Below are 227,685 nucleotides of genomic sequence, written 5' to 3'. Positions count from 1 at the left end.
GCCCCACACCACCGTGTCCGCGCTGCTGCGGCAGGCCGGGGTGATCCGGGTCGACACGATCACGGAACTGGTCGACGCGGGGCTGCTGCTGGCCCGGCAGCCACTGCCGGCCGGGCCGCGGGTGGCGATCCTGGGGAACTCCGAGTCTTTGGGGATGCTCACGTACGACGCGTGTCTCTCCGAGGGGTTGCGGCCGCTGCCCCCGCTGGACCTGACGACCGGGGCCTCGGCGCGGGACTTCCACGCGGCGCTGTCGCGGGCGCTGGCCGACGACTCGTGCGACGCGGTGGTGGTCACGGCGATACCGGCGCTGGGGGAGGTGTCGCCGGGGGACGCGGCCCTGGCGGAGGCGCTGCGGTCGGCTGCCGCCGCGAATCCGTGCAAGCCGGTGCTTGTCGTGCACGTCGAGCTGGGTGGGCTGGCGGAGGCGCTGTCGGCGGCGGCGAGCACGGCACCGCAGGTCGGTGACAGGAGGGCGCCCGGCGTCGCGGGCGGTGTCCACCCTCCGCCACTCCCGGCTCCGCCGGAGCGGGGGGACCCCCATCGCCCAGCGGAACGACAGCCCACCGAGGGGGCGGCGAGAACAGAGGCGCCCACACAGGCGCCCACAGAGGTGCCGGTCGCCGACGGTGCGCCTCCCGAAGCGCAGGCGCCCTCCGACCCGGCCGGCTCCCGGCTCATCCCCGCCTACCCCGCCGCCGAGCGTGCCGTTCGCGCGCTCTCCGAAGCCGTGAACTACGCCCAGTGGCGACGGGAGGCTACCGAGCCGGGGCGGGTGCCCGCGTACGAGGACATCGACGAGAAGGGGACGGCCGAGCGGATCGACGCGCTGCTGGCCGGAGGTGAGGGGCTCACACTCGGCGCGGGGGACGCGGGCGCGCTGCTCGCGCGGTACGGCATCCGCCTGCGGCAGGCGCGGCCCGCCCCCACGCCCGAGGAGGCGGCGCGGGCGGCGGAGGCCATCGGATACCCCGTCGCGCTCAAGACGACCGCCCCACACCTGCGGCACCGGGCCGACCTGGGCGGCGTACGGCTCGACCTGGCGGACGAGGAGCAACTGCGGCGGGCGTACGCGGAGTTGACGGAGCTGTTCGGGAGGCCCGAGGAGCTGCGCCCGGTCGTACAGGGCATGGCCCCGCGCGGGGTCGACACGATCGTACGGACGGTGGTGGACCCCGCGGCCGGAGCCGTGCTCTCGTTCGGGCTCGCCGGGCCCGCCTCGCAGCTGCTCGGCGACATGGCGCACCGCCTCATTCCGGCCACCGAGCGCGACGCGGCCTCGCTGGTCCGGTCGATCCGGACGGCACCCCTCCTCTTCGGCTGGCGGGGTTCCGCCCCCGTCGACACGGACGCGCTGGAGGAGCTGCTGCTACGGGTCTCCCGGCTGGTCGACGACCACCCCGAGGTCGTCGCGGTCTCGCTGGAGCCGGTCGTCGTCGCCCCGCACGGCCTGAGCGTCCTCGGTGCCACGGTCCGGCTCGCCCGCCCGCCCCTCCGTGACGACCTCGGCCCGAGGACGCTTCCGGTGTACTGAGGGCTGTGTTTCCGGCGTGCCGGCGACGGCGCGCGGGCCTCTCGCGGACGGCGCACGGCACCGCGCATTGATCCGTCCACGACAGAACAGGGACGGCAGAGCGGTCCCTCGCAGTCAGTGCGCCACCGTAGGATGGACGTCATGGCCAAGACCAGTACGACGACCCAGGGGCTGCGTGCGGCGATCGAGCGCAGCGGCTACTACCCGGCCCTCGTGGCCGAGGCGGTGGAGGCCGCTGTCGGCGGCGAGGCCATCAAGTCGTACCTGGTCCACCAGGAGACGACGTTCGACGCGAACGAGGTCCGGCGGCACGTCACGGTCCTCGTCCTCACGGGCAACCGCTTCATCGTGAGCCATACCGACGAGCAGGCCGCGGACAGCACCTCGCCGACGCCGTACGCCACGACGTCGACCGAGTCGGTGAAGATCGGCCGGATCTCGTCGGTCGTGCTCAGCCGTGTCGTCGCCAACCCGGAGTCGTACACACCGGGCACCCTGCCCCGCGAGGTCGTCCTGACCATCGGCTGGGGCGCCGTCTCCCGCATCGACCTGGAGCCCGCCGCCTGCGGCGACCCCAACTGCGAGGCGGACCACGGGTACACGGGCAGCTCGACGGCGGACGACCTCAGCCTGCGGGTCAGCGAGGCCGGGGACGGCCCGGAGACCGTGCGCCAGGCCCTCGCCTTCGCGCAGTCCCTCTCCGAGGCGACCGCGGACCCCGCCCGCTGATGGCACTGCCCACCTGGGACGACCCGGAACCCCTCGCCGTCGGCACCGCCCCCGTCCCCGAGTACGGCGTCGGCTCGCTCGCCGACCTCCTGCCCACCCTCGCGGCGGGCATGGGTATCCCCGGGACGACCGCTTCCATACCGGAACTGACCGCGGCCGACCGGGCCTGCGTGTTCCTGGTCGACGGCCTGGGCTGGGAGCAGCTGAGGGCGCACCCGGACGAGGCGCCCTACATGACCGCGCTGCTGGCGTCCTCGCGCGGCGGCACCGGCCGCCCCCTCACCGCGGGCTACCCGGCGACCACCGCGACCTCCCTCGCCTCCGTGGGCACCGGCCTGCCCCCGGGCGCTCACGGACTGCCCGGCTACACGGTCCGCAACCCGGAGACCGGCGAGCTGATGAACCAGCTCCGCTGGCAGCCGTGGACATCACCGCGCGGGTGGCAGCCGTACCCCACGATCTTCCAGCTCGCCGACAAGGCGGGTGTGCACACCGCCCAGGTCACCTCCCCGGCCTTCCAGAACACCCCGCTCACCCAGATCGCGCTGAGCGGCGGCACCTTCCACGGGCGCCTCTCCGGCGAGGACCGTATGGATGTGGCCGCCGCGCAACTGGCCGCCGGGGACCGCGCGTTGATCTACACCTACTACTCCGAGCTGGACGGCGCGGGCCACCGCTTCGGTGTCGACTCGGACGCCTGGCGCGGTCAGCTCATGCACGTCGACCGGCTGGTCCAGCGCCTGGCGGAGCAACTGCCGCCGCGCACGGCCCTGTACGTGACAGCCGACCACGGCATGATCGACATCCCGTTCGACGAGCAGCACCGCATCGACTTCGACGAGGACTGGGAGCTGCGTGCCGGGGTCGCCCTGCTGGGCGGTGAGGGCCGCGCCCGCCATGTGTACGCCGTGCCGGGCGCCCAGTCGGACGTGCTGACCTGCTGGCGCGAGGTGCTGGGCGAACAGTTCTGGATCGCCTCGCGCGACGAGGCGATCGCGGCGGGCTGGTTCGGCCCGCACATCGACGAGCGCGTGTACGCCCGTATCGGTGACGTGGTCGCGGCCGCGCACGACGACGTCCTGATCATCGCCTCCGAGCGGGAGCCCAAGGAGTCGGCGATGGTCGGCAACCACGGCTCGATGACCCCCGTGGAACAACTGGTCCCCCTGCTCGAAGTACGCTCCTGAAGCCCTGCCCGTCCGTCCGTCCGTCTGCCCAGCCTCGCCGCCCGTCCTGCCGTCCTTATTCGCCCCCTCGCCCTCCCACGCCGAAAGGTGCTCAACTCACCATGCCCGAGCTGGTGTTCTTCTCCGGAACCATGGACTGCGGGAAGTCGACGCTTGCTCTACAGCGAATCTACAATCGGTCGGCAAGGGGTCTACAGGGTGTGATCTTTACGCGCGATGACCGGGCGGGGGAGGGGAAGCTGTCTTCGCGGCTTGGTCTGGTGACGGATGCTGTCGAGGCGGCGCCGGGGATGGATCTGTACGCCTATGTCGTGGGGCGTATGTCGCAGGGCGACAGGGTGGACTATCTGATTGTGGATGAGGCGCAGTTCCTGGCCTCTGAGCAGGTCGATCAGTTGGCGCGGGTCGTGGACGACCTGGGCCTCGACGTTTTCGCCTTCGGCATCACGACCGACTTTCGGGCCAGGCTCTTCCCGGGCTCGCAGCGGCTGATCGAGCTGGCGGACCGGATAGAGGCGCTCCAGGTGGAGGCGATGTGCTGGTGCGGGGCTCGCGCCACGCACAATGCCCGCACGGTTGGTGGCGAGATGGTGGTGGAAGGTGAGCAGGTCGTCGTCGGTGATGTGAACCGCCCTGCCGCTGAGGTCGGCTACGAGGTGCTGTGCCGACGTCACCACAGCCGCGGCATGACGAGCGCTTCCGCCCACGCCGGCGCACTCTCGCCGGACGTCCTGCCCATCGCCACTGCCTGAGTGTTGCCGGCCGAACAGGCCGTGGCTTCCGTCAACCTCCGCCGACTGGTCCGACGGGACGGTGCTGCCGGTCGACGTGGGCGCCGCGGAAGGGCGGCGAGCGCTGCCGACCGCGCTGATCCGCACCCCCTGAGCGGGCGCTGAAGGCGCAGCAGCCGCTGGACGAGACGGCTGCCCCGTCCGCCCACTTCGCCATCGGCAGCCGGCCGGCGGCTTCGTGCGTTCCCGAAGCGCGCTCGTCGAGATCGGCCATGGTGTTACACCTCGCCCTGTGGCTCAGTGGTCGTGACCGGGTGGGGCCCGGTGAGTGTCAAGAGGATGGCGGGCGGCCCCTGGACGGCGGTGCTCTGCATATGGTGCAGCACGCTGCGGATGCCGCCGAGCTCCTCACCGCCGCCCGCCCGGCCGGGGCCGCCGTGCACGGTGTGCGGGAGCGGCGAGCCGTGGCCGGTGGACACTCCCCGGCGTCGGTGCGGTCGAGGAGCAGCAGGCGACCGTGCCAGAGGCGGCCCCGAGCACGGCCTCGCGGGCGAAGCCGGGGTCGTGGGTGACGACCGAGCCGACGAGGCTGCCCTCTCCGCGCGCGGCCGGCGCGACCGCGTGGGCGGCGGTCCCGTCGTACGGCAGAAGGGTGCTGACAGGGCCGAACGCCTCGACCTTGTGCGGCTCGGCCCGGTCGGGGTCGTCGCAGCGCAGCCACGGAGTCGCGGCGGGTCGCTCCGGTGCGGGTGGACAGTGCGTGGACTCGTCCGTGTGCGCGGCCAGGTACTTGCCAGCACGGCTGCGGCGTCGACGGCTCGCTCCGAGGGCCGGGCCACCTCGGCGCCGGTAGTCGCGTCCAGCAGTGGACGCCCCTTGTCGGGTGCTTCATACCAGTCACCGGCGAGGTAGCTGTGCAGATTCGCGGCCACGGCGGGCCCACCTTTCGTGCTCTCAGCGGTCGACGGCTCTCAGCGGTCGATGCGTCGGAGATCACGCAGATAGCGCGCGCCGGCGTCCCGGTAGGTGCGTACGGCGTACTCCACCCAGGAGGGATCGACCGGTGTCCCGCGCAGTCGTACCGGGACGCCGAGCGCCATGGTCTTGGGCGGGACCTCGAAGTCCTCGGGGACCAGTGCGGCGGCACCGACCACCGCACCCTCGCGCACGGTGGCCCGGTTCAGGACGATGGAACCGGACCCGATCACGCAGCGGCGCTCCACGGTGCAGCCCTCCAGGTGGGCGTTGTGGCCGACCACGCACTCGGGTCCGATCACGGTCGGCCACTGCTCGGTCGTGTGCAGCACGGTTCCGTCCTGGATACTGGTACGGGCGCCGACCTCGATACGACCGCCGAGGTCTCCGCGCAGGACCGCTCCGGGCCAGACACTGGCCTCCGCGCCGATCGACACGCACCCGATCACGACGGCATCCGGGTGGACGAAGGCGCTGGGATCGATGTCCGGCTCGTCGGGCCCGAGGGCGTAGACCGGCATGGCTGCCACCTCGCTCGTCCTGGTCGGCCGACTCGCCGACGCGGCAACACTCTACTGATATTTTCCGTAACGACAAGATATTGTGTAACAAGGGGTGGGCGCCCCCTGAGGAGAGGCGTGGCTCCGGGACGTAATGCCGGAGCGCCCTGGATACGCTGATGACGTCGTGTCACGCGACGGCGCGATACATCGGATCGGCCGGCAGCAAGGGAAGTGAAGAACCATGGTGAATCGTGCGTCGCGCGGACCGGGCCGTGCCGACCGGGCCGCAGCGGGGAGCGCACGGCCGGTGGTCAGCCGGCGCCGGGAGGTCGGTGACGTCAGCGCGCGGTCGCTGCTGACGACCATGCTCGGCGAGTACGTACTGCCCAAGGGCACCTCGGTGTGGACCTCCGCCCTGGTGGACGCGCTGGCGATGTTCGGTGTCGAGGAGAAGTCGGCCCGCCAGTCGCTCGCCCGGACCGCGGCAGAGGGCTGGCTGGCCTCCGAGCGGATGGGACGCCGCGTGCGCTGGGCGCTCACCCCACCGGGGCGGCGGCTGCTGACCGAGGGCGCGCAGCGCATCTACGACTTCGGCAGCGGGGAGCGCCCCTGGGACGGCACCTGGCTGGTGGTCCTGGTCTCGGTGCCGGAGGCCAAGCGGGACCTGCGGCACCGGGTGCGCACGCGGCTCACCTGGGCCGGCTTCGGCTCCCCGGAGCCCGGTGTGTGGATCACGCCCCACGCCGACCGCGAGGCGGAGGCCCTTGGCGTGCTGAAGGAACTCGGTCTCGCCGACGACGCGATGTCCTTCACCGCCACGTACGGCGCGGTGGGCAGCGAGGCGGCCATGGTGGCCCGCGCCTGGGACCTCAGCGGGGTGGAGGACCGCTACGAGGCGTTCATCGACGAGTTCACCGGGCTGCGCCCCACCGACGGTGACGCCGTCCTGCACGCACAGACCATGCTGGTACACGAGTGGCGCCGCTTCCCCTTCCTCGATCCACGGCTTCCGTCGAAGCTGCTGCCCGCCAACTGGAGCGGCGCCAAGGCCGCCGACCTCTTCCACAGCAGGCACGCCGAGTGGACTCCGGTGGCGCTGCGGCGCTGGGAGGAGCTGGCCGAGGGGCACGGCGAGAGGTGAAATCGCGTGGGCGCACCGCAGCGCACCGAACCGCCCGGCTTACCGGGGTGGTGTGGTACGGGTCATGGCGCCCGGCCCCGCAAGGCCGGGCTCCGCGGGCGGCACCGATGACACCTGTCTGCTGACTCATCGTCATGTCCTTACACTCCGAGACCCGGGAAGACCTTGGCCGCGTTGCCGGACAGCACGGCACGCACGGTGTCCGCCGACAGGCCCAGCGCACGCAGCGCGGCGATGTTGCGGGAGGCGCCGGGCACCCCCGGCCAGTCAGTGCCGAAGATCCACCGGGTGGCCAGCCTCGCCAGGCCGAACCGGGCGTAGTACTCGGGAAGTTTCCGCGGAGGCAGTCCGGCGAGGTCCAGCCAGACGTTGGGCCTGGCCAGGGCGAGGAACGCCGCCGTGTCGTACCACCAGCCCCGCCCGCCGTGGGCGAAGACGAACTGCACGTCAGGAAAGTCCTCCACGGCGTCGAGCAGGAGCTGCGGATCACCGTACCGGGCACGGCCGCCCGGGAAGCTGGACGTGCCCGAGTGGACGACGACCGGGATGCCACGCTCGGCGCAGAGCGCGTACAGCGGGTAGAACTCCTTGTCGGCCGGGTCGAATCCGCCGTGCACGGGGTGCAGTTTGAGCGCGACCGCGCCCAGGTCCAGCTGGCGTTCGGCCTCCGCGACCAGCGGGTGGTGCAGGTGCGGGTTGACGTTTGCCACCAGGCGGAAGCGGACCGGGTTGTACGCCACGATCGGCAGTAGGTCCTCGATCGGCTGGATCCCGGTGGCGCGTGGGCTGTACTCGCAGAACAGCAGCGCTCGGTCCACGCCCTCGGACTCCAGCAGGGCGTCCAGCCGCTCGGGAACGGGGTCGCCCCGCTCGTCGTAGGCGTCGCGCCACGGGTGGTCGCCGGAGAACGTGTCCGCCCACTCGAACCAGGCCGGCTTGAGTGTGGACAGCCTCGGGGCGTGGACGTGCGCGTCGACCACCATCTCGCCGTCGATCACTGCGCCTCCTCGGGATGCGCCGATGGTCAGCCTCGCGGGTCGTACCCGGCGACGAGTTCGGTGTCCGCGCCGACCGGGCCGTGGCCGGCGGCGCCGCCCGGCAGGCCGATCGGCTCGTCGCGGCCCGGCAGGGACTCGGTGAAGAACCGCTTGTTGTCCGCGACGAAGTCCTTCAGCTCCGGCGCCACCCTGCGGTCCTGGGAGATCGCCTCGACCGGGCAGACCGGCTCACAGTTGCCACAGTCGATGCATTCCATCGGGTTGATGTAGAGCTTGCGGTCGCCTTCGTAGATGCAGTCGACGGGGCACTCCTCCATACAGGAGCGGTCCATGACGTCGATGCACGCCTCGGCTATCACGTAGGGCATGGGCTCTCTCGGTCCTCTTCGGTGCTACGCGACGGCGGGGGCCGCCGTGGATACGTCGGTGGAGTGGCCGGGGAACACCGGCTGCTCGGGGTCGATGTGGTGCGCGGCGTTGTTGACGGCGGTCGCCGCCTCCCCGAAGCCGACCGCGATCAGCCGCACCTTGCCGGGGTAGTCGTTGATGTCCCCGGCCGCGTAGACCCCCGGGAGAGAGGTCCGCATGGCCGAATCGACCGGGATGTGCCGCCGGTGGGCGATGTCGATGTCCCAGCCGAGCAGCGGGCCGAGGTTGGCGGTGAAGCCGAGGGCGGCGATGATCCTCCGGCAGGGCAGGCGGTGCGTCTGCCCGTCGCGCCGGGTGATCTCCACGGCCTCGATGTCCCCGCCGTCGCCGATGACCTTCGACAGCTCGGCTTCGGTGAGGATCTCCACGCCCGCGGCCCGTACGGCGGCCACGGTGGCCGGGTGCGCGCGGAAGGTGTCGCGGCGGTGGACCAGGGACACCGAGGCGGCCAGTGGGTGCAGGGTGAGTGCCCAGTCGAAGGCGCTGTCACCACCCCCGACGATCACCACGTCCCGGCCCGCGTAGTCGTCCGGCCTGCGCACGAAGTACGCCAGACCGGCTCCCTCGTACGCGGCGGCGGCCGGCAGAGGGCGGGGCGTGAAGGTGCCGATGCCGCCGGTGATGAGCACGGCCCGGGCCCGCACCCGCGCCCCTTGATGTGTGGTCACGGTGAAGGTGTCCGGCCCGCCACCGGCCCCGGGGATCCGCTCCATCGTCTCGGCCCGGTGGCCGAGCAGATGGCACGGGTCGTACGGTGCGGCCTGCTCCAGGAGCCGGTCCACGAGCTCACGTCCCCGCACCGCCGGGAATCCGGCGATGTCGAAGATCTGCTTCTCGGGGTACATGGCGTTGATCTGGCCACCGGGCTCGGGCAGCGAGTCCAACACGGTCACGGACAGACCGCGGAAACCGGCGTAGTAGGCGGCGAACAGGCCCGTGGGGCCGGCTCCCACGATGAGCAGATCCGTGCTGTGATCCGCTGGGCACGGGGACATGCACGTCCTCCTTGATGCAGGGGGAAGCAAGTGACTTGCCGAGTGGCAGGGAGAACGTCAGCTTGATGTCGGCGGCGACGAGGGCGCCTCCGCCCAGGAACCGTCGCGGACCATGGCGCGCAGCACGTTGCGGCGGATTTTGCCGGTGGGCGTACGGGGAAGCTCGGGCAGAGCGATCACCCCACGCGGGCGTTTGAAGGCGGCCAGGCCCTCCCGGCACCAGGCGACGAGGGCGTCCGGATCGACCTCATGCCCGGGCCTGGGCACCACGCAGGCGACCGGTTTGTCCAGGCCGTCCGCGTCCGGTACGCCGACCACGGCGACCTCGGCCACGTCCGGATGGGCGAGGAGGCGCTCCTCGACCTCGGCGGGCGCGACCCAGATGCCGCCCGCCTTGAGCAGGTCGTTGGTGCGGCCCATGCACGTGTAGGTGCCGTCGGCGTTGCGGATGTAGGTGTCTCCGGTGCGCACCCAGTCGCCGAGGAAGACCTGACGCGTGGTCTCGGCCCGGCACCAGTAGCCGGTGGCCGCGGACTCCCCGCGGACGTGGAGCTCGCCCGGTGTGCCGTCGCCCGCCACCACGCTGCCGTCGACGTCGCGCAGCTCCACCTTGTACCCGGGAACGGGTTCGCCGGAGGAGCCCGGGTGGACCCGGCCCGGCCGGTTGGAGATGAAGATGTGCAGCATCTCGGTGGACCCGATGCCGTCGAGCACCTCCACACCGAACCGTTCCAGCATCCCCTCGTACATCCGCGCGGGCAGCGCTTCTCCGGCCGAGACGCCCATCCGCACCGTCGCGAAGGCGCCTTCCGGGATGTCGGCGCTCGCGAGCAGCGGCCCGAAGAAGCTGGGAGTGCCGAACAGGACCGTGGCCCGGTCGCCGGCCGCCCGCTTCGCGAACAGCGCGGGAGACGGCCTGGAAGGTTCCAGCAGCGCCGTGGCGCCAGCCGCCAGCGGGAAGAACAGCGAGTTGCCGATGCCGTAGGCGAAGAAGAGTTTCGCGACCGACAGGCAGCGGTCCTCCGGTCCGATGCCCAGCACCCCGTGCCCGTAGTTCTCCGATACGAACTTGATGTCGACGTGGCGGTGCATGGCTGCCTTGGGCATGCCGGTGGTGCCCGACGTGTACAGCCACAGGGCGGGCGAGTCCGGCCAGGTCGGATACGGCCCGTCGTCCGTACCGGTGCCGTTGTCCAGCAGTTGCTGCCAGGTGTGGCCCTGGACGTGGCCGGGCAGTGCTGTGCTGTCTTCTCCGGTCAGGACGGTGTGCTCGACCTCCGGCGCCTGCTGGAGCGCCGCGCGTACGACCGGCGCGAACTCGGCGGAGCCCAGCACCACCCGGCAGCGCGCGTCGGCCACCAGCTTGCCCAGCTCCGGACCGGTGAGCATGGTCGACGCGGGGACGGCCACGGCGCCGATGTGGAAGGCGGCGAGGATGCCGGTGAAGAGCTCGATGTCGTCCACCATGCACAACAGGACGCGTTCCTCGGGGCGTACGCCGAGGGCCCGCAGCCCGGCGGCCACCCGGCGGACCTCCGCCGACAGTTGCTCGTAGGTCAGCGTCCGCGTGGGCGTGACGAGCGCCGTGCGGGCGCCGTTGCCCTCCCGCACGTGCCGGTCGACCAGGTAGTCCGCCGTGTTGAACGCCTCAGGCATCCGGCTCACCTCACACCAGTCGCACGTACTCGTAGTCGAACGGTTGGCCGTTGATGCCGTTGACCGGCGGCGCGACCCAGCTCGCGATCTTGCCGCGCTCGTACACAGGCTGCATCAGCGACCGTACGAACGCCAGGTCCTCGGTGGTGGGCAGCCAGTGGTGGCGGCCGGCCTCCCAGGTCCGCTCGTCGACGATCGTGCCGTCGGGGGTGACGTGGTGGCCGGCGGCGAGGCCGACGTTCCGGTTGAAGCCGGCGTGCGGCAGCTTCAGCCGGAAGTCGATCCCGTGCTCCTCCAGGATCCGGTTCCAGCGCTTGAGGCCGTTCTCGCAGTCGGAGATGTACTCGTCGCGCAGGTCCAGGTTGAGGGCGAGCAGCGCGGGGACCTCGTCCTGTGACCAGGTGCCGTCTGCCTCCGGCTTGTCCAGGAAGGCGCTGTGGTCGGTGAGCCGGTGGTCGTCCTTGCGGCGCTCCTCCTGCCAGCGGCCCTTGAGCCCGGCGGTGTAGTAGTTCGCCGCGTTGGTGGAGGTCTCGCTGCCGAAGAGGTCCAGGGAGACCGTGTAGTGGAAGTTGATGTACTTCTGGATGATGTCCAGGGGGATGCCGCCGCAGGCGGCGATGTCCAGGGTGTCGTGCTCGCGGACCAGCTGGGCGCTGCGGGTCACCACGCGGTCGACGCCGGTGGTGCCGACCATCATGTGGTGCGCCTCTTCCTTCAGCATGAAGGAGCAGGTCCGCGACAGCGGGTCGAAGGCGCTCTCCTTCAGCGAGCCGAGCTGGTACTTGCCGTCCCGGTCGGTGAAGTACGTGAACATGAAGAAGGCCAGCCAGTCGGCGGTCTCCTCGTTGAAGGCGCCCAGGATGCGCGGCGAGTCGGGGCTGCCGGAGTTGCGCTGAAGCAGCGCCTCGGCCTCCTCGCGGCCCTCCCGGCCGAAGTAGGCGTGCAGCAGGTAGACCATCGCCCACAGGTGCCGGCCCTCCTCCACATTGACCTGGAAGAGGTTGCGCAGGTCGTACAGGCTGGGGGCGGTCAGGCCGAGGAGGCGCTGCTGCTCGACGGAGGCCGGCTCGGTGTCGCCCTGGATGACGATCAGCCGTTGCAGGTCGGCGCGGTACTCGCCGGGCACCTGCTGCCAGACCGGCTGCCCCTTGTGCTCGCCGAAGGCGACGCGGCGGTCGGGGTCGCGCTCGGCGAGGAAGATGCCCCAGCGGTAGTCGGGCACGTTGACGTGGTCGAAGTGGGCCCAGCCGTCGCGGCCGACCGACACGGCGGTGCGCAGGTAGACGCCTCGGTTCGCCAGCTCCGGGCCCATCTCGCCCCACCAGTTGAGGAACTTGGGCTGCCAGCCCTCCAGCGCCCGCTGCAGACGGCGGTCGTCGGCGAGAGCGACGTTGTTGGGGATCTTGGAGTCGTAGTCGATCTTCGTGGGCATCGGGTCACACTCGCTTCCGGTCGTAGACCGCTTTCTGGCCGGTGCCGTAGCGGCGCAGCGCACCCTCGGGGCCGGCGGCGTTGGGGCGTATGAAGATCCAGTTCTGCCAGGCGGTGAGCCGTCCGAAGATCTTGGTCTCGATGGTCTCCGGGCCGACGAACCGGTGGTTGGCCTCCATGCCGGTCAGCGCGTCCGGGCTCAGCGCCGCCCGGCTCTCCAGGACGATGCGGATCTCGTCCTCCCAGTCGATGTCGTCGGGCGTGTCGGTGACGAGGCCGAGCTCGCGGACCTGGGCGGGGCTCAGGGGCTGCCCGGCCTCCCGGCGCAGCCACTCGATGTGGCCGTCCTCCTGGTAGAAGCGGGACTGGAGGCGGGTCAGGCCGTTGCCCATGGGGAAGGTGCCGAAGTTCGCCTCGGAGAGGGTGAGTCGGGCGCGCTCGTCGCTGTCCGGGTCCTCGATGGGCGGGCCGTCCAGCATGTACTGCAGATCGCAGGCCAGGGCCAGCTCCAGCAGCAGCCCGGCGAAGCAGCTGCCCGGTTCGATGAGCGCGATGAGGCTGCGGCTGGTGACGTCGAGGCGCTTCAGGGTGCGCTTGTAGTAGTGAACGATCTCGTTGCTGAGCCAGTCGCCCTCGGCGGCGGCGCCCAACACCGCCCGCTCATGGGCCAGTACGAGCGCGGAATCGCCCTCCGTGCGCAGTACCCAGGTACCCAGCTCGGTCTCGTTCGCCCGCAGCCGCAGGATCAGGTCGTCGAGCTCGCGGGTGACGGCCAGCAGCCACCCGTCGGCGCCCTCGTCGTGGATCGCGGCGGCGTCGGCGGGTGCGCCCTCGACGGGGCCCCGTACGGTGATGCGGACCAGGCCGAGCGGACGGTCGTACGCGGCGCGCACGTACTGGTACATGATGCCGTCCTCGGTGACGTCCCGCTCCAGCGGTGTCAGTTCGATGCCCTCGGCGTCCGTCGGCCGAGTGCTGTGCTCGGCCGCTTCAACGGCGCGCTGTTCAACGACCGTACGGAAGTCCCGGCGCGGGACGACCTCGTCGACCAGCCGCCAGTCCACCGCCGTCTTGCCCCGTACGCCGTCGCTGCGGGTGGCGAAGAGATCGGCCAGATCCTTGCGTACGCGGCGCTTGTCGGTGACCCGGGTCAAGCCGCCGGTCCCGGGCAGCACGCCCAGGAGCGGGACCTCGGGCAGGGCCACCGACGAGGAGTTGTCGTCGACCAGCAGGATCCGGTCGCAGGCCAGCGCCAGCTCGTAACCGCCGCCCGCACAGGAGCCGTTGACCGCGGCGATGAAGGTCAGCCCGGAGTGCTCCGAGGCGTCCTCCATGCTGTTGCGGGTCTCGTTGGTGAACTTGCAGAAGTTCACCTTCCAGTGGTGCGGGGAGGCCGCCAGCATCCGGATGTTCGCCCCGGCGCAGAAGACTCGCTCCTTGGCGCTGGTCACCACCACCGACCGCACCTCGGGGTGCTCGAACCGCAGCCGCTGGAGGGCGTCGTACAACTCGATGTCCACGCCCAGGTCGTAGGAGTTGAGCTTCAGCTCGTAGCCCGGGACCAGGCCGCCCTGCTCGTCGACGTCCATCTCCAGCCAGGCGACCGGCCCGTCGGTCCGCAGCTTCCAGTGCCGGTAGGCGTCCGGGCTGCGGTCGAAGGTCACCACCACCGTGCCGGTGGACTCCGGCGCTCCGTTCGCGGCATCGGCCACGCCCGGCTTGTTTGCCACCACCATGACGAGCGCCTCCTCGCGCTAACACAGGTACCGATAAGGGAATCTTCTACAGAACTTCTTCAATGCGTCAAGGTTCTGTAGAACATTGCCTTGATGGGTTCCGGAGGAACCAACGCCGCTGCGGACCGTACGTCTTGGCGCGGCGACCACCGGAAGCAGTCGGCCGTGATCGGGAACGGCGCGGGTTCTCCGGCGGCGGTGCTGCCGCGAGTCCGGTGAACGGCGTGCCCGGCGTCAGCCCGTACCAGAGGAAGGAGCCGTCCTCCCGGCGCGGTCCCTGCCGCCGTGGGCCTCGTGGCGGAGAACGGGCAGTCGCCGGATCTACGTGATCGGAAACCCACACAAGCCGGCGCGGCTGGATGAACCGGCCGAACCCGCCAGGCAGGTCCGCCGCTGCTCCGGCGTCGTGAGTGTTCCGGGCGGTTGGAACCGCCCGGAACACTCACGACCGCACAGTGGTCAGACGTCGAAGTACAGTTCGACAGCTGCTCCCAGGATGGCTAGAAGGGGAAGGCGTGCGCCTGCTCGCGGAAGGTGACCCACTGCCACTGGGTGAATTCGTCCCAGCTGCTCTGGGAGCCGAACCGGCTGCCGTTGCCGGAGGCGCCCGTACCGCCGAAGGGTGCGTACGCGTCGTTGTTCAGGGTCTGGTCGTTGATGTGGACGATGCCGGTCCGTAGCCGTCGCGCCAGATCGCGGCCACGGTCCTGGGATCCCGTCTGCACCGCGGCGACCAGCCCGTACTCGGTGTCGTTGGCGACCGCGACCGCCTCGTCCTCGTCGCGCACGACGACGACCGGCGCCACGGGTCCGAAGATCTCCTCACGGAACGCCGGCATCGACGTGGTCACGCCGGCCAGCACGGTGGGCTGGTAGAACAGCCCGTCGTACGTGCCGCCGGCCCTGACCTCGGCCCCCGCCCCGACGGTCTCCTCCACGATCCGGTGCACATTGTCCCGCTGCCGCTCGTTGATCAGCGGCCCGAGGGCCACCTGCCCGGTGAACGGATCGCCCACCGGAAGTCCCTGCGCCCGCTTGGCCAGCCGGTCGAGGTATTCGTCGGCAACGGATTCGAGCACGATGTGCCGGCCTGCGGTCATACAGACCTGGCCCTGGTGCAGGAACGCGCCCCAGGCTCCCGCCGAACTGGCGATCTCCAGGTCGGCGTCGTCCAGCACGATCAGGGCGTTGTTGCCGCCGAGTTCGAGCGAGACCCGCTTCAGCGTGCGCCCGGCGGTGGCGCCGACCTCACGGCCGACCACCGTCGAGCCGGTGAAGGCGATCATGGCGACGTTCGGGTCCTCGGCCAGCGCCGCGCCGGGCCCGGCGTCCCCGGGCAGCACATGCAGCAACCCGTCGGGCAGGCCGGCGGCCTCGAAGAGTCGTGCGACCAGCGTGCCTCCTGACACCGCCGTCTGTACGTCCGGTTTCAGGACGACCGCGTTGCCCAGCGCCAGCGCCGGCGCGACGGCCCGGACGGAGAGGATCAGTGGGAAGTTCCACGGACTGATCACACCGACCACGCCGAGCGGCACCCGGCGGGCGACGCTCTCCCGGCCGGGCTCGCTGCTCGGCAGCAGGTGCCCCCAGGGCTGGGTGGGCAGCGCCGCCGCCTCCCACAACTCCCCCAGCACCAGGTCGACTTCGAACGCCGCCTTGCCCGGCACCGCGCCGCCCTCGCGGACGAGCCAGCGCTCGAACTCCGCACGGTTGTCCGCGAGGACGGCGGCGGCCTTGCGGATCACGGCGGCGCGGGACGGGCCGGTCGCCGCGGCCCAGTCGGGTTGTGCCTGCGCGGCTCGGGCGGTCGCGGCCGCCACGTCGTCGGCATCGGCCAGGCCGACCTGGGCCAGGACGGCACCCGTCGCCGGTTCGGTGCTGTCCAGCACACCGCCGTGGGCGGTGGTCCAGCCACTGCTGTAGATCTTGCCCTGCCAGGAAACGTCATCGAGAAGTTCGGTCATCGCGGGGTTCTCCTCAGCTTCGCGTGAGCTCGGGTGGTCAGGCGCCGGGTCGGCGGATGAGGTCCGCGGCCTTCTCGCCGATCATGATCGTGGCGGCGTTGGTGTTGACGCAGACGAGCTTCGGCATGACGGAGGCGTCCGCCACACGCAAGCCGTCCAGGCCGTGCACCCGCAGATCGGGCCCCACGACGGCCTCCGGCCCGACGCCCATCGCGCAGCTGCCGACCGGGTGGTAGTAGGTCCCGGTGCCCCGCGCGATGAACTCGCGCAGACCCGCCTCGTCCGTGACGCCGGCTCCGGGAAGCACCTCCCGGGCACGCCAGTCAGCGAACGGTTCGGAGGCGGCGATCTCCCGGGCGACCTCGATGCCGTGCAGCAGCCGGCGCACGTCGGACTCCGCGCCCAGATAGTTCGGATCGATCATTGGCGGCGTCTGCGGATCGGGCCCTGCGATCCGGATCGAGCCACGTGCCTCGGGCACCGTGGCGACACCGAAGGTGAAGCTGTTCGCCGGGGCCTGAAGCGTCGGCGGGTGGAACGGCAGGTGGATGAACATCAACTGCATGTCCGGGCCCGCGAGGGCCTGGTCGCTGCGCCACAGCATCGACACCTCGGCATGGTTGGCGAGCCCTGGCGGGATAGGCCGACTCGCCTCGTACACGATCCCGCACAGTGGATGGTCGTGCAGGTTGCGGCCGACACCGGGCAGGTCGTGCACGACCGCGACACCCGCCTGCTCCAACTCGTCGGCCGCGCCCACACCGGACAGGAGCAGAAGCCGAGGCGAGTCGACCGCGCCCGCGCTGACCACCACCTCCGCATCCGCGAACGCGGTGACGAGCTCGCCGCGGCGTTCGTACTCGACACCGGTGCAGCGTGTGCCGTCGAACAGCAGCCTGTGGGCACGGGACTCCGTCGCGACCGTGAGATTCGGACGGCTGCCACGGACCGGGTGCAGATAGGCCGCCGCGGTGCTCTGGCGGTGCCCGTCCGTGATCGACAGATCGTGCCAGCCGGCACCCTCCTGCACAGCTCCGTTGAAGTCGTCCGTCAGGGGATGACCGGCCGCCGCCGCCGCGTCGAGGAAGACCTGGGACAGCGGATTCGGCTGCGCCGACGGAGCCGGACGCATCGGGCCGTCCTCACCCCGGTACTGCGGATCCCGGCCGCTGACGGTCTCCATGCGCCGGAAGTAGGGCAATAGGGAGGCGTAATCCCAGCCGTCGCAGCCCGCCTTGGCCCATGCGTCGAAGTCGGCGCCGTGCCCACGCAGGTACACCATCGCGTTGATGCTGCTCGACCCGCCGAGCGTGCGCCCCCGAGGCCAGTTGTGGACCACCCCGCCAGTGCCGGGCTGGGGAACGGTGTCGTAGGAGTAGTCGATCTCCGTGCCCCACAGCGCAGGCCACGCGGGGGGCACGTCAATCTCGGGCGCGTCGTCGGCGGGACCGGATTCGAGCAGGAGAACGCGGGTGTCGTGATCTTCCGACAGCCGCGCGGCCAGAACGCAGCCGGCCGACCCGGCACCGATCACCACGTAGTCGTAACGAGAAGCCATGGCCAAGCCCACCTCTGATTCGGCGGTCCGGCGGGCCCCGTCGCCCGCTCGGTGAAAAACCTGCTACAGATTCTTGTCAGTCACGTTGCAGAGTTGTTGACTGATCCCGCCTCGGCCTTTGTCGTGCAAGGACAAGTCTGGTGGGAGGGCGCACACAGTGATGTGGTCGACCGCATGGACAGAACAGTCAAGCTCTCACCCGGCCGAACTCTGGCGAGAGCAGTTGGGCAGTGCTTTCGGCCGGCTCGTCCCGGAGGCCATCGGAGCGCGGGCCGCCCATGGGCAGATGGCCGGTACTCAGCTCGGGGCGATCGCTGCCTACCGGGTGAGCGGTACGCCGCAGGTCGTGCGGCGCACCCCCAGGGCCGTACGGCAGACACCGATCGACCTGCTCAAGGTCTGCGTACAGCTGAGCGGGTACGCCACCGTGTGCCAGGACGATCGCGAGATCTCGATCGCGCCCGGGCAGATGGCGATCTACGACACCGGCAGGCCATACCATCTGCGTCTGGAGCGGCAATGGTCGTGCGCGGTCATGGCTTTTCCCCGGGGCGCGTTGAGCCTGCCCGAACGCATGGTCGTCACGTCGATGAACCGTGCCCATCCACTCGTGGACGGACCTGGCGCGGTGCTGGCCGGCTTCGTATCAACCGCGGTGTCGCAGCGAGAACTGATCCTCCGGACATCCGCCAACCGGCTCGGCGAAGCGGGACTGCATCTGGTGGCAGCGGCACTGAGCGACGTCACCACCTGTGGCAACGATGGCGCAGCGGACGCATTGCGGCTGCAGATCCTGAACTACATCAGAGCGCACCTCGCCGAACCGGAGCTGACACATGCGCGGGTCGCCGCCGTGCACCACATGAGCGCGCGCACACTGCACCGACTGTTCGAGCACGAGTCATGCACAGTCACCGACTACATCCGATCTCGCCGCCTCGAAGCGGCGATGCGTGACCTGGCCGACCCTCTGCTCGCCCATCGCAACATCGCGGCGATCGCCGCCCATTGGTGCTTCGTCGGCCAGGCGCACTTCACCCGCGCCTTCCACGCCAAGTACGGCGTGAACCCCTCGGCTGCCCGTCGCGACGCCGTGTAGTCGCCGGACCTCACGAGAGCCGCGCTGCCCTGCGGATCCGGCCATGAAGCAGGCCCGTCGGCCGTGCCTCCCCTTGAGGGAAGAGCACGGCCCACAGGCGGCCCGTTCGGCACGCGGCCTCCAGGGCATGATCTTCACGCGTGACGACCGCGCGGGCGAGGGCAAGCTGTCGTCGCGGCTCGGCCTGGTCACCGACGCCGTGGAGGTCGAGGACGGCCAGGACCTGTAGGGGTACCTCGTCGACCACCTCTCCCAGCGCCTGGTCGAGCTGGCCGACCGTGTCGAGGTCCTGCAGGTGGAGGCCCTCTGCTGGTGCGGCGCCCGCGCCACCCACAACGCCCGCACCATAGGCGGTCAGATGGTCGTCGAGGGTGCCCAGGTCGTCATCGGCGACGTCAACCAGCCCGACGACATCGGCTACGAGGTCCTCTGCCGCCGTCACCACCGCCGCCGCATGACAGCGGCCACGGCCCACGCGAGCGCCCTCTCCCCGGATGTCCTGCCGGTCGAGGCGGTCTGACGGGAACGGCCGTTTCCGGGGCCGCCCGCCCGCACCGGGTCATACCGGGATCACCCGGCCGTGCGAAGGGCCGAGCCGGCGGTTCGGTGTTCCGTGTGCACCACCGCGAACTTCGCGCCCTCCGGGTCGGCGAGGGTGGCCACGGGGCCGTGCGGGGTGTCGTGGGTGGGCCTGAGGACATGGCCCCCGAGTTCGATGACGCGGTCGGCGGCCTCGTCGGGGTCGGTCACCTCGAAGTAGCTCAGCCAGTGAGGGCCCCGGTCGCGGGGGAGCGCACCGCCGACGCCGTGGATGCCGGCGACGGGACGGCCTCCGATGCGGAGGGTGACGTAGTCGAGGTCGGCGGAGACCACCGGCTCCTCCTCGTAGCCGAAGGCCGTCTCGTAGAACTTGGCGACCAGCGAGCTGTCGACGGTGAGGAGTTCGTCCCACGCCGGGGTGCCGGGGACGCCGGTGATGTCCGCGCCGAGGTGCTCCGCCGCCTGCCAGATGCCGAAGACGGCGCCCGCGGGGTCGGAGGCGATCGCCAGACGGCCCGCCTCGCCGGCGTCCAGCGGTCCGACGCCGACAGTGCCGCCGCAGTGCCGTACGGTCTCCGCCGTCCGGTCCGCGTCGTCCGAGGCGAAGTACGGCGTCCAGGCGATGGGGAGATGGCGGTCGGGCGGCAACTGCCCGATGCCCGCCACCTGGTGCCCGTCGAGCAGTGCCCGCACGTACGGGCCGAGCTGCTGGGGGCCGGGCTGGAACTCCCAGCCGAACAGAGCCCCGTAGAAGTCCTGGGTCGTGGTCATCCCGTGCACCATCAGGCTCACCCAGCAGGGTGTGCCCGGCGGATACGCCGCACCGTTCAGACCGGTCGACCCCCGTGCCTCGGTCATCGTCACTCTCCTCGGCCCCTCGTGGTGGCGGTGTCCGTCCACCCTCCGTACGCGTGTACCGCGTCCGCGCGATCACGCCCCGTGCCGATGCTCGCACCACCCGTAGTGCCGCGGGCCCGCGCCGCACCGCCCGCAGGACGCGTACGTACGCGAGGACGCACGGCTTTGCGGCACCGGCCGCTCTCCGTGTCGCTGCCGCGCGGTGTCCATCGGTTGTACGGCATGCACCCGATCCGGTACGCCTCGTGATCGGCACCGCCCGGCGGGCAGAGTAGCCGGACCCGGGCGACGCGGCCACCCCGTACGCGAGGATGGGGCCATGAACGCCATCATCTCCGCCTCCGACCTCGCGAACGAGCTGACGGGAGCCCACCCGCCGGTTCTCCTGGACGTCCGCTGGCAGCTGGGCGGCCCGAACCTGCGCCCCGAGTACGAGAAGGCACACATCCCGGGAGCCGTCTTCGTCGACCTGGACGCCGAACTCGCCGGCCCTGCGGGCTCCGGCGGCCGCCACCCGCTGCCCGACACCGGCGCCTTCGGTACGGCGATGCGGGCGGCCGGGGTCTGCGCGGACCGTGCCGTCGTCGTGTACGACGGCGGGCTCAACTGGGCCGCCGCGCGCGCGTGGTGGCTGCTCGGCTGGGCGGGTCACCCCTCGGTACGGGTCCTGGACGGCGGCCTGGCCGCCTGGGAGGGCCCGTTGACGGCCGAGATCCCGAAGCCGGCGCCCGGCACCTTCGAGCCCGTCCCCGGCGCGCTGCCGCTGCTCGAAGCGGACGGCGCGGCCGCGCTGGCCCGCACCGGGCTGCTCCTGGACGCACGGGCCGCCGAGCGCTATCGCGGTGACGTCGAGCCCATCGACCCGGTCGGGGGGCACATCCCGGGCGCGGTGTCGGCCCCGACCACGCAGAACGTGGCCGAATCCGGCCGCTTCCGGTCCGCCGCCGAACTCGCCGACCGCTTCAAGGGACTCGGCGCTACCGCCGACTCCGAGGTCGGCGTCTACTGCGGCTCCGGTGTCTCCGGCGCCCACCAGGTGCTGGCGCTGGCCGTCGCGGGCATCCCGGCGGCCCTGTACGTGGGTTCGTGGTCGGAGTGGTCCCGGGACGACGGCCGCCCGGTCGCCACCGGGCCCGACCCCCAGTGATCCACCGCTGACGGCGCGCCGTGGGGCCCGCGTCTGAACGACACGGGCCCCACACACGTATGAATGACCGATCCTGCACCGACAAAGACCAACAGAGAAGCAGACGAAGACACAGCCGACACCACAACCGACAACAGTCGACAACACAGACGAAGAACGGATCTGCGTGAACGACCGGTCCGACTCCCCACCGCTGTAGGCGCGCTACTCCTGCTTCTTGCGTCGCGTACCGAACACGATCTCGTCCCAGCTCGGCACCGCCGCACGACGGCCCGGCCGGACGCCGTCGGCCTCGGCCTGGCGGTCGGTGGCGCCGATGAGCCGGTCGCGGTGGCCGTTGACCGACCGAGGCATGAGGACGTCCGCGTAGGCGGAACCGGCCGAGGCCGCGGGGGGCGCGGACTCCTCCTCCGCCATTTCCTCGGCGGACTCCTCCTGCGGTTCGGTGGAGGGCAGTTCGGGCACGACCAGGTCGCCCCGGTAGCTGGGGACGGCCTCCAGAATGCTGGTGAGCGAGTCGCGCTCGCTCACCAGATCCTCGTCGGACTCGGACTGCAGGGGCTGGGCGGGACGTTCCGCCTGGCGGTCCAGGGGGCGGTCACGGGGCAGCCGCGCGATCCTCGGCACGAACGGGAAGCTCGGCTCGGGCGTCCCGAGGTCGTCGGACTCGCCGATCAGCGAACGCGCCTCGTCGTCGACGGCCTGGACGAGCCGCCGGGGCGGGTCGTATGTCCAGCTCGCCGAGTGCGGTTCGCCCGCGACGCAGTACACCAACAGGACTTCCCAGGTGCCGTCGTCGCGGCGCCACGAGTCCCACTGGACGGTGTCCTTCTCGGCGCCGCGCAGCAGCAGTCGCTCCTGGACGGTCTCGCCGAGCTGGGGCCCGGCGTTCTCACCGGGGCGGCGGACCGGGGTCTTGCGGGCCCGCTCGGCCATGAAGGCGCGCTCGGCCAGTACGGGGCCCTCGAACCGGCGTACCCGGTCGACGGGGATGCCGGCGAGCTGCGCGACCTCCTCGGCCGTGGCACCCGCGCGTATCCGCGCCTGGATGTCACGGGGGCGGAGATGGCTCTCCACCTCGATCTCGATCTGGCCGAGGCGTGGACGGTCGCCGCGCACGGCGGCACGCAGCCGTTCGTCGATCGGTAGCGTGTACTCCGTGGAATCGGCAGCCTTCAGCACCAGCCGTGTGCCGTCATTGGAGACGGCCACGACACGCAGTTCGGGCATGGGGACCTCCCGGGTGGTGCCTGCCGACGTCACGTGCGTCGCTGCTTCCGCTAGTCGAGTGTGGCCTGCCCGGGTGCAGCCTGCCACAACCTTGCCGAGTTGCCCGGCGTGTCGGGCGTGAGCCCGAGGCTGCCGTTATGGCACGGTTATCAATTCGCAACGCTAAGTGACGAACCTCATCACCCTGTGCAACGGGCCCCCTCCCGGCGGTCCTCGAAGGCCCCGGACACCCTGGCGGGAGTCCGGACCCAGGGCTCGCAACAGTACTCCATTCGGGCCACTTGCGTGGATCGGCACGCCGCCCAACTTCTCCCGGGAGACGTCAATCCGCCGCTGGAACAGACCTTTTCGTGACCTCGGGAGGGACGCGCCGCACGCGATCACCACAACCGCCCGCCCGGCTATGCCCCGAGCACCCTGCGCAAGTAGTCGTTCTGGAACCGCCGTTCGGGGTCGAGCCGGTCACGCAGCGCGGTGAACTCGCCGAAGCGGGGGTAGACCTTGGCGAAGTAGTCCGTGTCCCGGGTGTGCACCTTGCCCCAGTGCGGTCGCCCCTCGTGCGCGGTGAAGATCCGCTCGGCGGCGGTGAAGTACGCCCTGTAGGGCGTGCCCTTGAACATGTGCACGGCGACGTACGCGCTCTCGCGGCCGGAGGCGGTGGAGAGCGTGATGTCGTCGGCCGGGGCGGTGCGGACCTCGACGGGGAAACTGACGCGCAGTTTCGAACGGTCGACCATCGCCTTGAGTTCACGCAGCGTGTCCACCAGGGCCTCGCGCGGAACGGCGAACTCCATCTCCACGAAGCGCACTCGGCGCGGAGACGTGAAGACCTTGTAGGGGATGTCGGTGTAGGTCCGCGCGGACAGGGCGCGGCTGGAGATCTGCGCGATCGTCGGGATGGTGGCGGGGACCGCCTGGCCGACCCAGTTGGCCACCTGGAAGACGCCGTTGGAGAGGAACTCGTCCTCGAACCAGCTGTTCAGCTGTGGTACGGGCTTCTCGGGACCGGCGCTGCGGTTGTTTCGCTTGGTGTTGGTGCTGCCGGTGTGCGGGAACCAGTAGAACTCGAAGTGCTCGTTCTCGGCGTGCAGTTCGTCGAACTCGGCCAGTACCTTCTCGAACGGCATCGGTTCCTCGCGTGCCGTGAGCAGGAAGATCGGCTCCACGGCGAAGGTGATCGCGGTGACGATGCCGAGGGCGCCGATGCCGACGCGGGCGGCCGCGAACACATCGGGGTTCTCCGTCGCGGAGCAGGTGAGGATCGAGCCGTCGGCGGTGACCAGTTCGAGTCCCCGGATCTGGGCGGCGATCGAGGCCGAGTCGCGGCCGGTGCCGTGCGTGCCGGTGCTCGTCGCGCCGGAGACCGTCTGCTCCATTATGTCGCCCATGTTCGTGAGCGACAGCCCCTCGCGCGCGAGGGCCATGTTGAGTCTCTTGAGCGGGGTGCCGGCGGCGACCGTGACCGTCATGGCATCACGGTCTATCTTGCGTATGCCCGTCAACAGTTGAGGACGGATCAGCACGCCGTCGGTCGCGGCGGCCGCTGTGAAGGAGTGGCCCGTGCCGACCGCCTTCACCCGGAGGTCGTCCTCGGCGGCCTGCCGTACGGCAGCGGCGAGTTCCTCCACGGTGGCAGGCGTGACCTCCCGTACGGGCCGGGCGGTGACGTTCCCCGCCCAGTTACGCCACGTGCCGCTCTTCCCGATCACTGTGGTGCTCATGGGGCCCTCCCCGCCTTGGAGCCGGCCTGCGCAGCCGGCGGTACCCGAGAAAACCGACCGCGACCGCGACGGTTCCGGACGCCGCCGGAACCACGTACCCCGCCTCCGCCCCGGCAGCGTCGATCACCCAGCCGGAGACCGAGGAGCCGAGCGCCACCCCGACCGCGAGCCCGGTGCCCACCCAGGTCATGCCCTCGGTCAGTTGCGTGCGTGGTACGTGCTCTTCGATCAGGGACATCGTCGTGATCATCGTGGGTGCGATGGACAGTCCCGCTACGAAGAGCGCCACGGCCAGAAACGGCAAGTTTCCGACCAGTAGGAGGGGGATCATACTCACGGCCATGCCGCACACGCCCAGCAGCCATCGACGTTCCGCCGCCCCGGTGAAGCGCAACAGCCCGAAGACGATGCCCGCGGCACAGGAACCGGCCGCGTAGAGGGCCAGGACGACGCTCGCGGCGGCCTTGTGGCCCCGCTCCTCGGCGAAGGCCACGGTGACCACGTCGACGGCCCCGAAGATCGCCCCGGTCGCCACGAAGGTGGCCACCAGGACCTGCAGTCCGGCCGAACGCAGCGCCGAACGGCCCCTGTCGTGCCTCGCGCGCGGGTGCGGCGCCGGTTCGGTGGCGCGCTGGGAGGTCAGCCAGAAGACGCCGACCGTGAGGAAGCAGGCGGCGAGCAGTGGCCCGGCCTCCGGGAACCAGGCCGTGGACAGCCCGATGGAGATGATCGGCCCGAAGATGAAGCAGACCTCGTCGATGACGGACTCGAAGGAGTACGCGGTGTGCAGCTGCGGGGTGTCCCGGTAGAGGGCCGCCCAGCGTGCCCGGGTCATCGCCCCGAGGCTCGGCACACAGCCGATGCCGGCCGAGCAGACGTACAGCACCCAGTCCGGCCGGCCGTGGTGCGCGGCGAACAGCAGCCCGGCCGACGCGGTCAGCGCGACCAGGGTCGCCGGGCGCAGCACCCGCCGCTGTCCGTGCTGGTCCACCAGGCGCGAGATCTGCGGGCCGAGCACGGCGGCGGAGAGCGCGATGGTCGCCGAGAGCGCTCCGGCCAGGCCGTACCGCCCGGTGAGCTGGGAGATCATCGTGACCACGCCGATGCCCATCATGGACAGCGGCATCCGGCCGAGAAGGCCCGCGGCGGTGAAGCCCTTGGTGCCGGGGGCGGCGAACAGGGCGGTGTAGGGGCTGGGCACGGGGTCTCCGGTCGATCCGGTAAGCGGAGGAGATGGGTCCTCGTAAGGTGTGACCGAGGTTGATACAGCTTACGGGTGAGGTGACCCTAAGTCATTCCCGGGCGTGGGCCGGGATCCCGCCTGCCGGTGTCGGGTGGCAGGATCGGAGACATGCCACACGCGCACGACGCCACCCCCTACGACGCCCTGCTCCTGCTCTCGTTCGGCGGCCCGGAGGGGCCGGACGACGTGGTCCCGTTCCTGGAGAACGTGACGAGGGGTCGCGGCATCCCCACGGAGCGCCTCAAGGAAGTCGGGCAGCACTACTTCCTGTTCGGCGGGGTCAGCCCCATCAACGACCAGAACCGCGCCCTGCTCGACGCTCTCCGCAAGGACTTCGCCGAGCACGGCCTGGACCTGCCGGTGTACTGGGGCAACCGCAACTGGGCGCCCTACCTGACCGACACGCTGCGTGAGATGGTCACCGACGGCCGCCGCCGCATCCTGGTCCTCGCCACCAGCGCGTACGCCTCGTACTCGGGCTGTCGCCAGTACCGCGAGAACCTCGCCGACTCGCTCGCCACCCTGGAGGCCGAGGGCCTGGAGCCGCCGAGGATCGACAAGATCCGGCACTACTTCAATCACCCGGGCTTCCTGGAGCCCATGATCGACGGTGTCCTGGAGTCACTCGCCGACCTCCCCGAGGACGTCCGTGACGGCGCGCACCTGGCCTTCTGCACGCACTCGATCCCGACCGTCTCGGCGGACACCTCCGGCCCGGTCGAGGACCACGGGGACGGCGGCGCGTACGTCGCGGAGCACCTGGACGTCTCTCGGCTCATCGTCGACGCCGTGCGCGAGCGCACCGGAGTCGAGCACCCCTGGCGGCTCGTGTACCAGTCCCGCTCCGGCGCCCCGCACATCCCGTGGCTGGAGCCCGACATCTGCGACCACCTGGAGGAGCGGCACGACTCCGGCGCCCCGGCCGTCGTGATGGCGCCCATCGGGTTCGTCTCGGACCACATGGAGGTCCTGTACGACCTCGACACCGAGGCCGTGGCCAAGGGGGCGGAACTGGGCCTGCCGGTCCGCCGCTCGGCCACCGTGGGTGCCGACCCACGGTTCGCCGCCGCGATCCGCGACCTCGTGCTGGAGCGCGCGGAGACCGAGCGGGGCCGCGACGTGACACCCTGCGCCCTCGGCACGCTCGGCGCGAGCCACGACCTGTGCCCGGTCGGCTGCTGCCCGGCCCGTGCCCCGCAGCCCGCCGCCGCGGGCGCCGACAGCCCGTACGTGTGAGGAGCACCGTGACCCACCAGTCAGAGCGTCCGGACGGCCTGAGGGCCGAACTGCTGGAGATCGCCCTGGACGCGGCCCACCGCGCGGGAGTCTTCCTGCGCGACGGCCGGCCCGCCGATCTCGGCGTGGCCGCCACCAAGTCCAGCGCGGTCGACGTCGTCACCGAGATGGACATCGCCTCCGAGAAGCTGATCACCGGCCTGCTGGCCGAGCGCAGGCCGCACGACGGCGTGCTCGGCGAGGAGGGCGCCAGCGTCGAGGGCACGAGCGGCGTCCAGTGGGTGATCGATCCCCTCGACGGCACCGTCAACTACCTGTACGGACTGCCGAGTTGGGCCGTGTCCATCGCGGTCCGGGTGGACGGTGAGACGGTCGTGGGCGTGGTCGACGCCCCGGAGCGCGGTGAGACCTACCGGGCCGTCCTCGGCGAGGGCGCGTACGTCAACGACCGCCCCGCGCGCGTGCGCCCCGCCCCCGAGCTGGGGCTGGCCCTCGTCGGCACCGGCTTCGGTTACCGCGCCGAGCGGCGGGCCAGGCAGGCCGACGTGCTGCGCGAGCTGATCCCCCATGTGCGGGACATCCGGCGCGGCGGCTCGGCCGCGATCGACCTGTGCGACGTGGCGGTGGGCCGCCTGGACGCGTACTACGAACGCGGTCTCAACGCCTGGGACTACGCGGCGGGCGACCTCATCGCCCGGGAGGCGGGCGCCCTGACCGGTGGCCGCCCCTCAGAGCCCCTCTCACCCGATCTGACCATCGCGGCCCCACCTGCCCTCTTCGAGGTCCTCCAGACCCACCTGGAGGACCTGGGCGCCTGGCACGACTGACAAACCCGTCGCAGACGGTGACGAAGAGAGCTGACGAACAGAGCTGACGAACAGAGCGGGACCCCTGGCCTGGATCTGCCAAGGGTCCCGCTGTCTTGCGTCGGGCAGTCGATCAGACGCTGTACGCGCCGACCTCCACGCCGTGATCGGCCGCGAGGCGGCGCAGGTCGTCGAGTTCGCCCTGCTCCACTTCGGCGAGGAAGTCGTCGCCCTCGCTGCGAGCCCTGGTCAGGTCGGACTCGGCCGTCCTTATGCGCTGCAGAAGTCCTGCGGTGAATGCGTCCATGCTGCGCCCCCTCGTCCTGGGTCGTGGGTCGGTGGCACGGGGGTGTGCCGTTCGGAAGGGGCGATCACGTCTCCTGTGGATGCCCAGCGCTGCCCGGCCGGGCGGCGACGGTGCCGGACACCCACGCCCGCTCTGCGGAGAAGCGGATCGCCGCGTACCGCATGGTGGTGCGGCACAAGCAGAGTGTGATCGCGGGGTGTAAAGCCGTCCTCCCCCCGGTCTCTCGAACGGAAACCTCAACCGGACGAAAAAGTCCCGCATTCCCGGCCGCAGGCCTACGTCCTTCCTGCCCCGAGGGTCGCCTTACAGCCGACTTACGGCCGAAAAAGGCAGGATGGAGGTCACACACCCACGAACACCCTGCCCGTGCCGCGCCTGTGGCGCGCTACGCGGGTGGACACAGGAAGGACAAGCGACGTGCGCGTACTCGTCGTCGAGGACGAGCAGCTGCTCGCCGATGCGGTGGCCACCGGACTGCGCCGGGAGGCCATGGCCGTCGACGTCGTGTACGACGGTGCGGCGGCCCTGGAGCGCATCGGCGTCAACGACTACGACGTGGTCGTCCTCGACCGCGACCTCCCCCTCGTCCACGGCGACGACGTCTGCCGCAGGATCGTCGAGCTCGGCCTGCCCACGCGCGTGCTGATGCTCACCGCGTCCGGCGACGTCAGCGACCGCGTCGAGGGCCTGGAGATCGGCGCCGACGACTACCTGCCCAAGCCGTTCGCCTTCAGCGAGCTCATCGCACGCGTACGGGCCCTCGGCCGGCGTACGAGCATGCCGCTGCCGCCGGTCCTGGAGCGCGCGGGCATCAAGCTCGACCCCAACCGCCGCGAGGTCTTCCGCGACGGCAAGGAGGTGCAACTCGCACCCAAGGAGTTCGCGGTCCTGGAGGTGCTGATGCGCAGCGAGGGCGCCGTCGTCTCGGCGGAGCAGCTCCTGGAGAAGGCCTGGGACGAGAACACCGACCCGTTCACCAACGTCGTGCGCGTGACGGTCATGACGCTGCGCCGCAAGCTCGGCGAGCCACCGGTCATCGTCACCGTGCCCGGCTCCGGCTACCGGATCTGATCCGCCGTGGCCCCCACCCCCGCGCCGCCCCAGGCACCCCCGAAGCCCACCTGGGACCCCCGGCGGGCGCAGAACCCGCTCCCGTGGCTGCGCCCGACCATCCGGATACGGCTCACGCTGCTGTACGGCGGCATGTTCCTGATCGCCGGGATCCTGCTGCTGTCGATCATCTACCTGCTGGCCGCCCAGGCCGTGACCACCGGCAACACACCGGTGTTCAAGATCGAGGACGGCAAGGACATCAGCGTGTCCAGCAACATCTGCCCCGCGGTCGACGCCGACACGGCCCCGACCAACCTTCGGCTCGACGACTTCAACGCGGCGATCTCGGCCTGCATCGACCACGAGCGCCAGGTCGCCCTGGACACTCTGCTCAGCCGCTCCCTGCTGGCCCTCCTCGGGCTCGCCGTGATCGCGTTCGCCTTCGGGTACGCGATGGCGGGCCGGGTGCTCGCGCCGCTCGGCCGGATCACCCGCACCGCGCGCGCGGTCGCCGGCTCGGACCTGTCCCGCCGCATCGAGCTGGACGGTCCGGACGACGAGCTGAAGGAGCTGGCGGACACCTTCGACGACATGCTGGAGCGGCTCCAGCGGGCCTTCACGGCCCAGCAGCGGTTCGTCGGGAACGCCTCGCACGAGCTGCGAACACCGCTCGCGATCAACCGCACACTCCTTGAGGTGCATCTCTCCGATCCGGGCGCGCCGGCCGAGCTGCAGCAGCTGGGCAAGACGCTGCTGGCCACCAACGAGCGCAGCGAGCAGCTCGTCGAGGGGCTGCTGCTGCTCGCCCGCAGCGACAACCAGATCGTCGAGCGCAAGCCCGTTGACCTCGCCGAGGTCGCCTCCCAGGCCATCGACCAGGTGCGCTCCGAGGCGGACAGCAAGAAGGTGGAGATCCGCGGCGAGTGGGCCCCCGCGGTCGTCCAGGGCAACGGCGTCCTGCTGGAGCGGATCGCCCTGAACCTCGTCCAGAACGCCGTCCGGTACAACGTGCCGGGGCCGGGAGGCTGGGTGGAGGTCACGACGGAGCTGCAGCACGGGCAGGCGGTCCTGGTGGTCACGAACACCGGGCCCGTGGTCCCGGCGTACGAGATCGACAATCTTTTCGAGCCGTTCCGGCGGCTGCGTACGGAGCGCACGGGCAGCGACAAGGGCGTGGGCCTCGGCCTGTCGATCGTCCGGTCCGTGGCCCGCGCGCACGGCGGCCACATCGCCGCCCGGCCACGTGAGGGAGGCGGACTCGTGATGCGCGTGACCCTGCCCGTCTGAGACCATGACCCCCGGCTCCGGGATGTGTTCGCTTTGCGCGGAATTTCCGGGGTACCTGATCGAAACGGTCGTGCACGACCGATGTGTGATCGATCACATGGGCGATTTTCCAGCCATCTACCGAGCGTGATCATGTGGCCGTCGTAAAGCCGGGAAGATCCGGGTTTTCGGGGGTTGAGATCACGGGAAGTACATGCTGGGACGCCTTTGATATGCAGCCTCAGGACCGTGTACGGTCCCGTTCGCCATCCAAGCCGATCACTCTTGAGGAGTCCGGTTGGGTGTCGATTGAGTAACAGACCTTGATGTGAGGCAAAATCTCCGCCTCAGGTCGGGCACAAGTCCGGCCTCTCACGCGTTACGTGCGCTGGAGACACCGCAGACACCCAGAGGGGGAGAGCGCGACATGGCAACGGATTACGACACCCCACGCAAGACCGACGACGACGTCGACTCGGACAGCCTTGAAGAACTGAAGGCTCGCCGGAACGACAAGTCGACTTCGGCCGTGGATGTAGATGAGTTCGAGGCAGCCGAAGGCCTGGAACTGCCCGGGGCCGACCTCTCGAACGAGGAGCTGGCCGTCCGGGTGCTGCCCAAGCAGCAGGACGAGTTCACTTGCATGAGCTGCTTCCTGGTGCACCACCGCAGCCAGCTGGCCCGCGAGAAGAACGGTCAGCCGATCTGCCGCGACTGCGACTGAGGCAGGGTCGGCCGTGACTGGCTCGACCTTTCCTTGGAAGCGCCGCTCCCGCAAGGGGGCGGACCCGGGGCCCTACGACGGCCCTGACGGCGTGCGTGACGACGAGCGGGGCTCCTCCGACCAGGGAGCGGCCTCGCTCGAACGTGCGCCCGTCACGGCGTCGGGGGGCGCCACGGATGAGCAGGGATCTCTGCCCGTACCGGTGGACACTCCGGCGCCGGTCGCCGGACGGCGCGCGGCCGCCGTCCGCGACGGACTGAAACAGGGCCTCAAGGTCGGGGCCCGCAAGAGCGGTGACCGGGCCAGAGCGGGGCTCGCGTACATCACCGACCGGATCATCGAGATCGCCCCGCGGATTCCCGTACGCGACCTCGCGGCTCTGCGTGCCCAGTTCCCGGGGCTGGGGCCCGAGCAGATCGCCGACAAGCTCGTCGCGGGGGCCGCCAACGCGTCCTCCACGGTGGGCGCGGGCGTCGGGGCCGCCGCGATGCTGCCGGCCCCGCCCGCGATGCCCGCGGAACTGGCCGCCGAGATCACCGGGGTCGCCGCGGTCGAGCTGAAGCTCATCGCGGAGCTGCACGAGGTGTACGGGGCGCGGCCGCCGGGGAACCTGCGGCAGCGCAGTAGCGCCTATCTGGACTCCTGGTCCGGGGAGCGCGGCATCGACGTGACCCGGCCGTCGACGATCAACTCGGCGCTCGGCGGGCAGCTGAAGCGGCAGCTGCGGCAGCAGATCATGAAGCGGATGGTGCGCAACCTGCCGAACCTGATGCCGTTCCTGGTCGGCGCCGCGGTCGGGGCGGTCATGAACCGCCGGGACACCAAGCACCTCGCGGAGCGGATCCGTAAGGACCTGCGGCGGACGCAGGTGCCGTGGGAGGCGTTGCCGGAACTGCCGCCGCTGGAGACGCCGGCCGATCCCCTGACGGTGGGGGAGTTGCCCAAGGAACTCGGCGGGGGCTGAGCGGGAGGTGCCGGGCGCGCTCCTGATCCGTGGAGTGTTTCCGCGAGCAGGCGCGCCCGAGTCGGACGCCGCCGAGAACGAGCCGAATGCACCGTCGTGACTGATCGCCGTTGCGGCGGCGGGAACTTTCCCGGCGGCGAGGCGTTTCTCGGCGGTAAGAGTTCGGCGAGAAAACCGCGCCGACGCGGAGTGACGAGCCGTTCCGCAGCCGAGTGGCGAACCGGGCTACGCCGCTGTCCTCGCCGCCTCCAGGGCGGCCACCAGACGCTCCGGTTCCCTCGTCGACAGGTACGCGTACGGGGTCGGGTCGGCCGGATCGGTGATCGGGATGCGGAGCGCGGTGGGGATGTAGGCGCGCAGGAGCATGAAGGCGTGGGGATTGGCCTTGTACGTGCGCCAGGCCTGGGCCTCCTCGCGGTCGAGGATCTCCGGCTCGCCCAGGGCGCTCACCGGGATCTTCGCCTCGCCCGCGATCAGCGAGTCGCCGACGACGCGGATCCGGACCGAGCCGTAGGAACTGGCGACGACCGCCGCGACCGCGGTGCCGCCGACGAGCCCGCCCAGCAGGGGGAGCGTGCCGAAGGGCAGCAGGATGAGGGCCATCGAGACGCCGACCAGGAAGCAGACGAGCCACCAGGTGCGGGGAGCGGTGAGGCGTTCTTCGTACGGCGGGGCGGAGAGCTGCATGGCGTCAAGCTTGGCACGGGGGCCCTCCGGCCCCGGAATAGGGGCGTCCGAGGGTAAACCCTGCCCGTAGGGGCGGTGGCCGGACGCTGACGGACGGGTAAGGTCTGCGCCTGTGAGAGGTACTTCCGCGGCCCTGCGACCCCCGGCGGACGCCACGGCGCCCGTACGGCATCCCGAGGCGCCCGCTCCCGGTGAGTTGCTCGGCGCGCACTACGGGCAGTGTTTCGGCTGCGGTGGTGAACAGCCCCACGGGCTGCATCTGGAGGCGAGGGCCGGCGAGGGTGTCACGCTCACCGCCGAATTCACCGTGCGGCCCGCGCACCAGGGGGCCCCGGGCCTCGCGCACGGCGGAGTTCTGGCCAGCGCTCTCGACGAGACCCTCGGCTCCCTCACCTGGCTGCTGCGCACCATCGCCGTGACCGGGCGGCTGGAGACCGATTTCCTGCGGCCCGTCCCCGTCGACACCGTGCTGCATCTCCGGGCCGAGGCGACGGCGGTGGCCGGGAGGAAGATCTTCGCGACCGCCGAGGGACGCATCGGCGGCCCCGACGGCCCGCTGGCCGTTCGCGCCGACGCCCTCTTCGTCGAGGTCAAGGTCGACCACTTCATCGACCACGGCCGGGACGAGGAGATCCAGGCGGCCATGAAGGACCCGGACCAGATCCGGCGGGCCCGCGCCTTCGAGGTGAACCCGTGAGCGGCGACCGTACCCCTCTCGACGTCCTGGTCCGGCGCGTCGACCCCGACGTGCCGCTGCCGGAGTACGCGCGGCCCGGTGACGCGGGAGCCGATCTGCGGACCACGGAGAGCCGGGAGTTGAAGCCCGGTGAACGGGCCGTACTTCCCACGGGAGTGTCCATCGCGCTCCCGGAGGGGTACGCGGCCTTCGTACACCCACGGTCCGGCCTCGCCGCCCGCTGCGGCGTGGCCCTGGTGAATGCCCCGGGGACGGTTGATGCCGGGTACCGTGGGGAGATCAAGGTGATCGTGGTGAATCTCGACCCGCATGAAGCCGTGCGGTTCGAACGCTTCGACCGGATTGCCCAACTGGTCGTCCAGCAGGTCGAGAAGGTGCGCTTCCAGGAGGTGGCGGAGCTTCCCGACTCGGCGCGGGCCGAGGGGGGCTTCGGGTCCACCGGCGGTCATGCCGCCGTGGGCGGACCATGGGTGGCAACGGGTGGGAATCGATACGCATCGGTCGTATCCGACCGGGAAGGACAGTGACGTGTTCGGACGTCGCAAGAAGAAGGGTTCCGCCGAGGACGCGGCGGACGCGGCGAGCGAGGCCGAGCAGGTCGACGGCGTCGCTGGGGACGCCGACACTGAGGCGGACGAGGTCGCGCGCGAGCGCGTACGGCTCGAGCCCGAGCCCCGGCCCGACGGGCCGTGGGACAGCACCGAGGTGCGCGAGCCCGGCGAGGGCCGGGTGGACCTCGGCGGCGTCTTCGTGCCCGGAGTCGACGGCATGGAGCTGCGGGTCGAGGTCGCGGGCGACGCGATCGTCGCGGCGACCGTCGTGCTCCGCGACAGCGCGGTACAGCTGCAGGCCTTCGCGGCGCCCAAGCGCGAGGGCATCTGGGGCGAGGTCCGCGAGGAGATCGCCTCCGGCATCACCCAGCAGGGCGGTGTCATCGACGAGGTCGAGGGCCCCCTCGGCTGGGAGCTGCGCGCGCAGGTACCGGTGCAGCTGCCGGACGGCACGGGTGGCTTCCAGGTGGTCCGGTTCGTCGGTGTGGACGGGCCCCGCTGGTTCCTGCGCGGGGTGATCTCCGGCCGTGGCGCGGTGGAGCCGCAGACCGCCGGGCTGCTGGAGCAGATCTTCCGGGACACGGTCGTCGTCCGCGGGGAGGGTCCCATGGCTCCGCGCGACCCGATCGTCCTCAAGCTGCCGAACGACGCGCAGATGGTGCCCGAGGGTGTCCAGCAGGACGAGCAGGCCGGTTCCCGCTTCTCCGGCGGCATGGGGCAGCTGCAGCGTGGGCCGGAGATCACCGAGGTTCGCTGAACGCTCCGGGAGCTGGTCGCGCGGCTCCCCGCGCCCCTGACCGGGCGCATGTACATGGGCCGTACCCCTGCGGGGTGCGGCCCTTTGTCATGTTCGCTGTCATGTCGGCTCTTCGCCCGGGGCGCGTCAGGGTTGTGTCAAAGAGCGGCTCCGGTCCGCCCAGTGTCCCGTTTGCCGTGATTATTGGCCGTAGGGTCGACGCTGCGTAGGCGGCGGTCACGGGAAGACAATGGGGCCATGGGACGCGGGAAGCTTCGGATCTATCTCGGTGCGGCACCGGGCGTCGGCAAGACGTACGCGATGCTGTCCGAAGCGCACCGCCGGATCGAACGCGGCACCGACTGCGTGGTGGCCTTCGTGGAGCACCACGGCCGCTCCCGCACCGAGGTGATGCTGCACGGTCTCGACCGGATCCCACGTCGGGAGCTGGCGTACCGGGACGCGGTCTTCACGGAGATGGACGTGGACGCCGTCCTCGCCAGGCGGCCCCGGGTCGCCCTCGTGGACGAGCTGGCCCACACCAATGTGCCCGGCTCCCGCAACGACAAGCGCTGGCAGGACGTCCAGGAACTGCTCGCGGCCGGTATCGACGTGATATCGACGGTCAACATCCAGCACCTTGAGTCGCTCGGTGATGTCGTCGAGTCGATAACGGGTGTACGGCAGCGCGAGACGGTTCCCGACGAGGTGGTCCGGCGGGCCGACCAGATAGAGCTGGTCGACATGTCGCCCCAGGCGCTGCGGCGGCGGATGGCGCACGGCAACGTCTACCAGCCCGACAAGGTCGACGCCGCCCTGTCGAACTACTTCCGGCCCGGGAACCTGACCGCGCTTCGGGAGTTGGCACTGCTGTGGGTGGCGGACCGGGTCGACGAGTACCTGAACGCGTACCGCAGTGAGCACCAGGTGTCGAGGATCTGGGGCTCGCGCGAGCGGATCGTGGTCGGGCTGACCGGCGGCCCCGAGGGGCGGACGCTGATCCGGCGGGCCGCCCGGCTCGCCGAGAAGGGCGCCGGCGGCGAGGTCATGGCCGTGTACATCGCCCGCAGCGACGGGCTGACCGCCGCCTCGCCCAAGGAACTCGCCGTTCAGCGCACCCTGGTGGAGGACCTCGGCGGTACCTTCCACCACGTGGTCGGCGACGACATCCCGGCCGCGCTGCTGGCCTTCGCGCGCGGGGTCAACGCCACCCAGATCGTGCTCGGCGTCTCGCGGCGCAAGAGCTGGCAGTACGTGTTCGGGCCGGGCGTCGGCGCGACCGTCGCCCGGGACTCCGGGCCCGACCTCGACGTCCACCTGATCACCCACGGCGAGGCGGGCAAGGGGCGCGGGCTGCCCGTCGCCCGGGGCGCGCGGCTCGGCCGCGCCCGGATGATCTGGGGCTGGCTGGCCGGGACGGCCGGACCGCCGCTGCTCGCGCTGCTGCTGGCCAACTTCGAGACCGACCTGGGTCTCGCCAACGACATGCTGCTGTTCCTGTCGGTGACGGTGGCCGCGGCCCTGCTGGGCGGTCTGCTGCCCGCCCTGGCCGCCGCCGTGCTGGGCTCGCTGCTGCTCAACTGGTTCTTCACACCGCCGGTGCACACCCTGACGGTCGACGACCCGACGAACATCGTCGCCATCGTGGTCTTCATAGGGGTCGCGGTGTCCGTGGCGTCCGTGGTGGATCTCGCGGCCCGGCGCACCCACCAGGCGGCCAGGCTGCGCGCCGAGTCGGAGATCCTGTCCTTCCTCGCGGGCAGCGTGCTGCGCGGGGAGACCAGCCTGGAGGCGCTGCTCGAACGGGTCCGCGAGACCTTCGGGATGGAGTCGGTGGCCCTGCTGGAGCGCGGGAGCGAGGTGGACCCGTGGACCTGCGCCGGCAGCGTCGGACCCCGCCAGGTGGACCGCCCGGAGGACGCGGACGTGGACATGCCGGTCGGCGACCACATGGCGCTCGCCCTCTCCGGGCGCGTCCTGCCCGCAGAGGACCGCCGGGTGCTCGCCGCGTTCGCCGCCCAGGCCGCCGTCGTACTGGACCGCCGACGCCTCCAGCAGGAGGCCGACCAGGCCAAGGAGCTGGCCGAGGGCAACCGCATCCGCACCGCGCTACTCGCCGCCGTCAGCCACGATCTGCGCACCCCGCTGGCCGGCATCAAGGCCGCCGTGTCGTCCCTGCGCTCCGACGACGTGGCCTGGTCGCGGGAGGACGAGGCCGAACTGCTCGAAGGGATCGAGGGGGGCGCCGACCGGCTCGACCACCTCGTGGGCAACCTCCTCGACATGTCCCGTCTGCAGACCGGCACGGTCACCACACTGATCCGCGAGATCGACCTCGACGAGGTGGTCCCGATGGCCCTGGTCGGCGTCCCCGAGGGCAGCGTCGGACTGGAGATCCCCGAGAGCCTGCCCATGGTCGCCGTCGACCCCGGGCTGCTGGAGCGCGCGGTCGCCAACATCGTCGAGAACGCCGTCAAGTACAGCCCGCCCGGTACACCCGCCCAGGTCTCCGCCAGCGCCCTCGGCGGCCGTGTCGAGGTCCGCGTCACCGACCGGGGCCCCGGCGTCCCCGACGAGGCCAAGGACCGCATCTTCGCCCCCTTCCAGCGCCACGGCGACGCCCCGCGCGGGACCGGCGTGGGGCTGGGGCTCGCGGTGGCCCGCGGCTTCGCCGAGGCCATGGGCGGCACGCTCGACGCCGAGGACACCCCGGGCGGAGGACTCACCATGGTGCTCACGGTCCGGGCCGCGGAGAGCGGCTCAGGCACCGCCACGGGCCCCTCGCCGGGCGCGGCACCCCCGGCGGACACGGCCCCGTCGACAGGGCCGTCCTCTCCGGCAGGTACGGCCGCGTCGCCGGTTTCGGCCGCGTCGGCGGTCTCGGCCCCCGCGACAGGCACAGGCCGGCCGTCGGCAGGCACGGCCGCGTCGGCGGACGTCACCGGGTCGACAGGCAGGGGCGCCCCGGTGGACACGGCCACATCGGCAGAGAGGCGAACCACATGACCCGGGTGCTCGTGGTCGACGACGAGCCGCAGATCGTCCGCGCGCTCGTGATCAACCTGAAGGCCCGCAAGTACGAGGTCGACGCGGCCCACGACGGCGCGACCGCCCTGGAACTCGCCGCCGCCCGCCACCCCGACGTCGTCGTGCTCGACCTGGGGCTGCCCGACATGGACGGCGTCGAGGTGATCAGGGGGCTGCGCGGCTGGACCCGGGTCCCGATCCTGGTCCTGTCGGCCCGCCACTCCTCCGACGAGAAGGTCGAAGCCCTCGACGCCGGCGCCGACGACTACGTCACCAAGCCCTTCGGCATGGACGAACTGCTCGCCCGGCTGCGCGCCGCCGTCCGCCGTGCCGAGCCCGTCGCGGGCGAGGAGGGCGACGTGATCGTGGAGACCGACGACTTCACCGTGGACCTGGCCGCGAAGAAGGTGAACCGGGACGGCAGGGACGTCCGGCTGACCCCCACCGAGTGGCACCTCCTGGAGGTGCTGGTCCGCAACACCGGCCGCCTGGTCAGCCAGAGACAACTGCTCCAGGAGGTCTGGGGGCCGTCGTACGGGACGGAGACCAACTACCTCCGGGTCTACATGGCCCAGCTGCGGCGCAAGCTGGAGAGCGACCCCTCGCGGCCGAGGCACTTCATCACCGAGGCGGGGATGGGGTACCGCTTCGAGAAGTAGCCGGGGTGCGGCGCTGTCGGCGGGCCCCGGTACGCTTTTGTCATGAGTGCTGTTCCTCGTTCCGAGAAGCCGGCGGGCCGGTTCCGGCGCATGCTCGACCGGCTGTCCTCGTCCCAGACGGACCTGGAGTCGGAGGAGCTGCGCGAGGACGCGGACACCGCGGGCTGCACGCGCATATGTGACTGCCACGACCGACAGATAGTGACGGTTACTGGTACCTTGCGCACGGTCACGCTGCGCCCCCGGGCCGGTGTCCCGGCCCTGGAGGCCGAGCTGTTCGACGGTTCGGCCGCGCTGGACGTGGTGTGGCTGGGCAGGCACTCCATCATCGGCATAGAGCCGGGGCGCAAGCTGATCGCATCCGGCCGGATCTCGATGAGCCGGGGCCGTAGGGTGCTGTTCAATCCGAAGTACGAACTCAGACCCCTCGGACGGGAGTAGCCGGTGACGTCGCTCGACAAGCCGACGGAAGACGCCCAGCGCGGCGTCCAGGACGCACAGGGCGGACAGGACGGCTCGCAGGACTCCAAGGCGGTGACGGAGGCCGCGCTGTTCGAGGCGTTCGGTGGCGTGCGCGGCATGGTCGAGACCGTGCTCCCGGGCCTGCTCTTCGTCTCCATCTTCACGATCAACAAGGACCTGCACGCGTCGGCCCTCGCGGCCCTCGGTGTCTCCGTCCTGCTGGTCGTGGTGCGGCTCGTCATGAAGGACACCGTCAAGCACGCCTTCAGCGGTGTCTTCGGGGTCGCCTTCGGCGTGGTCTTCGCGATGATGACCGGCAACGCCAAGGACTTCTACCTGCCGGGCATGCTGTACACGCTGGTCCTCGGGCTCGCGTACATCATCACGACGCTGGCAGGCGTGCCGCTGATCGGCCTGATGCTCGGCCCGGTCTTCAAGGAGAACCTGTCCTGGCGCAAGCGGAACCCCGGCCGCAAGAAGGCGTACGCGAAGGCGAGTTACGCCTGGGGTGCGATCCTGCTCGCCAAGTGCGCGATCCTCTTCCCGCTCTACTGGTGGGCCGACACCACCCAGCTGGGCTGGGTGCTCATCGCTCTGAAGATCCCGCCGTTCCTGCTCGCGGTCTGGCTGACCTGGGTGTTCCTGGCGAAGGCGCCGGCGCCGATCGACGTGTTCGCCGAGATGGAGGCGGAAGAGCGCGCGGCGGAGGAGCGGAAGGCTGCCGCGCGGGCGGCCGACTAGCACCCGGTGTGGGCGCGGGCCTCCTTGGAGGCTGCGCCCCAGGCCCCCGCTTTCGGTTGGGACGGCCTCGTCCTCGATCGCCGGACGGGCCGGGTACGGAGACGGGCCAGGTACGGAAAGGGCGCCCCGAGTTCTCGGGGCGCCCTTTCGTCGTCGTAACCCGCGCGTCAGCTCGTCGCGTCCTCGCGGCGGACCGACAGGAGATCCTCCAGCTGTTCCTCGCGGGCCTGGGCGGCCACGAAGAGCAGCTCGTCGCCCGCCTCCAGGGAGTCCTCCGCCGTGGGGGTGAGAACCCGGGTACCGCGGATGATCGTGACCAGGGAGGTGTCCTCCGGCCACTCGACCTCGCCCACCTGCGTGCCGGCCAGGGCCGACTCGGGCGGCAGGGTCAGCTCGACCAGGTTCGCGTCGCCGTGGCTGAAACGCAGGAGCCGGACCAGGTCACCGACGCTGACGGCCTCCTCGACCAGGGCCGACATCAGCCGGGGGGTCGACACGGCCACGTCCACACCCCAGGACTCGTTGAAAAGCCACTCGTTCTTGGGGTTGTTGACACGGGCGACGACGCGCGGAACGCCGTACTCCGTCTTCGCCAGCAGGGAGACGACCAGGTTGACCTTGTCGTCGCCGGTCGCGGCGATGACGACGTTGCAGCGCTGGAGCGCCGCCTCGTCCAGGGACGTGATCTCGCAGGCGTCGGCCAGCAGCCACTCCGCCTGGGGGACGCGCTCGACCGAGATGGCGGTCGGCGCCTTGTCGATGAGCAGGATCTCGTGACCGTTCTCCAGCAGTTCGCCCGCGATCGAGCGACCGACCGCGCCGGCTCCGGCAATGGCGACCCTCATCAGTGACCGCCCTCATCGTCGGGGCCCTCGGCGAAGGACGCCTCGACCTTTTCCACGTCGTCCGTCCGCATCATCACGTGCACGAGGTCGCCCTCCTGCAGCACCGTCTGGGAGGTCGGCAGAACCGCCTCACCCAGGCGGGTGAGGAAGGCGACGCGGACGCCGGTCTCCTCCTGCATCCTGCTGATCTTGTGACCCACCCAGGCCGACGAGGCGTGCACCTCGGCGAGCTGGACACCGCCGGTGGGGTCGCGCCACAGCGGTTCCGCCCCGGAGGGCAGCAGCCGACGGAGCATCTGGTCGGCGGTCCAGCGGACCGTGGCGACCGTCGGGATGCCCAGGCGCTGGTAGACCTCGGCGCGGCGGGGGTCGTAGATCCGCGCCGCCACGTTCTCGATGCCGAACATCTCGCGGGCGACCCTGGCGGCGATGATGTTCGAGTTGTCACCGCTGGAGACGGCGGCGAACGCGCCAGCCTCCTCGATGCCCGCCTCACGCAGGGTGTCGCGGTCGAAGCCGACCCCGGTGACGCGTCGGCCGCCGAACCCCGAGCCCAGACGACGGAAGGCCGTGGGGTCCAGGTCGATCACGGCGACCGTGTGCCCCTGTTGCTCCAGGGTCTGGGCGAGGGTGGAACCCACTCGCCCGCAGCCCATGATGACGATGTGCACGACCGTCCTTCCGGTGTCAATAGCTACTGTTCAGCCGAAACGTCGAAAACAGGGTCTCAGACCGTCGCCCAAGCTACACACGTGCGGTCCACCGGGGGCACCCCCGTGCAGTCGCGGGTCACATTGTGGGACGACGTCGGCTGATCCGGCGGACGCTGATCCCCGTCAGGACGCCGAGTCCGACGAGGGAGACGAGAGCGCCGATCAGCTCCGCGGTCGCGGCCTGCATGGGGTCTCCAGAGGGTGAGGTGGACGAGAACGATACGAAAGTCGACGAGAACGTCACGGGAGTCGACGAGAACGTCACGGGATTCGTCATATACGAGATTCGTCATATAGACGTGAGGACGCCGCCCATCAGACCGGAGGATGCGTGACGTGACGCACTTCGCAGTCGACGTCGGACGGATTTCACCCCGGGGCCCGCCGGGATTTCACCCGGATGTGCCCAGAACCAGTCGGGGCGCTTACGATCCTCAGCGTGTCCAAACTGACCGACGTGCCCAAACGGATCCTGATCGGGCGCGCCCTGCGCAGCGACCGGCTGGGCGAAACGCTCCTGCCGAAGCGCATCGCACTCCCCGTCTTCGCCTCCGACCCGCTCTCGTCCGTGGCGTACGCACCCGGAGAGGTGCTGCTGGTCCTCTCCATCGCGGGCGTGTCGGCCTACCACTTCAGCCCCTGGATCGCCGTCGCGGTCGTCGTGCTGATGTTCACCGTCGTGGCGTCCTACCGGCAGAACGTGCACGCGTATCCGAGCGGCGGCGGCGACTACGAGGTGGCGAACACCAACCTCGGCCCCAAGGCCGGCCTCACCGTCGCCAGCGCGCTCCTCGTCGACTACGTCCTCACCGTCGCCGTGTCGATCTCCTCCGGTGTGGAGAACCTCGGCTCGGCCGTCCCCTTCGTCGTCGAGCACAAGGTGCTGTGCGCGATCGGCATCATCGTGCTGCTCACGCTGATGAACCTGCGCGGGGTGAAGGAGTCCGGGAAGCTCTTCGCGATCCCGACGTACGTCTTCGTCGTCGGCGTCTTCGTGATGATCGCCTGGGGCGCGTTCCGGGGCCTGATCCTCGACGAGACCATGAAGGCACCCACCGCGGGCCTGGAGATCAAGGCCGAGCACCAGGGTCTCGCCGGCTTCGCCCTGGTCTTCCTGCTGTTGCGCGCCTTCTCCTCCGGCTGTGCCGCGCTCACCGGCGTCGAGGCCATCTCCAACGGCGTCCCCGCCTTCCGCAAGCCCAAGTCGAAGAACGCGGCGACCACGCTCGCCGCGATGGGCCTGCTCGCGGTCACCATGTTCTGCGGCATCATCGTCCTCGCCATGGCCACCAAGGTGCGGATGGCCGAGAACCCGGCCGTCGACCTGCTGCGCGACGGCTCCCCGGTCGGTGACTCCTACGTCCAGAACCCGGTGATCTCCCAGGTCGCCGCCGCCGTCTTCGGTGACGGCACGTTCTTCTTCGTCGTGCTGGCCGCCGCGACCGCGCTGGTCCTCTTCCTGGCCGCGAACACCGCGTACAACGGCTTCCCGCTGCTCGGTTCGATCCTCGCGCAGGACCGCTACCTCCCGCGCCAGCTGCACACCCGCGGCGACCGGCTCGCCTTCTCCAACGGCATCGTGCTCCTCGCGGGCGCCGCCGTGCTCCTGGTGTGGATCTACGGCGCCGACTCCACGCGCCTGATCCAGCTGTACATCGTCGGGGTGTTCGTCTCCTTCACACTCAGCCAGACGGGCATGGTCCGGCACTGGAACCGCCATCTGCGCACCGAGAAGAACCCGGCCAAGCGCCGCCGCATGATCCGCTCCCGCGCGATCAACACCTTCGGTGCCTTCTTCACCGGGCTGGTCCTGATCGTCGTCCTGGGCACCAAGTTCACGCACGGCGCCTGGGTCGCGCTGCTCGGCATGGTGATCTTCTACGCGACGATGACGGCCATCCGTAAGCACTACGACCGGGTCGCCGCGGAGATTGCCGCGCCGGACGGCCCGAGCGACGACGTCGTCCGGCCGTCGAGGGTCCACTCTGTGGTGCTGATCTCCAGGATCCACCGCCCCACCCTGCGCGCCCTCGCCTACGCCAAGCTGATGCGCTCCCACACCCTGGAGGCGCTCAGCGTCAACGTCGACCCGGCCGAGACCAAGGCGCTCCAGGAGGAATGGACCCGGCGCGGCATCGACGTACCGCTGAAGGTCCTCGACTCGCCGTACCGCGAGGTCACCCGGCCGGTCATCGAGTACGTCAAGGGGCTGCGCAAGGAGTCCCCGCGCGACGCGGTGTCGGTGATCATCCCCGAGTACGTGGTCGGCCACTGGTACGAGCAGTTGCTGCACAACCAGAGCGCACTCCGGCTCAAGGGGCGGCTGCTCTTCACGCCGGGTGTCATGGTGACCTCCGTGCCCTACCAGCTGGAGTCCTCCGAGGTCGCCAAGCGACGGGCGCGCAAGCGGCAGGAGTGGAGCGCGCCGGGATCGGTTCGGCGTGGACCGGCGCAAGAGCGGCCGAAGGAGTCGTCCAAGACGTCCTCGGAGTCGTCGAAGGAGTCCTCGGGCAGCAAGGGCTGAGGTTCGGGCCCCCTGGGCCGAGCGCGGGCAGGCGCGGGTCGCCGCTCGTGGTCAACGGTCGGACGGCACCCACGTAGACTGGTGGGCTGTTGTCCGGCCGTTCCGCTTTTCTCTCTTCTGGAGTCACCCCACCATGCAGGAAGAACCCAAGACATCGCTGGTGGGAGAGGAGTACGAGGTCGAGGTCGGCCCCGTCGCCCACGGCGGCCACTGCGTCGCGCGTACGTCCGAGGGCCAGGTCCTCTTCGTCCGGCACGCGCTGCCCGGCGAGCGGGTCGTGGCCCGTGTGACCGACGGTGAGGAGGGCGCGCGCTTCCTGCGGGCGGACGCCGTCTCGGTCCTGTCGGCCTCCAAGGACCGCGTCGAGGCCCCCTGCCCCTACGCCGGCCCCGGCCGCTGCGGCGGCTGCGACTGGCAGCACGCCAAGCCGGGCGCACAGCGCCGCCTCAAGGGCGAGGTCGTCGCCGAACAGCTGAAGCGGCTTGCCGGCCTGACCCCGGAGGAGGCCGGCTGGGACGGCACGGTGATGCCGGCCGAGGGCGACAAGCTGCCGCCGGGCGAGGTGCCTCAGTGGCGTACGAGGGTGCAGTACGCGGTGGACGCGGACGGCAACGCCGGGCTGCGGCGCCACCGTTCGCACGAGGTCGAGCCGATCGAGCACTGCATGATCGCGGCGGCCGGCATCAGCGAGCTGGGCATCGAACAGCGCGACTGGGCCGGGATGGAGTCCGTCGACGCGATCGCCGCGACCGGATCCCAGGACCGCATGGTCATCCTGGAGCCGAAGCCGGGCGCCCGTCTGCCCCTGGTCGAGCTCGACAAGCCTGTCTCCGTCATGCGCGTCGAGGAGCACGACGGTGGCATCCACCGCGTCCACGGCCGCGCGTTCGTCCGCGAGCGCGCCGACGGCCGTACGTACCGGGTCGGCAGCGGCGGCTTCTGGCAGGTCCACCCGATGGCGGCGGAAACGCTGATGAAGGCGGTCATGCAGGGCCTGCTCCCGCGCAAGGGTGACATGGCCCTCGACCTCTACTGCGGCGTCGGCCTGTTCGCGGGCGCCCTCGCCGACCGCGTCGGCGACAAGGGTGCAGTCCTCGGCATCGAGTCCGGCAAGCGTGCCGTCGAGGACGCCCGGCACAACCTCGCCGCCTTCGACCGGGTCCGGATCGAACAGGGCAAGGTCGAGGCGGTGCTGCCGAAGACAGGTATTTCCGAGGTCGACCTGATCGTCCTGGATCCGCCGCGGGCCGGGGCGGGCAAGAAGACCGTCCAGCACATGTCGTCGCTGGGGGCGCGCCGGATCGCGTACGTGGCCTGCGACCCGGCCGCGCTGGCGCGGGATCTGGGGTACTTCAAGGAGGGTGGATATCGGGTGCGGACGCTGCGGGCGTTCGATCTGTTTCCGATGACGCACCATGTGGAGTGCGTTGCCATCCTTGAGCCGGTGGCAAAGGGCTCCTGACCTGGGGTTTTGTGCGTGCGCATTATGTGCGGTGTGGGCGTTACGGGCGATATCTTGACGCTGAAGTGACGCTCGTGACGCTCATTTGACGCTCGTTCTGATGGACTGTCAGGCGTGTTGCTGGGCTGGTCAAGCCACGTGAATCGGCGTGGTCGCAGAGGCCCGGCCGGGGAAAAAGTTCCGTTGGGCGGTCGGGAGATAGCCGCAGCGGCATCATGGCGGGGTGGATTACAACCTCAGCGGGCTGAGCACCCGGGAGTTCGAGCACGTGTCGCAGGCCCTGGCCCAGGAGATCCTCGGGCCGGGCGTCTCCGCCTTCGGGGACGGCAAGGACGGCGGGCGTGAGGCAACGTTCGAGGGGCGGGTGCCCTATCCGAGCGAGCTTGAGGCATGGGACGGCTACGGGGTCGTGCAGGCCAAGTTCCGGCAGCGCACGGATCAACAGCCCCAGGATGCTGTCTCGTGGCTGAAGGGGCAGGTCAAAGAGGAATTCGAAGCGTGGCTGAGCCCGACTTCGAAGCGGGAGCGGCTGCCCGAGTATCTGATCTTCACCACCAATGTGATCCTGACTCCCGTGCCGGGCAGCGGAGGCATTGCTCGGATTGAGCAATTCGTGTCCACGTATGCGGCACGCCTTGGGCTCAAGGGCTGGGCGGTGTGGCACCACGACCAGCTGTGCCGCTACCTGGATCGGTACGACTCCATCCGCCGTACCTACGCCGGTGCCGTCACCTCCGGTGACGTCCTCGCACATTTGCTCGACGCCGTGTCCGCCGGACACAAGCCCAGGTCAGATGCCCTCACTGATGCAGCCCGTGCCTCGCAGCACCGCCGTGAGGCACGACTGAGCCTTGTGCCCGAGGAGCGTGCCGATGCCGTTCTGGACTGGGCTGACAAGTCCTCACTGCCGGTGGTGACTGTCCCCGTCGGCACTCTGGCGGTTCTGGTCGCGCCCATGGGAGCCGGCAAGAGTGAGGAAGCCGAGAGTTGGTTGCGGGAAGGGCTCCGCGAGGCAGCGGGTGACCCCGATGTCGTGATCCCTGTATGGGTGGATGCGGGCAAGGCCGTTCCAGATCTGCTGGATGCCATCACACGCGCGGGCGGCGAGCCGGCGAGTGGACTCGGACGTATCGTGATCGACGATCTCGATCGGATCTCACCCGAGCAGGTTGCACAGCTCCTGTACGAGGCCAGGCTCTTGCTGGCCGCCCACCCGACCGCCCGGATTCTCGCCACGTGCAGACCTGGAATCGAGCTGGGCAGGGCTGTGGTGCACGAGGTCGCCCCGTGGTCAGTGCGGAGAGGCGCGGAACTTCTGGACCTTGTGATCGGCGACGACGCGCGCATGCTTTTCGAAGAGCGAGAAGTACAGGACCTGCTGACCAGCCCCCTTCAAGCCCTGTCCGTCGCCTCCCGCCTCCTGGCCGGTGAAGACGCACGGGTGTCCAGCCTGGAGCTGCTGTCCGGTCTGGCCGCGTCCGTCATCAAAGGACGGCGCAAGGGTTCCCCAACCTCACAGACCTGGGACCGCCTTGCTCGTCTCGCCGTACACGTCCTGAATGCCGGCGGTTCAGTCCCCGCTCAGCACTTCGGGCATGAAGCCGAGGTGTGGGAGCTGACCGACACCGGTCTGGTCGTCCAGGAAGCTGCGGGCCTCCGCTTCGCCCTGCCTGTCTTCGAGCAGCACTTCGGCGCCCAGGCCCTGCGCAAGGGCTCCGTACTGCCGGAGGAGATCGTCACTGCCGACGCTTTCCCCCGGTGGCGCTACGCGATCGCGTTCGCCGTGAGCGCGAGTGCCCCGGACGAAGCGGAGAACCTTATGCTCCGCCTTGCTCGGGCCAACCCTGCGGCCGCTTCCTGGACGTTCGACGAGATCGCCCGGGGCAAGAAGCAACACCATGGCATGCGCGAGGCTGAAGACAGGGCCAGGACCGCCATCGCCCGACTGGGCCGGGCGGACGACGAACTCCGAACCGCTGAAATCGCAGGCACTTGGCTGCGGGAGGCGCTCGAGGCCCTTGTTGAGGGTTTCGGTCCGCTGAGCGGCTCGCTTGTTGATATGCGGGATGGACGGCTGCCTCGGTGGGGAGTGTGGGCGAAGGAGGGCTGGCTGGCCATCTCTCCGTCGAGATACTCCTCCGAGCCGCCCGCGGTGACTCCACTGGCCTCACACCCGTCGAACCGTGAAGACCCCGAATGGCGATGGTGGAGTCAGCACCTCTTTCCCGGAGATCCGCTGGGCAGGTGGGAGTGGGCCCGCGGTCGGATCCGCGAGCCCCTTGAGCGTGTAGTCCGACGTGGTGCTCTTCTGGTGCCGCCGGATTCTCCGTTGGCCCATGAGCGGCTGTGGCACCTTGCGCAGCGACTCCGCCAGGGAAACGTGCCCCGCGATGGCGTCTCTGTGCCTGAAGTGCGCCGGCGAGTCGAGGCGATGATGGAGCACGTGCGGACATCCGTGCGGTACACCCATCAAGTTGCTGGCTACACCTACGACTCGGCGGACATCCGGTGGATGCACTCCCAGCTGGCCGGTGTTACCGACGAGGTGCTGCGCAGACCGTACGGCGAACCGGATCAGGAAATCCCGCGGCGTGGACGGATGTGGCAGGGGTACTCCCCGTTGCTGACGCTGAGGATCACCAGACAGATTCTGCGAGACGCCCTCATCGGCTACCGACAGCTGGTCGAACTGAACTTCCCGTCCCTCGCCCCTGCGCTGGGCCTGTACAGCGCCCTGCCCGTGAGCGCCGAAGGCATGGTGGTCATGCCGGAGGACGACACGGACGGGTCGCACAGCGGCTTGATCCATACCCTCCGTCCCAAGGCCGCAGGGCGCCGCAATGACCCACCTGAGGTGGACCTGGACCTGTGGACCGAGCCGGGGTTCGGCCCTACCTCGCCGTTCCCCGGTGGGCCGGTCGGTTCCAAGACGAACTTCCATCGGCCCTACTACGTAGATCGCGAACTGTCCACTGGCTCATCCCGCCCGGCGACTGAGCTTGCCTATGAGTGGCTCGTCCGTGACTTGAAGGCGGTTGGCTGGCTGGGTGTGCACGTCCAGCTCTCTTTATGAAGGCGTCGTCAAGGTGTCAGGGAGGGCGAACGGCCAGGCACGCCGTCCAGCTTCCGTAGTGGGTGATTTCTGAGCCGGATGCCGTCGTTGCGGAGTGAGTGGGCACTGGCAATGCACCAGATCGCGAAGCAACTACAGTGTTGGCTCCGCTCCGGCGAGTTGAGACCCCACCGTCCACATGTAGTCGCGGCTGTGTGTGTGAGGATCGGCCGTTGTCGCAGTTTCGAACGCTCTGGGGGCGTACGGAAGTGCCACGGGCGCAGAGCGACGGCTTCCTCTTGCATCGGGAGCGGTCGATAGGCGGCCTTTTCCGTTGCATTTCGGCCAAGTTGAGGAGAGCGTCTGCGGACGTTGCCGGACGTCCACGGACTGGCGCGAACACAGTGAGAACTACTGAGACAGAGTGGGACTGGCCTGGTTTGATCCACGGAGAGTTACCTACTTCGCTCGGCGGGTCACACTGCATTCATGGCGAGCTTCCAGCAGCGGAAAGCGATAGGCGATGCGCACGAGCGGCACGTCGCCGAGCAACTCATCGGGCGAGGATGGGAAGTGGATTTCTGGGGGCAGGGTCTACTGAGCCGGGCGCTCCAATGCGCGCTCCGGAGAACGGACAGCTCCATTCGCTGGTTTCCGGATCTCATTGCGGCGAAGGCACGGGACCTGGTGCTGATCGACTGTAAGGGTGGGATGACCAGCCAGCGAACAGGGCGTCATGCCGTTGAACGCTCAGCAGTTCTGGCGCACTTGCAGCTCATTGCCTGGACCAGTCTCCCGGTCTACTACGTGTTCGATGGGCTCGACGTGTGGGCGCCACATGATGTCCTCATCGCGGGGCAGCAAGGGCCGCACAGCGTTGTCGGCTCCGGGGCCCCGTACTTTCTGATTTCTACGCAAGGAGCCCGCCGCTTCGACGACCTGTTCGGCGGACGGGATCTTCCAGAGTTGGGCATTGCCTCGTAGGGGTCCTCCCGCGTGTCTACGAGGCTGCTGGACGGCTCTCTTGCACGAAACTTCGAGTCCCTGTCGGCGTCGGCTGAGCGTTCGGCCGTCGTCGAGACCAGTGATTGCTGGCTGCCACCGCTGACAACAGGGCAGGCGCTTAGAAGAAGCCTGCTCTGTTCTCTGGCGTCGACCGCCAGGCGAGCGCGCCGGTAGCGGCGCTCCTGCGTGATGCTGGGGCGTTCTGATTCGCCGACGGCAGACACATTGAGGGTGCAACGGACTGGAATGACGCGGCGAAGCAAGCAAACCTAGAGCGGTCCGGAGAAGCGCGGCTACGCCCTGCTGTTCCGCATGCGCCTGGATGCCGTGAGCGCTGTGTCGGGCGAAACATAGCCGACGATCGCCGGTTAGCCAAACCGGCGATTCCGCAGACCATTGAACCTGTCGCGCTGATCCCGGCGTGACGCATTCTGTTGTTTCCCCGAGGAGTTCAGAGCTATGTATGTCGAGGTCATGGACGAGGAATGGTTGTATTCCGAGGAGCAGGTTCGATCGCTGCTCGAGTGGATGCGCGGGCATGCGGGTGCCCATCGCTCGGTGCACCCCTTCATGCGCATCGTGGCCGAGCAGGCTCTGCGACCGGGTGAGGCTCGCGCCCTGCGAGTGAGCGACGTGGTGCTCCCGGAGGGCGACCTGGGTAAGTTGACAGCCCGTCACAAAGGTGTGGCAAGGGAAATTCCGCTCCAGCCGCAGGCCGTGGAGTTCCTGCGTGGGTGGATCAGCGACGCTGGTCTACAGGAGGACGACCTGCTCTTTCCCGGTATGGGAGGTGGGGCGCTCTCGCCTTCCGTCTACAAGCGGGTCTGGGAGCAGGCCCAGCAGGCCGTCCTTTCGCGGGACGAGCTGTACTCGTGGCGTCTGGGGGAGCCGATCTCGATTCTCCGTGAGTCCTGCCTGGTGAAGTGGCTGAGGATGGGCATCTCGTCCTTCGCAGTTGCCGAGTGGGCCGGTGTCACCCCGAACTGGCTGGGGTTGCGCTACCAGCACTGCTTCCGCACCGAGAAGGTCAAAATCGACTGGGACCGTCTGGCCGAAGCCACGGCTCTTCCGGATTTGCCCAGGTCGTGATTCTTGCACCGCGCTCTGGCGCACAGCCAGAGCGCGGACGCCACCTGGTCATTCTCTCCTGCGCTGGCGGGCCTCGCCTGACGGAGTCGCACGTGATCAGCTCCTTTGCGCGGAGATTCTCCGTGACGTGATCCCACTGCCTGACAGGGCCGGTTGACCGCCTTGCAACGGCCGATACCCCGGTGCTGACTCCCCGGCCCCAGCCCATCCCCACCTCGAGGTTCTCCTCCATGCCTGCACGCCTGCTGTCCATTCCCGCCGTCGCCGCCGCCTTGGACGTCGACCGCCGCACCGTCTACCGCTTCATCGCTGCCGGCGACCTGCCTGTCGTCGACCTCCGTACCGGACCAGGCCGGTCCCGTGTACGGGTCCCCGCGGACGGCCTCGATGAGTTCATCAGCCGCCGCGCCGTCGTCTCGCCGGCCGCCCGCCGCTGACCCGGGCCATCCCGGCCTCGTCACCGTTGAACAAGGAGTAGCGCCTCGTACATCCGCAAGTTGAAGTCCGGCAAGTGGCAGGCGACCGTACGCAACCGGGCAGGAGACCGGTTCAGCGAGTCGTTTCCCCTCAAGGCCCAGGCGCGCGCCTGGGGAATCGAGACGGAGACCCAGTTCGCCCGCGGGGGGCTGCGCGATCCGCGGGTCGGTGAAATGGCGTTTCGCGACTGGCATGACCGGTGGTGGAACGCTCGCATCGTCGAGCCCCACACGTTGCGCGGCGACGCCTACAGCATCAAGAACCATGTCCTGCCCCACTGGGCCGACTGGGAGATGCGGGCGATCACCCGCATGGACGTCCAGAGCTGGATCCGCTCCCTGGTCGAGAAGGGCGCGGGAGCCGCCGCGATCAAGCGGGCCTACAACCTGACGTCCTCCATCATGCGCGCGGCGGTCGACGACGACGTGATCGCGGTGAGCCCCTGCCGCAGCATCGACCTGCCCCAGATCGCGGTCAAGCCGCCGCAGTGGTTCACCCTCGACCAGGCACAGAGCATCCTGGACGAACTCCCCGCCGCGTGGCGGACGATGTGCCTGCTTGGCTTCTACACCGGACTGCGCTGGGGTGAACTCTCCGGCCTGCACCGCCACCGCATCGACCAGCGCCGCTCGCGCCTGTTCGTGGTGGAGGTCAACACCAAGAGCGGCATCAAGGAGTACCCCAAGAGCTCCAAGAGCCGCCGGGAAGTCCCACTCCCGCCCCACGTCCTTGAGGTCGTCGAACGCCACATCCACCGGCTCGACCGGGACGCCGTGGTCTTCACCACCCTCACGAAGGGTCGGGCCGGACGCCTCCTCGACGACGGCAACTGGCGCCGGCAGACCTGGTGGCCAACCGTCGAAGCCGCCCGCTACTTCGACACCGACGGCGAGCAACAGCTCGTTCCGCGCTACCCGCCTCACTCCATGCGCCACACCTGCGCCTCGTGGCTGGTCCAGAAGGGAGTCTCGCTCTACGAGGTCCAGCACCTCCTCGGCCACGAGAGCTTCCAGACCACCCAGCGCTACGCCCACCTGCAGCCGGACGCGCACAAGGCCGTCCTTGGTGCCTGGGAACGCTTGGACGCGCCGTTGACCATCGCCACATAAACGTTTCTCCGCCCTGTCCTCGATGGACAGGGCGGAGTCGTTTTGTGGGTCACAGTGGCTGGTCTGGTGGGTCCTCTTCGGCGAGTGTCCAGCGGCCCTGGGCGTCGAACGGCCACGGGCGTGTGTGCAGGTCGCCCTTCAGCAGGTCGCGCAGAGCCTCACGACTGGCCGGCGGATCCGGTGGTGTGCGCAGCGGCGAGGCAAGCGGGTCGATCCGTGCCGCGTAGGCTTCCGCCCACTGCAGCCAATCCAGCTCGCTGGCCGGAGCCGATGCCTCGCCGTACCGGGCGAGAGCGGCATGGCAGAAGGCTCGGATCTGGACGGCCTGCTGCCACGCTCCTACCTGCTCGGTCAGGACCTTCACCCGATAGCGCTCGACCTGGTGCTCGCGGGCCTGAGCAACGGCCGCGTACCACCGGCGCCTCTGCTCGGTCTTGCGGAGTTCCTCCTCCCGCTGCTGGCGTTCGGCTTCTGCCGCGAGGTGCTCGAGCTTTTGCAGCAGGTGCCCCAAACGGGACTCCAGGGTCCATCGAGCGCTGTCGCTGTACGAGTACGCATGCTGGTACTGGTTTCCGGCCGGTGCGCCGATTGCGAGGCGCCCGTCGAACTCCTCGTCGTACTTGGGCAGACGAGGCCAGAGAATGTGCTGCGCTTGCCGGATTTCCTGGGGAGTCTTTTCGTGCGGGACCTTGGTCGTCCGCTCCGTGAGGGTGAGCGGGAAGGCGCGGCCGCGGATGACGATGGCCAGCGTGTGCACGGCTTCACTGCGGTCGAGATCAGTCTGGGTCTCCACGTCATAGCCGCGGTTCTCGGCTTCGGTCAGGAGCGCGTTCATGATCCGCAGAGCTCGGTCGACAAGCGGACGTGACAAATACAGGGGGATGACCTCGGGCTTGCCCCGGGTGTCGACCACGCTCTGGGACCTGCCGAGGGACTCGCGTGTCGTGCGGACCACAGGGTGAGGGCGGCCCACGCTCTCGGGTACGTCGACGACCGGCAGTGTGGGAGGCTGGGCCGCCGTCTCGGCCTCCTCCTCGACCAGCGTGAAGACGCAGTCGCCTCGCTGCCGACCGGCCCAACGCAGCTTGTGCCCCTCCGGCACGTGACCGTGGTGCAGCGCGTCGTAGTACGCGGCCCGCCACCGCCCCCGTGTCCGAGGGGCGGGATCAGGGACGGTGATCCTCCCCGAGGCGGATCGCAGCCGGGAGACCAGATCGGTTCCGTCGGCAGGGGCACGCGCAGCTTGATCGGCGTCTTTCTCCAGCCGGTCCTTCTCCGCCTGCACCTCCCGAGGGTGCTTGCCGTGTTTGAGGTAGTAGCGGCCCTCCGTAGTGACGACCGAGACGCGTCGGCTGCCGCGCCAGGCCCTCTTGATCAGTCCGCGCTTCTCAAGCGCCGAAGCCGTGTGGATGGCTCTTGGCGGGAGAATCAGAGCGTCGGAAGCAGCCGCGATCTCTCGCAGCACGGCGGTCTGCTTCTCCGTCAACGCATACTTCACGGCTCAAGGCTCCGCTCGCGGCAGGGCGTTTCATCATGATAAGTCGCGAAAGGTGAGTGCTGCCGGGTTTCGTAGCCTGTCTGGGTGCCCTGGAGCCGTGTGAGCGAGAGTTGGCGTACTCGACGTGGTAGGAGCGCGCGACCGGCCGCTTTCCTGTCTGCGGGGTTTCCTGACCAGTGCTCTGGGCAGCTTCGTCGGCGGCTTGCAGATGCGACCTCATCCAGACGCGATCAGTCGATGTCCGGATCGTCGGACTCTTCGAGAAGACGGGCGGCGAGATCGTCGGCCCACTCAAGAGCCCACGCTCGGAGAGCGGTGATCATAGTGTCGTCAAGACCGTAGGCGGCGAAGGCTTCGTCGTCAGTCCACTCGGCTCCTGCGAGATTTGCCTGTAGGTCTTCGCGCTCGAATCGGCCGCGTGCGTGCCTGCGGCCAAATTCTTCGAGGTCGGCCGTGCTCCAGCGGCGGGACGCTGCGAACACGTCGATCAGATCGCGGGGCGCTCCGCGGTCGGCGAGGGCGCGGACCTTGGTTCCGATCACGTCCTCCTCCGCGAGGACGGGCCCATACGGGCTCTGGGCGACCGGCCGCCAGAAGATCTCCTTGAGGATGTCCACTTCGCAGTCTTGCCCGGTGGCAGGGTCGGACACGGTGAAGCGGGCGGACAGCGGGGCGGTCTCCAGCGCCTGCACCTGCCAGCCCCGTGCTTCCAGGCCGCTACGGAGCGCTGCCGCGATGTCGGCCATCGGTGCCGGGTTCTCGGTGGCGACGTCGAGGTCCTGGCTGGGGCGGTTCACGAGGCGGTGTGCCCGCACGGCATATCCGCCGGTGAGGACCAGTGGATATGGGGAGCCGATGGCGATCACATCCGCCAGGAGCCGTGCGTGCAGCTCCGGCATGTCCGTCACGCGGCTGCCCGGGTGCGGGAGGCGAGCTGGGGGAAGGCGTCTTCCCATACGGTGCGCACGGTGCGACCGACAAGGGTCCGCAGCACCGGCCACATCTGGAGCAGCAGGTCCTGGTTGAGGAAGCTGGGCAGGTCGTCGTGCAGGCCCTCGTGCAGGACAGTGCGGTACAGGCCCATGCGCTGGCGAGGATTGCCCATGTCGTACGAGGTCATCCCGGACCAGGCCACGTGCAGGGGAAGCTCCACGACCCCATGGGTCGGGCCGTGCAACTCGTCGAGCGACTCCGGCAGACGCCGCCGGAACTTCTCCCGGTACAGCGCGAGATCCTCGGCTTCCGCGCCCGAGAGATTCCTCGGCGCGGGTGCGGGGTGCTGTGAGCTGGAGGACATGTCGTCATTATGGCGGCCGGCGAAGTTGTGCGGGTCATGATGCGCGAGCTGGCGTCCGGAGTGAGCGGCGCGGACCCGTGCGGGGTGAGCTGGTTACGGCAGCGTGTTCTGCCCGGAGCAGGAGGGAGGACTCGTCGGTCATGACGCTCGTTTGACGCTCTGGGCGCCTTCACACAGGGCCGTGAGCCGAGAAACAGGTCCTGACCTGGTCTTTTCCGAGACCCGCTCAGGCCGACATCTTTCCGATGACGCATCATGTGGAGTGCGTGGCGATTCTGGAGCCTGCTGGGAAGGGTGCATGACCCGTGGGTTCGTCGCTGGCTGTGCGGTTCGATCTGATTCCGCTCAGCCATCAGGCCGAGTAAGCCGACTGCTTGCCCTGGGCGTTTGAGCTGCGGTTTTGCGCCGCATCTCAAGGGGCGTTGTCTCTGAGTGAGCGGGTCGTCAGGCGGTGGCGGCCGGTGGGATCCACCGGTGGGTGCGGGGTACCGCGCTGGAGAGGCCGAAGTCCTTCTTGAGGGTTTCCGGGATCGCGTAGTGCATGACGCGTCCACGGGTGAGGGAAGACAGTTCGAGGACCGTGGTGAGGTGGCCGAGGCGGTCCAGGGCCCAGGCGCCGAGGGGGGAGCGGTCCTCGATGGTCTCCAGGACGCCGAGCAGATGGGGCACGGCCTTGACGACGGTGTCCCACGAAGTGCGCGGTACGTGGAGCCAGTCGGCGCAGGTGTCGCCGATGAGGTGGCGGATGAGGGCGGAGACGATCGGGTCGAAGAAGGTGCCGGGCACGACTTCCTCGTAGAGGTCGATCAGCTGCCGGGTCAGCTGCGTGCCCTCCTCGGAGGGCCCCATGTGCCGGACCATGTACAGGTCGAGGAACTGGCGGGCCTCGTCGAGACTTTGGGGGACGGCGTTCTGGTCGACGCCGAGCATGGCGCCGACGACGCGCCACGCGTAGTAGTAGGCCTCCGCGCCCTCGGTCGACATGTGGATGCCGAGGCGGTGCAGGCTGTCCAGGACGAGCAGGGAGAAGAACATCTGCCCGCCGATCATGTCCTCCTGGCAGATCGGCGTGCCCAGGGTCTCGGTGTCCCAGTGGTTCTCGCGGGTGAGGTGGTGGCGGATGGAGGCGTGCAGGAGTCGGACTTTCTGGGCGGCGGGGATGAATCGGCTGCCGGCTTCGAAGGCGTCGGGCTGCATCAGATGGACGGTGAACTGGCCGGTCTCCGCCATCCGTTTGGACGGGTACTTCAGACCGTGGCTGGCCGACAGCAGCTTCGCCACGTGCGGGACGACGTAGCAGGCGGGCATGGAGGCGAAGGACAGCGCGGTGGAGATGTGCACGTTGTTGTCGATGAAGAACAGCCGGGCCTTCTCCATCTCCGCCCAGTCCACCCAGGCGGGAGGGGTGCTGGTGGCCTCCAGGTACTCGCGTGCGACGTCGGGCAGTCCGTCGGGCAGGGGAGCGCTCGCGGTGGAGACGTAGCGCATCAGGGTGTTGAACTTGCCTACCTCTCCGCGTTCGAAGAGCGCGGCGACGGTGGCGTCGGCGAGTTCGTCGCCGGACTTCCGCAGGTCGTCCATCGATGCGTTGGTGTAGGTCATGGCAGGGTTCCTCATCTTCCTCGGGGGTGTCCACGACAGGCGGGAGGCCGGCTGCCCGGGACGGCACGGGCTCGCGCCACCGCGATGCGAGGTCAGGACAGGCGTACCGCCGCGGAATGCGCCAGCGCGGTCAGTCCGGTGGCGGCCTGCGCCGGTAGATCCAGCTCGTGGAGGGCGCCGAGAGCCTCCTCGACCCGTGCCCCGATCATGTCCTCGATGCGGTCGGGCGCCCTCAGCCGGCGCATCACCTCGCGCACCGCGTCCAGTCCCTCCCCGTCCAGGTCGCCTCTGCCCAGCAGGGAGTTCAGCAGTTCGCGCTCCGCGTCGTCGGCGAGGCGCCAGGTCTCTGCCAGCAGTGCCGTGGGCCGTCGGCCGCGCACATCGTCGCCGTTGGCCTTGCCGGTGTGCTCGGGGTCTCCGAACAGCCCGAGCAGATCGTCCCGGAGCTGGAACGCCTCGCCCAGCGGCAGTCCGTACGCGGAGTAGCCCTCGCGCAGCCGCGCGCCCGCTCCGGCCAGCGCACCGCCGATCAACAGGGGGTGTTCGACGGTGTACTTGGCGGTCTTGTACCGGATCACCTTCAGTGACGCCTCGGTGTCCGGGCCGGCTCCGGTCCGCAGGATCTCCAGACACTCGCCCGCGATCAGCTCACGGGCCATCACCGCCCACAACGGGCGGGCCCGCACGAGATACGCGGCGGGCAGACCGCTGGTGGCGAACAACTGCCCGGCCAGCGCCATCAGCAGGTCCCCCACCAGCATCGCCAACGACCGCGCGGCGGAATCGGCGTCCGGACGAGCCCCTACCGCCCCGAGAAGGGCGACATGGGTGGTGGGCCGCCCGTGCCGCAGCGGACTGTCGTCGATGAGGTCGTCGTGCACGATCGCGGCGGCATGCACCAGTTCCATCGAGGCCGCCGCCCGCACCAGCGCGTCGCTGTCCGGCTGCCCCACCGCACGCCATCCCCAGTAACAGAACGCCGCCCGCAGCCGCTTGCCGTCCGCGACCGCCGCCTCCAGCCCCTCGGCCACCGCGCCGAGCATCGGATCGATCGCCGCGAACTCGTCGGCCTCCCGGGCGACGAACCGGCGCAGTGCCTCGTCGACGCGGGCCTTGAACGCGGCCGGCTCCCACCGGTCAGACGCCACCGGCCGCCTTCCGAGCCAGGACGCGCTGCGCGAGGATCTCCAGGTGGGCCGGCGGCACGGCCGCGTACCGGTCCAGTACCAGGCGCCCACGCGCCACGAGCTCGTACTCGGCCTCCGCCGCCAACTCCGCGGCGTCCGACCGGCGCAGCAGCCCCCGCACGGTCCCCAGGGCCGAACCCACCGTACTCACCGCCAGATCGACCAGCCCGGCAGCCAGCAACAGCGCCTCGCCGTCTAAGCCTCCGCGCCGCCCCGCGTCTTGCGTCACGCCATCTCCCTCACCTGTCGTACATCCAGGCAGCCCTGGGCGCACACCGTCCTTCCGAGCATCGCGTCCTACCGGGAGCGACAGCGGAAGAACTCACGATCGAGTGATCCGACCGCTCGACCGTACGGATTGTGGATGCCGGGAGTCTGGTCCGCTGCGACGCAGGTCAGGCGATCTGTCGTCGTCGGCACGCTGGGCGGGGTGCCCGCCAGATCTCCCGCGAACTGGCCTCTCGCGGGCTGGAGTCGGCGCCGTCGCGGGCCACTGTCCACCGGGTGCTGTCCCGCAACGGCTTGGTCCGCGCCCAGGAACAGCGGCACCCCCGGAAGTACCGCCAGTGGCAGCGCGTGGCACCCGTGTACCTGTGGCAGGTGGATCTCGTCGGCGGGGTGCCGCTGGCGGCCGGGCGGGAGCGCAAGATGGTCACCGGCATCGACGACCGTTCCCGGTTCGTCGTGATCGCCTCGGTCGTGGCGGTGCCCAGTGCCCACACGGTGTGCTCGGCCTTCACCGCCGCGACGCGCCGCTACGGGGTGCCCTTCGAGGTCCTGACGGACAACGGCAGCCACTACACCACCTGCCGGCCACCGGCCTTCGGCGGGCCGGAGCGATCCTGACCCACCTCCGCCGCAACGTCGGCCACGTCTCTGAGGGGATGACCGAGCACAACTTCCACCTGATCCGGTCCGACCTGGAGGACGTCCTCCAGCGCGTCTGGGTCGCCGGACCCGGCACCGCCGACCCCAGTGAAATCCTCACCGAGAACAACCACCCCGCTCACCCCGAGGATCTGGGATCGTGCGTGCGGTCCGTGGCGTTCCCCGGTTCGCCGAAGACCCGTACGGAGTCTCCACTCCGACGGCAGGTGCGTCAGCAGCAGGCTGCCGTGTGGGTGCCGGCGGCCGCCATGTTGGTCGGTGCGGTGGTGGTGCTCTCCTGGTCCTGGGCGATGCGGCCGCGCAGCATGTTCTCCATGACTTCCATGAGGCGCTGTGTCCCCCGGGTGCCCACGATGAACGGGTTCTTGGGGCTGTTGGGGGTGTTGCGCAGTTCTTCCAGTCGTTCCATGGGGGACGGGCAGTTCTGTCTCGTGCGACCGGGAATCTCGCGGGAGTCGACGCGACGTCCACCGCGCGGCCGCGGGTGGGGCATCCCCACCAGCCGCGCCGAGGGGCGGGTGGGGATGCCGAAGACGTCGTGATGCGACCCGGAGGCCGAAGGGGCCGTCCGGTACCGGGCCTCCGGTATGGGGCCTGGTGAGGGTCAGGCTCCCGGGTGCAGACCGGGCCAGCCGGGTGTCGGGTCGCCCTTGACCTCACCGAAGTAGAGGGCGAAGGTCTGCTTCAGCCGCTCGACCTGGGCCCGGTCCTCCATGAAGCGGGGGAAACCGTCCAGGTTGGCGTTCGGGTACTCCCAGATCGGCTTCAGGCCGGTGGGTGGCGCGATGTCCGTGCGTACCGACCAGCCGTTGGAGGTCTGACGCTCGGTGGACAGCTGCCAGTTGAGGTAGAGCTTGGCCGCCGTGGGGTTGGCGGCCTGCTTCAGGATCGCGATCCGCTGTCCCCACGCCATGAACGGGTGTCCGTCGGTCATCACCCAGCGGTTCGGGGTGGTGGCGAGCGGGTTGCCACCCGTGCCGACGCCGATGATCTTCTCCTTGTTGGTGACCGCGGTGCCGGGGGAGAAGGAGCCACGGGCGAACTGCGGCTGCTGGGCGGCGAGGCGGGCCATCCAGTCCCAGCCGTAGGTCTCGGCGTAGAGGGCGAAGAGGTAGAGCACCGCGTCGTCGTCGTGCGGGTAGGAGGAGGCGATGGCGCCCTTCCAGCGCGGGTCGACCAGGTCCAGCGGCGTCTGCGGCGCGTCGGCCCCGGCCGCCGCCACGTCGTACAGGTAGCTGAAGGCGATGACCATGCCGGCCACCCAGGCACCGTCCGGGTCCCTGAACTTCTTGTGGAGCTTGCTGAAGCCGGCGGGCTTGTAGGGCAGCAGCCGCCCCTGGCGCTTCCAGCGGGTGAAGTCGTGCAGCGTCTGCAACTGCACCAGGTCGGGCACCAGGGTGTCGGTCGCGAACTGGTTGTCCACGCGGACGTCGTGGTACTTGCTGTAGTCCACGATGAGGTTGAGGTCGATCTGCGGGAAGCGCTGGCGGAAGGCGGTCCGCGCGCCGGCGCCGCTGCCCGAGTTGGCGAGGTCGCCGCCCGCGTAGATCACGAGCTTGCCGCCTTCGGCGATGGCGGCCTGGTACAGCTCGTCGAGGGTCCTGGTCTCCTCGGCGCCTGCGCCTGCGCCTGCGCTTCGCGCGGCTGCGGCCGGGGCGGCCGCGGCGGGGGACGCGGTGGCGCCGAGCGCGCCGATGCCGAGCGCGGCGCCCGCTCCGGTGGCGAGGAGGCGCCGTCGACTGGGAAGGCTGGTCACTGGGGTAACCCTTTCTGCGTGGGGGCAGGGGTGTTCCCGGCGCACGGGCGGCGGACCGCCTCGGCCGGGACGGTGAAAGTGGAAACAGCGAAGCCGGTCTTCTCGTACGGCGTGCTCATCGAGCCGGTGATGAGCTTCTTGCCGGAGTCGAGGATCTCGGCGGCGAGCCGGTGGCTGTCGGCGCGGGTGAAGCCGGCGTCGACCAGCAGCGCCTCCTGCTCGCCGGTGATGAGGATGACGGTCCTGTTCGTGCTGCTGACCGGCAAGTTCAGATCGATAACGGTGCATTCGAGTCTGCTCATCAGGGCTCTTCGCTGTTGGTCGAGAATGGGGCCCGCTGGACGCGAGCCGGTCATCTGGCAAGACATTATCTGACGAGTCAGATAATGTTGTGGCGGGTGCAAACGATGTGATGTGAGTCGCATGAGGCCTGCTGTCGCGGCCATCGCCGGTCGGTCTCGTCGGTTCTTGCGGTTGTTCGTCGGCTCGATGGGGCCGTAGAGCGTGTCCCTCGGCCAGGTCGTGGGCGGCGAACAGGTGCCAAACGCTGTGCGGGCGCGTGCAGCGGGTCCGCCGATTGGGTTGGGCTCATGGTCGGGGGGTCGGGGCGTCGGGACGTCGGGACGTCTGCCGTCCGGTGTCGGGCGTAGTGCCGGTCTGACGTCGTGGTGCGAGCCGGCGAACGAAGAAGAAACGGCCCGGCGCCGAGGTCAGGCTTCCTTCCGTCCTTCGCGTGTCCGGTGCTCGCTCGGGCTGATGCCGTGTTCCCTCTTGAACGCGGCGCTGAGAGCGAAGGCGTTGGCGAATCCGACGCGGTCCGCCACTGCGGCGTCGCGTCGGGCTCGCGGAGCAGGTCGGCGGCCAGGGTGAGGCGTTGTTCCCGCAGGAAAGTCATCGGCGGCTGTCCGACGAGGGCGGTGAAACGGCGGGCCAGGTTCGCCCGGGACACGCCTGTCCTGGCGGCCGGGGTGGGCAGTGTCCAGGGGTGCGCGGGGTCGGCTCGCAGCAGGCGCAGGGCGGGGCCGACCACGGGGTCGCTGTGGGCCCGGTACCAGGCGGGGACCGGCGCGCCGGGGCGAGTGAACCAGGCGCGCAGGGCTGTGACGAGCATCAGGTCCAGCGTCCGGTCCAGCAGGATCTGTTGGCGGGACGCCTCGTGGGCTGCCTGCTGCGGGCCCTGGAGTGACCGCGCGGGCGGGGACCGGCTGCGGAGGCCGGTCCCCGCCCGCGTGCCGGCGTGTGGCCGCCGGACCGTCAGCGCCGCAACCGGACACCCCGACCAAGGGGAACCGACCGAAGGCGGAACCCGCATCCTGGGCACGACGTACCGTCTCGGTGTTCTCGAAGGCGACGGCATCGGAGTCGGGATCGTTCCCTCCGCCGTGCAGGTCGGCACGGCCGCCGCGCGGGCCGCCGAACTGATCCGGCTGGACGACCAGAGGCTGACGGCGCGGTGCGATGCGGCGCGGTGAGGTGCGGTGCGTTACGCGGCGGTGGCTCAGCCCATGCTGGGCGAACCGCGCGAGGCCGAGGGTTCGGCGGCCTGGGTCGGGGTCGTTGACGGCGCGGTGGTCTCGGCGCCGGACGTGGCGGCTGGGGGGGAGGGGACGGGGCTCGGGGCCTGTTCGGTGGGCGGGAGGGTGTCGGGGGTGCTGGAGGCCGGCGGGGTGGGGGAGGGGCTGGTCGCGGGCGGCGGGGCGAGGGGGACCGACGGGGTGGTGGGGGCGTCGTTCCTGGCGAAGTGCAGGGGGAGGGCGATGAGGGCGACGGCCGCGCAGGTCGCGGCGGCGCCGGCTGCGGCCCGGACGAGGCGGCGGCGGACCGCGGTGCGGCGGATCGTCTCGTAGCGGCCGGGGGGTGGGCCGAGGCGGTCGGCGGGGGGCCGCAGGATGACGGTGAGTGGATCGTCGGGCTCGAAGTCCGGGCCCTCGTCAGGGCGTGTGATCAAGGCTTCTCCTCAGATGGGCGCGGAGCAGTTCGCGGGCCGCGTGGAGATCGGCCTTGACGGTTCCTTCCTTGCGTCCGGTCAGCACGGACACCTCCCGGATCGGCATGTCAGCGTAGTAGTGCAGCAGGATCGGCACGCGCAGCCGTTCGGGCAGCGACTGCACGAGCAGCCGTACCGAGGGGTCGGACTGTTCGGCATGGTCGGGCAGTGGGCGCACCGAGGCCTCGGCGGTGACCCGGTGCATCGCCCTGCGTTCGCGTTCGAGCTTGCGCCAGTGGTCCCGGACGAGGTTGGCCGCCGTGACGTAGAGGAAACCGTGCGGCTCCGCCACGGACGTCCAGCGGGCCCAGAGCCGGGTGAAGGCCTCCGACGCGATCTCATGGGCCGTCTCGTCGTCGTCGACCAGCCGACGGCACCAGCCGGCGAGGCGCGGATAGAGGGCGGCGAACAGCTCGGACGCGGCCTTCTCACGGGACCGTTTCAACGCTCTCCATGGTCGTGGTGGTGCGACAAGTGGCAGTGGCGGGCGGGCGGTCGGCGGGACGGGTGGCGGTTCGGGTCTGGGGACGGGCCGGGGGACGGGGGTGGGCTGTGGGTCACCGGGCCGTGGGTCGTCGGGCCCCGCATCACCGGTCCGTGGAGCTCAGCGTGGCGAAGACGATCACGTTGTCGCGGTACTCGTCGCCCGTGCGAGGGCCGCCGCAGGTGACGAGGCGCAGCGCGGGGCGGTCCACGTTTCCGTAGACCTCGTCCGCGGGGAAGTCGGCCTTGGCGATCGTCCGTACGCTGTCGACGGTGAACTCCGGTGTCGTGCCGTTCTCCAGGCGCGCCCTGATCCGCTCGCCCCGCCGCAGCCGCGCGAGACGGCGGAAGACCCCGTCGCCGTAGCGGCCGACCGTGACATGGCCCAGGATCACCGACGGGCCGGTCTGCCCCGGCGTCGGCGAGTGCTGGTACCAGCCCGCCCGGTCGTGCTCCGTGATCGGCGGCACCTCCACGGTGCCGTCCGGGGCCAACCCCAGCCGGATGACCGGGGTGTCGACCTCGATGGCCGGGATCAGCAGCCTCACCGGGACCGAACGGCCGAGCGGATCCGCTGCGCCGGTGTCGGACGGCGAGGACGGCGAGGACGGGGGCGGGGACGCGTCGCCCGCGGAGGGTGCGGTCGTGCCCCGGTCGGTTCGTCGGCTGTCGCAGCTCACGAGCAGCGAGGCCGTCGCCGCGGTGGCGAAGGCGCGCCTGGAGAACAAGGTCACGCCCCGTTCGCCCGCCGGCGGCGTACGAGAACGACGGCCGCGCCGCCGCCGAGGAGCACCGCGGCGGCGCCCGTGCCGGCCAGTACGCCCGTGTTGCCGGACGACTCCGACTCCTGCGTCGCACCGGTGTCCGGCGCGCCGCTGGGCACGACGGAGACCTGGCTCGGCACCGGGCTCGCGTCGCTGCCGTCCGGGGCCCTGGTGGGTTCGGCCGAGGACGGGGGCTCGGTGCCCTGGGACGGGGCCGCGCTCGGCGCCGCCGAGGCCTCCTGCGGCGCGACGCTCGGGCTCGTGTCGTCGGCGAACGCGGGCAGCGCGGTCGCCAGCACGGCGGTGAAGGCGAGTGCCGTGGCACGAAGGACGGTTCGGCGCATGAGTCGCTCTCTCTGGTCGGGATCGACGGGCCGTCGGCCCCGTCCGGTTCGACGGGGCCGGCGACTTCGTGGGCCGCCCGGCCGGTTGCCCGGCCTGCGGCGGCATCACGTATCGAGCGGAGAGACGAGACAGCGGCGGGTCGCGTTGTAAAGAGATGGCAAAGTCGTCTTCGGGAGGGCTTCCGGAGCGCTTCGGGAGGTCTTTCGGAAGTCTTTCGGAGGGCACCTGGAGGGGATTTGGAGGGGATTTGAGCGAATCCCGGAGGGCTCACGCCCCGATCCGCTCGCCCGGCGCCGCGGATGGGCCAGGCGGTGGCGAACAGGACATGGCCGGTGCCGGCGAGTTCGCGTACGGGCGCCGGGCCGGGACGGTACGCCGGTGATCACATCGCCCCGCCCCGCCCCGCCCCGCCCGGTACGCGTGGCGACGGGGCCGGATCCGAATCGAGGCCGGTGGAGACCGCTCAGGGACTGGCTCGGGGAGCCGGTCAGTACACGTCCCGCACGTACCGCTTCTCCGTCGCCAGCTGCTTCATGTACGCGGCGGCCTCGCCCTCGGTCATTCCGCCGTGGGCGACCGCGACGTCCCGCAGGGCCCGGTCGACGTCCTTCGCCATGCGGGAGGCGTCGCCGCAGACGTAGAAGCGGGCGCCGTCCTGGAGCCAGTGCCACAACTCGGGCCCGTGCTCGCGCATACGGTCCTGGACGTAGACCTTGGCGCGCTGGTCACGGGAGAAGGCGGTGTCCAGCCGGCTGAGCACGCCCGACTCCTGAAGGGACGTCAGCTCCTCCTCGTAGTAGAAGTCAGTAGCCCGGTGCTGCTCCCCGAAGAACAGCCAGTTGGGCGCCCGGTGGCCGAGGGCCCGCCGCTCCTGGAGGAAGCCGACGAAGGGGGCGACGCCGGTGCCGGGACCGACCATGATCATGGGGGTCACGGGGTCGGTCGGCGGCCGGAAGTGCGGCGAGCGCTGCACGAAGACCGGCACCTCCAGGTCCGCCTCGCCGTCCGCGAGGAAGGGCGAACAGACCCCACCGCGCGGACGCCCGTACAGGTTCTCGTACCGCACGACCGACACCGTCAGCGAGACGTGGTGCGGGTCGACGAGCGGGCTCGACGAGATGGAGTACAGCCGGGGCTGGAGCCGTTTGAAGACGCCGGTCCACTCCTGCGCGGATGCCCGCACGGCGAACTCGGCCACCACGTCGACGGCCTGGCGTCCCCACGACCACTGGGCCAGCCCGTCCTTGTTGTCGGGGCGCGTCAGTTTCTTCAACTCCCGGTTGTCCCGCGTCCGTTCGGAGGCGAAGCGGAGCAGGTCCGAGGTGATCCGGGTGACGTCGAGATGCCGGTGCAGGGCCTCGGCGAAGGGCACTTCGCCAACCCCGTTGACCTCCACGGGAGTCGAGCCGTCCAGGCCGGTCACCGCCAGCCACTCCGCCACCAGACCGAGGGAGTTGACCGGCCGTACGCCGAGCGCGTCCCCCGCCTCGTACGACAGTCCCGTCCCGCTGGTGTCGAAGGTGAACCGGCGCACCTCCTTGCCCGCCCCGGGCAGGCTGAGCAGCCGGTTGCCGACCAGTCGGGCGGCGGTGGGCGCGGGCCTCGCGGTGCGGGTGGGGGCGGGTGCGGACGTGGGCGGGGTGATCTGCGGGACGGGGGCGGCGGTGGTGGTGGAGGCCTGCGGCTTCGTTCCCTCCGTCACGGGCGCGCTCTCGGCCCCGCTCCCGCCCCTGTCCGTCTCCGTCTCCGTCTCCGTCAGCGTCTCCGTGTCGAGCGCCGTGATGACCTGTCCCAGCCAGGCGTCCGCCGACGGTTCGTAGTCCGGCTCGCAGTCCGTACGCGGCGCCAGACGCACCGCGCCCAACTCGTCGAGCCGGGCGTCCAGTCGGCGGCCGTGCCCGCAGAAGTCGTCGTAGGAGGAGTCGCCGAAGGCCAGCACGGCGTAGCGCACACCGTCCAGGCGGGGGGCCTGCTGGTGGGACAGCGCGTCCCAGAACCCGGAGCCGTTGTCGGGCGCGTCACCGTCCCCGAAGGTGCTGGTGATCAGCAACAGGTCGGCCCCGAGCGGCAGTCGGTCCGGTTCGGCCTCGTCCATCCCGACGAGCGTCGCGCGGTGTCCGGCGGCCCCGAGATGCTCGGCGGCCGCCATCGCGAACTCCTCGGCCGTCCCGGTCTGCGAGGCCCACAGCACCACGACCTCACGCCCGGCGGGCCCGGCGGTGGCGGGTGCCGGGCCAGGGGCCGCCGACCGCGAGTACATCCCGGCGAGCACGCCGTTCACCCACATCGCGTGCTCGGGACTGAACGGCGCGTCCACCGGCAACACGGGCACCCCCTGCACCCCGGAGCCGAGCCCGGCGAGGAAGCCGGTGAGGTACTGGCGCTCCTGGGCGGACAGGACGGGCGGGGGAGCCGGTTCCAGCCCGAGGGCGGCCATCGCGGCCCCCGGGGCAGCCGTTTCGGCCCCGGTTCGCACCAATTCAGCCCGTCCGGTGTTCGGGGGCAAGAGCGCAGGCCGATGGCGGGGGTCCGGGGGCGCAGACTCCAGGGACGGGACGGGTGGGGGCGGCGGGGGCGAGGAAACCTTGGCGAGCCCCACCGCGCACACCTTCAACTCCGGCTGGAACGACAGCGGATCCACCGCGTCGCTCGTCACCGCGTTGATGCTCAGATACTCCCCGAACAGGTCGTTCCAGTGGAACGGCGCGAACACGCACCCGGGCATCACCCGGTCCGACACGACCGCGGGCAGCACGGCCCGCCCCCGCCGCGAGGCAACCTCCACGGAGTCCCCGTCCTGAACGCCCAGTTCACGGGCGTCCTGCGGATGCACCTCCACGAACGGCCCGGGGTTCAGCCTGTTGAGCTTGGCGACCTTGCCCGTCTTCGTCAGTGTGTGCCACTGGTGCTGCAACCGCCCGGTGTTGAGCACGAACGGATAGTCGTCGTCCGGCATCTCGGCGGCCGGCAGGTGCGGCCGGGCATGGAACACGGCCCGCCCACTGGCGGTGGGGAAGACAAGACCCCCGTCCGCCCCGGCCTCGGCGTACCGGATCGGATTCCGCGCGGGCCCGTCCTCCGCGGCCGCAGGCCACTGCACGGACTCCGACCGCAGCCGCTCGTAGCTCACGCCCCGCAGATCCCAGCCGGTCTTCGGGTTCCACGCCCGCTTGATCTCCTCGAAGACCTGCTCGGCGGTGTCGTACGAGAACCCCTTCTCGAACCCCATCTCCCGGGCGACGGCCGCGATGATCCGCCAGTCGGCCATGGCCTCGCCCGGCGGGTCGGCGGCGGGGGCGGCGAGCGTGAGGTTGCGCTCGCTGTTGACGAGGACGCCCTCGGACTCGGTCCACAGGGCACCGGGCAGGACGACATCGGCGTACGCGTTGGTCTCGGTCTCGGCGAAGACGTCCTGCGTGACGACGAACTCGGCGGCCTCCAGGCCCTCGATCACGGTCTTCCGGTTGGCGACCGAGGCGACCGGGTTGGTGCAGATGATCCAGCAGGCCTTGATCTCCCCGTCGGCCATCTTCTGGAACATCTCGACGGTGCCCTTGCCGACGCCGTCCTTGCGCAGACTGTCCGGGGCCAGTTCCCACAACTCCTCGACGAACGCCCGCTCCTCGTCCACGAGCACGGACCGCTGCCCCGGCAGCCCAGGTCCCATGTAGCCCATCTCGCGACCGCCCATGGCGTTGGGCTGTCCGGTGAGCGAGAACGGGCCGCTGCCCGGACGGCAGATCGCGCCGGTCGCCAGGTGCAGATTGACCAGCGCGTTGGTGTTCCAGGTGCCGTGAGTGGACTGGTTGAGCCCCATGGTCCAGCAACTCGTCCACTCGGCGGCCTCGCCGATGAGCCGTGCGGCCTCGCGGATGTCGTCCGCCGGGATACCGGTGATCCCGGCGACGGCGTCCGGCGCGTACTCGGCGAGGAAGTCGGGCATCGCCTCCCAGCCCTCGGTGTGGGCGGCGATGAAGGCGGGGTCGGTGTGCCCGTCCGCGTGCAGCAGGTGGAGAAGCCCGTTGAGCAGGGCCAGATCCGTGCCCGGACGTATCTGCAGGAACAGATCGGCCTTCTCGGCCGTCGCCGTGCGACGCGGGTCGACGACGATCAGCTTCGCGCCCGCCTTGACCCGGTCCATCATCCGCAGGAACAGGATCGGGTGGCAGTCCGCCATGTTCGAGCCGATGACGAGGAAGACATCCGCCTTGTCGAGATCCTCGTACGAGCCGGGGGGCCCGTCGGCGCCCAGCGACAGCTTGTAGCCCGTGCCGGCACTCGCCATGCACAGCCGCGAGTTCGACTCGATCTGGTTGGTGCGGATGAAACCCTTGGCCAGCTTGTTCGCCAGATACTGGGCTTCGAGGCTCATCTGGCCGGAGACGTAGAAGGCGAACGCGTCGGGCCCGTGCTCGTCGATGATCGCGCGCAGCCGCCGGGCGGTCTCGGCGATCGCGTCGGAGACCGGCGCGGGGACCGGCTCGTCGCCCCGGTCGTCCCGTACGAGGGCGGTGGTCAGGCGGCCGGGCGCGGCCAGCATGTCGGCCGTGGTCGCGCCCTTGGTGCAGAGGCGGCCGAAGTTCGCCGGGTGGGACTTGTCGCCCGTCGCCCGCAGGACCGTTCGCCGGCCGTCGGGACCCATCCCGACGTCCAGGAGCATGCCGCAGCCGACACCGCAGTACGAGCACACGGTCCGCACCTGGGTCGTGGTGCTCTGCGGGCCCTGTGCGGCCACGAGCGGCCCCTCTCTGTCGGCGTCCGGGGTCTCCGGTCGGTCGTCTCCGGTCGGTCCACCGGTCGCTGTCCGGCACGGCGGCCGGTTGCCTGTCCGGCGCGGCGTCCGGGCGCTGTCTGGTACGGCGGCCGGTCGGCTTCCGCTCAGCTTCCGGGACACGGCCCGGCAGGTCCGATCGTACGAATTGCCCGTTACGCCTGTGTCACATGACCTGATCATGAGGCGTTACGCCCGCCACACACGGCCGCGCAAGGGGCTGTGAGGGCGGGTTCCGGCCGTTGTCCCGAAAGGTGGGGTCGCGGTCCGTGTCGCTGTTGGGCCGAACGGGTGACCATGCGTAAGAATTGGCTGATGCAGTCATTCAGTGCGAGCCAGGGGGAAGGCCGGTGAACAGGGTGAACAGCCACGATGTCACCGACGAACAGTGGGAGGGGCTCGCCCAGGTCGTGCCGTTGCGGGGTCGGGACGCCTGGCCTTCCGCGGTCGGCCACCGGACCATACCGGAAGCCGCGACCGAGGCCCGGCGCCGCTTCGTGGTGCTGCGCGTCAACGTCTTCGCGGACGCCCGTGACGTGGCGGAGACGCTGATGGCGGGCGTTCCGGTGCTGCTGGATCTGTCGGGCGCGGAGGCCGACACGGCCAAGCGTGTACTGGATTTCAGCACGGGGGTTGTTTTCGGCCTCGCCAGCGGAATGCACCGGGTCGACCGGAACGTGTTCCTTCTCACGCCGCGCGGAACCGAGGTACGGGGACTGATGGAAGGCGCCGAGGTCCCGGGGGCGTGACGCGCGGTGCGTGCGGCGTGACGCCGGGCGCTGGGTTCCGGGCGCAGGGCGCCGGGCGGGGTGCGGAGCGTAGGGCGGGGGTGCGGAGCGCAGGGCGCCGAGCGTGACGCGGGGCGCCGGCTCGGGCGGCGGTCGCGGAGTCTGACGCAAGCGGCCCGGGGGCATGGGGGTGACGCCCGCTGTGGAGTGCTCCCGTCTCGTATCGCGGGGCGCCCGCAGGGCGCTCGTCGGGCCGTCCTCGGCGCTCGCGATCGGCTCTTGGCACTCCCTTCCCGTCTTTGGCGCTCCCGATCGGTGCGGGCGCCCTCGCTCCGTTCGGGGCGCTCCCTCGATCGTAGGAAGATCCACTGGGCGGAACGGTTTGCCTGACAGGTCGGCCCCTACTGTCCGCATATGACCGTGTCATCCCTGTCGCCGATGCTGCCCGCCGCGGACGCCGGAGCGCGTCCGGAACGGCCGAGCGTCACCGAGCTGCGGCTCTCCGCCTTCGCCGGGCACCGGGGCGCCTTCCTCCCCTTGGGTCCGTTGACCCTCCTCGCGGGACGCAGCGGCAGCGGCAAGACCACCGCGCTCCGGGCGTACGAGGCCTTGGCGAGACTCGGCGGGGGCGCCCACCTCGACGAGGCCTTCCCCGACCCGCGGAGCTGCGTCCCCGAACGGGCCCGCCCCGACGCCCAACGGCGGCGCGGCTTCCGCATCGGCTGCACGGCCGACGGCCCCGAAGGGCCCGTACATCTCGACGTCGCCGTCCAGGCCGAGCCCGAACTCCGCATTGTGGGCGAGCGGTTGACGTCCGGCGGACTCACCCTGCTGCAGACGGCGCTCGTCGACCCGAGCCGCCCCGTCGTCCAGGCCTCCTGGCACACGGCCGGCACCTCCCCGGTCACCCGTGGCCCACTGCCCGACGACCGCCTCGGCACCGCGCTGCTTCCGCTGCGCGTCGCGGGCAAGACGGACGGCCAGCGCCAGGTCCTCGCCGCCGCCGAGCAGATGGTGGTCGCCCTCCGCTCGGTCTACGCCTGCGATCCGCGCCCCGGCCGGATGCGCGCCGCCGTGCCGCTCGGCTCCGGACGGCTGCTCCGTGGCTGCGACAACCTCGCCGACGTGCTGTGGCGTACGCGGACGGAGTGCGGCCGACGGCACGCGCTGCTCGTCGGGGCCGTTCGCGACGGCTGCGTGGGACCGGTCCTCGATCTGCTGGCCGAGCCGCTGCGCGACGGCACGGTACGGGCGGTGCTGGACCGGGGCGACGGGGTGCGGACGGCCCTGGGTCTGCTCGGGGACGGGGAGTTGAGGTACCTGGCGCTGGCCCTCGTGCTGTTCACCGGCCCCGGGGTGCTGGAGGTCGACCCGGTCGCGGAGGTGCCCGCGGCACTGCAGACGCTGACGGTTCTCGCCGACGGCTTCGACCGGGCCCTCGACCCCGGGCAGGCCCTGGAGTTGGTGCGGCTGGCGGCCCGGATGTGCGGGCGCGGGCACATCCGGCTGGTCGGCGCGGTGAGCGACGCGTCCTGGGCCGCCGGGGTGGCGGGGCTGACGGTGGTAGACCTGAACCGTGAAAGACCCTGAACCCGCGCGAGAGAGCGCTCATGAGTCCGTGCAGGAGTCTGTGCGAGAGAGCGCTGATGAGTCCGTGCAGAAGTCCGTGCAGGAGTCTGTGCGAGGGCCCGTGCGCGAGCTCGACGTGGCGACGCTGCAGCGGCGGCTCACCGAGTTCGCCGCCACCCGCGACTGGCGGCGGTACCACACACCGAAGAACCTGGTCTCCGCGCTGAGCGTGGAGGCGTCCGAACTCGTCGAGATCTTCCAGTGGTTGACGCCGGACGAGTCCACGCGTGTGATGGCGGACCCCCGGACCGCCCACCGCGTCACGGACGAAGTCGCCGATGTGCTCGCCTACTTGCTCCAGCTCTGCGAGGTGCTGGGCATCGACCCGTTGTCAGCCCTGGATGCGAAGATCGACCGCAACGAACGGAGATTCCCGGCCCCGGAGAAGCCCTGACGGTGCTTGACGGTGATCGTGTCCCTCCGCTCGTCACTCTCCGGAGTCGGAAAGTTGTCCACAGCCGACTTGTTATCCACAGATTTCAGGCTTCCTCTGGCTTTCCGTCTCAGCGGCCCTCACTGTGGGTAATGAACAGGCAGGAGTTCGGGCGGACGTGTGAGAGCGCGTCGGGACAGTCGGGGGCAGCGCATGGATGCGGTGCGGCTCATCTTGGCGAGCAGGCGGGCACTGGCGGGCACCGTCGAGGGGCCTCAGCTCATGGTGGAGGCATGGCAGTCCTATGCCCTCGCCCAGGCGATCGGCAGCCGTCTCGCGGTCTCGGGACCTCCCGAACTGCGCGGTGAGGCCCTCGGGTTGACCGAGCTGGCCGGCAGCGGCTGCGGCATACTCGGCGCCCCGCTGCTCGGCGTGGGCGATTTACGCGCCGCCCAGCTCACCGAGTTGGGCGACGCCCACGAGTCGCTGCTGCGGCTCGGGGGCCTGCTGGGAGAGGTCGGTATAGCGCTCGTGGGGCTGGCGAGCGGGGCGGATGACGAGGCGACCTACTGGCAGTGCATGGAGGCGATCGACGCGGCGGACGAGGCCCGCGACCGCGTCCTGGAGATGCTGCGACGCCTGGCGGTCAGAGATCAGGTGCTGTCGGAGAGGGACGCGGCGGCGGGGTGAGCGGTTCGGCTGCGGGGTCGGGTGCGGTCGCTGCTCAGTTTCCCCGCGCCCCTGAAAACCAGGGCGCACCCCCTGCTTCCAGGGGCGCGGGGAACGGCGCGACAAGCCCCCAGTCACCCGCACCCACCCCACAACCGCACAAACCCCCTCCCCCCCAGGGGGTCGAAGGGGCGCAGCCCCTGGGGACGGGACGGATGGGGGCGGCGGGGGCGAGAAGAGATCCCGGCGGCACCCGGGGAGCATGACGAACGCCCGGCCGCGAGAGAGGACCGGGCGCCGGGCTTCACGGCTCGGGCAGGGTCAGACCGTGTCGCTCTCCTCCGCGGCAGCGACGCGCGGCGCCGAGAGATCCGCGTCGAGCTGGGACAGGTCCGCGTTCAGGGCAGCCATCAGTTCCTCCATCTGCTGGAGCAGACCCTTCGGCTGCGCAGGCACGGCGGCCTGATCCGGCACGGCTTCCTGGGACATGTGACGGCCTCCTCGGCCCTCGCCCCCAAAGGGGGCACGTGTGCGGGCGTCCCGGCAGCGGCCGCCGGCGACGGGTGCCGGGCGGTCCGGCTCCTCCCGAGCAACGATCACCGTTCCCGCCGGTCACTGGCCCGAGCCCGCCCCATGCGCCGGATTGACGGATTTTCACCCGCCCGTGGCCCCGCGACGCCGGTGGGACCGATGGCGTTGACCGATGGGCGAGCGTGCAGGATGGAGGCATGGATCTTCGCATCTTCACCGAGCCCCAGCAGGGGGCGTCCTACGACACCCTCCTCACCGTCGCCAAGGCCACCGAGGACCTGGGCTTCGACGCATTCTTCCGCTCCGACCACTACCTCAGCATGGGCTCGTCGGACGGTCTGCCCGGCCCCACCGACGCCTGGATCACGCTGGCCGGACTCGCCCGCGAGACCAAGCGCATCCGCCTCGGCACGCTGATGACCGCCGGCACCTTCCGGCTGCCCGGTGTGCTCGCCATCCAGGTCGCCCAGATCGACCAGATGTCCGGCGGCCGCGTGGAACTCGGCCTGGGCACGGGCTGGTTCGAGGACGAGCACAAGGCGTACGGCATTCCCTTCCCCAAGGAGAAGTTCGGCCGTCTGGAGGAGCAGCTGGCCATCGTGACCGGTCTGTGGGCCACCGAGGTCGGCAAGAAGTTCTCGTACGAGGGCACCCACTACCAGCTGACCGACTCGCCCGCGCTGCCCAAGCCGGCGCAGGCCAAGCTGCCGGTCCTCATCGGCGGTCACGGCGCGAGCCGCACCCCGCGGCTCGCCGCGCAGTACGCCGACGAGTTCAACATGCCGTTCGGCTCGATCGAGGACAGTGAGCGCCAGTTCGGCCGGGTCCGTGCGGCCGCCGAGGAGGCCGGCCGCAAGGGCGACGACCTCGTGTACTCGAACGCCCTGGTCGTCTGCGTGGGCAAGGACGACGCGGAGGTCGCCCGCCGCGCCGCCGCGATCGGCCGCGAGGTCGACGAGCTCAAGGCCAACGGCCTCGCGGGTTCCCCGGCCGAGGTCGTCGACAAGATCGCCCGCTACCAGGCCATCGGCTCCCGGCGCCTCTACCTCCAGATCCTCGACCTCGACGACCTGGACCACCTGGAACTGATCTCCACCCAGGTGCAGTCCCAACTGACGTAACGGCGGGGCCCGCGACCCCGCGCTCCGCAAGGGGCGCGGGGCTGTGCCGAACAGTGTCCTGGCCCCGACGGCGAGCCGCCCGCACCAGCACAGCGGTGACGGTGCTGTGAGGGTGGCCCGACGCAGTTGTGCGGGTGGCCCCACGGTGGTGTGAGGGGGAGTCGGGACGGGTTTCGGGGCAGTCGGACGCACGCGCTGGTGTGCGGGAAAAGGCCGAGTGCGGTCTGAGCGTTCCCTGTACGTTTGGGGCGCGCGCCGAAACGGGACGATGCGCAGGTATCCGCAGTTCAGACGCCTTTTCCTCGAACTCACTCACCCACCCCAGCCACCCACCACGAGGCAACCCCACCGTGTTTCTGACGATCAGTACCACCGGCACCCCAGAGCGCCCCGCGACCGATCTCGGCTTCCTGCTGCACAAGCATCCCGACAAATCGCAGGCGTTCTCCACCTCCTACGGCAAGGCGCACGTCCTCTACCCCGAGGCGGATGTCGAGCGGTGCACGGCCGCGCTGTTGCTGGAGGTGGACGCGGTGGCGCTGGTCCGGCGCGGCAAGGGCAAGGGGCGCGGCGGGGCACCGGACGCGGCGCTCGCCCAGTACGTCAACGACCGCCCGTACGCGGCCTCCTCCCTGCTCGCCGTCGCGCTGAACGACGTCTTCTCCAGCGCCGTGCGCGGCCAGTGCAAGGCCCGGCCCGAACTCCCCGAGCAGGCCCGCCCGCTGCGCGTCGAGATACCGGCGCTGCCCGCGCGCGGCGGCCCGGACCTCGTCGTCAAGCTGTTCGAGCCGCTCGGCTGGACGGTCACGGTCGAGGCCGTGGCGCTGGACACCGAGTTCCCGGAATGGGGCGCCTCCCGTTACGTACGGCTCGTCCTGGAGTCGGAGTCGCTGACCCTGGCCGAGGCGCTGCGCCACCTGTACGTCCTGCTGCCGGTCCTCGACGACACCAAGCACTACTGGGTGTCCTCCGACGAGGTCGACAAGCTGCTGCGCGCGGGCGAGGGGTGGCTCCCGGCCCACCCGGAGCACAAGCTGATCACCAGCCGTTATCTCTCCCGCCGCTGGTCGCTGACCCGGCAGGCCATGGAGCGCCTGGAACTCGTACGGCTGGCCGAGGCCGACGACAGTGAGGTCGAGGCGATCGACAACGCCGTCGAGGAGGCCGCGGACGGCGAGGCCGAGGGCGAGGAGAAGTCGACGCCGCTCGCTGTGCGGCGCCGGGACGCGATCATCGCCGCGCTCAGGGAGTCGGGTGCCGCGCGGGTCCTCGACCTCGGGTGTGGCCAGGGCCAGTTGGTGCAGGCCCTGCTCAAGGACGTCCGCTTCACCGAGATCGTCGGTACGGACGTGTCGATGCGCGCGCTCACCATCGCCTCCCGCCGCCTCAAGCTCGACCGCATGGGCGAGCGCCAGGCCTCCCGTGTCCAGCTCTTCCAGAGCTCCCTCGCCTACACCGACAAGCGGCTCAAGGGGTACGACGCCGCCGTGCTCTGCGAGGTCATCGAGCACCTCGACCTGCCCCGGCTGCCCGCCCTGGAGTACGCGGTGTTCGGCTCGGCCCGCCCGAGGACCGTCCTCGTGACCACCCCGAACGTGGAGTACAACGTCCGCTGGGAGAGCCTCCCCGCCGGCCATGTCCGCCACGGCGACCACCGTTTCGAGTGGACGCGGGAGGAGTTCCGTACCTGGGCGACCACCGTGGCCGAACGGCACGGCTACGAGGTCGGGTTCGTGCCCGTCGGGCCGGACGACCCGGAGGTGGGACCGCCCACCCAGATGGCCGTGTTCAAGCAGCGCGACACCCAGGACACCAACGAGAAGGAGGCGAAGGCAGCATGAGCGAGACCACCCGGCAGACCCCTCGGGGGCGCGTCCTGCCCGTCACCGACCTTTCTCTCGTGGTGCTGATCGGCGCGTCCGGCTCGGGCAAGTCGACGTTCGCCCGACGGCACTTCAAGCCCACCGAGATCATCTCGTCCGACTTCTGCCGGGGCCTCGTCTCCGACGACGAGAACGACCAGGGCGCGACGAAGGACGCCTTCGACGTCCTGCACTACATCGCGGGCAAGCGCCTCGCGGCCGGCCGCCGTACGGTCGTCGACGCGACCAGCGTGCAGCAGGAGTCCCGCAAGCAGCTGATCGAGCTGGCCCGGCAGCACGACGTGCTGCCGATCGCCATCGTGCTCGACGTGCCGGAGGAGGTGTGCGCCGAACGCAACGCGTCCCGCACCGACCGCGCCGACATGCCGCGCCGCGTGATCCAGCGTCACACCCGCGAACTCCGGCGCTCCCTGCGGCACCTGGAGCGCGAGGGCTTCCGCAAGGTGCACGTCCTGCGAGGCGTGGAGGACGCCGAGAACGCCACGATCGTCACCGAGAAGCGCTTCAACGACCTCACCCACCTCACCGGCCCCTTCGACATCGTCGGCGACATCCACGGCTGCGCGAGCGAACTGGAGGCACTGCTGGGCAAGTTGGGCTATGTCGACGGCGTGCACCCGGAGGGCCGTACGGCCGTCTTCGTCGGCGACCTGGTCGACCGGGGCCCGGACAGTCCGGGCGTGCTGCGCCGCGTGATGTCGATGGTCGGTTCGGGCGACGCGCTCTGTGTGCCGGGCAACCACGAGAACAAGTACGGCCGTTACCTCAAGGGCCGCAATGTGCAGCACACCCACGGACTCCCCGAGACCATCGAGCAGATGGAGGGCGAGAGCGAGGAGTTCAAGAAGCAGGTACGGGAGTTCATCGACGGGCTCGTCAGCCACTACGTCCTCGACGGCGGCCGACTGGTCGTCTGTCACGCCGGCCTGCCGGAGAAGTACCACGGCCGGACCTCCGGCCGGGTGCGCAGCCACGCGCTGTACGGCGACACCACCGGCGAGACCGACGAGTTCGGGCTGCCGGTGCGCTACCCGTGGGCGGAGGACTACCGGGGCCGGGCGGCCGTGGTCTACGGCCACACCCCGGTGCCCACGGCCACCTGGCTGAACAACACCATCTGCCTCGACACGGGCGCCGTCTTCGGCGGCAAGCTCACCGCGCTGCGCTGGCCGGAGCGCGAACTGGTCGAGGTACCCGCGGAGCGGGTCTGGTACGAGCCGGCGAGGCCGCTGGCCACGGAGGCCCCCGGCGGGCACGAAGGACGGCCGCTGGACCTGGCGGACGTGCACGGCCGCCGGGTCGTCGAGACCCGCCACGCGGGCCGGGTGTCGGTCCGCGAGGAGAACGCGGCCGCGGCCCTGGAGGTCATGAGCCGCTTCGCGGTCGACCCGCGTCTGCTGCCGTACCTGCCGCCGACCATGGCCCCGACGGCCACCTCGCACATCGAGGGCTATCTGGAGCACCCGGCCGAGGCGTTCGCGCAGTACAAGGAGGACGGGGTCGCGCGGGTCGTGTGCGAGGAGAAGCACATGGGTTCGCGCGCGGTCGCCCTGGTCTGCCGTGACGCGGACGCCGCCCGCGAGCGCTTCGGCACGGGGGGAACCTCCCGTTCGAGCGCGGCCGAGAGCGGGGGAGGCCCCACCGGCTCTCTCTACACGCGTACCGGCCGCCCCTTCTTCAATGACGAGGCACGCACCGAGCTGGTCCTCGGCCGGGTCCGCGAGGCCATGACGGCGGCCGGCCTGTGGGACGAACTGGAGACCGACTGGGTACTGCTGGACGCCGAACTGATGCCGTGGTCGCTGAAGGCGTCCGGGCTGCTGCGCACCCAGTACGCGGCCGTCGGGGCCGCGTCCGGCGCGGTGTTCCCGGGTGCGCTGGCCGCCCTGGAGGGCGCGGTGGCACGGGGCGTGGACGTGAGCGAGCTGCTGGGCAAGCAGCGTGAGCGGGCCGCCGACGCGGCGGCGTTCACCGACGCCTACCGGCGCTACTGCTGGCCGACCGAGGGTCTGGACGGCGTCCGGCTCGCCCCCTTCCAGATCCTCGCCGTCCAGGACCGCAGCCTCGCCGCCCTGCCGCACGACGAGCAGTTGGCCCTCATCGACCGGCTCGTCGAGTTCGACGTCAGCGGCCTGCTGCAGACCACCCGACGCCTCTTCGTCGACACCGGTGACGAGGCCTCGGTGCGGGCCGGGATCGACTGGTGGCTGGAGATGACCGGCCGCGGCGGCGAGGGCATGGTCGTCAAACCGGTCGAGGCCGTGGTAAGGAGCGACAAGGGAAGGCTGGTTCAGCCGGGCATCAAGTGCCGGGGCCGTGAGTACCTGCGGATCATCTACGGGCCGGAGTACACCCGACCCGAGAACCTCGACCGGCTGCGCGGCAGGTTCCTCAACCACAAGCGGTCCCTCGCCCTCCGCGAGTACGCCCTGGGTCTGGAGGCCCTGGACCGGCTCGCCGAGGGGGAGCCGCTGTGGCGGGTGCACGAGGCGGTGTTCGGGGTACTGGCCCTGGAGTCGGAGCCGGTAGACCCCCGTCTGTGACCACCCCCGTCGGTGATGCACGGCCCCCGTCCGAGACGTGACACCCCCCGCGTCCTCGGCGGGCGGACCCGCTCCCGGGAGGCGACAATGCGGCTGATAATGTCGCAGCCGGGCGTGGCCGTGCGCTGTGTTCGAATGGTTCCAGCGGTTCCGGCAGTGCTCGGGTGACAGTGATCGCAGCCAGTCGCAGGCGATCGCTGTCACCCGAGTCGGTCCCATCGGTCCCATTCGAAGGTATGTGGGGTTTCCCATGCGTCGCACCACCACGCGGTCCGTAACACGGTCCGGGCGAGAGCGATCGGCACTCGACGCCGCGTACGACGAGTGCCGCCGCCTGGTCCGCACGACGCGGCCCACCGAGTACGCCCTGATGCAGCTCATGCCCCCGGCGGTACGCCCCGCGTGCTGGGCGCTGTACGCCGCCCTCGCCTCCGCCGACGACCTGGTCGACTCCACCGAGGGCACCCCGCAGGAGCGCGCCCGGCGGCTCCAGGAGTGGCGGGCCGCGCTGGAGGCCGACCTGTCGAGCGGCACCAGCGACGACCCGGTCCGGCGGGCGCTGACCGACGCGGTGTGGCACTGGGGGCTCGACCTCGGCGATCTGCTGGGCGCCCTGGACGCGGTGCAGGGCGACGAGGGCCGTGAGGGTGTCGCGACCTGGCAGGAGTGGCGTGAGCGCGCCCACGCCCAGAACGTCAGCTGGCCCGAGCAGCTGATGCGGATGCTGGTCCGGTCCGGACTGCCCGTACCCGTGCGGCTCCGCGACCTCCCGGGCTTCACCCGTTTCGTGGACGGCCTGTTCCTCACCGACATGCTCCGCGATCTTCCCGAGGACCTCGACGGCGGGCACGTGTGGTTCCCCGCCGAGGTCCTCGACCGCTTCCACGTCACCCCGGCCGAGCTGATCTCCCGCGAGTGGACCCCCGCGGTCCGGCAGCTGGTCGAGCACCTGGCCGGCCAGGCCCGGGAATGGCTGGAGGCCTCCCGCCGGGCGCTGCGGCACACACTGCCGCTGGGCCCGTCGATCGTCCTCGACAGCGCCGTCGAACTGTTCGGCGCGGAGCTGGACGCGATCGTCCGGGCCGGCTCGGCCGTCCTGCACCGACCGGTACGCGTCCCCCGGCACACCGAGTGGCGGATCCTCGGCCCGGCCCGGGCACGGGCCGCCGTGGTGTGGCGGCTGACGCTGCCGCCCGGCCGGGAGGACGCTCCGGCGAGGACGTCGTCCGCCGCCGGCACCACGGACGGGGAGGCGGCGTCGGCCCTCCTCACCGGCCCCGAGCAGCACACCACACGGATCGCCGAACCGCCGCTGCCGCCGCGCCCGCACCGCGACGGAGCCCGCCCGCCGGCCATAACCGAGGCCCATCTCCCGCAGCACGTGGCGATCGTCATGGACGGCAACGGCCGCTGGGCCACCGGGCTCGGGCTGCCCCGCGACGAGGGCCATCGGGCCGGAGCCGTCGCCCTCCGGGACGTCGTCCAGGGTGCCCTGGAGATCGGCCTCGCCCATCTGACCGTGTACGCCTTCTCCACGGAGAACTGGAAGCGGTCGCCCGACGAGGTCTCCAAACTCTTCGCGATCATGCGTTCCGAGCTCCTCGACGGCGAACTCCTCGACCACGACGTACGCCTGCGCTGGGTGGGGTCCCCCGACGGCCTCCCTGACGACGTGGTGGAGGTCCTGCGCGCCCAGGAGCACGCCACCCGCAACCGCACCGGCCTCACCTTCAACGTCTGCGTCAACTACGGCGGCCGCGCCGAACTCACCCGCGCGGGCGCGGCGCTGGCCCGCGCCGCGCTGGCCGGCGAGGTCGACCCGGCCCGGATCTCCGAGCAGCTCTTCGCCGCCCATCTGCCGCACCACGCCATGCCCGACGTCGACCTCCTGTGGCGCACCAGCGGCGAGATCCGTACCTCCAACTTCCTCCCCTGGCACGCCCACTACGCCGAACTCCACTTCACCGACCAGCCCTGGCCGGACGTGGACCGCCGGGACCTGTGGGAGGCGGTGGTCGCCTACACCCACCGCAAGCGCCGCAAGGGCGCCGCGGCGGCGCCCACGTTTGCCGACGGGGCCGAGTAGCGGCTTGGGGCAGCGGGGGTTTGTGGGCGGGTGCGGGTTGTGTGTGGTTGCTCGCGCAGTTCCCCGCGCCCCTCAAAGACATGGGCCGCGTCCGGAGCTTTCAAGGGGCGCGGGGAACTGCGCGACAAGCCCCCACTCACCCGCAGCCGAGAGTGGGGGAGGGACGGGTAGGGGCGGCGGGGGCGACCCACGCGTCAGCCCACCAACCGCAAGCGAACCCCCGCCACCCCCACCCGCACCGTCTGCCCCCACGTCAGCTCCAGCGCGTCCCCGTCCATCCCGTCCCCGAAGACGATGAGCCGGTCCGACTCGACAGTGAGCGAAAGCCGCCCGCCCTCCGCGAGCGCCCCCGCCACCAGCGACGTCCCCGTGGCCGGCGACGGCCACGCCTCCCGCACGAACCACAGCAGCCGGGCCTCGTCCGGGCCGGGCAACGCCAGCCCACTCGCCCGTTCCTGCCACACCGAGCGGATCCATCCGCTCGCCCCGGTCCCGGTCCCCACGAGCACCCCGGACGAGGCCTGGGGCTCGACGGCACCCCTGTCGCCGTCGAGCCCCAGGCGGTACCGGGCGGTCTGGTGCCCCGCAGCCCCGAGGTAGATCTCGTTGAGCGCCACCAGCCGCTGCGTGTCGTCGGCGACGGCCTCGACCATGGTCAACTCATCGACCGGGGCGCCCTGTTGCAGTGAGGCGGTCAGCAACTTGCCCGCCTGGTCGGGGCGGTGGCGCACCAGTACCCCCGGATTGCGACGGGGATCGGGGTTGATCCCGACCACCGGCTGCCCCGCGAGGTACTTCGCGGCGTTGGCCACCAGCCCGTCCTGCCCGACGACGACCACGACGTCCTCGGGGGCGAACAGGAACCGGTCCAGGTCGCCCCGCTCGACCCGTGCCTGACGCCAGGTCAGCGGCACCGAGGACGTGACCTCGGCCAGTGCCCCGCGCTCCCGCCGGTGCCGCTCGGCCACGTCCTCGATGTCCCGCCCCCTGGACCGCAGGAAGAAGGCGGCCTGACCGTGCGTACCGTGCCGGGCCACCAACTCCTCGTACTCGGTGGTGCGATGGACCAGCACCACCCGCGGCGCGAGACTCACGCCGAGTCCCCTCCGGTGCCCGCCCCGCCCAGCCTGGAGAGCAGCCCGGTCAGCACGTCCGGCGACACCGTCACGCTCTCGATGCGCGGCAGGTTCTCCGCGAGCCGCGTCCCGGTCAGCGCGTGCAGCGTCGCCGCGTCCACATCGGCGTGCACCCGCAGCCACGCCGCCTGCGCCTCGGCCCGCGCCGCACCCACGACCCGCGCCGACCGGGCCTCCGCCTCGGAGAGCGTGACCTGTCGCGCAGCCTCCGCGTCGGCCAGCTTCACGCTCCGCGCCGCCTCGGCCTCGGCGAGCTTCACGCTCCGCGCCGCCTCCGCGTCCGCGAGCCTGACGGTCCGTTCGGCCTCCGCCTCGGTCAGCCGTACCGTCCGGGCCGCCTCCGCGCCCGCCCGGACCGCGTCCGCCGAGGCCTTCTCCTCCGCCTCCCGCCGCGCGTTCGCCCCCCGCTGCTCGACCAACTGCTCCTCGCGACGGGCGAGTTCGATCTGGCTGGCCAGCTCGTTCTCGGCGATGACCCGCTCCCGCTCGACGGCCACCGCGCGACGCTCGTACGTCGCCTTGTCCGCCTCCTGCTGGATCTGCTCCCGGGCCGGCGTGCGCAGCGCCCGCTCCACCTCGGGCTCGGGCCGCAGCGCCACCACGCGCACGGCCACGATCTCGATGCCGGTGGCCGGCAGCCGGGGCTCGGCGGCCAGCCCGCTCGCCACCCGCTCCCGGACCGCCGCGACCCCGTCGACCAGGGCCGAGGCCAGCGTCGTACGGGCCAGGACGTCCAGCGCGTGCTGCTGGGCCGTCTCCGTCAGCAGCGTGGACAACTGCTCCAGCGGAGCGCCGCGCCAGACCCCCGTGTCGGGGTCGACGGAGAAGTCGAGGCGGGCGGCGGCGGTCGCCGGGTCGCTCACCCGATACGTCACCGTCGCCTGCACCGCCACGTCCTGGAAGTCGGACGTACGGGCATGGAAGGTCATGGCCAGCTCCCGGTCGTCCACCGGGATCTCGGAGAGCGAGGCGCTCAGCGACCGGTACCAGAAGCTCAGCCCCGGGCCGTCGTGCACGAGCCGCCCGGAGCGCTGGTGACGGATGTGCGCGGTGGGAGCTCCACGCAGATGCCGCCAGCCGAGCCTCCTGGTGATGTCGGCCATGGATGATCCCCCTCGCTGCGACTGATCGACACTGCTTAGTGTCACTTGGACGATAATGGAGCGGCCCAGTTATCGTCAAGGGGACGAGATGGAAGGGTTCCGATTCGGCCGACCGGCGGGTGAACACGCGCCCGAATGGTCAGGATGAGGGCATGGGATTCCACGTCGACTCCGAGGCCGGGCGGCTGCGCCGCGTCATCCTGCACCGGCCGGATCTTGAGCTCAAAAGGCTCACCCCCAGCAACAAGGACGCGCTGCTCTTCGACGACGTGCTGTGGGTGCGCCGGGCGCGCGCCGAGCACGACGGATTCGCCGACGTGCTGCGTGACCGAGGTGTCGCCGTCCACCTCTTCGGCGACCTCCTCACCGACGTCATGCGGATCCCGCGGGCCCGGGAGCTGGTCCTCGACCGGGTCTTCGACGAGAAGGAGTACGGTCCGCTCGCCACGGACCACCTCAGGGCCGCCTTCGAGTCGCTGCCCCTGGTGGAACTGGTCGAGGCGCTGATCGGCGGCATGACCAAGCGCGAGTTCCTCGACGCGCACATGGAGCCGGCCTCCGTCCGCTTCCATGTCATGGAACTGGACGAATTCCTCCTGGACCCTCTCCCCAACCACCTCTTCACCCGGGACACCTCCGCCTGGATCTACGACGGGGTCTCCATCAACGCCATGCGCTGGCCCGCCCGTCAGCGCGAGACCGTCCACTTCGAGGCGATCTACCGGCACCATCCCCTCTTCCGCGACGAGACGTTCCATGTCTGGTCGGAGGGGCAGTCCGACTACCCGTCCACCATCGAGGGCGGCGACGTCCTGGTCATCGGCAACGGCGCCGTCCTCATCGGCATGAGCGAGCGCACCACCCCCCAGGCCGTCGAGATGCTCGCCCACAAGCTGTTCGCCGCCGGTTCCGCGCAGAGCATCGTGGCCCTCGACATGCCGAAGCGCCGCGCCTTCATGCACCTCGACACCGTCATGACCATGGTCAACGGCGACACCTTCACCCAGTACGCCGGACTCGGCATGCTCCGCTCGTACACCATCGAACCCGGCGTCGGCGAGAAGGAACTCAAGGTCACCGACCATCCGCCGGAGCACATGCACCGCGCGATCGCCGCCGCGCTGGGCCTCGACGCCATCCGGGTGCTGACCGCCACGCAGGACGTCCACGCCGCCGAGCGCGAGCAGTGGGACGACGGCTGCAACGTCCTCGCCGTCGAGCCCGGTGTCGTCGTCGCCTACGAACGCAACGCCACCACCAACACGCATCTGCGCAAGCAGGGCATCGAGGTGATCGAGATCCCGGGCAGCGAGCTGGGCCGGGGGAGGGGCGGACCGCGCTGCATGAGCTGCCCGGTGGAGAGATCCGCCGTGTAGCGGTGCGTCGCCCGGATCCGCGTCGCCCGGTTCTATGTCGCATGGATCTGTCCGTATAGAAATGTGGAACATCGTATAGACTTCCAGTCTTCTTCACGCTGTCCCTGCCCCGTCGACCCAGGAGCGCCCCCATGGCGACCGTTCCCCACGCCCTCGCCGGGCGCCACTTCCTCAAGGAGCTGGACTTCACCGCGGAGGAGTTCCGCGGGCTGATCGGGCTGGCCGTGGAGCTGAAGGCGGCCAAGAAGGCGGGGGTGGAGACCCAGTACCTGCGGGGCAGGAACATCGCGCTCATCTTCGAGAAGACCTCGACGCGCACCCGCTGCGCGTTCGAGGTCGCCGCGGCCGACCAGGGGGCCCGGACGACGTACCTCGACCCCTCCGGCTCGCAGATGGGCCACAAGGAGTCCGTACGGGACACCGCGCGCGTCCTCGGCCGGATGTTCGACGCGATCGAGTACCGCGGCGACAGCCAGGCGAACGTCGAGGAACTCGCCGCGTACGCCGGAGTGCCGGTCTACAACGGCCTCACCGACGACTGGCACCCCACCCAGATGCTGGCCGACGTGATGACGATGACCGAGCACAGCGACAAGCCGCTCGACGAGACGGCCTTCGCCTACCTCGGCGACGCCCGCTTCAACATGGGCAACTCGTACCTGGTCACCGGCGCCCTGCTCGGCATGGACGTCCGTATCGTCGCCCCGCGGGCCTACTGGCCGGCCGAGGAGATCGTCGACCACGCGCGCAAGCTCGCGGAGATCAGCGGGGCGCGGATCACGCTCACCGAGCACGTCCACGACGGGGTCGAGGGCGTCGACTTCATCGCCACCGACGTCTGGGTCTCCATGGGCGAGCCCAAGGAGGTCTGGGGCGAGCGCATAGGAGCGCTCTCACCGTACGCCGTGACCATGGACGTCCTGCGTGCCACCGGCAACCCCGACGTCAAGTTCCTCCACTGCCTCCCGGCCTTCCACGACCTCGGCACGAAGGTCGGCCGCGAGATCCACGAGCTGCACGGCCTGGACTCGCTGGAGGTCACGGACGAGGTGTTCGAGTCGTCGCACTCGGTCGTCTTCGACGAGGCGGAGAACCGGTTGCACACGATCAAGGCGGTCCTGGTGGCGACGCTGGGCTGACCCGGCGGCGCCTATGCGTGGCGGCGCTGTGCCGGCACCGTCGGCAGCCGGAACCACACCGCCTTGCCGGAGTCCGTGGGGCGGTGGCCGCAGGCGGAGCTGAGGGCGCGGATGAGGAGGAGGCCGCGGCCGTGCTCCTGCCAGGGGTCGGGGTCGATGTGGCCCGGGGTGGTGAGATCGCCCGGGGGCGCCGGGTCCGGGTCGTGGACCTCCACCTTGCAGCCGGTCGGCACCAGCTCCACGACCAGCTTTATGGGCCCGTCCCCGGCCGCGTGCTCGATCGCGTTCGCGACCAGTTCCGCCGTGAGCAGCTCCGCCGTGTCGCAGTCCGCCCCGTGCTCCAGCTCGGTCAGCGCCGTCCGCACCAGCGCGCGGGCCATGGGCACGGCCGCGGCGGTGTGCGGCAGTGCGATGCGCCAGGACGCGGGGGCTGAGGGTTCTTGCAAGGCGGCGGATCCGTTCATGGAGCAGGTCATGGGTCGTCCTGCTTTCAACGTGGTGAATGGTACGGCGCGGACCGGCAAAGCCGCTCGGTGGGCGCCGCGGGGGACCTTCGGCCCCGTTGCCAGCCGGTCTACCCAGGGCAACGCTCCGCCGCGCCCGGCGGTGCCCGTCGTTACGGGCTTGTCGAACGTCCGTGACCGAGTCACGGACGCCCCGGACGGCCGTCGATGGGCGCCCCGGACGGCAGCCGACGGGGGTAGCGGCAACGCGCCGGTCGGCCTATCGCGCACTCATGACGACAGTCATATATCGGTGATAACTTCATGGGGTAGGGAAGTAGCCGCAGCGCCGCGGTAGCCCCCAGGAGGCCGCCCGTCATGAGTCCCTTCACCGGCTCCGCCGCCCGCACCTCCGACTGGCGACATCTGCGGTGCGAGATCACCGAAGGTGTCGCGAACGTCACCCTCGCCCGCCCCGAGAAGCTCAACGCCCTCACCTTCGGCGCCTACGCCGACCTGCGTGACCTGCTCGCCGAACTCTCCCGGGAGAAGTCCGTACGGGCCCTGGTGCTGGCCGGTGACGGCCGCGGCTTCTGCTCCGGCGGTGACGTCGACGAGATCATCGGCGCCACCCTCGCCATGGACACCGCCCAGCTGCTCGACTTCAACCGGATGACCGGGCAGGTCGTACGTGCCGTACGCGAGTGCCCCTTCCCGGTGATCGCCGCCGTGCACGGTGTGGCCGCGGGCGCGGGCGCGGTCCTCGCCCTGGCAGCCGACTTCCGCGTGGCGGACCCCACCGCCCGCTTCTCCTTCCTCTTCACCCGCGTGGGCCTCTCCGGCGGCGACATGGGCGCCGCCTACCTGCTGCCCCGCGTCGTCGGCCTCGGCCACGCCACCCGTCTCCTCATGCTCGGCGAACCCGTCCGCGCCCCCGAGGCCGAACGCATCGGACTCATCAGCCGGCTCACGGACGAGGGCGGCGCCGACGAGGCCGCGCAGACCCTGGCCCGCCACCTGGCCGAAGGCCCGGCCCTGGCATACGCCCAGACGAAGGCCCTGCTGACTGCAGAGCTGGACATGCCCCTGTCGGCAGCCGTGGAACTGGACGCCGCCACCCAGGCCTTGCTGATGAACGGCGAGGACTACGCCGAATTCCACGCGGCGTTCACGAGCAAGCGACCTCCCCGGTGGAGGGGACGGTGACCGCGCCCGCCCGAGGGGCGCGGGGAACCGCGCGACCAGCCCCCGGCGACCCGCAGCCGCCCACGAACCACAGCCGCCCCCACCGCATCGCGGTCATCGGCGGCGGCCCGGGCGGCCTCTACGCCGCCGCCCTCCTCAAACGCCTCGACCCCACCCGCGAGATAACCGTCTGGGAACGCAACGCCCCCGACGACACCTTCGGCTTCGGAGTGGTCCTCTCCGACGAGACGCTGGGCGGCATGGAGCACGCCGACCCGGTGGTCCACGAGGCCCTGCAGGCACACTTCACCCGCTGGGACGACATCGACATCGTCCACCGCGACACCCGCCACACCGCCGGGGGCCACGGCTTCGCCGCACTGGGCCGACGCCGCCTCCTCCAGATCCTGCACGACCGCTGCCGCGCACTCGGCGTCGAACTCCGCTTCGGCACGGAGGCCCCGTACCCCGCCTGGCTCTGCGAGACGTACGACCTGGTCATCGCAGCGGACGGTGTGCACAGCGCGACGCGCGAGGCGTACGCGCAGGTGTTCCGGCCGGCCGTCACGACGCACCGCTGCCGCTACATCTGGCTCGCCGCCGACTTCGCCTTCGAGGCGTTCCGCTTCGAGATCGCCGAGACCGAGCACGGCGTGATGCAGCTGCACGGCTACCCGTACGCCCGCCCGTCACCCGGCCACCACCCCTCGGCGAGGCCCTCCGGGCCGCAGGATCAATTCGGTGCGTCCACCGTCATCGTGGAGATGCGCGAGGAGGTGTGGCGGGCCGCCGGCCTCGACCGGGCGGACGAGCGGGAGTCGGTCGAGCGGTGCGCGAAGCTCTTCGAGGACGCGCTCGGCGGCCGGCCCCTGCGCTCCAACAACTCCACCTGGACGACCTTCCGCACCGTCGTCAACGAGCGCTGGTCGCACGGCAATCTGGTGCTGCTCGGCGACGCCGCGCACACCGCCCACTTCTCCATCGGCTCCGGTACCAAGCTGGCCGTCGAGGACGCACTGGCGCTGGCCGCCTGTCTGGAGGAACAGCCCGACCAGGCAAGGGCGTTGACGGCGTACGAGGAGGAGCGGCGTCCCGTCGTCGCCTCGACCCAGCGTGCGGCGCGGGCCAGTCTGGAGTGGTTCGAGAACATCGGGCACCATCTCGGCCAGCCCTCCCGGCAGTTCGCCTTCAACCTCCTCACCCGCAGCCGGCGCGTCACCCACGACAACCTCCGCCTCCGCGACGCGCACTTCACCGGCGCCGTGGAGCGGGAGTTCGGCTGCCCGCCGGGCACACCCCCGATGTTCACCCCGTTCCGGCTGCGCGGCCTGACCCTGCGCAACCGCGTCGTCGTGTCCCCGATGGACATGTACTCGGCGACCGACGGTGTCCCCGGCGACTTCCACCTCGTCCATCTGGGTGCCCGTGCCCTCGGTGGCGCCGGGCTCGTGATGACCGAGATGGTGTGCGTGAGCCCCGAGGGACGCATCACCCCGGGCTGCGCCGGACTCTGGAACTCCCGGCAGGCCGACGCCTGGCGCCGCACGGTGACGTTCGTGCACGAGCGGGCGCCGGGCACGGCCATCGGCGTCCAGCTGGGCCACTCCGGTCGCAAGGGCTCGACCAAGCTGATGTGGGAGGGCATCGACGAACCCCTGGACGCGGACAACTGGGCCCTGACGGCGGCCTCTCCCCTCCCGTACAAGCCCGGCAGCCAGACCCCGCGCGAACTCTCCCGCGCCCAACTCACCGACATCCGCGAGCAGTTCGCCTCGGCCGCGTGCAGAGCCGCCCGCAGCGGCTTCGACCTCCTCGAACTCCACTGCGCTCACGGCTACCTGCTTTCCGGGTTCCTCTCCCCGCTGACGAACCGCCGCACCGACAGATATGGCGGCTCCCTCGACCACCGGCTCCGCTTCCCCCTCGAAGTCTTCGACGCCGTACGGGCGGTGTGGCCGGAGGAGCGGCCCATGACCGTCCGTATCTCGGCGACCGACTGGGCCGACGGGGGAACCACGGCCGAGGACGCCGTCGGGATCGCCCGCGCCTTCGCCGCGCACGGGGCCGACGCGATCGACGTCTCGACCGGGCAGGTCGTCGCCGACGAACACCCCGAGTACGGGCGCTCGTACCAGACACCCTTCGCGGACCGGATCCGGCACGAGGCGGGGGTGCCGGTGATCGCCGTCGGCGCCATCTCCTCCTGGGACGACGTCAACTCCCTGATCCTGGCGGGCCGCACGGACCTCTGCGCCCTCGGCCGCCCCCACCTCCACGACCCCCACTGGACGCTCCACGCGGCAGCCGAACAGGGCTACACCGGCCCGGCCGTCACCTGGCCCGCCCCCTACAGGGCGGGCAGCCGCCGACCCAACACGGGCCGCACGGACGCCCCGAAGCCCCGGTTGAGCCTGCCCTAGCCGCGACTTCCGCGCGCCTCGCGGCGGCGCGCCCGGCCGTCCTGCTCAGCTGCGGGCAATCGTGGTGGACTCCAGCACGTCCAGGTGCGACAGCGTGTGGACGGTCATACGAGGCCCCGGTCCGCCAGCAGCGCGTACACGGACGCGGCCGACTCGTCGGGCGTCCGGTTCTGCGTGGGGAGCACGAGCGCGGGGTCGGCAGGCGGCTCGTACGGGTCGTCGACCCCGGTCAGGCCCTTGAGCCGGCCGGCGGCCTGACGGGCGTACAGGCCCTTCACGTCGCGCTCGCTGCACACCTCGACGGGGGTGGCGACATGCACCTCCAGGTACGGGGTGCCGCTCACGTCGTGGCGTTCGCGGACGGCCTCGCGGCTGTCGGCGTACGGCGCGATGACGGGGACGAGGGCCGGCACGCCGTTGCGGGCGAGCACTTCGGCGACCAGACCGATGCGCTGCACGTTGGTGTTGCGGTCCTCGCGGGAGAAGCCGAGGCCGGCGGAGAGGAAGCGGCGGATCTCGTCACCGTCGAGGACCTCCACCCGGTGTCCCTCGGCCCGCAGCCGGCCGGCGAGGACACGGGCGACGGTGGTCTTGCCCGCGCTCGGCAGTCCGGTGAGCCAGACCGTGGCTCCCCGGGCCCTGGACGCCCTGGACGCCCTGGACGAGGTGGTCATGCGCGTGTTCCTTTCGCGGCGCCGGAGGCGATGCCGTGCCGTTGTTCGTGGAGGGAGGTGAAGAGGGACTCCCAGCGGTGATGGACGGAGTCCGGGCCGTACGAGGCGGCCGTGAGGACCGCCGCCACACCCATGTCGGCGCGCAGCACCTCGTCGCCCATCAGCCTGGCCATGGCGTCGGCGAGCGCGTCGGGATCCTCGGGTGCGACGAGCAGCCCGTCCACGCCGTGCGTCAGCACGTCGGCGGGGCCGGTCGGGCAGTCGAAGCTCACCACGGGAAGGGCGTGGCTCATCGCCTCGATCATCACCATCGGCAGTCCCTCGAAGCGTGAACTGAGCACGTAGAAGGAGGCCTTGGCGAGTTCGTCGTCCAAGCGGTCGGTGTGACCCATGAGGAGGACGTGATTGTAGAGATGGTGTTCTTCGATCAGGTGGCGGAGTTCCGACTTCTTCTCGCCGCTGCCGTAAATTCTCAACTGCCAGTCGGGGTACGTCTCGACGAGCTTCGCCCAGGCCGGGATCAGCAGGTCGAAGCCCTTCTGCGGGAAGAGCCGGCCGGCCGCCACCGCGATCCTCGACCTGGGGTCGGCGGGGACCTGGTCGAGGGAGTGCACGGCGTTGGGGATGCGGACGACCCGGGTCCCGGGGAGGAGTTCGGCGTACTCGTCGCGGTCCCGCTCGGTGAGCACGGTGACGGTGGCGAAGTGCGGGTAGGTCTCCTGGATGCGCTGCCGCACGTCCCGCTTGTGGGTGCCGAGGTTCATGTGTTCCTGGGCGACGCGGACCACACCGCCGGTGGCGTGCTCGGCGGCCAGGAAGTTCAGCGCGGGGCGGGTGGTGACCAGGACGCCGTCGGTCAGCGACCTCAGGTACGCGATGAGCCGGCCCTCGACGTACCGGTTGAAGTAGCGGTAGCCGAACTCGCCCTTCGGGATGTGCCGTGCGGGTGCCTCCAGCAGCTCGCCGCGCCTGCGGTCGCGCCAGCGGGCGACCAGGCCGGACGGCGGGGTGTGGGCGCCCTCGCGCATGTCCACGACGGTGGAGACCCCCACCCGGGGGTCGAGCGGGAACTGGATGTCGTCGCGGCGGCGCAGGGCACTGACGATCTCCACGGTCCAGCCGGCCGCCACAAGGGAGTTGGCCTGGTTCATCACCGTGCGGATGGTGCCGCCCCGGCCGTACGCGTGCAGCAGCAGATACCGGATGTGGGGGCGTTGGGGGCGCTGGGGGAGTGGACGGCGGTCGGTCATGCGGGGCCTCCCGTGCGGCACTCCAGAGACAGGTTGTCCTTGATCGTGTAATAGGGGCGCACCCGGAGGCATCCGGTGCTCTGCTCCGGATACACGAAGATCCTCTTCTTGCCGCGTACGTCGTCGAGGTGCTTCCCGGCCCGCAGTTCGACCTCGCCGTCGGTGAGGTGGATGTCCCACTCCTCGACGGGCGCGAGCTCGGAGGCGGTGAGGTCGCCGACGGGCAGTTCGCTCTCGAAACGGTCGCCCTGGACGGCGGCGTCGTAGCGCAGATCGGGGCCGGCGTGGGAGCGGCGGGTGAGGACCAGCCGCCAGGTGCCTTCCGCCGGGACTCCGTGGATGCGTCCGAGGACCCTGATGCGGCCGTCGCGCGGCCAGACCTCGGCTATCTCGGCGTGCGGCCTCACTTGCCGTAGCCCCACGCCCGGCACATCGGCCGGAGGAGGTCCGGGATGTCGTCCTCGGCGGGGAGCGCGCGCCCTGACTGCACCTGGCCGGTCCTGATCTTGTCGCGCCAGTCGCCGAGGCCCTTCACGACCTGGGCGTCGTCCTTCCTGCCGTAGTCGAGCATGGCCGGTTCGAAGGCGATGTCGAGGAAGTCGCAGAGCCGCCGCATCTCCTTCTCGGGGGCGGCGGTGATGTCCTCGTAGCGCACGGTGTGGCCCGTGAGGGCCTTGCGGGCCTTGTCGACGGCCTTCATGTAGCGCAGCGCGTCGGCGGCGGCCTCGTCGTAGGTGCGCTTGTCGGGGTCGCCCTCGTGCCACGACTGGGCGATGGAGACCGGGTGGCGCAGCAGGAAGACGAAGCGGGCGTCGGGCCAGCAGTCCCGGATGCGCTCGTACACGAAGGCGTTGCTCGGGGTCTTCTCGACGACGAAGTCCTTGCCGGACCTGACCAGTTCGCGGTGCATGACCCGGTCCCACAACAGATGCTCCAGGTCGCCGCGCTCCAGGTCGAGGGCGCTCATCGCCTTCTGCGACAGCCTGCTGCCGTAGCCGACCTCCAGCCGGCGTATGTGCAGCTCGTGCGGGGAGTGCAGCCGCGGGTGCGCGTTCATCAGCATCCGCAGCAGGGTGGAGCCGGAGCGCACGGGAGACATGATGAAGACCGGCTGCCTGAGCAACCGGTCCGTGGCGAGGTCCTCGGGAGCCGGACATCGGTACACCGCCGTGGGCTTCTTGGCGGCCGGCTTCGGCGCCGCGGCCCTGGGTGCGGCGGGCGCGGCCGCGGGGGCCCTGTGTACGTGCAGACCGGTGGTGGCGGTGAGAGCACGGTTCAGGTTGCGCATGAGACTCATGCGTCAGGATGGTAAGTAAGGATTCTGAGAAGATTGAAGTAGAACCCTGAGGGTTCCCTTTGTGAACGAAATTGTTACAGGGCTCTACGATCCGGTGCCCGCGAACGCCGCCCCCGCGTCCCGCAGCCGCGTGTGCAGCGCCCGGAACACGGCCGCCGAGCGCACCCCCGGCCAGTCCGCCGGAAGCAGCGCGGCGGGCAGCCCGGGGTCGACGTACGGCAGATGGCGCCAGGAGTCCAGGGCCAACAGGTAGTCGCGGTACGCCTCCTCCGGCGGGGTACCCACGCGGTGCTCCCAGTCGTGCAGCACGGGCGCGTGCCGGTCGAGGAACGCCTCGTGCTGCTTCGCGATCCCGGCCAGGTCCCACCACCGCGCCACCGCCTCCGCCGTCGCCGCGAACCCCAGATGCTCGCCCCGGAACAGGTCCACGTACGGGTCGAGCCGCAGCCGGGTCAGGGTGTGCCGGGTCTCCTCGTACAGCCGGGCCGGCGCGATCCACACGCCCGGCGCGGCCGTGCCGAAACCGAGTCCGGCCAGCCGGGAGCGCAGCACATGCCGCTTCTGCCGCTCCGACTCCGGCACCGAGAACACGGCCAGGACCCAGCCCTCGTCCTGCTCGGGCGCCGTCGCGTAGATCCGCCGGTCGCCGTCCTCCAGGAGCTGCCGCGCGTCGCCCGACAGCTCGTACCCGGCCGCTCCCGCCGCCGTGCGGGCCGGCAGCAGCAGACCGCGCCGTTTCAGCCGGGACACCGAGGAGCGGACGGAGGGCGCGTCGACACCGATGGCGGCGAGCAGCCGGATCAGCTCGGAGACGGGTACGGGACCCGGCACCGAACGGCCGTACGCGCCGTAGAAGGTGACGATGAGCGAACGGGGTGCGTGCAGTTCGGACACGTTGATCATTTTAGGTCGTCGGCATCACTGCTGGTCACTTAGGGTGCGTAGCCGGAATCGCTGGAGCTTGCCGGTCGCCGTGCGCGGCAGCGCCTCCAGGAACACGATCTCGCGCGGGCACTTGTACGGCGCCAGCTCCGACTTGAGGAACGCGCGCAGCCTCTCGCCGTCCCGGCCGGCCCCCGCCGCGACCACCACATACGCGACGACGACCTGGCCGCGCGCCTCGTCGGGCCGCCCCACCACCGCCGTCTCCACCACGTCCGGATGGCGCATCAGGGCCTCCTCGACCTCGGGGCCCGCGATGTTGTAACCGGCTGAGATGATCATGTCGTCGGCGCGCGCGACATAGCGGAAGTACCCGTCCGGCTCGCGGACGTAGGTGTCGCCCGTGACGTTCCAGCCGTCCCGTACGTACTCCCGCTGCCGCTCGTCCGCCAGATAGCGGCACCCCACCGGACCGCGCACGGCGAGCAGCCCCTGCTCCCCGTCGGGCACCGGCACCCCGTCCGCGTCCTGCACGCGCGCGAGCCACCCCGGTACGGGCACCCCCGTCGTCCCCGGCCGTATGCCGTCGTCGGCCGCGGAGATGAAGATGTGCAGCAGCTCGGTCGCGCCGATGCCGTTGATGATCCGCAGCCCGGTCCGTTCGTGCCATGCCCGCCAGGTGGCCTCGGGCAGGTTCTCACCCGCCGACACACACCGCCGCAGCGACGAGATGTCGTAGCCGTTCGACCTGCCCGCCCGGTCCGCCCCGTCCGCCCCGTTCAGCTCCCCCAGCATCGCCCGGTAGGCCGTCGGCGCGGTGAACAGCACCGACACCCGGTGCTCGGCGACCGCGGGCAGCAGCTGCTTCGGGCCCGCCTGTTCGAGCAGCAGGGCGCTGGCGCCGGCCCGCATCGGGAAGACGACGAGACCGCCGAGGCCGAAGGTGAAACCGAGGGGCGGAGACCCGGCGAACACGTCGTCCGCCCGGGGCCGCAGCACATGCTTCGAGAAGGTGTCCGCGATCGCCAGGAGGTCCCGGTGGAAGTGCAGACACCCCTTGGGCCGCCCCGTCGTACCGGAGGTGAACGCGATCAGCGCCACGTCGTCGGCCGCCGTCTCCACCGCCTCGTACGGGCCCGCCGCCCCGTTCGCCGCCGGCAGGCCGAGCATGAGCGGATCGTCGGGGTCGTCCCCGCCGAAGGTGGTGATCCGCAGCCCCGGGACGTCCGCCTTCGCGAGGTCGCCCACATACCGGGCGTCGCACAGCGCGTGCTCCACCCGAGCCAGCTCGCAGACCGTCGCCAGCTCCTGCGGCCGCTGCTGCGCCAGCACCGTCACCGCGACCGCCCCCGCCTTGAGCACCGCCAGCCAGCACGCGGCCAGCCAGGGCGTGGTGGGCCCGCGCAGCAGGACCCGGTTGCCGGGGACCACGCCGAGGGCGGACGTCAGCGTGTGGGCGACCCGGTCGACGCGGGCCCGCAGTTCGCCGTACGTCCAGACGTCCCCGGCGGGCGTACGGAAGACCGGCCGGCCGGGATCACCGCCGTCGAGCAGCTCGGCGGCCGCGTTGAGCCGGTCCGGGTAGTGCAGCTCGGGGAGCCCGAAGGACAGCTCGGGCCACTGGCCCGGCGGCGGGAGACGGTCACGGGCGAAGGTGTCGAGATGAGCGGTGACCCTGGATTTCATGACGTTCGCCCCCTGCTGTCGTCCCTGCCGAAGTGGACTCGCACGTGGTGGTGGGCTCGCATGCCGCGGGTGGTCCTGGGGCGCCCCGCTCACCGGAAGCGATCAGGAACCGCAGTCCGAAATCGGTGTGATCCGGACGACGGACCCCAGCATCAGCGAGCGTATCGCCTTGGTGACGGCAGTCAACAGTTCGCGATAGCCTCGACAGTGGCCCCACGGGGGAGAAGGGATCGGCAATGACCGCATTCTCGCTCGAACCGGCACAACTCGCCTGGTGTGCCGAACTGCGCGCCCTGGCCGCCGAACGCCTGCGCCCCTTGGCCGACAAGGGCGAGCCCGGCCACGTCAACCGCCCCCTCGTCGCCGAGCTGGGCCGACTGGGTCTGCTCTCCCGGCTGTTCACCTCGGGCGCCCTCGACCTCTGTCTGATGCGCGAGTCACTGGCGTACGTCTGCACGGAGGCCGAGACGGCACTGGCCCTCCAGGGGCTGGGCGCCCACCCGGTGCACGCCCACGGCACCGCGGCCCAGCGCGCCCGCTGGCTCCCCCGGGTGAGCGACGGCGAGGCGGTCGCGGCCTTCGCGCTCAGCGAGCCGGGCGCGGGCTCCGATGCGGCGGCCCTGTCCTTGCGGGCGGAACCCGACGGCCCCGGCCGCTGGCGGCTGACCGGCGAGAAGCGCTGGATCTCCAACGCCCCCGAGGCCGACCTCTACACCGTCTTCGCCCGCACGACCCCGGACGCGGGCGCCCGCGGGGTGACCGCCTTCCTGGTCCCGGCCGACCGCCCCGGCCTCACCGGCACCCCGCTCGACATGCTCTCCCCGCACCCCATCGGCGCCCTCGACCTCGACGCCGTCCCCGTCACGGCCGACGATGTCCTCGGCGCCCCCGACCGGGGTTTCCGCGTCGCCATGGCCACCCTCAACCTCTTCCGCCCGAGCGTCGGCGCCTTCGCGGTCGGCATGGCCGACGCCGCGCTCGACGCCACGCTCACGCACACCGCCCGACGGGACGCGTTCGGCGGCAAGTTGCGGGATCTGCAGACGGTCGCCCACCAGGTCGCGGAGATGGCGATGCGCACGGAGGCGGCCCGGCTGATGGTCTACGCGGCGGCGACGGCGTACGACTCCGGCGACCCGGACGTACCCCGGCGGGCCGCGATGGCGAAGCTGCTGGCCACGGAGACCGCGCAGTACGTCGTCGACGCCGCCGTACAACTGCACGGGGCCCGGGCGCTGCGGCGCGGCCATCTGCTCGAACACCTCTACCGGGAGGTGCGGGCGCCGCGCATCTACGAAGGAGCGAGCGAGATCCAACGGGCCGTCATCGCGAAGGAGTTGTACGCGAGGGAGGCGTCCGCGCGGGAGGCGGAGGCGCTGGACTCCGCAGGAGAGGGGCGGTCGGCGTGAGCACCGAGCGGGTGAACCCGGCAGGGCTGTCGCCGCCCACCGGCTTCTCGCACGCCGTGGTCGCCACCGGCGGCCGGATCGTGTTCCTCGCGGGCCAGACCGCGCTCGACGCGGACGGCAAGATCGTGGGGGAGACGCTGGAGGAGCAGTTCGAGCGGGCCCTCGGCAATCTGCTGACCGCGCTGGAGGCCGCCGGCGGCACACCGGCCGAGCTCGCCCGAGTCACCGTCTATGCCAAGGACGTCGCCGACTATCGCGTCCGCGCGCCCCGACTCGGCCGGATCTGGCGGAGGCTGGCGGGGCGGGACTATCCCGCGATGGCGGTCGTCGGCGTCGTACGGCTCTGGGACGAACGGGCCCTGGTGGAACTCGACGGCTTCGCGGTCCTGCCGTAGCCGTGCGGGAGGGGCGTCTCAGGCGGCGGTCGCCAGACCGGTGAAGACCGGTCGGTGCGGGGCGATCACGCTGCCGTCGGGCAGCAGTTCACCGGTGTCGTCGAAGACGATCGCCCCGTTGCACAGCAGGTTCCAGCCCTGCTCGGGGTGGAAGACGACGATGTGCGCGGCGTCGCGGTCCGTGCTGTCGATCGGGGGGCACAGGGGCTGGTGGGCACACATGGCGCACCTCCACGTCTTTGTGAGTGCCGGCGGCGAGTCACCGCCTCGCACTACAGACCATGCCCGCGCCGGGAACCCAGGGCCACACAGTTTCGTGAGACGTGACAGCACCCGGACGTGCCGTGACAGGACGCGGACATAGCCCCGCACGCGCGGGTCGCGTCCGGTAGCGAGGACGGCGGAACCGACACGCCGACGGAGGGGTGATGATCACCGGCGCGCCCCGGCCGGGACGGTACCTCTGGAGCCCCCGTCCAAGGAGGTATCACCATGCCCTTGTCCCAGACCTTCTCGCAGGTCCCCCGGGTACTCGGCGCCGCCGCCGGTGCCGCGCTGCTGCTGTTCTCCGCCGCCCCGTCCGCCGGTGCCACGAGCGAGCCGTCCGAGACGTTGACCATCGACCCCACCGGCTACGTCGCCCCGGACGGCACCCTCACCCTCTCCGGCACGTACCGCTGCCTCGGCAGCAACGGCCCCGTCTTCGTCTCGTCCTTGCTCCAGCAGGGCGACAGCAGGGTCCGTCAGGGGGTCGGCGGGTCGACGGCGGTCTGCGACGGCGCCGACCACACCTGGACCAACACGCAGAGGGCCGAGCCGGGCCGCTATGTGCCCGGCCCGGCCCGGGTGGAGGCCACCGTCACCGAGCTGTCGGGCAGCGGGCTGCCGCTGCCCAGGTTCCACGCGGTGCGGCAGCAGGACATCACCCTCGTCGAGGGCTGAGCCGGCGGCCGGGGCGCGACCCGGGCCGCGGCAACCGCCACGGCAGGGCCACGGCAGGATCACGGCAACGCGAAGGCGGCCCCGGTGGTGGGTGGTGCACCGGAGCCGCCTTTCCCCTTGCCGGGGCTCGCTACTTGAGCAGGTGCACGCGCTGCGTCGTCAGGTCGTAGCGGGCGCCGACGACGGCCACCTTGCCCGCCTTCAGCTTGGCGGCGATGTCGGGGTCGGCCGCGATCTTGGAACGGACGAGCCGGACGTTCGCGTCGATCGTCGCCGCGACCCGGGCGTCACCGGTCACGCTGTGGTCGATGGCCGGAGCGATCTCGTCGGCGATGTACTGGATGCCGCTCGGCAGCTCCTCGCCGCTCTCGTCCACCGCGACGGCGGCCTTCACGGCTCCGCAGGACTGGTGACCGAGCACCATGACCAGCGGGATGTTCAGTTCGAGGACGCCGTACTTGACGCTGCCGAGCACCGACTGGTCCAGCACCTCGCCCGCGCTGCGCACGGTCATCAGGTCGCCGAGGCCCTGGTCGAAGACCAGCTCCGGGGGGACGCGGGAGTCGATGCAGCCGAGGACGAGGGCGAAGGGGTGCTGCCCGGTCGTCAGGGTCTTGCGGATGACGGCGTCCTCGTCGGGGTGCTGCTCGTGGAGGGTCCGCCAGCGGCGGTTTCCCTTCGAGAGTTCCTTCAGCGCCTCGTCCGCCGTGCTCGGCCGCGTGTGGGTGGCGGCGGAGGGCGAGGAGTTCGCGCGGGTGGAGCGGGAGACGGGCTCGGCCTCGGCCGGGAAGGCACCGACGGCGAGGCCGCCGCCGAGAACGGCGGTGCCGGCCAGCGCGGCGCGCAGGAGCGAGCGTCGGCCGCGGGGCTTCACGTGGGATATCGGGGCGTCGGCGCCGGCGGCGGTCGCCTCGGCGGCATCGCCTCTGTGGGGTGCTGCGTCAGGGTTCACGGGCAGGAACGTACGTCCGGTCCAAACACTCAAGCGATCAAGATGCGAAATCATGGACGGACGTTGATCAATCATGGCCGACCCTTGAATCATTCTTGGCCACTTCAGGGGGGCTTTTTGGACAGCTGGTCACTTGCTGTTCGCCTTACGGGCTGTGAGCGCTTTCTGCCCCTGTGGCCAGCCATGTTGTCAGCGCCCACCACCAGTGCAGGGTCGTCAGCGTCCCGGACGGCCCGTCGAGGGCGCCGTCGGTGAGCGAGGTGCCGGTGAGGTGGTGCAGCCGGCCGAGGCGGTAGCGGACGGTGTTGGGGTGGGTGAACAGCGCCGTGGCGGTCCGGTCCAGGCGGCGGCCGCTGTCGAGGAACGCCAGTGCGGTGAGTGCGAGTTGGCGGTGGAAGTCGTCCGCCGGATCGAGCCCGCCGAGGAACCGGCCGCTCAGCGCCGCGCCCAGCACGGCGTGGTCCGCCATCGCGATCTCCCCGGCCAGATCGGTCAGTTCACGCACGCCGCGCAGCCCCCGCCGGCTCCCGATCTCCAACCGTTCCTAAAGACTGAGCGGGAGTGAGTTCTGTTGCCAGAACCCTTGCTCGGCCGAACGCCCCGGATGGTGTTGGACGTTCTGGTTGCCCGCGTTCGCTCCGCGTCCGGGCGGCACGGATCGTGTCCGTGGTCCGGGGATGCGGGGGCGGGTTTCCTCACGCCCTGGGACGCCGGGTCCGGCCTGGACCAGCTCCTCGCACACGTCCGTGTCGGCGGCCATGGCCCGCAGGACACCGGTGACCGGTTCGCGCTCGTGGACGACCGTCATGCGCGCTTCTCCCGTCCCGTACCCACACGTTCCGTTCCGTCCCCGGCGCTGTCGCCGGGCCACAAACGAAATGGTCCGGGGCATGAACAAGCTGACGGGCGACAACCTGATCGACCTCGCCGACCTGACGCGGCAGATCGAGGCCCGCGACCGCGAGATCAGCAACGAGTACACCAAGGACGTCCAGGTCATGGGCATCCGCAACGCCCTCAAGTACCCCGGCGACACGCTCAGCCGGACAGCCTCCGCCCACAAGATCATGGACACGAGCGCCCACCCGCTGATCGCCGTGCGCCTCAACATCCTCACCCGCAAGTCCCTCGGCGGCCTCCAGACCGACCTCTCCGGCCGCGTCCTGAACGCCTCCGGAGAGCCGGTCCCCGGCCTCTACGCGGCCGGCGAGGTCGCCGGCTTCGGCGGCGGCGGGGTCCACGGCTACGCCTCCCTGGAGGGCACCTTCCTCGGCGGCTGCCTCTTCTCGGGCCGCCAGTCGGGCAGGGCGGCGGCGGAGGCCACGGGGTCCTGAGACAACCCGAAGCGGGGTCCGGACGGCGCGGCACACGCGGCGACCGGACCCCGCTCCCTCATGCCCGCACGCCCGCCCTCACACGCTCGCCCTCGCGCCGTCATGCCCGCACGCCCTCACGTCCGGTGCGCGAAGACCACCAGGTTCTCCGTGTAGTCCTTGACCTTGCGGTCGTAGTCGCCCGCGCAGGTGATCAGCCGGACCTCGGGTCGGGAGGCGTCGGCGTACACCCGCTTGTCGGGGAAGTCGTCCTTCTCGAACGTCTCCACCGCGTCGACCACGAAGTGCGCCCTGCTGCGGTCGGCGCGTACGACGTGGAAGACGTCCCCCTTCTTCAGTTCGGCGAGTCCCGCGAAGACGGCCGGCGAGGTCACCGTGTCGACGTGCCCGGCGATGATCGAGGTGCCCGTCTCCCCGGGGGCCGCGCCCTCGGCGTGCCAGCCGACGAGGTTCACGTCGTCGGCGGGCGGGGCCTCCAACTGCCCGGAGCGGCCGACGGAGAGGGGAACGAACGGGGCGCTCACCCGGATCTTCGGAATGAGCAGGCGGATCGGCCTGAACCGGGCCTCCCGCCGGCGCCGCTCCACCGGTGGTTCGGCCGGGGACGCCTCCTCCGAGGGGGCGGCGGGGACCGGGCCGGCCTGCGGGGCGTGCCGGGCGTTCGGCGGGCGGGAGGAGCCGGACGAGGAGTCCTCGCCGCCGAACAGACTCACCGCCAGGATCATCAGGACCACGGCGCACAGCACGGTCAGATTGACGCGAGTGCCATGGCCGGTCGGCACCGGATCGGTGCCGGGGGGAGAAGGGTGGGCTGCCATCGGACACCACCTCACCAGGTACGGCAGCTGAAACGGACGGACGGACGGGCGGACAGACGGGCGGGCGGAGGGGCGGACGGACGGGCGGAGGGCGGCGGGTGGAGAACGCGCCGGCACGCCGGCCGGGCCGCCACACGACACACGGTGTGGCGGCGCGGCCGCTGCTATCGCGCCAGGTATCGCGCCCGGCATGGGCTCAGACCACGCTTTCGGCACTCTTCCTGCGGCGCAGGGCGTACACGCCTGCCCCGGCCACCGCGAGGACGGCCATCCCGCCCGCGGTCACCGCCGGCGAGGCGAGGGCGCCGCCACCGGTGTGCATGCCGCCGTGGGGCTTTTCGTGGTCGCCCTTCCAGGACCCCTCCTCGTCCTTCCAGGAGCCCTTGTCCTGCTCGCCCTTCCACGACTCCTTGCCGTGGTCGGCCTTCGGGGCCTCCTTCGTGGACTCGTCCTCCTTGCCGTAGCCCCCGGCCCCGGGCTTGGCCGCCGGCTCGGAGTCCCACTCCCCCTCGTTGTTCAGCGAGGTCAGCGCACCGCCACCCGTGTGAATCCCGCCATGCGGTCCGTCGTGGCTGCTGTCCTTGTCGTGCTCCTTGCTGTAGCCATGGTCCTCGTGGTCCCACTTGTCACCGTTGGCGTACGCGCCGGGTGCGGTGATGGCGAGGACGGCGGTGGCCGCCGCGGTAGCGAGAAGCATGCGAGCAGAACGCATCTGATGGTCCTTCCGCCACAGCCGGGCAGCTGGCGCTTCGTCAGCTGACTTGACCCGGCTCCGACGTGATCCACCGTCAGCCGGATCTCGTTCCGCCACCACTCGGGGCGCTCAGCCGGGTGAACCGGAGCAGATCGCGCGGGGACCGGCCCCCGACCAGGCGCCACACGGCGATGACCGGGTCGCAGAGGGCGCGGCCCGGGGACGAGCCGTCGAGGAAGAGGGGGCGGCGCGCGCCCGCCTCGCCGGGCACGCGCCCCGCCGCCTCCAGGGCCATGACCGACAGGTTCCAACAGGTACCGACGGGTTACCGCCACCGCTGGGGCGGCCCGCCTACTCCGCCCGCTCGGAGTCCCCGAAGGCCTCCAGGATGCGCTCGGCCGCCAGTGTGGCCGTCAGCTCGCCGTCCCTGACCCGTTGTTCGAGGCCGGGCGCCAGGGACCGGACGCCGGGATGGGTGCGCAGCCGGCCGAGGAGTTCGTCGCGGACCATCGACCAGGTCCAGTCGACCTGCTGGTTCCGGCGCTTGGCGGCGAGTCGGCCGGTGGAGTCGAGGAGGGTGCGGTGCTGCTCCAGGCGCTCCCAGACGGCGTCCAGACCGTTCGACTCGCGGGCGCTGCAGCTCAGCACCGGTGGCGTCCAGACCGGGTCATGGCCGTGCATCAGCCGCAGGGCGCCCGCCAGCTCACGGGCCGCCGTGCGGGCGTCGCGCTCGTGCGGGCCGTCCGCCTTGTTGACGGCGAGCACGTCGGCCAGCTCCAGGACGCCCTTCTTGATGCCCTGGAGCTGGTCGCCGGTGCGGGCGAGGGTGAGGAGGAGGAAGGAGTCGACCATGTCGGCGACGGCCGTCTCGGACTGGCCGACACCGACGGTCTCCACCAGCACCACGTCGTAGCCGGCCGCCTCCATCACCACGATCGACTCGCGGGTGGCCTTGGCGACCCCGCCGAGCGTGCCGGCCGTGGGGGAGGGCCGTACGAAGGCCGCCGGATCGACGGCCAGGCGCTCCATACGGGTCTTGTCGCCGAGGATCGAGCCACCCGTACGGCTCGACGACGGATCCACCGCCAGCACCGCCACCCGGTGCCCGAGCGAGGTCAGCATCGTGCCGAACGCGTCGATGAACGTCGACTTGCCGACCCCCGGCACCCCGCTGACCCCGATCCGCCGCGCCCGGCCGCTGTGCGGCAGCAGCGCGGTCAGCAACTCCTGGGCCAGGGTCCGGTGTTGGGGCCGGGTGGACTCGACGAGGGTGATGGCACGGGCGATGACCGCCCGCTTCCCGTCGAGGACGCCCTTGGCATAGGCGTCGACATCGATCACAGGTCGTGCCCGAGGTCGTCCGACAGCCTCTTCACCAGGTCGTACGCCGCGTCCGGGATCACCGTCCCGGGCGGGAACACGGCCGCCGCGCCCATCTCCAGCAGCGTGGGAACGTCCTGTGGCGGGATCACCCCGCCGACCACGATCATGATGTCCGCGCGTCCCTCCTCGGCCAGCTGCTCCTTCAGCGCCGGTACGAGGGTGAGGTGCCCCGCGGCCAGCGACGACACCCCGACGATGTGCACGTCCGCCTCGACGGCCTGACGGGCCACCTCGGCCGGGGTCTGGAACAGCGGGCCGACGTCCACGTCGAAGCCGAGGTCGGCGAAGGCGGTCGCGATCACCTTCTGGCCCCGGTCGTGGCCGTCCTGGCCCATCTTGGCGACCAGGATGCGCGGCCGGCGGCCCTCGGCCTCGGCGAAGGAGTCCACCAGGCTCCGGGTGCGCTCCACGTTCGGGGAGTCGCCTGCTTCGTTGCGGTACACGCCGGAGATCGTACGGATCTGGCTCGCGTGCCGGCCGTACACCTTCTCCAGGGCGTCGGAGATCTCGCCGACCGTGGCCTTGGCGCGGGCCGCGCGCACGGCCAGCTCCAGCAGGTTGCCCTCGCCCCCGGCGGCCCGGGTGAGCGCGTCCAGCGAGTCCTGGCACGCCTGCTCGTCGCGGTCCGCACGCAGTCGGCGGAGCTTGTCGATCTGCTGGGTGCGGACCGAGGAGTTGTCGACCTTGAGGACGTCGATCTGCTCGTCGGTCTCCACGCGGTACTTGTTGACGCCGATGACCGGCTGCCGGCCGGAGTCGATCCGGGCCTGGGTGCGGGCCGCGGCCTCCTCGATGCGCAGCTTGGGGATGCCCGCGTCGATGGCCTTGGCCATGCCGCCCGCCGCCTCGACCTCCTGGATGTGCTGCCAGGCACGGCGGGCGAGGTCGTACGTCAGCTTCTCGACGTAGGCGCTGCCGCCCCAGGGGTCGATGACCCGGGTCGTGCCGGACTCCTGCTGGATGAGGAGCTGGGTGTTGCGGGCGATGCGCGCCGAGAAGTCGGTGGGCAGGGCGAGAGCCTCGTCGAGGGCGTTGGTGTGCAGCGACTGGGTGTGGCCCTGGGTGGCCGCCATCGCCTCCACGCACGTACGCGTGACGTTGTTGAAGACGTCCTGCGCGGTCAGCGACCAGCCGGAGGTCTGCGAATGGGTGCGCAGGGAGAGGGACTTGGCGTTCTGCGGGTCGAACTGCCTCACCAGCTTCGCCCACAGCAGGCGGGCCGCGCGCAGCTTGGCGACCTCCATGAAGAAGTTCATGCCGATCGCCCAGAAGAACGACAGCCGGGGCGCGAACGCGTCCACGTCCATCCCCGCCTCCCGGCCCGCACGGATGTACTCCACGCCGTCCGCGAGCGTGTACGCCAGCTCCAGGTCGGCCGTCGCGCCCGCCTCCTGGATGTGGTAGCCGGAGATCGAGATGGAGTTGTAGCGGGGCATCCGCTGGGAGGTGAAGGCGAAGATGTCGGAGATGATCCGCATCGACGGCTTCGGCGGATAGATGTAGGTGTTGCGGACCATGAACTCCTTGAGGATGTCGTTCTGGATGGTCCCCGCCAGCTTCTCCGCCGGCACACCCTGCTCCTCGGCCGCCACGATGTAGAGCGCCAGCACGGGCAGCACGGCGCCGTTCATCGTCATCGACACGGTCATCCGGTCCAGCGGGATGCCGTCGAAGAGCTGCCGCATGTCGAGGATCGAGTCGATCGCCACGCCCGCCATGCCGACGTCACCCGTCACGCGCGGGTGGTCGCTGTCGTAGCCGCGGTGGGTCGGCAGGTCGAAGGCGACGGACAGGCCCTTCTGACCCGCCGCCAGGTTGCGGCGGTAGAAGGCGTTCGACTCCTCCGCCGTGGAGAAGCCCGCGTACTGCCGGATCGTCCAGGGCTGGTTGACGTACATCGTCGGGTACGGGCCGCGCAGATACGGCGCCATGCCCGGGTAGGTGCCCAGGAAGTCCAGACCCTCCAGGTCCTGCCCGGTGTACAGCGGCTTGACCGGGATGCCCTCCGGGGTCTCCCACAGCAGGTCGTCACCGCCGGCCGCCTTCTTGACCGCCGTACGCCAGTCGTCGGCGCCGCCGTCGAGGGCCGGGGAACCCAGCTCGATCCCGGAGAAGTCGGGGACGGAGGGGACGGTCATCAGGACACTCCCATGCGGTCGAGGGTCGCGGACAGCACGGCCACGGCGTCGCAGCCCGCGAAGACGTACGCGTCGACGTCGGTGTACTGCCCGGGACGGCCGGCGAGGAACACGTGCGCGGCGCCGGCGGCCTTCAGCTCCGCCGCCACGCTCGCCGCCCGTTCCTCGTACAGGGCGTCGCTGGAGCACACGCACACCTCGGTGGCGCCGCTCTCCTCGAACGTGCCCCCGGTGACGGGCTCGATGCCGCCCGCCTGGAAGAGGTTGGCGGCGAAGGTCGTACGCGCGGTGTGGGCGACGGCGGGGCCCAGGGACGCCAGGTGGATCCGGGGCCGGGAACCCGTCGCGGCGAGGTGGGCGTCCGAGCGGGCGCGCAGCACCTCGTACGCCTCGTCGCGGCTGACGCGAGGGAGACCGCCGGACGGCGGCTCGGCGGCGGGCCGGCGGACGACCGGCTTCTCGGCCAGGTGGGGGAACTCGCTGACGCCGGTGATCGGTTCGCGGCGCTTGGCGAGCTTCGCACTGCGGGCCGCCCAGGTCTCGGCGAGACGCTGCCGTACGGCGCCGGAGCGCAAGGCGGCCGCCTGGCCGCCCGCGTGCTCGATCTCCTGGAAGAACTCCCAGCCCGCGTGGGCGAGTTCGTCGGTGAGGCGTTCCACGTACCAGGAGCCGCCCGCCGGGTCGATCACCCGGGAGAGGTGGGACTCCTCGATGAGGATCGTGGAGGTGTTGCGGGCGATGCGCCGCGCGAACGCGTCCGGCAGCCCGAGCGAGTGGTCGAAGGGCAGCACGGTGACGGAATCGGCACCTCCCGCCCCGGCGGCCAGCGTGGCGATGGTCGTGCGCAGCATGTTCACCCACGGGTCGCGGCGCGTCATCATCACCGTCGAGGTCACCGCGGCTTGCGTCTGCGCCCCGGCTGCGGGCACCCCGCACACCTCGGCCACCCGGGCCCAGAGCCGGCGCGCCGCCCGCAGCTTGGCGATCGTCAGGAACTGGTCGGCGGTCGCCGCGTACCGGAACTCCAGCTGCGCACAGGCCTGTTCGACGCTCAGCCCGGCCTCGGTCAGCTCCCGCAGATACGCGACGCCGGTCGCGAGCGAGGCACCCAGCTCCTGTGCGGCCGAGCCACCGGCCTCGTGGTACGGCAGGGCGTCCACGGTCAGGGCCCGCAGCCCCGGATACTCCTCGGCGCACAACCGGGCGAGCCCGGCCACCGGTGCGAAGTCGTACGTCTGCCCGGTGCGGGCCTCGTGACCGAGGGGGTCCGCGCCCAGGTTGCCGCGCGCCGCCTCCTTGGCGACGCCCCGCTCGGCGTACAGCCGCAGCAACTCCCGTGCGGCGGGCTCGACCTCGGCGCCCGCGTCCAGGACGACCGGCGCGAGATCGAGAAAGACGCCGTCGAGGACCCGGCCGAGCGACGGCACCGGGAAGCCGGCCCCGCCGAGCACCAGCCACAGGGAGGTGACGCCGTTCTCCAGGTCGGCGAGCACCGCGTCGCCGTCCGCCGCCGTGTGCCGCTGGCGTACGTCCCAGCCGTCGACGGTGTTGCCCGCGGCCCGGCCTCCTCGTACGAAGGGCGCGAAGCCGGGGTAACCCGGAGGGGGCGCGGTGTCGTGCGCGGTGTACAGAGGACGGGTGCGCAGCCCGTCCTCCAGCGCGGTGGACAGGGCTTCCTCGGCCTGAGCACCCTCGACGTCCTTGCCCGACTTGCGCAGCACGCCCGCAACGAGGCGCTGCCACTGCTCGTGGGTTGCGTCAGGGAACTCGGCGGCCAGCTCAAGCCCGTCGTCAGGCAGGACCGTCATGCTCGGATGCTAGGCCAGAGGCACAAAGGAGCAGCAGGGGGAACGGCTGTGACCTTGCCCTCTCCGGGACGGCCTCGAAGCCGCGCGGGCCACCTGCCGGGCCCGGACTGAACGTGGTGCGGCCGTTCGCCGTACCTCGTGCCACGCGGTCCGTGAGCCCCCGGCGGCACAGTCACCGGGCCGACAGAGGAACGGAGCGACCCCATGGCCGAGAAGTACTTCACCGTGTCCGGCATGAGCTGCGCCCACTGCGCCGCGAGCGTCACCGAGGAGGTCGTCGCGGTGCCCGGCGTCACGGAGGTCGATGTCGACGTACGGGCCGGCCTGGTGACCGTACGCGGGGAGACGGTCGACGACGCGGCGGTGCGCGCGGCGGTCGTCGAGGCGGGCTACGAGGTCGCGGAGGTCGTACGGCAGGCCGCGGCCTGAGCAGGGAAGCAGGAAGGAAAGGCGCGGGAACATTGCCGGAACACGGCAATGAACCGGGTCCCCCACCCGTGTGAAAATCCCGTCAAGCCGGAGACCGGCGGCGGGGTGGGAGGGGGCGGCGCGAATGGCCTGGTTCTTCGGACTCGGCATCACGGGGGTCGTGCTGCTCGCCCTGTCGCTGGTCTTCGACGGGGTGCTCGACGGCGCGTTCGACGGTGTTCTGGACGGTGCCCTTGACGGGTACCTGTCGTTGCCGGGGGTCGCCGGGTTCCTGGCGGCGACCGGCTTCGGCGGGGTCCTCGCGACCGAACTGCTGGACGCGGGGCCGGTGGTCGCCACCGGCTGCGGTGCGGCCCTGGGGGCCGCCACGGCCTGGCTGACGTACCGCTTCGGCCGGGCCCTGATGTCCGATCGGACGGCCGTCGCGCCACGGGGCGACGACCTGGTGGGCACCGCGGGCAAGGTGGTGACCGCCATTCCGGCCGACGGGTTCGGCGAGGTGCTGCTCCGGCTCGCCGGGCAGCCGGTGAAGTTCGCCGCGCGCAGCGGGGGGCCGGTCGCCCGGGGCGCCGAGGTGTGGGTGGAGGCGGCGCCCACCGCCACCTCGGTCGTCGTGCGTGCTGTGGACCGCTGAGCCGCTCATCTCCTGATCCTTTCTCTCCTTCTTCTCTTCCTCTTCTTCTTGGCTTCTTGGCTCTTCTTCTTGTGTGATTCTGGGGGCATTTGTTATGAATTCTATCGTTCTCGCGGTGCTGGGGGTCGTCGTACTCCTGGTGCTGCTGGCTCTCGTCGTGGTCACCCGCTACAAGGTGGCGGGCCCCAGCGAGGCGTTCATCGTCACCGGCCGGCGTGGCAAGCAGGCGACCGATCCGGACACCGGGCGGGTGTTCACCGACAACAGCGGCCAGAAGGTCGTGGTCGGCGGCGGGGTGTTCGTCGTGCCGTTCGTGCAGCAGCGGTTCACCCTGGACCTGTCGTCACGTCACATCCCGGTGGCGGTGCGCGGCGCGGTCACCCTGCGCGGGATCAAGGCGAACCTCGAAGGGGTCGCCATCGTCAAGGTCGGCGGGACCGAGGACTCGATCCGGGCCGCCGCCCAGCGGTTCCTGATGCAGCAGGACGGCATCGTCGGCTTCACCCAGGAGGTGCTGTCGGGCGCGCTGCGGGCCATCGTCGGCCGGATGTCGGTGGAGGACGTCATCCGCGACCGGGCCGCGTTCGCCGGGCAGGTCGCCGAGGAGGCCGAGGCCAGTCTGTCGGGGCAGGGCCTCGTGCTGGACGCCTTCCAGATCCAGGACATCACCACCGAGGGCTCCTATCTGGAGGATCTCGGCCGTCCGGAGGCCGCGCGAGCCAAGCAGGAGGCCGACATCGCCGAGGCGGTGGCCCGGCGCGCCGCCGAGCAGGCCCGGCTGAAGGCCGAGGAGGAGATCGCGGTCGCCCAGCGGACCTTCGCCCTCAAGCAGGCCGAGATCAAGGCGGAGACGGACTCGGCCGCCGCCCAGGCGAACGCGGCCGGCCCGCTCGCCGAGGCGGCCCGTCAGCAGGACATCCTCGCCGAGCACGAGAAGGTCGCCGAGCGGCAGGCGGCGTTGAAGGACCGTCAGCTGGACACCGAGATCCGCAAGCCCGCCGACGCCCAGCGGTACGCGGCCGAACAGGAGGCCGAGGCCCGGCGGGTGGCCCGGGTCAAGCAGGCCGAGGCCGAGCGGCTGGCCGAGATCGCGGGCGCCCAGGCGGAGGCCGAGCGGGCGCGGCTGACCGGTGAGGGCGAGAAGCAGCGGCGTACCGCGCTGGCCGAGGCCGAGGCCGTCGAGGGGCTCAGGCAGGGCGAGTCGGAGCGGGCGCGGCGGACGGCGATCGCGGAGGCGGTGCGGCTGGAGGGCGAGGCCGAGGCGGCGGCCATCGGCGCGAAGGGGGCGGCCGAGGCCGAGGCGATGCGGCAGAAGGCCGACGCCTTCGGGCGGTACGGCGACGCGGCGATCCTGCAGATGCTCGTCGAGGTACTGCCCCAGGTCGTCGCCAAGGCGTCCGAACCGCTCTCCGCGGTGGAGAAGATGACCGTCATCTCCACCGACGGTGCCGCCCGCATCCCGCGCGCGGTCGCCGACAACGTCGCCCAGGGGATCGAACTCCTCGGCTCCACCACGGGTGTCGACCTCGCGGAACTCCTGAAGGGCCTCTCGCGGGGCGGTGGGGGCGGCGCGAAGTCGGGGGAGCGGTCGGGGGATCGGTCGGGGGAGCGGTCCGTGCGGCACGGTGACAACGGCAAGGTCGAGATCGGGGAGTGACAGGGTGAGCCTGAGGTAAAGGGAAATAGGTAGCGCTTTACCTATTGTGTGATTTTACCTTTTCGTAGTGCGCTAGAATCCTTTACCAAGCGCTAACGCTCTACTGAGCGCTTATTTGCTCATTCGTTCGAGTGGTGGTCGGGTGATTCAGCCGACGGCGTGTTGGGGGGGCGTGACATGGGTCGAGTAGTCCGCGTGCGCGTCGTGAACGCCGCTCGCGACGCCGTACCCGATACCGGCCGCGCCGCGGGGCCGAGCGACCGCCCCGAGCACTGACGCCCTCGCGGCCGTAGCAGAGGTTTCGTCGACTGCCCGATGCCGTCGGGCAGTCGACGCCCCGTCATGTAGGCAACCGAACCCTGCGGGAAACCCGCGCGCCCGTACGACACCGACGGCCCCGCCCGACCGGTGTGCCGGGCCCCGCCGCCCGCACCCGCGGTCGTAACCGCACGTGACCAGGGCACCCGCACGCGACCAACCAGCGCACCCGCACCCGACTCGCACCAGGCACAGACGCCGTCACCGCACTCGTCAACGGAGGACAGACGCCCGTGCACAACACCACCGCCATGCTCATAGAACTCGGGGCGATCATTCTCGCCCTGGGTCTGCTGGGCCGCCTCGCCGGACGCGTGGGCTTCTCGCCCATACCTCTCTATCTGCTCGCCGGGCTCGCCTTCGGCCACGGCGGCATCCTTCCTCTGCAGGCCAGCGAGGAGTTCGTCGCCACCGGCGCAGAGATCGGCGTCATACTCCTGCTGCTCCTGCTCGGCCTGGAGTACAGCGCCTCCGAACTCGTCACCAACCTCAAGACCCAGTACCCCTCCGGCGCGGTCGACTTCGTCCTCAACGCCGCCCCCGGCGCCGCGATGGCGCTGCTGCTCGGCTGGGGCCCGGTCGCCGCCGTCGCCCTCGCCGGCGTCACCTGGATCTCCTCCTCCGGTGTCATCGCCAAGGTCCTCGGCGACCTGCGCCGCCTCGGCAACCGGGAGACCCCGGTCGTGTTGGGCGTCCTGGTCCTCGAAGACCTCTCCATGGCCGTCTACCTGCCGATCCTCACCGCCCTCCTCGCCGGGGTGAGCCTCGCGGGCGGCGCCCTCACCCTCCTGATCGCCCTGGGCACGGTGGGCGCCGTCCTCTACGTCGCCCTGCGCCACGGCCGGCTGATCAGCCGTGCCGTCTCCTCCGACAACGCCGAGATGCTCCTCCTGGTCGTCCTCGGCCTCACCCTCGTCGTCGCCGGGGTCGCCCAGCACCTCCAGGTGTCGGCCGCCGTGGGCGCGTTCCTGGTCGGCATCGCGCTGTCCGGTGAGGTCGCCGAGGGTGCCAGCAGCATCCTCACCCCGCTGCGGGACCTGTTCGCCGCGGTGTTCTTCGTCTTCTTCGGCCTGCACACCGACCCCGCCGCCATCCCGCCCGTCCTCCTCCCGGCCCTCGCGCTGGCCGCCGTCACCACCCTCACGAAGATCGCCACCGGCTACTGGGCGGCCCGGCGGGCCGGGATCTCCGCCAAGGGCCGCTGGCGGGCGGGCGGCACGCTGGTCGCCCGGGGCGAGTTCTCCATCGTCATCGCCGGCCTCGCCGTCGGCGTGGAGCCCCGCGTCGGCCCTCTCGCGACGGCGTACGTCCTCATCCTCGTCGTCCTCGGCCCCCTCACCGCCCGCTGGACCGAACCCCTCGCCACCCGGCTCACCCGCCGCGCGTCGACCGCGCCCCGGGAGGCGCCGACGACGCGGCCCGACCTGAACCCCGAGCCCACCACCGAGGCCGTGCACGCGAACGTCTGAGGAGACCGGTGTGGGCCGCGCCCGGTCCGAACGCGACGCGGCGTACGAGCGTGGCGAGGAGCACCCCGGGACACTCCGCACGGCGCCACCACCAGCACCGGATCGCCCACGAACCGAACGGGGAAAGCATGAACGCCCAGCACTGGAACGGCAGGAACGCGAAGATGAGGAACGCGAAAGCCGGGCATGCGGGCGGTAGCGGCGCGGGTGTCCCGGCCGCGGGTGGAGAGAGCGGGGGTGTCCGGGGCATGGTCGGGGAGGGCGCGGGTGTCCGGAGCGCGGGTGGGGAGAGCGGGGGCGTCCGGGGCACGGCCGGTCCTGGCGTGGTCGGCCGGGCCGCGGCCGTTCTGAGCGTGGATGCCGGGGCTGCGGTCGGTCGGGCCGGGGCTGGGGCCGGGGTCGGGCGCGGTCCGGCCGACCACAGCCCGAGCGAGGACTTCCTCGACGGCTTCGAGCAGGTCCTCGCGGACGCCGCGCCCACCGGCCGTCGTCTGACGCGGGACGAGATCGAGTCGCGGCGTGCGCTCGGCGCGCGGGCGGCGGAGGCGGGGCACGGCTGGCGCTCACTGGTCAGGGCACATCTCGTGGCCGGCCGGGACAACTGGCCGCGGGCCGCCGACCCGGACAGCGTCCTCGCCGTCATCGAACAGGCCGTGGACGCCTTCGCCGACGGCTACGAGCGCGCCCAGCGGCTCGTGGTCCGCAAGGAGGAGGCCGCCCGCCGGGAGTTCATCGACGACCTCCTCCACGGCCGTGGCGACCAGGGCCAACTCGCCGCCCGCTCCGAGCGGTTCGGGCTGCGCCTGTCCCGCGCGCACGCGGTCGCCGTCGCCGAGGGGCCGGAGAAGTACGACGAGACCGACCCCGTACCCCGGCAGGTGGCGGGCGAACTGTTCGCCCGCTTCGAGAACCGCCGCATCCTGTTCACCACCAAGGACGGCCGGATGGTGTGCATCGCCCCCGGCGACCAGGACGACGTCCTCACCCACTTCGCCAAACGCTCCTACGCCGCCACCGGCCGGGCCCAGGTCGCCATCGGCCGCTCCCGGCCCGGCACGGTCGGCATCGGCCACAGCTACGAGGAGGCCCTGAACGCCCTGGACGTGGCCCAGCGCATGGGCCTCGACGAGCCGCTGCTGCGCGCCGCCGACCTGCTGGTCTTTCCCGTACTGGCCCGGGACCGGCAGGCCCTCGTCGACCTGGTGAGCAGCACGCTCGGCCCACTGGGACAGTCGCGCGGCGGGGCACAGCCCCTGCTCGACACCCTCACCGCGTACTTCGACACGGGTTGCGTGGCCGCCTCGACCGCCCGGCGGCTCTCCCTCAGCGTGCGCGCCCTCACCTACCGGCTGGCCCGAGTCCACACCCTCACCGGCGCCGACCCGACCGACCCCGCCGACCGCTACACCCTCCAGACCGCGGTCATCGGCGCCCGTCTCCTCGACTGGCCGACAAGACCCCTGAGTCCCACCGAGACGTCTCCCTAGCCGCTCGCGGTCAGCCGACGATCCGCCACTCTCGCGGCCTCAGATGTCCCGCAAGAGACCAGGCGGCCCCGTGACCTGGCACGCTGGGTTGCTGTGCCTCGCTGACCCGAGCAGATGGCCTTTCGGCTGTCTCAGGCCCATGCCCGTTGATTCAGCCGGAAGTCCCAGCAATGTCCCAGGCGGGGAACTCGCCTCTGACGGCCGATCTCTGTGCCGTGCAAGGTGGGGGCGCGGGTCTATTCGAGGATTCGCGACAGTTGGTCACGATGTGAACGGTCGACTCTGGAGTGCGGAGGAGTGGTTTGCGGGACTCAGCCAGGGACCGCCGCATGCATTCCCGCGTCGCACGAGGATGGAGAAAGTGAGTCAGCGCCGACTTGCGGGATGCCGACGACCTCGACAGTCACTCCTCGTGTTGCCAGGGCCTTCGAGGTCTGGGCGATGGTGATCTGGGAGAACCCGAAGACGGAATCCGGGGTCAGGCTCTCGCGCTTCTTGAGGAGCATCGCAAGGACGATCCGCTTGGGCGTGTAGTCAGTCGGAAGCAGGCGCGCGCCGCCACTCAGCCTGGCCACCTTCGCGGTGAAGTCCGCGCGGACCTGGGCGGACTCCTGGAGCAGTTCCACCGCCACCCTGGCCTGGCTGAACAGGTGACTCAGCGGACCGGAACCGCCTGCGCGCTTGACGAGGATCAGCGTGCCGTCAGGCATGAGTAGATCGCAGATCTCGACCTGGTCCCTGGGCCGGAGAGGATTGGCGACGTTCTTGGTGTCGAGGCAGAGCCAGTTGGGCCGGTCGTCAGCCACCCTGTTGTTGTAGGTGTTCTCCGACTCACCGTCCGCCCAGGAGGGAAGGGCGACGGAGGGTGAAGGTGAGAACAGCGCCCCGTACGGCGGCCCGGCACTCTTCGACATAGGCGGCCCCTGCCTCGTACCACTCGCCGTCCATCAGGAAGAACCGTCTGGGGCCGAGCGAGACGCCGGTCTCCAGCCACGTCAGCGCGCTGGTGACGGCGAGAGTGTCGGCGGCCCCCGCCCGACGATCCCTGGCAAGGGTCACGGTTCCCTCGCGCAGCGCCTTGAGGCGTTGCCCAGGCTGTGCGAGGCGGGCCCGAGTGAGTACGTATCCGAGGTCGAAGTCGTCGGAGCGCAGGGCACCGTTGCTGCTGTTGATCTGCGTCATGTACGTGGTGGCCTCCGCGTACGCCATGTGATGTTCGGAGGGGACACAGACGGAGATACTTCCGTCGGCGGGTCGGCCGAGACGGTCGTCCAGGGCCTCGTCGAGCGCGTCGAGGGTCGTCGGAGCGCTGACCGGGACGATGTGGTCGACGAACTCCAGCTCCTGGTTCGGGATGTCCTCGCGGCAGATTCTGGTGATGGTCCGCAGGTCGGAGAGCAAGGCCTCGGGCTCGACTCCGAGGGCGATCCGCAGTCCGCACCCGCCCTGGGCACTCACGGCCTTTCCGCGCGAGTAGCGCGACCGGGTGAGCGGCAGGTCGTCGAGGTATCCGCCCAGGCTGCGCACGATGCGCGAGTGGTCACGGATGCCCAGCAGCGGGACCGGGGCGCCGCCCGGAACCAAGGAGATGTCGGTGCGTGCCTGCCCGAGAGACCTCGATACGGCTCCGCGGATCAGGCTCGGGTCCATCTGTCGGATGGCGAACGAGAGACCGAAGCGCTTGTCCTTGAGATGGTCGGGGATCAGCCGGTACCCCTGGTCGCAGCCGATGGCGTACACCGTGTCGTCGACGGCGAGCAGAAGCACGGCAGCGGTGCGCCGGACACTCTCGCTGACCGTGATGCCGGTGCTGCGCGACATGGGTTCGCACCAAGGGGCCTCGGTGTGCTCCATCCCGCAGGTGATGTACACGGCCGGGACCCCGAGCGCCTCCGGTAAATGCGGATCGGCGCCGAGTCTGTCCAGTAGTTCGAGGTCAAGGGCGTACAGCATGGCTTCCGTGGTGGGGGCGACGCCGGACAGCCGGTAAACGGTGCGTACTGCGGTGTTCGATGCCAAGGGGTGCCTCCGTGGACAACTGCGGCTGGGACACGCTCTGCGGCGTGCTGGTTCAGGGGCGAACCAAGTACACGGCGAGAGTGACATCAGCATGTGTACATTGTCAACGCATTGCACTCTGGAAAGGAGGTGTCGGTCCGTGTACGCTGAGGCTATGACGGACAATGCCGCTTCATCGGTCGGCCCACTGGTCACCGGCGCCGAGATCGCCCGGCTGGCCGGAGTGACTCGGGCCGCTGTCTCCAACTGGCGTCGGCGCTACGACGACTTCCCCGCGCCGGCGGGAGGTGGCGCGAACAGTCCGCTCTACGCACTCGCGGAGGTCCAGGAATGGCTGGACAGGCAACGCAAAGGCCAGGAGGTGTCACCCGAGGTCGAGTTGTGGCAGGCCATGAGGGCCGCCTACGGGGAGCAGATGGTCGCGGGCCTGGCGCAGGTCGCCGCGGCGCTGGCCGACCGAACCGGACCGGAGCTGCCGGACGACGTCGCCGCCCGGGTACGCGAGCTCGCCCGAACCGGATCGCCCGTCGACCTCGTGAACGGACTGACCGAACGGTTCATGGACTCCGCTCGGCGCGCAGGGTCCGACCAGGTGACTTCCGAGCGTGTGGTGCGTGCCGTGTGCCACTTCGCTCCCGAGCTGCCGTCCGATGCCACGGTCTTCGATCCAGCCTGTGGAATCGGGGTGCTGCTCCTGTCCGTCGCTTCCGAAGCCGGGATTCTCTGCCGCGGCCAGGAGCTGGATACCGACAGCGCCCGCTTCGCGCAGCTCCGCGCCGATCTTCTGGGCCGATCGGGCGTGCGCATCGTGGCTGGTGATTCCCTGCGCGCGGATGAATGGCAGGACCTCAGGGCAGATTTGGTCGTCTGCGACCCTCCGGCCGGCGTGACCGAGTGGGGGCGGGAGGAACTGCTGCTCGACTCCCGCTGGGACCTCGGCACCCCGTCCAAGGCCGAAGGTGAGCTCGCGTGGCTCCAGCACGCCTACGCCCACACCGTGGCCGGCGGCCAGGTCCTCATGGTCATGCCGGCTTCGGTCGCCTACCGCAAGGCAGGTCGCCGCATCCGATCGGAACTCGTACGCCGGGGCATCGTGCGCCAAGTGGTCGCCCTGCCACCAGGTACGGCGACCTCGCACGCCCTTCCTGTCCATCTGTGGTGTCTGCAGCGTCCCGAGAGTCCGGGAGGGGCGGACACGCAGCACACCGTGCGCATGGTCGACCTGACGGACAACAGCCCCGACGGGGACCTGGAACCACGCCCCGACCAGGTTGCCGACGTACCACTGATCGAACTCCTCGACGACACCGTCGACCTGACACCCGGGAGCCATCTCCGTTCCCGGCATCGCGACTACCCTGGTGAGTACGCCGCTTTGCGCAAGGAACTGGAGGACCAGATCCGTCGACTCGCCACCCTTCTGCCCGAGCTGGCGACGGGCGGCGGGCCGGGGTCACTGGACGGTGCCACCACCAGCGTCGCGGATCTCGCCCGCGCCGGGCTCGTGGCGTACGACGGTCCCGAGCCGGTCTCGGCGAGCGAGCAGCTCGACACGGACTATCTGCGGGGCTTCCTACGCAGCTCCGCCAACGTCCGCAGATCAACGAGCGCGAGCGGGACCTACCGCTTTGACGGCAGGGGCTCACGCATCCCCCGTATGGGCATCGACGAGCAGCGTCGGTACGGCTCTGCCTTCCGGGCCCTGTCCGCGTTCGAGGAGGGAATGCGCAAGGTCGACGAGCTGAGTCGGCAGCTCGCCGAGGTCGCCCGTGACGGACTCGCAACGGGCGCCCTGACGCCGGAGGGATGAGGACCGATCCGGGCTGCCGATCAGACGACGGGCGGAAGGAAGGGACTTGCGGTCCCGCTCCACGTGACACTCAGGGTTTCGCGAGCGCGCGTGCAGGCGACGAAGAGCAGACAGCGCTCACGGAGCAGGTCGGCATCGTGCTGGAGCGGGTCCGCCTCACGCGGAGTGATCTCACGGGCGAACGGGACGGTGCCCTCGGCGACACCGAGCACGGACACCGCCCGGAACTCCAGCCCCTTCATCGCGTGCATGGTCGCCAGCCGCACCCCTTCGGATCCCTGCTTGACCTGCCCTTTGCCCCGTAGTACCGGGATGCCTGCGGCCTTCAGTTTCTCCTCGGCCGTGTCCAGGGCGAGGTTGAAGCGCGCGCACACACCGATTTCCTCTGGTGCGAGGCCCTCGGCGAGCAGGGTTCGGACCCGCTCCACCAGCGCTTCGGTCTCCTCCTGCCGGGTGGTGTAGCCCCGCATCCGAGGGAGGCTGCCGTGGAGCAGGGAGCGGTAGCCGGCCAGCGAGTCCGTTCCCTCGCCCTCCAGCGCGTCGACGGTGACGGATGCGAGGAGCCGGGCCGACCAGGCGAGGATCTCCTCCGTGGAGCGGTAGTTGACGCGCAACCGGAAGCTGCGGCCGACCGTGGCGATGCCCAACGAGCCCAGCGACACCCGGGAGTCGTAGATCCGCTGATGCGGGTCGCCGGTGACGAACAGGTCGTCGGGGCCGGGGGAGACGGCGGCGCGCAGCACCCGCCACTGCGCGGGATGCAGGTCCTGTGCCTCGTCGACGACGACATGGGCGTACGGAGCCTGCGCGTCGGCCAGGAGCTCAGCCGCGCGGGCGCAGATGAGCAGGTGTGTGGTCTCGCCGCGGTCGCGCAGCAACTGTTCGAACCGCTCCACGCCGCTCCACACCTCCCGCCGGCGCGCGGGACCGAGACCGGTGCCACGGCCGCGGCGGCTCGCGCCGAGGTAGGCGTCGAGATCGCGGAGGTTCTGGCCGAGAACGACGTGCCGGTACTCCTGGGCCAGGAACTGGGCGGTGAACGGCAGATCGAGTTGCCTGACCGCCTTCTCCCACAACTGCCGCTGTTCCCGGTCCCCGATCGGTTTGGGCACGGCCGCCGAGTGCGCGCGCACGACGCCGTTCGCGCAGGCGTCGACCGTCGTCACATCGACCCGCGCCAGCAGCTTCTCGTCCTCGTCGAGGAGCAGGCCGAGCATCTCGCGCAGTCCGGCGGCGAGCGCGTTCGTGTACGTGGTGAGCAGGATGCGGCCGTCCTCGGAGCGGCCGAGCAGATGCTTGACCCGGTGGAGGGCAGCCACGGTCTTGCCCGTGCCGGGTCCCCCGGTGACCTGGACGGGACCGCCGTACGAGGTGCGGTAGGCGACGCGCCGCTGGGAGGGGTGGAGGAAGACGAGCCAGGCCGCGAACGGTTTCGCCAGCATCTCCTCCAACTCCCGTGGCCCGGTGACCAGTCGGATGCGGGCGGACGTGTTGGTGATCACCGTGGCCAGGTCCTCGACCGGTTCGGCGGGCGCGTCGGCGGGGCGACGTACCGCCACGACATCCCGGTAGACCTCTTCCGGGCTGAAGCCCTCGGCGAGGTACTGGAGCACCTCCAGCTGGTCCTCCGGCAGCAGAGTGGAGAAAGCCTCCAGTTGAGCCTTGTCCACCAGTGAACGCGCGGCGCGCCGTACCTGGTCGTCGATGCCGAGTTCGTGCAGTGTGCCGTCGGAGACGTCCGCGAACAGCAGCCGGGGAGCCGTGCGTGCGGCCGTCTCGTACAGCGGTGTCAGCTCGTCCAGGGCGACGGCGTTGCGTACCTCCAGGGCCCGTGTCGCGGAGTTCGCGCTGTACAGACGCTTCGCCGCCCAGGTATAGGCATCGTCGTGCGGCATGACATTGACGAGGAGGAACATGTCGCTGCCGTCGTCCGGGGCGAGCACGACCCCGCGCCAGAAGTCGGTGATGCGAATGGTGCGCATCCGCGGGTCGCGGCCGTTCTGGACGGACTCCAGGTGCAGTCCCTTGTCCGCGTTGAGTTCGGCGGCGCTCATGGCCTGGAATTTCGCCATGGCCTTGCGCACTCCGGCTCGGACCGGCTTCTCCAAGGTGTCGTAGCCGTCCCAGAAGCTCTGGGCGAAGGCGAGCCGGGGCATCAGGTCCCTTCCTTTCTTCCGGTCGCCAGTTGTCCGGCGATCTCCCGGAAAGCTGTGAGGAGTTGTTCCGGTTCGCGAGAGAGATCGAGGCTGTGCTGGTGAATCCGCACTCCCCGTCCGTCCGGCCCCGCCGCGGTTCCCCGCACCTCGTGGAAGCGCACGGGCTGTCGTCCGGCCGCGTACACCAGGTGCGCCTCGCGCAGACCGAGCACGGTGGCGTACGCCAGCGCCTGGTACAGGTCGGCGTTGAGGAGTCCGTCGGCCTTCTCGACCTTGTACTTGGCATCGACGACGGCGAGCGGAGTACGGCCGTCACCGGTGCGGACTACCAGGTCGGGACGCATGCCCACGAGACCCGCGATGTCGAGGTGATGGGGGTCCTGGAGGCGCGCGGTCAGGCCGTGCTCCCTGAGCGCCTCGCGCAGGGCGACGGTCACGAAGTCCTCGAAAAGCTTGTTCATGTCGAGCAGGAAGCCGTCCATGGCGAGCGGCTCGGCCCCGGCCGGCCGGTGCTCCGGCGAGGTTCCGCGCAGGACGGCTTCGGCGAGCCGCAGCGCGGGCTGGTAGCGGGAGTTGAGGCGTGACGGCTGCCAACGCGGCAGTTCCTGCCCTCGTATCAGCGGCAGCGCGTCGGCCAGACGTACGCGCTGATGGGCGAGGCGCCGCCGGACGGGACCGGGAACGTCCGGCAGCCGCAGCAACCGCTCGGCGGCGGCGCGCAGGATGCGGTTCTCGGCGGTGTCGGCGGTGTACGCGTCGTAGGCGATCTCCACGGGCGGCGTACGGCCGAAGTGTCGCCGGATCTGCTCGGCCTCGCGCAGTCTGCCGCGCACGACCAGCGCGGATTCCTCCACTTTCCGGTAGCCCTGGAGGACCCCCCGCCGCAGTGCCCCGTCCATCTGCCGCTCCACGGCGTGGGCGAGTGCGGGGACGACGTCGGCGTACGCGCCGGTGTCGATGGTGCCTTCCCGGCTGTCACGCCAGGCGCGGGCCGGGTCGAGGCTGAACCCGAGGAGGAAGAACAGCCGGCTCACCGGGGTCTTGGGCATGATCCGTACGACCGGACCTTCAGGCATGCGCACGGCGCCGACCCGACTGCCCGCCCGCAGCAGCCAGTGCCCGTTCCGGCGTGGATCGGGGGTCGCGCTCTGGAGGATGCCGGAGGCGGCGAGGGCCTGTCCGGCTTCGGCGCCCAGGGGGACTGAGACGGCGGGCCCGTACTCGCGCAGCGACACCTCGGTCGCGGGCACGGTCGCGAACCCGGTCACGGGTGCTGCTCGCGCAGCGAGTCGAGGCCGTAGCGTGCGGTGACGTCGAGGCCCTCGCCGTAGTGGTGTTCCTCCAGCAGCGGCAGGATCTTCGTGCGCCAGGTCCGTTCGAGGCCGCCGTCGCGGTACACGCCCGGCTTCATCAGGTACGACGGCCCGATGGCGAAGTCGGCGTCGTCGATACGGGTGTTGAGAGCGTCGAGAAGGCGGGCGGGCTCCACGTCCCGGCCCTCACGCTTCAGCCAGCGCGCGAGCAGGCCGGCGGTCGGTTCGGTGCGCGGGGACAGCTCCACGAACGCGAAGCGGCGCCGCATCGCCGCGTCGACGAGGGCGATCGACCGGTCGGCGGTGTTCATCGTGCCGATCACGAAGAGGTTGGGCGGTAGCGCGAAGTCGTCTCCGGAGTAGGTGAGACGTACCGACCGCGTCCGGTACTCCAGAAGGAAGTACAGCTCGCCGAAGACCTTCGCCAGATTGGCACGGTTGATCTCGTCGATGATCAGGAAGTGCGGGATGTGCCGGTTGCCCTCTCGGAGGGCGAGATCGGCGAGCTCCCTGAGCGGGCCCGCCGTCAGCCGGAAGGCCACCTCCCTGGTCTCGGGGTCCTCCACGGGCCGGAACCCCTCGAAGAAGTCCTCGTAGGCGTACGAGGGATGGAACTGCACGATCTTGACCTGCTCCGGACCACCACCGAAGTACTCGGCGAGTTTCATCGCCAGATAGGTCTTACCGGTGCCCGGTGGGCCGTAGAGCACCAACTGCCGCTCATCGATGAGGAGTTCGCGCATCTCCTCCAACCAGGCCTGATCGTGGACGAGGAGGTCGGCGGCGAGTTCCTCGGTGATGTGCGGCAGCGACAGCTCGCGTTGCCCCGGTCGTTCCACGGCGGGGTGCTCGCCGGTGTCGCCGGTCGCAGCCGGGGTCGTGGGGTCCGTCTGCCCTGTGAGCCCGTCGAGCGCGTCCAGTACACCGGTCAGATCGACGACGTCGTGCTGGACGGACAGCTTCTGCTGGACCTCCTCCGGCAACTCCTCGTACGCATGGCTCTGCGGCATCCAGGCGACGGTCCTCCGCAGATTGGACAACCCGCCCGGCGACGAGGTCTGTACGGCATCCCCGGTGATCCGCCCGATGTGCAGCGATCCGTCGCCGATGGTGGCGACGGTGTCGCCGATGCGCATCTGCGTCAGGAAGGCGTGCAGTTCGTCGACGAGGCCCCGCTTCTGGTTGTACGAGGCAGCCCCCTCGTACCCGTCCTCCACGAAGCGGCGCAGCGCGCTCTTGGTCGGGTCTGTCTCCTCCAGGGGCGGCAGATGCGCGGCCGAGAGAGACGAAACCCTCCGTCAGCCACAGCTGCCGCACCAGGTTGTGCCCGGAGACATTGGAGCCGCGCGCCAGCCACGCCTTGCGCGGGGCACGCCAGCCGGTGGACAGATAGTCGGCGAGCGGGTGGCCCTCCGCGGCGCGCCAGGACTCGGGACCGGAGGCGTCGTAGCCGTACACGAGCGCGGCGGCGGCCGAGGAGGAGTTGCACGCGATGTCCCGAATCGCCAACCAACGGCGCTCCGCCTGCGGCAAGCTGGGATCGGCGGGAGCGTCGACGAGGCCGCCGCTCGCGCGCAGCTCCGCGCGGTTGCGGCGGGCATGGTCGCCGAGCCCGGGCCAGGCCTCGGCAGCCACCAGGGAACCCTCCCGCAGAAGGAACTTGTGGGGGCCGTTGCCGCCGAACTCGGCGAGGAGATGCCCGCGCGCCTCACCGCCCTTGGGCAGCTTGATATGGAACTCGGGTGTACCGGGGAGGAGTTCGGGCTGGGACACGGGTGACCTTCCGGGAGTCGCGAGGCCTGCGCCAATGTCCCTAGCCTACCTGTTGACGCCGTCAAGTGACTCTATAGATGTGTAAACAAATCGGGTGAACGTGTTGACGGTGTAAACGTGCCGGTTCTAGAGTGCTCGTTGTGCCCGGCCGACTCTTCGGGGGAAGTCCGGGTGCTCGAACGCTCAAGTGGGGGGCACTATGGGTGGGGAGCCGACGGCCGAGGCCGGACGGCGCACGATCGAGGCGGAGTTGCCGTCGGTCATGGAGAGGTTGAGACGTTCCGCGTCGCCCTCCTCCGGCCGCTACCGCGACCTCGCCCGCCCCGGAGTGGCTGTTGTCCACCACGTCGGCGCCAAGGGCCTCGACTTCGACACCGTGGTCATCGCCGACGCGGAGTTCGGCTCCGCCACCGACCCCACGTCTGCGACCCTGCGCATGGCGTACTACGTCATGATCACTCGTGCGCGAGAGCGGCTGGTGCTGGGTTGGCAGGGCGACCGGCTACCGCGGCATCTGGAGGGGCTGCACGGGTGGGTGCACGTGCGGTGATGGCGCGACTGGGGCTACGAGCATGTTGGAAGACAAGGGGAGACGATGACTGACGACCGGAAGACGACCGTGCCCGTGTGGACGCTGGCGACCGCTGACGTCCGGGTGCCAGGGCTGACCGCGGGTGAGTCGATGACGGCTGAGCGCCTGGTTGAACTGCGCGGAGTGCTCGCCGTCCTGGCCGACGAGCCCATTGTCACGCTTGAGGTACATCCCCTGCCCGACAAGATCGACCGGGGCCGTGGCATCCCGCTCGACGCCGCGAGCCCCTTGGCGCAGCACCTGTCCCAGTTCATCACTCAATCGGCACGAAGTTCTCTTACTGCGGCCAGAGCGACCGCTTCCGGCGAGAATCTGTATCGCATGGTGGTCCCGGCGAAGGTCGCCGCCCAGCTCGGGCAGGGGCTCGTCAGCCCGATGGCGTCGAAGGCGGTGGCCGGTGGCATTCGCGGTCCGCTCATGGACACGGCGGGCAAAATCACCGGCGGTGCGACGTTCGTGCCGGTCGGAGGAGCGGCAGCGGCGGGCACGGCCGGCGGGGCCGGTGCGACCGCCGGTGCCGTGGCCGCCGGTGGCACGGCGCTCACCGTGGCCGCTCCGCTCGTGCTCATGGCCGTGGCGGTGGGGGTGAGCGCCCATGCCGACCACAAGCGCCAGCAGGCCATCGAACACATCACGGAACTGCTGGAGCAACTTCAGCAGGACAAGCTCGACGACGAGCACAGCGCACTCAACGGCTGCCGTGCCGCCATCGACAAGGCCACGGCCATCCTGCTCGACCAGGGCAAGCTCGGTGCCTCGCTGGGACTCGACTCGGCGGTGCACACCATCGACACGGCGTTGAGCAAAGCCGACCTCCGCCTGGCCCGATGGCAGAGTGCGCTCGACAGGCTGCCCGACGGCGAGGCCGTCGAACTCGGCACGCTGACCAAGTCGTTCCCCGGTGTCGACGACCACGGCGGCACGTTCCGCACCCACCTCGAACTCGCCTCCCTGGCCATCGCGCTGATGCGGCGGGTCGTCGTCCTCCAGGCCGTCGAGCACGCCCAGAGCGACCCCGGCAACCCGTTCGAGAACTTCACCCGCGCACTCAAGCGCGATCAGCAGCGCCTCGACGAACTGGAGTCGAGCATCGCCGGTGTCCTGGTACGCCTGTCGGCACTGGAGCTGGCACGCCCGAACGGCAAGCGACCCGTCTTCACGACCGGTGAAGTCGATCGTCTCTTGAGCGCGGCCCACCGGATCCACCAACTGGGCGACGGCGTCACGGTCAACAGCCGCACGACAGACGTGGCGATCGAGATCGCCCGTGACAAGGACGGCTCGGTGGTCGTGTTCCCTGCGCTGGCCGCGTAGGCGTTGACGCGCTCGCACTCACTCGGTGAGCGGCACGGGGTAGCCCTGAGCCTCGATGGCGGTTGTGGCTCTCTCAAGCTCGCGAACTACAAAGACCAAGCCAAGCCCAGTCTGGATACCTGCGAATTCTGTTCGTCATCATCCTCAGCAGCCATTTCGCGCCTTCGGTCAGGGGATCGGAGTCAGGACGTAACGGTTGGGGAGACGTGGCGGTGCTGGTGTGCGGGGTATCCCTCCCGTTCGTCGATCAAGCAGGAGGCCAGCGTTGAGACCCACTCCCTTGGTGATGCCCAGCCGCAAGCCCGCGCCGCAGGCTCCGCGATGGGGTCGGGACGGGTTCGTCCGAGACGAGCCGCGTGCTGAGAACCCGCTGGTCTACCGGGCGGTACTGCCGATTCCCGAGAACGAGCAGGCACAGATGTTCGCCGGGGCTCGCTCGTGCTTCACCTCCTGGCTGGAGAGCAAGGGGCTGGCGACGCACCTCTCCTCGGGCGTCCATCGGCTCACGGACGCCTACACCCTCACCGTGACCGACTCCTACAACACCGACGGCCATCAAACCGCGCTGCGGCTACGTCTACGGGAGAGCAAGGAGGACAAGCAGGAGGGGACCTGGCAGACGACGCTCACGTCCGCTGTTGACCTTGAGTCGAAAGCGGCGTACGTCGGTGTCGACCTGGAGCACTATCCCAGCCCGGGCAGACGGCAGTCCACACCGGTCCCTCCTCGGCTCGTCCGTGAGATTCTCGATCACTTCACCGTGCCGGATGGGACGATTCGGCTCTCCACCACTCCTCACCTGATCGGCCCCGACTCGGTCGGCTTGCTCACGTCCGCTCTCACCGATCCCACGCGACAGCTGCCATTGGTCCTCGCGGCGGAGCCTTCCAACGATGATCCGGGTTGGGAAAAGCTGCTGACCGGGGTCGCCAGGAATCTGGTCGGAATCGCCTCGGTGTTCCGGCTGGAACGGGAGGCCGTCCCCGCCTTCCGGGAGGCGGCCGGAGACCGGCACGACGTGTTCCCCGGTCAGATACGTACGTATCTTCCGGACGTCGCCCTCGGCTCCGCCGAAGACGGTCGGCGGCACCGCCTGCTGACGTACCGGCGGCTCAGCGATCCCGAGTTCCGCAACGCGGACATCCGCATCTCCAGGCACCCGCGCCAGCACGCTGTCACCACGCCGCAGCCGGCCCTGCTCGCCGAGCCCGCGTTTCCAGGCATCGAGGAGGTCCTCAAGAATCTACGGGCGGCACGGTCCCAGACCGCTGAATCCTTGGGGAACGAGACCGTCGGATCCCTGCGCGCCCAACTGAGCACGGCGAACGAGACGATCGACAAGGCGCTGGAGGAGCTGAGCGAGGCAGCCAGTGCCCGGGACCTAGCGGAGCGCGGCAGGCGCGCGCTCGATGAGCAGCTGCGGGATGCGACCGACCGCTACGAATACGAAATCGCCGACCACGATGCCACGCAGGCGGAGCTGTCCGCCCTGCGTTACCAAGTGGCGGTTCTGCAGCAGCGGCTGGTGAAGGCTGGCCGGGCGGAGGACGCCTACACACCGCCAGCGGAAGAACCGGCGCCGATGTCCTTCGCCGAACTGAACGAATGCGTGTACGAGCGGATGAAGCATCTTGTTCTGACCTACGACAAGAGCAAGGCGGAGGACCTCGACGACGACATGAAAAGCTCGACCTGGGCGTCGAAAGTGTGGGACGCGCTGCTGGCGCTGGATTCCTACGGGGCGAGCAGCGCCAGCGAGCAGGGATTCGACGGGACCTTTCGGGATTTCTGCGAGGCTTCCCCACAGGGCATGCGTACCTACCCGCTGACGCGTGTGGCCATGGTGGAGTCCGACTCCGTGCGCAACGACAAGAAGTTCCGGCAGCAGCGAATGCTCCCTGTGCCGGTGGAAGTCGACGCCTCGGGCAAGGTGTTCATGGAAGCCCACATCAAGATTGACAACAAGGGAAGGATCGCGCCTCGCGTCCACTTCTACGACGACACAGCGGGCGCCACGGGCAAGGTGATAATCGGCTACGTGGGGCCGCATTTGTCCAACACTCGTACGAACTGAGCACCTTGCCGAGCCTTAGCCCGTTTGCCGAGTCGGCGGCAGGCGCTCCTTGGTCGTGGAGCGCAGCGCGCCGCTGCCCTGACACCGGCCGCTCGACGGGCCAGCTCCCCGTCACGCTCCCACGGTCACCAGGCGGGCACCGGCGCCGAGGCCACTGTGCAGCCAAGCAGTGCCCACTCCCGAGCGGCCCGGCGAAGCTTCCCGGTCAAAGCACCTAGGAGCGATACTGGATGCATGGATGCGACGACCACCGCCCCCCGCGCCCAGGTGCTGCGGGACCGCTACCGCAGTCGGCTGCCCGAGCGCCTGCAGGAGCTGGCCGGCCCCGTCGAGGGCCCCGTTGACCTGCCGCTTCACATCGCCTGGTCAGGGCGGACGAGCTACAGCCTGGACCGCCCGAAGTCCCGCATGACGCTCTACCGGACCGTCCTCGCCGAGGGCCTGCGCGAGGACCTGGCGGCTTTCCTGCACCAGAGGCTGCTCACCGATCAGTGGCCCGTGCTGCGTCGCTTGGTCAACCCCTACATCCGCGAGGTCTGGGAAGATGCCTTCCCGGAGCTCCCCCGCACCGCTCCGGCTGACGCGACCGCCGCGTGAAGCTCACGCCGCTCCACGAGCGTCTCCTCTCCGACATCCTCGACCTCGGCTCCCCCTACCCTCTGGTCCTCACCGGTGGATACGCCGTGCAGGCCCACGGCCTGGTCGAACGCTTCAGCCGCGATCTCGACGTCGCCACCGAGAACCCCGCCCCGATGGACGAGATCGTCGCCTCCTCACAGCAGGTCTCGTAGCGCGCGGATGGCGGACTACGCATGTCCAGACCGACCCGCTCAGTGGACGGTTCCTCGTCACCGACCCGGACACTGGCGAGGAGTGCGAGGTCGACATCCTCAAAGAGGCGTTCTGGGCCCCACCCGCCCAGACCCCCTACGGTCCCGTCCTCTCCCTCGACGACGTGATCGGTACCAAAGTCAGGGCCCTCGCCGACCGCGGTACCGTCCGCGACCCTATCGACGTCCAGGCGGCCTCCCGCCACCGGTCCACTGCCGACCTTGAATCTCTCGGCCGCCGCCGTGACCACGAGTTCAGCCTTGAGGACCTCTATGACCGGCTCACCGGTGCGGACTGGTACGAGGACGAGGACTACGCCGCATACGGGCTCACCGCCCAGCAGATCGAAGAACTCAAGATGTGGGCGCTGGAGTGGGCGGAGGACCTGGGGGCGCGGATCCACGACGACCACGCCTGACAGGACTCAGGGTCGTGACGGACCCCCTATCCCGATATGGGGTAGGAGTCGCGGGTGATGTCCCGGGCGGAGTTCGTTCGACTTACGTCCATCCGATATTCACTCCTAGGTGATAGCGGGCCATGTCGTTCAGCGCTGCGGTTTCATCTGGGTCACGAAATGGGGCCGCCGGTAGGTGATCGCGGCCTAGAGGGCCGACGCCGTGCACGACGTCGTCGTATGCCGATGAGATGGCGGAACCGATGAGTAGGTCAGAGGCTTCGTCGAGAGAAAGGCGCTTGGCAGGCCAGCCGTACACTCCGTCGTTGATGACTTTCAGGGGAGGGAAGAACCACCATGGATAGTCCGGAGCTTCTGGGTCCAGCAGGCGATATCCGTCCATGTCGATCAACAGGGAGCCGAAGTGAGATATTGATCTGACATCCGCGCGTCGTTCTCCGTGAAGTCGATCGGATGAGAGAAGTGGGACGCCCATCATCCTTTGCGCAAAGGAGCGTCTGGGGTCCGCGATGTCACGCAGGTCTGAGTCCTCTGTCAGTTGGCAATCGATCGACCCCACTCGGATATCGGTCTCTCGAGTGACCGTGCTGTAGAAATTGCTGACGTGGTCAATTGTGGGCCGTGCATTGACTGCCTCTGAATGCTTGTAGATGCGTCGCTCTGCCATTTCTGCTGCGGCAAAGAGGAATCGATATGGCGGGTAGAGTTCGCGCCAGTCAATGGTGCGTACGCCCTTGTTTAGGCCAGGCAGTGGAGGGTTCAAGGCGAAGTCGATAAGGGTCAGGACTTCAGAATGAGAGAGGCTCCGGCCTGCCATGGATTCTGCGAGGCGGTAAGGTTTCCCGTATTCTCCTCTCCGGTTTATGTCCCACATTCTCTGGAGTCCTCGATCCATGATTCCTGGATGAGGTCCGCGGAAGAGATAGCCCTCGTCCAGTAGGCCCGCGCACTCAAAGAGGAGTCGCGTTGTGATCGGCTCGTCGCCTCCAAGGAGGGGTCCGAAACTGTGCACGCGGGCGTATTCTTCACTTTCCAGAGGCAACATTCCCCTTCCAGTCCATTGGCTCCAGGTCGTATGCAGAGCCAAGGTCAGTGAGTCCTGCATTGCTTCCTGGTCAATTTTCGACCAGTTGAGAGGCTCGAAGCCCAGGAGGATCGAGTAGGCGCGGTGCAGGGAAAGCCAGGTGAGGCAGTTGTCCGTTATTTCACGTCCGAGTGAATAGGCGCTGGCCTTCGTATTCCAGGCGAATAGGGGAATGCCATCGTTGCGGTGCTTCTCGAAAGCGGCTCGGTCGTTATTGTCGAGGTTGCGGATCGAATAGTCGGCCAGAGAGTCGCGGGTAGCGCGTAGAAACGTGAGGAGCACGCCAATGGTAGATCCGTGAAATCGGACCCAGTGGCTCGTCTCGTGCGCGTGGACCAAGTTCCATGACATGAGCGACGTGACCAGATCGTTGGGCTTGTCGCGCATATTGTCGTGGAATAAGAGCTGACTTCTCAGATTGAGTTGAGCGCCAGTTGTGCTGTGCAGGACCGGAGAGCTCATTGGGAATCCTGTTCTCTGCTATGGCTACTCGCCACCGTCGCGTTCGAGTGGATCGACGGATTCTATAGAGCCACGGTCACGCGCTCGGTCAATGAGAGCCCGGATCGCGTCATACAGGCCGTTGGTGGCAACTCCTGCCGCTACCGAGATGGCAATGTCCGCCAACTGTCCGTGATGCAGTGAATCGCTCTGCGTCTCTTGGTATGTGACTTCGACCGTGCATTGCTGGCTCAGTTCTGGGGCTTCCCGGATCTCTTCCACCAGGAGTTGCAGGTTGGCGGCCCCTCCGCGGTACATCAGCTTGATCATGAGTGGAGCATACGAGGGGCGCGGATAGTGAGTCGGAGGATCACGAAATCCGATGGACGGGCAATCCGGGTGAATCTGCCGATTTGGCGCTTCCTTGCAGTACGGCCTCAGGTGCGACAGCTGGCCTTCTGGCATGCTCGCCCCAACCTCCATCTCCACGCGCATTCGACGCCGCGGCGTTCCGGAATCTGATCGAGCCCGGATGTGGCGCGGCGGCGAGGTCAATGCGTGATCGGGTGGGGTGGCTGGTTGTTGCGGGGCACCCCTTCAGGCGGGGCAGGCCGGCTCGGCCCGCACGGTCTTGCCGCTGGGCGGGCAGGGGAGTGTCTCCCGGTGGTCGACGGGCGCGGCGACGAGCGAGAGGCCGTGTCCGTCGTCGTGAAGCGCTGCGTCAGGTACGGCGCTCGTGGGGCGAACCAACGGCCGTCTGTCTCCACGTGCGTCGGTGACATCGACGCGAAGGCGACCGGTTGAAGCGTCGAACAAGAGAGTCAACCGCAAGCTGTGACCGGGCAGGCGTCCGTGGAGTACGGCGTTCGCGCAAGCTCCGCAATGACGATTTCAGCACGCTCCGTGAGGTTCTGTGGGGCGTCCCAGGACTGGAGTTGGCTCACGGTGAGCAGCCGTGCGAGCCGAGCGCCGCGCCGTGAGGAGGGGAGCAGCTGTGTGAAGGTGTGCAGGGAGGCGGTGAGTTGGGGAGCGGGTTGGTTCATGGCGGCAGCGTGGCATCTGTGAAGGCCCTGTGCGAGCTGCGGACCGCGTACGCGGAGTTAGCGTACAAGCACAAAGAGTGGTCAGTATGTAGACCGACCCGTCACGCTGTGTGCTGAACGTGTACGAGCCTGAGCGGCTGGAGGGAGGGGCGGCGGATGGACATCGGCGAAGTGTAGGCGGCCACAGGCGTGGGCGACCGGACGGTTCCGGCGGGGGAGTGGGAGCGCGAACCCCATCCATCGGACAGCCTGCGTACGTTCGGCGCGGTCGTCCAGGCCCTGCGGGAGCACGCTGGGCTCAGCCGGAGTGAGTTCGCCGAGATCATGCGGTACTCCAAGCACACGGTGGCGTCGGTGGAGTTGGCCCGCCGGATGCCGGACGAGGCGTTCGTGGAGCGTGCGGAGGAGGCGACCGGAAACACCGGCGCGCTGCGGAAGGCCGCGCGCCATGAAGTGGCCCCGGTCGGCTACGGAGTATGCCGGCCGGGCCGTAATGCGACCGTCAGGCGCGGGCCTGGACGATGAGCGTGCCGATGTGCCCGGCTTTCGGGGCATCCATCACCGTCGCCTCAGCGGAGGTGAAACCAGCCCGGAGCAGGTGCCGCTCCCACACTGCGGGCTTGTAGCTGTACCGGTACGTGAACATGGCCTTCCCCGCGAACCCGCCCTTGTACATGCCCTGTGGCCCGTAGGCGCCCGGGATGGCCGGCGGCTGGGAGAATACGAAGACGCCGCCCGGGACGAGGTGCTTGTGGACGAGGGGGAAGAGGCGGGACGGGTCGGTGAACCAGGCCGCGCCGAAGATGGAGTACACGGCGTCGTACCGCCCCTCGTCGGCGGCGAGCCAATCGACGATCTCTCCCGGCTCGATCCGCACCCCGAGCGGCGCCCACCTCTCGCCCGCGAGCGCCACCATGCGCGGCGACAGGTCGACCCCGGTGGCCTTGACGCCTTGTTGTGCGAGGTGGGCGAGGGCGCGGCCGGTGCCGCATCCGATCTCCAGCACGGTCTCCGGGCTGCCGAGGAGTTCGGGGCCGGGGCCGTGGCCGGCGTACTGGGTCCAGCAGAATGACGGCTCGGCGTCGTCCTTGAACGCGGACTCGGCGTATGCGTCCCACAGTTCGGTCTCGGCGGCGATGTCGTGCGGTACGGGCACAGCTGTTCCTCTGGTCGTCGGGATGCGGGAGCCCCCGCCCTCGGGGAGCCGTGAGGGCGGGGGCGACTGTAGCCGGGGTCAGTGGCTGTCGGGGACCTTGTCGTCGCACGGTGAGCAGTCCGTGCCGTCGATGGCCCACAGCTCCTCGTCGATCGCCCAGCCCTGGGAGCGGAGGAAGTCGCCGGTGCGCAGGCACAGGCCGTCGCGGCGGCGTTCGACGAACGGCGCGTGGTGCTTGAACCGACCGCCGTTGTACAGGCGGCAGATGCCCCACCAGACGGGGGTGTCGAGGATGAGCTGGTGGACGCCGATGTCGACGAGCTTGCCGACGCCCAGGTGGACGTCGGGGTTCTCGATGGAGCCCATGACGTACGTGACGGCGTTGCCGAGGATCCGTTCGGCCATGTCACGGACCATGGTGTGGTCGCGCAGGAGCAGGGCGACCTCTCGGTCCCACAGGCTCATCCCGGAGTCGAACACGTTGACGGTCAGCTCGGTGATGTGCGGAGCGACCGCGTTGAGGAGTTCCTTCGGGTCCCGCGTGAGCGTGCTGGTGGGCTGTTCGAGTGTGACGGTCATTGACCTGCCCTTCTGGGGGGTGTCGTTGCCGTGCTGTGTGGTGCGACCCGCCCCTGCTGCTCGGTCTGCCCAGAGTTGGGGAGCCGGGGCGGGAGTTCAGCCGCCCGGGGCTGTTCGCGAGGCCGCCGGGTCGCATCGTCTTCCCCGACCGTAGGAGCCCCTCCACTGGCCAGGCCACGGAGTTGCACCGAATTACACAGCAGTTTGAGGGCGCTGGTCGCAGGCGGCATGCGCTCTTGACCACGCGACCCGTGCGCACGATGGTGGTGGAAAATGCTGTAACCGACTAGCGCGGGAGACCAGCCACCATGAACATTCGGTTCGTCGGGATCGACCCCGAGACAGACGAGGACGGATGCCCGACAGTCTGGGTGGACACCAGCACGGACGATCTGCTGATCCAGAGCTACCGGGCCGACGACGAGACGACCGCGACATGCGACGCGTTGTCCCCGGCGAGGGCGCCGATCCCGCCCGGCGAGACCGTCATCAGGATCCCCGCCCGTATGATCCCGATCATCAGGAAGGCGTGCGATGAGCTCGATCCCGGAGTTCGCTGAACTCCTCGCCGACACCAGGCAGTCGGCCGCCCATCTGGAGATGAGGGACGCCTACTTCACCAACCCCCGCTTCGAAGCCTGGCAGGACGGCCGGCGCGTGGACTGGGACGACCGGGGTTCCTGGTGGCGTCCCTACCATCAGAACATCGCGGACGCTGTCGCCCGTGGAGTGCACGTGCGGCGCGTCAGGATCGTGTCGGAGCCGGTCACCGACTACATCGCGTGGGAGCACTGCCAGACCCGCGCCAACGTGGAAGCCGGCGAGGAGGTGCGCTGGCTCCCCCGGCACCGCGCGTGGGACCTGCTCGTCCCGGGCACCGATCTGTGGATCTTCGACGGGCGGCTGATACGCATCCACCACTTCTCCGGCGACGGCGAATGGGTCGGCAAGGAACTCTGCGACGAGCCCGGCACGGTCTCCCAGCACGCGACCGCGTACGAACGGATCTGGGAACGGGCCGTCCCCCACGACGAGTACGAGGTCAAGTAGCCGTCCATGTCCACATTCCCCACGTCCAGCGTGCAGGAAGCCCGCGCGGCTCTCGCGGCCCGGTTGCGGGAGCTGCGTCTGGACGCGGGCATCACCGGCAAGGAACTCGCCCGTCTCGCGGGCTGGTCCGTCGCCAAGTCGTCGAGGATCGAGAACGCTGTCACCGCGCCGGCCGACGCCGACATCCGCGTCTGGTGTGCGGCCTGCGGCGCGGCCGACCAGGCGGACGACCTCATCGCGGCCAACCGGCAGGCCGACTCCATGTACCTGCAGTGGAAGCGGCTGCAGCGGACGGGCATGAAGCAGTTGGCGGAGACCTCGGCCAAGCTGTACGAGCGCACCCGCCACTTTCGCGTGTACGCCTCCCACGTCGTGCCCGGTTATCTGCAGACACCCGGCTACGCGACGGCGCTGATGCGCACGATCGCGGACTTCCGCGGTACCCCGGACGACGTGGCCGACGCGGTCGAGGTCCGCATGCGCCGCGCGCGCGTCATCCACGAAGGAGACCACCGGTTCGCGACCCTGGTCGAGGAGAACGTCCTCCATCACCGGATCGGCGACCAGGACGTGATGGCAGGCCAACTCGGCAACCTGCTCGCCGCGATGTCCCTGCCGTCCATGTCGCTCGGCATCATCCCGGCCACGGCCGCGCGGGAGGCGGTCATGTGGTCGCTGGAGCAGTTCACGGTCTTCGACGACTCACGGATCCACGTGGAGTTGCTCGCCGCGAAGGTGACCGTCACGGCGCCGGGCGAACTGGACATGTACCTGCGGGCGTTCGCCCGGCTCACAGAACTGGCCGTGTACGGGGCTGATGCGCGGGCCCTGATCGTGCAGGCCATCGAAGCCCTGAGCTGACCCCGGGTGGACGCCGTCCACAGGCCCCCTGCGGGCCGTCCGCAGGGGGCGCCAGGCGCTACCGGCCGCGTGGACCGTGGCCGGTCCGGCAGCGCGGGCAGCGGCACGGGGGCCATGCGAGGGACACCGGCGGGAGGGCGGCCGTGCCCGGGGCGTACGCGGTCGGCTCCGCCACGCCGACCCGGCGCCCGTCGCCGTCGAGGCGGTAGGTGCCGATGGTCATGCGGGACCTGCCCGGTTCGGGACGGGTTCCGGCGATCACCGCTCACCGGCCGACGTGCGGGAGGGGCACGGGCAGTGCCGGATCGGCGGGAAACCGGCCGAGCCGAGCCGGGCCGGGGCGCGTCGCGGGTCCGGCGGCGCGCCTCGTGCACCGGGGCGGGGTCGAAGGCCGGCGCCCTCACTGTGCGCTCGCCGCTCGCCGCTCACTGCTCGCCACCGCTGCGGCGGGACGCGGGTGGCAGCGACAGCACATCCGGCACGCGCGGGAAGTGCGGGGCGCAGTCCCGGCACGCGTACACCGTGAAGCCGGGACCGGAGCCCTGGTGCACCTCGGAGACGACGACGGGCGCATCGGTGATCGCACAGCAGCGCACACACATACGCACCGGCGCACGCGTCCCACCCGGAACGGACTCGGGGCGCTCGCTCGGCTCACTCCGCTCATTCATCTCCATCAGGCCACCGCCTCGGCGCCGACCACATGCCGGTCGAGGTCGATGCCGAAGTCGGCGGCCAGGACCATGGCGACACGGCGCTGCCGCTGCAGCGCCCGCTCACACGCCCGCTCGCGCTCCCGCTCGGCGAGAACGACGTACGGTCGGACCACGACCGTCGACTCGCCGGGCAGCGGCTCTTCGACGCCGTACGGCGACCGCCGCAGGGGAGGCCACGGCACCGTCGCACGGGGCGCCTCCGGCGCATGCGCGGGGTTCTGCCCGGCGGGGCGTGTGTCCGCCCGGCGCCTGCCGGTACCGGGCGCGAGCACGCCCAGGATCCACAGCATGAAGGTGTGGATAATGCTCACTGTCATCAGCTCCTTGGAGGCTGGTGGCCATGCCCCCGGACCGGTAGGACGGTCGCGGGGGTCCTTGTGTAGGGGAGGTGTTGGGTGGGGGCCAGGGAGGGGGCAGAGGCCGTACGGGAGGGCGTCACGCTTCGTCGCACGGCCACTGCGTCGCGGCAAGGTCGGCGGGGGAGGCTGCTTCCCTGCCGCTGATGGCCAGGTGAGCCCAGACTGTCTTGCCGGACTCACGAGGGCGCACACCCCAGTTGTCCGACAGGGAGTCGACAATGACCAGTCCGCGCCCGCCGATGTCCTCGGGGTCCGCCTCGCGCTTCTTAGGCAACTGCCACTGGTACGAGTCGGAGACTTCGAGGACCAACACGCCGTTTCGGCGCCGTAACCCGACCTCGAAGAACTCACCGATGCCCCTCGCGTGCTGGACGGCGTTGGCAGCCAGTTCGCTGATGATCAGCTCGGCATCGTCAGCGACTGCGGCGAGCATCCACCGAGTCAAGGTCGCCTGCACGTGGCGTCGAGCCTTCGGCACGGAGTCTCGGTGTAACCGGAACCTCTGGCTGTGCGTACGTCCGGACATATGTCCCCCTGGATGTGTGGACACGTGGAACCAAGGTCACCTCACGTGTTGAAGTGGGCACACGTTGTGACGCAATGAAAGTAGCGCGGGATGCGGACGTCCTGCAATCGAATCTAAATGCAAGTTTGCAAGTCGCTCAACGTGACAACATGCTGGCGGCTGCGGCTCGTTGCCGTGCAGACTGGACGCGACAGAGAGGGGATGACATGCCATCAGGCGGGCGGCCAACGGTCCGTAGTCGGCGGCTCGGTTCTGCGCTGCGCAACTTCCGCGAAGGCCTGCGGTTCGATCTGAAGGACGCGGCCGAAGCCGTCGGTTGCTCGACATCCAAGATCAGCCGTCTCGAATCCGGCCAGTCAGCCCCACGCGTCGGGGACGTGCGCATCCTCCTGGATCTCTACCAGGTCGACGACACCGAACGACGGGCTCAACTTGAGTACTTGGCGCGCCAGAGCAACAAGCGCGGCTGGTGGGTGGACTACCAGACCACGATCACCAGCGAGTTCGCCGACTTCGTGACGCTTGAGGCGGACGCCTCCCTCATCCGTACGTGGCAGAACGTGTTCATTCCTGGGATCTTGCAGACTCCGGCCTACACCCGCGCTCTCATCGAAGCCGGTCCGCTGGTGGTGCCTGGCGAGCACATCGAGGAAATCGTCAAGATCCGGCAGGAACGTCAGCGGGCGATTCAGGAAGCAGGGGCGCTGTTCGCCGCCGTCGTCTGGGAGCCCGCCTTGACATCCCCCATGCCGGACCGTTCGGCTCACCGCGAGCAGCTTGAACAAATCATCCGGATCGCCCAACAGAAGAACACGACGATTCAGGTGCTGCCGCAGAACCAGTGGGGACCGGCCAGGCTCGCGGGGCACTTCGTCACCTTCTCGTTCGGCAACGAGTCCGCGCCCGAGGTCGTGGCCATCGACAGTCTGAACAACACGGTCATCATCGAGGACGCGGGCGAGTTGGCCAACTACGCGTACGTCTTCGACGCCCTTCGGTCAGCTGCCCTGAACCCCGGAGACAGCCTCGTATTTCTCCGAACGGCAATCAGTAAGATCTCGCAGGAAGAAGAGGAAGAGTGAGCAGTAACCGGGACGTAGTCACCGCCTTCAAGAAGTCCTCGGCATCGCAGGGAGCGAACACGGACTGCGTGGAGGTGGCGCACACCGCCGACGGGGGACGCGCGATACGTGACAGCAAGGATCCCCGAGGACCGGTCCTCTTCTTTGCCCCCTCCGAGTGGGAGGCGTTCACCACTGGAGTCAAGGGAGGGGAGTTCGACGTATGAGCGGAGGATCTCCAAGGGCGTGAGCCGCCCCAGCCTTCGCGGTCGGCCGGGAGGGCTGGGCGCGATTCGTGCGGTTCTCGTCGGGTCACTGAGCGGTGCCCCCAGGGCCGGTTCTCATGTCGGCTGGGGCCAAAACTGCACGAGGTAGCGCTCGACGCCCTCGGCAATTCCTTCCTTCTCGATGATGCGAACCACCTCATCGCGGCCGGAGCAGTAGCCCCGCACATACCAGTCCCGGTCGGAAGCCCCCAGTTCGATCACATCCTCGATCGGGCCGTATGCCACCGCCCACACCTGCAGGGTGCCCGTCGCGGACCGCACAGTGGTCTCGGCCTGTTGGTCCCACACGCGACTTGTGTCAACGGGCGGTTCACCGTCCCAGACCTGGGCGGTCATCGTCGGCGTGTGAGTATGACCAGCACTCTCGATATCAACCCGTCCAGGGTGAGCGGTCAAAAACACGCCCTCGTCCATGACGCGGCCGCCTGGATACGCAACCTGGGCAGACTCCGCATCCTGTAGGCACATCCCGTAGAAATCCACCTCGGGTTCGAGTTCCTGCTCCTTCACCATCCGGGGCCCAGACATAGCACTCCTATTCATCTATCGTCAGGCACTCACACCGGCTGATGCCGCGCCTCGTATTGGTCCTTCCGCGCAACAGCGTGCAACGAACACTGGCTATCGGCGAACCCGACGCGTACCTAATCGAGCTCTCTACGGACGGGGAGCACGGGTAGTACATGCCGATCCGCTGCACTGCTGCGACGGCATCGCGGACCTGGTGCCCCTTGGGCTTGTAGACGGGCTGCACCGCCCGCTGCCCCTGCTGCTTCAGTCAGTCGGCGACGGCCCGTCCGATACCGAACGTCGCACCGAGCCTGGCGAACCAGCGCCACGGCGGCAGCACCCATGCGGCCACCACTGCGGCGATCATCACGAGGAAATCCAGGGCGAAGCTGAACGAGCCGAGTAGAGCGACCAGCGCGAGGACGCCGAGCGCGGCCGGTGTGGTCTTCCACCAGGGGCGGGACGGGGCTGGGGTTGGGGTGTTGTACGGGTTCATGTGGCGCTTAACTCCTCAAGTGCGGGCCCAGGCGCGGTGGGCGGGCCCGCACAGGCCCTCGAACGGACCAGGACCGGGCTGTCAGGCGGGGTGCCTGGGGCCGTGGCCCGGGGGCGGGGTGAGGGTGGAGCGGTAGGTGCCGGATTCGCCCTCGGTGAGGGGGTTCTCCAGGGTGAGGCCGGTGGCGGCCATGCGGTCGTATTCGGCGAGGATCAGGTTCTTGGTGCGGTACTCGCCGTGGGCCTTGATGTCGTTGTCCCGGACGCCGTTGAAGGTGTCCAGGATGTATTCCGTGTCCTCACGGGTGATGCCGTAGAGGCGGAAAAAGAGGGCATCCAGTTCGGCGCGGATGACGGCACGGCGAACGGGGTCCCAGCGGAAGGGGGCGCTAGTGTCGCCGAGGTCGCGGGCGAACCCAGCCATGTCAGTGCTGGTGTAGACGAGTTCAAGGGCACGAAGGTTGATGAACTCCGAGTGTGGTGTGACCTGTTCAGGAGCGATGACCGGGAGTTGGCGGACGGTGAAGAACTTGAGGTGAGTTCCACCGACCTTCTGACGTGTGGCGAAGTCCAGCACGAAAGAGGACAAACAGGCCGATAGGGCTGCTACTTGGCCTTCGCGGGGCAGCATGAGGAGAGTTCCGTCCGGTGCACCCGCACGAGGAAAGATGAAGTTGATCATCGTGCGCTCGTCGCTCGCCCGGCAGATGTCGCGCCAACCCAGCAACCACTCTTGGTCCCACTCCTTGGCGGCCAGGCGGCTGCGCACACCCGGCACCCTGATGGGCTTGCCGTCCTTGTTGACCTCGCCGGTCGGAGCATCCTGCTCCGGCACCCAGTAGCGCGGCAGAGGTACGGCGATGGCGTCCTGGTGGCGTTCCGTGGTGAAACGCGGAAGGGTGCGTTCGTTGAGTTGCTTCTCCGTGGCGTCCTCGTACGTGGAGAAGCGGTGGTCGTAGTGGTGCATCATCTTCGCCTCATACAGCGGCAGCAGGCGCTCCTCGCCTCGGGTGAGGACGCTGCCGTCGAGAGCCCAGCCGGCCCTGAGGAGGTCCTCGAACGTTTCCCCTTTCTGGGCGGCGGGACGGAACAGGTGGGAGTCGTTCGACATATGAAACATAGCCATGAACGAAATGCCCCAGGGGTTCCCTCCAGCCTTGTTGCTCTCGTCGATCAGGACGGGCATGCGGCGGTAGATGCCGAGAGTGATATCCGCGTCGCGGCGAGAAGAGAAGATGGGGCACGTGCCCGTGTTCGGGTTGACACGGAGGATGTCGCGTGCGGTCAGGGTGTACGAACGGTCGGCGATCTGGGCAACCTGGCGAACCTTGGCGACCATAGAGATGGGCGCGTCGGGGTTGCCCTGACCTTTCATCGTAAGGAGACAGAAGCGCACGTAGTCCTTGACCGCCGCGAAGAGTTTGTCCTCGTTTCCAAACTCGAACAGACTGCTCAGGGCCCCTCGCTCGACCAGGTCCTTGAAGAAGTATTGGGTCGTCGCGTCCGTCGCGATACCCGTCGGCACGATCACGCCGGTCCGCCCCTGAGGCCCCGTCAGCGACCGGTCCGTCTCCGTGAACACGGCGTACGTGTTGATGTCGCCGCGACCTGTCAAGGGGAACCGGGCGCTGGTACGCAGGAAGTGGCTCTCCCCCTCTGCGCGTCGCTTGGCGTCCTCGAACTCGGTGTAGAGGCGCGCACCCTCGGGGGCGTCGCGCAATTCGACGATGAGGCGTTTGCGGGCGGCGGCGTTCTTGGCCTCGGCGATGTCTGGGTTGCGCTGGGCGAAGAACTCCTGTTCCTGGAGTTTGACACGCTCCCACGGCGGGTTACCCACTACCGCGTCGAACCCGCCCGACCAGCCCGTGCCCAGCTGAACACCGACGCCCGACTCCGGGACGGAGAATACTTCTGGGAACTCCAGGTGCCAGTGGAAGAAGTGGTAGGCGTCCCGCAGTCGCAGGATCTTCTCGTGAGTTCCGTCCGGCGCTACAGCCTGGTCGCGACCACGTAGCGCCCGAAACACCTGGTCCGTGGGCGCCTCTGGCGCGCCCCCGTGCTTAGGCCAGGGCTGATTCAAAGTCTTGGGGGTCATGGAAACGTGCAGGTCGCGGAGGTGTGACGATCCGGCGGAAGTCCGTCACGAACACAACGAAGCTCCGGTTGACGGGGTGACCTTCCCAAGTCGCCCTGCCCGTCCGGAGCTTCGATGTGCCGCCAGTCTGCCACTGTCTGCCTGACCAAGTCGCCCACCGCCGCCCAGCGAGGCGTGAAGGGTGTCGCCGAACGACTGGCCGTTCTTCGCGATCCGCGAGATCGGCGGGGACGGCGACATTCGCTGGCATCGGTCCTGCTCACCGCCTGCTGCGCGGTGCTGGCCGGGGCTCGCTCCTATCTGGCCGTGGGCCAGTGGGCCCGCCACGCGCCCCTGGACGCACTGGCCCGCCTCGGCGTGCGCGCCACCGGCCCACTGGGCGTGCGCCGCGCACCGTCCAGCTCAACCATCCGCCGTCTGCTGACTCTCGTATGTCCCGGCGGGCTTGCCGACCTACTCGGATGCGACCCCACGGGCAGCCGGCACCTGGCCATGGACGGCAAGACCGCCCGCGGCTCGCGCACGGACACCGGCCCGGCCGCCCACCTGCTCTCCGCCGTCCTGGAAGGCGGACGCACCGTCAGCCAGCTGCGGGTGCCGGACAAGACCACCGAGGTCACCGGCTTCACGAAGCTGCTGTCCCCGTTCGACCTGACCGGTGTCGTGGTGACCGCCGACGCCCTGCACACCCACCGTGACCACGCCAGGTGGCTGGTCGAAGCGAAGAGGGCGCACTACCTGCTCGTGGTCAAGCGGAACCAGCCGACGCTGCACAACGCGTTGCGTTCGCTGCCGTGGAAGGAGGTGACCGCCCGCCGCTACGACCGCGAGGCGGGGCACGGGCGACGTGAGACCCGCTCGGTGCGCACCCTCACCGTCACCAGTCTCGGGCTGGACTTCCCGCACGTGGCGCAGGCCGCGAAGATCCACCGGCATCGCACCGACCTCAAAACCGGCAAGATCACCCGTGAGACCGTCTACGCCATCACCGACCTGACGGCGCGTGCGGCATCTCCCCAGGCCATCGGCCAACTCGCCCGCGCAATGGGGCATCGAGGCCGTGCACCACGTAAGAGACACCACGTTCGGCGAGGACGCCTCGAAGATCCGCACCGGCCACGGACCGGAGAACATGGCCACCCTGCGCAGCTTCGCGATCAGCACCCTACGCACCGCTGGGCACCACAGCATCGCCGCCGGCCTGCGCGAGCTCTCCTACACGCCCTTCACCCGCCCACTGGACCTGATCGGACTGCCTTGACCAGCAACACCACATGATCACCAGGACTTTGAATCAGCCCTGTGCCAGGGCGCGAACGGAGGCAGCGCCGAAACGGCGAAGGCGGGAGTCAGGAAAGGGGGAGGAGCGGGATGTCGTTGACGAACAGAGAACTGGTGACGTTCGGGGCGAAGCGATCAAGGTACTCGTCGAGATTGTCGATCTCGGATGATCCCGAAGGGAGCCCTCGAAGCGCAGGTAACCTCAGGCTCGTGACGCACTGAGTGTGCGTCATATATGGCCTGCCTGAACGCTGAAAGGGAACCGATGGCCCAGGATCAGAAGCAGCCGGTGGAGCGCACTCTCGTACTGCTGAAGCCCGACGCCGTTGTGCGTGGCTTCGCAGGGAAGATCATTTCCCGATTCGAAGATGCGGCACTGAAGATCGTCGGCATCAAGATGAAGCAGATGGACGCCGAGTTCACGCGACGCCATTATTTCGACCTCGAAGAACGCTTCGGTCCCGAGGTCTACAACATCACCGCCACGTTCATGCAGCAGGGCCCCGTCATCGCACTTGTTCTGGAAGGAGCCGACGCCGTCGCCACCGTCCGGAAGATCGTCGGCAGCACCTTCCCGAACGAGGCGCCCGCCGGCACGATCCGCGGGGACTTCTCGCACTACAGCAAGGCCGCCAGCGTCGCCTCCGGCAAGGCCGCCGCGAACCTCGTGCACGCCTCCGGCAACAAGGAGGAAGCGGATCAGGAAGTGGACCTCTGGTTCGACAAGGACGAGCTCCAGGACTACCGCACCCTCGCTGAGATCTTCACTTACTAGGCGACCTCCACGTCACCAGCTGGTCGTCGCCGCGTTGAACACCACCGGGGATCCACCGGATGAGAGAGGACAACATGACCAGCGAAACCCGCGTCGCCTCCGTCGAAGAACTGGAGACCGGCTTCCAGCGGGAACTGGGCACCAATCGATGGGCGGCGGCGGAGACGGCGTACGCGCTGGCCGTGAGGCATCGCGACAACGGCGACTGGGACCAGTCCCGTGAATGGGTGCGGCAGTGCCTGCGCCTTCTGGAAGGGTTCCCGAGCGACAGCGAGGACCAGGTGGCCACCAAGCGTCTCTCGGTGGGAGGCGTGCAGCTCCCGACCTACCTGCATGACGGCGTCGTAAGAGACCGCTTCGGCGACATCGCCTGACGATCTCCTTCTGACAGGCGGCGCGGACGCCAAACGGCGCCCGCGCCGCCCGCACCAGCGCAAACAGCCGAACATCGCTACCGATCCGGACCAGCCGGGCTCCACCCCACTTGGTTCGGCTGGATCACCCATGCCCGAACAAGGAGGACACCGTGCCTGTCGAGATCGAAATGCGTGCCCGCTTCAGTCAGGAAGCCCACGACCAGCTCATCTCGCGCCTCGAACAGGACGGCGAAGACCTCGGCCCCGACGACAAGCACATCTACTTCTACGTGCTGCCCGATCAGCTGCTGAAGGTAACCGACAACATCGCCACCAACACGGCGAAGATCACCCTCAAGACCAGCAAGATTGGGCACGGCACGGCATTCCCGGAAACCGAGATCCCCATCGCCCGCGAGGACGTTGAAGCCGCGGTCCGTGTCTTCAACGCACTCGGCTTCGAGGAAACGATGCACGAGGCGTACAACCAACGCCGCAACTTCCGCCTCGGCGGAGTCGAGATCGCGGTCAAGTGGAGCGAAGCGTGGGGCCACCACGCCGAGTTCGAAGTGCTCCTGGGCGACGAACCGAGCCCGGCGGCAGTCCAGGTGGCCCAGGACCGCATCGAGTCGGTGGCACGCGAGCTTGGTGTCCATCTCATGAGTGAGGAGGAGCTCGCCGACTTCACCGCGGCCTTCGAAGCAGCGCAGCAGGCCGCCGGCCGCTCCTCACACGCGGCGCCCGCCACCTGAGTCAACTCGTCGCGATGGACCACCGAGAGGGGTGGACTAGATGAGCACGACCCCGCCGGCCACCAGCCTGGTGGACCTCGCCGCACGCAAGCAGCTCCCGTACCACCAGTTCGTCGACCACGCGACGGTGCGCTGGATCGAGGAGAACCGACCGCGCCTGGTCGACAGCGCGCCGACGAAGATCCGGGAAACGTCCCGCAGGCTCCTCACGCGCGCGGCGATACCGACGGCCTGGCTCGCAGAACCCCGCCTGCGCGACTCCCTGCACGGAGTTCGGCACGCGATGCGCACCGCCGCACTCGCGGCCCTCCTCGCCGAGACCACCGGTCTCGACGAACCGGATACAGCCACACTGATCGTCGCTGCCGCCGTCCACGACTGTCGGCGACTCCACGACAAGGACGACCGAGGCCACGGAGCGCGCGCGGCGCGATGGCTCACCAGCCACACGGACCTCGTCTGGGAACACTTCCACGTGCCGGCGACAGCATCAGCCGTCGCCCAGGCCACTATCTCCGTTCGTCTCCACGACGTGCCGTACGCGGCCTTCACCGCAGAAGACGAAGCCGACTACTCGCGCGCCCGGAAGATCAGCGACCTGGTGAAGGCTGCCGACGCGCTCGACCGCTACCGGCTGCCGAAGCTCAGCTGGTGGCCAGACGCACAACACGTACGCGTCGAAGGCTTCGACCAGCTCCGCGCAGCCGCCTTCGACCTCGTCCTCTGGTCCGAAGCCGGCCACCTGGCAGGACTCGACAGCGCGGACGCTGTCCTCAAGGCCCTCGAACAGCGGGAGCTGATCGGCTGATGGACTTCCTCGACGCGTACCACCTGTGGGCCGACGCCCACGAGTTCTACGAGGCCTCGATCATCCCCAACCCGGCCGAAGCCACCGACCCACTGGCCGAGCAGACCGCCGCCTGGGAGACCCGCTTGGCCGAGCAGACCCCCCACGGCGCTCTCCTGCGCAGCAACGCCCTCTTCGACGCCCTCAACAGCAGCACCAAGCTGCACCTGCTGCACGTCACCCATGCCCTGGAGGAGATCAACGAGCACGGCGTGCTGTACCCCTCGGGCGGCTGTCTCGTCGGCAGCATCTACTGCGCCCCGCTCACCCCGGCCGACCAGGGCTTCCGCATGCACAACCTCGCCTCGTACGTCCTCAACCGGGAAGCCCCCGCCTTCCTGAAGAGGATCGGAAAGGCCGAGGCAACGCCCACTCCGCTGCTCTTCGAGATCGATGTGCCACGCCAGGCGTACCGCGGCCTCGCCGGCATCGACTACCTGCGGCTCGGCGCCATCCACCTGAGTATCTACAGCCACCTGGAATACCTGCTGTCCAAGACCGAACGGCACCAGTTGCGCGAGACGATCACCAGCAGGACAAGGAACTCCGCCAGTTTCCTCGCCCTCGCCTCGACGATCGCTCACACAGGTGCCACCGTCGCAGCCGAGTCGTTCCTCCAGCTGCTCGACGAGACCATCCCTCGCCTGCCGATCCTCGGATACGTCTTCTTCGAAGCGCTCGCCGAGTACCTGATGCTCCACTCCACCAGCGACGAGACCCGGCGCCTGGCCGAACTCGGCGAGTTCAACAACTGGCTCTACAAGGAGATGATCTTCTCCTCCGAACTGGCGATGGCCGGCAAGTTCGACCTCGCCAAGTTCCGCCCTTCCCCCGACAAGCTCGACAGCCTCCTCACTCGCGTGGACCGGACGATCGATCCCCAGCACGCCCGGAGCTACCTGGTCGAGCGCATCAGCTACCTCGTCGCCGCCCGCCTCTTCACGCCCGGCCAGGTACCGGAGGAGTGGCGACACACCCGGTGGGAGTTCGACAGCCTGGCCACCCACCTGGGCCCGCTATTGGGCCACCTCATCCACCGCGAACTGCGGACCTTCGGCCGATACCCCGACTTCTACTTCTACTTCGACCAGCACAAGGCACTCCAGGCCTGGAACTACTGGAACCACATGGACATCATCACGCCCTTCAACGGCACGATCCCGAAGGGCGAGATCGGCATCAACCCCGCCTACCCCGATCTTGAGTACCGGGTGTGGCGCGCCGAACAAGACAACATCGGGCGGCTACACCCGACGGAGCAACTGGACGTGACCATCGCCCCGCGACTCGTCGACATCAAGTACACCCTGATGCGCAACAGCCGGTCAGCGAGCCCGTCACCGACGGCCGCCTGAGGAACGCAACCGCAGCCCCACTCGCCCGCGACGACTTCCGAGGAGATCACCGTGACGCCTCAGCAGAACATCGAGACAGCCAGCCCGGACCAGGTCATGGAGCAGATAACGCGGCTGCTGCGACAGCCGACCACGACACATGGCCTTGGCCGGGCTCTGCGCGCCACCGTCAAAGAGCTCGAACTCCACCGCGCCCACCGGGCCAGCCAGAGGACCTGGCCCAACGGCCGCATCGACGACACACCCCGCAAGGTGCAGATCGGCGGAGGGGCCCACCGGATCGCCGGCTTCTTCAACATCGACGCCGTACCACCCGCAGACCTGCTGTGGGACGTACGCGAAGGCATACCACTCCACGACGCGACCGTCGACGAACTGTTCTCCGAACACTTCCTGGAGCACATCGACTACCCCCGCTCGGCCAAGCACTACGCCCGTGAGACCCACCGCGTACTCGCCCCCGGCGGCCGTCTCATCACCGGTGTACCCGACGCCGCCTTCGTGCTGGCCCAGTACCCGGAGGGCACAGCTGACAGCGAAGAGATGATCAAGAAGTGGTACGGGAAACGGGACTGCCTCGACGACATCAACACACACCTCGACCTGATCAACTACGTCTTCCGAGACCAGGACGACGCCCCCACCTACAACCCGCACTACTGGGCCTACGACCACGACAAGCTCGTCCAGCTCTTCACCGAGGCAGGGTTCACCACAGTTGAGCCCTGGAACTTCGACCCGCAGATCGCCAACCCGAAGCGCCAGTGGGGCAGCGTCTACGTCATCGCGACCAAGTAGCCGCCGGACCGCTGGGCAGCAGAGCTGACAGCGGCGGGCCACCGGCCAGCACGACGCGTCGAGCAGATCACTGGGTGTTGGGCACCGTCAAAGCAGTCATCGGCGCCCAGACAGCCAGGCTCCCATCGCGGCAACCACCGAGTCCGCCCGCCACTCGGCGAACACCTGCTCCTGTTCAGCGGCCGGCAGGGCCGCGAGCGTCGACGTGGCGCCCTCGGGGACGAAGATCGACCACAGATCCGACCAGGACCGCGGCCCATCACCGCGATCGGGGGCAGAGGCGATGGAGCCCGGCTTCCGGGAGTCATCCGCGAAGGTGCGGAGTTCGCCTCGCGCGTCGACGTACACGGCGGCACTCGCGAAGCGGCACGTCCGTTTCTCCGTGAGGTCTGCGAGGTGCGTGAATCCGCCGGGCCCGAAGGCTTCGAGGGCCTGCTTGACCATGGGCCCCGGCCAGCCCCCGAACTCCTCGATGTAGAACCCCGAGTCCTCGACGAACAGCGGTCGCCCGAGGATCGCGAAGGCCTGCCGGGCCTTGTGCTGGGCGATTTCCGCGACGGACGTGGTCTGGATCTCGTCCAGCTCCAACGCCACCTGCTCCACCGCAATACCCCAAGGCGCGAGATGCTCCTGAGCCGTACGGAACTTGCCCGGATTCCCCGTACACATCGCGACCTTGATACCCGGCATGAGCAGAGACCCTTTCTCAGAGAGCGGCATCCACGTCCCCTGAGGGGATAGTCGACGCTGCGAACGCCAGCGCTGCGCTCGGGGGCATGACGTGGAAGTGATCATTGTGGACCGGCCGACGATCCACCGCAGCGACTTCATCAAAGGGAGAAGCCTCCGTCTCCTGGCAGGGTCGGCCGGAACAATCTAGGAACGACGAGAGGCTCGTCTACGACCAGACCATCCCTCAACCGGCCTGCAGTTCGGCCACAAGCCGTTCCGTCTCCATCTGAGCGAGCCACAGCCGGGAGTCATCCGGGTCAGCGTGCGGACCTACGATCGCGGAGCAGAAGAACAGCGCCATCAGCTTTCCATCCCGGCTTTCCAGGTCGCGGTGCCGCTCACGGCGTACTTGCGCGGCCAACTCCGGGATGGCAAGCGAGTTCCCCCACAGCCAGGCAGCGTCCAGTCCGAGGGGAGCCATCCCCCAGTCCTCCCAGTCGAACAGGCAGAACTGCGGGCCTGTCACGTTCGCCCAGGTGAGATCCGCGTGCGCCGGCGCCCAGTTCCGGATCGTCGTGTCGAGGACGCCCGGAAACACAGCCTGGATGGACTGCGTGACCCGGGCTTGGGTGACGGTCACGGTGTCCGGCGTTGCAACGCGCGTCGTGTGGTGGGCAGCCAGCACATCCAGCGAGGCGTTCAGCGCCGCCCACCACTCACCCGAAAGAGCCAATGCCGTACGCGGATTCACGGGGTCCCCGGGCAGAGGTTCGCTCTCATCGGCCCGCCACATCATCGCCTCAGCGGTGTCACTCCAGACAACGCCTCCGAACCAAGCAGGCGTCCTGATCACGCTCAGCAGCGCGGCACACTCGGCGCTGTTCCACCCCTGGCCTTCGATCTTGTTGAACGGGCGGCGCTCGATCCGGACCCAGGTGTCGCGGTCTGTACGCGCGCCGACGGTCCGGCGCTTACGCACCATCGTGTCCCGGTCGAAACGGACCTGAAGAGAACGCTCCACTCGCTCAAGTAGCGTGTCGACGGGTTGGACCCGTAAGTCGACGGGAGTGGCGATGGACAACGGGGCTGTCATCAGGGCTTGATCAAGTTCCGTAGGTGTCCGGACCGTTGGTGATGCCCAGGATGGGGAGTGCTCGTTGGGGCTCGTCGCGGATCGCGCGGGTGGTCTTGGCGATGTTGTCGGCTCCGAGGGTTTTCAGCACGCCGATGGCGAGGTTGCGGAGGGTCGCCATGGCTCGTGGTGCGGTTCCGGCGTGGACGGTGGAGGCGTCCTCGGCGAAGGTGACGTCCCTGATGTGGTGCGAGGAGTTCTCCACTCCCCAGTGCCCGCGAATCGCGGCGGCCAGGTCGGCGGGGCCGGCCTGGTGGGCGTCGAGGCTGGTGACGGCGTAGCCACTCTCACGGGTCTCGCGCTTGCCGGTCTGCTTGCGGCGGCGGTGGACGCGGATGGCCAGGCGGGCGTGAGGAAAGGCGATTCCGCCGAGTTCGTCCGCGACGGCGCAGGTCTTGATCGAGCGGGACTCGCGCCTGCCGTGTCCGGAGGCGGAGGCGGTGTACTGGACAGCGATGTCCCACCACGGCAGGGCTGCGAGCTGGCTGTGGGCGGTCGGCTGGTTGGTCTTGATCACGGCGATGTAGTGGGCCTTCTTGGCCTCGACCAGCCAGGAGATGTTCGCCTTGACCGAGTGCAGGGCGTCGAAGGTGACGACGGCGCCGGCCAGGTCCAGCGGTGCCAGGAGCGGTTGGAAGTGCGTGGTTTCGTTCGTCTTCGCGCCGACCTCCACCTGGGCGAGGGTCACGACGGTGCCGTGAGTGACCGCGGAGAGCAGATGCCGGCGCGTCGCGGTGAGGCGGGCTGATCCCCTGAGTGCTTTGCCGTCGACAGCGATCACGCGCGAGGGCCCGGACGCGGACGGCGACGGCGCCTGGGCCGGCTCGGTGGCAGCGCGATGCCGGTCGGCCAGGTAGGCGCCCACCGCCCGGTCCAGGGCGTCACCGTCAACAGCCCCCAGCACACGGCCGATCGTGGCCGGCGACGGAGTGCGCCGCCATCTGAGCAGGTGGCGCCGGATCCCAATGACTGTCAGGAGTCCGTTCGAAGCACGCTGGCCCCACTCGGCGAGTTCGTCGATGCTCCTCGCTCCCGAGACGACCGCGCAGGCACACACCAGCAGGATGGCGGTCAGCGAGTACCACCGGCCCCGCCGGGAGCGCGGGTCGGGCACCGAGTCGAAGTACAGGCGCAGGTCAGCCACCCGACCGGCATCCAGCGGACCCAGCTTCACCAGCACGGCGGGAATGGGAGAAGATACAGCGGCAGGCACGGGCCACCTCATGATCATTGGGCTTAGACACCACAATGATCACGAAGCCCGTGCCTGCCCTGTTATGCACCCCAACCGGTCACAACCCGACCAGCCGCACGCCCCCGGAACTTGCAACCGCCCTGCTCGCAGGTGATGTGCTGGACCGTCCCACCCGCCAACATCTCCAAGACCGCCTGCACAGCGATGTGGACCTGGTACTCGTATCGCCGAAAGGTTGGCGAGCCCGTATCGTCCGGTGCTTCGATCTCGATCGGATCGACCATTCGCCCCCCAGCTAGTTACCTTCCGAGCACGCAGCGTAAAGCGTTTGCGATCTTTCGTCGACGGTGCCGGGATAAGAGAGCTCGGGAACGGACGAAATTTGACGGCCGTCGTGGGTGGCCTGCCTGGCCGGTGCCGGGAGGTCCGCGTCCAGCGATGCCCAACGCGGTGCCGCGCAGGCGCAGTCTTCTCGGGCGGCTGGGCCAGCTTTACGGCCCGCTACGCTGCCGTCGGCTCCGGTTCCGGATGCCGGGCCTTGGTCCGTACGGCGGCTTCGACGCCGAAGCGGGGCTTGTCCTGCTCCTTGGCGTGGTCGGTGACGGCGGCCTGGACCCCACGGCCCGAACCCGCGCTTGGTCAGTTTCCACTCCGCACGGACCAGCTGCTTGATGACCTTGTGGCCCTCGGGGATCCGCCCGGCGAGCCGCTCCTCATCCGTGAGGGCGACGGGCAGGCCATAGCGCTCCAGCGCGGACTCGGTGAGCACCAGCAACGGGTCGGCGTCGGCGTGCGTCCGCCTTGGATCTCGTAGGCCTTCTGCGAGGTTGCCCGCCGGTCCGACGTCGACTGCCAGCCGAAGACCGGGTCCTCGTTTCCGATGCCCAGCGGGTTCACCCGGCCGTTGGTGGTCAGCGCCTTCACGGAGAACGACGAGTCCGAGACCGGCCCGGCAAGAGACGCGGAGGCGGGCACGACCGCCGTGCATCCGACCACGGCGAACACGAGTAGGCCTGTGAGGGGTACGAACAGGAGCGAGCCTTTATGGGCATGACATCTTCATCTAAATCGTTTCAGATCGGTGTCAGCGGCTGATGCCTCCGCGAACACGGTGTGCGTGGTGGAGGTCAGTCCGCCGCGCTGCTCAGCAACGTCTCCAGAGCGGCGGCGGCGTCGGTGCCGCCGTCCTCGAATAGGACCCTGTTGAGCAGCGCGGGCAGTCGGCCGGCCGGCAGGTCCAGGAAGGGTCCCAGCTGCCGGGCCAGTTGTGCCGAGTCCCCGTTCAGCCCCTGCCGGGTCAGGGCGCCGACTGTGTGTGCCCACAGGTTGGGCTCGTCCATCAGGTCCCGCACGGTGACCACCTCGGACGGTGCCGGGGCGGGGCAGGGGTCGTCGACGGTCCACGTGTGCGTGCCGTGCGCCACGGTCACCGGAGGCTGCGCGGAACCGGGGATGTGGACGGTGGCCCGTGTGCCCGCGGGCACGACCACCTTCAGGTGGAAGCGGCCGTGCTCGCGCCGCCAGCCCACGGACGCCTCGCCGTACGGGGTGAGGTGCACGGCCGTGGCGTGGGTGAGTGACCGGTGCGGCAGGGGACGTACGCGGATTTCGCGGTAGCCGGGCGCGGCCGGGGCCAGTCCGGCGACGGTGCGGTGCATCCAGTCGGCGACGGCTCCGAGGGCGTAGTGGTTGAAGGAGGTCATCTGGCCGGGATTGACCGTGCCGTCGGGCAGCATGCTGTCCCAGCGTTCCCAGACCGTGGTGGCGCCCATCGTCACGGGATACAGCCAGGACGGGCAGCCCTTCTCCAGCAGCAGCCGGTGGGCGAGGTCCGGGTGCCCGGCGGAGGTGAGGGCGTCGGTCATCAGCGGGGTGCCGACGAATCCGGTGGCGATACGGAAGCCGTTCGTGCGGACGAGGTCGGCGAGCCGGTCTCCGGCCACCGCACGATGGTGCGGGGAGGCCAGCAGGTTCCATTGCAGGGCCATGGCGTACGCGGTCGGTGAGTCGCCCAGCACCCGGCCCGCCGGGGTGACGTAGGCGCGGGCGAACGCCTGGCGGGTCTGGTCGGCGAGTGCGGAGTAGTGGGCGGCGTCCGCGGAGCGGCCCAGGACCTCCGCGGTGTGGGCGACGACGTCGGCGCAGCGGACCAGGCAGGCGGTGGCGACGACATCGGTGGGAGTGCGGGCGGCGAACGGGTCGTCCGGCGGCGCGGTGGGGTCGAGCCAGTCGCCGAACTGGAATCCGCCCGCCCACACTCCGTCGGTCGTGAGGGAGGCGGCCTTGTCGACCCATGCGCGGGCGCTGGTGAATTGCCGCTCAAGGACGCCGAGGTCGCCGTAGCGTTCGTACAGCACCCACGGCACCACCGGGGCGGCGTCGCCCCAGGCCGCCGCGGTCGGGGCCGCGTCGTCCAGGACGTCGGGGATCACCCAGGGGACCGCGCCGTCGGCGTGCTGGTCGGCGGCGAGGTCGGCGAGCCAGGAGGACAGGAAGCCCGCCGCGTCGAAGAGGAAGGTGGCGGTGGGGGAGAAGACCTGGATGTCGCCGGTCCAGCCGAGCCGTTCGTCGCGCTGCGGGCAGTCCGTGGGTATGTCCAGGAAGTTGCCGCGTGTGCCCCGGACGACGTTGTCGTGGAACTGCTCCAGGTCCGGGTCGGAGCAGGAGAACCACCCTGTGCGGCGCAGGTCGCTGCTGACGACGACGGCGTGCACATCATCGGCCGCCAGGTCCGGTACGCCGGTGACCTCGGCGTACCGGAAACCGTGGAACGTGAGCGAGGGTTCGAGGACGGTCTCCTCGGCGTCGGCCAGGAGGTAGGTGTCGATGGCGTCGGCCGTCCGCAGCGGCCTCGTGCACAGCTCCTCGTCCTCCAGGACCTCGGAGTGCCGCACGACGACCTCGGCGCCGGCCGTGGTGTCACGCACGCGCAGCCGGACCCAGCCGACGATGTTCTGGCCGAAGTCGACGAGCGTACGGCCGGACGGCGACTGCCAGACCTTCGACGCGGGCAGCACCTCGGTGACGCGTACCGGTGGCCCCTCCGGGGCGACCAGTCGCGCCAGGTCCGCCTCCTGCCCGGACAGCACCTCCACCGGGCCGTCGGCTTGGCCCGGGGCGAACCGCAGGTCGGTGCGCTGCCCCTTGTAGAGGTCGTCCGCGAGGATCCCGGAATCGCGGGCCCGCCACTGCTCGTCGGTGCCGAAGACCTCCACCGAACCGTCGGCGTAGCGGACCTCCAGCTGGGCCAGCAGGGCCAGCCGGTCGCCGTACAGCGCGCGGGCGCCCCACCAGCCGAGGTGGCCGCGGTACCAGCCGTTGCCGAGCACGGCCGACAGGGTGTTCTCGCCCTTCTTCAACAGGGCGGTGACGTCGTGGGTCTGGTACCGCAGCCGGTGGCGGTAGCTGGTCCAGCCGGGGGCGAGGACCTCGTCGCCGACCCGGATGCCGTTGAGGGACGCGGTGTAGACACCGTGAGCGGTGGCGTAGAGGCGGGCCGAGACCACGTCCTCCCGCAGCACGACCGTCCGTACGAGCTCGGGGGCGGGCGCGTCCAGGGCGCCGTGGTGGTGGGGGGTGATGAACCGGGCGGTCCAGTCGTCGGGGCGCAGCAGGCCCGTCTCCACGGTGGCCGGCGCGCTCCAGTCGCTCCAGCGCGTTCCGCAGGCCACCCGGACCCGGACACTCGCCCCGCCGCGTGAGGCCAGGGGGGCGAAGGGCCACGGCACCAGCACCTGCTCGGCGCAATCGACATGCGCCGTCGTACCGCCGTCCAGTTCCACCTCGTACGCCGTCTGCCGCCAGGCGGGGTCGTCGGTGCGGACCTGCCACGACAGGCGGGGTTCGGGCGTGCCGACGCCGAGCGCGTCCCCCCGGTGCTCGAACCGGACGGAGACCAGTGTGGTGTCGGGTTCGGGACGCTCAAGGCCCATGCCGGCCGCCTCGCTTCTCTATCGTGTGCAACGTTCCACGCTTAAATCGACTCAACCCTGGGACGGAGATGTCCGGTGCGTCAAGAGGAGAAGCTGAGGAAATGTGCGGCGTCCCTCGCTCGGGTTCGACGCTCGCCCGCCCAGGACCCGGGTCGAACGCTCTGCGGCGAGGGAGCCGGCCGATCAGGCGCCGGGTGCCGGTGCGGTGCTGCCGCGTGGCACGAGGTGGGGCGTCGAGGCCATGACGACGGCGCGGTCGCGCCGCTTCTCGATCCGCTCCAGCAGCAACCGGGCCGCGGTCTCGCCCATCATGGCGCCCGCCTGGTCGACGCTGGTCAGGTTCACCGGCGCGAGGGCTGCGACCGAGGTGTTGTTGTATCCGGCGAGCGAGAGGTCGTCGGGGATGCGCAGGCCGAGCTCGGCCGCGGCCCGGAAGACGCCGGTCGCGGCGACGTCCGCGCCCGCGAAGATCGCGGTGGGCGGGCGTGTGGAGGTGAGCAGTTCCATGGCGCCCCGGTAGCCGCCCTCGTCCGAATACCCGGAGTGCACGACCCGGGCCAGGTCGGCGAGGTCGTGCCGGGCCATCGCCGCACGGTAGGCGGCCCGTACGTGGTGCTCGGGCCGCTGCTCCCACTGGGTGCCGCGCACCGTCGGATGCGACAGATGGGCTATGTCCCGGTGCCCGAGGGTGATCAGGTGGTCGACGACCAGGTCGACGCCGGCCCCGTCCTGGTTGACCACGCAGTCGTATGCCGGGGAGGGATCGTGGTGGCCGATCACCACCGTCGGCACCTCGGCCGCGAGGCGGACCACTTCCGTGCGGGGGACGGTGGGCGCGATCAGGATCAGACCGTCCATCTGCCGGTCCGCCATGGTGTGGATCAGCTTGGTCTGCTCCTCCATCTCGGAGGAGCCGCCGGAGCCGAGGAACAGCGCGTACTCGGTGCCTCTGAGGGCTGTGTTCACTCCGTCCAGGAGGTCTGCGTAGAAAGCGTTGCGGATGCTCGCGAGGAGAACACCGATCGTGTAGGTGCGGCCCCTCATGCCGCGGGCGGCGGCGTGCGGACGGTAGCCCAGCTCGGCCATGGCCGCCTGCACCCGCTCACGCATCGCAGGGCTCACCCCGTAGGCGTTGCGCAGCACCTTCGACACCGCCGAGGTGGACACCCCCGCGCTGCGCGCGACGTCGGTGATGGTGGCTCTCTTCGAACTGTTTGCCGGTCGCACTGGCGCGCACCTCCGTCGTCATGCACCGCCCGCCCCGTCGGGTGTTTCCGGAACGTTACTCGCGGATGACTTGACGGTTCCGGCCTGTTCGCTTCAACCTATGGGGCATCCCTTCGTGGAACGTTACACGAAGGTGGTTCGCACGACAGGGCCCACGACAGGCGGCCGCACCACGGCCGGGCCGCTCAGGGTGTCAGAAGTGGTAGATGGTGACCAGAGGGCTCAGAAGCTTCTGTCGCATCGTTACCGGCCCCCTTCCTTGCCTCGAAAGTCGTCCGCCGGAGGCTTGGTCGGTCCAGTGCTCGCGTCCGCCGCAGCGGACGCAGCAGTCTCTCGCGTGACTGCCTATGAGGCGTCACCCTCAGCCATCGAAACGATCCATCCCCGCTTGAACGAAGGAACCATCCATGAGGTCAACCACTCGCGCCAAGAGAAGGACGGCCGTCGCCGCAGCCGCCGTTCTGCCGCTCCTGCTCAGCGCGTGCAGCGCGGGCTCTCTCGGCTCCTCCAGCGGGGACGACAGCGCGACGACGATCAAGCTGCTCGTCGACAACGCACCCGACAACCTTGCGGCCGCCAAGCAGCTGGCGAAGGACTTCCAGGCCAAGAACCCAAAGATCAGGGTCAGTGTGGAGACGCGCCCCGGCGGAGCCGACGGCGACAACCTCATCAAGACGCGGCTGCAAACCGACAGCATGGCCGAAGTCTTCTCGTACAACACCGGTTCGCTGTTCCAGCAGATCGACCCGGCGAAGACCCTCACGCCGATCACCCAGGACTCGTACGTCAAGAGCCTCGACAAGTCCTTCGTCCCTCAGGTCACGGTCGGTGACGAGACCTACGGCGTGCCCTTCGGTTCGGCTCTGGGCGGCGGTGTCCTCTACAACAAGAAGGTCTACGCCAAGCTCGGTCTGACGGTACCGAAGACCTGGGCCGACTTCATCGCCAACAGCAAGAAGATCAAGGCCGCCGGCATCGCCCCGGTCATTCAGACCTACCAGGACACCTGGACCTCCCAGCTCCTCGTCCTGGGCGACTTCCACAACGTGTCCGCCGAAGAACCGGACTTCGCGGGGGAGTTCACCGCCAACAAGGCGAAGTTCGCCACCGACGAGAACGCCGTCAAGGGCTTCGAGCACCTGCAGCAGATCCACGACCTGAAGCTGCAGAACTCCGACTACGCGTCGGCCACGCTCGTCAAGGGCCTGGAGATGCTGGCCACCGGCAAGGGCGCCCAGTACCCGATGCTCTCCACCGTCATCGGCGCGATCAAGACGAGCAACCCCGATGAGCTCAACGACGTCGGCTTCTTCGCCCTGCCCGGGGACGAGGCCTCCGCCAACGGCATGACGGCGTGGTTCCCGAACGCCTTCTACGTCCCGAAGAGCACCACCGGTGACAAGCTCGCCGCGGTCAAGAAGTTCCTCGCGTTCACCGCGAGCCCGGCCGGTTGCACCTCCCAGGCGGAGGCGTCGACGCCCACCGGCCCGTACCTGGTCGAGGGCTGCACCCTGCCGGCAGACGTTCCCACCATCACCAAGGACGTCGCGGCGTACTTCACCGACGATGCCCAGAGCCCGGCGCTGGAGTTCCTGTCCCCGGTGAAGGGCCCGAGCCTCGAACAGATCTGTGTCCAGGTCGGCTCCGGCATCACCGGGGCCAAGGCCGGCGCAGCCCTGTACGACAAGGACGTCAAGAAGCAGGCTCAGCAACTCGGCCTGTCGGGCTGGTAGGAACGCACGTCAGTGCCTCCCCGCCTCCGGAAAGGGTGCGGGGAGACGCCCGAGAGAGGTCGACCGATGACCACAGCTGTACCGACCGGGCCACCGACGGCCGAGAAGCCGAAAGTGGCGGCCAGAACGCGTCGGTCCGCCAAGATGCACAGCGCTTATCCCACCTGGTTCTACCTGCCGGCCGCAGTGATCTACGGGGTGCTGTTCCTCGTCCCGACGTTCGCGTCGTTCTACTTCAGCCTGACCCGGTGGACCATCTTCAAGTCGACCTTCATCGGCCTGGACAACTTCACCGAGTTCTTCCAGGAACCCGCCCTCGTCAAGGGCTTCGTCAACACGTTCCTCTACGCGGTCGTCACCTCGGGCCTCAAGGTGGTCCTCGGCCTCCTCCTGGGAATCCTGCTGACCAGCCAGATCCGCGCCCGCGGCTATCTGCGCTCGGTGGTGTTCTTCCCCGTCCTGGTCAGCACCGTCGGCATCGGCATCACCTTCACCGCCTTCATGGACCCCTCCACCGGAGCGATCAACAAGGCGCTGGCGGTCGTCGGCATCGACGGTCCGGGCTGGCTGACGGACCCGTCGCTGGCGTTGTTCTCGGTGGCCCTCGTCGACGTCTGGAAGGGTGTCGGGCTCGCCACCGTCATCTACATCGCCGGCATCGTGTCCATCCCGCAGGACTACTACGAGGCGGCGAGGATCGACGGCGCGGGCCCGTGGCAACAGTTCCGCAACGTCATCCTGCCGCTGAGCTGGCCGGCGACCTCGACCGTCATCATCCTGTCGCTCATCGGCGGCCTGCGGTCCTTCGACCTCATCTGGGCCATGACGCGCGGCGGACCGGGCTTCAGCTCCGACGTGGTCGCCTCCGTCATCTACAAGCAGTACCAGGCTGGCTTCTACGGCCTGTCGACCGCCGGAAACGTCATCCTCTTCCTGGTCGTCACCGCGGTCATCGTCCCGTTGTCCCGCTTCCTGGCGAGCAAGGAGGTCGAGCGGTGAAGAATCCCGCCCGTACCTGGCTCGGCGTCCTGTCGGTCGCCGCCAGCGTCGTCGTCTTCATCATCCCGTTCGCGTTCATCGTGCTCACGGCGGTGAAGGACCCGCAGCAGGCCTCCCAGCTCGACTTCTCCTGGCCGCGCCACTTCCAGCTGGTGGACAACCTCGTCGAGGTCGTCCAGGCGCGGGACTACATCCTCGTCATCGCGTTCATCAACAGCGTGATCCTGACCGTCGCCAGCGTGACGGCGATGGTCGTCCTCGGCGCGATGGTCGCGTTCGTGCTGCAGCGGCGGGTCACCCGGTGGACGGGACTCATCAACTTCCTCGTCCTGTCCGGGCTGATCATCCCCCCGGCCGTGGTGCCGACGATCTGGGTCCTGCAGAAGGCCGGCCTGTTCGGCACCCTCCCCGGACTGATCCTCGTGGAGATCGCGTTCGGTCTGTCCTTCTCCATCCTGCTCTTCCGCGCCTTCATCGCCACCATTCCGCGCGAACTCGACGAGGCCGCCATCATCGACGGGGCGTCACCGCTGCGGCTGTTCTTCCAGGTCATCCTCCCGGTGCTGCGGTCGGTGATCGTGACGGTGATCGTCGTGCAGTCGGTGGCCGTCTTCAACGACTTCACCAACCCGCTGTACTTCCTGCCCGGCGAGCAGAACGCCACCGTCCAGCTGACCCTGTTCAACTTCCAGAGCCAGTACAGCACCAGCTACAACCTGCTCTTCATGGACATCCTGCTCATCACGATCCCGCCGCTGATCATGTTCCTGTTCTTCAACCGGCAGATCGTGGCGGGCATGACGGCCGGAGCGGTCAAGGGTTAGCGACCGGCGACCCCGACCGCCAGAGCCCTTCGGCAGCGGCCTCAAGCCGTGCCGAGGCGGACCACAAGCCCGCCCCACACGACCTCCCGGCGCCGCGATCCAGCAGAACCGCTGGTCCGGCCCGTGTCCGCGCCCCATCACCTCCCCGATGGGGCGCGGACACGGAAAACGCAGCGCAGCCCGGAACGGCCGACGCCCACTCGGGGGGTGAACTCCCGCCCCTCAACTGCGACACGAAGGAGTCTCGTATGCGCGTCCACAACCACCCGGGGCCGCGTCCCGGGATACGCGGGAGAAGCGGCCGGTCCACACTCGGGGCGGTCCTGGTGGCCTTCCTGACCGTCCTCGGTCTGGTCACCGCCTCTCCCGCGCAGGCACTCAGCGGTGACGTCCGTATGCACGACCCGAGCCTCATCAAGGTGGGCAGCTGCTACTACGGCTTCTCCACCGGGTTCGAGAACGACTCGGCGAACCCCAGCGGATCCATCACCATCCACAAGACGTGCGGCGGCACCGCGGCGTCCGGATGGACGAAGGTGGGGAACGTCTGGGGGTCGACCCCGTCCTGGATCACCGCGAAGCTCGGTGCGACCCCGCCGAACATCTGGGCCCCGGAGATCAAGCAGTTCAACGGCAAGTACCACCTGTACTACGCCGGTTCGCGCTGGGGCACCTCGTACGCCGTGATGGGCGTGGCCACCGCCACGAACATCGAGGGCCCCTGGACCGACCAGGGCATGGTCACGGACGTCAACTACCCGATCGACCCCAACGTCGACTGGGGACCGGACGGCCGCCTGTACATCTCCTGGGGCTCCTTCACCGGCCCCGGCACCTACATGCACGTCCTGGACCAGTCCACCGGCAAGCTGTCCACCACCGACCACAACCTCTGGCACCTCGCCGTCGGCATCGAGAACCCGACGATCGTCCTCAACGGCGGCTTCTACTACCTCTTCGGCTCCAAGGGGCTGTGCTGCAGCGGAACGAACAGCAACTACTACACCGTAGTCGGCCGGTCCACCAGCATCACGGGACCGTATCTCGACCAGAGCGGCACAAACATGCTGTCAAACGGCGGAACCACCGTCCTCAACGGCGCTCGCCCCAGGGTGGCCGCCGGCGGTGCCGACGCCTACGACGACGGCTCGTCCAAGTACCTCGCCTACCACTACTACGACGCCGACCAGGCCGGTCGGGAGGCACTCGACATCCGTCAGCTGACCTTCGCGAACGGCTGGCCTGTCCTCTCCGGTCCGCTCGGGGCCCCGAACAACCACCTGTGGAACCGGAACGCCGACAAGTGCGCGGACGTCTGGTCCGCGAGCACGGCTGACGGAGCGTCGGTGAACTCCGGGAACTGCAACTCCGGGACCAATCAGCAGTGGAAGCCCACCCTCGTAGGCTCCAACTACCAGCTGGTCAACGTCAACAGCGGCAAGTGCCTCCAGGTCGCCGGGGCGTCCACCGCCAACGGTGCGGCCGCCGTCCAGTCGACGTGCACCGGGGCCTCGCACCAGCTGTGGAAGAGGACAGCAGTGATCGGCGCCTACCTCACCTTCACCAACGTCAACAGCGGCAAGTGCCTCCAGGTCGCCGGGGCGTCCACCGCCAACGGTGCGGCCCTGGACCAGTCGACCTGCACCTCCGGCGCGAACCAGCAGTGGATGATCGTCTGACGAGGTAGCGATACCGCACCGAACAGTTGAAGTCCGGGCGGTCGGGGTGTGCCTCGGCTGCCCGGACTTCTGGATCAGTCCGCCTTCGGCGGGGAACTCGAACGGAACCGGCAGGTCGCGCTTGAGTTCGTCCTGCAGCGCCCGCCTGCCAGGGGGATGTCGAGGGCCCAGCCGAGGCGGCTTTTCCGTGATCATCAAATACACCGGTGAGCGTACACACCCGGCCCTAGGTCGGCGGCGGTACGCGCGAAGCGGACAGCCTCCTGGAGGTGAACATGCAGTCGGCACAGGTCAGTTCGTCCTTGTCGGGGATGCGGGCGGCTTCCCGCATCGTGCGCAGGGCCGCCGCCGCGACGACCGCTACCGGGGCGGTCGTGGGGTACACCCGCTCCCACATCCTCGGCTTGGTGAGCCATCCGCCGGCCCGCACCCCGTAGATCGCGGGATTGCCGATGTGGCTGGCGCCGACGAGCCGGTCCAGGACGTCCGCGACCGCGCGCAGCAACTCCGCGCTCGCCTTTTCCTCGGCGGCCGCCTCCAGCACCATGTGCACGGTCTGGACGAGGGGGGCACGTCGTGCACCGTGACCTCGCCGGCGGCGTGCTCGTCCAGGGCGGGGCGAAGGCGCGCGCGGGCGGCGAGGTCGCCGCCCGCGCGCAGCAGGGCATGCTTGAGTTCGCGGTCCTTCACCGCCCAGGCCATCGCCGCGTCCACCAGACAGGCAGCCTCCTCCCCCTCTGTGCCGAGGCTGGCGCGCAGCTGGGCGGCGAGCCGGCGGGCGGGCTCGGCGTGGGCGGGTTCCCTGCGGGCGCCGGACGGGCCGGGCTTGGCGCACAGCGGCTCGGTGTACTTGCCCGTGCCGCCCGCGACCTTCTGCGCGGCGCGGGCGCGCTGGCCGGCGCGGGACTGATTGCGTGGTATGACGTCTTCTCTCCGGGCACCCCGCGCCTGCCCGCAGTCGTGCGGGTGGGTGTCGCGGGGCCCGGGTGGGGACCTTGGCCGTCTGAGCTGTCCCGGCGCGGGCGGGGATACAGCATCGGCGGTGCGCGTCCTGCCGCCCGGCATCGTAGCGGAAACCGCCCGCGCGGGCCGTGCGCCTTCACCGTGGACAGCACCCGCGGCGACACCCGCTGGCGGGTGATCGCGGTCGCCAGACCCGATCATGCGGTTCTGTGGGCCGTGCTCGCGGCGAGCCCGGACGACGAGGGCGGCAGCGTGATCGTGGCCACCTCTCTGGCCCGGGTGGACTCCACCGTCGACACGATGTGGCGGATCTACGAGAGTGCCGGACTCGTGCTGCTCGTGCTGCTCGCGGTGGCAGGCTGGTTCGCGGTCCGGTCCAGCCTGCGGCCACTGTCCTGTATCTAGCAGACCGCCGCCGAGATCGCGCGGGGGACCTGTCCCGTCGGGTCCCCGAACTGGCTGCGCCCGGCATCGAGATGGGCCGACTGTCGGCGGCTCTGAACGGCATGGGTCGGCAGCTTAAGAAGCCGTTGGACGAGGCGGCTGCCGTGTCCGGCCCGCTTCGCCGACGGCGCATGGCCGGTGGTGTCGCTCGCCGCGAGGGGGCGGTTCTCGATATCTGCCATGGTGTTCACTCCGCTTGAGCAGGGGTTTCGGGGCGGTGCTCGGTGAGCATCGCAAGGGTGTCGGGCGGGCCCTGGACGGCGGTGCGCTGCATGTGGTGCAGCACGCTGCGGATGCCCCCGAGTTCCTCGCCGCCGCCCGCCCGGCCGGGGCCGCCGTGCACGGTGTGCGGAAGGGGTGAGCCGTGGCCGGTGGACTCCGCGGCGTCGGTGCGGTCGAGGAGGTGCAGGCGGCCGTGCCAGGGGGCCACGCCGAGCAGGGTCTCGCGGGCGAAGTCGGGGTCGTGCGTGACGATCGAAGCGACGAGGCTGCCCTCGCCGCGTGCGGCCAGTGCGACCGCGTGGGCGGCGGTTCCGTCGTACGGCAGCAGGGTGGTCACGGGGCCGAACGCCTCGACCTCGTGCGGCTCGGCGCGGCCGGGGTCGTCGCAGCGCAGCAGCAGTGGGGGGAGGAAGGCACCGCGTGTGCGGTCGCAGTCCAGTACGTCGAACCGGTCGGGGTCTCCGTGGACGACACGGGCCGCCGCCGTGAGCGCCTTGAGCGCGCGCAGTACCTCCTCCCGCTGCCCGAGCCCGGCCAGTGGGCCCATGGTGACGGTGGGTTCGGCGGGGTGGCCGACACATATGTCGTCCAGCTCGGCGGAGACCGCTTCCTGTACGGCGTCGATGAGTCCGGCGGGCACCAGGGCGCGGCGGATCGCGGTGCACTTCTGCCCTGCCTTGACGGTCATCTCGGTGACCAGGGTCTTCGTGAACAGGTCGAACTCGGGGGTGCCGGGGGTGGCGTCGGGTCCCAGGACGGCGCAGTTCAGGGAATCGGCTTCGGCGTTGAAGCGGACGGCGCGGCCGACGACGGCCGGGTGGCTGCGCAGGGTGCGGGCGGTGGCCGCGGAGCCGGTGACGCTGAGCAGGTCCTGTCCGTTGAGTGCGTCGAGGATGCCGTCGGGCGGTGCGCAGACCAGCTGTACGGCGCCTTCGGGGAGGATGCCCGACTCGATGACGCGGCGGAACACCAGTTCCGTCAGGTAGGCCGTCTGTCCTGCGGGTTTCACGACGGAGGGCAGGCCCGCCAGCAGGGCGGGCGCGAGCTTCTCGAGCATGCCCCATACGGGGAAGTTGAACGCGTTGATCTGGACGGCCGCGCCATGCCTGGGTACATGGATGTGGCGTACCCCGAAGGTGCCCTGCCTGCCGAGCGGTTCCGTGTCGCCGTCGGGCAGGACATGACCGTCGGGCAGTTCTCTGACACCCTTGCCGCCGTAGACGAACAGCACCGCGATACCGCCGTCGACGTCGAGAGCGGAGTCGCGGCGGGTCGCTCCGGTGCGGGTCGACAGCGTGTGGAACTCGTCGGTGTGCGCGGTCAGGTGCTTGCCCAGCGACTTGAGCAGACCGGCGCGCTGGTGGAAGGTCAGCTCCCGCAGGGCGGGGCCGCCCACCTCCCGCGCGTGACGCAGCGCGGTGACGGCGTCGACGGGACTCTGCGAGAGCCGGGCCACCTCGACGCCGGTCGCCGCGTCCAGCAGGGGGCGGCCCTCGTCGGGTGCCTCGTACCAGGCGCCGGCGAGGTAGCTGTGCAGTTTCGCGGCCACGGGAGGGCCCACCTTTCCTTGCGCTCCGTGCTCAGTGGTCAGTGGTCGATGCGCCGGAGATCGCGCTGATAGTGGGCGGCCGCGTCGGCGTAGGTGCGTACGGCGTACTCCACCCAGGAAGGGTCGACCCCTGTCTCTCGCAGCCGTACCGGGACGCCGAGGGCCATGGTCCTGGGCGGGATCTCGAAGTCCTCGGGGACGAGTGCGCAGGCGCCGACCACGGCGCCCTCGCGCACGGTGGCCCGGTTGAGGACGACGGAGCCGGAGCCGATGAGGCAGCGACGCTCGACGGTGCAGCCCTCCAGGTGGGCGTTGTGGCCGACCACGCACTCGGGGCCGATCACGGTCGGCCACTGCTCGGTGGTGTGCAGCACGGTGCCGTCCTGGATGCTGGTGCGGGCCCCCACCTCGATGTGTCCGCCGAGGTCTCCGCGCAGTACGGCACCGGGCCAGACACTGGCTTCCGCGCCGATCCGCACACTCCCGATCACGACGGCGTCGGGGTGGACGAAGGCACGGGGATGAATGTCCGGCTCGCAGGGCCCGAGGGCGTAGACCGGCATGGCTGCCACCTCGCTCGTCCTGGTCGGCCACTCGCCGACCCGAGCAACACTCTACTGATAATTACCGCAGCGACAAGATATCGTCTAAGGAAAGTCCAGAGGGCCCGCATTCCGCTACCGGATCCGCGGATACGCTGTGATGCCGGTGCCTCACGACGACGTGAGGCACCGGAATGTCCGGCAGCAAGGGAAGTGAAGAACCATGGTGGAGGGCGCTTCGCGCGGACCGGCACGGAAGGCACGGGCCGGCAAAGGCACGGCAGCGGGCACACGGCCGGTGGTCAGCCGGCGCCGCGAGCTCGGTGACGTCAGCGCCCGCTCGCTGCTGATGACCATGCTCGGCGAGTACGTGCTCCCCCAGAGCCGTCCTGTGTGGACGTCGGCGCTGGTGGAGGCACTGGCGACGTTCGGCGTCGAGGAGAAGTCGGCCCGCCAGGCGCTCGCCCGGACCGCGGCGGAGGGCTGGCTGGCCTCGGAGCGGGCGGGCCGTCGGGTGTGCTGGGCACTCACCCCGCCGGGCCGGCGGATGCTGACCGAGGGCGCCCAGCGGATCTACGACTTCGGCAGCGGCGAGCGCGTCTGGAACGGCACCTGGCTGGTGGTCCTGGTCTCCGTGCCGGAGGTCAAGCGGGACCTGCGGCACCGCGTGCGCACCCGGCTCACCTGGGCCGGCTTCGGCTCCCCGGAGCCCGGTGTGTGGATCACCCCCCGCGCCGACCGTGAGACGGAGGCCCTCGGTGTCCTGAAGGAGCTCGGGCTCGCCGACGACGCGATGTCCTTCAACGCCACGTACGGCGCGGTGGGCAGCGAGGCGGCCATGGTGGCCCGCGCCTGGGACCTCAGCGAGGTCGAGGAGCGCTATGAGGCGTTCATCGACGAGTTCACCGGACTACGTCCCGCCGACGGTGCCGCCGTCCTGCACGCCCAGACCATGCTGGTGCACGAGTGGCGCCGCTTTCCGTTCCTCGACCCGCGCCTGCCTTCGAAGCTGCTGCCCGCGGGCTGGAGCGGGGCCAAGGCGGCCGAACTCTTCCACACCAGGCACGCCGAATGGAGCCCGCGGGCGCTGGAGCGGTGGGAGGAGCTCACCGAGGATCACGGCCAGGTCTGACGTCCTGGACATCGCCTGTGCGGTGGGCCCACCGGGGTCACTTCCGATGTCGGTCGCTCACGCCTCGCCCCAGTGGTAGAAGCCTCTGCCGGTCTTGCGGCCGAGGTCGCCCGCGGCGACCTTCTCCAGAAGGATCCTCGGCGGTTCGAAGCGGGGGCCGTACTGCTCGGCAAGGTGCCGGGCGATGTCGAGGCGTACGTCGAGGCCGACGAGGTCGGTCAGCCGCAGCGGCCCCATCGGGTGGCGGTAGCCCAGCTCCATCGCACGGTCGATGTCCTCGGCCGAGGCGACGTCGTCCTGGAGCATCCGCATGGCCTCCAGTCCGATCGCCACTCCCAGGCGGCTGGTGGCGAAACCCGGCGCGTCGCGGACGACGATGGTCTCCTTGCCGATCAGCACCGCGGCCTCGTGTGCCCGGTTCAGCGCCGGCTCCGTGGTGCGCCCGCCGCGGACGATCTCGACCAACGGCATCGACCACACCGGATTGAAGAAGTGCAGGCCGAGGAAGTCGCCGGGGCGGCGCAGTGGCGCGGCCAGGTCGTCGATGCTCAGCCCGCTGGTGTTGCTGGCCAGCAGCACCGGTCGTCGTTCCTCGGCTTCGGCGAGGACCCGGCGCTTGAGTTCCGAGCGTTCGGGAACCGCTTCGACCAACAGGTCGGCCTCCTCGGGCAGTTGGCCGATCTGCCGGACGGTATGGATGCGGCCCGGCAGTCCGTCGGCCTCTGCGGCATCGAGCTTGCCGCGCTCCCGCGCCAGGGCGGCCCGGGCCCGGACGGTCTCCAACGCCCGGTCCGCCCTGGCCGGATCGGGCTCCGCCAGCGTGACCTCGCAACCCGCCACGGCGAAGACATAGGCGATGCCCACTCCCATGGTCCCGGCCCCGATGACCCCGACTCTCTGACACATCATCATTTCCTCACGGAGCTTTCGCTGATTCAGACCCCGAGGTCGGGGAAGACCTTGGCGGCGTTGCCGGACAGCACGGCCCGCACGGTGTCCGCCGGGAGGCCCAGCGCGCGCAGCGCGGCAACGTTGCGGGAGGTGCCGGGCACGCCGGGCCAGTCGGTGCCGAAGATCCACCGGGTGGCCAGCCTCGGCAGGTCGAACCGGGCGTAGTACTCGGGCAGTTTGCGCGGGGGCAGTCCGGCGAGGTCCAGCCAGACGTTGGGCCGGGTGAGCGCGAGGAACGCCGCGGTGTCGTACCACCAGCCCCGCCCGCCGTGGGCGAAGACGAACTGTACGTCGGGGAAGTCCTCCACGGCGTCGAGAAGGAGCTGGGGATCGCCGAACCGGGCGCGGGCGCCCGGGAAGCTGGAGGTGCCGGAGTGCACGACGACCGGGACGCCCCGCTCGCCGCAGAGCGCGTACAGCGGGTACAGCTCCTTGTCGGCCGGGTCGAATCCGCCGTGCACCGGGTGCAGTTTGACGGCGACCGCGCCCAGGTCCAGCTGGCGTTCGGCCTCCGCCACCACCGGGTGGTGCAGGTGGGGGTTGACGTTCGCCACCAGCCGGAAGCGGACCGGGTTGTACGCGACGATGGGCAGCAGGTCGTCGATCGGCTGGATGCCGGTGGCACGTGGGCTGTATTCGCAGAACAGCAGCGCCCGGTCCACGCCCTGTGCCTCCAGGAGGGCGTCCAACCGCTCGGGCACGGGGTCGCCCCGCTCGTCGTAGGCATCGCGCCACGGGTGATCGCCGCAGAAGGTGTCCGCCCACTCGAACCAGGCCGGCTTGAGCGTGGACAGTCTCGGGGCGTGGACGTGCGCGTCGACCACGGTCTCGCCATCGATCACGGCGCCTCCTTAGCTCGCGTGCTCAGCCGCGCGGATCGTACCCGGCGACGAGTTCGGTGTCCGTGCCGGCCGGCCCGTGGCCCGCGGCGCCGCCCGGTGCACCGATCGGCGCGTCCCGGCCCGGCAGGGGCTCGGTGAAGAACCGCTTGTTGTCGGCGACGAAGTCCTTCAGCTCCGCCGGCACCCGGCGGTCCTGGGAGATCGCCTGCACGGGGCAGACGGGCTCGCAGTTGCCGCAGTCGATGCATTCCATGGGATTGATGTAGAGCTTGCGGTCGCCTTCGTAGATGCAGTCGACGGGGCACTCCTCCATGCAGGAGCGGTCCGTGATGTCGATGCACGCCTCAGCGATGACGTAGGGCATGGGTGTTCGGTCCCTTCGGTGCTACGCGACGGCCGGGGCCGTCGTCGGGACGTCGGTGGAGTGGCCAGGGAACACCGGCTGTTCCGGGTCGATGTGGTGCGCGGCGTTGTTGACGGCGGTGGCGGCCTCGCCGAAGCCGACCGCGATCAGCCGCACCTTGCCGGGGTAGTCATTGATGTCGCCCGCCGCGTAGATCCCCGGCACGGAGGTACGCATCGCGGAGTCGACCGGGATGTGCCGCCTGTTCTCGATGTCGATGCCCCAGGCGAGGAGCGGGCCGAGGTTGGCGGTGAAGCCGAGGGCCGCGATGATCCCCTGGCAGGGCAGATGGTGGGTCATCCCGTCGCCGGGGACCCGTCGGGTGATCTCGACCGCCTCGATGCTCCGGCCGTCGCCGCTCACGCGGGACAGTTCGGCTTCGGTGATGATCTCCACGCCCGCTGCTCGTACGGCGGCCACGGTGGCCGGGTGCGCGCGGAAGGCGTCGCGGCGGTGGACGAGGGTCACGGAGGCGGCGATCGGGTGCAGGGTGAGGGCCCAGTCGAAGGCGCTGTCGCCACCGCCGACGATCACGACGTCCTGGCCCGCGTAGTCGTCCGGCCGGCGCACGAAGTAGGCCAGCCCCGCCCCTTCGTACGCGGCGGCGGCCGGCAGCGGGCGGGGAGTGAAGGTGCCGATGCCGCCAGTGATGAGCACAGCCCTGGCCCGGACCCGCGCCCCCTGGCGCGTGGTCACGACGAAGGTGCCCTCCGCGGTCCGCTCCAGCATGTCGGCCCGGTGGCCGAGCAGGTGGTGCGGGTCGTAGGGCGCCGCCTGCTCCAGGAGCCGCTCGACGAGTTCCCGTCCCCGTACCGCAGGGAATCCGGCGATGTCGAAGATCTGCTTCTCCGGGTACATGGCGTTGATCTGGCCGCCCGGCTCGGGCAACGAGTCCAGCACGGTCACGGACAGGCCGCGAAAGCCGGCGTAGTAGGCGGCGAACAGGCCGGTGGGGCCGGCTCCCACGATGAGTAGATCCGTGTCGTGATCGGTGGGGGGCGGGGACATGTACGTCCTCCTTGTCGCATGATGGTTCAACCCCTCCGGGGTTGAGGAGCGTGGTTTCGGCACAGCGTTTCTCGCCCCCGCCGGCCTACCCGTCCCCGTCCCTGGGGGCTGTGCCCCCAGACCCCTGCTTCGGCCCTGAAGGGGCCCAGTCCTCAAACACCGGACGCTGAATCCAGCCCCTCCGGCGTTTGGGGAGCGGGGGTCCAGGGGCAGAGCCTGCTGAGGGCGAAGGGGCAAAGCCCCTGGGGACGGGACGGGTAGGGGCGGCGGGGGCGAAGAAGCCGCCGCCTCAGCGCGGAGGCACCGGCGCCTCCGCCCAGGAGCCGTCGCGGACCATCGCGCGCAGCACGTTGCGACGGATCTTGCCGGTGGGTGTGCGGGGCAGTTCGGGCAGTCCGATCACGCCGCGCGGGCGCTTGAAGGCGGCCAGGCCCTCGCGGCACCACGTCACGAGCGCCTCAGGATCGATCTCGTGGCCGGGTTTGGGCACCACGCAGGCGACCGGTTTGTCCAGGCCGTCGGCGTCGGGTGCGCCGACCACGGCGACCTCGGCCACGTCCGGGTGGGCGAGCAGACGCTCCTCCACCTCGGCGGGCGAGACCCAGATGCCGCCGGCCTTGAGCAGGTCGTTGGTGCGGCCCATGCAGGTGTAGGTGCCGTCGGTATTGCGGACGTAGGTGTCGCCGGTGCGCACCCAGTCGCCGAGGAAGACCTGGCGGCTGGTCTCGGCCCGGCACCAGTAGCCGGTGGCGGCGGACTCCCCGCGCACGTACAGCTCGCCGGGCGCGTTGTCGTCCTCGACCACACGGCCCTCGATGTCGCGCAGCTCCACCGCGTACCCGGGGACGGGTTCGCCGGAGGATCCGGGGTGGACCCTGCCCGACCGGTTGGAGATGAAGATGTGCAGCATCTCGGTGGAGCCGATGCCGTCGAGCACCTCCACTCCGAACCGCTGCAGCATCCCGTCGTACATCCGCGCGGGCAGTGCCTCACCGGCGGAGGCGCCCATCCGTACGGTCGTGAAGGCGTCGTCCGGGATGTCGGCGCTCGCGAGGAGGGGCCCGAAGAAGCTGGGGGTGCCGAACAGGACGGTGGCCCGGTCGCCGGCCGCCCGCTTGGCGAACAGCGCGGGGGACGGTCTGGAGGGTTCCAGCAGTGCTGTTCCGCCCGCCGCCAGCGGGAAGAACAGGGAGTTGCCGATGCCGTAGGCGAAGAAGAGCTTGGCCACCGACAGGCAGCGGTCCTCGGGGCCGAGGCCCAGCACCCGCTGCCCGTAGTTCTCAGCGGCGAACTTGATGTCGATGTGCCGGTGCATGGCCGCCTTGGGCATGCCCGTGGTGCCCGAGGTGTAGAGCCACAGGGCCGGCGAGTCCGGCCAGGTCGGGTACGGCCCGTCGTCCGCGCCGGCGACGCCGTCCAGCAGCTGCTGCCAGGTATGGCCCTCGACGTGGCCCGGAAGTCCGGTCGTGTCCTGCCCGGTGAGCACGGCGTGCTCCACCTCCGGGGCCTGCTGGAGCGCCGCCCGGACGACCGGCCCGAACTCGGCGGAGCCCAGCACGACCCGGCAGCGCGAGTCGGCCACCAGCTTGCCCAGTTCGGGGCCGGTGAGCATGGTCGAGGCGGGGAGGGCCACGGCGCCGATGTGGAAGGCGGCGAGGATGCCGGTGAAGAGCTCGACGTCGTCGACCATGCACATCAGGACGCGTTCCTCGGGGCGTACGCCGAGGGCCCGCAGTCCTGCCGCCACCCGGCGTACCTCGGCCGCCAGCTGCTCGTAGGTCAGAGTCCGGACGGGGGTGACCAGGGCCGTGCGGGAGCCGTTGCCCTCCCGCACGTGCCGGTCCACCAGGTAGTCCGCCGTGTTGAACACATCGGTCATGTGGCTCACGCACCCTTACACCAGGCGGACGTATTCGTACTCGAACGGTTTGCCGTTGATGCCGTTGACCGGCGGCGCGACCCAGTTCGCGATCTTGCCGCGCTCGTAGACCGGCTGCATCAGCGACCGCACGAACGCCAGGTCCTCGGCGGTGGGCAGCCAGTGGCGACGGCTCGCCTCCCAGGTCCGCTCGTCGACGATCGTGCCGTCCGGGGTGATGTGGTGACCCGAGGCGATACCGACACTCCGGTTGAACCCAGGGTGCGGCAGCCTCAGCCGGAAAGCGATCCCGTGGTCCTCCAGGATTCGGTTCCAGCGCTTGAGGCCGTTCTCGCAGTCCGCGATGTACTCGTCGCGCAGGTCCAGGTTGAGGGCCAGCAGCGCCGGGACCTCCTCCTGCGACCAGCTGCCGTCGCTCTCCGGCTTGTGCAGGAAGGCGCTGTCGTCGGTGAGGCGGTGGTCGTCCTTGCGGCGTTCCTCCTGCCAGCGTCCCTTGAGTCCGGCGGTGTAGTAGTTGGCGGCGTTGGTGGATGTCTCGCTGCCGAAGAGGTCCAGGGAGACCGTGTAGTGGAAGTTGATGTACTTCTGGATGATGTCCAGCGGAATGCCCCCGCAGGCGGCGATCTCCAGGGTGTCGTGCTCGCGGATCAGCTGGGCGCTGCGGGTCACCACGCGGTCGATGCCGGTGGTGCCGACCATCATGTGGTGGGCCTCCTCCTTCAGCATGAAGGTGCAGGTCCGCGAGAGAGGGTCGAAGGCGCTCTCCTTGAGCGAGCCGAGCTGGTACTTGCCGTCCCGGTCGGTGAAGTACGTGAACATGAAGAAGGCCAGCCAGTCGGCGGTCTCCTCGTTGAACGCGCCCAGGATGCGCGGCGAGTCGGGGCTGCCGGAGTTGCGGAAGAGCAGCGCCTCGGCCTCCTCGCGGCCCTCCCGGCCGAAGTAGGCGTGCAGCAGGTACACCATGGCCCACAGGTGCCGGCCCTCCTCCACGTTGACCTGGAAGAGGTTGCGCAGGTCGTACAGGCTCGGCGCGGTCAGGCCCAGCAGTCGCTGCTGCTCGACGGAGGCCGGCTCGGTGTCGCCCTGGATGACGATCAGGCGCTGCAGGTCGGCGCGGTACTCGCCGGGCAGCTGCTGCCAGGCGGGCTGTCCCTTGTGCTCGCCGAAGGCGATACGGCGGTCGGGGGTGGGCTCGGCCAGGAAGATGCCCCACCGGTAGTCGGGCACGTTGACGTGGTCGAAGTGGGCCCAGCCGTCGCGGCCGACCGACACGGCGGTGCGCAGGTAGACACCCTGGTTCTCCAGGGTCGGGCCCATCTCGCCCCACCAGTTGAGGAACTTGGGCTGCCAGCCCTCCAGCGCCCGCTGCAGACGGCGGTCGTCGGCGAGAGCGACGTTGTTGGGGATCCTGGAGTCGTAGTCGATCTTCGTGGGCATCGGGTCACACTCGCTTCCGGTCGTAGACCGCTTTCTGGCCGGTGCCGTAGCGGCGCAGCGCGCCCTCGGGGCCGGCGGCGTTGGGGCGTATGAAGATCCAGTTCTGCCAGGCGGTGAGCCGTCCGAAGATCTTGGTCTCGATGGTCTCCGGGCCGACGAACCGGTGGTTGGCCTCCATCCCGGTCAGCGCGTCCGGGCTCAGCGCCGCCCGGCTCTCCAGGACGATGCGGATCTCGTCCTCCCAGTCGATGTCGTCGGGCGTGTCGGTGACGAGGCCGAGCTCGCGGGCCTGGGCGGGGCTCAGGGGCTGCCCGCTCTCGCGGCGCAGCCAGTCGATGTGGTCGTCCTCCTGGTAGAAGCGGGACTGGAGGCGGGTGAGGCCGTTACCCATCGGGAAGGCGCCGAAGTTCGCCTCGGAGAGGGTGAGGAGGGCCCGGTCGTCACTGTCGGGGTCCTCGATGGGCGGGCCGTCCAGCATGTACTGCAGATCGCAGGCCAGGGCCAGCTCCAGCAGCAGCCCGGCGAAGCAGCTGCCCGGTTCGATGAGCGCGATGAGGCTGCGGCTGGTGACGTCGAGGCGCTTCAGGGTGCGCTTGTAGTAGTGCACGATCTCGTTGCCGAGCCAGTCCCCCTCGGCGGCGGCGCCCAGCACGGCCCGCTCATGGGCCTGGACGAGCGTGGGGTCGCCCTCCGTGCGCAGCACCCAGGTGCCCAGCTCGGTCTCGTTCGTCCGCAGCAGCAGAATCAGGTCATCGAGCTCCCGGGTGAGGGCCAACAGCCAGCCGTCGGCACCCTGCGCGTGGAGCGCGGCGGCATCGACGGGGGCGACCTCACCGGGACCCTTGACCGTGATGCGGACCAGGCCGAGGGAGCGGTCGTACTCGGCGCGCACATGGCGGTAGGTGATGCCGTCCTCGGTGATCTCGCGCTCCAGCGGGGTGAGGGCGATGCCCCGGGCGTCCGCCGGACGGGAACTGCGTTCGGCGGCCTCCAGCGCGCGCTGTTCGACGATCGTGCGGAAGTCGCGGCGGGGGACGACCTCGTCGACCAGCCGCCAGTCCACCGCCGTCTTGCCGCGTACGCCGTCGCTGCGGGTGGCGAACAGGTCGGCCAGGTCCTTGCGGACGCGGCGCTTGTCGGTGACCCGGGTCAGGCCGCCGGTGCCGGGCAGTACGCCGAGCAGCGGGACCTCGGGCAGGGCCACCGCCGAGGAGTTGTCGTCGATCAGCAGGATCCGGTCACAGGCCAGGGCGAGTTCGTAACCGCCGCCCGCGCAGGAGCCGTTGACCGCGGCGATGAAGGTCAGCCCGGAGTGCTCCGAGGCGTCCTCCATGCTGTTGCGGGTCTCGTTGGTGAACTTGCAGAAGTTCACCTTCCACTGGTGCGAGGAAGCCGCCAGCATCCGGATGTTCGCCCCGGCGCAGAAGACCTTCTCCTTGGCGCTGGTCAGCACCACCGAGCGCACCTCGGGGTGCTCGAACCGCAGCCGCTGGAGGGCGTCGTAGAGCTCGATGTCCACGCCCAGGTCGTAGGAGTTGAGCTTCAGCTCGTACCCGGGGACCAGGCCTCCCTGCTCGTCGACGTCCATCTCCAGCCACGCGACCGGCCCGTCCGTGCTCAGCCTCCAGTGCCGGTAAGCGTCCGGGCGCCGGTCGAAGGTCACCACCACCGGGGCCGCGGCCTCCGGTGTGCCCTGCGCGGCTTGGGCCGCGTCCGGGTTACTTGCCACCACCATGACGAGCGCCTCCTCGTGCTTGGGTACCGATAGGGGAATCTTCTACAATAGAACCCATATACGTCAAGGTTTTGTAGAACGTTGACGTAAGGGATTACCGCCGCTGCGGGTCGTACGCAGCGGCGCAACGGAAGTTGGCGGCGTCGGACGTACTGCCGTGGCCCGTGTAACGGGGGACAGCGGGCCAGCGGCACAGCGGCCGGGTGATGTCCGCGTTGCGGCCCAGGAGGGTCTTCGGGGCATCACCCTGCTCGACCCACTTCACCAGCGCGGCGAGTGGATCGACCGGTGCGGCGCCGGGACCGCCGGCGCAGTGCTCGACGCCCGGAGCCATGAACAGCCGTGCGAACCGCTCGGCGCGGGCCTGTCCGCCCATCTCGGCGGCCACGCGCTGGAAGTAGTCGATCGTGCCCTGCGGGAAGATCAGCTGGTCGGCCCATCCGTGCCACAGGATCAGCTTGCCGCCCCCGTCACGGAATGCTCCGAGATCGGGGTCGTCGGTGCCGATCACGTCGTGGTACTCGGCCCGGGACCGGTCGAACCAGTCGGCGAAGTCGGCCGTGGTGACACTGCGCCAGTCGAAGTCCGGATTCTTGGCCAGCCAGTACGTGAACCAGTCGGTCGTGATCGGGAACGGCGCGGCCTGGCCGGTGGGGGTGCTGCCGGCCAGGCCGGCGAACGAGGTGCCCGGTGTCAGGCCGTACCAGAGGAAGGAGCCGTTCTGGCGGCGCGGGCCCTCCCAGATCTTCTTGACCACGGCCGCGTCCTGGGCGGTGATGGTGCCGCAGGACGTCTGCTCACCGATCAGCTTCGACGGGTCGAAGCGGCAGGTCCGGGGGTCGACGATCCCGTCCGTGACACCGTCCTTGCCGTCACAGGCGGCGACAACCGCCTTGTTGACCGCTTCGAAGGTGCAGGAGCTGACGACATGGCCGCTCTCCCGCATCACGACCTGGGGCCACAACTCCGACGGGATGAACCGGTCCCAGTTGATGGCTGGTGCCGCGGAGAGGATGCCGTCGTAGTCCTCGGGGTGGCGCTGAGCCTCCATCAGGCCCTGCCTGCCACCGGTCGAGCAGCCGTTCCAGTAGGAGTGGTCAGGTGCCTTTCCGTAGTAGGCCCCGGTCACCGCCTTGCCCTTCACCGTCATCTCGTGCACCGAGCGGCGGGCGAAGTCCGTGATCAGGTTCTGCTTCATCCCGGTGGGCGACCACGCCCAGGCGCCAGACACGGGGGATCCGGTGTGGCCGGTGTCGGTGGCCGCCGCGGCGTAGCCGGCCTTCGCGGCGTCGTCGGGGGGCGTCAGGACACCGGCGTAACCGCCGCCTCCGACGCCCTGGAACCGTCCGTTCCAACCGTGCGCCGGCAAGGAGACCGCGATGTTGACGCTCTCCGGCACGGTCAGGCGCACGTGACAGATCGCGGGGGTGCCGGGGGCCTCCCCGGCGCTGGTGACGCGGGTGCCGTCGGTGAAGGTCAGCTCGGTCAGGCTCGCACAGGATCTGACCGGATCACCGGAGGGCCGGTCACCGGAGGGCAGTGCGGCTCCGTGACTGGCCGGGGACAGGACCGTCAGCCCCATCGTGAGGACCATGCCAACCAGTACGGGCCGGAAACGGCGGGCGAACCGGTGCGAACGCGCTGGGGAATCGGGGCGTTTCATCGCATCCATTTCCTTGTGCTCGTGAGTGTGGTCGCGGCGCGGGGCCTCGGACGCCGAGGTCCGCGCGCCCCGGTGTCAGCCCACGCCGAGGAGGCTGTGGGCCCGTTCGCGGTCCTTCCGGAAGTCGGTGGTGGAACTGCGGTGCACGATGCGGCCCTTCTGCATCACGGCCACCTCGTCGGCGAGACGGAAGGCCAGGTGCAGGTCCTGCTCCACGAGTACGGCCGCGATGCCCTCTCCGCGCAGGCCCTCCAGCACGCCGGCGATCAGGTCGACGACCGCCGGGGCGAGTCCGTCCGACGGTTCGTCCAGGAGCAGCAACCGGGGATTGCGCAGGAGCGCCCGGCCGATCGCCAGCATCTGCTGCTCCCCACCGGAGAGTTGGTCTCCCCGGTTGCCGCGCCGCTCCGCGAGGCGTGGCATCAGTGCGTAGACGCGCTTCTGGGTCCAGGGGCCGCGTTCGCCTCTGGCGGCCCTGGCCGCCAGGCTCAGGTTCTCCTCGACGGTGAGCGGGGCGAACACGCGGCGCCCCTGGGGAACGATCGCCACCCTGTTGCGGGCGACGGTGTGGGCGGCCGCTCCGGCGAGTTCGCGGCCGTCCACGCGGATGCTGCCGGAGTACGGCTTGAGCATTCCCATCACCGTGTGGACGAAGGTGGTCTTGCCGACGCCGTTGCGTCCGAGCAGAGCCACCACGGTGCCGGCGGCGACGGTGAGGTCGACCCCGTCGAGCACGGTGGTGCCCGCGTATCCCGCGCGCAGCCCGCGCACGCTGAGCAGTTCGGTCATCGTGGCCCTCCGGTGTCGGCGAACAGGTCCTCGGTTCTGGCGGAGCCGAGGTAGGCCCGCCGCACCGCCTCGTCGGCCCGGATCTCCTCCGGCCGGCCGGAGGCGAGGACCTTGCCCAGGTGCAGCACGGTGACCCGGTCGGCCAGCCGGAACACCACGTCCAGGTCGTGCTCGACGATGAGGACGGTCAGGTGCTCGGGGAGGCGTTCCATGAGAGCCACGAACCGTTCGGTCTCGGCGGCGGACATGCCCGCCGTGGGCTCGTCGAACATCACCAGGGCGGGTTCCGTGGCGAGGACCATCGCGACCTCCAGCTGCCGTCGCTCGCCGTGGGACAGGGCGGCCACCTTGTCCCGGGCACGCCCGGCCAGCCCGACCGAGTCCAGGTGACTGCGGGCCTCGGCCTCGGTGCGCCGAAAGCGCCGCGCGGCCCGGTCGAACCGGTGGGCCACCCCGTGGACCCGTTGCACCGCGAGGGCGACGTTGTCCAGCACCGAGCAGTCGACGAACAGGCTGGAGTGCTGGAAGGTGCGCACCATGCCACGCCGGGCCCGCTCCGCCTCCGGCAGTGCCGTGACGTCCTGCCCGGCCAGCACGATGCCGCCGGCGGAGGCCCGGAGTGTCCCGGCCACGGTGGCGAACAGCGTGGACTTGCCGGCGCCGTTGGGTCCGATCAGCGCGTGCCGTTCGCCCCGGGCGATGGTCAGATCCACCTGGTCGACGGCGGTCAGCGAACCGTAGGAGCGGGTCAGTCCGCGCAGTTCCAGGAGTGTGGTCACGACATGTTCTCCTTCCGGCGGCGAGCGCGGCCAAGGACTTTCAGTCGGGCACCTGTGAGGCCCGACAGGCCTCGCGGCAGCAGGAAGACGACGGCGACGAACACCGCGCCCAGCACCAGGGGGCCATGACCGCCGATCGAGGCGGAGAGGTTGTCGCGGACGAGCAGGACGAGTGCCGCGCCGAGGCAGGGGCCCCACAGGCTTCCCGCGCCGCCGATGACCACGCTGAGCAGTGCCAGCGCCGCGACCTCGAATCCCATGTCGCCGGGCGAGACGAACCGGGCCTGCTGCGCCCACAGGGCACCGCCCACCCCGGCGACGGCTCCGGCCAGGCAGAAGACGCCGTACCGGGCGAGCGCCGGGCGGTAGCCGAGGGCCCTCATCCGGGCGTCGTTGTCACGGATGCCCCGCAGTGTCCGCCCGTAGGGCGAACGGACCACCAACGCGACCACCGCGAACACCAGGGCCGCCGCAGCCAGCGCCCACCAGTACACGAACCCCGCGACCAGCAGCGGCGATCCGCCGAACAGGCTGATCGGGGGCATCCCGGCGAGGCCGTTGCTGCCGCCCACCGCCGACCAGCTGTCGGCCACCTGGTGCACCGTCTCCCCGATCGCCAGCGTGAGCATGAGGAACACCAGCCCGCCCGCCCGAACGGCGACCCATCCGGTCACCGCCGCCGCCAGCAGCCCCATGACCAGGGCCGCCAGCACCTGCACCATCGCGTCCGACGTGACATGGACACCGACCAGTACCGCCGTGTAGCCACCGACACCGAAGTACGCCGCCTGGCCCAGCGTCGGCAGGCCCGTGACCCCGGTCAGCAGGTCGACACCGAGGACCAGCACCGCGAACGCCAGCATCCGGGTCATGGCCGACACCGGATAGGGGGCGAGCACCAGCGGGGCCGCCGCCAGGAGGGCTACGACCGCGACGGCGACCACGGCCCTGCGGCGCTCCGGTCCCCCTCCACCGGCGCCGAACCCACCGCCGCTCGCGTCGAGCGGTTCGCGTACCGGGGTCGTGTCGTGCGGCACGGACGCATCGCCTTCCGCCGCCTTCACCGCCTTCACCGCCTTCACCGCCTTCAGGTTCATGCGTGCACCGCCGTCCGTGCCGGGAGCAGACCCGCCGGCCGTACCAGCAGGACCAGGGCCATCGCCCCGAAGACCAGGAACGAGGCGTACTCGGGCAGCAGCGCCGTGCCGAGCGCCTGCACCTGCCCGATCAGTACGGCGCCGAGCAGCGCACCGCGGACCGAGCCGAGGCCGCCGATCACCACCACGACCAGGGCGAGCAGCAGCACCTTCTCGTCCAGGCCGGGCTGGGCGCCCAGAATCGGCCCGGCCAGGACGCCGCCGACGGCGGCCAGCGCCGCGCCCGCCGCGAAGACCCCGACCAGCACCCGGCCCGTGTTGATGCCCAGCGCCGACACCATCGCGCGGTCGGCGACGGTGGCGCGGATCACCGAGCCCAGCGGGCTGCGCTCCACCAGGAAGTAGACCGCCACCGCCAGCACCACGCCGAACCCGATCACGAGCAACCGGTAGACCGGGTACGTCTCCCCCAGCACCGTGACGCCCCCGGCGGCCGGAGCTGGGGCGGCGATCGAGTGCACGTCGTTGCCGAACGCCAGCGACACCACCTCGGCGACCACGAGGGCCACGCCGAGCGTCAGAAGGGCCTGGTCGAGATGGTGGGAGGTGGCCCGCGTCAGGCCGGCCAGCAGGCCCCCGAGGAGAGCCCCGGCGGCCGCGGCGGCCAGCACGGCCAGGACGAAGGCCGCCACGCCCGAGCCGTCGGACACGAGCGCCACCGCCACATAGGCGCCGACCAGGTAGACCGCGCCGTGGGCGAGGTTCAGCACGTCCATCATGCCGAACACCAGGGACAGGCCCAGAGCGATCGCGAAGAGCAGGGAGCCCATCGCCAGCCCGTTGAGGACGCTCACCAGATGGGTAGCCATGCCGGCCGCGCTCAGCCGAGTTCGCCGAGGACCGCGTTGACGGCGGTGTCCCCGTCGGCACGGACCTCACGCAGATAGTAGGTCTGCTCCGGGTTGTGGTCGGCGTCGAACTTCCACGCGCCGCGAGGACTGTCGATCGAGCCGACCTTGCCCAGCGCCTTCACCAGCGCGTCACCGCTGTCGCCGCTCGCCTCGGCCAGCGCCTTGTCGAGCACGGCGGCGGTGTCGTAGCCCTGCACGGCGTAGACCGTCGGGGCCTTGCCCGCCTCCGCCCGGTAAGCGGCCGCGAACTCCTTGTTGACCGGCGTGTCCAGCTCGGTCGAGTAGTGCAGGGAGGTCTTCACGCCGATCGCGGCCTTGCCCTGCGCGGCGAGCGCCCCGCCCTCGGTGAGGAAGCCGGTGCCGTACAGCGCCGTCTTGTCGGCGAGGCCGAACTGCTTGTACTGCTTGACGAAGTTCACCGCCTCCGCGCCCGCGTAGAAGGCGTACACGGCGTCGGCGCCGGACTTGCGGATCGCCGAGAGGTAGGGCTGGAAGTCCTGGGTCTTGCCGAAGGGCGTGTACTTCTCGCCCGCGACCTTGCCGCCGGCCGCCTCGAAGGTCTTACGGAAGCCCGCGACCATCTCCTTGCCGGCGGCGTAGTCGGCCGCGATGAGGTAGACACCGCCCTTGACCTCATCGGCGACGGCCTGCCCCAGGGCACCGGACACCCCCCCGTTGCTGAAACTCGTCCGCCACACGTACTCGGACTTGCGGGCCCCGGTGATGTCATCGGCTCCGGCGTTGGCGACCAGCAGCGGCTTCTTCGACTCGTCGAAGAAGTCCCGCAGACCGAGTGCGGTGGCCGAGTTGACCACCCCGGCGACTGCGGTGACCTGGTCCTGCGTGACGAGCTTCTGGGCTGCGGGCACGCCGGTCTGCGGACTTTCACCCTCGTCGGCGGTCACGAGGTCGACCTTGCGCCCGCCGAGCTTGCCGTCGTGCTGGTCGAGGTAGAGCTCGAAGCCCGCCTTCATGTCCTCGCCGAGCGGCGCGTAGACGCCCGACAGGGGCACCAGCAGCCCGATCTTGACGTTGCCGCCGGACCGGTCCTCTTCGGTTCCGCTCCCGGTGGACTCGTCGAGGCTCGACCCGCAGCCCGACAGCACCAGGGCGCCCAGGGCGAGCCCTGCGACGGTTCTGGACAGCGCGACGGTTCTGGACAGAGGGAAAGCAGAGACAGCACCCATGGCATCTCCTGAGGTGGGCCCGGGGCGGAAAGGTTGGGGCAGAATCTACAATTTTTCAGCGCAACGTCAATACTCTGTAACAGATCGGGTCGACATCGGTATGCCGCGGTCACCAGCGCGGTTCTCCAGCCGGAGCCGTCGCCGGCCCGGACGATCACGAGGAGACGACCGGCTGCCATGTCCTGCTCCCGGACCGGCCCAGGGCGGTTGCCCCCGCAGGATGCGACCGCCGCCAGGTCAGGAGCACCATCGAGCAGCGGCGCGGAGAGGGGCGGCTGCGCGGCGACCCCGCTCCCCGTTCACGGCCGGGGACTGCGAAGGGCCCGATCCGCGTTCGGATCGGGCCCTCGCTTCACACCGCCGTGCGGACTACGACCGTGTCCGCTCCTGTTCGTTGCCGCCGTCACGGATCCACGGGACCAGCTGGATGCCGTTGGCGGTTCCCGCGCCGGTGGAGGCGAGGCAGAGGCCGCCGTTCACGGGGGTGACGGTGCCGTCCGCGTCGACGTTCCACTGCTGCTTGCGGAAGGTGTTGTTCCGGGACTTCCGACCTGGCACGGAAGCCTCCGTCGGATCGACTCCGCCCTACTCCCCTGCCCCGCCTTCCGCGAGACCGTCCCCGCCTGCCTCGAGACTGTCGAAGCGGCCGCCAGTGGATCAAGACCGTCATCGACATGCTCGAAGGCCGGCTCAGCCCGGAACGGCACAGCGGCAGGACCCCGGCCTGAGCCGAACTCGTTCATCCAGTGGTCGCTGTTCACCGGGCGGCCCGTCCCGGCACGTGGGTGTGCTGGGGCGGGCCGCTGTCGGCTGTGGGGCGTGTTACTTGATGACGATCTCGGCCAGCTGCAGACGGAACTTGGTGGACTCGTCGGAGGCGGGGGTGCCGAGCTTGGTCGCGGTCAGGCGCAGGTAGCGGCCGGTGGTGGAGGTGAGGGTGTAGGTCTGGGCGGCTCCGCTGGGGTTGGCCTGGCCGGTGACGGTGCGGGCGGTGGTGTAGGTGCTGGAGCCGTCGGGGCGGGTCTGGATCGTGAAGTCGGCGGGGAAGCCCGCCGAGCCGCCGCCGGCTCCGCTCGCGTCGGTGCGCGGGTGGAGGGTGACGGAGTCGACGGAGCGGTCGGCGCCGAGGTCGACCTCGATCCACACGGGTGTGTCGCTGACGTTGGCGGCGGGGAAGTCGATGCTGGTGAAGCCCTTGCCACCGCTGACGCTGGTGGTGGTGCCCTCCAGGATCCGGGTCTTGCCCCAGTCGCTGTTCTCCAGCGTGTAGTTGGCCGTGACGGCCGTCGCGGCGGTGGGGACGGTGAGTTCGGCGAGCTGGAGGCGGAACTTGGTGGACTCGTCGGTGGCGGGGGTGCCGAGCTTGGTGGCCTGCAGGCGGACGTATCGGGCGGTGGTGGTCTTGAAGCCGTACGTCTGGACGAGCCCCTGGGGGTTGGCCTGGGCGGTGACGGTGCGGGCGGTGGTGTAGGTGCTGGAGCCGTCGGGGCGGGTCTGGATCGTGAAGTCGACGGGGAAGCCCGCGGTACCACCCCCGGCCGCCTGGGTGTCGGTGCGGGGGAAGAGGCGTACGGCGTCGAGGTCGGTGTCGGCGCCGAGGTCGATCTCGACCCAGACGGGGGTGGCGCTGACGTCGGCGGAGGCGAAGTCGTTGCTGGTGTAGCCCCTGGCGCCGCTGACGCTGGTGAGTTTGCCGTCGGTGAGCCGGCTCTTGCCCCAGTTGGTGTTCTCCAGGCTGTTGCTGCTGGTGACCGTCCGGCCCAGGGCCAGGTTGTCCAGGCGGCCGGTGCCTGTGGCCGTGAACGTCCAGGTGCCCGGCTGGACCTTGAAGTAGACGTACGAGGAGTCCTTGCCGTCGTAGCTCAGACCGCTGACGCTGCCCGTGGAGGAGCCGCCGGTGAAGACGGTGGTGCCGTTGGCCTTGATGACGGGCTGGGAGCCGCCGTAGGTGGGCACACCGACACGGGCCGTCGTCCCACTGGGCGAGGTGAGGGTGAGGGTCACCTGAGTGCCGTCGCGCTCGATACCGAAGCGGATGGTTCCCTCGACGGTCGGCGTCACTGTGTTGATCTTCGTGAGGGTGCCGGTCTGCGGGATGACCTCGTAGGTTTCCCAACCCGCTGTGGTGGGGCGCACACCCGCGGCGTAGGCGGACAGGGCGTACAGCGGGCCGCCGTTCCAGGCGTGGTTGTCGGTGCCTTGCGACTTGACCCACACCTCCCACAGGGTGTGGCAGGCGGGGTCGGCGACCTGGGCGGCGAAGCGGTTGCGCATCCGCTCCTCCGCGACGGTGGCCGCACCCATCAGGTACAACGCTTCCAGGACGTAGAACTCCATGTACGGGCTGGCATTGCGGTGGGTGCGCAGCACGTTGGTGATCGCCGGGTGGTGGCTGGGGGTGGCCAGGCCCGCGACGACGGCGAGGGCGTTGGCGCGGTCGTCGGTGTCGCCGTTGTAGGCGGGTGAGCGGTACTCGTTCTTCGTGGAGTTCCACAGCAGGGTGTCGAAGTTGGCCTTGATGCTGGCGCGCTGGGCCTGCCATCCGGCGACGTCAGCGGTGTTGCCGCTGAGGTCGGCGAGCTTGGCGGCGGTGTCCAGGGCCAGGTAGTACCAGGCGTTGTTCAGGACGCGGGTGTCGATGTTGGTGCCCCAGTCCTGCCAGTCCCAGTCCCCGGTGCGGTGGGCGACCAGGCCGTCGCTGCCCAGGCTCCACAGGTCCATGTACTTCTTGACCGCCGGGTAGGCGGCGGTGACGGTGCTGGTGTCGCCGGTGTAGAGGTGGAAGGTCCAGAACGACCATACCGAGGCGAGCATCTGGTTGGGCAGTTCGGCGGTCCAGATGGTCGAGGGCATCGGGGAGTAGAGCGCTCCGCTGTCCTTCGCCCAGGAGGCCAGCTGCGCGATGGCCTTCTTGCCCAGGGCGTGGGAGTTGGTGTCGAAGGTGTAGAAGCCTTCCTTCAGCTGGTTGACCACATCGCCCCACCACTGGGCACGCTCGCGGGTGGGGCAGTCCATGTAGTTGTCCCGCATGTTGACGTACATGGTGCGGGCGGCCTTGGTCCACACGGTGTCGAGGAAGGCGTCGTTGCTGGTGAACGAGCCGTCGAAGTCGGTGTCGTAGCCGGACTCCCGGTATTTGAGGTCGATGATGGTCACGCCCGCCGGGATGATGTACCGCACGGCGGTACCGCTCATCCAGGCCAGCGCCTCGAACTCCTGGACTCCGCCGGTGCAGACGTAGGTGGCGCGGACGTTGAAGATGGTGGCCTGGTCGATGCCGACCAGGCCCTTGCCGTCGTCGTAGTGGTCGGTCTGGATTCCGATCACGGTGCCGGCCGGGGCGTCGACCTTCAGGTAGGGGGTGACCTGGATGTTGGAGGGCAGGGTGGCCCAGATCGCGGTGGAACCCTGGCCGGTGGCCGGGAGCGAGGCGTTGTTGGTGTAGGACTTCAGGCCGGAGTAGCGGATCTGCGGGATCGGCCGTTCGACGAGGCCGTTCCAGGGCGCGGCGCCGGCGGCGCCGAAGTCGGTGGGTGCGCTCCAGGAGCTGTCGTCGAAGCCGGAGGACTGCCAGTCGGCCATGGCGGTGGCGTTGCGGGCGTCGTAGTAGACGTTCGATTCCGGCAGCCGGAAGTTGACCTGGGTGCCGCTGGTGTTGTTCGAGTAGCCCGGGTGGACCTTGTGCTTCCAGCCGGTGTTGCTGACCAGCCGGGTGGTGGTCGAACCGGTCTCGATGTCGGACTGGAACAGCAGTCCGCCCTTGCCGCTGCTGCTGTGCGAGAAGCCCTGCTTTCCGAAGTACGTGACCAGCAGCGCCACCGTGTTGCTGCCGCTGGTCAGGTACGGGGCGAGGTCGATCTCGTCGTAGTACGTGTCCGTACGGTTCGGGCCGCGCTTGAGGCCGCCTTCGAAGACGACGAGGGTGCCGTTGACCCACAGCCAGTACTTCGAGTCCGCCGCGATCTGGGTCACGGCCTTCGAGGGCGCGGAGTCCAGGGTGATCGTTCTGCGGAAGGCCACCCACTGGTTCGCCGAGCTGGAGGATGCCCAGATCCACTTGGCGGTCCACGAGACCGCGGCGGACGCGGTGGGCGCGAAGCCGGGCAGGACGAGTGAGCCCAGGGTGGGGGCCAGGGCCACGGCTATGGCCGAACGCAGAGCGGACCGGCGCGTCACATCGTGCATCGCGGGCTCCTAGGAGAGGTGCGGGGAGGGTGGCAACCGCGTCGGCAGCCCGGAGGGGGAGGAATCGGAATTATAGATTCCGCGCTTTTGAAACGATTCAATAACGTGGTTGCAGGCGAGATCTTTGTCCTGTTCGCAGCGCTGTGTCAATGGTTGCGCAGTCGGCGTTCTCGCGAGCGGCCCGAGCGCGCGGGGAAATCTCCGCACTTCAAGAGGGTGGAGAATGGAACACCTCGCACCGATGCCTGTGTCGCCGCCGACCGTGCGATGCGCGACCTCCAGCGGCTCGGCGGTCGACATGGCCGCGACGAGTTCGCCACCCGCGACTTCCGTGACCTCCGTGATCGACTCAACGGCGCGGAACGGTTCGACGATCGCGGCCTACGGTCGGACTGTGCACAGCCCCGCGGACCATCCGGCTGTGCATCTCGGCCCGGCAGTGGGCGAGACCTCGGCCAACAGCCTGGCATGCGGACGGACAGCCACCACGACCAGGCTTGCCCGGCCCTTCCTGTCGGGAACCGTGGTGCTCGGTGCACCGGAATCATGAATCGAACCGGCCGGTTCCATTGACGTGTTCTTGGCTGACATCTATCTTCTGCTCGAACTTGCGAACGGTGTTCGATTTTTCGAACCATGGCCGTGGAAGGGGATTGGCTCACCCCTGAAACAGCTCTGCCGGCCCTCTTCGCCTTCGCCACCCGGCCCGTCACTGCGAGGGCCGGTCGCTGCCACGCTCAGGCGGAAACCGCGACTCCTCGGTCGCTGACCGGAACTATGCGACATCCCACCTCGCGCGGGATCCGGTCCTGCCCCGGCGGCATGCAGGCCGGGCCTCACCCTCGACCTCACGCACACCTGATCATGGCACTCCACAAAGACAGGAACACATATGCGCGCGGTCCTCGCTCGGCTGGCGGCGGTATTCGTCGCCGCCTGCCTGCTCCTCACCGCCCAAGTCGTGACCACACCTCAACGGGCCGCCGCCGCGGACCCGGGGTACCTGATGACACACTTCATCGGGGAGGGCTCGACCGGCCAGCAGATGTACTTCTCGTACAGCGCGGACGGTCTGAACTGGACCGACCTCAACGGCGGCGGGATGACCCTGCGCTCGACCGTGGGCACGCGCGGTGTGCGCGACCCCGCACTGGTGCGCTCACCCGACGGCAGCAAGTACTGGATCATCGCGACCGACCTGTGCATCAGCTGCGGGCAGACGTGGTCGGACTCCATGACCAACGGCAGCCGCAACCTCGTGGTGTGGGAGTCCACCGACCTGGTCACCTGGTCCGCACCGCGGCTGCTCAACGTCGCCGGCGCCATCCCCGACGGACGCAACGCCTGGGCGCCGGAAGCGATCTGGAACCCGGCCACCAACGACTACGTCCTGTACTGGGCGACCAACGCCACCCTCAACGGCGTACTGAAGCACCGCATCTACTACGCCCGCACCACCGACTTCCAGACCATCACCACCCCGCAGCTCTACATCGACCGCGCCGGCACCCAGGGCATCATCGACACCCAGATCGTCGAGGTCCCCTCCGGCGTCGGCAACTACCGCTACGTGCGTGCCTCCGGCGACGGCCAGATCACCCTCGAAGGCAGCAACTCGATCCTGGGCACCTGGACCAGCCTCGGCAACCTCTCCGGCATCGGCCTGACCGGTTCCCAGGTCGAGGGCCCGATGTGGATGAAGTTCCGCGACCGCAACGAGTGGACCCTCTACCTCGACCAGTACGCGGCCGGGAAGGGATACATGCCGGTCTCGACGACCAACCCGTCCGTCTCCAGCAGCTACCAGCTCCCCACGTCGGGAACGTACTCCCTGGGCGGCAACAAGAAGCGCCACGGCTCGATCCTGAACCTGACGGCCGCCGAGGACGCCCGGATCCAGGCCCGCTGGGCCAACGTCCCGGCCAAGCGGCTGCAGTCCTTCAACTTCCAGGACCGCTACGTACGGCACACCAACTTCGACGTGCGCATCGACCAGAGCATCACCAACGACGACGCCAAGTTCCGCCCGCGCCCCGGCCTGGCAGGCTCCGGCACCGTCTCCTTCGAGTCGGTCAACTTCCCCGGCTACTACCTGCGCAGCGACGGAGCCGACTTCCAGCTCGTCTACAACGACCGCACCACCCAGTTCGCCGAGGACGCCACCTTCAACCAGGTCGCCGGACTCGCCGACTCGACATGGTCCTCCTTCCAGTCGTACAACCACCCCGACCGGTACATCCGCCACTACGCGTACCAGCTGAAGCTCGCAACGATCACCACCGCGACAGCACGTGGCGACGCCACCTTCCGTCTGACGAGCTGACCCGACCGGGATACCGGCGCCCTCACCACGACCTCTCACCCGCCCCCGTCCTCCAGCGGGCGGAGGCGCCGGTATCCCCCACCGCCTCGCCATGCCGGGCGAGTGAAACACCGCCCGTTTCCCGACCTTCTCTCACGTCCCGGCAGCCCACGGTCCAGCGCCGCCGCGGCCGTCATGAACCGCCTCTCAGGAGGAAAGCGCATATGTTGCCACGATTGATCCGAAGATCTGCGTTCCTGATCGCCCTGGTGGCGCTGGCCACGGGTGTGGCCGTACCCGCGCAGCCGGCCGCAGCGGCGGACGCCGACTCCGCCTACGTCATGGGCTACTTCAAGGAGTCGATCAGTGGCGCGGGCAATGTCAACGCCCTGCACCTCGCCGTCAGCGACGACGGCCGGGAGTGGACGCCACTCAACGACAACAACGTGATCCTCACTCCCACCGCGGGCACCAAAGGCATCCGTGACCCGTTCCTGTACCGGCTGCGTGACGGCAGCTGGGTCGCGCTCGCGACCGACATCGCCGTGGGCGGCAGCTTCGCCAAGGCCAACCCGAATGTCCACGTCTGGACCTCGCCGGATCTGGTGAACTGGTCGGCGGACCGGCTGCTCAAGGTCAACGGCACCAACCCGAACTCGTTCAGCTGGGCCCCGGCCGTCCACTGGGACCCGGTCCGCAGCGCCTACGGCATCACGTTCACCACCATCCCCGAGGGCTCCTCGTACTCGGTGATCGCCGCCGCCTACACGACCGACTTCGTCACCGCCACCGACCCCGTGGTGTTCTACGACACGGGCTCCGGCATCCTCGACTCCCACGTCGTCACCGGCGTCAACGGCCAGAACTACCTGTACTACAAGAGCAACGCGACGGGCCGGCTGGCCGGGGCGCGGTCGACGTCGGTGGAACCGGGCAGCTTCACCAAGTACACCGAGGGCGTCGCCGAGAACCGGTGCACCGAGGCCCCCACGCTGGTGAAGTCGCTCACCTCGTCCACCTGGTCTCTGTGGGGTGACACCTACTGCCCCAACGCGAAGTTCGACCTGTGGCAGGGCGACCTGGTGTCGGGAGCGTGGACCAAGGTCGGCCGCCAGTCGTACACCGCGCCGCTGAACGCCAAGCACAACACCGTCCAGCCGATCACCGCCGCCGACCGCGACCGCCTCCTGGCCCGGTACGGCGGCACGAGCTGGAACCTCCTGAAGTCGTACAACTTCCCCGGCCACTACGCCCGCCACGCGTCCTTCGCCGGCCGCATCAGCGAGCTGCCCTTCGACCCCTATCAGGACGCGCAGTGGCGGCTGCGACCCGGCCTGTCCGACACCGACGGTGTGTCCTTCGAGTCGGTCAACTTCCCCGGCTACTACATGAAGCAGGAGAACTTCGCGATCAAGGTGGTCCGCGACGACGGCACGGCGGGCTTCGCCACCGACGCCACCTTCACCCGCGTCGCCGGCCTCGCCGACGGGAACTGGTCGTCGTTCCGCTCGGCCAGGTTCCCGACGCGCTACCTCCGGCACTCGGCCTTCGTGCTGCGGCTCGACGAGATCTCGACCGCGACGGGCCGCGCCGACGCCACGTTCAACATCGTCCACTGAGCCCCGCATGAGCCCGCCGTGCCCGACCGCCCGGCCGTCACCACGCGGCGGGGCGGTGCCTGTCGTCATGAACTCGCTGTTGCCGAAGGGGACTCACGTGCTTCGCACCCGTCACTGGCTCATACTCTGGGCAGCTCTGCTGGCCCTGCTCGCGCCGCTCGTCACCACGCAGCCCGCCGGCGCCGCCGACGGCCGGCCGTTCACCAACCCGGTCAAGTCGCAGAAGGGCGCCGACCCATGGCTGGAGTACCACGACGGCAACTACTACCTGATCACCACGACCTTCACCGGCGTCCTGACCATGCGTAAGTCGCCGACCCTGGCCGGGCTCTCCACCGCCCCCAGCGTCCAGGTCTGGAGCGACACCGATCCGGCCCGGAACAACAACATCTGGGCCCCCGAGATGCACTTCATCGACGGCAAGTGGTACCTCTACTACTCCGCCGCCCGCGCCGGAGTCGCCTGCTGCGACTCCCAGCGCACGCATGTCCTGGAGAGCGCCGGCAGTGACCCCATGGGTCCGTACACCTACAAGAACACCCTCACCGGCTCCAACCTCACCCCGGGCGGCTGGCTCATCGACGCCTCCGTCCTGCGACACGACGACAAGCTCTACCTCGTGGGCAGCGGCTTCATCGGCGGCAGCAAGCAGAGCCTGGTCATCGCCCCCATGAGCAACCCCTACACGCTCGCCAGTCAGACCTTCACCGTCATCTCCAGCCCCACCCTGAGCTGGGAGACCTCAGGCTCACCCGTCAACGAGGGTCCCGAGCCGCTTTACCACGACGGCCGCACGTTCCTCTCCTTCTCCGCGAGCTCCTGCTCCACCCCGGACTACAAGCTGGGCCAACTGGAGCTCACCGGCAGCGATCCGCTGCTGGCGTCGTCCTGGACGAAGAAGCAGACCCCGGTCTTCCAGCGCGATGACGCGGCGGGCGTCTACGCCCCCGGCCACAATGGGTTCTTCACCTCTCCGGACGGCACCGAGAACTGGATCGTCTACCACGCCAACAACACCGCGAACGGCGGCTGCGGCAACGGCCGCACCACCCGCGCCCAGAAGTTCACCTGGAACGCCGACGGCACCCCGGACTTCGGCACCCCGGTCGCCCTCGGTACGACCCTGCCCGGACCCTCCGGCGAGACGGCGGCCACTCCCACCGCCTACCAGCTCGTCAACCGCAACAGCGGCAAGTGCCTGGACGTCGCGAACGGCGACACCGCCGACGGCACCAACATCCAGCAGTGGGCCTGCCACACCGGCGCCAACCAGAAGTGGCGCATCGAGGACCAGGGCAACGACACCAGTCGGCTCGTGAACGTCGCCACCGGCAAGGTCATGGACATCGCCGGCTGCGGCTCCGCCGACGGCACCGACATCCGCCAGTGGACCTGGCTGAACAACAACTGCCAGAAGTACCGCCTCGTGTACACGGCCGCCGGCGACTACGTCCGGATCGTCAACCAGGCCACCGGCAAGGTCGCCGACGTCGCCAACTGCGGCACCGCCAACGGCACCGACATCCGCCAGTGGACCTGGCTGAACAACAACTGCCAGCAATGGCAGCTCAGGCCCGTCGCCTGAGTCCCCCGAGGGGCGGCTGCCACTTCCCCCTGGCAGCCGCCCCGTCCCACCCCTCCACGCCTGATTCGAAATTCCCCGTCCTGTGTCTGTAGCCGCTGGTCAGGCTGCTCCTTCTGTTTGGAGGGTCACTTGTTGACTGCTTCTCGGGCTGAAGCCCGAGGATTCTGGCCTTCCCGTCTGTTGCTGTGCCGCTACGCGGCACGGGGTTCGGAGGGGAATCCGTGGCTTCCTGCTTCGTCGCGCTGTGCCGGGACGAGTCCTGGTCTGACCTGCGGGTTCCTTCTCGATCTCTACAACTGCACGCTCTTCAAAGCCTCGATCAGCAGCGTGACCAACTCGTTGGTGATCGGGGGGCGGGTTCCGGGTCTGCTCACGGCGAGGATCTCGCGGTGCAGGGGCGTGGCTCCGGGTGGAAGGACCACCCGTTCGGCTCCGGACCGGTCGCTCTCTGGGCTGATGAGAGTGGCAGGGATCAGGCCCACCGCCAGACCGGCTCTGATCATGGCCAGCATGCTGTGCAGGTCCTCGGTTTCCAGCGTGACGTCGGGAGAGATCCCCAGTTCTCCGGCCCAGCGATGCAGCAGACGCCGATCGGGGCTGTGTGCGTGGCCCGAGGTCCATTCCATCTCAAGGCATTCCGCCAGTTCCAACGGGCGACGGCCCGGCCGTGTGCCCGTGACGAGGACCAGCGGCTCGTGCCCCAGGGGGGTGATGGTCCATTCTCCGGAATCGGCCGGTGGGTCCTCGGGCAGGTATCGGTAGGCGATGAGCAGGTCGAGGTCTCCTGATTTGACCTTAGGCAACCCTTTGTCCGTCTCCACGATGATGAGGCGGATGCGGGGGCCACGGCCGCGGGGCTTGAGAGCGGACAGAATTGCGGGGAGCAGGTGGCTCATCGCGCTGGGGTAGGCGCCGACGCGCAATTCGGCGATTACATGGTTCGAGATGCCGTTGGCAGCGTCCTGGAATCGGGCGGTCGCATCGAAGAGCGTCTCGGTCGCTTGCGCGAGGGAGCGGCCGGCCGCGGTCAGGATCAGCCGGCTGCCGGGGCGGCGGACGACCAGCTCGATGCCCATGTCACGCTCCAGGGCGGCGATGTGCTGGGACACCGCGGAGGGTACGTAGCCGAGGGCCGCCGCGGCCTCGGCCATGGAGCCACGGTCCACCACGGCCATGAACGTGGACAAAAGCTTCAGATCCGGCTGGGACTTCATGACTCGTGAACTTTCTCTTCTCGATCCATCGCTTTACGTGTTCTGTCGCCGGTGCCAGAGTCTAGGCAACCGGCCGCAAGGACGCGCCCCACCTGCGCTGTCGTCCGCGCCGTCGCCGACCGTCGGCAGCCGTTCGCAGGATCGGTCCCCACTTCTGCAGAAAGCCGAGGCCGTGGCCATCGACCTGACCGCCCTCCGGGCCCACTTCCCCTCCCTCGAGCACGGTCTCGCCTTCTTCGACGGCCCGGGCGGGACCCAGACCCCCCGCCCGGTCGCCGACGCCATCACCGCGACGCTGACCGGCCCCCTTTCCAACCGGGGTGTTGTCAGCCCGTCCGAGCTGAACGCCGAGCGCGCCGTCACGGAGTTCCGCGCCGCTTACGCCGACCTGCTCAGCGTGCCCGCCGGCGGCATCGTCCACGGGCGCAGCGCCACCCAGCTCACGTACGACTTCTCCCGTCACCTGGCCAAGGGCTGGAAGGCGGGTGACGAGATCGTCCTCAGCCGCCTGGACCACGACTGCAACGTCCGTCCCTGGGTCCAGGCGGCCGAGCGCGCCGGAGTGACGGTCCGTTGGATCGAGATCGACGCCGGGACGACGGAGCTGGACCTCGATTCGTTCGAGCGGGCGCTGTCGCCTCGTACCCGGCTGGTCGCGGTCACGGCGGCCTCGAACGTGCTGGGCACCAAGCCGCCCGTACGCCGGATCGCCGACCGGGCGCACGAGGTCGGCGCCCTGGTGTACGTGGACGGGGTGCACTACGCCGCCCACCACTTGGTGGACGTGCCCGCGATGGGTGCGGACCTGTTCGTCTGCTCGCCGTACAAGTTCCTCGGACCGCACTGCGGCGTGCTCGCGGGAGCGCCCGAACTCCTCGCAACCCTCCAGCCGGACAAGCTGCTGCCGTCCCCCGACACCGTGCCGGAGCGCTTCGAGTTCGGCACGCTGCCCTACGAAATCCTGGCGGGTGCCACAGCCGCCGTGGAGTTCCTCGCCGCGATCGACCCGGGCGGGGGCGCCACGCGCAGGCAGCGGCTCTCACGTTCGCTGGGCTCTCTGCACAAGCACGAGTGGGCGCTGCGTACAAGGATGCAAGACGGTCTGCGCGCTCTGGGCGATCTCGTCACCGTGCACTCGAAGGCGGCCGACCGTACCCCGACCCTCCTGATGACCCTCGAAGGCCGCGACGCCCGCGAGGCCCAGGTGCACCTGGCCGCACGCGACGTCCTGGCCCCCGCTGGGTCGTTCTACGCGTATGAGCCCTTCGCAGCCCTGAAGCTGCAGGACCCCGCCCTGCGGGTGGGCCTGGCGCCGTACAACACCGCCGACGATGTGGACAGGCTCCTCGACGGTGTTTCCTCCTTCCTCTGAGGCTTGTCCCGAGTGCGGCCGACCGAGTCCCGGTCCTCCTATCAACAGCCGGATCAGAGCCTGGGCATGAGGGCGCGGATGCCCTCTGTCAATCCCTTCGAAATCGAAGCGTGGAGACGTTGCTCTGCAACTTCGGCCCGCGCCCGGCAAGCCGCCGACGTCCCCTCCGCATGCATCAGCAGTGCCCCACTTCATATCGCGAGCGGGGCACTGCCGAGTGCTTGCACCATCAGCTCTGGCACCGCCTGTCGGCGGCGGTTGAATCCTGGTTCTGGATCACTTTCAGTGCTGGGGCCCACGGAGGGTCACCGAAACCGCGATCATGAACGGCCGTGGGTGATGTGCTCCTCCAGGACCTGTGGTTCCACCAGGTCGACGGTGTCGTGATCGAAAACGTCGTGTCCGAAGGCGAGTTGGTGTACGTGCGGGCCCGGACGGCCGTGGAACGGGCCGGGTGTCCGGCATGCAGGACGTTGTCGGCTCGGCTGCACAGCTGATACGTACGTAGGCTCGCCGACAGCGCGATCGGTGGGCGTCCGGTGCTGATCGAGTTACAGGTACGGCGGTTCCGATGCGGCGAACGTGCCTGTGAGCAGGCAACGTTCGCTGAGCAGGTCGACGGGCTGACCTTCCGGCACGGGCGGCGAAGTGCCGGCCTGCAGGCAGTGCAGGCCCAGCGACTCAAGGCGATCCTGGCCCGCTGCCCCGCACTCGACCGCACCGCCGACCACGTCCGCGCGTTCGCCGAGCTCATGAACAACCGTCAAGGCCGGGACCTGAGCCAGTGGATCACCGGCGTTCAGTCCGACGACCTTCCCGCCCTGTACACCTTCGTCACCGGCCTCGGCCAGGACCTCGACGCCGTCGTCGCCGGCCTCAACCTGCGCTACAGCTCCGGCGCCGTCGAAGGCCACAACAACAAGATCATGCTGAAACGCCAGATGCTCGGCCGGGCCAACTTCGACCTGCTCCGCAACCTCGCCATCGGCGTGCTGAAAACCCTCGGAGCCGACAACATCGCCAAGACCACCCGCGCGATCCGCGACGAGCCCCAACGAGCACTCCCCATCCTGGGCATCACCAACGATCCGGACACCTACGGAACTTGATCAAGCCCTGGGCTGTCATACGGCTCCTCGGCTGTAGTACCGCGACGTTAGCGACGAGTCTGCCTGCCCACGCCGGTCATTCCCGCTTAGGTCAACGGGTAGGAGTCAGTGCCGCCAGGACTCCGCTCTGGATCCACTCCCGAAGAACCTCCGGCAGCACCACCGTGCCGTCGGCCCGCTGGTGCTGCTCAAGGAGTGCGGGCATCAGCCAGCTCGTGGCCAGCCCTGAGTGGTTGTTGTCGTTCCGGCGTTGAGGGTTGCGTTTCCGCTGGTCGGGCGTGGGGTCGGGGGTCTCGGGGAGTGGTGACGTGTCGAGTCGTCGCTCAGGTGGAGGTCGGGGATGCCGTCGGTCGTGGGGCTGCTGGAACAGCGTGAGCTGACCGCTCGCCGTCGTATGGACGAGCTGCGGGAGGAGGCCGACCGCATCCAGGCTGAGCTGGTCGTGGTCGAGCGGGAGTGGAACGAGTGGGTCATCGCCCGCTCGCGTGTCGGCGAGGTCCTGGCCCCGGGCGATGACGATGCCGGCTCCGGCGCCTGCGAGGAGCGGTCGGATCGCGGTGATCTGCCGGCAGCGCCTGGGACCTCGGGGGCCGCGAAGCCGAAATCGGTGGTGCCGATGTGGCGTGCGGGACTGGTCTGGTCGGCACTGTCGGCGGACTACCAGCGGATCCTTCAGGTTCTCGCGGACCGGAACCGTCTCGGTCAAGGACCGTTGACCTGCCAGGAGATGGCCGCCTGCTTCGGCCTGGACCCGGTGCCCGCGAAGATCGAGGCGTTGCGGTCGAAGGCGAAGCGGCTGGTGGCCCGGGGCTGGCTGGTCGAGTCGGCGCCGGGCCGGTTCACGCTCGCGAAGAGCGTGGCCGGGCCAGGCGGCGGGTCATGAGCCGCGTCATCGACCAGTAGACCATCGCCTCCGCACTGCTGGTGGACCGCTCGAAGTCCCGCACGAGGCGGCGGCTTTGCATCAGATGGGCAAAGAACCGCTCCACGATCCAGCGCTTGGGCAGCACGACGAAGCCGCGCATGTCGTCGCTGCGCTTGACGATGGTGAGGACCAGGGCGAGGGCGGCGAGACAGTGTTCGACGAGGCTGCCGGTGTAACCGCCGTCGGCCCAGACCAGGGCCAGCAGGTGATGCGCGGCGGCGACCTGGGCCAGCAGGACCTGGGCCGCCGCACGGTCCCCGACATCCGCGCTGGTGACCATCACCGTGAGCAGGAGGCCGAGGGTGTCGACCACGGCGTGCCGCTTGCGGCCGTTGATGAGCTTGCCGCCGTCGAAGCCGCGGGTGCCGGCGCCGACGACGGCGTCCGCCTTGACCGACTGTGAGTCGATGACCCCCGCGCTCGGCTCCGGGGCCCGCCCTGCCTGCTCGCGGACCTTGCGGCGGAGGCGGTCGTGGAACTCCTTGACCATGCCGTGGTCGCGCCAGCGGCGGAAGAAAGCGTAGACCCGGTCCCACGGCGGGAAGTCGGCCGGCATGGCCCGCCACTTGATGGCGTTGTCGACCAGGTAGCGGATCGCGTCCAGTGTCGCGCGGTGGCAGTACGCCTCCGGCTGCCCGCCCCGCCCGCGCAGCCAGCCCGGCACCGGCAGCAACGGTCTCACCACCGCCCACTCCGCCTCCGACATGTCGGTCGGGTAGCGGCGCTCGCGCACCGGGTGGTCGCCGGCGTTCCCGAACCGGTGAGCCAGGCAGTCACACGCAAGGGTGGTCGAAGTGGACTCCACCCACATGATGTCGTAGAACTGCGACAACAGGGCCTCCTGGACAGCTTTTTGGCGTAGACACCCTTTGAGCTACCAAGAGGCCCTGTTCTCATGCGCGTCGGCCGCCGCAGTCACCCGATTGAGACTCCGGCCGACCGATACCGATCAGGATCGGGCCGGCGACAGCCACCGAGCTCGTGAGCCGAAGGCCGCGGGCAGGCGACAGCAGGTCGCCGTCATCGCCGGAACAGCTGGGGGTAGGGGCAGACATCCAGGGGCTCAGCCGGCCGATCCGCCCAGTGCCACCAGGTGTGACCCTCCGGGCACCTCCAGGCGTGTCGGCACACACGCTGCTTGTCCTCATCGCGGAGAGACAGGACAAGGCCCAGGCTCTTCATCACGCGCCCGCAGTCAGGGCAGTTCAGCGGCTCGGGGGCGTGGTCCACGGCGGACAGGCTAGCTCACCCGATCGAAACTCCCGTTCGGTCCACACCCCTCAAGATCGGAACGACAACAGCCTCTTAGCTTGGCGTTTAACCTCGCCGGGTCACCTGTCCTGCTGATCTTGGCTTCTTCCTGAGACAGCAGGACGGCCGTTCTTCACGCTTCGAGGTGTCGAGCAACGTCGCGTGAAGGAACGGCCGCTGTGAAGAGTCTGGCTTGTGCAGGTCCCGCTGACGCCGCACTGGGCGTGCTGTCCCACTTTCGTGTCGAGTTCTACGACTGCCTTTACGCCCGTGCGGATGCGCTCTTCGAGCTCGCCGACGCGGTGCTGTGCGCGGACGGGCCGGTCAAGTCGCTGGTCGAGTTGACGCTGGCGGTCGAGCACCGGCGTGGGCACGGTGCGATGTACGGCGCGGTCAACCGCGGCTGGCTCGAGCCGCGCCGCCTGCGGCGGCTGCTTGCCTCCACGCCGTTGCCGAGGGCGGCCGACGGGCGGATCGTCCTTGCGGTCGACGTGAGCAACTGGCTGCGTCCCGACGCCCCTACCAGCCCGGACCTGCTGTTCTGCCACGTCTACGGTCGAGGTCGCAGCGCCGACCAGATGATCCCCGGCTGGCCCTACTCCTTCGTCGCCGCGCTGGAAACCGGACGCACCTCGTGGACGGCCATGCTGGACGCGGTCCGGCTGGGTCCGGCCGACGACGCCACCGCCGTGACCGCCGCCCAGCTGCGCGATGTAGTTGGCCGGCTCGTGCGAGCGGGACAGTGGAAACCTGATGACCAGGACATTCTCGTTGTCATGGACTCGGGCTACGACGTCACCCGGCTCGCTTACGTCCTGGCGGACCTGCCCGTCGAGCTGGTCGGCCGACTGCGCTCGGACCGGGTCATGCTCCGCGACGCCGGCCCGCGCCGTTCCACCCCGCGCGGCGGGCAGCCCCGCAAGCACGGCGGTGTCCTCACCTTCGCCAAGCCGGAGTCCTGGCACGTCCCCGACCAGGCCACCACCTCCGGCACCACCCGCTACGGCACGGCCGAAGCGTTCGCCTGGGACCGGATGCACCCCCGCCTGACTGCCCGTGGCCCCTGGCTCGACCACAGCGGTGAACTGCCTCTGATCCACGGCACGTTGATCCGGCTGAACGTCGATCATCTGCCCGGCGACCGCGACCCGAAACCGGTCTGGCTGTGGTCCTCACGCACCGCGATGACCGGCGAGGACGTCAACCTTCGTTGGCAGGCGTTCCTCCGCAGATTCGACCTGGAGCACACTTTCCGCCTGTTCAAGCAGACGCTCGGCTGGACCGTGCCGAAGGTCCGCGACCCGCACACCGCCGACCTGTGGACCTGGCTGATCATCGCCGCCCACACCCAGCTCCGCCTCGCCCGCCCCCTCGCCGAGGACCTCCGGCGCCCCTGGGAACGGGCCACCGAACCCCGCCGGCTCACCCCCGCCCGGGTCCGCCGGGGGTTCCGTCACCTCCGCGAGACAGCCGCCCGTCCCACAGCCGTGCCGAAACCCTCCCGGCCTGGCCCCGGACGCCCACCCGGCTCCAAAAACCGCAGGCCAGCGCCACGCTACGAGCCCGGAAAGACCGTGAAACGAGCAGAAACCCTCACCGAACACGTCCGCCTGAAACAGCAGCGAGGATAAACGCCAAGCTAAGCCGGCGGTTGCGGTGGATCCGCGGGTGGTGGCCAACCCTCGCCAGGCGCGGGATCTGCTGGGCGCCGTCTCATATGCGGGCGGCTATCGGCTGGTCGGGTTCTTCGCTGGCATGTACTACGCGGGCCTGCGCCCCGAGGAGGCGGTGGCGGTGGCATTGCCGGACTGCCGCCTGCCCCGCACCGGCTGTGGGGTCGATTGATCTTGCATCGCACTCTGCCGCAGGCGGGCAAGCGGTGGACCGACACCGGCAAGTTCCACGATGAGCGTGGGCTGAAGAATCGCCCGCCGGGCGAGACGCGGGTGGTGCCGTTGCCGCCGCACCTGGTGACGATGTGGAGGGATCACGTCGCCACGTTCGGCACGGCCGACGACGGCCGACTGTTCTTCACCGAGCAGGGCCGGATCATCACTTACACCACCTACAACCGGGTCTGGCACGAGACCCGCGCCCTCGTCCTGCCGCCCGCCCTCGCCAACACTCCGCTCGCGAAACGGCCGTACGACCTGCGGCACTCAGCCCTGTCCACGTGGCTGTGCGCCGGGGCGGATCCGGCCGAGGTCGCCCAGCGGGCGGGGAACAGCGTCGAGGTTCTGCTGTCTCGGTACGCGAAGTGCCTGTACGACCGGCAGTCCATCAACAACCAGTGCATCGAGGGGCTCCTGAGCGCCTACGACCAGCCGCCCGACCTGGACCAGTAGCGACTGGGCCGAACCACGCGGCTCCATCGACGAGGGTCGGCTCAGACCTTGATCCCGGTGGCTCGTCCGCCGCACAGCGCGGTCAGGTCCTCTGGATCCGAGGTGAGGATCGTGACGGGGCCGGGGCCGGGGCCGGGGCTGGCGAGGGCGGTGGCACTGAGCATGGCGTCGATGGCGCACTTGTGGCCGTGCGGGCCGCGTGGGTGAGGAGCACGGCGGCGTGGCTGGCGATCGGCTCGGTGACCGGTTCGACGACGAGTCGGGACAGAGTCCACTCCAGCGCCGGGCGATTGGTCCGTGGGTGGACCATCTCCACCAGGTGGCCGCAGACGTGATCACCCGCAGATCGTCGGCGCGGGCCAGGGCGAGCCGGCCCACGACGCCGAAGGCGGCGACCCGGCTTTACTGGTTGGTCCGGCTTGGCGACGTGCGGCCCAACACGGGGGACGAGCGGTCGGCACCGGCCCGGAGTCCTGTTCGGCGGGGCGGGGGCCGCAGTCGGCCGGTCTTCCGGGTGGTGTCGGTGACGACGCCGTCAGCGTGCTTCGGGTATGGCGCGGCCCGGCGAGCGGAGTGCTGAGATCCTGCGCGATCCGGGCGACGAGGTCGCAGCGGGACATGTCCAGCGTGTGTTTCCGCTTTGTGGAGGCGGACACCGCCCGGTCGCGCGAATCCTTACGAGAGCCTGACGAGGTACCCCGAGTCCTCTCATGGCGCTTGTCCCATCCGTAACTCTGGTGACGAAGTCGCATCAGGGCGGCGGCACTTGAGGATTCCGAGGAGCCATCAGTGGTCACGCGCAGCACGCGGCCGGTGTCCACGAGCCCTGCCGAGGCTTTCCCTTGTCGGGCTCGCCCGGGGCACCCCGCGCCGGCTGCCGCCGGGAGGGCGCTTGTGACTTCGTCTGCGGTACCCCCATGGTGCCCGGCTGTCGTTCAGAGGGTGCGGCTGGGGCCTTGCCCACGAACGGCATCGGCATCGAGCGAGCAGCTGCGGTGAGCGGAAGCGGAACCGAAGCGGCGCTCGACCCAGAGATCTCAGAGGAGTCCCATGCGACGTAACACACGTAAGCGATCGAAGACGACCCGCCGGGCCATCGCGGCCGTGGCGGCGACTGCCCTGGGGGCAGGAGGACTGGTAGCGGCGAATGTGTACGCCTCGGCCGATGAGAGCGGGGGTGGCGACACCACCAAGAGCTCGGCCCAGGATCAAACGAACCAAGCCTTGGCGGCGGGGGCCGCCACCATCGACTGCCCCGATGTCGGTACCCGGCTGCGGCAGGTGCCTGACCAGGCCAGGGCTGAGGTCGACAGGAACCTCGCGCTGCTGGACCAACAAGTCGCGGATGCCTACCAGCGGTTGCAGAACTCGGCCCAGGCCATACGGCAGGACAGCAACTTCGCCAACAACGCGATCATGGGACCGCTCAAGGACAAGCGGACTGCGACCATCGACCGCATCGCGATCGCCATCGGCCGTACGGCCGACCGGCCGCAGGGCCTGGAGTCACTCGCAGCCTGCACACTCCGCGCCGCCGGGAACCCGGTCGGCACCGGCGATGGCGAGGGTGGCGACAACCAGAACGACCAGGACCAGGACGCAGGTAACGGGCAAGAGGAGCCCGCCAACAATGGACAGGCAGGCAACGGTCCGGTCGCCGCCGACTTCGTGGACATCACCACCGTCCAGCCCAACGTCAACGGCCCTCAGCAGCAACAGAACGCCTCGCTCGGGAAGTTCACCACCGATTGCGGCGTGAACGCGAACAAGCTGTACAACAGCGACAACATCATCGTCGCGCCCGGTGTGGACAACGGGGCGCACCACACGCACGACTATGTCGGCAACCAGGCCAACGATGCCTTCGCCGACAACGAGGACTTCGCGGCGGGCGAGACCACCTGCCAGAACCAGGGTGACAAATCGTCGTACTACTGGCCGGTTCTCCGCCTGCAGGACGGCACGAAGGAGTTCGACGCCGACCAGCCGGGCGGTGGTGCCGAGGGCAATGTGGGCAAGATCCTCACGGCCTCGCAGGTGACCCTGGAATACGTGGGCAATCCGAGCAGCAAGGTCGTGGCGATGCCCAAGTTCCTGCGGATCATCACCGGAGACGCCAAGGCGTTCACCAACGGAACGGTCAATGCCAACGCCGCATGGAGCTGCACGGGCTTCGAGGACCGGCAGCTGACGGACAAGTACCCGATCTGTCCCGACGGCAGCAGTCTGGTCCGGACATCCAAGTTCCAGAGCTGCTGGGACGGCCAGAACATCGACAGCGCCAACCACCGTGATCACGTCGCGTTCGCCGACCCGAAGACCGGGGCCTGCCCGAACGGCTTCCAGGCCATTCCGCAGCTGGTGCAGCGCCTGGTGTACGACGTGGACGCGCCCAGCCTGAACGACAACGGCCGGTCGAGCGCCTTCTACGCGGTGGACGGCTTCCCGGAGCAGATGCACAAGCCGATCACCGACCACGGAGACTTCGTCAACGTCTTTGACGGGCAGCTGATGAACACCATGGTCGAGTGCATCAACACCGGCCAGGAATGCCAGTGACGGTGACGCGCTGAGCCACCGCCCGGGCCTGTCTGCGGCCACCACCTACCGCGGGCAGGCCCGCGCTTGCGTCAGTTGCTCCGCGTGACGGCTCCCGGGCTCGGACGGGCGCCACCGTCTCGGGTGACCACCGGGCCAACGACCGGAAGCCTTACGAACGTCTTACGTGGTGCGGAACGTGCCCGGACCGGGTATCTGCGCGTACCTACGATCGCCGCATGGCGACCTTCCGAAACACCTGTCTCGTCACGGCCGCGCCCCTGCTGCTGGCCGTGGCCGGCCTCGCCCACCCGCACGGCCTCACCCGGGAGACGGCCGCTGACTGGGAACGGTTGCACATCCTGCTCCTGCCGGTCTTCCCGCTGCTCACGATCGGGCTCCTGGTGCCTGTGTGGCAACGGCCCCGGCGCGACACAGCCGGCTGCGCCATGGTGGTGGCCTGGGTGGCTGCCTTCGCCTACGCCGCCTTCTACACCGGGCTCGACGCCGTCGCCGGCATCGCCGCCGGCACCGCGGTCGAACACGCCCACGAGGAAGCCGGCCTGGGGCCACTGAAACGCCCGCTCTACGACACGGGGGAAGCGCTCGGGCAGACTGGTGCCTACGCCCTCATCGTCGCCGTCCTGGCCACGGCCGTCGCACTGTTCCCCCGGCACGGCATCCGGGTCGTCCCCGGCACGGCCGTCCTCCTCGCCTCCGGCTGGTCCTTCGTCGACAGCCACATCTTCTGGCCGCGCGGCGTGTACACCATGCTGGGTTTCGCCTTGGGCTTCGCCCTCCTTGACTGGGGCGCCGACAGGAGCCGGGTCCGGCCTTCGACAACCTCGAAGTGAGGCGGATCGCGGACCGTGCCGAGCATTGCGTGGTTGCGATGAACTCAGCGGCGAGCTCGGGCCGATGCCGGGCAGGCTGTCGCGGCCGGTGTCCGAGTCTGTCCCCGGGCCCGTTTTCCGATCGCCTGCCGGGCTTTGCCGTCAGGGATACGTCCGTGTTCTGTAAGGGGCTCGGGCGTTCCGAAGGGGCCTGGCGGCGGGTGGGATGAGGTGCATGGAACAGCGCTTCTTTCCGCCGGTCTTCCGGGGCAGGCTGCACGATGCCCGGACGGCGACCTCGATCGGGCGGTGGCTCGGCTCCGCTTTCGTGGTGTGCTTCGTCACCGGTCTGATCAGTCACGTGATGCAGCATCCGCCGGGATGGCTGGCCGACGACCTGCCCAGCCGTCCGGCGTGGGGGGTATCGGTTCACGCAGGGGCTGCATGTCGCGTCCGGCATCGCGGCGGTTCCGCTGCTGCTGGCCAAGTTGTGGACGGTGTATCCGCGGCTGTTCGCCTGGCCGCCGGTGCGTTCGGTGCGGCACGCGCTGGAGCGGTTGTCGGTGGCTGTCCTGGTGGCGGCGGCCGTCTTCGAGGTGGTCACCGGCCTGCTGAACACCGCCCAGTGGTATCCGTGGCCGTTCTCCTTCGTGCCGGTGCACTATGCCGTGGCCTGGTTGCTGGCCGGGGCGCTGGTGCTGCATGTCGCGGTCAAGGCGCCCGAGATCCGGACGCACTGGAGCCGGCGGTCGCCGGGGACGCTGGCCCTGCCGGAGGAGGACGGGGCGGACCGGCGGTCGCTGCTGACCGCGGTGGCCGCGGCGGTGGGGGCGGTCACCGTGACCACGGCGGGCCAGTCCTTCACCCCGCTGAAGGATCTCGCTCTGCTCGCGCCCCGCCACCCGGACCACGGCCCGCAGCGCCTGCCGGTCAACCGCACCGCCGCCGCGGCCGGTGTCGGACTGATTCCAGCCGAGCGTTACCGCCTGACGGTCGCGGGACCGCGGCCGTACACGCTGACGCTGGATGAGCTACGTGCCTTGCCGCAGTACGAGGTGGAGTTGCCGATCGCCTGTGTGGAGGGGTGGAGCAAGTCGGCGCACTGGAGGGGCGTGCGGGTCGTGGACCTGCTGGAGCGGGCGGGTGCCCCGCCGCATGCGCGGGTGCGGGTGGTGTCGTTGCAGACCCGGGGCGGCTACCGGGTCTCGGAGATGGGGCACGAGCACGCCCGCGACCCGCTGACCCTGCTCGCGCTGCGCCTGAACGGTCAGGAGCTTTCCCCCGATCACGGCTGTCCGGTGCGCCTGATCGCCCCGAACCGGCCCGGGGTGCTGCAGACGAAGTGGGTCGGCCGGCTGGAGGTGCTGTCATGAGGGTGAGCGTGGTGCGGGTGATGACCGGCGCGGCCGGTCTGGCGCTGATGGGCGTCGGCGCGTCCTTGCTGCTGGACGTGCGCGACCTGGCGGGTGTGCTGGTCTGGCTGGGCGGGGCCGTGGTTCTGCACGACGCGGTGATCGCGCCACTGGTGCTGCTCATCGGGCTGGTGCTGGTACGTGGTGGTGTGCGCGGTCCGGTGCGTGGTGCGCTGCTGGTCGCGGGCGCGTTGACGGCGGTGGCGCTGCCGGTGCTGCTGCGCCCGGGGAAGTCGGCCAACTCCTCGGTGCTGCCGCTGGATTACCCGCGCAACTGGCTGCTGGCGCTGGTGGCCGTGGCGGCGGTGACGGCCTTCCTGCTGGCCGTTCGGGGGACCCGCCGTATCCAGCGGCGGCCCCCTTCGTAGCTCCGACGCCACTGGCGCCTGCGGCTGTGGCGGGGCTGACACATCCACGCCACCTGGCGGCGGCCGACCACTGGGCCGGGCTGTACGTCCTCCTGATGCCCGCCCTTCCCTTCCTGGTCCTCGGTCTGCTGCTCCCGTTGGGGGGCAGGCCGGGGCATGACGTGGAAGGCGCACTGACCGTGCTCGCGTGGGCCGGATGCTCGTGCCTGGTGCCGCTGCGGCGCCACGGTGTGCGGGTGCTGTCCGGTGACGTGGCAGTCCTCGGGGCGTGCTCGTCGTTCGTCGACAGCCACATCTTCTGGGAGCGGGGGACGTTGACCACGCTCAGCTTCGCGGTGGGATTCGGTTTGCTGGTGGCGTCCCGGACCGGTGACGTCCCGCGGACGCGGGCCACGGCGGGAAGCCTTACGAACTCCTGACAGATCCCCGCCGCAGGGCCCGTGGGTGAGTGCGCGGTCGTAGCGTCGGGGCATGTTGATCCTGGTCACTGGAGGTGCGGGCTTCATCGGCTCGCACATCGTCACCGCCCTTGCCGGTGCCGGACACGAGGTGCGCGTGCTCGACTCGTTGCTGTCCGCCGCACACCGTACGCCTCCGCCGATTCCGGACGGGGTGGACTGGCGGCACGCCGACGTCCGTGACCGGCAAGGACTTCGCCGACGCTCCCGACTACGTGGGCTGCAACGACCTGGGCACGGCGGTGCTCCTGGCCGGGATGGTGCAGGCCGGGGTGGGCCGGCTGGTGCTGGCGAGTTCGATGGTGGTGTACGGAGAGGGAAGGTACGAGTGCTCCCGGCACGGTGTCGTGGTGTCGGGGCCGCGCCGGGTGGCGGACCTGGAGGAGGGCCGCTTCGAACCACCGTGCCCGAAGTGCGGTGACCCGCTCGCCCCGGGACTGGTGACCGAGGAGGCGCCGGCCGACCGCGCAACGTGTACGCGGCCACCAAGCTCACCCAGGAGCATCTCTCGGCCGCGTGGGCGTGGGCGCGGGCGACGGGCGGCCGGGTCGCGGCGCTGCGCTACCACAACGTGTACGGGCCCGGTATGCCGCGCGACACCCCTTACGCGGGCGTCGCCTCCCTGTTCCGGTCCGCGCTGGAGCGCGGCGAGGCCCCGCGTGTCTTCGAGGACGGCGGCCAGCTGAGGGACTTCATCCACGTCCGGGACGTCGCCGCGGCCAACGCCACCGCACTGGCCGGGGTGGACGACCTGCCGGAGGGCACGTTGCGGGCGTACAACGTGGGCAGCGGTGACCCGCACACCGTGGGGGAGATGGCCGCCGCCCTGGCCATGGCTCACGCCGGGCAGAAGCTGGTCGTCACGGGGGAGTACCGGCTCGGCGACGTCCGGCACATCACCGCCTCCTCGCAGCGGCTGCGCGACGAACTGGGGTGGACGGCGCAGGTTTCCTTCGTGGAGGGGATGGCGGAGTTCGCGACGGCGCCGCTGCGCGCGGGCTGATGTTCAGCCCTGGGACGCCCCCGCAGGCGAAGGACCGGCCCCGGCGGACGAGCCGGGGCCGGTCCTTCGCCTTGCGGGCCGCTCAGACAGCCGCGGGAAGGTGGACCTCGAAGCGGCAGCCGCCCGGTACGTTGCTCACCGCTGCGCGTCCGCTGTGGGCCTCGACGATGCCGCGCACGATCGCCAGGCCGAGTCCGGCCCCGGCGGGCGGGGTACGAGCGTGGGTACCGCGCCAGCCGGTGTCGAAGACACGAGGCAGGTCCTCGGGCAGGATGCCGCCGCAGCCGTCCGTCACGGAGACGACGACGCTGTCGGCCTCGCGGCGGGCGGACACGGCGACCGTGCCGTCGGCGGGAGTCCGGCGGATGGCGTTGACCAACAGGTTGGCCAGGACGCGGGACATCTCGCGGCCGTCGACCTCGATCGGCACGGGCTCGACCCCGTCGCCCACCAGCCAGACGCCGTGCTCCCTGGCGAGGGCGTCGACGCCCGCGATGGCGTCGCCGACCAGGTCGTAGACCGACATGCGGGCGGTGTTCAGGGCAAGGACGCCGGCCTGGATGCGGGAGAGCTCGAACAGGTCGCCGACCATGCCGCTCATCCGCTCGACCTCCGTGCGGATGCGGGCGTGGTAGACGTGCGGGTCGGCGACCATGCCGTCCTCCAGCGCCTCGGTCATCGCCTGCAGTCCGGCGAGTGGTGTACGCAGGTCATGGGAGATCCAGGCGACCAGTTCGCGGCGGGAGGCGTCCAGGGCCTGCTCCCGCTCCCGGGACGCTGCGAGCTTCGCACTCGTGGCGGCCAACTCGCGGCTGAGTGCGGCGAGTTCGGCCGTGGGTGCCGTGGCGGGCGGAGTGAAGCTGCCGTCGTCGCCGAGGGCGCGTGTGGCCCTGGTCAGGGCCCGGCTGCCCTTGACGACGCTGCGGCCGAGGAGGAGGGCGACGGCGAGTGAGACGACGGCCGCCATGGAGCACACCATCGTCACGACCCAGAGGTCGTGGTCGGACAGGAACATCGCCCAGGCCACCAGCATCGTTCCGGCGAGCATCGCCGCGACCGTGACGGCGGCGACCACGGCCAGCGACAGCGTGACCGAACGGTGGCGCAGCAGCCGCAGGGCGGCGGCACCGAGCAGTCCGGCGGCGGCTGCGCCGATCGCCGCGTACAACGCGATCAGGAGGGTGTCAGGCAGCATCGCCGCCTCCGTTCGTACCGGGGACGTCGAAGCGGTAGCCCACTCCCCACACGGTGGTGATCAGTCGGGGGCGCGCCGGATCGTCCTCGATCTTCCCGCGCAGCCGCCGCACGTGGACGGTCACGGTCGACAGGTCGCCGAACTCCCAGCCCCACACCTGGCGCATCAGTTCCTCCCGGCTCGTGGCCCGCCCGGGATTGCGCAGGAAGAATTCCAGCAGATCGAACTCCCTTATGGTCAGGGCGAGTTCATTGTTGTGGCGCACGGCGCGGCGGGCGGTGGGTTCCAGGGCGAACGGCCCCGCCCGCAGCCATGCCCCGGCGGGTGCGGCCCGCGCGGCCGCCACCGCCCCGGCGCGGCGCAGCACCGACTCCACCCGCAGGACCAGTTCGCGGGGGCTGAAGGGCTTGGTGACATAGTCGTCCGCCCCGACCTCCAGGCCGAGCACACGGTCCTCCTCGTCGCCCCGCGCGGTCAGCATGATCACCGGCAGCGGGCCGTCCTCGCGGATGCGGCGGCAGACCTCCAGCCCGTCCATGCCGGGCAGCATCAGGTCCAGCACCACCAGGTCCGGCGGCTGCGCGGTGGCTTTGGCCACGGCGGTGGGGCCGTCGGCGGCCACGTCGACGGCGAAGCCCGCCCGGTTCAGATAGCCGGCGACGACCTCGGAGACGGTGGGATCGTCGTCCACGACGAGTACGCGTTTCACGTCGGTGAGTCTCGCACCGGTGTCCGGCCGGCGGCGGGAGCGGCGGTGGACGTCAGCGATCCGTAAGATCGCCAAATCCCTTATGTCCCTTTCGGGTTCGTAGGGTGAGTGGGGTGATCGAGACATCCCCCTCCACCGCCCGGGTCGACGTGGTGCTGCCCTGCCTGGACGAGGCCGAGGCCCTGCCGTGGGTCCTGGACCGGATCCCCGCCGGCTGGCGCGCGATCGTCGTCGACAACGGCTCGACCGACGGCTCCGCCGACCTCGCCCGCGACCTCGGGGCGTACGTCGTCCACGAGCCGCGCCGCGGCTTCGGTGCCGCCTGTCACGCGGGCCTGACCGCCGCCACCGCCGATGTCGTCTGCTTCAACGACTGCGACGCCTCCCTCGACCCCGCCCTGCTGCCCGAGGTCGCCGGCCCCGTCCTCGACGGCTCCGCCGACCTTGTTCTGGGCCGACGGCGGCCCACGACCCTGGGCGCCTGGCCGGCCCACGCCCGCCTGGCCAACCTGGAACTGGCCCGCCTGATCCGCCGCCGTACCGGACTGCGCCTGCACGACCTCGGCCCGATGCGCGCCGCCCGCCGCGAAGCGCTGCAGGCCCTGGATCTGACCGACCGGCGCTCCGGATACCCGCTGCAGATGGTGGTCCGTGCCGCCGAGGCCGGCTGGCGGGTGACGGAGACGGACGTGCCGTACCACCCGCGCACCGGCCGCTCGAAGGTGACGGGCACCTGGCGCGGCACCTGGAAGGCGGTACGCGACATGCGCGCCGTCCTCGGCGAGCGGTCCGTCACCGCATCGGCGGTCACGGCCACCACCGTCCCAGGAGGCGGACGATGAGCGCCCGGCACCCGGGCCGGCACCCGGGCCGGGGTGCGGCCACCCTGCTGGTCATCGCGAAGGAGCCGGTGCCGGGCCGGGTCAAGACCCGGCTGACGCCGCCCTACACGCCCCGGGAGGCCGCCATGTTGGCCGAGGTCGCCCTCGCCGACACCCTCCACACCCTGCTCAGCGTCCCTGCCCGTCGCCGCCTCCTCGTCCTCGCCGGGGCTCCCGGCCCCTGGCTGCCGCCCGGCTTCGACGTCGTACAGCAGGCGGACGGCGGTCTGGACGAGCGGATCGCAGCCGCCTTCGCCCAGTGCGAGGACGGACCGGCCCTTCTGGTCGGCATGGACACCCCGCAGCTCACTCCCGAGCTGTTGTCCGGTGTCGGCCGGGACGGCCACGATGCCTGGTTCGGTCCGGCCGCCGACGGCGGCTTCTGGGCGCTGGGATTCGCCGATCCGGCGCGGGCGGGGTCCGTCGTCCGGGGCGTGCCGATGTCCACGGACCGCACCGGTGCGATCCAGCGGTCGCGCCTGGTGGAGGCGGGACTGGCGGTGGCCGATCTGCCGGTGCTGCGCGACGTGGACACCGCCGCCGACGCCGCACAGGTCGCCGCCTGCTGTCCGCCCGGCTCCCGCTTCGCCGACGCCCTGGCCTCGCTCGCGGAGGTCGCCCGATGAGCGGGACGGCGACCGGCCTGGACACCGCCGTGACCGAGTGGACAGAGCCGGCCACGACGGGACCGCAGCCCCAGACCCTGACGGCGCGCACGTCGCGGACCCCCACGCCGACACAACCCACGGATCTGTTCGCACCCCGAGAGCCGGGCGAGCCGTGGACCGACGACCCCTATGCCCACGCCCTTCGCGCCGGCCGCGGCCCGCTGTTCCTGCGCCGCCTGTCACCCCCCGATCACCCGGACGGCCTCAGCGAGGAGGTGCTCCCGTTGGACGTCGAGCGCTGGTGCGCACCCCCCGACGCCGCCGACACCAGCGTGCTGAGCCGCTGCACAGGTCCCGTCCTGGACGTCGGCTGCGGGCCGGGACGTCTGGTGGCCGCCCTGGCCGCCCGCGGTGTACCGGCACTGGGTGCGGACGTCAGCCCGGCCGCCGTCACCCGGACCCGGCGCCACGGGGGTGCCGCCGTACGACGGTCCGTCTTCGACCGCCTGCCGGGGGAAGGCGGCTGGGGCACCGCCCTGCTGATCGACGGCAACGTCGGCATCGGCGGCGACCCGCTCGCCCTGCTCACCCGGCTGCGAGAACTGGTCGCTCCCGGCGGGTGCCTGCTGGCCGAGGCCGCCCCGCACGACGTGGACGAACGCCTCACCGTCCGCGTCGAGGACGGCCAGGGACGGCACGGCCGGCCGTTCCCCTGGGCCCGTATAGGCACCACCGCGCTGCTGTACGCCGCCGACGCCACCGGCTGGGTCCTGACCGGCCGGTGGACGGCTCATGGCCGCCCCTTCCTCGAACTCCACCGTCCGAAACCGACGCACGTCGACGCACACCGCACGCCCGCCGGAAAGCCCGCACACCCATGACCGACACCGCCACCCCCCACCCGCCGCAACCCATGCCGAGCGAGTCCCCGCAAGAGCGGCCCCCACGGCCGACGAGCCGCGGCAGCCGTCGTACACGCATCCGCGTCGGCGTCACCGCGACCTTGCTCGCCGTACTCACGGCTACAGTCGTCGACACGCTCCGCGCGGGGGACAACCAGGGCGAATCCGGCCGTCTACTGGCCGGTTACGCCGTCGCCTGGACCCTGTTCGCCGCGGCGGCCTGGACGGTCCGCAAGGTCCCGGCCCGCACCGCGACCGGTCTCGTACCGGCAGGGTCGGCCGCCATCGCGCTGGCCGCGCTCGCCACCTCGCCCCGCACCAGCACCGACATGTTCCGCTACGCCTGGGACGGCCGCGTCCAAGCCGCCGGCATCTCCCCCTACGCCCACCCACCCGCCGCCCCCGAACTCGCCCACCTGCGACGACAGGCTCTTCCCCACCGAAGGCGCCTGTAAGGACTGGGGGGGTGACCCGGACGGACAGCGGCCTGTGCGTCCGCATCAACCGCCCCACCGTCCCGACCATCTACCCGCCCGTCGCCGAGGGCTGGTACCTCGCCGTGCACACCGTCTCCCCACCGGACAGCCGCCACAAGCCGTTCCAAGTCGGTGGCGCAGTCCTGGCGTTCGGCACCACCGTGGCCCTTCTCGCCGTGCTGCGCAGGCGCGGAGACCCCCAGCGATCACCGGCCCGCGCCGCCCTGTGGGCCTGGTGCCCGGCCGTCCCCTTCGAAGCCGTCAACAACGCCCATATCGACACGCTCGGCGTCCTGCTCACCGTCCTCGCCCTCGCCACCGCCGGCGCCCGCCGCGGCGCGCTGCTGGGCGCAGCCGTCGCCGTGAAACTCCTGCCCGTCCTGATGCTGCCCGGCGCCCTGTCCGGCCAGCGCAGTCCGAAGCGCATCGCGTTCCTGCTCTCGGCCGTCCTCGCAGCGGTCGCGCTCGCCTACCTGCCCTACGTCGCCGCCTCCGGCGCCGGCGTCCTCGGCTACCTGCCCGGTTACCTCCACGAGGAGGGTTACGAACCAGGCCACGTACGACGCTTCGCCCGGCTGCGGCTGCGGCTGCTGTTGCCTGACGCCGCCGCCGGAGTGACCGTGGCTGTGCTCCTCGCCCTGACCGCCCTGTACGTCTGGCTGCGCGGCGACCCCGCCCGCCCCTGGCGCGGCGCCCTGCTGCTGACCGGCACGGTCCTGCTGCTGGTCTCGCCCAGCTACCCCTGGTACTCGCTCCTCGTCGTCGCTCTCGTCGCCTTGGACGGCCGCTGGGGATGGCTGACCGTCACCCTCGCTGGCACCGTCCTTTATCTCGCAGGACGCCTACTGCCCGGCTTCCCTCTTCAGACCTGGGCCTACGGCGCCGCCGCTCTCACCGTTCTCCTCGGTGCTTGCCTGCGCTCCGACCGGACACGCCGGAGGGCGCGGCGCCGGAGCGAGCGGCTGCCGATCGCCGCATAAGGGTGCGCCGCCCTGTGCTGGTGCCACTCAGATTGGGCTCTCCGCGGGCCTGGGCTCGGAAGAAGCGGTTGCGGTGGCCCTGCCGGACTGCGGACTCCCCAGCACCGATTCGGGACGGTTGCTCCTGGACTGCCCTCTGCCGCAGGCGGGCAAACGGTGGACCGACACCGGCCAGTATCACGACGAGGGCGGCAGAACCGCCCGCCGGGAGAGACGCGGGCGTCGCCGCTCCCGCCGCATCCGGCGGCCCTCAGGCACGAGCACGTCGCCACGTTCGGCGGCCGACGACGGGCGGAACTGTTCTTCACGAGACCCGCGACCTCGCCATGCCTCCCGCGCTCACCAATACCCCGCTCGCGAAACGGCCATACGACTTGCGGCACTCGGCCCTGCCCACCTGGCTGGAGCCGGCCGGGGTCGCTCTCCCGGGTCAGCTCCGCGACGCGGAATGCCTGGGTCCTCCCCCATAGCCCTGAACGGGCATGGGAGGTGCCCCCAGGCGTCATGGCGCCAGTTCATGGCGTACTCGGCCACGCGTTCGGGCGGGAGCGGGATCACGCGCTCCGCGGACACATCGATTGTCATGGCGCTGCCGCCTTGTCCTCGGCCGGCCGGGATCCGGGGCCCGGCCGGTGCCTCCAGGATCCGAGAGGCGGGAAGCCGACGCACGACGAGCGGTCGAGCACCCCTGGAACCCACCATGTGCCGGTGCGTCGTAACGGGACAGCGCGCGATTTCCGCGAGACGCTGCCGCCGGCACCACCCCTCGCCCCTGTCCGCTCACCTCCCCGGAGTCCGCCATGGCAGCACCACCGGCCCCGTCCACCGAGGACGGATACCGCTTCGACGACCTGCGCGCACTCTTCATCAACTGCACGCTCAAACCGTTCCCCCGGCTCAGCCACACCCAGGGACTCATCGACAAAAGCCGGGCGATCATGGACACGCAGGGGATGACCACGGACGAGATCCGTGCCGTCGACCACGACATCGCCCCCGGCGTGTACCCGGACATGACGGAGCACGGCTTCGCCACGGACGCCTGGCCGGCGCTGTACGAGCGGGTGATGGCGGCGGACATCCTGGTCCTGGCCGGGCCCATCTGGCTGGGCGACAACAGCTCCGTCACCAAACAGGTCATCGAGCGCCTGTACAGCTGCTCCAGCCTGCTCAACCCTCAGGGACAGTACGCGTACTACGGGCGGGTCGGAGGGTGTCTGATCACGGGCAACGAGGACGGCGTCAAGCACTGCGCCATGAACATCCTCTACAGCCTCCAGCACCTCGGCTACACCATCCCACCGCAGGCGGACGCCGGCTGGATCGGCGCCGCGGGTCCCGGCCCCTCCTACCTGGACCCCGGTTCGGGCGGCCCGGAGAACGACTTCACCAACCGCAACACCACCTTCATGACCTGGAACCTGATGCATCTGGCCGCCATGCTCAAACGGGCCGGAGGCGTTCCGGCCCACGGCAACCAGCGCACGGAATGGGATGTCGGCTGCCGCCCGGGGGCGGACAACCCGGAGCACCGTTGAGCGGGAGGGCAGGAGGCGAGCCGGGATGGGGCGCGTGCGAAAGGCATTGACCGCCGAGGTCCGGGCCGCCCTCGGCCGACACCTCCGGCAGCTGCGGAAGGCGCCGCGCACGGCATTCGTCGCCGCCGAGGCCAAGGGGCAGCGCAAACCCGAAACCGATGCGGGGCTGTGGCCGATCTTCTGGCCCTGCTCGCCTACAGGGTGATCCTGCGCTCCCGTGCGGGCGCCGAGGCCGGGAATCTGACGGGGACCGTGACCGGGGCCCATGAAGCGCTGGGGGGCGGCGTAGCCGGGCCGTGGGCTCATGCCGTATCAGAGGGATCGGGGCAGAAAACCGGCACCCGCTGGACGAGGTTGCTGGCGAATCCGCCCAGGTTCCAGGGCTGTTCCAGTGGCTGGGTGTTCCGCCTCGTCTTGGGCACGGGCGCTCAGGACATGGTCGCCGGGGACGGCGGACCACATGGAGGACCATCGGCGCCAGGCCCACCGGTGTCCCTGATCCGGTTCGAGTCGGGCTCTGTGCCACGTCAGGCCGCCGTCCGTGCTCACCTCCACCGATGTCACCGGGGCGCGTCCCGACCAGGCCCGCCCCTCCAGCAGGACCGGACCCGGCGCCACCACCCGCGTCCGGGACATGAAGTCGGGAAAGCCCGGCGGGATCAGCAGCGCCCTGGGAGCGATGCGGGTGACCGGCTCGCCCGCCTCCTCGGGTACCCGTCTGATCCGGTAGGCCACGGATTGCTGGAAGCCGGTGAACGGTGTGTCGACGACCGTGATGTCCCGCAGCCACTTCACCTGGGCCATCCCGTACCAGCCGGGCACCACGAGGCGCAGTGGGCTGCCGTGCTGGGGCGGCAGAGGTGCTCCGTTCATCGCGTAGGCCACCAGGACCTCGGGCTCGGCGCCCGTGGCGACGGCGAGGGGAAGGCCGCGCTGGTAGTCCTGCTCGACACCGCGCTCCACGCCGTGGTCCGCCCCGGTGAACACGACGTCGACCGCGCCGGACTCGACCCCGGCCTCGTCGAGGAGCAGCCCCAGGGACACTCCCGTCCATTCAGCCGTGCCGACCGCCTCGACCAACCACGGCTGGCTCACCGGCCGTGGCGACAGCAGAGCCCTGCCGTTGCCCGCACACTCCATCGTCACGCGCGTAGTGACCGCGGGGTAGGCGCGCAGCTGGGCGGGGGAGAGGCTGAGCGCGCGCCGTACGCGACCGCTCACCGTCAGCCGCCAGGCGGCTCCGTCCGGTACATGGGGGATGTCGTAGTGCGTCAGCACGTAGTGCAGGCCGGGCGGGGTGACGTCGTGGCGCATGGCCTCCAGCGGCAGGCCGTGATTGCGGGCGGCCAGCGCCAGTTCGTCCTGCCCCAAGCCCTCGCCGGACGAGGCCAGCCGGGCGGGACGGCTCACATCGGCGAGTCGACGCCTCATACCCTGATTTTCCTCTTCCCTTGCCGGCTGTGCATCGGTAGCCCTCGACGAGATGCGCGCCCTGCTCGCACGCCGCATGGCCCGCGCTGTGGAGTTAGCGGATCTTCCCCTATGGGTAAAATCGCCATAAAGGTCTGGAGTGGGCTTTTTCGGGGCGCGCATTGCACCAGTACATATTCGATCGTTCGGCAGGGTTTCCTCTCCCGGGGGTATCGCGACTGTTCCGTATCGGGGTCCAATAGTGGGAGTCAGTCCCTTCGCGCCCGCACCGGTCAGAAGAGGCACGCAATGGATCAATGGCTGATCTGGTTGATCATCGCAGCTGTGTTGGCTGTGGCGGAGATCTTCACCCTTACCGCTGCGCTCGGAATGCTGAGTGCGGCCGCGTTGGTCACGGCAGGGTCCGCCGCGGTCGGGCTGCCATTGCCGTGGCAATTCTTGGTGTTCACCGTCGTCGCCACAGTCACCGTGCTTTTCGTGCGCCCCATTGCGCTGCGCCACGTCCTCCAGCCCCAAGTGGAGCGGTTCGGCGTGGACGCGCTGGTCGGCAAGGGTGCGTATGTCGTGTCGGAGGTGACGGGCCTGGGCGGCAGGGTCCGTATCGACGGCGAGGAATGGACGGCCCGCGCCTATGACGAGACGCTGGTGATTCCTGCCGGAAAGACCGTCGACGTCATGGAGATCAGCGGCGCCACCGCGATCGTCTACCCACGGGACTGAAACCATGGAAACCTCGGCGTTCCTCATTGCCGGCCTGGTCGTCGCGCTGATCGCGGTTTTCACCGTGGTGCGGGCGGTCCGGATCGTGCCCCAGGCGCGCGCTCGTAATGTCGAGCGGCTCGGCCGCTACCACCGGACCCTGACTCCCGGCCTCAGCCTCGTCATCCCCTACATCGACCGCGTCCATCCGGTGATCGACCTGCGGGAACAGGTCGTCTCCTTCAAACCGCAGCCGGTCATCACCGAGGACAATCTCGTCGTCGAGATCGACACCGTCCTGTACTTCCAGGTCACCGACCCACGAGCGGCGTTCTACGAGATCGCGAACTTCCTTCAGGCAGTCGAACAGCTCACCGTCACCACCCTGCGCAACGTCGTGGGCTCCATGGACCTGGAAAAGACGCTCACCTCGCGGGACACCATCAACAGCCAGCTCCGCGGTGTGCTGGACGAGGCCACCGGCAAGTGGGGGCTGAGGGTCAACCGGGTGGAGATCAAGGCCATCGACCCTCCGCAGTCCATCAAGGACGCGATGCAGAAGCAGATGCGGGCCGAGCGGGACAAGCGGGCCGCGATTCTCGGGGCCGAGGGGCAGCGCCAGTCGCAGATCCTCACCGCCGAAGGCGACAAACAGGCCGCTGTCCTGCGCGCGGAGGGTAACCGTACCGCTGCGATCCTCCAGGCCGAGGGCCAGTCCCGGGCCATCGACGAGGTGTTCCAGGCCGTACATCGCAACGACCCCGACCCCAAGCTGCTCGCCTACCAGTACCTCCAGACGCTGCCCCAGCTCGCGCAGGGCTCCGGCAACAACTTCTGGGTCATCCCCAGCGAGATCACCTCCGCACTCCAAAGCATGTCCCGCGCCTTCACCGAGGTCCTGCCCCAGTCGCCCGCCACCCGCGAGAAGCCCCCGGACGACATGGTTGCCCAGGCCGCCAACGACAAGGCTCAGGCCGAAGAAGCCGCTGCCGCGGCCCTCGCCGACGCGGCCAAGGCCGAGGGCGCCACCCCCGATGCCCTCCCGTCTCACCCGCTTCGCTGACGGCGGGCGGACTCTCAGGCGGCGCGACTCGCACACCGGAAGCCTCCGAGCCGATGCCCATCTGGCAATCGCCGCTCATCAACCCTGCGCCGTTTGTTGGCTGCACTCATGCCGAGATATCCACATGGCGCCTACAGGCAGCCGCCCGAGTCGGACGAGCACCGCCGGGGGCGAGACAGCAACGCCTTCGGAATGCCTGCCGCTCCGTTTTCAGGAACGCATGAAGGAGCCACCGTGATCGGCCGTACGTTTCAGCGTTGCTGACGGTCAGTGCCATAGGGCGTTGCTTATTTCCGCAGCGAAGACCACGGGGGCGCTGTCGAATTCTCGGATCATCTCGTGAAACTCCCAGCCGACGAGGCTTCCCGGGGGAACTCTGCGACGGTGGCGGCGCTGGATCCTGTGACCTGCGCGAAGTCGTCCTTCAGTAGCTCCTTGTGCCCCTCGAAAACCAGCATTCCGGCGTTCGATATGTCACCGAAGGTCTTGGGACCGCTGTTCTGGTGGATCGCGGCCAGTGTCACTCCTGGGCGCCAGATAACGGCAGACCGTCGGCTCAACTTCCCCCATCTTGATCGCATGGCGCCTCGAGCACGTGATGGGCGCTTCGGATGGCCTCCCGGGAACGGAAGAATGTTTCGATGGCATTCGGAAGCTTGGGAAGCACATGTGCAGATCTCCGTGATTGCCTGTTTCTTGCAACGGTCCTGCGGCTCCTGACGTCTCATGGGTTGTGGGGTGCTTCGCACCTTTCACGGGGAACAACGGGGAATCACGGGGGAATCGCATGAGTGATCGTCGATTTGCCGCGCGCGACGCGCGGATCCGGGCTGCCGAGGTCGAGTTCGAGCGCGACATCCCGGTCCAGGCCGCCAACGGGGAGGAGACCGACCACCCGTTCGTGGCCAACTACTCGAAGGCGCTGCCGCACAACAAGTTCGGTGAGGTCGACCCGGCCGCCTACCATCTGCTGCGCCGGGCGCTGGCCACCGGGAGCTACGAGGACTTCGAGCGGATCCCGCTCGGTGACACGCGCAAGCTGGTCAACCCGCAGGCCGGTCTGTCCTTCGACCTTGAGGGCCCTGACGGTCAGGCGCTGACCATCAGGCCGGCGCCGCGTATCGACAGCGCGGAGAACTCCGCCGAGGCGGTGGAGCTGTACTGGATGGCACTGGTGCGCGACGTGCTGTTCACGCGGTTCGGCGACAGCGAGCTGGTCGCCGAGGCGGCCACCGAACTCAGCGGGCTGTCGGACTTCCGGGCACCCAAGCAGAACGGCCAGGTCACCGCGCAGACCATCTTCCGTGGGAACACCCGTGGAGACCTGGCCGGGCCGTACGTCTCGCAGTTCCTGCTCAAGGACATCCCGTACGGCACGCTGCTGATCCCGCAGCGGCAGGACACCCTGGTCCGCCCGGTCGACCACCTGACCACCTGGGGCGACTGGCTGGAGATGCAGAACGGCTCCGAACCCGAGCCGGACGAGCGGGACTTCACGGCCAGGCGGTACATCCAGACCCCGCGCGACCTGGCGCACTACGTCCACTTCGACGCGCTGTACGAGGCGTATCTCAACGCCACCCTCATCCTGCTGGGACTGAACGCACCGGCGGACCCGGGCAACCCGTACAACTTCTCGCGCAACCAGATCGGCTTCGGGACGTACGGCGGGCCGCACATCCTCTCGCTCGTCACCGAGGTGGCCACGCGTGCCCTGAAGGCGGTGTGGTTCCAGAAGTGGTACGTGCACCGGCGGCTGCGGCCGGAGGAGTTCGGCGGCCGGGTCCACCAGCAGCTGCGCGGGCAGCGCGAGTACCCCATCGACAGCGAGGTGCTGGACTCCGTCGCGGTCAAGCGGATCTTCGAGAAGTACGGCAGCTACCTGCTGCCACAGGCGTTCCCGGAGGGCAGCCCGACCCATCCCTCCTACGGCTCCGGACACGCCACGGTGGCCGGTGCGTGCGTGACCATCCTCAAGGCGTGGTTCGACGAATCGCACATCCTGCCCCACCCGGTCGTGCCCACCACCGACGGCACCGCCCTGGAGCCGTACACGGGCCCCGACGCCGGGCGGCTCACCGTCGGCGGCGAGCTCAACAAGGTCGCCGCGAACATCGCCACCGGCCGCAACATGGCCGGTGTGCACTGGCGTACCGACTTCACGGAGGCGGTACGGCTGGGTGAGGAGATCGCCATCGGCGTGCTGCGCGAGGCGAAGGAAGTCACCCTGGAGGAGGCGGTGTTCACTCTCAGCCGGTTCGACGGCACGACCATCGCCGTCTGACGTCTCGGCCATCTCGCCGACTCGGCTCGTCGGGTGTCCGCAGCACGGGGTCGCATCGACGGCCGAGCCGGAGCAGGCGGCAGCCCTTGTGGCAAGGACTCTCGCCGATCGCGCGTCAGGAGGAGCGGCCGACGCCGGCCGCCGGTTTCCGTAGCGCGCCCGGCGGGCCCGCCGCCGGCCGGTGATGGCTGTTGGCAAGGCCGGCAGTACGACGGGAGGACTGCGACGGTCGCGGGTCCGACGGCCTCCAGGAACTCCGTGCCGAAGCGCTGGACGGCGCCGGTCGCGTCGACGACCGATCCCGACCGTATCGGGTCGCTGGAGGCGGATCTCGTCCCAGCCGTAGTACGCCACGCGCCCACGCGGAGGGTGTACGTGGCGTCGTCCGGTGAGCCGCAGGGTGCGCGTTCGCTACTCGGACCGGGTGGGGCGAACCGGCCCCGAGTGCCCCCGTCCGCCGTGGCGGCGACGAGGGGGAGCAGCGCGGTGTTTGGCTTGCCGGGCCGGTCGCATGCCGCGATCGTGCTGGGTCAGGAGGGACACCATGGCGGCGGCGCAGCAGGGACTGGACGAAGCGAAGGTCGAAGCCTTCATGGAGAAGGCGCTCGGGGACATCAGCGGGATGATGGCCGTCGGTCTGTGTCACCTGGGCGACCGGCTGGGCCTGTTCGACGCCCTCGCGGCGGGCGGCCCTGTCGGAAGCCAGGAACTCGCGGACCGTCTGGACCTGAACGAGCGTTACGTACGCGAGTGGCTGCGCGGTCTGACGGCTGCGGGTTATCTGGAGGAACCGGAGCCCGGGAGCTTCGCGCTTCCGGCCGAACACGTTCCCGCGCTGGCTGACGAGCAAGGGCCCATGTTCCTCGGCGGCGTCTACCAGATGATGCCCGCTGCCCTGGCACCGTACGAACGACTGATCGAGGCGTTTCGGAACGGGGGAGGCGTGAGGCAGAGCGACTACCCGGAGACCCTGTGGGACGGCATGAGCCGTTTCACCGGCAGTTGGTTCGAGAGCGTGATGGTCGACGACTGGCTGAGCACCTTCCCTCACGTCGTCGACAAGCTGGAGCGGGGCATCGACGTCGCGGACGTGGGGTGTGGTGCGGGCCGTGCCCTGATCGTGCTCGCCAAGAGGTTTCCCCGCTCCCGCTTCACGGGGCTCGACAACTTCCCGGGGCAGGTGGAACGTGCCAGGGCGAACGCGGAGCGGGCCGGTGTCGCAGACCGCGTGACGTTCGAGACGGTCGACGCGGCCCAGGGGCTTCCCGGGCGCTACGACCTTGTCACCACCTTCGACGTCATCCACGACTCGGCGGAACCGACGCGGCTTCTTGCCGCCGTCCGGGCCGCGGTCAAGGACGACGGCGACTACCTGATGCTCGAGATCAACTCCGAGAACCGCCCCGAGGACAACGTGGGCCCGGTCGCATCGATGTTCTATGGCTTCAGCGTCTCCTCCTGCATGACCACGTCCCTCGCGAGCGGCGGAGCCGCCCTTGGAACGTGCGGTATGCCCGAGGCTGTCGTACGCGATCTGTGTGCCGAAGCGGGCTTCAGGGAGGTGGCCCGGTCCACTGCGGACGATCCCTTCAACGTCCTCTACGACGTCAAGCCGTAGCTTCGCGCAGCAGGTGACCGGCCTACACCGTGTGGGGCTTCTCCGGGACCGGCAGGGCATAGCCGGGGAAACCGTCGGAAACGGCGGTGCGGGCCGCGTCCAGGTCGAGGCCGGCATCGGCGAGTCTGTCCGCGGCGGTCAGCCGGAGCGTGAGCCACACACTGGTTGGTCCAGCCGAGTGGTGAGCTGTGCCCCCGTTGCGCGGCGATGGCTGTGAGCGGTGACGAGGCTGTCACGGCTGTGGAGCGCCGCCCATCTCAGCGGTGAAGACCCCCGGTTCGGTGTCGAACCCCCGGATCATCTCCTGAAACTCCCACGCCCCCGAAGCGGTTCTTGTGAACTCCGCGACCGTTGCGGCAGTGGATCCGGCGACCTGCGAGAAGTCGTCCTTCAGCAGTTCGCGGTAACCCTCGACGACCAGTACTCCGGCGTTCGACATGTCGCCGAAGGTCTTGTGGCCGCTGTTCTGGTGGATCGCGACTCCGACGACCACCCGCGCGAAGGAGGGGGCGAGGCGATCGAGTTCCAGGGTCATCTCCTCGACGTAGCCGAAGCCCTGACCGGTCTGGCTGTGCCGGGCCATGTTGATGGTGCCGTCCGGTGAGCGGCTGTCGAAGTGGACGACGTACTCGGGCCGCCCATGGGGCGCGTCCGACGAGTAGGTCGCGGCGATGATGTCGAGATGGTGGGGTGGCTCGTTCCAGTGGCTGGGGTCCCACTTGATCCGCACCCCGACCTTTCCCACGCCCACGCTGTCGCTGCTCACCGGATCGCTGCCTCTCCCGCATCTGGCCACCACGGGCTTCTCCCCGCGTGGTCAAGTATGGCTCTCGGCCGAGCTGTTGAAGCAGGCGTAGCCGGGCCCGAATGCGTGGGGTGGGGCGTCGGCCTGCTGTCCTCCGCTGCTCGCGTCGTGTCACTGGGCCTGGCGGTCTGCCGATCAGCCCTGCCGCATGGCGGCACCAAGCAGCGAAGCGTATCCAGGACTGCCGGAATCCGGCATGGCGGCCGTCGTGGAGTGGCTCTATCGTCGACCGCGCTGCCGGGGGCGGACCACGCGCGACGGTCAGAGAGAAGGTGAGGACTCGTGCACGGTAATCCGCTCTACCACTGGATCGCTCTGGCCATTTCCAGCGTTCTGATATTGGTGCCGGCGATCGCGATCTTGTCTGGATGGGTTCCGCCGTGGATGCGCCGGCACACCGGCGGCCTGCGCCCCCGTGCCTACGGACTTCTGTGCCTGTACGGGGGCATGTTGGCCAACGGTGTGCCCCGCCTGGCGAACGCCTCGTACGACGTGGTCATGGTCAGCGCGGCTTTCGGTATCGGATCCTTCGTCTCCGCGGGCGTTCTGTTTCTGTTGTCCGCGCTCAAGGACAACCGGGCCCGGGGCTGACAACTCCGGAAGAGCTAACGCTGCCGAGAGCCGCCTGCCCGGGGCCAGGCTGGCGTCGCCGTCAGGAGATCAGGCCCGCCATGGCGATGACGCACATGGTCAGGGGCGACCACACGGCGAACGGCCGGCTCCTGAGCCGCCGGTCGGGATCCGTGCCCGGGCGCAGGCGAGGGTGCCGGGCCATGACCGTCAGGAGGTCGGCCGTCCGCTGTCCGGCATCGGGACGGCGGAGGATCCGGTTCAGCCACGCTGGGCCGTACAGCCCGGCCATGGGTTGTCTGTGACCGTCGAAGAACTCCAGCAAGCCATCCCGCCGCATGTCCACACGGCTGATCTCCTGCCAGGGAAGAAACACGACGGTTCGGAACCGCCGTATCCACACACCACTGCGGCCTGCGGTGACTCGCCACATTCCCAGGCGGCAACCCACCCATGTGGCGACCAGCGACGCCCAGAACAGGAAGATCCAGTCACCCGGAGTGGCGCGGGCCTCCTCCTCTGCGGCCGGACGCACGACGAACCACAGAAACTGTGCACCCCAGAGGACGGCGAGAACGCGTCCACCCCGGCCGGCGCGCCAGCTCGGCGGCGTCGGCGGTGGTGCCGTCTCTCGGGCCAGCGCGTCGAGCCGCTGTTCACGGATCAGGTGCCGCCGGCGTCTGTTGTCTCTGTGTGCGGTGCGCCGCGTCCGCAGGTACGCGGCGAGGCCGGGGATGGTCACTGGATGCCTCCGGGGCAGATCGAAGCGGACCGCCGACCAGGCTTCCCGGCACACCGAGGGGAACCGTACATGGCCCTCGTCCGCCGACAACAGGTCCAAGGGGCGCACTGTGGCTGCTGGGATGCTGCCGGGGACCGGCATGGCAGGCAGGGTCGACCTGGAGGGCGAGTGCGGGTCGGCGGGCGCCGGGCGATGGCCCGAGGGACGCCGGCCCGTCGGCGGCTGCAGAAGACGAGCATGAAGACCGCGTAAAGATTGCCGGAGTCCGGCAGTGTGGCGCGCCGGGGCTGTATGGGAACATTCGTGCGCAGGGGGTCGTCGTACGAAGGAGGGGCCCGTATGAGCTGGTTTCTGGGTCTCGGTATCGCGGGGCTGGTGCTGCTCGCCTTCTCGTTGATCTTCGACGGGCTCCTCGAAGGGGTGCTCGACGGAGTGCTGGACGGTGTCTTCGACGGCTTGCTGTCGCTGCCGGTCATTGCCGGGTTCGTGTCGATGTTGGGCTTCAGCGGCGCGATCGTGCTCGGCACCACCGGGCTGGGGGCCGCGGGGGCCACCGGTGTGGGGGTGGTGGCGGGCGTCGGCGCGGGCTGGGGGACGTATCGGTTCAGCCGCGCACTGATGAGTGATCGGACCGCGGCCGCTCCACGCGGCGGCGACCTCATCGGCAGTTCCGGCTCCGTGGTCACGGCCATTCCGGCCGAGGGGTACGGCGAGGTGCTGGTGTATCTCGCCGGGCAGCCGCTGAAGCTCGCCGCCAGGAGCCATGTGCATGTCCCGCGAGGCGCCGAAGTGTGGGTCGAGGCGTCGCTGTCGGAGACGTCCGTCCAGGTCCGGCTCGTCGAGCGCTGACCGCCACGCCGCGTCTTCCGGCAGACCGGGCCCTTTGTCTGCCTGCCTGCCTGCCTGTCTGTATCTGCATCTGCTCCTGATCTCAATCTGCGTTCCTGATCCGATTTCATTTCGCCGCCCTCGGGGGACGGCTGAGAGGATATTCACCATGAGCCCTGTACTCGTCGCGGTGGCGGGAGTCGTCGTACTCCTGGTCCTGCTGGCCCTGGTGGTGGTCACCCGCTACAAGGTCGCGGGGCCCAGTGAGGCGTTCATCGTCACCGGGCGGCGCGGCAAGAAGTCCACCGACCCGGAGACCGGGCGGGTGTTCACCGACAACAGCGGTCAGAAGGTCGTGGTCGGCGGCGGTGTCTTCGTCGTGCCCTTCGTGCAGCAGAAGTTCACCCTGGACCTGTCCAGCCGGCACATTCCGATCGCCGTGCGGGGCGCGGTCACCCTGCGCGGGGTCAAGGCCAATCTGGAGGGCGTCGCGATCGTCAAGGTCGGCGGCACCGAGGACTCCATACGCGCCGCCGCCCAGCGGTTCCTGATGCAGCAGGACGGCATCGTCGGGTTCACCCAGGAGGTGCTGTCCGGCGCGCTGCGCTCCATCGTCGGCCGGATGTCGGTGGAGGACATCATCCGCGACCGTGCCGCGTTCGCCGGTCAGGTGGCCGAGGAGGCCGAGGCCAGCCTGTCGGGGCAGGGACTCGTGCTGGACGCCTTCCAGATCCAGGACATCACCACCGAGGGCTCCTACCTGGAGGACCTCGGGCGGCCCGAGGCGGCTCGCGCCAAGCAGGAGGCGGACATCGCTGAGGCCGTCGCCCGGCGCGCCTCCGAGCAGGCCCGCCTCAAGGCGGAGGAGGAGATCGCCATCGCGCAGCGGACCTTCGCCCTGAAGCAGGCCGAGATCAAGGCCGAGACGGACGAGGCGGCTGCCCGCGCCAACGCGGCAGGCCCTCTCGCCGAAGCCGCCCGCGAGCAGGAAGTCCTCAGCGAGCAGGAGAAGGTCGCCGCCCGCCAGGCCGAGCTGACCGACCGTGAGCTGGACACCAAGGTCCGCAAGCCCGCCGACGCCGCCCGCTACCAGGCCGAGCAGGAGGCCGAAGGCCGCCGTATCGCCCTGGTCAAGGAGGCGGAGGCGGAGGCCGAGCGGGCCCGGCTCACCGGTGAGGGCGAGAAGGCACACCGTGCGGCGCTCGCCGATGCCGTACGCCTCGAAGGTGACGCGGAAGCGGCAGCCATCGCCGCCAAGGGCGCGGCCGAGGCCGGGGCCATGCACAAGAAGGCCGACGCCTTCGAGCGGTACGGCGACGCGGCCGTGCTCCAGATGCTGGTCGAGGTGCTGCCGCAGGTCGTCGCCAAGGCCGCCGAGCCGCTGGCGGCCGTGGACAAGCTGACCATCATCTCCACCGACGGTGCCGGACAGCTCCCGCGCGCCGTCGCCGACAACGTCGCCCAGGGCATGGAACTCCTCAGCTCCACCACCGGAGTCGACCTCGCCCAACTCCTCCAGGGACTCACCCAAGGACGGACGGCGAAGACGAGCGCGGCCACCGTGACAGCCAACGGCAAGGTCGAAATCACCGAGTGAGCCCGAGTCAGTCCGATTGACCAAGTAAGCCCGAGTGACCGCACCTGCGGCATCGGAGAAGCCCGGACGGCAGACAGCCGTCCGGGCTTCTGGCGCATCATGTGTGTCTCGTGGGTCGGCTCCCGTATGTCCTGGATGCTCGTGCGGGGCTGCTGCTGCCGACTTCCGTTGAGGCTCGCTCTAGACGTCGGAGGACCGTGCCCGGAGCCGGGGCTGTCGGCCGAGGAGTTCGGCGAGACCTTGCCGGGTTGTGGCGAGTACGACGCGGTCCTGCGGTCGGAGGACGTAGCCGGGGTGGAGGTCCCAGACGAGTCCGGCGGGGTGGTCGATCTCGTCGTGGGCCGGAGTGGAGGCGAGGTCGGGCATCCGGTCGCCGGGGGCGGCGGTGTCCAGGGCGATGACCCGCCAGGCGCCGGCACGGAAGGACTCGGTGATGGTGCGGCCTTCGAGCTGCGGATGACCGGCGACGTCCAGGGCGGCGAAGAGGAGGACCCGGCGTTCGACGGGGATCGCGCCCAGGATCTGGCGGCCCATCATGGCCCCGGCGAAGGCGGGCGCGGCGAGGGTCGAGACGCTGCGGCTGCGGGTGAGCGCGTGGGGGTGGGCGGCGCGCAGGGTGCGGTGGACGGCGGTGGCGAAGTCGTCGTCGTACAGGCGCAGCGCGACGCGTAGGTCCGGTTTGACGGAGCGGGCGTACAGGGCCGCTTCGAGGTTGGTGGTGTCGATGCTGGTGAGGGCGAGCAGGGCGTGGGCGCGGTGGATCTTGGCGGCTTCCAGGACGCCTTCCTGGGTGACGTCGCCGATGACGGTGGGCACGCGCAGGCGGCGGGCGAGCGGGATGCCGCGTGCCTCGGGATCCTCCTCCACACACACCACGGGGATGCCGAGTTCCGTCAGCCGGGCCAGGACCCGAGTGCCGATCTTGCCGAGGCCGAGCAGGACGACGTGGTCGGACAGGCCGCGGGGCGGGCGGCGCAGGGCGGAGGCGGTGCGGAAGGTGCCGTACGCCTCCAGGGCGGCGGCCAGCAGCACGGGCAGGAACAGTAATCCGGCCAGTCCGGCCAGGAGTTGGAGCACCTGGCGGGTCGTGGGCTCGTCGAGTGCGGGGTCGTTGATGGCGAAGAGGTCGAGCAGGGTGAGGTAGGCGGCGTGCAGCGGGTGGCCGCCGGTGGTCACCCAGGTCGCGACGGCCAGGCCGACCACGCACGCCATGAGTCCGGCCAGCGACCAGCGCAACCTGCGTGAGAACAGCGAGCCGAGCGGCAGCCCTCGTCCTGCGAGGCGGCGGGGCGGGGGAGCGACGCCGGTGTGCGTGACGGTCTCCAGTACGACGGTGCCGCGTCCGGTGGCGGCGGCCACGGTCTCGTCGTCGGGCAGCAGCGTCGGCCCTTCCCGGCCGCTGGCGTCCGAACCCTCCGTGCCCGCCGGGTCGTTGGTGGTCGACGACAGCAGGGCGAGCGTGCACAGTCCGGGATCGGCGACCTCGCCCTGCCCTGGCGGGGTGCGCTCCACCGCCCGCAGGAGCAGCCCGTCGGCCTGGACGACCTTGCTGGTGCCCGCGACGGCGGTGGCCGCGAGGGCGGGGGCGGCCGTGTCGGCGTCGGACAGGACGGTGGTGGAGGTGTCCAGGGCGGCCGGGTCCAGGCCGGGGACGGCGAGGGCGGCGGCCTGGTCGAGGAGCTCCTCCAGGTGCTGGCCGAGCTTGCGGTTGTAGAGACGGATGACCAGGCGCAGCCGGGGGTTGAGGCGCCGGGCGGCCAGCGCGGTACGGATGTTGGTCTCGTCGTCGTCATGTACCAGGGCCAGCGCGGCGGCCCCGCGTACACCGGCCTCGGCCAGCACGCTCGCGTCCAGCTCGGCGGCTTCGAGGACCTGCGGAGCACCGACATCCCCGTCCGTACGGTTCACGACGGCCTGCACCCGGCCGAGGAAGGCCGAGGCACGCCCCCGCCCGTCGGGGACGGCGTGTCGCGCGGTCGGTACGACGAGGGTGACCCGCTCCCGGTACACCTTTGTCAGTTCGCCCGCCAGCCGCTCGGCGAGCGCGTCGTCACCGGCCACGATCATGTGGCCGGACTGGGGAACACCGCGTGTGGGCTGAGGGAACACCGTCATGGGGCCGTCCTCTCCGGCAAGGGCAAGGGCAAGGGCAAGGGCAAGGGCAAGGGCAGGGGCAGGGGCAGGGGCAAGGGCAGGGGCAGGGGCATGGGCAGGGGCATGGGTGATGCGGTGCGGTCATGCGTTCGTGGCCGAGACCGCCGCGCGAGCGCTGGCGTTGACGCCCGGGCCGGCCACGCGGTCACGACGGCCGTATCGGTCCGGTCGTCCGGCCGCTCACGATCATTCGACGAGTTGTCGCAGCAGGCGGGCGGCCGTCACGGCGCCCGCCAACCATGCCTGGTCGCCGTCGTGTTCGACGACGACGACCAACGGACAGCCCGTCCGTGCCATGAGGGCCGCGATCTGCGTGGCACTCGCGTCCGGTCCGACGGTCGGGGGCTCAAGCGAGCATGGCGGCAGTAGCTCCTCGACTGTGAGCCCTTCGACCTGTCTTCGCACCTCGCCACCCGCCTTGCCGCCGCCGCTCACGGCGGTGATCGGTGGGCTCTCCCGCGTGTACCCCGGCAGGAGCCGTCCGACGAGTTGGGCGCAGGGCACGACGGCGTACGGCTTGGCGTCGGCGTCGACGACCAGGAGCGCGGGCAGCCTGTGCAGGGCCAGCAGCCGGAGCGCCTGGGCGGCGTCCTCGTCGGTGGTCACGTACGGGTAGGGCTCGGCGAGTTCACGTGCCGACACGGTCGGCCTCCTCGGCGGTAGGGGGCGAGGCATCGCCGCCGGGCACGCCCGCGAGGGCCTCGACGTGGAAGAGACGGGCGATCGGTACGTCGGTGGAGCTGTGCGCGACGATGGAGAAGGCGATGCACACGGCGATGAGCGTGAACGCCTCCTCGCCCTGCGGGATCCCGGCCTGCAGCACCAGCAGCCCGTACACCACGGACGCGAAGCCCTTCGGTCCGAACCAGGCCGCGACCAGCTTCTCCTGACGGGTGAACCGGGTGCCGAGCAGCGACAGCAGCAGCGAGGCGGGGCGGATCAGCACGATGGCGAGGACGACCGCGATGTAGCCGCCGAAGGGCAGATCGCCGAACAACTGCGGCGTCAGCAGCGCGCCGAACACCAGCAGGGCCGCGAACTTGGCCAGCTCCGCGAGTGCCTCTCCGAGTGGCTCGAACGCCTCCTTCGCTTCGATCGAGCGCGCGGTGAGCACGGCGCCGGCGGAGAACGCGGCGAGGTAGGGGTTGGCGTGCGTGAGGTGGCAGACCGCGTAGAGGATCACGCCGATCGCCAGTGGCAGCAGCGGCTGCAGCTTGGGCTCGGCGCCCAGCAGCCTGAACCGTACGAGCTCGATCACCACGAACGGCAGGACCACACCGAAGACCAGACCGAGGACCAGCTCCAGTGCGATCTTCCCCAGGGAAGCCTCGGCGTGCCCGGAGGTCGGCCCGGCCGCGGCGATCAGGATGAGGACGACCGGCAGGGCGAGCCCGTCGTTGATCCCGCTCTCCACGTTCAGCAACTGCCGCAGCTTCGACGGGACTTCCTTGCGCCCGACGATCGCGGAGGCGAACACCGGGTCGGTGGGCGCGAGCACGGCGCAGACGAGGAAGGACGTCGTCCAGTCCAGGCCCACCAGGTAGTGCGTGAGGAGCGCCATGCCGACGAAGGCCAGCGGCATGCCGAGGCCGAGCGCGCGGGCCGGGTTGCGCCAGTTCTGTCGCAGTTTGGGGAAGGAGACGTGCATGCCGTCGGTGAACAGAACCGCGAACAGTGCCAGGTCGGCCGTCACGGAGACCATCTCGCTGTCCGGCGTGATGTGGATCAGGCCCAGGAAACCGTCACTGACCAGCGCGCCACCGACCAGGAAGAGAAGCGACGTCGACAGAACGGTCCGGGCGGCGAGACCCGACAACAGCACCGCGATCAGCAGCGCCACCCCGAAGACCACGACAAGCACCATGACCAAGACCCCCGATCGGCAAGGAGTCCGAAGAGAGCTCTCTCCAGACCGCCGACCAGACTTCCCGGCACACCGCGGGGAACCCTACCCGTCCTTTACGCGGCTTTGACAGGTCCTTGGCACGCAACTCCGGAGCCCGTGTGCTGCCGGTGTCCGGCAACGCGCGTTCTTCGGGGCACGTCACTCCGTGCTGTCTTTTCCCCCGGCGAGAGCCCGGGTGAGACCGATCTGCCGCAGCATCACCCGCACCTGCTCGTTGGGATGGGTGAGGACCAGCCGTGTGCCGTGTGCGCGGGCGGCGCGGAGCGCGGTGAAGAGCGCCGCGCACCCGGTGGGGCTGAGGTGCGGCACGTCCGCCAGGTCCACTTCCAGGACGCCCGGCCCGGTGTGGATCAGCCGTACGAGACGTCTGCCCGTCGCCGCGGCGCTGCGCACGTCCAGGTCGCCGTGCAGCTGGACCACCTCATGTCCGTGGGGGCGCTGCGGTCCGGGGCGTGGGCGGTGACGGAAGGGGAAGAGGTGCACGAGCGGCTCCCGGGGGCAGAGGGAAACATCCGCCGACCAGGCTTCCCGGCACACCTGAGGGCAGCGTATCGGCACATGCCCGGCACCGCCTCCGGGAACTGCCGGAGACGGGCAGGGACACCGTCCCTGCCCGTCCCGCCCAGGGGCTCATGCGTTAGAAAGGCGTCAACGGCGCATCGGCATTCGGGGGCATGGATGGCAGGGCGGGACGTGGCGGCGGAGTACGCGAAGTACCTGGAGGGGTACGCCGGCATCATCGAGGATGCTCCGGCGACCGGCCGCCGGCTGACCCGGGAGGAACTCGATTCGCGCCGTGCCCTGGGTGAGCAGGCCGCGGAAGCCGGTGTCGGGCTGCGTGCCCTGGTCAGTGCCCATATGGCCGCGACGCGGTCGACCTGGCCCACCGGTGAGGACCGGTCCGTGGACGACATGCTCGCGGCGGCGGCCCAGGCCCTGGACGCGTTCGCCGAGGGCTACGAGCGGGCCCAGCGGCTCGCCGTCCGCCAGGAGGAGGCCGCCCGCCGGGAGTTCGTCGACGACCTGCTGTACGGCCGCAGCGACCTGGGCAGACTCGCCCAGCGCGCGGAACGCTACGGACTGCGCCTGTCGTACGAGCACGCCGTCGCCGTGGCGCGCGGCGAGGCCGCGTACGACGAGGGCGATCCGGTCCTGCGGGAGGTGGAGCGGGCGCTGATCGGCCGGTTCGGCGACCGCAGCATCCTGCTCACCACCAAGGCCGGGCGGCTCGTGTGCATCGCCCCCGGAGACCAGGGCGACGTTCTCGCGTACTTCGCCAAGCAGGCGTTCGCTGCCATGGGGGGAGGCCAGGTGGCGATCGGCCGTCCGCAGCCCGGCGCGGCGGGTGTCGTCCAGTCCTACGAGGAGGCGCTGAACGCCCTCGACCTGGCCGAACGCCTGGAGATCGACGAGCCGGTGCTGCGCGCCGCCGACCTCCTCGTCTACCCCGTCCTCACCCGCGACCGGCAGGCCATGGCCGACCTGGTGGCGAGCGCCCTCGGCCCGCTGCGCGAGGCCCGCGGCGGCGCCCAGCCGCTCCTCGACACCCTCACCGCCTACTTCGACTCCGGCTGCGTCTCCGCGGAGGCGGCCCGGCGGCTGTCGCTGAGCGTGCGCGCCTTCACCTACCGCCTGGAACGCATCCACAAGCTCACCGGCGCCGACCCGTCCGACCCGGTGCACCGCTACACCCTGCAGACGGCGGTGATCGGGGCCCGGCTGCTGGACTGGCCGACGAAGCCCTTCTGAGCCCTTCTGACCTGCGAACCGCGAGGCTGTCGGCCTGCGCCGGTTCGGATGTGCGATCGAGTACGGGGATGTACGCGGCCGAGGCCGGCTTCCCCGGGCGCCCCCAGGACGACGGCGTTCCGCGCGACCTGCGGGGTCCCGGAAGCCACAGTTATCGACGACCCCTCAAACGTGATGATGATCGCAGCGGGCGACCCCTCATCGGGAGCGCCCCCGCCGCATGCCCGCCGCTATGGGCGGATAGTGTGTAAAGAACGCGTCAAAGAGGCGCGGGGTGTGCCGGGAAGTCTGGTCGGCGTCGAAGGGGCACGTGTGCCCGAATCCCGATGCCACGGAGGCCCCCGGATGACCGTCCCCCGCCGCGAGCGTTCCGTCTTCCTCGGCCTGCTGCCTTGGCCGGAGCAGATGCGGGTGGCCCGGGCCCTGCGCACGGAGACGGTCGGCGGGCTGGTGCTCCTGGCGGCGGCCGTGGTGGCGCTGGTCTGGGCGAACACCCCGTGGAGCGGCACCTACGAGGACATCCGCGACTTCCACTTCGGGATATCCGCGCTCGGCCTGGATCTGTCGGTGGGGCACTGGACC

Annotated in this window: 205 protein-coding genes and 14 pseudogenes (2 of these 219 cut by a window edge); 108 read left to right on the top strand and 111 right to left on the bottom strand. The window is 70.0% G+C overall.

Annotated features, from left to right (window positions below; translation table 11 throughout):
* The 4 genes from OG622_RS14235 to OG622_RS14220 form a co-directional block, all read left to right on the top strand.
* A protein-coding gene (locus OG622_RS14235; protein WP_371576332.1) for a GNAT family N-acetyltransferase crosses the window boundary here: on the top strand, positions 1-1,534 show its 3' portion. It extends 1,415 nt beyond the left edge of the window; the window shows 1,534 of its 2,949 coding nt (coding positions 1,416-2,949); its start codon lies off the left edge, out of view; its stop codon occupies positions 1,532-1,534.
* 141 nt (positions 1,535-1,675) lie between these two features.
* Positions 1,676-2,263 (top strand): DUF5998 family protein, encoded by a 588-nt coding sequence (locus OG622_RS14230; protein WP_371576330.1) that lies wholly within the window; start codon positions 1,676-1,678, stop codon positions 2,261-2,263.
* Positions 2,263-3,450, top strand: coding sequence for an alkaline phosphatase family protein (locus OG622_RS14225; protein WP_371576328.1), 1,188 nt, complete (start codon positions 2,263-2,265; stop codon positions 3,448-3,450). The genes OG622_RS14230 and OG622_RS14225 overlap by 1 nt, the downstream gene beginning before the upstream one ends.
* Positions 3,451-3,551: 101 nt before the next feature.
* The gene (locus tag OG622_RS14220) at positions 3,552-4,202 is read left to right on the top strand and encodes a thymidine kinase (protein WP_371576326.1); all 651 of its coding nucleotides are present in this window, start codon (positions 3,552-3,554) and stop codon (positions 4,200-4,202) included.
* A 31-nt stretch (positions 4,203-4,233) separates the two neighbouring features.
* On the opposite strand, the gene OG622_RS14215 is transcribed toward OG622_RS14220, so the two are convergent.
* From OG622_RS14215 to OG622_RS14205, 3 genes are all read right to left on the bottom strand, one after another.
* Complete coding sequence (locus tag OG622_RS14215) at positions 4,234-4,455, bottom strand: hypothetical protein (protein WP_371576324.1); 222 nt, start codon at positions 4,453-4,455, stop codon at positions 4,234-4,236.
* A gap of 4 nt (positions 4,456-4,459) precedes the next feature.
* A complete protein-coding gene (locus OG622_RS14210) occupies positions 4,460-4,660 on the bottom strand; it encodes a hypothetical protein (protein WP_371576322.1) in 201 nt (66 codons plus the stop codon).
* 492 nt (positions 4,661-5,152) lie between these two features.
* On the bottom strand, positions 5,153-5,677 hold the full coding sequence (locus OG622_RS14205; RefSeq protein ID WP_371576320.1) for a gamma carbonic anhydrase family protein: 525 nt from the start codon (positions 5,675-5,677) through the stop codon (positions 5,153-5,155).
* A gap of 223 nt (positions 5,678-5,900) precedes the next feature.
* Here OG622_RS14205 and OG622_RS14200 point away from each other — a divergent pair, with 223 nt between their 5' ends.
* On the top strand, positions 5,901-6,800 hold the full coding sequence (locus OG622_RS14200; protein WP_371576318.1) for a PaaX family transcriptional regulator C-terminal domain-containing protein: 900 nt from the start codon (positions 5,901-5,903) through the stop codon (positions 6,798-6,800).
* 140 nt (positions 6,801-6,940) lie between these two features.
* Here the strand turns inward: OG622_RS14200 and OG622_RS14195 are convergent, their stop codons facing one another.
* The 8 genes from OG622_RS14195 to OG622_RS14160 all read right to left on the bottom strand — a co-directional run bounded on the left by OG622_RS14195 (position 6,941) and on the right by OG622_RS14160 (position 17,567).
* On the bottom strand, positions 6,941-7,798 hold the full coding sequence (locus OG622_RS14195; RefSeq protein ID WP_371576316.1) for an amidohydrolase family protein: 858 nt from the start codon (positions 7,796-7,798) through the stop codon (positions 6,941-6,943).
* A 26-nt stretch (positions 7,799-7,824) separates the two neighbouring features.
* Positions 7,825-8,166 (bottom strand): ferredoxin, encoded by a 342-nt coding sequence (gene fdxA, locus OG622_RS14190; RefSeq protein ID WP_371576315.1) that lies wholly within the window; start codon positions 8,164-8,166, stop codon positions 7,825-7,827.
* A 24-nt stretch (positions 8,167-8,190) separates the two neighbouring features.
* On the bottom strand, positions 8,191-9,222 hold the full coding sequence (locus OG622_RS14185) for an NAD(P)/FAD-dependent oxidoreductase (RefSeq protein WP_371576313.1): 1,032 nt from the start codon (positions 9,220-9,222) through the stop codon (positions 8,191-8,193).
* Between the two features lie 57 nt (positions 9,223-9,279).
* A complete protein-coding gene (locus OG622_RS14180) occupies positions 9,280-10,878 on the bottom strand; it encodes a benzoate-CoA ligase family protein (RefSeq protein ID WP_371576311.1) in 1,599 nt (532 codons plus the stop codon).
* A gap of 10 nt (positions 10,879-10,888) precedes the next feature.
* Positions 10,889-12,310: a benzoyl-CoA 2,3-epoxidase subunit BoxB gene (gene boxB / locus OG622_RS14175; RefSeq protein WP_371576309.1), complete on the bottom strand. Its 1,422-nt coding sequence runs from the start codon at positions 12,308-12,310 to the stop codon at positions 10,889-10,891.
* Between the two features lie 4 nt (positions 12,311-12,314).
* Entirely contained in the window at positions 12,315-14,045 is a 1,731-nt protein-coding gene (gene boxC, locus OG622_RS14170) for a 2,3-epoxybenzoyl-CoA dihydrolase (RefSeq protein ID WP_371576307.1), read from the bottom strand.
* A 500-nt stretch (positions 14,046-14,545) separates the two neighbouring features.
* A complete protein-coding gene (locus OG622_RS14165) occupies positions 14,546-16,009 on the bottom strand; it encodes a benzaldehyde dehydrogenase (RefSeq protein ID WP_371576306.1) in 1,464 nt (487 codons plus the stop codon).
* A 37-nt stretch (positions 16,010-16,046) separates the two neighbouring features.
* Positions 16,047-17,567 (bottom strand): GMC family oxidoreductase, encoded by a 1,521-nt coding sequence (locus OG622_RS14160; protein ID WP_371576304.1) that lies wholly within the window; start codon positions 17,565-17,567, stop codon positions 16,047-16,049.
* Between the two features lie 160 nt (positions 17,568-17,727).
* Between OG622_RS14160 and OG622_RS14155 the strand changes: the two genes are divergently transcribed.
* Together OG622_RS14155 and OG622_RS14150 are read left to right on the top strand one after the other, a co-directional pair.
* Complete coding sequence (locus OG622_RS14155) at positions 17,728-18,666, top strand: helix-turn-helix domain-containing protein (protein WP_371576302.1); 939 nt, start codon at positions 17,728-17,730, stop codon at positions 18,664-18,666.
* Between the two features lie 43 nt (positions 18,667-18,709).
* Positions 18,710-19,186 (top strand): annotated as a pseudogene (locus tag OG622_RS14150) (hypothetical protein).
* Between the two features lie 50 nt (positions 19,187-19,236).
* Here the strand turns inward: OG622_RS14150 and OG622_RS14145 are convergent.
* Positions 19,237-20,064 carry a VOC family protein gene (locus OG622_RS14145; RefSeq protein WP_371576300.1) on the bottom strand — a complete coding sequence of 276 codons (828 nt, stop codon included), beginning with the start codon at positions 20,062-20,064 and terminating at the stop codon, positions 19,237-19,239.
* Positions 20,065-20,383: 319 nt separating this feature from the next.
* Here OG622_RS14145 and OG622_RS14140 point away from each other — a divergent pair, with 319 nt between their 5' ends.
* Complete coding sequence (locus OG622_RS14140; protein WP_371576298.1) at positions 20,384-21,211, top strand: sulfurtransferase; 828 nt, start codon at positions 20,384-20,386, stop codon at positions 21,209-21,211.
* Positions 21,212-21,415: 204 nt separating this feature from the next.
* Here OG622_RS14140 and sepH read toward each other — a convergent pair whose 3' ends face one another.
* The 3 genes from sepH to OG622_RS14125 all read right to left on the bottom strand — a co-directional run bounded on the left by sepH (position 21,416) and on the right by OG622_RS14125 (position 25,363).
* Positions 21,416-22,441 (bottom strand): septation protein SepH, encoded by a 1,026-nt coding sequence (sepH, locus tag OG622_RS14135; RefSeq protein ID WP_371576296.1) that lies wholly within the window; start codon positions 22,439-22,441, stop codon positions 21,416-21,418.
* A 401-nt stretch (positions 22,442-22,842) separates the two neighbouring features.
* Positions 22,843-24,162: a D-arabinono-1,4-lactone oxidase gene (locus OG622_RS14130; protein WP_371576294.1), complete on the bottom strand. Its 1,320-nt coding sequence runs from the start codon at positions 24,160-24,162 to the stop codon at positions 22,843-22,845.
* Positions 24,122-25,363: an MFS transporter gene (locus OG622_RS14125; protein WP_371576292.1), complete on the bottom strand. Its 1,242-nt coding sequence runs from the start codon at positions 25,361-25,363 to the stop codon at positions 24,122-24,124. The genes OG622_RS14130 and OG622_RS14125 overlap by 41 nt, the downstream gene beginning before the upstream one ends.
* Before the next feature lie 150 nt (positions 25,364-25,513).
* Between OG622_RS14125 and OG622_RS14120 the strand changes: the two genes are divergently transcribed.
* Entirely contained in the window at positions 25,514-26,641 is a 1,128-nt protein-coding gene (locus OG622_RS14120) for a ferrochelatase (protein WP_371576290.1), read from the top strand.
* Between the two features lie 8 nt (positions 26,642-26,649).
* Complete coding sequence (locus tag OG622_RS14115) at positions 26,650-27,468, top strand: inositol monophosphatase family protein (RefSeq protein ID WP_371576289.1); 819 nt, start codon at positions 26,650-26,652, stop codon at positions 27,466-27,468.
* Positions 27,469-27,580: 112 nt separating this feature from the next.
* On the opposite strand, the gene OG622_RS14110 is transcribed toward OG622_RS14115, so the two are convergent.
* A complete protein-coding gene (locus OG622_RS14110; RefSeq protein WP_371576287.1) occupies positions 27,581-27,754 on the bottom strand; it encodes a hypothetical protein in 174 nt (57 codons plus the stop codon).
* Positions 27,755-28,171: 417 nt separating this feature from the next.
* Here OG622_RS14110 and OG622_RS14105 point away from each other — a divergent pair, with 417 nt between their 5' ends.
* The 4 genes from OG622_RS14105 (at position 28,172) to OG622_RS14090 (ending at position 31,761) form a co-directional block, all read left to right on the top strand.
* Entirely contained in the window at positions 28,172-28,825 is a 654-nt protein-coding gene (locus tag OG622_RS14105) for a response regulator transcription factor (RefSeq protein ID WP_371576285.1), read from the top strand.
* A gap of 6 nt (positions 28,826-28,831) precedes the next feature.
* Complete coding sequence (locus OG622_RS14100; protein WP_371576283.1) at positions 28,832-30,094, top strand: sensor histidine kinase; 1,263 nt, start codon at positions 28,832-28,834, stop codon at positions 30,092-30,094.
* Positions 30,095-30,500: 406 nt separating this feature from the next.
* A complete protein-coding gene (locus OG622_RS14095; RefSeq protein WP_005481602.1) occupies positions 30,501-30,797 on the top strand; it encodes a DUF4193 domain-containing protein in 297 nt (98 codons plus the stop codon).
* A 13-nt stretch (positions 30,798-30,810) separates the two neighbouring features.
* Positions 30,811-31,761: a hypothetical protein gene (locus tag OG622_RS14090; protein WP_371576281.1), complete on the top strand. Its 951-nt coding sequence runs from the start codon at positions 30,811-30,813 to the stop codon at positions 31,759-31,761.
* A 225-nt stretch (positions 31,762-31,986) separates the two neighbouring features.
* Here the strand turns inward: OG622_RS14090 and OG622_RS14085 are convergent, their stop codons facing one another.
* A complete protein-coding gene (locus OG622_RS14085; RefSeq protein WP_371576279.1) occupies positions 31,987-32,448 on the bottom strand; it encodes a DUF3093 domain-containing protein in 462 nt (153 codons plus the stop codon).
* Positions 32,449-32,560: 112 nt separating this feature from the next.
* On the opposite strand from OG622_RS14085, the gene OG622_RS14080 reads away from it, so the two are divergent.
* From OG622_RS14080 to OG622_RS14050, 7 genes are all read left to right on the top strand, one after another.
* On the top strand, positions 32,561-33,145 hold the full coding sequence (locus tag OG622_RS14080; protein WP_371576277.1) for a PaaI family thioesterase: 585 nt from the start codon (positions 32,561-32,563) through the stop codon (positions 33,143-33,145).
* Positions 33,142-33,672, top strand: coding sequence for a dUTP diphosphatase (gene dut, locus OG622_RS14075; protein WP_371576275.1), 531 nt, complete (start codon positions 33,142-33,144; stop codon positions 33,670-33,672). Before OG622_RS14080 ends, dut begins: the two co-directional genes overlap by 4 nt.
* Position 33,673: 1 nt before the next feature.
* Complete coding sequence (locus OG622_RS14070; protein WP_371576273.1) at positions 33,674-34,453, top strand: DUF3710 domain-containing protein; 780 nt, start codon at positions 33,674-33,676, stop codon at positions 34,451-34,453.
* A gap of 237 nt (positions 34,454-34,690) precedes the next feature.
* Positions 34,691-37,438, top strand: coding sequence for an ATP-binding protein (locus OG622_RS14065; RefSeq protein WP_371576271.1), 2,748 nt, complete (start codon positions 34,691-34,693; stop codon positions 37,436-37,438).
* On the top strand, positions 37,435-38,118 hold the full coding sequence (locus OG622_RS14060; RefSeq protein WP_371576269.1) for a response regulator: 684 nt from the start codon (positions 37,435-37,437) through the stop codon (positions 38,116-38,118). The genes OG622_RS14065 and OG622_RS14060 overlap by 4 nt, the downstream gene beginning before the upstream one ends.
* A gap of 42 nt (positions 38,119-38,160) precedes the next feature.
* Entirely contained in the window at positions 38,161-38,559 is a 399-nt protein-coding gene (locus OG622_RS14055) for an OB-fold nucleic acid binding domain-containing protein (protein ID WP_371576267.1), read from the top strand.
* 3 nt (positions 38,560-38,562) lie between these two features.
* Positions 38,563-39,321 carry a DUF3159 domain-containing protein gene (locus OG622_RS14050; protein ID WP_371576265.1) on the top strand — a complete coding sequence of 253 codons (759 nt, stop codon included), beginning with the start codon at positions 38,563-38,565 and terminating at the stop codon, positions 39,319-39,321.
* Between the two features lie 167 nt (positions 39,322-39,488).
* On the opposite strand, the gene OG622_RS14045 is transcribed toward OG622_RS14050, so the two are convergent.
* Positions 39,489-40,166, bottom strand: coding sequence for a TrkA family potassium uptake protein (locus OG622_RS14045; protein WP_371576263.1), 678 nt, complete (start codon positions 40,164-40,166; stop codon positions 39,489-39,491).
* The gene (locus OG622_RS14040; protein ID WP_371576262.1) at positions 40,166-40,837 is read right to left on the bottom strand and encodes an NAD-binding protein; all 672 of its coding nucleotides are present in this window, start codon (positions 40,835-40,837) and stop codon (positions 40,166-40,168) included. The genes OG622_RS14045 and OG622_RS14040 overlap by 1 nt, the downstream gene beginning before the upstream one ends.
* Before the next feature lie 248 nt (positions 40,838-41,085).
* Between OG622_RS14040 and OG622_RS14035 the strand changes: the two genes are divergently transcribed.
* The 8 genes from OG622_RS14035 (at position 41,086) to OG622_RS14000 (ending at position 51,597) form a co-directional block, all read left to right on the top strand.
* Entirely contained in the window at positions 41,086-41,214 is a 129-nt protein-coding gene (locus OG622_RS14035) for a hypothetical protein (protein ID WP_371576260.1), read from the top strand.
* 104 nt (positions 41,215-41,318) lie between these two features.
* A complete protein-coding gene (locus OG622_RS14030; protein ID WP_371576258.1) occupies positions 41,319-43,403 on the top strand; it encodes an APC family permease in 2,085 nt (694 codons plus the stop codon).
* A 133-nt stretch (positions 43,404-43,536) separates the two neighbouring features.
* The gene (locus OG622_RS14025; RefSeq protein WP_371576256.1) at positions 43,537-44,865 is read left to right on the top strand and encodes a class I SAM-dependent RNA methyltransferase; all 1,329 of its coding nucleotides are present in this window, start codon (positions 43,537-43,539) and stop codon (positions 44,863-44,865) included.
* 223 nt (positions 44,866-45,088) lie between these two features.
* Positions 45,089-47,938 (top strand): hypothetical protein, encoded by a 2,850-nt coding sequence (locus tag OG622_RS14020; protein WP_371576254.1) that lies wholly within the window; start codon positions 45,089-45,091, stop codon positions 47,936-47,938.
* 468 nt (positions 47,939-48,406) lie between these two features.
* Positions 48,407-48,901: a hypothetical protein gene (locus OG622_RS14015; protein ID WP_059198621.1), complete on the top strand. Its 495-nt coding sequence runs from the start codon at positions 48,407-48,409 to the stop codon at positions 48,899-48,901.
* Positions 48,902-49,381: 480 nt separating this feature from the next.
* Positions 49,382-50,011, top strand: coding sequence for a tyrosine-type recombinase/integrase (locus tag OG622_RS14010; protein ID WP_371576252.1), 630 nt, complete (start codon positions 49,382-49,384; stop codon positions 50,009-50,011).
* Between the two features lie 230 nt (positions 50,012-50,241).
* Positions 50,242-50,448, top strand: a complete 207-nt coding sequence (locus tag OG622_RS14005; RefSeq protein ID WP_210525259.1) for a helix-turn-helix domain-containing protein — start codon at positions 50,242-50,244, stop codon at positions 50,446-50,448.
* Between the two features lie 60 nt (positions 50,449-50,508).
* On the top strand, positions 50,509-51,597 hold the full coding sequence (locus tag OG622_RS14000; protein ID WP_371576250.1) for a tyrosine-type recombinase/integrase: 1,089 nt from the start codon (positions 50,509-50,511) through the stop codon (positions 51,595-51,597).
* A gap of 49 nt (positions 51,598-51,646) precedes the next feature.
* On the opposite strand, the gene OG622_RS13995 is transcribed toward OG622_RS14000, so the two are convergent.
* The 6 genes from OG622_RS13995 to OG622_RS13970 all read right to left on the bottom strand — a co-directional run bounded on the left by OG622_RS13995 (position 51,647) and on the right by OG622_RS13970 (position 57,410).
* On the bottom strand, positions 51,647-53,095 hold the full coding sequence (locus OG622_RS13995; RefSeq protein WP_371576249.1) for a hypothetical protein: 1,449 nt from the start codon (positions 53,093-53,095) through the stop codon (positions 51,647-51,649).
* Between the two features lie 230 nt (positions 53,096-53,325).
* Positions 53,326-53,994, bottom strand: coding sequence for a nucleotidyl transferase AbiEii/AbiGii toxin family protein (locus tag OG622_RS13990; protein ID WP_371576247.1), 669 nt, complete (start codon positions 53,992-53,994; stop codon positions 53,326-53,328).
* 5 nt (positions 53,995-53,999) lie between these two features.
* Entirely contained in the window at positions 54,000-54,392 is a 393-nt protein-coding gene (locus OG622_RS13985; protein WP_371576245.1) for a hypothetical protein, read from the bottom strand.
* A gap of 444 nt (positions 54,393-54,836) precedes the next feature.
* A complete protein-coding gene (locus tag OG622_RS13980; RefSeq protein ID WP_371576243.1) occupies positions 54,837-55,994 on the bottom strand; it encodes an oxygenase MpaB family protein in 1,158 nt (385 codons plus the stop codon).
* 92 nt (positions 55,995-56,086) lie between these two features.
* A complete protein-coding gene (locus OG622_RS13975) occupies positions 56,087-57,142 on the bottom strand; it encodes a polyprenyl synthetase family protein (RefSeq protein WP_371576241.1) in 1,056 nt (351 codons plus the stop codon).
* A complete protein-coding gene (locus tag OG622_RS13970) occupies positions 57,132-57,410 on the bottom strand; it encodes a polyprenyl synthetase (RefSeq protein WP_371576240.1) in 279 nt (92 codons plus the stop codon). Before OG622_RS13970 ends, OG622_RS13975 begins: the two co-directional genes overlap by 11 nt.
* Before the next feature lie 200 nt (positions 57,411-57,610).
* Between OG622_RS13970 and OG622_RS13965 the strand changes: the two are divergent.
* Positions 57,611-57,985: pseudogene (locus OG622_RS13965) on the top strand (DDE-type integrase/transposase/recombinase); the annotation flags it as partial.
* A 295-nt stretch (positions 57,986-58,280) separates the two neighbouring features.
* Here the strand turns inward: OG622_RS13965 and OG622_RS13960 are convergent.
* The 4 genes and pseudogenes from OG622_RS13960 to OG622_RS13945 all read right to left on the bottom strand — a co-directional run.
* Positions 58,281-58,478: a hypothetical protein gene (locus OG622_RS13960; protein ID WP_371576239.1), complete on the bottom strand. Its 198-nt coding sequence runs from the start codon at positions 58,476-58,478 to the stop codon at positions 58,281-58,283.
* A gap of 195 nt (positions 58,479-58,673) precedes the next feature.
* Positions 58,674-59,825: an ABC transporter substrate-binding protein gene (locus tag OG622_RS13955; RefSeq protein ID WP_371576238.1), complete on the bottom strand. Its 1,152-nt coding sequence runs from the start codon at positions 59,823-59,825 to the stop codon at positions 58,674-58,676.
* Positions 59,822-60,127 (bottom strand): hypothetical protein, encoded by a 306-nt coding sequence (locus OG622_RS13950; RefSeq protein ID WP_371576236.1) that lies wholly within the window; start codon positions 60,125-60,127, stop codon positions 59,822-59,824. Before OG622_RS13950 ends, OG622_RS13955 begins: the two co-directional genes overlap by 4 nt.
* A 408-nt stretch (positions 60,128-60,535) precedes the next feature.
* Positions 60,536-60,993: pseudogene (locus tag OG622_RS13945) on the bottom strand (helix-turn-helix domain-containing protein); the annotation flags it as partial.
* Between OG622_RS13945 and OG622_RS13940 the strand changes: the two are divergent.
* Positions 60,926-61,297, top strand: coding sequence for a hypothetical protein (locus tag OG622_RS13940; RefSeq protein WP_371584471.1), 372 nt, complete (start codon positions 60,926-60,928; stop codon positions 61,295-61,297). The pseudogene OG622_RS13945 and the gene OG622_RS13940 sit on opposite strands and share 68 nt — an antisense overlap.
* A 26-nt stretch (positions 61,298-61,323) precedes the next feature.
* Here the strand turns inward: OG622_RS13940 and OG622_RS13935 are convergent, their stop codons facing one another.
* The 5 genes from OG622_RS13935 to OG622_RS13915 all read right to left on the bottom strand — a co-directional run bounded on the left by OG622_RS13935 (position 61,324) and on the right by OG622_RS13915 (position 68,139).
* Entirely contained in the window at positions 61,324-61,773 is a 450-nt protein-coding gene (locus tag OG622_RS13935; RefSeq protein WP_371576234.1) for a hypothetical protein, read from the bottom strand.
* On the bottom strand, positions 61,757-62,257 hold the full coding sequence (locus OG622_RS13930; protein WP_060890515.1) for an RNA polymerase sigma factor: 501 nt from the start codon (positions 62,255-62,257) through the stop codon (positions 61,757-61,759). The genes OG622_RS13935 and OG622_RS13930 overlap by 17 nt, the downstream gene beginning before the upstream one ends.
* A 142-nt stretch (positions 62,258-62,399) precedes the next feature.
* Positions 62,400-63,029: a class F sortase gene (locus OG622_RS13925; protein WP_371576232.1), complete on the bottom strand. Its 630-nt coding sequence runs from the start codon at positions 63,027-63,029 to the stop codon at positions 62,400-62,402.
* Positions 63,026-63,403, bottom strand: a complete 378-nt coding sequence (locus OG622_RS13920; RefSeq protein WP_371576230.1) for a sortase-dependent protein — start codon at positions 63,401-63,403, stop codon at positions 63,026-63,028. The genes OG622_RS13925 and OG622_RS13920 overlap by 4 nt, the downstream gene beginning before the upstream one ends.
* Before the next feature lie 488 nt (positions 63,404-63,891).
* Positions 63,892-68,139, bottom strand: a complete 4,248-nt coding sequence (locus OG622_RS13915; protein ID WP_371576228.1) for a molybdopterin-dependent oxidoreductase — start codon at positions 68,137-68,139, stop codon at positions 63,892-63,894.
* A gap of 395 nt (positions 68,140-68,534) precedes the next feature.
* On the opposite strand from OG622_RS13915, the gene OG622_RS13910 reads away from it, so the two are divergent.
* The 4 genes from OG622_RS13910 to OG622_RS13895 all read left to right on the top strand — a co-directional run bounded on the left by OG622_RS13910 (position 68,535) and on the right by OG622_RS13895 (position 71,595).
* A complete protein-coding gene (locus OG622_RS13910; RefSeq protein WP_371584091.1) occupies positions 68,535-68,924 on the top strand; it encodes a cell division protein SepF in 390 nt (129 codons plus the stop codon).
* 393 nt (positions 68,925-69,317) lie between these two features.
* Complete coding sequence (locus OG622_RS13905; protein ID WP_371576226.1) at positions 69,318-70,493, top strand: ATP-binding protein; 1,176 nt, start codon at positions 69,318-69,320, stop codon at positions 70,491-70,493.
* Positions 70,494-70,593: 100 nt separating this feature from the next.
* Entirely contained in the window at positions 70,594-70,926 is a 333-nt protein-coding gene (locus tag OG622_RS13900) for a nucleotide pyrophosphohydrolase (RefSeq protein WP_371576224.1), read from the top strand.
* Positions 70,927-71,118: 192 nt separating this feature from the next.
* Entirely contained in the window at positions 71,119-71,595 is a 477-nt protein-coding gene (locus tag OG622_RS13895; RefSeq protein ID WP_371576223.1) for a DUF6099 family protein, read from the top strand.
* A 300-nt stretch (positions 71,596-71,895) separates the two neighbouring features.
* Here the strand turns inward: OG622_RS13895 and OG622_RS13890 are convergent, their stop codons facing one another.
* Positions 71,896-72,063, bottom strand: a complete 168-nt coding sequence (locus OG622_RS13890; protein WP_371576221.1) for a hypothetical protein — start codon at positions 72,061-72,063, stop codon at positions 71,896-71,898.
* A gap of 239 nt (positions 72,064-72,302) precedes the next feature.
* Here OG622_RS13890 and OG622_RS13885 point away from each other — a divergent pair, with 239 nt between their 5' ends.
* The 4 genes from OG622_RS13885 to uppS all read left to right on the top strand — a co-directional run bounded on the left by OG622_RS13885 (position 72,303) and on the right by uppS (position 79,738).
* Positions 72,303-73,226, top strand: a complete 924-nt coding sequence (locus OG622_RS13885; protein WP_371576219.1) for an LLM class F420-dependent oxidoreductase — start codon at positions 72,303-72,305, stop codon at positions 73,224-73,226.
* A 350-nt stretch (positions 73,227-73,576) separates the two neighbouring features.
* Positions 73,577-75,067: a 3' terminal RNA ribose 2'-O-methyltransferase Hen1 gene (locus tag OG622_RS13880; RefSeq protein ID WP_371576218.1), complete on the top strand. Its 1,491-nt coding sequence runs from the start codon at positions 73,577-73,579 to the stop codon at positions 75,065-75,067.
* Complete coding sequence (locus tag OG622_RS13875; protein ID WP_371576216.1) at positions 75,064-77,652, top strand: polynucleotide kinase-phosphatase; 2,589 nt, start codon at positions 75,064-75,066, stop codon at positions 77,650-77,652. The genes OG622_RS13880 and OG622_RS13875 overlap by 4 nt, the downstream gene beginning before the upstream one ends.
* A 250-nt stretch (positions 77,653-77,902) precedes the next feature.
* Entirely contained in the window at positions 77,903-79,738 is a 1,836-nt protein-coding gene (gene uppS, locus OG622_RS13870) for a polyprenyl diphosphate synthase (RefSeq protein ID WP_371576214.1), read from the top strand.
* 194 nt (positions 79,739-79,932) lie between these two features.
* Here uppS and OG622_RS13865 read toward each other — a convergent pair whose 3' ends face one another.
* Both OG622_RS13865 and OG622_RS13860 read right to left on the bottom strand, forming a co-directional pair.
* A complete protein-coding gene (locus tag OG622_RS13865) occupies positions 79,933-80,832 on the bottom strand; it encodes a hypothetical protein (protein ID WP_371576212.1) in 900 nt (299 codons plus the stop codon).
* Positions 80,829-81,977, bottom strand: a complete 1,149-nt coding sequence (locus OG622_RS13860) for an SPFH domain-containing protein (RefSeq protein WP_371576210.1) — start codon at positions 81,975-81,977, stop codon at positions 80,829-80,831. The genes OG622_RS13865 and OG622_RS13860 overlap by 4 nt, the downstream gene beginning before the upstream one ends.
* A 152-nt stretch (positions 81,978-82,129) precedes the next feature.
* Between OG622_RS13860 and OG622_RS13855 the strand changes: the two genes are divergently transcribed.
* Together OG622_RS13855 and argF are read left to right on the top strand one after the other, a co-directional pair.
* A complete protein-coding gene (locus tag OG622_RS13855) occupies positions 82,130-83,353 on the top strand; it encodes an arginine deiminase (protein WP_371576208.1) in 1,224 nt (407 codons plus the stop codon).
* 131 nt (positions 83,354-83,484) lie between these two features.
* Positions 83,485-84,492 carry an ornithine carbamoyltransferase gene (gene argF, locus OG622_RS13850; protein WP_371576207.1) on the top strand — a complete coding sequence of 336 codons (1,008 nt, stop codon included), beginning with the start codon at positions 83,485-83,487 and terminating at the stop codon, positions 84,490-84,492.
* 11 nt (positions 84,493-84,503) lie between these two features.
* On the opposite strand, the gene OG622_RS13845 is transcribed toward argF, so the two are convergent.
* Positions 84,504-84,956: an ATP-binding protein gene (locus OG622_RS13845; RefSeq protein ID WP_371576205.1), complete on the bottom strand. Its 453-nt coding sequence runs from the start codon at positions 84,954-84,956 to the stop codon at positions 84,504-84,506.
* A 357-nt stretch (positions 84,957-85,313) separates the two neighbouring features.
* Between OG622_RS13845 and OG622_RS13840 the strand changes: the two genes are divergently transcribed.
* Together OG622_RS13840 and OG622_RS13835 are read left to right on the top strand one after the other, a co-directional pair.
* Positions 85,314-86,141 (top strand): enoyl-CoA hydratase family protein, encoded by an 828-nt coding sequence (locus tag OG622_RS13840; RefSeq protein ID WP_371576203.1) that lies wholly within the window; start codon positions 85,314-85,316, stop codon positions 86,139-86,141.
* Entirely contained in the window at positions 86,138-88,540 is a 2,403-nt protein-coding gene (locus OG622_RS13835; RefSeq protein WP_371576201.1) for a bifunctional salicylyl-CoA 5-hydroxylase/oxidoreductase, read from the top strand. Before OG622_RS13840 ends, OG622_RS13835 begins: the two co-directional genes overlap by 4 nt.
* Before the next feature lie 104 nt (positions 88,541-88,644).
* Here OG622_RS13835 and cysC read toward each other — a convergent pair whose 3' ends face one another.
* From cysC to OG622_RS13805, 6 genes are all read right to left on the bottom strand, one after another.
* On the bottom strand, positions 88,645-89,214 hold the full coding sequence (gene cysC, locus OG622_RS13830; RefSeq protein WP_371576199.1) for an adenylyl-sulfate kinase: 570 nt from the start codon (positions 89,212-89,214) through the stop codon (positions 88,645-88,647).
* On the bottom strand, positions 89,211-90,464 hold the full coding sequence (locus OG622_RS13825; RefSeq protein WP_371576197.1) for a glycosyltransferase family 4 protein: 1,254 nt from the start codon (positions 90,462-90,464) through the stop codon (positions 89,211-89,213). Before OG622_RS13825 ends, cysC begins: the two co-directional genes overlap by 4 nt.
* The gene (locus OG622_RS13820) at positions 90,461-90,871 is read right to left on the bottom strand and encodes a hypothetical protein (protein ID WP_371576196.1); all 411 of its coding nucleotides are present in this window, start codon (positions 90,869-90,871) and stop codon (positions 90,461-90,463) included. The genes OG622_RS13825 and OG622_RS13820 overlap by 4 nt, the downstream gene beginning before the upstream one ends.
* Positions 90,868-91,761, bottom strand: a complete 894-nt coding sequence (locus OG622_RS13815; RefSeq protein ID WP_371576194.1) for a sulfotransferase — start codon at positions 91,759-91,761, stop codon at positions 90,868-90,870. The genes OG622_RS13820 and OG622_RS13815 overlap by 4 nt, the downstream gene beginning before the upstream one ends.
* Positions 91,762-91,845: 84 nt before the next feature.
* Positions 91,846-92,664 carry a PaaX family transcriptional regulator C-terminal domain-containing protein gene (locus tag OG622_RS13810; protein ID WP_371576193.1) on the bottom strand — a complete coding sequence of 273 codons (819 nt, stop codon included), beginning with the start codon at positions 92,662-92,664 and terminating at the stop codon, positions 91,846-91,848.
* A 15-nt stretch (positions 92,665-92,679) separates the two neighbouring features.
* Complete coding sequence (locus OG622_RS13805; protein ID WP_371576192.1) at positions 92,680-94,329, bottom strand: AMP-binding protein; 1,650 nt, start codon at positions 94,327-94,329, stop codon at positions 92,680-92,682.
* A 236-nt stretch (positions 94,330-94,565) separates the two neighbouring features.
* Here OG622_RS13805 and OG622_RS13800 point away from each other — a divergent pair, with 236 nt between their 5' ends.
* Both OG622_RS13800 and OG622_RS13795 read left to right on the top strand, forming a co-directional pair.
* The gene (locus OG622_RS13800; RefSeq protein ID WP_371576190.1) at positions 94,566-95,738 is read left to right on the top strand and encodes an acyl-CoA dehydrogenase family protein; all 1,173 of its coding nucleotides are present in this window, start codon (positions 94,566-94,568) and stop codon (positions 95,736-95,738) included.
* Entirely contained in the window at positions 95,735-96,133 is a 399-nt protein-coding gene (locus tag OG622_RS13795; RefSeq protein WP_371576189.1) for a RidA family protein, read from the top strand. The genes OG622_RS13800 and OG622_RS13795 overlap by 4 nt, the downstream gene beginning before the upstream one ends.
* Before the next feature lie 18 nt (positions 96,134-96,151).
* Here the strand turns inward: OG622_RS13795 and OG622_RS13790 are convergent, their stop codons facing one another.
* On the bottom strand, positions 96,152-96,355 hold the full coding sequence (locus OG622_RS13790) for a DUF5999 family protein (RefSeq protein ID WP_371576187.1): 204 nt from the start codon (positions 96,353-96,355) through the stop codon (positions 96,152-96,154).
* A gap of 270 nt (positions 96,356-96,625) precedes the next feature.
* On the opposite strand from OG622_RS13790, the gene OG622_RS13785 reads away from it, so the two are divergent.
* A complete protein-coding gene (locus OG622_RS13785) occupies positions 96,626-97,075 on the top strand; it encodes a DUF6299 family protein (RefSeq protein WP_371576185.1) in 450 nt (149 codons plus the stop codon).
* A 130-nt stretch (positions 97,076-97,205) separates the two neighbouring features.
* Here OG622_RS13785 and OG622_RS13780 read toward each other — a convergent pair whose 3' ends face one another.
* The 3 genes and pseudogenes from OG622_RS13780 to OG622_RS13770 form a co-directional block, all read right to left on the bottom strand.
* A complete protein-coding gene (locus OG622_RS13780) occupies positions 97,206-98,027 on the bottom strand; it encodes a carbonic anhydrase (protein WP_371576183.1) in 822 nt (273 codons plus the stop codon).
* A 145-nt stretch (positions 98,028-98,172) separates the two neighbouring features.
* On the bottom strand, positions 98,173-98,565 hold the full coding sequence (locus tag OG622_RS13775; protein WP_371576181.1) for a helix-turn-helix domain-containing protein: 393 nt from the start codon (positions 98,563-98,565) through the stop codon (positions 98,173-98,175).
* Positions 98,566-98,571: 6 nt separating this feature from the next.
* A pseudogene (locus OG622_RS13770) lies at positions 98,572-98,754 on the bottom strand (IS200/IS605 family accessory protein TnpB-related protein); the annotation flags it as partial.
* Between the two features lie 148 nt (positions 98,755-98,902).
* Between OG622_RS13770 and OG622_RS13765 the strand changes: the two are divergent.
* Positions 98,903-99,361, top strand: a pseudogene (locus tag OG622_RS13765) (FAD-binding protein); the annotation flags it as partial.
* 116 nt (positions 99,362-99,477) lie between these two features.
* Here OG622_RS13765 and OG622_RS13760 read toward each other — a convergent pair.
* From OG622_RS13760 to OG622_RS13735, 6 genes are all read right to left on the bottom strand, one after another.
* Positions 99,478-100,179 carry a class F sortase gene (locus OG622_RS13760; protein WP_371576180.1) on the bottom strand — a complete coding sequence of 234 codons (702 nt, stop codon included), beginning with the start codon at positions 100,177-100,179 and terminating at the stop codon, positions 99,478-99,480.
* A 196-nt stretch (positions 100,180-100,375) separates the two neighbouring features.
* Entirely contained in the window at positions 100,376-100,891 is a 516-nt protein-coding gene (locus OG622_RS13755) for a hypothetical protein (RefSeq protein ID WP_371576178.1), read from the bottom strand.
* Between the two features lie 76 nt (positions 100,892-100,967).
* A complete protein-coding gene (locus tag OG622_RS13750) occupies positions 100,968-101,168 on the bottom strand; it encodes a hypothetical protein (RefSeq protein WP_371576177.1) in 201 nt (66 codons plus the stop codon).
* Positions 101,169-101,224: 56 nt separating this feature from the next.
* The gene (gene meaB, locus OG622_RS13745; RefSeq protein ID WP_371576176.1) at positions 101,225-102,214 is read right to left on the bottom strand and encodes a methylmalonyl Co-A mutase-associated GTPase MeaB; all 990 of its coding nucleotides are present in this window, start codon (positions 102,212-102,214) and stop codon (positions 101,225-101,227) included.
* Positions 102,211-104,394: a methylmalonyl-CoA mutase gene (scpA, locus tag OG622_RS13740; protein WP_371576174.1), complete on the bottom strand. Its 2,184-nt coding sequence runs from the start codon at positions 104,392-104,394 to the stop codon at positions 102,211-102,213. Before scpA ends, meaB begins: the two co-directional genes overlap by 4 nt.
* On the bottom strand, positions 104,394-106,202 hold the full coding sequence (locus OG622_RS13735; protein ID WP_371576173.1) for a methylmalonyl-CoA mutase family protein: 1,809 nt from the start codon (positions 106,200-106,202) through the stop codon (positions 104,394-104,396). The genes scpA and OG622_RS13735 overlap by 1 nt, the downstream gene beginning before the upstream one ends.
* Positions 106,203-106,406: 204 nt before the next feature.
* On the opposite strand from OG622_RS13735, the gene OG622_RS13730 reads away from it, so the two are divergent.
* The 5 genes from OG622_RS13730 (at position 106,407) to OG622_RS13710 (ending at position 112,196) form a co-directional block, all read left to right on the top strand.
* Positions 106,407-106,631, top strand: a complete 225-nt coding sequence (locus tag OG622_RS13730; protein WP_371576172.1) for a heavy-metal-associated domain-containing protein — start codon at positions 106,407-106,409, stop codon at positions 106,629-106,631.
* 124 nt (positions 106,632-106,755) lie between these two features.
* Positions 106,756-107,265: a hypothetical protein gene (locus OG622_RS13725; protein ID WP_371576170.1), complete on the top strand. Its 510-nt coding sequence runs from the start codon at positions 106,756-106,758 to the stop codon at positions 107,263-107,265.
* Positions 107,266-107,359: 94 nt separating this feature from the next.
* Complete coding sequence (locus OG622_RS13720; protein WP_371576168.1) at positions 107,360-108,922, top strand: SPFH domain-containing protein; 1,563 nt, start codon at positions 107,360-107,362, stop codon at positions 108,920-108,922.
* Positions 108,923-109,473: 551 nt separating this feature from the next.
* Positions 109,474-110,709: a cation:proton antiporter gene (locus tag OG622_RS13715; protein ID WP_371576167.1), complete on the top strand. Its 1,236-nt coding sequence runs from the start codon at positions 109,474-109,476 to the stop codon at positions 110,707-110,709.
* 353 nt (positions 110,710-111,062) lie between these two features.
* Complete coding sequence (locus OG622_RS13710; RefSeq protein ID WP_371584090.1) at positions 111,063-112,196, top strand: PucR family transcriptional regulator; 1,134 nt, start codon at positions 111,063-111,065, stop codon at positions 112,194-112,196.
* Positions 112,197-112,507: 311 nt separating this feature from the next.
* Here OG622_RS13710 and OG622_RS13705 read toward each other — a convergent pair whose 3' ends face one another.
* Entirely contained in the window at positions 112,508-113,110 is a 603-nt protein-coding gene (locus tag OG622_RS13705; protein ID WP_371576166.1) for a TIGR04141 family sporadically distributed protein, read from the bottom strand.
* Entirely contained in the window at positions 113,028-114,215 is a 1,188-nt protein-coding gene (locus OG622_RS13700) for a TIGR04141 family sporadically distributed protein (RefSeq protein WP_371576164.1), read from the bottom strand. The genes OG622_RS13705 and OG622_RS13700 overlap by 83 nt, the downstream gene beginning before the upstream one ends.
* 154 nt (positions 114,216-114,369) lie before the next feature.
* Here OG622_RS13700 and OG622_RS13695 point away from each other — a divergent pair, with 154 nt between their 5' ends.
* Positions 114,370-116,025 carry an N-6 DNA methylase gene (locus tag OG622_RS13695; protein ID WP_371576163.1) on the top strand — a complete coding sequence of 552 codons (1,656 nt, stop codon included), beginning with the start codon at positions 114,370-114,372 and terminating at the stop codon, positions 116,023-116,025.
* 20 nt (positions 116,026-116,045) lie between these two features.
* Here the strand turns inward: OG622_RS13695 and OG622_RS13690 are convergent, their stop codons facing one another.
* The 3 genes from OG622_RS13690 to OG622_RS13680 are packed head-to-tail and all read right to left on the bottom strand — an operon-like array spanning position 116,046 to position 120,711.
* The gene (locus OG622_RS13690; protein ID WP_371576162.1) at positions 116,046-118,181 is read right to left on the bottom strand and encodes a UvrD-helicase domain-containing protein; all 2,136 of its coding nucleotides are present in this window, start codon (positions 118,179-118,181) and stop codon (positions 116,046-116,048) included.
* Complete coding sequence (locus OG622_RS13685) at positions 118,181-119,449, bottom strand: McrC family protein (protein WP_371576160.1); 1,269 nt, start codon at positions 119,447-119,449, stop codon at positions 118,181-118,183. Before OG622_RS13685 ends, OG622_RS13690 begins: the two co-directional genes overlap by 1 nt.
* Positions 119,446-120,711 carry an AAA family ATPase gene (locus OG622_RS13680; protein WP_371576159.1) on the bottom strand — a complete coding sequence of 422 codons (1,266 nt, stop codon included), beginning with the start codon at positions 120,709-120,711 and terminating at the stop codon, positions 119,446-119,448. The genes OG622_RS13685 and OG622_RS13680 overlap by 4 nt, the downstream gene beginning before the upstream one ends.
* Positions 120,712-121,466: 755 nt before the next feature.
* Between OG622_RS13680 and OG622_RS13675 the strand changes: the two genes are divergently transcribed.
* From OG622_RS13675 to OG622_RS13665, 3 genes are all read left to right on the top strand, one after another.
* Positions 121,467-121,817 carry a hypothetical protein gene (locus OG622_RS13675; protein WP_371576157.1) on the top strand — a complete coding sequence of 117 codons (351 nt, stop codon included), beginning with the start codon at positions 121,467-121,469 and terminating at the stop codon, positions 121,815-121,817.
* Between the two features lie 45 nt (positions 121,818-121,862).
* Positions 121,863-123,173: a hypothetical protein gene (locus OG622_RS13670; RefSeq protein WP_371576156.1), complete on the top strand. Its 1,311-nt coding sequence runs from the start codon at positions 121,863-121,865 to the stop codon at positions 123,171-123,173.
* A gap of 526 nt (positions 123,174-123,699) precedes the next feature.
* Complete coding sequence (locus OG622_RS13665; RefSeq protein WP_371576154.1) at positions 123,700-125,247, top strand: hypothetical protein; 1,548 nt, start codon at positions 123,700-123,702, stop codon at positions 125,245-125,247.
* Positions 125,248-125,321: 74 nt separating this feature from the next.
* Here the strand turns inward: OG622_RS13665 and OG622_RS13660 are convergent.
* Positions 125,322-125,430, bottom strand: a pseudogene (locus OG622_RS13660) (transferase); the annotation flags it as partial.
* Between the two features lie 51 nt (positions 125,431-125,481).
* Here OG622_RS13660 and OG622_RS13655 point away from each other — a divergent pair.
* On the top strand, positions 125,482-125,844 hold the full coding sequence (locus tag OG622_RS13655; RefSeq protein ID WP_371576153.1) for a hypothetical protein: 363 nt from the start codon (positions 125,482-125,484) through the stop codon (positions 125,842-125,844).
* Positions 125,841-126,496: pseudogene (locus tag OG622_RS13650) on the top strand (nucleotidyl transferase AbiEii/AbiGii toxin family protein). Before OG622_RS13655 ends, OG622_RS13650 begins: the two are co-directional and overlap by 4 nt.
* 82 nt (positions 126,497-126,578) lie before the next feature.
* Here the strand turns inward: OG622_RS13650 and OG622_RS13645 are convergent.
* The 4 genes from OG622_RS13645 to OG622_RS13630 form a co-directional block, all read right to left on the bottom strand.
* Positions 126,579-128,042 (bottom strand): hypothetical protein, encoded by a 1,464-nt coding sequence (locus tag OG622_RS13645; RefSeq protein ID WP_371576151.1) that lies wholly within the window; start codon positions 128,040-128,042, stop codon positions 126,579-126,581.
* 24 nt (positions 128,043-128,066) lie between these two features.
* Positions 128,067-128,351, bottom strand: a complete 285-nt coding sequence (locus OG622_RS13640; RefSeq protein WP_371576149.1) for a hypothetical protein — start codon at positions 128,349-128,351, stop codon at positions 128,067-128,069.
* A gap of 267 nt (positions 128,352-128,618) precedes the next feature.
* A complete protein-coding gene (locus tag OG622_RS13635) occupies positions 128,619-128,837 on the bottom strand; it encodes a hypothetical protein (protein ID WP_371576147.1) in 219 nt (72 codons plus the stop codon).
* 5 nt (positions 128,838-128,842) lie between these two features.
* Positions 128,843-129,064: a hypothetical protein gene (locus tag OG622_RS13630; protein WP_371576145.1), complete on the bottom strand. Its 222-nt coding sequence runs from the start codon at positions 129,062-129,064 to the stop codon at positions 128,843-128,845.
* Between the two features lie 189 nt (positions 129,065-129,253).
* Between OG622_RS13630 and OG622_RS13625 the strand changes: the two are divergent.
* A pseudogene (locus tag OG622_RS13625) lies at positions 129,254-129,514 on the top strand (multiprotein-bridging factor 1 family protein); the annotation flags it as partial.
* Between the two features lie 52 nt (positions 129,515-129,566).
* Here the strand turns inward: OG622_RS13625 and OG622_RS13620 are convergent.
* Both OG622_RS13620 and OG622_RS13615 read right to left on the bottom strand, forming a co-directional pair.
* The gene (locus tag OG622_RS13620; RefSeq protein ID WP_371576143.1) at positions 129,567-130,220 is read right to left on the bottom strand and encodes a class I SAM-dependent methyltransferase; all 654 of its coding nucleotides are present in this window, start codon (positions 130,218-130,220) and stop codon (positions 129,567-129,569) included.
* Positions 130,221-130,298: 78 nt separating this feature from the next.
* A complete protein-coding gene (locus OG622_RS13615; protein ID WP_371576141.1) occupies positions 130,299-130,799 on the bottom strand; it encodes a hypothetical protein in 501 nt (166 codons plus the stop codon).
* Positions 130,800-131,107: 308 nt separating this feature from the next.
* On the opposite strand from OG622_RS13615, the gene OG622_RS13610 reads away from it, so the two are divergent.
* From OG622_RS13610 to OG622_RS13600, 3 genes are read left to right on the top strand one after another with little or no spacing between them, the layout of a single operon-like run.
* Positions 131,108-131,359 carry a hypothetical protein gene (locus OG622_RS13610; protein WP_319061585.1) on the top strand — a complete coding sequence of 84 codons (252 nt, stop codon included), beginning with the start codon at positions 131,108-131,110 and terminating at the stop codon, positions 131,357-131,359.
* Positions 131,334-131,849, top strand: a complete 516-nt coding sequence (locus OG622_RS13605; protein WP_371576139.1) for a DUF6879 family protein — start codon at positions 131,334-131,336, stop codon at positions 131,847-131,849. The genes OG622_RS13610 and OG622_RS13605 overlap by 26 nt, the downstream gene beginning before the upstream one ends.
* Before the next feature lie 6 nt (positions 131,850-131,855).
* On the top strand, positions 131,856-132,710 hold the full coding sequence (locus OG622_RS13600; RefSeq protein ID WP_371576137.1) for a DUF5753 domain-containing protein: 855 nt from the start codon (positions 131,856-131,858) through the stop codon (positions 132,708-132,710).
* A 58-nt stretch (positions 132,711-132,768) separates the two neighbouring features.
* Here the strand turns inward: OG622_RS13600 and OG622_RS13595 are convergent, their stop codons facing one another.
* The 4 genes from OG622_RS13595 to OG622_RS13580 all read right to left on the bottom strand — a co-directional run bounded on the left by OG622_RS13595 (position 132,769) and on the right by OG622_RS13580 (position 134,311).
* On the bottom strand, positions 132,769-132,933 hold the full coding sequence (locus tag OG622_RS13595; RefSeq protein ID WP_319127130.1) for a hypothetical protein: 165 nt from the start codon (positions 132,931-132,933) through the stop codon (positions 132,769-132,771).
* A 202-nt stretch (positions 132,934-133,135) separates the two neighbouring features.
* The gene (locus tag OG622_RS13590) at positions 133,136-133,387 is read right to left on the bottom strand and encodes a hypothetical protein (protein ID WP_371576134.1); all 252 of its coding nucleotides are present in this window, start codon (positions 133,385-133,387) and stop codon (positions 133,136-133,138) included.
* Positions 133,387-133,743 (bottom strand): hypothetical protein, encoded by a 357-nt coding sequence (locus tag OG622_RS13585; protein WP_371576133.1) that lies wholly within the window; start codon positions 133,741-133,743, stop codon positions 133,387-133,389. Before OG622_RS13585 ends, OG622_RS13590 begins: the two co-directional genes overlap by 1 nt.
* A gap of 118 nt (positions 133,744-133,861) precedes the next feature.
* Positions 133,862-134,311: an ATP-binding protein gene (locus tag OG622_RS13580; protein WP_371576132.1), complete on the bottom strand. Its 450-nt coding sequence runs from the start codon at positions 134,309-134,311 to the stop codon at positions 133,862-133,864.
* 206 nt (positions 134,312-134,517) lie between these two features.
* Between OG622_RS13580 and OG622_RS13575 the strand changes: the two genes are divergently transcribed.
* Complete coding sequence (locus OG622_RS13575; protein ID WP_371576130.1) at positions 134,518-135,393, top strand: helix-turn-helix domain-containing protein; 876 nt, start codon at positions 134,518-134,520, stop codon at positions 135,391-135,393.
* A complete protein-coding gene (locus OG622_RS13570) occupies positions 135,390-135,599 on the top strand; it encodes a DUF397 domain-containing protein (RefSeq protein ID WP_371576128.1) in 210 nt (69 codons plus the stop codon). The genes OG622_RS13575 and OG622_RS13570 overlap by 4 nt, the downstream gene beginning before the upstream one ends.
* Positions 135,600-135,713: 114 nt before the next feature.
* On the opposite strand, the gene OG622_RS13565 is transcribed toward OG622_RS13570, so the two are convergent.
* The 3 genes from OG622_RS13565 to OG622_RS13555 all read right to left on the bottom strand — a co-directional run bounded on the left by OG622_RS13565 (position 135,714) and on the right by OG622_RS13555 (position 138,759).
* Complete coding sequence (locus OG622_RS13565; RefSeq protein WP_371576127.1) at positions 135,714-136,172, bottom strand: hypothetical protein; 459 nt, start codon at positions 136,170-136,172, stop codon at positions 135,714-135,716.
* Positions 136,173-136,437: 265 nt separating this feature from the next.
* Positions 136,438-136,665, bottom strand: coding sequence for a hypothetical protein (locus OG622_RS13560; protein WP_371576125.1), 228 nt, complete (start codon positions 136,663-136,665; stop codon positions 136,438-136,440).
* Positions 136,666-136,746: 81 nt separating this feature from the next.
* Entirely contained in the window at positions 136,747-138,759 is a 2,013-nt protein-coding gene (locus tag OG622_RS13555; protein ID WP_371576123.1) for an Eco57I restriction-modification methylase domain-containing protein, read from the bottom strand.
* A 114-nt stretch (positions 138,760-138,873) separates the two neighbouring features.
* Here OG622_RS13555 and OG622_RS13550 point away from each other — a divergent pair, with 114 nt between their 5' ends.
* From OG622_RS13550 to OG622_RS13520, 7 genes are all read left to right on the top strand, one after another.
* A complete protein-coding gene (locus OG622_RS13550; protein WP_371576121.1) occupies positions 138,874-140,037 on the top strand; it encodes an ISAs1 family transposase in 1,164 nt (387 codons plus the stop codon).
* A gap of 268 nt (positions 140,038-140,305) precedes the next feature.
* Entirely contained in the window at positions 140,306-140,815 is a 510-nt protein-coding gene (locus OG622_RS13545; protein ID WP_319104645.1) for a nucleoside-diphosphate kinase, read from the top strand.
* Positions 140,816-140,889: 74 nt separating this feature from the next.
* On the top strand, positions 140,890-141,189 hold the full coding sequence (locus OG622_RS13540; RefSeq protein WP_371576118.1) for a hypothetical protein: 300 nt from the start codon (positions 140,890-140,892) through the stop codon (positions 141,187-141,189).
* Positions 141,190-141,341: 152 nt separating this feature from the next.
* The gene (locus tag OG622_RS13535) at positions 141,342-141,923 is read left to right on the top strand and encodes a CYTH domain-containing protein (protein ID WP_371576116.1); all 582 of its coding nucleotides are present in this window, start codon (positions 141,342-141,344) and stop codon (positions 141,921-141,923) included.
* Between the two features lie 40 nt (positions 141,924-141,963).
* Positions 141,964-142,731 carry a hypothetical protein gene (locus OG622_RS13530; protein ID WP_371576114.1) on the top strand — a complete coding sequence of 256 codons (768 nt, stop codon included), beginning with the start codon at positions 141,964-141,966 and terminating at the stop codon, positions 142,729-142,731.
* Entirely contained in the window at positions 142,731-144,125 is a 1,395-nt protein-coding gene (locus OG622_RS13525) for a hypothetical protein (protein ID WP_371576112.1), read from the top strand. Before OG622_RS13530 ends, OG622_RS13525 begins: the two co-directional genes overlap by 1 nt.
* A 96-nt stretch (positions 144,126-144,221) precedes the next feature.
* The gene (locus OG622_RS13520; protein WP_371584089.1) at positions 144,222-144,923 is read left to right on the top strand and encodes a methyltransferase domain-containing protein; all 702 of its coding nucleotides are present in this window, start codon (positions 144,222-144,224) and stop codon (positions 144,921-144,923) included.
* Positions 144,924-145,019: 96 nt separating this feature from the next.
* Here the strand turns inward: OG622_RS13520 and OG622_RS13515 are convergent, their stop codons facing one another.
* From OG622_RS13515 to OG622_RS13490, 6 genes and pseudogenes are all read right to left on the bottom strand, one after another.
* Complete coding sequence (locus OG622_RS13515) at positions 145,020-145,613, bottom strand: non-canonical purine NTP pyrophosphatase (protein WP_371576110.1); 594 nt, start codon at positions 145,611-145,613, stop codon at positions 145,020-145,022.
* 226 nt (positions 145,614-145,839) lie between these two features.
* A complete protein-coding gene (locus tag OG622_RS13510) occupies positions 145,840-146,688 on the bottom strand; it encodes a hypothetical protein (RefSeq protein WP_371576108.1) in 849 nt (282 codons plus the stop codon).
* 10 nt (positions 146,689-146,698) lie between these two features.
* The gene (locus OG622_RS13505; RefSeq protein WP_371576106.1) at positions 146,699-147,871 is read right to left on the bottom strand and encodes an ISAs1 family transposase; all 1,173 of its coding nucleotides are present in this window, start codon (positions 147,869-147,871) and stop codon (positions 146,699-146,701) included.
* Between the two features lie 622 nt (positions 147,872-148,493).
* Positions 148,494-148,709, bottom strand: a pseudogene (locus tag OG622_RS13500) (transcriptional regulator); the annotation flags it as partial.
* Between the two features lie 340 nt (positions 148,710-149,049).
* On the bottom strand, positions 149,050-151,854 hold the full coding sequence (locus OG622_RS13495) for a family 78 glycoside hydrolase catalytic domain (protein ID WP_371576104.1): 2,805 nt from the start codon (positions 151,852-151,854) through the stop codon (positions 149,050-149,052).
* 183 nt (positions 151,855-152,037) lie between these two features.
* Positions 152,038-153,081, bottom strand: coding sequence for a LacI family DNA-binding transcriptional regulator (locus OG622_RS13490; protein WP_371576102.1), 1,044 nt, complete (start codon positions 153,079-153,081; stop codon positions 152,038-152,040).
* Between the two features lie 407 nt (positions 153,082-153,488).
* Between OG622_RS13490 and OG622_RS13485 the strand changes: the two genes are divergently transcribed.
* From OG622_RS13485 to OG622_RS13470, 4 genes are all read left to right on the top strand, one after another.
* Complete coding sequence (locus OG622_RS13485) at positions 153,489-154,814, top strand: ABC transporter substrate-binding protein (RefSeq protein ID WP_371576101.1); 1,326 nt, start codon at positions 153,489-153,491, stop codon at positions 154,812-154,814.
* A gap of 66 nt (positions 154,815-154,880) precedes the next feature.
* Positions 154,881-155,813, top strand: coding sequence for a carbohydrate ABC transporter permease (locus OG622_RS13480; RefSeq protein ID WP_371576099.1), 933 nt, complete (start codon positions 154,881-154,883; stop codon positions 155,811-155,813).
* A complete protein-coding gene (locus OG622_RS13475; protein ID WP_371576098.1) occupies positions 155,810-156,637 on the top strand; it encodes a carbohydrate ABC transporter permease in 828 nt (275 codons plus the stop codon). Before OG622_RS13480 ends, OG622_RS13475 begins: the two co-directional genes overlap by 4 nt.
* A gap of 248 nt (positions 156,638-156,885) precedes the next feature.
* Entirely contained in the window at positions 156,886-158,316 is a 1,431-nt protein-coding gene (locus tag OG622_RS13470; protein WP_371576096.1) for a family 43 glycosylhydrolase, read from the top strand.
* Between the two features lie 226 nt (positions 158,317-158,542).
* Here OG622_RS13470 and OG622_RS13465 read toward each other — a convergent pair whose 3' ends face one another.
* Positions 158,543-158,863: a hypothetical protein gene (locus OG622_RS13465; protein ID WP_371576093.1), complete on the bottom strand. Its 321-nt coding sequence runs from the start codon at positions 158,861-158,863 to the stop codon at positions 158,543-158,545.
* Positions 158,864-158,892: 29 nt separating this feature from the next.
* On the opposite strand from OG622_RS13465, the gene OG622_RS13460 reads away from it, so the two are divergent.
* On the top strand, positions 158,893-159,684 hold the full coding sequence (locus OG622_RS13460; protein WP_371576092.1) for a hypothetical protein: 792 nt from the start codon (positions 158,893-158,895) through the stop codon (positions 159,682-159,684).
* Here OG622_RS13460 and OG622_RS13455 read toward each other — a convergent pair.
* From OG622_RS13455 to OG622_RS13445, 3 genes are read right to left on the bottom strand one after another with little or no spacing between them, the layout of a single operon-like run.
* Positions 159,681-159,905 carry a hypothetical protein gene (locus tag OG622_RS13455; protein ID WP_371576090.1) on the bottom strand — a complete coding sequence of 75 codons (225 nt, stop codon included), beginning with the start codon at positions 159,903-159,905 and terminating at the stop codon, positions 159,681-159,683. The genes OG622_RS13460 and OG622_RS13455 overlap by 4 nt on opposite strands.
* Positions 159,906-159,910: 5 nt before the next feature.
* Positions 159,911-161,494, bottom strand: coding sequence for a phenylacetic acid degradation bifunctional protein PaaZ (paaZ, locus tag OG622_RS13450; RefSeq protein WP_371576089.1), 1,584 nt, complete (start codon positions 161,492-161,494; stop codon positions 159,911-159,913).
* Positions 161,495-161,532: 38 nt separating this feature from the next.
* On the bottom strand, positions 161,533-162,057 hold the full coding sequence (locus OG622_RS13445; RefSeq protein ID WP_371576087.1) for a gamma carbonic anhydrase family protein: 525 nt from the start codon (positions 162,055-162,057) through the stop codon (positions 161,533-161,535).
* A gap of 202 nt (positions 162,058-162,259) precedes the next feature.
* Between OG622_RS13445 and OG622_RS13440 the strand changes: the two genes are divergently transcribed.
* Positions 162,260-163,168, top strand: a complete 909-nt coding sequence (locus tag OG622_RS13440; protein WP_371576085.1) for a PaaX family transcriptional regulator C-terminal domain-containing protein — start codon at positions 162,260-162,262, stop codon at positions 163,166-163,168.
* Between the two features lie 57 nt (positions 163,169-163,225).
* Here OG622_RS13440 and OG622_RS13435 read toward each other — a convergent pair whose 3' ends face one another.
* The 15 genes from OG622_RS13435 to OG622_RS13365 all read right to left on the bottom strand — a co-directional run bounded on the left by OG622_RS13435 (position 163,226) and on the right by OG622_RS13365 (position 182,034).
* Complete coding sequence (locus tag OG622_RS13435; protein ID WP_371576082.1) at positions 163,226-164,074, bottom strand: 3-hydroxyacyl-CoA dehydrogenase family protein; 849 nt, start codon at positions 164,072-164,074, stop codon at positions 163,226-163,228.
* 29 nt (positions 164,075-164,103) lie between these two features.
* Positions 164,104-164,961 carry an amidohydrolase family protein gene (locus OG622_RS13430; protein WP_371576079.1) on the bottom strand — a complete coding sequence of 286 codons (858 nt, stop codon included), beginning with the start codon at positions 164,959-164,961 and terminating at the stop codon, positions 164,104-164,106.
* Positions 164,962-164,983: 22 nt separating this feature from the next.
* Positions 164,984-165,325 carry a ferredoxin gene (gene fdxA / locus OG622_RS13425; RefSeq protein ID WP_371576077.1) on the bottom strand — a complete coding sequence of 114 codons (342 nt, stop codon included), beginning with the start codon at positions 165,323-165,325 and terminating at the stop codon, positions 164,984-164,986.
* Between the two features lie 21 nt (positions 165,326-165,346).
* Positions 165,347-166,372: an NAD(P)/FAD-dependent oxidoreductase gene (locus OG622_RS13420; RefSeq protein ID WP_371576076.1), complete on the bottom strand. Its 1,026-nt coding sequence runs from the start codon at positions 166,370-166,372 to the stop codon at positions 165,347-165,349.
* A gap of 289 nt (positions 166,373-166,661) precedes the next feature.
* On the bottom strand, positions 166,662-168,251 hold the full coding sequence (locus OG622_RS13415; protein ID WP_371576074.1) for a benzoate-CoA ligase family protein: 1,590 nt from the start codon (positions 168,249-168,251) through the stop codon (positions 166,662-166,664).
* A gap of 15 nt (positions 168,252-168,266) precedes the next feature.
* Positions 168,267-169,688: a benzoyl-CoA 2,3-epoxidase subunit BoxB gene (boxB, locus tag OG622_RS13410; protein WP_371576073.1), complete on the bottom strand. Its 1,422-nt coding sequence runs from the start codon at positions 169,686-169,688 to the stop codon at positions 168,267-168,269.
* 4 nt (positions 169,689-169,692) lie between these two features.
* Positions 169,693-171,423 (bottom strand): 2,3-epoxybenzoyl-CoA dihydrolase, encoded by a 1,731-nt coding sequence (gene boxC / locus OG622_RS13405; protein ID WP_371576072.1) that lies wholly within the window; start codon positions 171,421-171,423, stop codon positions 169,693-169,695.
* A 94-nt stretch (positions 171,424-171,517) separates the two neighbouring features.
* The gene (locus OG622_RS13400; RefSeq protein WP_371576070.1) at positions 171,518-173,005 is read right to left on the bottom strand and encodes a tannase/feruloyl esterase family alpha/beta hydrolase; all 1,488 of its coding nucleotides are present in this window, start codon (positions 173,003-173,005) and stop codon (positions 171,518-171,520) included.
* A gap of 156 nt (positions 173,006-173,161) precedes the next feature.
* Positions 173,162-173,866 (bottom strand): ABC transporter ATP-binding protein, encoded by a 705-nt coding sequence (locus OG622_RS13395; RefSeq protein ID WP_371584088.1) that lies wholly within the window; start codon positions 173,864-173,866, stop codon positions 173,162-173,164.
* 5 nt (positions 173,867-173,871) lie between these two features.
* Positions 173,872-174,654 (bottom strand): ABC transporter ATP-binding protein, encoded by a 783-nt coding sequence (locus OG622_RS13390; protein ID WP_371576068.1) that lies wholly within the window; start codon positions 174,652-174,654, stop codon positions 173,872-173,874.
* Complete coding sequence (locus tag OG622_RS13385) at positions 174,651-175,751, bottom strand: branched-chain amino acid ABC transporter permease (protein ID WP_371576067.1); 1,101 nt, start codon at positions 175,749-175,751, stop codon at positions 174,651-174,653. The genes OG622_RS13390 and OG622_RS13385 overlap by 4 nt, the downstream gene beginning before the upstream one ends.
* Positions 175,748-176,620 carry a branched-chain amino acid ABC transporter permease gene (locus OG622_RS13380; protein WP_371576065.1) on the bottom strand — a complete coding sequence of 291 codons (873 nt, stop codon included), beginning with the start codon at positions 176,618-176,620 and terminating at the stop codon, positions 175,748-175,750. Before OG622_RS13380 ends, OG622_RS13385 begins: the two co-directional genes overlap by 4 nt.
* A gap of 11 nt (positions 176,621-176,631) precedes the next feature.
* Complete coding sequence (locus OG622_RS13375) at positions 176,632-177,849, bottom strand: ABC transporter substrate-binding protein (protein ID WP_371576064.1); 1,218 nt, start codon at positions 177,847-177,849, stop codon at positions 176,632-176,634.
* Between the two features lie 369 nt (positions 177,850-178,218).
* Complete coding sequence (locus OG622_RS13370) at positions 178,219-178,407, bottom strand: hypothetical protein (protein WP_371576062.1); 189 nt, start codon at positions 178,405-178,407, stop codon at positions 178,219-178,221.
* Between the two features lie 264 nt (positions 178,408-178,671).
* Positions 178,672-182,034 carry a discoidin domain-containing protein gene (locus tag OG622_RS13365; RefSeq protein WP_371576060.1) on the bottom strand — a complete coding sequence of 1,121 codons (3,363 nt, stop codon included), beginning with the start codon at positions 182,032-182,034 and terminating at the stop codon, positions 178,672-178,674.
* 892 nt (positions 182,035-182,926) lie between these two features.
* On the opposite strand from OG622_RS13365, the gene OG622_RS13360 reads away from it, so the two are divergent.
* The 3 genes from OG622_RS13360 (at position 182,927) to OG622_RS13350 (ending at position 187,540) form a co-directional block, all read left to right on the top strand.
* Positions 182,927-184,357 (top strand): glycoside hydrolase family 43 protein, encoded by a 1,431-nt coding sequence (locus OG622_RS13360; RefSeq protein ID WP_371576058.1) that lies wholly within the window; start codon positions 182,927-182,929, stop codon positions 184,355-184,357.
* Positions 184,358-184,572: 215 nt separating this feature from the next.
* Entirely contained in the window at positions 184,573-185,955 is a 1,383-nt protein-coding gene (locus OG622_RS13355) for an AbfB domain-containing protein (RefSeq protein ID WP_371576056.1), read from the top strand.
* 67 nt (positions 185,956-186,022) lie between these two features.
* Positions 186,023-187,540, top strand: a complete 1,518-nt coding sequence (locus OG622_RS13350) for a family 43 glycosylhydrolase (protein ID WP_371576054.1) — start codon at positions 186,023-186,025, stop codon at positions 187,538-187,540.
* Between the two features lie 290 nt (positions 187,541-187,830).
* Here OG622_RS13350 and OG622_RS13345 read toward each other — a convergent pair whose 3' ends face one another.
* Positions 187,831-188,754 (bottom strand): LysR family transcriptional regulator, encoded by a 924-nt coding sequence (locus OG622_RS13345; RefSeq protein ID WP_371576053.1) that lies wholly within the window; start codon positions 188,752-188,754, stop codon positions 187,831-187,833.
* Between the two features lie 172 nt (positions 188,755-188,926).
* On the opposite strand from OG622_RS13345, the gene OG622_RS13340 reads away from it, so the two are divergent.
* The 4 genes from OG622_RS13340 (at position 188,927) to OG622_RS13325 (ending at position 192,118) form a co-directional block, all read left to right on the top strand.
* A complete protein-coding gene (locus OG622_RS13340; protein ID WP_371576051.1) occupies positions 188,927-190,126 on the top strand; it encodes a cysteine desulfurase-like protein in 1,200 nt (399 codons plus the stop codon).
* 332 nt (positions 190,127-190,458) lie between these two features.
* Positions 190,459-190,623 carry a hypothetical protein gene (locus OG622_RS13335; protein ID WP_371576050.1) on the top strand — a complete coding sequence of 55 codons (165 nt, stop codon included), beginning with the start codon at positions 190,459-190,461 and terminating at the stop codon, positions 190,621-190,623.
* A 42-nt stretch (positions 190,624-190,665) separates the two neighbouring features.
* Complete coding sequence (locus OG622_RS13330; RefSeq protein ID WP_371576048.1) at positions 190,666-191,235, top strand: transposase; 570 nt, start codon at positions 190,666-190,668, stop codon at positions 191,233-191,235.
* A 340-nt stretch (positions 191,236-191,575) separates the two neighbouring features.
* Positions 191,576-192,118, top strand: a complete 543-nt coding sequence (locus OG622_RS13325; protein WP_060902901.1) for a hypothetical protein — start codon at positions 191,576-191,578, stop codon at positions 192,116-192,118.
* On the opposite strand, the gene OG622_RS13320 is transcribed toward OG622_RS13325, so the two are convergent.
* The gene (locus OG622_RS13320) at positions 192,075-192,992 is read right to left on the bottom strand and encodes an IS5 family transposase (RefSeq protein WP_371572388.1); all 918 of its coding nucleotides are present in this window, start codon (positions 192,990-192,992) and stop codon (positions 192,075-192,077) included. The genes OG622_RS13325 and OG622_RS13320 overlap by 44 nt on opposite strands.
* Positions 192,993-193,590: 598 nt before the next feature.
* Here OG622_RS13320 and OG622_RS13315 point away from each other — a divergent pair.
* On the top strand, positions 193,591-195,042 hold the full coding sequence (locus OG622_RS13315) for an NF041680 family putative transposase (protein WP_371576046.1): 1,452 nt from the start codon (positions 193,591-193,593) through the stop codon (positions 195,040-195,042).
* 1 nt (position 195,043) lies between these two features.
* Positions 195,044-195,756 (top strand): annotated as a pseudogene (locus OG622_RS13310) (site-specific integrase); the annotation flags it as partial.
* Positions 195,757-195,797: 41 nt separating this feature from the next.
* Here the strand turns inward: OG622_RS13310 and OG622_RS13305 are convergent.
* Positions 195,798-196,134, bottom strand: a pseudogene (locus tag OG622_RS13305) (type II toxin-antitoxin system VapC family toxin).
* A 672-nt stretch (positions 196,135-196,806) separates the two neighbouring features.
* Between OG622_RS13305 and OG622_RS13300 the strand changes: the two are divergent.
* The 6 genes and pseudogenes from OG622_RS13300 (at position 196,807) to OG622_RS13275 (ending at position 202,368) form a co-directional block, all read left to right on the top strand.
* Positions 196,807-198,315, top strand: a complete 1,509-nt coding sequence (locus tag OG622_RS13300) for a DUF1996 domain-containing protein (RefSeq protein ID WP_371576044.1) — start codon at positions 196,807-196,809, stop codon at positions 198,313-198,315.
* Positions 198,316-198,533: 218 nt separating this feature from the next.
* Positions 198,534-199,148 (top strand): hypothetical protein, encoded by a 615-nt coding sequence (locus tag OG622_RS13295; protein WP_371576042.1) that lies wholly within the window; start codon positions 198,534-198,536, stop codon positions 199,146-199,148.
* Between the two features lie 214 nt (positions 199,149-199,362).
* A pseudogene (locus OG622_RS13290) lies at positions 199,363-200,500 on the top strand (molybdopterin-dependent oxidoreductase).
* The gene (locus OG622_RS13285) at positions 200,497-200,907 is read left to right on the top strand and encodes a hypothetical protein (protein ID WP_371576040.1); all 411 of its coding nucleotides are present in this window, start codon (positions 200,497-200,499) and stop codon (positions 200,905-200,907) included. Before OG622_RS13290 ends, OG622_RS13285 begins: the two are co-directional and overlap by 4 nt.
* Positions 200,908-200,933: 26 nt before the next feature.
* A complete protein-coding gene (locus OG622_RS13280) occupies positions 200,934-201,326 on the top strand; it encodes a hypothetical protein (protein ID WP_371576037.1) in 393 nt (130 codons plus the stop codon).
* Positions 201,327-201,378: 52 nt separating this feature from the next.
* Positions 201,379-202,368 (top strand): annotated as a pseudogene (locus tag OG622_RS13275) (NAD-dependent epimerase/dehydratase family protein).
* Positions 202,369-202,450: 82 nt separating this feature from the next.
* Here OG622_RS13275 and OG622_RS13270 read toward each other — a convergent pair.
* Positions 202,451-203,563 carry a sensor histidine kinase gene (locus OG622_RS13270; RefSeq protein ID WP_371576035.1) on the bottom strand — a complete coding sequence of 371 codons (1,113 nt, stop codon included), beginning with the start codon at positions 203,561-203,563 and terminating at the stop codon, positions 202,451-202,453.
* Positions 203,553-204,272 (bottom strand): response regulator transcription factor, encoded by a 720-nt coding sequence (locus OG622_RS13265; protein ID WP_371576033.1) that lies wholly within the window; start codon positions 204,270-204,272, stop codon positions 203,553-203,555. Before OG622_RS13265 ends, OG622_RS13270 begins: the two co-directional genes overlap by 11 nt.
* Before the next feature lie 116 nt (positions 204,273-204,388).
* Here OG622_RS13265 and OG622_RS13260 point away from each other — a divergent pair, with 116 nt between their 5' ends.
* The 7 genes from OG622_RS13260 (at position 204,389) to OG622_RS13230 (ending at position 209,862) form a co-directional block, all read left to right on the top strand.
* Complete coding sequence (locus OG622_RS13260; RefSeq protein ID WP_371584087.1) at positions 204,389-205,114, top strand: glycosyltransferase family 2 protein; 726 nt, start codon at positions 204,389-204,391, stop codon at positions 205,112-205,114.
* Complete coding sequence (locus tag OG622_RS13255) at positions 205,111-205,779, top strand: DUF2064 domain-containing protein (RefSeq protein WP_371576031.1); 669 nt, start codon at positions 205,111-205,113, stop codon at positions 205,777-205,779. Before OG622_RS13260 ends, OG622_RS13255 begins: the two co-directional genes overlap by 4 nt.
* A complete protein-coding gene (locus OG622_RS13250) occupies positions 205,776-206,642 on the top strand; it encodes a class I SAM-dependent methyltransferase (protein WP_371576028.1) in 867 nt (288 codons plus the stop codon). The genes OG622_RS13255 and OG622_RS13250 overlap by 4 nt, the downstream gene beginning before the upstream one ends.
* Positions 206,639-207,118: a hypothetical protein gene (locus tag OG622_RS13245; RefSeq protein ID WP_371576026.1), complete on the top strand. Its 480-nt coding sequence runs from the start codon at positions 206,639-206,641 to the stop codon at positions 207,116-207,118. The genes OG622_RS13250 and OG622_RS13245 overlap by 4 nt, the downstream gene beginning before the upstream one ends.
* Positions 207,119-207,129: 11 nt before the next feature.
* On the top strand, positions 207,130-208,119 hold the full coding sequence (locus OG622_RS13240; RefSeq protein ID WP_371576024.1) for a glycosyltransferase 87 family protein: 990 nt from the start codon (positions 207,130-207,132) through the stop codon (positions 208,117-208,119).
* Between the two features lie 800 nt (positions 208,120-208,919).
* Positions 208,920-209,657 carry a flavodoxin family protein gene (locus OG622_RS13235; protein WP_371576021.1) on the top strand — a complete coding sequence of 246 codons (738 nt, stop codon included), beginning with the start codon at positions 208,920-208,922 and terminating at the stop codon, positions 209,655-209,657.
* A gap of 25 nt (positions 209,658-209,682) precedes the next feature.
* On the top strand, positions 209,683-209,862 hold the full coding sequence (locus tag OG622_RS13230) for a hypothetical protein (protein WP_371576020.1): 180 nt from the start codon (positions 209,683-209,685) through the stop codon (positions 209,860-209,862).
* Positions 209,863-209,959: 97 nt separating this feature from the next.
* Here the strand turns inward: OG622_RS13230 and OG622_RS13225 are convergent.
* Positions 209,960-211,088, bottom strand: a pseudogene (locus OG622_RS13225) (sulfite oxidase).
* A gap of 288 nt (positions 211,089-211,376) precedes the next feature.
* Here OG622_RS13225 and OG622_RS13220 point away from each other — a divergent pair.
* The 4 genes from OG622_RS13220 to OG622_RS13205 all read left to right on the top strand — a co-directional run bounded on the left by OG622_RS13220 (position 211,377) and on the right by OG622_RS13205 (position 216,752).
* Positions 211,377-211,808 (top strand): NfeD family protein, encoded by a 432-nt coding sequence (locus tag OG622_RS13220; RefSeq protein WP_371576019.1) that lies wholly within the window; start codon positions 211,377-211,379, stop codon positions 211,806-211,808.
* Positions 211,809-211,812: 4 nt separating this feature from the next.
* The gene (locus OG622_RS13215; RefSeq protein WP_371576017.1) at positions 211,813-212,850 is read left to right on the top strand and encodes an SPFH domain-containing protein; all 1,038 of its coding nucleotides are present in this window, start codon (positions 211,813-211,815) and stop codon (positions 212,848-212,850) included.
* 787 nt (positions 212,851-213,637) lie between these two features.
* Positions 213,638-215,134: a vanadium-dependent haloperoxidase gene (locus OG622_RS13210; protein ID WP_371576015.1), complete on the top strand. Its 1,497-nt coding sequence runs from the start codon at positions 213,638-213,640 to the stop codon at positions 215,132-215,134.
* A gap of 544 nt (positions 215,135-215,678) precedes the next feature.
* Positions 215,679-216,752 carry a methyltransferase gene (locus tag OG622_RS13205; RefSeq protein WP_371576013.1) on the top strand — a complete coding sequence of 358 codons (1,074 nt, stop codon included), beginning with the start codon at positions 215,679-215,681 and terminating at the stop codon, positions 216,750-216,752.
* Between the two features lie 22 nt (positions 216,753-216,774).
* On the opposite strand, the gene OG622_RS13200 is transcribed toward OG622_RS13205, so the two are convergent.
* Together OG622_RS13200 and OG622_RS13195 are read right to left on the bottom strand one after the other, a co-directional pair.
* Complete coding sequence (locus OG622_RS13200; protein WP_371576011.1) at positions 216,775-216,912, bottom strand: hypothetical protein; 138 nt, start codon at positions 216,910-216,912, stop codon at positions 216,775-216,777.
* A 72-nt stretch (positions 216,913-216,984) separates the two neighbouring features.
* Complete coding sequence (locus tag OG622_RS13195; RefSeq protein ID WP_371576009.1) at positions 216,985-217,518, bottom strand: TerD family protein; 534 nt, start codon at positions 217,516-217,518, stop codon at positions 216,985-216,987.
* A 321-nt stretch (positions 217,519-217,839) separates the two neighbouring features.
* Between OG622_RS13195 and OG622_RS13190 the strand changes: the two genes are divergently transcribed.
* Positions 217,840-218,148: a hypothetical protein gene (locus tag OG622_RS13190; protein ID WP_371576007.1), complete on the top strand. Its 309-nt coding sequence runs from the start codon at positions 217,840-217,842 to the stop codon at positions 218,146-218,148.
* Positions 218,149-218,209: 61 nt separating this feature from the next.
* Here the strand turns inward: OG622_RS13190 and OG622_RS13185 are convergent, their stop codons facing one another.
* Positions 218,210-218,968, bottom strand: coding sequence for a hypothetical protein (locus OG622_RS13185; protein ID WP_371576006.1), 759 nt, complete (start codon positions 218,966-218,968; stop codon positions 218,210-218,212).
* 240 nt (positions 218,969-219,208) lie between these two features.
* On the opposite strand from OG622_RS13185, the gene OG622_RS13180 reads away from it, so the two are divergent.
* Both OG622_RS13180 and OG622_RS13175 read left to right on the top strand, forming a co-directional pair.
* Entirely contained in the window at positions 219,209-219,718 is a 510-nt protein-coding gene (locus OG622_RS13180) for a hypothetical protein (protein ID WP_371576004.1), read from the top strand.
* A 148-nt stretch (positions 219,719-219,866) separates the two neighbouring features.
* A complete protein-coding gene (locus OG622_RS13175) occupies positions 219,867-221,294 on the top strand; it encodes a flotillin family protein (protein WP_371576002.1) in 1,428 nt (475 codons plus the stop codon).
* Positions 221,295-221,474: 180 nt separating this feature from the next.
* On the opposite strand, the gene OG622_RS13170 is transcribed toward OG622_RS13175, so the two are convergent.
* From OG622_RS13170 to OG622_RS13155, 4 genes are all read right to left on the bottom strand, one after another.
* A complete protein-coding gene (locus OG622_RS13170) occupies positions 221,475-223,361 on the bottom strand; it encodes an NAD-binding protein (protein WP_371584086.1) in 1,887 nt (628 codons plus the stop codon).
* A gap of 273 nt (positions 223,362-223,634) precedes the next feature.
* A complete protein-coding gene (locus OG622_RS13165) occupies positions 223,635-224,090 on the bottom strand; it encodes a CBS domain-containing protein (protein ID WP_371576000.1) in 456 nt (151 codons plus the stop codon).
* Positions 224,077-225,312: a cation:proton antiporter gene (locus OG622_RS13160; protein WP_371575998.1), complete on the bottom strand. Its 1,236-nt coding sequence runs from the start codon at positions 225,310-225,312 to the stop codon at positions 224,077-224,079. The genes OG622_RS13165 and OG622_RS13160 overlap by 14 nt, the downstream gene beginning before the upstream one ends.
* A gap of 180 nt (positions 225,313-225,492) precedes the next feature.
* Entirely contained in the window at positions 225,493-225,774 is a 282-nt protein-coding gene (locus OG622_RS13155; protein ID WP_371575997.1) for an STAS domain-containing protein, read from the bottom strand.
* A gap of 258 nt (positions 225,775-226,032) precedes the next feature.
* On the opposite strand from OG622_RS13155, the gene OG622_RS13150 reads away from it, so the two are divergent.
* Both OG622_RS13150 and nhaA read left to right on the top strand, forming a co-directional pair.
* Positions 226,033-227,103 (top strand): PucR family transcriptional regulator, encoded by a 1,071-nt coding sequence (locus tag OG622_RS13150; RefSeq protein ID WP_371575996.1) that lies wholly within the window; start codon positions 226,033-226,035, stop codon positions 227,101-227,103.
* Positions 227,104-227,448: 345 nt separating this feature from the next.
* Positions 227,449-227,685: the 5' end (the start) of a Na+/H+ antiporter NhaA gene (gene nhaA / locus OG622_RS13145; protein WP_371575995.1), read on the top strand. It continues 1,080 nt past the right edge of the window; 237 of the gene's 1,317 nt are visible here — the first part of the coding sequence; its start codon is at positions 227,449-227,451; the stop codon falls past the right edge of the window.

It is taken from the genome of Streptomyces sp. NBC_01314 (assembly GCF_041435215.1).
Classification (GTDB): domain Bacteria; phylum Actinomycetota; class Actinomycetes; order Streptomycetales; family Streptomycetaceae; genus Streptomyces.
This window is presented reverse-complemented; position numbering and strand designations above follow the sequence as displayed.

What these genes read in the sequence shown, in the direction of transcription:
- OG622_RS13655 (WP_371576153.1), top strand. Translation starts at nt 125,482, where the DNA reads ATGGATGCGACGACCACCGCCCCCCGCGCCCAGGTGCTGCGGGACCGC.
- OG622_RS13985 (WP_371576245.1), bottom strand. Translation starts at nt 54,392, where the DNA reads ATGTCCTCCAGCTCACAGCACCCCGCACCCGCGCCGAGGAATCTCTCG.
- OG622_RS13380 (WP_371576065.1), bottom strand. Translation starts at nt 176,620, where the DNA reads ATGGCTACCCATCTGGTGAGCGTCCTCAACGGGCTGGCGATGGGCTCC.
- OG622_RS14025 (WP_371576256.1), top strand. Translation starts at nt 43,537, where the DNA reads ATGCAGGAAGAACCCAAGACATCGCTGGTGGGAGAGGAGTACGAGGTC.
- OG622_RS13485 (WP_371576101.1), top strand. Translation starts at nt 153,489, where the DNA reads ATGAGGTCAACCACTCGCGCCAAGAGAAGGACGGCCGTCGCCGCAGCC.
- OG622_RS13810 (WP_371576193.1), bottom strand. Translation starts at nt 92,664, where the DNA reads ATGATCAACGTGTCCGAACTGCACGCACCCCGTTCGCTCATCGTCACC.
- OG622_RS13245 (WP_371576026.1), top strand. Translation starts at nt 206,639, where the DNA reads ATGACCGACACCGCCACCCCCCACCCGCCGCAACCCATGCCGAGCGAG.
- OG622_RS14180 (WP_371576311.1), bottom strand. Translation starts at nt 10,878, where the DNA reads ATGCCTGAGGCGTTCAACACGGCGGACTACCTGGTCGACCGGCACGTG.
- OG622_RS14130 (WP_371576294.1), bottom strand. Translation starts at nt 24,162, where the DNA reads ATGAGCACCACAGTGATCGGGAAGAGCGGCACGTGGCGTAACTGGGCG.
- OG622_RS14015 (WP_059198621.1), top strand. Translation starts at nt 48,407, where the DNA reads ATGGCGAGCTTCCAGCAGCGGAAAGCGATAGGCGATGCGCACGAGCGG.
- OG622_RS13580 (WP_371576132.1), bottom strand. Translation starts at nt 134,311, where the DNA reads ATGTCCGGACGTACGCACAGCCAGAGGTTCCGGTTACACCGAGACTCC.
- OG622_RS13555 (WP_371576123.1), bottom strand. Translation starts at nt 138,759, where the DNA reads ATGACCCCCAAGACTTTGAATCAGCCCTGGCCTAAGCACGGGGGCGCG.
- OG622_RS13255 (WP_371576031.1), top strand. Translation starts at nt 205,111, where the DNA reads ATGAGCGCCCGGCACCCGGGCCGGCACCCGGGCCGGGGTGCGGCCACC.
- OG622_RS13805 (WP_371576192.1), bottom strand. Translation starts at nt 94,329, where the DNA reads ATGAAATCCAGGGTCACCGCTCATCTCGACACCTTCGCCCGTGACCGT.
- OG622_RS14010 (WP_371576252.1), top strand. Translation starts at nt 49,382, where the DNA reads ATGTATGTCGAGGTCATGGACGAGGAATGGTTGTATTCCGAGGAGCAG.
- cysC (WP_371576199.1), bottom strand. Translation starts at nt 89,214, where the DNA reads ATGACCACCTCGTCCAGGGCGTCCAGGGCGTCCAGGGCCCGGGGAGCC.
- boxB (WP_371576309.1), bottom strand. Translation starts at nt 12,310, where the DNA reads ATGCCCACGAAGATCGACTACGACTCCAAGATCCCCAACAACGTCGCT.
- OG622_RS14110 (WP_371576287.1), bottom strand. Translation starts at nt 27,754, where the DNA reads ATGGACGCATTCACCGCAGGACTTCTGCAGCGCATAAGGACGGCCGAG.
- OG622_RS13885 (WP_371576219.1), top strand. Translation starts at nt 72,303, where the DNA reads ATGGATCTTCGCATCTTCACCGAGCCCCAGCAGGGGGCGTCCTACGAC.
- OG622_RS13980 (WP_371576243.1), bottom strand. Translation starts at nt 55,994, where the DNA reads ATGACCTACACCAACGCATCGATGGACGACCTGCGGAAGTCCGGCGAC.
- OG622_RS13785 (WP_371576185.1), top strand. Translation starts at nt 96,626, where the DNA reads ATGCCCTTGTCCCAGACCTTCTCGCAGGTCCCCCGGGTACTCGGCGCC.
- OG622_RS14155 (WP_371576302.1), top strand. Translation starts at nt 17,728, where the DNA reads ATGTGGTCGACCGCATGGACAGAACAGTCAAGCTCTCACCCGGCCGAA.
- scpA (WP_371576174.1), bottom strand. Translation starts at nt 104,394, where the DNA reads ATGACCGTCCCCTCCGTCCCCGACTTCTCCGGGATCGAGCTGGGTTCC.
- OG622_RS13750 (WP_371576177.1), bottom strand. Translation starts at nt 101,168, where the DNA reads ATGGCCCTGGAGGCGGCGGGGCGCGTGCCCGGCGAGGCGGGCGCGCGC.
- OG622_RS14060 (WP_371576269.1), top strand. Translation starts at nt 37,435, where the DNA reads ATGACCCGGGTGCTCGTGGTCGACGACGAGCCGCAGATCGTCCGCGCG.
- OG622_RS13540 (WP_371576118.1), top strand. Translation starts at nt 140,890, where the DNA reads ATGACCAGCGAAACCCGCGTCGCCTCCGTCGAAGAACTGGAGACCGGC.
- OG622_RS13950 (WP_371576236.1), bottom strand. Translation starts at nt 60,127, where the DNA reads ATGAGCAGACTCGAATGCACCGTTATCGATCTGAACTTGCCGGTCAGC.
- fdxA (WP_371576315.1), bottom strand. Translation starts at nt 8,166, where the DNA reads ATGCCCTACGTGATAGCCGAGGCGTGCATCGACGTCATGGACCGCTCC.
- fdxA (WP_371576077.1), bottom strand. Translation starts at nt 165,325, where the DNA reads ATGCCCTACGTCATCGCTGAGGCGTGCATCGACATCACGGACCGCTCC.
- OG622_RS13270 (WP_371576035.1), bottom strand. Translation starts at nt 203,563, where the DNA reads ATGCTGCCTGACACCCTCCTGATCGCGTTGTACGCGGCGATCGGCGCA.
- OG622_RS13645 (WP_371576151.1), bottom strand. Translation starts at nt 128,042, where the DNA reads ATGAGCTCTCCGGTCCTGCACAGCACAACTGGCGCTCAACTCAATCTG.
- OG622_RS14120 (WP_371576290.1), top strand. Translation starts at nt 25,514, where the DNA reads ATGCCACACGCGCACGACGCCACCCCCTACGACGCCCTGCTCCTGCTC.
- OG622_RS13920 (WP_371576230.1), bottom strand. Translation starts at nt 63,403, where the DNA reads ATGCGCCGAACCGTCCTTCGTGCCACGGCACTCGCCTTCACCGCCGTG.
- OG622_RS13595 (WP_319127130.1), bottom strand. Translation starts at nt 132,933, where the DNA reads ATGACCATCGGCACCTACCGCCTCGACGGCGACGGGCGCCGGGTCGGC.
- boxB (WP_371576073.1), bottom strand. Translation starts at nt 169,688, where the DNA reads ATGCCCACGAAGATCGACTACGACTCCAGGATCCCCAACAACGTCGCT.
- OG622_RS13345 (WP_371576053.1), bottom strand. Translation starts at nt 188,754, where the DNA reads ATGAAGTCCCAGCCGGATCTGAAGCTTTTGTCCACGTTCATGGCCGTG.
- OG622_RS13815 (WP_371576194.1), bottom strand. Translation starts at nt 91,761, where the DNA reads ATGAGTCTCATGCGCAACCTGAACCGTGCTCTCACCGCCACCACCGGT.
- OG622_RS13605 (WP_371576139.1), top strand. Translation starts at nt 131,334, where the DNA reads ATGAGCTCGATCCCGGAGTTCGCTGAACTCCTCGCCGACACCAGGCAG.
- OG622_RS13585 (WP_371576133.1), bottom strand. Translation starts at nt 133,743, where the DNA reads ATGACAGTGAGCATTATCCACACCTTCATGCTGTGGATCCTGGGCGTG.
- OG622_RS13250 (WP_371576028.1), top strand. Translation starts at nt 205,776, where the DNA reads ATGAGCGGGACGGCGACCGGCCTGGACACCGCCGTGACCGAGTGGACA.
- OG622_RS13735 (WP_371576173.1), bottom strand. Translation starts at nt 106,202, where the DNA reads ATGACGGTCCTGCCTGACGACGGGCTTGAGCTGGCCGCCGAGTTCCCT.
- OG622_RS13470 (WP_371576096.1), top strand. Translation starts at nt 156,886, where the DNA reads ATGCGCGTCCACAACCACCCGGGGCCGCGTCCCGGGATACGCGGGAGA.
- OG622_RS13615 (WP_371576141.1), bottom strand. Translation starts at nt 130,799, where the DNA reads ATGACCGTCACACTCGAACAGCCCACCAGCACGCTCACGCGGGACCCG.
- OG622_RS13510 (WP_371576108.1), bottom strand. Translation starts at nt 146,688, where the DNA reads ATGACAGCCCCGTTGTCCATCGCCACTCCCGTCGACTTACGGGTCCAA.
- OG622_RS14065 (WP_371576271.1), top strand. Translation starts at nt 34,691, where the DNA reads ATGGGACGCGGGAAGCTTCGGATCTATCTCGGTGCGGCACCGGGCGTC.
- OG622_RS14005 (WP_210525259.1), top strand. Translation starts at nt 50,242, where the DNA reads ATGCCTGCACGCCTGCTGTCCATTCCCGCCGTCGCCGCCGCCTTGGAC.
- OG622_RS14215 (WP_371576324.1), bottom strand. Translation starts at nt 4,455, where the DNA reads ATGGCCGATCTCGACGAGCGCGCTTCGGGAACGCACGAAGCCGCCGGC.
- OG622_RS13545 (WP_319104645.1), top strand. Translation starts at nt 140,306, where the DNA reads ATGGCCCAGGATCAGAAGCAGCCGGTGGAGCGCACTCTCGTACTGCTG.
- OG622_RS13675 (WP_371576157.1), top strand. Translation starts at nt 121,467, where the DNA reads ATGGGTGGGGAGCCGACGGCCGAGGCCGGACGGCGCACGATCGAGGCG.
- OG622_RS13760 (WP_371576180.1), bottom strand. Translation starts at nt 100,179, where the DNA reads ATGGCAGCCCACCCTTCTCCCCCCGGCACCGATCCGGTGCCGACCGGC.
- OG622_RS13845 (WP_371576205.1), bottom strand. Translation starts at nt 84,956, where the DNA reads ATGAACGGATCCGCCGCCTTGCAAGAACCCTCAGCCCCCGCGTCCTGG.
- OG622_RS13285 (WP_371576040.1), top strand. Translation starts at nt 200,497, where the DNA reads ATGAGGGTGAGCGTGGTGCGGGTGATGACCGGCGCGGCCGGTCTGGCG.
- OG622_RS13175 (WP_371576002.1), top strand. Translation starts at nt 219,867, where the DNA reads ATGAGCCCTGTACTCGTCGCGGTGGCGGGAGTCGTCGTACTCCTGGTC.
- OG622_RS13905 (WP_371576226.1), top strand. Translation starts at nt 69,318, where the DNA reads ATGACCGTGTCATCCCTGTCGCCGATGCTGCCCGCCGCGGACGCCGGA.
- OG622_RS13300 (WP_371576044.1), top strand. Translation starts at nt 196,807, where the DNA reads ATGCGACGTAACACACGTAAGCGATCGAAGACGACCCGCCGGGCCATC.
- OG622_RS13220 (WP_371576019.1), top strand. Translation starts at nt 211,377, where the DNA reads ATGGATCAATGGCTGATCTGGTTGATCATCGCAGCTGTGTTGGCTGTG.
- OG622_RS14165 (WP_371576306.1), bottom strand. Translation starts at nt 16,009, where the DNA reads ATGACCGAACTTCTCGATGACGTTTCCTGGCAGGGCAAGATCTACAGC.
- OG622_RS13630 (WP_371576145.1), bottom strand. Translation starts at nt 129,064, where the DNA reads ATGAACCAACCCGCTCCCCAACTCACCGCCTCCCTGCACACCTTCACA.
- OG622_RS14145 (WP_371576300.1), bottom strand. Translation starts at nt 20,064, where the DNA reads ATGACCGAGGCACGGGGGTCGACCGGTCTGAACGGTGCGGCGTATCCG.
- OG622_RS13525 (WP_371576112.1), top strand. Translation starts at nt 142,731, where the DNA reads ATGGACTTCCTCGACGCGTACCACCTGTGGGCCGACGCCCACGAGTTC.
- OG622_RS13600 (WP_371576137.1), top strand. Translation starts at nt 131,856, where the DNA reads ATGTCCACATTCCCCACGTCCAGCGTGCAGGAAGCCCGCGCGGCTCTC.
- OG622_RS13730 (WP_371576172.1), top strand. Translation starts at nt 106,407, where the DNA reads ATGGCCGAGAAGTACTTCACCGTGTCCGGCATGAGCTGCGCCCACTGC.
- OG622_RS13875 (WP_371576216.1), top strand. Translation starts at nt 75,064, where the DNA reads ATGAGCGAGACCACCCGGCAGACCCCTCGGGGGCGCGTCCTGCCCGTC.
- sepH (WP_371576296.1), bottom strand. Translation starts at nt 22,441, where the DNA reads ATGCCCGAACTGCGTGTCGTGGCCGTCTCCAATGACGGCACACGGCTG.
- boxC (WP_371576307.1), bottom strand. Translation starts at nt 14,045, where the DNA reads ATGGTGGTGGCAAACAAGCCGGGCGTGGCCGATGCCGCGAACGGAGCG.
- OG622_RS13400 (WP_371576070.1), bottom strand. Translation starts at nt 173,005, where the DNA reads ATGGGGCTGACGGTCCTGTCCCCGGCCAGTCACGGAGCCGCACTGCCC.
- OG622_RS13840 (WP_371576203.1), top strand. Translation starts at nt 85,314, where the DNA reads ATGAGTCCCTTCACCGGCTCCGCCGCCCGCACCTCCGACTGGCGACAT.
- OG622_RS14220 (WP_371576326.1), top strand. Translation starts at nt 3,552, where the DNA reads ATGCCCGAGCTGGTGTTCTTCTCCGGAACCATGGACTGCGGGAAGTCG.
- OG622_RS13160 (WP_371575998.1), bottom strand. Translation starts at nt 225,312, where the DNA reads ATGGTGCTTGTCGTGGTCTTCGGGGTGGCGCTGCTGATCGCGGTGCTG.
- OG622_RS14230 (WP_371576330.1), top strand. Translation starts at nt 1,676, where the DNA reads ATGGCCAAGACCAGTACGACGACCCAGGGGCTGCGTGCGGCGATCGAG.
- OG622_RS13235 (WP_371576021.1), top strand. Translation starts at nt 208,920, where the DNA reads ATGGCAGCACCACCGGCCCCGTCCACCGAGGACGGATACCGCTTCGAC.
- OG622_RS13375 (WP_371576064.1), bottom strand. Translation starts at nt 177,849, where the DNA reads ATGGGTGCTGTCTCTGCTTTCCCTCTGTCCAGAACCGTCGCGCTGTCC.
- OG622_RS13210 (WP_371576015.1), top strand. Translation starts at nt 213,638, where the DNA reads ATGAGTGATCGTCGATTTGCCGCGCGCGACGCGCGGATCCGGGCTGCC.
- OG622_RS13495 (WP_371576104.1), bottom strand. Translation starts at nt 151,854, where the DNA reads ATGGGCCTTGAGCGTCCCGAACCCGACACCACACTGGTCTCCGTCCGG.
- OG622_RS13520 (WP_371584089.1), top strand. Translation starts at nt 144,222, where the DNA reads ATGGAGCAGATAACGCGGCTGCTGCGACAGCCGACCACGACACATGGC.
- OG622_RS13455 (WP_371576090.1), bottom strand. Translation starts at nt 159,905, where the DNA reads ATGGCAGATATCGAGAACCGCCCCCTCGCGGCGAGCGACACCACCGGC.
- OG622_RS13360 (WP_371576058.1), top strand. Translation starts at nt 182,927, where the DNA reads ATGCGCGCGGTCCTCGCTCGGCTGGCGGCGGTATTCGTCGCCGCCTGC.
- OG622_RS13445 (WP_371576087.1), bottom strand. Translation starts at nt 162,057, where the DNA reads ATGCCGGTCTACGCCCTCGGGCCCTGCGAGCCGGACATTCATCCCCGT.
- OG622_RS13855 (WP_371576208.1), top strand. Translation starts at nt 82,130, where the DNA reads ATGGGATTCCACGTCGACTCCGAGGCCGGGCGGCTGCGCCGCGTCATC.
- OG622_RS14045 (WP_371576263.1), bottom strand. Translation starts at nt 40,166, where the DNA reads ATGAGGGTCGCCATTGCCGGAGCCGGCGCGGTCGGTCGCTCGATCGCG.
- OG622_RS13860 (WP_371576210.1), bottom strand. Translation starts at nt 81,977, where the DNA reads ATGGCCGACATCACCAGGAGGCTCGGCTGGCGGCATCTGCGTGGAGCT.
- OG622_RS13890 (WP_371576221.1), bottom strand. Translation starts at nt 72,063, where the DNA reads ATGTCCCAGGAAGCCGTGCCGGATCAGGCCGCCGTGCCTGCGCAGCCG.
- OG622_RS14160 (WP_371576304.1), bottom strand. Translation starts at nt 17,567, where the DNA reads ATGGCTTCTCGTTACGACTACGTGGTGATCGGTGCCGGGTCGGCCGGC.
- OG622_RS13420 (WP_371576076.1), bottom strand. Translation starts at nt 166,372, where the DNA reads ATGTCCCCGCCCCCCACCGATCACGACACGGATCTACTCATCGTGGGA.
- OG622_RS13705 (WP_371576166.1), bottom strand. Translation starts at nt 113,110, where the DNA reads ATGTCGAAGAGTGCCGGGCCGCCGTACGGGGCGCTGTTCTCACCTTCA.
- OG622_RS13365 (WP_371576060.1), bottom strand. Translation starts at nt 182,034, where the DNA reads ATGCACGATGTGACGCGCCGGTCCGCTCTGCGTTCGGCCATAGCCGTG.
- OG622_RS13610 (WP_319061585.1), top strand. Translation starts at nt 131,108, where the DNA reads ATGAACATTCGGTTCGTCGGGATCGACCCCGAGACAGACGAGGACGGA.
- OG622_RS13230 (WP_371576020.1), top strand. Translation starts at nt 209,683, where the DNA reads ATGGGGCGCGTGCGAAAGGCATTGACCGCCGAGGTCCGGGCCGCCCTC.
- OG622_RS14200 (WP_371576318.1), top strand. Translation starts at nt 5,901, where the DNA reads ATGGTGAATCGTGCGTCGCGCGGACCGGGCCGTGCCGACCGGGCCGCA.
- OG622_RS13325 (WP_060902901.1), top strand. Translation starts at nt 191,576, where the DNA reads ATGCCGTCGGTCGTGGGGCTGCTGGAACAGCGTGAGCTGACCGCTCGC.
- OG622_RS13560 (WP_371576125.1), bottom strand. Translation starts at nt 136,665, where the DNA reads ATGAACCCGTACAACACCCCAACCCCAGCCCCGTCCCGCCCCTGGTGG.
- OG622_RS13725 (WP_371576170.1), top strand. Translation starts at nt 106,756, where the DNA reads ATGGCCTGGTTCTTCGGACTCGGCATCACGGGGGTCGTGCTGCTCGCC.
- OG622_RS13690 (WP_371576162.1), bottom strand. Translation starts at nt 118,181, where the DNA reads ATGCCCCGGCTCGCCTTCGCCCAGAGCTTCTGGGACGGCTACGACACC.
- OG622_RS13385 (WP_371576067.1), bottom strand. Translation starts at nt 175,751, where the DNA reads ATGAACCTGAAGGCGGTGAAGGCGGTGAAGGCGGTGAAGGCGGCGGAA.
- OG622_RS13550 (WP_371576121.1), top strand. Translation starts at nt 138,874, where the DNA reads ATGTGCCGCCAGTCTGCCACTGTCTGCCTGACCAAGTCGCCCACCGCC.
- OG622_RS13530 (WP_371576114.1), top strand. Translation starts at nt 141,964, where the DNA reads ATGAGCACGACCCCGCCGGCCACCAGCCTGGTGGACCTCGCCGCACGC.
- OG622_RS13435 (WP_371576082.1), bottom strand. Translation starts at nt 164,074, where the DNA reads ATGTGTCAGAGAGTCGGGGTCATCGGGGCCGGGACCATGGGAGTGGGC.
- OG622_RS13205 (WP_371576013.1), top strand. Translation starts at nt 215,679, where the DNA reads ATGGCGGCGGCGCAGCAGGGACTGGACGAAGCGAAGGTCGAAGCCTTC.
- OG622_RS14205 (WP_371576320.1), bottom strand. Translation starts at nt 5,677, where the DNA reads ATGCCGGTCTACGCCCTCGGGCCCGACGAGCCGGACATCGATCCCAGC.
- OG622_RS13790 (WP_371576187.1), bottom strand. Translation starts at nt 96,355, where the DNA reads ATGTGTGCCCACCAGCCCCTGTGCCCCCCGATCGACAGCACGGACCGC.
- OG622_RS13440 (WP_371576085.1), top strand. Translation starts at nt 162,260, where the DNA reads ATGGTGGAGGGCGCTTCGCGCGGACCGGCACGGAAGGCACGGGCCGGC.
- OG622_RS13575 (WP_371576130.1), top strand. Translation starts at nt 134,518, where the DNA reads ATGCCATCAGGCGGGCGGCCAACGGTCCGTAGTCGGCGGCTCGGTTCT.
- OG622_RS13565 (WP_371576127.1), bottom strand. Translation starts at nt 136,172, where the DNA reads ATGGTGAAGGAGCAGGAACTCGAACCCGAGGTGGATTTCTACGGGATG.
- OG622_RS14225 (WP_371576328.1), top strand. Translation starts at nt 2,263, where the DNA reads ATGGCACTGCCCACCTGGGACGACCCGGAACCCCTCGCCGTCGGCACC.
- OG622_RS14095 (WP_005481602.1), top strand. Translation starts at nt 30,501, where the DNA reads ATGGCAACGGATTACGACACCCCACGCAAGACCGACGACGACGTCGAC.
- argF (WP_371576207.1), top strand. Translation starts at nt 83,485, where the DNA reads ATGGCGACCGTTCCCCACGCCCTCGCCGGGCGCCACTTCCTCAAGGAG.
- uppS (WP_371576214.1), top strand. Translation starts at nt 77,903, where the DNA reads ATGCGTCGCACCACCACGCGGTCCGTAACACGGTCCGGGCGAGAGCGA.
- OG622_RS14055 (WP_371576267.1), top strand. Translation starts at nt 38,161, where the DNA reads ATGAGTGCTGTTCCTCGTTCCGAGAAGCCGGCGGGCCGGTTCCGGCGC.
- OG622_RS13720 (WP_371576168.1), top strand. Translation starts at nt 107,360, where the DNA reads ATGAATTCTATCGTTCTCGCGGTGCTGGGGGTCGTCGTACTCCTGGTG.
- OG622_RS13895 (WP_371576223.1), top strand. Translation starts at nt 71,119, where the DNA reads ATGGATGCGGTGCGGCTCATCTTGGCGAGCAGGCGGGCACTGGCGGGC.
- OG622_RS14185 (WP_371576313.1), bottom strand. Translation starts at nt 9,222, where the DNA reads ATGTCCCCGTGCCCAGCGGATCACAGCACGGATCTGCTCATCGTGGGA.
- OG622_RS13350 (WP_371576054.1), top strand. Translation starts at nt 186,023, where the DNA reads ATGAACTCGCTGTTGCCGAAGGGGACTCACGTGCTTCGCACCCGTCAC.
- OG622_RS13960 (WP_371576239.1), bottom strand. Translation starts at nt 58,478, where the DNA reads ATGGAACGACTGGAAGAACTGCGCAACACCCCCAACAGCCCCAAGAAC.
- OG622_RS13825 (WP_371576197.1), bottom strand. Translation starts at nt 90,464, where the DNA reads ATGACCGACCGCCGTCCACTCCCCCAGCGCCCCCAACGCCCCCACATC.
- OG622_RS13180 (WP_371576004.1), top strand. Translation starts at nt 219,209, where the DNA reads ATGAGCTGGTTTCTGGGTCTCGGTATCGCGGGGCTGGTGCTGCTCGCC.
- OG622_RS14140 (WP_371576298.1), top strand. Translation starts at nt 20,384, where the DNA reads ATGAACGCCATCATCTCCGCCTCCGACCTCGCGAACGAGCTGACGGGA.
- OG622_RS13515 (WP_371576110.1), bottom strand. Translation starts at nt 145,613, where the DNA reads ATGCCGGGTATCAAGGTCGCGATGTGTACGGGGAATCCGGGCAAGTTC.
- OG622_RS13590 (WP_371576134.1), bottom strand. Translation starts at nt 133,387, where the DNA reads ATGGAGATGAATGAGCGGAGTGAGCCGAGCGAGCGCCCCGAGTCCGTT.
- OG622_RS13415 (WP_371576074.1), bottom strand. Translation starts at nt 168,251, where the DNA reads ATGACCGATGTGTTCAACACGGCGGACTACCTGGTGGACCGGCACGTG.
- OG622_RS13800 (WP_371576190.1), top strand. Translation starts at nt 94,566, where the DNA reads ATGACCGCATTCTCGCTCGAACCGGCACAACTCGCCTGGTGTGCCGAA.
- OG622_RS13670 (WP_371576156.1), top strand. Translation starts at nt 121,863, where the DNA reads ATGACTGACGACCGGAAGACGACCGTGCCCGTGTGGACGCTGGCGACC.
- OG622_RS13640 (WP_371576149.1), bottom strand. Translation starts at nt 128,351, where the DNA reads ATGATCAAGCTGATGTACCGCGGAGGGGCCGCCAACCTGCAACTCCTG.
- OG622_RS13695 (WP_371576163.1), top strand. Translation starts at nt 114,370, where the DNA reads ATGACGGACAATGCCGCTTCATCGGTCGGCCCACTGGTCACCGGCGCC.
- boxC (WP_371576072.1), bottom strand. Translation starts at nt 171,423, where the DNA reads ATGGTGGTGGCAAGTAACCCGGACGCGGCCCAAGCCGCGCAGGGCACA.
- OG622_RS13465 (WP_371576093.1), bottom strand. Translation starts at nt 158,863, where the DNA reads ATGGTGCTGGAGGCGGCCGCCGAGGAAAAGGCGAGCGCGGAGTTGCTG.
- OG622_RS13480 (WP_371576099.1), top strand. Translation starts at nt 154,881, where the DNA reads ATGACCACAGCTGTACCGACCGGGCCACCGACGGCCGAGAAGCCGAAA.
- OG622_RS13990 (WP_371576247.1), bottom strand. Translation starts at nt 53,994, where the DNA reads ATGCCGGAGCTGCACGCACGGCTCCTGGCGGATGTGATCGCCATCGGC.
- OG622_RS13755 (WP_371576178.1), bottom strand. Translation starts at nt 100,891, where the DNA reads ATGCGTTCTGCTCGCATGCTTCTCGCTACCGCGGCGGCCACCGCCGTC.
- OG622_RS13170 (WP_371584086.1), bottom strand. Translation starts at nt 223,361, where the DNA reads ATGATCGTGGCCGGTGACGACGCGCTCGCCGAGCGGCTGGCGGGCGAA.
- OG622_RS13215 (WP_371576017.1), top strand. Translation starts at nt 211,813, where the DNA reads ATGGAAACCTCGGCGTTCCTCATTGCCGGCCTGGTCGTCGCGCTGATC.
- OG622_RS13150 (WP_371575996.1), top strand. Translation starts at nt 226,033, where the DNA reads ATGGCAGGGCGGGACGTGGCGGCGGAGTACGCGAAGTACCTGGAGGGG.
- OG622_RS14085 (WP_371576279.1), bottom strand. Translation starts at nt 32,448, where the DNA reads ATGCAGCTCTCCGCCCCGCCGTACGAAGAACGCCTCACCGCTCCCCGC.
- OG622_RS13295 (WP_371576042.1), top strand. Translation starts at nt 198,534, where the DNA reads ATGGCGACCTTCCGAAACACCTGTCTCGTCACGGCCGCGCCCCTGCTG.